This is a genomic window from Neisseria sp. LACPHL-SPEC-2024-00856 (assembly GCF_047915665.1).
GTDB classification, from domain to species: Bacteria; Pseudomonadota; Gammaproteobacteria; order Burkholderiales; family Neisseriaceae; genus Neisseria; species Neisseria polysaccharea.
In genome coordinates, this window is the sequence record NZ_JBLRPR010000003.1 from 1 (window position 1) to 182,487 (window position 182,487).

Annotated in this window: 167 protein-coding genes, 10 tRNA genes and 9 pseudogenes; 73 read left to right on the forward strand and 113 right to left on the reverse strand. The window is 51.6% G+C overall.

Annotation, left to right across the window (positions count from 1 at the left end):
• Positions 1–320 precede the first annotated feature (320 nt).
• The gene (dinB, locus tag ACNAU7_RS03780) at positions 321–1,379 is read right to left on the reverse strand and encodes a DNA polymerase IV (protein WP_416300824.1); all 1,059 of its coding nucleotides are present in this window, start codon (positions 1,377–1,379) and stop codon (positions 321–323) included.
• Positions 1,380–1,691: 312 nt separating this feature from the next.
• Here dinB and ACNAU7_RS03785 point away from each other — a divergent pair, with 312 nt between their 5' ends.
• Positions 1,692–2,108 (forward strand): hypothetical protein, encoded by a 417-nt coding sequence (locus ACNAU7_RS03785; protein ID WP_196428783.1) that lies wholly within the window; start codon positions 1,692–1,694, stop codon positions 2,106–2,108.
• A gap of 172 nt (positions 2,109–2,280) precedes the next feature.
• Complete coding sequence (locus tag ACNAU7_RS03790) at positions 2,281–3,060, forward strand: ferredoxin--NADP reductase (RefSeq protein WP_196428784.1); 780 nt, start codon at positions 2,281–2,283, stop codon at positions 3,058–3,060.
• A 210-nt stretch (positions 3,061–3,270) separates the two neighbouring features.
• Here ACNAU7_RS03790 and ACNAU7_RS03795 read toward each other — a convergent pair whose 3' ends face one another.
• Positions 3,271–4,656, reverse strand: a complete 1,386-nt coding sequence (locus ACNAU7_RS03795) for a PolC-type DNA polymerase III (RefSeq protein WP_416300827.1) — start codon at positions 4,654–4,656, stop codon at positions 3,271–3,273.
• Between the two features lie 117 nt (positions 4,657–4,773).
• On the opposite strand from ACNAU7_RS03795, the gene ACNAU7_RS03800 reads away from it, so the two are divergent.
• Together ACNAU7_RS03800 and ACNAU7_RS03805 are read left to right on the forward strand one after the other, a co-directional pair.
• Positions 4,774–4,850: transfer RNA gene (locus ACNAU7_RS03800), tRNA-Arg, on the forward strand.
• Between the two features lie 17 nt (positions 4,851–4,867).
• A tRNA-Glu gene (locus tag ACNAU7_RS03805) sits at positions 4,868–4,942 on the forward strand.
• Positions 4,943–5,116: 174 nt separating this feature from the next.
• Here the strand turns inward: ACNAU7_RS03805 and ACNAU7_RS03810 are convergent.
• Positions 5,117–5,458, reverse strand: a complete 342-nt coding sequence (locus tag ACNAU7_RS03810) for a hypothetical protein (protein WP_025456992.1) — start codon at positions 5,456–5,458, stop codon at positions 5,117–5,119.
• Between the two features lie 219 nt (positions 5,459–5,677).
• Positions 5,678–5,824: pseudogene (locus ACNAU7_RS03815) on the reverse strand (IS5/IS1182 family transposase); the annotation flags it as partial.
• A 129-nt stretch (positions 5,825–5,953) separates the two neighbouring features.
• Here ACNAU7_RS03815 and ACNAU7_RS03820 point away from each other — a divergent pair.
• Entirely contained in the window at positions 5,954–7,129 is a 1,176-nt protein-coding gene (locus ACNAU7_RS03820; protein ID WP_416300829.1) for an NAD(P)H-dependent flavin oxidoreductase, read from the forward strand.
• A 341-nt stretch (positions 7,130–7,470) separates the two neighbouring features.
• On the opposite strand, the gene ACNAU7_RS03825 is transcribed toward ACNAU7_RS03820, so the two are convergent.
• Positions 7,471–8,019, reverse strand: a complete 549-nt coding sequence (locus tag ACNAU7_RS03825; protein ID WP_107863110.1) for a FixH family protein — start codon at positions 8,017–8,019, stop codon at positions 7,471–7,473.
• A gap of 2 nt (positions 8,020–8,021) precedes the next feature.
• The gene (ccoG, locus tag ACNAU7_RS03830; protein WP_416300832.1) at positions 8,022–9,518 is read right to left on the reverse strand and encodes a cytochrome c oxidase accessory protein CcoG; all 1,497 of its coding nucleotides are present in this window, start codon (positions 9,516–9,518) and stop codon (positions 8,022–8,024) included.
• A 555-nt stretch (positions 9,519–10,073) separates the two neighbouring features.
• On the opposite strand from ccoG, the gene tkt reads away from it, so the two are divergent.
• The gene (gene tkt / locus ACNAU7_RS03835) at positions 10,074–12,053 is read left to right on the forward strand and encodes a transketolase (RefSeq protein WP_416300834.1); all 1,980 of its coding nucleotides are present in this window, start codon (positions 10,074–10,076) and stop codon (positions 12,051–12,053) included.
• 146 nt (positions 12,054–12,199) lie between these two features.
• Positions 12,200–13,588 carry a class II fumarate hydratase gene (gene fumC / locus ACNAU7_RS03840; protein ID WP_416300836.1) on the forward strand — a complete coding sequence of 463 codons (1,389 nt, stop codon included), beginning with the start codon at positions 12,200–12,202 and terminating at the stop codon, positions 13,586–13,588.
• A 65-nt stretch (positions 13,589–13,653) separates the two neighbouring features.
• Here fumC and ACNAU7_RS03845 read toward each other — a convergent pair whose 3' ends face one another.
• The 5 genes from ACNAU7_RS03845 to ACNAU7_RS03865 form a co-directional block, all read right to left on the reverse strand.
• Positions 13,654–14,577 carry a DMT family transporter gene (locus ACNAU7_RS03845; protein ID WP_416300838.1) on the reverse strand — a complete coding sequence of 308 codons (924 nt, stop codon included), beginning with the start codon at positions 14,575–14,577 and terminating at the stop codon, positions 13,654–13,656.
• A 371-nt stretch (positions 14,578–14,948) separates the two neighbouring features.
• Positions 14,949–15,473: a single-stranded DNA-binding protein gene (gene ssb / locus ACNAU7_RS03850; protein WP_118997241.1), complete on the reverse strand. Its 525-nt coding sequence runs from the start codon at positions 15,471–15,473 to the stop codon at positions 14,949–14,951.
• A gap of 3 nt (positions 15,474–15,476) precedes the next feature.
• Positions 15,477–16,859, reverse strand: coding sequence for an MFS transporter (locus ACNAU7_RS03855; RefSeq protein ID WP_416301064.1), 1,383 nt, complete (start codon positions 16,857–16,859; stop codon positions 15,477–15,479).
• A gap of 108 nt (positions 16,860–16,967) precedes the next feature.
• Positions 16,968–17,588 carry a lytic transglycosylase domain-containing protein gene (locus tag ACNAU7_RS03860; protein ID WP_416300841.1) on the reverse strand — a complete coding sequence of 207 codons (621 nt, stop codon included), beginning with the start codon at positions 17,586–17,588 and terminating at the stop codon, positions 16,968–16,970.
• Between the two features lie 205 nt (positions 17,589–17,793).
• Positions 17,794–18,162 carry a transcriptional regulator gene (locus ACNAU7_RS03865; RefSeq protein ID WP_301911876.1) on the reverse strand — a complete coding sequence of 123 codons (369 nt, stop codon included), beginning with the start codon at positions 18,160–18,162 and terminating at the stop codon, positions 17,794–17,796.
• 159 nt (positions 18,163–18,321) lie between these two features.
• Here ACNAU7_RS03865 and ACNAU7_RS03870 point away from each other — a divergent pair, with 159 nt between their 5' ends.
• From ACNAU7_RS03870 to ppx, 3 genes are all read left to right on the forward strand, one after another.
• Positions 18,322–19,371, forward strand: a complete 1,050-nt coding sequence (locus ACNAU7_RS03870; RefSeq protein ID WP_416300843.1) for a factor H binding protein domain-containing protein — start codon at positions 18,322–18,324, stop codon at positions 19,369–19,371.
• 113 nt (positions 19,372–19,484) lie between these two features.
• The gene (locus ACNAU7_RS03875) at positions 19,485–21,152 is read left to right on the forward strand and encodes a surface lipoprotein assembly modifier (RefSeq protein ID WP_416300845.1); all 1,668 of its coding nucleotides are present in this window, start codon (positions 19,485–19,487) and stop codon (positions 21,150–21,152) included.
• Positions 21,153–21,314: 162 nt separating this feature from the next.
• Positions 21,315–22,823 (forward strand): exopolyphosphatase, encoded by a 1,509-nt coding sequence (gene ppx, locus ACNAU7_RS03880; protein WP_003714484.1) that lies wholly within the window; start codon positions 21,315–21,317, stop codon positions 22,821–22,823.
• Between the two features lie 208 nt (positions 22,824–23,031).
• Here ppx and ACNAU7_RS03885 read toward each other — a convergent pair whose 3' ends face one another.
• The 3 genes from ACNAU7_RS03885 to trpS all read right to left on the reverse strand — a co-directional run bounded on the left by ACNAU7_RS03885 (position 23,032) and on the right by trpS (position 25,330).
• Entirely contained in the window at positions 23,032–23,376 is a 345-nt protein-coding gene (locus tag ACNAU7_RS03885; protein ID WP_003714486.1) for an Ag473 family lipoprotein, read from the reverse strand.
• 317 nt (positions 23,377–23,693) lie between these two features.
• A complete protein-coding gene (locus ACNAU7_RS03890; RefSeq protein ID WP_003714489.1) occupies positions 23,694–24,239 on the reverse strand; it encodes a hypothetical protein in 546 nt (181 codons plus the stop codon).
• A gap of 80 nt (positions 24,240–24,319) precedes the next feature.
• Positions 24,320–25,330 carry a tryptophan--tRNA ligase gene (gene trpS / locus ACNAU7_RS03895; RefSeq protein WP_416300848.1) on the reverse strand — a complete coding sequence of 337 codons (1,011 nt, stop codon included), beginning with the start codon at positions 25,328–25,330 and terminating at the stop codon, positions 24,320–24,322.
• 259 nt (positions 25,331–25,589) lie between these two features.
• Here trpS and clpB point away from each other — a divergent pair, with 259 nt between their 5' ends.
• Entirely contained in the window at positions 25,590–28,163 is a 2,574-nt protein-coding gene (clpB, locus tag ACNAU7_RS03900; protein ID WP_416300850.1) for an ATP-dependent chaperone ClpB, read from the forward strand.
• Positions 28,164–28,249: 86 nt separating this feature from the next.
• Here the strand turns inward: clpB and ACNAU7_RS03905 are convergent, their stop codons facing one another.
• Both ACNAU7_RS03905 and ACNAU7_RS03910 read right to left on the reverse strand, forming a co-directional pair.
• Entirely contained in the window at positions 28,250–29,464 is a 1,215-nt protein-coding gene (locus ACNAU7_RS03905; RefSeq protein WP_416300852.1) for a pyridoxal phosphate-dependent aminotransferase, read from the reverse strand.
• Positions 29,465–29,553: 89 nt separating this feature from the next.
• Entirely contained in the window at positions 29,554–29,763 is a 210-nt protein-coding gene (locus ACNAU7_RS03910) for a tautomerase family protein (protein ID WP_416300854.1), read from the reverse strand.
• Between the two features lie 107 nt (positions 29,764–29,870).
• Here ACNAU7_RS03910 and ACNAU7_RS03915 point away from each other — a divergent pair.
• A pseudogene (locus ACNAU7_RS03915) lies at positions 29,871–30,083 on the forward strand (hypothetical protein); the annotation flags it as partial.
• 30 nt (positions 30,084–30,113) lie between these two features.
• Here ACNAU7_RS03915 and ACNAU7_RS03920 read toward each other — a convergent pair.
• On the reverse strand, positions 30,114–31,379 hold the full coding sequence (locus ACNAU7_RS03920; protein WP_416300856.1) for a Glu/Leu/Phe/Val family dehydrogenase: 1,266 nt from the start codon (positions 31,377–31,379) through the stop codon (positions 30,114–30,116).
• Positions 31,380–31,785: 406 nt separating this feature from the next.
• On the opposite strand from ACNAU7_RS03920, the gene ACNAU7_RS03925 reads away from it, so the two are divergent.
• The 4 genes from ACNAU7_RS03925 (at position 31,786) to ACNAU7_RS03940 (ending at position 33,882) form a co-directional block, all read left to right on the forward strand.
• A complete protein-coding gene (locus ACNAU7_RS03925) occupies positions 31,786–32,493 on the forward strand; it encodes a phosphoglycolate phosphatase (protein ID WP_416300858.1) in 708 nt (235 codons plus the stop codon).
• Between the two features lie 56 nt (positions 32,494–32,549).
• Positions 32,550–33,011 (forward strand): recombination regulator RecX, encoded by a 462-nt coding sequence (gene recX / locus ACNAU7_RS03930; RefSeq protein WP_416300860.1) that lies wholly within the window; start codon positions 32,550–32,552, stop codon positions 33,009–33,011.
• Between the two features lie 73 nt (positions 33,012–33,084).
• Positions 33,085–33,246, forward strand: a complete 162-nt coding sequence (locus ACNAU7_RS03935; protein ID WP_416300862.1) for a hypothetical protein — start codon at positions 33,085–33,087, stop codon at positions 33,244–33,246.
• 153 nt (positions 33,247–33,399) lie between these two features.
• Complete coding sequence (locus ACNAU7_RS03940) at positions 33,400–33,882, forward strand: acyl-CoA thioesterase (RefSeq protein WP_416300864.1); 483 nt, start codon at positions 33,400–33,402, stop codon at positions 33,880–33,882.
• A gap of 65 nt (positions 33,883–33,947) precedes the next feature.
• Here ACNAU7_RS03940 and ACNAU7_RS03945 read toward each other — a convergent pair.
• From ACNAU7_RS03945 to ACNAU7_RS03970, 6 genes and pseudogenes are all read right to left on the reverse strand, one after another.
• A pseudogene (locus ACNAU7_RS03945) lies at positions 33,948–34,055 on the reverse strand (IS5/IS1182 family transposase); the annotation flags it as partial.
• A gap of 137 nt (positions 34,056–34,192) precedes the next feature.
• On the reverse strand, positions 34,193–35,230 hold the full coding sequence (locus tag ACNAU7_RS03950) for a peptidoglycan DD-metalloendopeptidase family protein (RefSeq protein WP_416300866.1): 1,038 nt from the start codon (positions 35,228–35,230) through the stop codon (positions 34,193–34,195).
• A gap of 102 nt (positions 35,231–35,332) precedes the next feature.
• Positions 35,333–36,079: a 5'/3'-nucleotidase SurE gene (surE, locus tag ACNAU7_RS03955; protein WP_196428800.1), complete on the reverse strand. Its 747-nt coding sequence runs from the start codon at positions 36,077–36,079 to the stop codon at positions 35,333–35,335.
• 16 nt (positions 36,080–36,095) lie between these two features.
• A complete protein-coding gene (locus ACNAU7_RS03960; protein WP_416300868.1) occupies positions 36,096–37,652 on the reverse strand; it encodes a TerC family protein in 1,557 nt (518 codons plus the stop codon).
• A gap of 108 nt (positions 37,653–37,760) precedes the next feature.
• Positions 37,761–38,546, reverse strand: coding sequence for a fimb protein (locus ACNAU7_RS03965; RefSeq protein WP_416300870.1), 786 nt, complete (start codon positions 38,544–38,546; stop codon positions 37,761–37,763).
• 109 nt (positions 38,547–38,655) lie between these two features.
• The gene (locus ACNAU7_RS03970) at positions 38,656–40,089 is read right to left on the reverse strand and encodes an NAD-dependent succinate-semialdehyde dehydrogenase (RefSeq protein ID WP_416300872.1); all 1,434 of its coding nucleotides are present in this window, start codon (positions 40,087–40,089) and stop codon (positions 38,656–38,658) included.
• A gap of 332 nt (positions 40,090–40,421) precedes the next feature.
• Here ACNAU7_RS03970 and ACNAU7_RS03975 point away from each other — a divergent pair, with 332 nt between their 5' ends.
• The 3 genes and pseudogenes from ACNAU7_RS03975 to ACNAU7_RS03985 form a co-directional block, all read left to right on the forward strand.
• Positions 40,422–40,916, forward strand: coding sequence for a contact-dependent growth inhibition system immunity protein (locus ACNAU7_RS03975; RefSeq protein ID WP_416300874.1), 495 nt, complete (start codon positions 40,422–40,424; stop codon positions 40,914–40,916).
• A gap of 152 nt (positions 40,917–41,068) precedes the next feature.
• Positions 41,069–41,701, forward strand: coding sequence for a hypothetical protein (locus ACNAU7_RS03980; RefSeq protein WP_416300876.1), 633 nt, complete (start codon positions 41,069–41,071; stop codon positions 41,699–41,701).
• Between the two features lie 87 nt (positions 41,702–41,788).
• Positions 41,789–41,986: pseudogene (locus ACNAU7_RS03985) on the forward strand (hemagglutinin); the annotation flags it as partial.
• A 60-nt stretch (positions 41,987–42,046) separates the two neighbouring features.
• Here the strand turns inward: ACNAU7_RS03985 and ACNAU7_RS03990 are convergent.
• A complete protein-coding gene (locus ACNAU7_RS03990) occupies positions 42,047–42,427 on the reverse strand; it encodes an MliC family protein (protein ID WP_416300878.1) in 381 nt (126 codons plus the stop codon).
• Positions 42,428–42,942: 515 nt separating this feature from the next.
• On the opposite strand from ACNAU7_RS03990, the gene ACNAU7_RS03995 reads away from it, so the two are divergent.
• The 3 genes from ACNAU7_RS03995 to ACNAU7_RS04005 all read left to right on the forward strand — a co-directional run bounded on the left by ACNAU7_RS03995 (position 42,943) and on the right by ACNAU7_RS04005 (position 45,884).
• Complete coding sequence (locus tag ACNAU7_RS03995) at positions 42,943–45,024, forward strand: carbon starvation CstA family protein (protein ID WP_107863128.1); 2,082 nt, start codon at positions 42,943–42,945, stop codon at positions 45,022–45,024.
• The gene (locus ACNAU7_RS04000; RefSeq protein ID WP_002212918.1) at positions 45,014–45,208 is read left to right on the forward strand and encodes a YbdD/YjiX family protein; all 195 of its coding nucleotides are present in this window, start codon (positions 45,014–45,016) and stop codon (positions 45,206–45,208) included. The genes ACNAU7_RS03995 and ACNAU7_RS04000 overlap by 11 nt, the downstream gene beginning before the upstream one ends.
• Before the next feature lie 115 nt (positions 45,209–45,323).
• Positions 45,324–45,884, forward strand: coding sequence for an rRNA large subunit pseudouridine synthase E (locus tag ACNAU7_RS04005; RefSeq protein WP_416300884.1), 561 nt, complete (start codon positions 45,324–45,326; stop codon positions 45,882–45,884).
• A 269-nt stretch (positions 45,885–46,153) separates the two neighbouring features.
• Here the strand turns inward: ACNAU7_RS04005 and ACNAU7_RS04010 are convergent, their stop codons facing one another.
• From ACNAU7_RS04010 to ACNAU7_RS04020, 3 genes are all read right to left on the reverse strand, one after another.
• On the reverse strand, positions 46,154–47,371 hold the full coding sequence (locus ACNAU7_RS04010; protein ID WP_416300886.1) for an aspartate kinase: 1,218 nt from the start codon (positions 47,369–47,371) through the stop codon (positions 46,154–46,156).
• Between the two features lie 201 nt (positions 47,372–47,572).
• Positions 47,573–48,301: a ribonuclease PH gene (gene rph / locus ACNAU7_RS04015; protein ID WP_416300888.1), complete on the reverse strand. Its 729-nt coding sequence runs from the start codon at positions 48,299–48,301 to the stop codon at positions 47,573–47,575.
• Between the two features lie 81 nt (positions 48,302–48,382).
• Entirely contained in the window at positions 48,383–48,847 is a 465-nt protein-coding gene (locus tag ACNAU7_RS04020; protein WP_025457029.1) for a universal stress protein, read from the reverse strand.
• 216 nt (positions 48,848–49,063) lie between these two features.
• On the opposite strand from ACNAU7_RS04020, the gene ACNAU7_RS04025 reads away from it, so the two are divergent.
• From ACNAU7_RS04025 to ACNAU7_RS04065, 9 genes are all read left to right on the forward strand, one after another.
• Positions 49,064–49,840, forward strand: coding sequence for a ThiF family adenylyltransferase (locus ACNAU7_RS04025; protein ID WP_416300890.1), 777 nt, complete (start codon positions 49,064–49,066; stop codon positions 49,838–49,840).
• A 137-nt stretch (positions 49,841–49,977) separates the two neighbouring features.
• Entirely contained in the window at positions 49,978–50,505 is a 528-nt protein-coding gene (locus ACNAU7_RS04030) for a hypothetical protein (protein WP_025457031.1), read from the forward strand.
• 170 nt (positions 50,506–50,675) lie between these two features.
• Positions 50,676–51,521 carry a segregation and condensation protein A gene (locus tag ACNAU7_RS04035; protein WP_003751296.1) on the forward strand — a complete coding sequence of 282 codons (846 nt, stop codon included), beginning with the start codon at positions 50,676–50,678 and terminating at the stop codon, positions 51,519–51,521.
• Between the two features lie 17 nt (positions 51,522–51,538).
• Complete coding sequence (gene brnQ, locus ACNAU7_RS04040; protein ID WP_416300893.1) at positions 51,539–52,864, forward strand: branched-chain amino acid transport system II carrier protein; 1,326 nt, start codon at positions 51,539–51,541, stop codon at positions 52,862–52,864.
• Between the two features lie 107 nt (positions 52,865–52,971).
• Entirely contained in the window at positions 52,972–54,180 is a 1,209-nt protein-coding gene (gene pncB, locus ACNAU7_RS04045; protein WP_107996607.1) for a nicotinate phosphoribosyltransferase, read from the forward strand.
• Between the two features lie 91 nt (positions 54,181–54,271).
• On the forward strand, positions 54,272–55,990 hold the full coding sequence (argS, locus tag ACNAU7_RS04050) for an arginine--tRNA ligase (protein WP_416300895.1): 1,719 nt from the start codon (positions 54,272–54,274) through the stop codon (positions 55,988–55,990).
• A gap of 52 nt (positions 55,991–56,042) precedes the next feature.
• Entirely contained in the window at positions 56,043–56,231 is a 189-nt protein-coding gene (locus ACNAU7_RS04055; RefSeq protein ID WP_416300897.1) for a hypothetical protein, read from the forward strand.
• 378 nt (positions 56,232–56,609) lie between these two features.
• Complete coding sequence (locus ACNAU7_RS04060; RefSeq protein ID WP_416300899.1) at positions 56,610–58,028, forward strand: sulfatase-like hydrolase/transferase; 1,419 nt, start codon at positions 56,610–56,612, stop codon at positions 58,026–58,028.
• Positions 58,029–58,376: 348 nt separating this feature from the next.
• Positions 58,377–58,523, forward strand: a complete 147-nt coding sequence (locus ACNAU7_RS04065; protein WP_240002727.1) for a hypothetical protein — start codon at positions 58,377–58,379, stop codon at positions 58,521–58,523.
• 993 nt (positions 58,524–59,516) lie between these two features.
• On the opposite strand, the gene ACNAU7_RS04070 is transcribed toward ACNAU7_RS04065, so the two are convergent.
• The 10 genes from ACNAU7_RS04070 to ACNAU7_RS04115 all read right to left on the reverse strand — a co-directional run bounded on the left by ACNAU7_RS04070 (position 59,517) and on the right by ACNAU7_RS04115 (position 65,803).
• On the reverse strand, positions 59,517–60,263 hold the full coding sequence (locus tag ACNAU7_RS04070) for an amino acid ABC transporter permease (RefSeq protein WP_118778305.1): 747 nt from the start codon (positions 60,261–60,263) through the stop codon (positions 59,517–59,519).
• On the reverse strand, positions 60,247–60,426 hold the full coding sequence (locus tag ACNAU7_RS04075) for a hypothetical protein (RefSeq protein WP_118815410.1): 180 nt from the start codon (positions 60,424–60,426) through the stop codon (positions 60,247–60,249). The genes ACNAU7_RS04070 and ACNAU7_RS04075 overlap by 17 nt, the downstream gene beginning before the upstream one ends.
• Positions 60,427–60,441: 15 nt before the next feature.
• Positions 60,442–61,113: a thermonuclease family protein gene (locus ACNAU7_RS04080; protein ID WP_416300902.1), complete on the reverse strand. Its 672-nt coding sequence runs from the start codon at positions 61,111–61,113 to the stop codon at positions 60,442–60,444.
• 68 nt (positions 61,114–61,181) lie between these two features.
• Positions 61,182–61,853, reverse strand: a complete 672-nt coding sequence (gene rpiA / locus ACNAU7_RS04085) for a ribose-5-phosphate isomerase RpiA (protein WP_416300904.1) — start codon at positions 61,851–61,853, stop codon at positions 61,182–61,184.
• Positions 61,854–61,929: 76 nt separating this feature from the next.
• Complete coding sequence (ispF, locus tag ACNAU7_RS04090; protein ID WP_416301067.1) at positions 61,930–62,412, reverse strand: 2-C-methyl-D-erythritol 2,4-cyclodiphosphate synthase; 483 nt, start codon at positions 62,410–62,412, stop codon at positions 61,930–61,932.
• Positions 62,413–62,443: 31 nt separating this feature from the next.
• Entirely contained in the window at positions 62,444–63,133 is a 690-nt protein-coding gene (ispD, locus tag ACNAU7_RS04095; protein WP_211709473.1) for a 2-C-methyl-D-erythritol 4-phosphate cytidylyltransferase, read from the reverse strand.
• Complete coding sequence (dnaQ, locus tag ACNAU7_RS04100) at positions 63,130–63,864, reverse strand: DNA polymerase III subunit epsilon (protein ID WP_416300907.1); 735 nt, start codon at positions 63,862–63,864, stop codon at positions 63,130–63,132. The genes ispD and dnaQ overlap by 4 nt, the downstream gene beginning before the upstream one ends.
• 154 nt (positions 63,865–64,018) lie before the next feature.
• Positions 64,019–65,329 (reverse strand): MFS transporter, encoded by a 1,311-nt coding sequence (locus tag ACNAU7_RS04105; protein WP_416300909.1) that lies wholly within the window; start codon positions 65,327–65,329, stop codon positions 64,019–64,021.
• Positions 65,319–65,504, reverse strand: a complete 186-nt coding sequence (gene ccoS / locus ACNAU7_RS04110) for a cbb3-type cytochrome oxidase assembly protein CcoS (protein WP_003674787.1) — start codon at positions 65,502–65,504, stop codon at positions 65,319–65,321. Before ccoS ends, ACNAU7_RS04105 begins: the two co-directional genes overlap by 11 nt.
• Positions 65,504–65,803 (reverse strand): HLGFF motif protein, encoded by a 300-nt coding sequence (locus tag ACNAU7_RS04115; RefSeq protein ID WP_003674790.1) that lies wholly within the window; start codon positions 65,801–65,803, stop codon positions 65,504–65,506. The genes ccoS and ACNAU7_RS04115 overlap by 1 nt, the downstream gene beginning before the upstream one ends.
• A gap of 350 nt (positions 65,804–66,153) precedes the next feature.
• Here ACNAU7_RS04115 and ACNAU7_RS04120 point away from each other — a divergent pair, with 350 nt between their 5' ends.
• On the forward strand, positions 66,154–67,350 hold the full coding sequence (locus ACNAU7_RS04120; protein ID WP_416300912.1) for an acetate kinase: 1,197 nt from the start codon (positions 66,154–66,156) through the stop codon (positions 67,348–67,350).
• 410 nt (positions 67,351–67,760) lie between these two features.
• Here the strand turns inward: ACNAU7_RS04120 and ACNAU7_RS04125 are convergent, their stop codons facing one another.
• A complete protein-coding gene (locus ACNAU7_RS04125) occupies positions 67,761–69,566 on the reverse strand; it encodes a protein-disulfide reductase DsbD (RefSeq protein ID WP_416300914.1) in 1,806 nt (601 codons plus the stop codon).
• A 121-nt stretch (positions 69,567–69,687) separates the two neighbouring features.
• On the opposite strand from ACNAU7_RS04125, the gene ACNAU7_RS04130 reads away from it, so the two are divergent.
• Positions 69,688–70,158, forward strand: coding sequence for a DUF1841 family protein (locus ACNAU7_RS04130; protein WP_416300916.1), 471 nt, complete (start codon positions 69,688–69,690; stop codon positions 70,156–70,158).
• Between the two features lie 73 nt (positions 70,159–70,231).
• Here the strand turns inward: ACNAU7_RS04130 and hpnC are convergent, their stop codons facing one another.
• Together hpnC and ACNAU7_RS04140 are read right to left on the reverse strand one after the other, a co-directional pair.
• Positions 70,232–71,044 (reverse strand): squalene synthase HpnC, encoded by an 813-nt coding sequence (gene hpnC / locus ACNAU7_RS04135; RefSeq protein ID WP_416301069.1) that lies wholly within the window; start codon positions 71,042–71,044, stop codon positions 70,232–70,234.
• 86 nt (positions 71,045–71,130) lie between these two features.
• Positions 71,131–71,613, reverse strand: a complete 483-nt coding sequence (locus ACNAU7_RS04140) for an FKBP-type peptidyl-prolyl cis-trans isomerase (protein ID WP_002243293.1) — start codon at positions 71,611–71,613, stop codon at positions 71,131–71,133.
• 474 nt (positions 71,614–72,087) lie between these two features.
• Here ACNAU7_RS04140 and ACNAU7_RS04145 point away from each other — a divergent pair, with 474 nt between their 5' ends.
• The 4 genes from ACNAU7_RS04145 (at position 72,088) to ACNAU7_RS04160 (ending at position 74,866) form a co-directional block, all read left to right on the forward strand.
• Positions 72,088–72,375, forward strand: a complete 288-nt coding sequence (locus ACNAU7_RS04145) for a hypothetical protein (protein WP_416300918.1) — start codon at positions 72,088–72,090, stop codon at positions 72,373–72,375.
• A 261-nt stretch (positions 72,376–72,636) separates the two neighbouring features.
• Positions 72,637–74,004 carry an FAD-binding oxidoreductase gene (locus ACNAU7_RS04150; RefSeq protein ID WP_416300920.1) on the forward strand — a complete coding sequence of 456 codons (1,368 nt, stop codon included), beginning with the start codon at positions 72,637–72,639 and terminating at the stop codon, positions 74,002–74,004.
• A 40-nt stretch (positions 74,005–74,044) separates the two neighbouring features.
• On the forward strand, positions 74,045–74,545 hold the full coding sequence (locus ACNAU7_RS04155) for a YfbM family protein (RefSeq protein ID WP_416300922.1): 501 nt from the start codon (positions 74,045–74,047) through the stop codon (positions 74,543–74,545).
• A 90-nt stretch (positions 74,546–74,635) separates the two neighbouring features.
• Positions 74,636–74,866, forward strand: coding sequence for a hypothetical protein (locus tag ACNAU7_RS04160; protein ID WP_416300924.1), 231 nt, complete (start codon positions 74,636–74,638; stop codon positions 74,864–74,866).
• Between the two features lie 104 nt (positions 74,867–74,970).
• Here the strand turns inward: ACNAU7_RS04160 and smpB are convergent, their stop codons facing one another.
• The 3 genes from smpB to ACNAU7_RS04175 all read right to left on the reverse strand — a co-directional run bounded on the left by smpB (position 74,971) and on the right by ACNAU7_RS04175 (position 76,688).
• Positions 74,971–75,417, reverse strand: a complete 447-nt coding sequence (smpB, locus tag ACNAU7_RS04165) for an SsrA-binding protein SmpB (RefSeq protein ID WP_019273200.1) — start codon at positions 75,415–75,417, stop codon at positions 74,971–74,973.
• Between the two features lie 54 nt (positions 75,418–75,471).
• Positions 75,472–76,482, reverse strand: coding sequence for a lipopolysaccharide heptosyltransferase II (waaF, locus tag ACNAU7_RS04170; protein ID WP_416300927.1), 1,011 nt, complete (start codon positions 76,480–76,482; stop codon positions 75,472–75,474).
• Positions 76,483–76,612: 130 nt separating this feature from the next.
• Positions 76,613–76,688: transfer RNA gene (locus ACNAU7_RS04175), tRNA-Asn, on the reverse strand.
• Between the two features lie 260 nt (positions 76,689–76,948).
• On the opposite strand from ACNAU7_RS04175, the gene glgB reads away from it, so the two are divergent.
• Positions 76,949–81,241 (forward strand): 1,4-alpha-glucan branching protein GlgB, encoded by a 4,293-nt coding sequence (gene glgB / locus ACNAU7_RS04180; RefSeq protein WP_416301071.1) that lies wholly within the window; start codon positions 76,949–76,951, stop codon positions 81,239–81,241.
• Positions 81,242–81,290: 49 nt separating this feature from the next.
• Here glgB and ACNAU7_RS04185 read toward each other — a convergent pair whose 3' ends face one another.
• Positions 81,291–82,043, reverse strand: a complete 753-nt coding sequence (locus ACNAU7_RS04185; protein ID WP_416300929.1) for a methylated-DNA--[protein]-cysteine S-methyltransferase — start codon at positions 82,041–82,043, stop codon at positions 81,291–81,293.
• Positions 82,044–82,392: 349 nt separating this feature from the next.
• On the opposite strand from ACNAU7_RS04185, the gene ACNAU7_RS04190 reads away from it, so the two are divergent.
• A complete protein-coding gene (locus ACNAU7_RS04190) occupies positions 82,393–82,950 on the forward strand; it encodes a YbhB/YbcL family Raf kinase inhibitor-like protein (protein ID WP_416300931.1) in 558 nt (185 codons plus the stop codon).
• On the opposite strand, the gene ACNAU7_RS04195 is transcribed toward ACNAU7_RS04190, so the two are convergent.
• From ACNAU7_RS04195 to ACNAU7_RS04220, 6 genes are all read right to left on the reverse strand, one after another.
• Positions 82,928–83,743, reverse strand: coding sequence for a helix-turn-helix transcriptional regulator (locus ACNAU7_RS04195; RefSeq protein ID WP_416301073.1), 816 nt, complete (start codon positions 83,741–83,743; stop codon positions 82,928–82,930). The two genes, ACNAU7_RS04190 and ACNAU7_RS04195, sit on opposite strands and share 23 nt — an antisense overlap.
• A 569-nt stretch (positions 83,744–84,312) precedes the next feature.
• Positions 84,313–85,446: a succinyl-diaminopimelate desuccinylase gene (dapE, locus tag ACNAU7_RS04200; protein ID WP_416301075.1), complete on the reverse strand. Its 1,134-nt coding sequence runs from the start codon at positions 85,444–85,446 to the stop codon at positions 84,313–84,315.
• A 99-nt stretch (positions 85,447–85,545) separates the two neighbouring features.
• Positions 85,546–86,166: an HI_0552 family protein gene (locus ACNAU7_RS04205; RefSeq protein WP_416300933.1), complete on the reverse strand. Its 621-nt coding sequence runs from the start codon at positions 86,164–86,166 to the stop codon at positions 85,546–85,548.
• 33 nt (positions 86,167–86,199) lie between these two features.
• Complete coding sequence (locus ACNAU7_RS04210; RefSeq protein WP_127202715.1) at positions 86,200–86,709, reverse strand: hemerythrin domain-containing protein; 510 nt, start codon at positions 86,707–86,709, stop codon at positions 86,200–86,202.
• A 94-nt stretch (positions 86,710–86,803) separates the two neighbouring features.
• Positions 86,804–87,355 (reverse strand): azurin, encoded by a 552-nt coding sequence (azu, locus tag ACNAU7_RS04215; RefSeq protein WP_002220564.1) that lies wholly within the window; start codon positions 87,353–87,355, stop codon positions 86,804–86,806.
• 280 nt (positions 87,356–87,635) lie between these two features.
• Positions 87,636–88,058 carry a DciA family protein gene (locus ACNAU7_RS04220; RefSeq protein WP_196428520.1) on the reverse strand — a complete coding sequence of 141 codons (423 nt, stop codon included), beginning with the start codon at positions 88,056–88,058 and terminating at the stop codon, positions 87,636–87,638.
• Positions 88,059–88,189: 131 nt separating this feature from the next.
• On the opposite strand from ACNAU7_RS04220, the gene secA reads away from it, so the two are divergent.
• The 4 genes from secA to rpoD all read left to right on the forward strand — a co-directional run bounded on the left by secA (position 88,190) and on the right by rpoD (position 94,970).
• Positions 88,190–90,940: a preprotein translocase subunit SecA gene (gene secA / locus ACNAU7_RS04225; RefSeq protein ID WP_416300938.1), complete on the forward strand. Its 2,751-nt coding sequence runs from the start codon at positions 88,190–88,192 to the stop codon at positions 90,938–90,940.
• A 14-nt stretch (positions 90,941–90,954) separates the two neighbouring features.
• Positions 90,955–91,086: a hypothetical protein gene (locus ACNAU7_RS04230; RefSeq protein WP_257392172.1), complete on the forward strand. Its 132-nt coding sequence runs from the start codon at positions 90,955–90,957 to the stop codon at positions 91,084–91,086.
• Entirely contained in the window at positions 91,083–92,855 is a 1,773-nt protein-coding gene (gene dnaG / locus ACNAU7_RS04235) for a DNA primase (RefSeq protein WP_118804193.1), read from the forward strand. The genes ACNAU7_RS04230 and dnaG overlap by 4 nt, the downstream gene beginning before the upstream one ends.
• A 186-nt stretch (positions 92,856–93,041) precedes the next feature.
• The gene (gene rpoD, locus ACNAU7_RS04240; RefSeq protein ID WP_118784149.1) at positions 93,042–94,970 is read left to right on the forward strand and encodes an RNA polymerase sigma factor RpoD; all 1,929 of its coding nucleotides are present in this window, start codon (positions 93,042–93,044) and stop codon (positions 94,968–94,970) included.
• Positions 94,971–95,009: 39 nt separating this feature from the next.
• Here rpoD and cas4 (ACNAU7_RS04245) read toward each other — a convergent pair.
• From cas4 (ACNAU7_RS04245) to ACNAU7_RS04370, 26 genes and pseudogenes are all read right to left on the reverse strand, one after another.
• Positions 95,010–95,486, reverse strand: a pseudogene (gene cas4, locus ACNAU7_RS04245) (CRISPR-associated protein Cas4); the annotation flags it as partial.
• Positions 95,468–95,806, reverse strand: a pseudogene (gene cas1 / locus ACNAU7_RS04250) (CRISPR-associated endonuclease Cas1); the annotation flags it as partial. The pseudogenes cas1 and cas4 (ACNAU7_RS04245), both read right to left, overlap by 19 nt.
• Positions 95,807–96,004: 198 nt before the next feature.
• Complete coding sequence (locus tag ACNAU7_RS04255; RefSeq protein WP_416300941.1) at positions 96,005–97,000, reverse strand: hypothetical protein; 996 nt, start codon at positions 96,998–97,000, stop codon at positions 96,005–96,007.
• 33 nt (positions 97,001–97,033) lie between these two features.
• Positions 97,034–97,684, reverse strand: a complete 651-nt coding sequence (cas4, locus tag ACNAU7_RS04260) for a CRISPR-associated protein Cas4 (RefSeq protein ID WP_416300943.1) — start codon at positions 97,682–97,684, stop codon at positions 97,034–97,036.
• 14 nt (positions 97,685–97,698) lie between these two features.
• On the reverse strand, positions 97,699–98,565 hold the full coding sequence (gene cas7c, locus ACNAU7_RS04265) for a type I-C CRISPR-associated protein Cas7/Csd2 (RefSeq protein WP_416300945.1): 867 nt from the start codon (positions 98,563–98,565) through the stop codon (positions 97,699–97,701).
• 11 nt (positions 98,566–98,576) lie between these two features.
• A complete protein-coding gene (gene cas8c / locus ACNAU7_RS04270; RefSeq protein ID WP_416300947.1) occupies positions 98,577–100,361 on the reverse strand; it encodes a type I-C CRISPR-associated protein Cas8c/Csd1 in 1,785 nt (594 codons plus the stop codon).
• Positions 100,358–101,032, reverse strand: coding sequence for a type I-C CRISPR-associated protein Cas5c (gene cas5c, locus ACNAU7_RS04275; RefSeq protein ID WP_416300949.1), 675 nt, complete (start codon positions 101,030–101,032; stop codon positions 100,358–100,360). The genes cas8c and cas5c overlap by 4 nt, the downstream gene beginning before the upstream one ends.
• An 86-nt stretch (positions 101,033–101,118) precedes the next feature.
• Positions 101,119–104,247 (reverse strand): DEAD/DEAH box helicase, encoded by a 3,129-nt coding sequence (locus ACNAU7_RS04280; RefSeq protein ID WP_416300951.1) that lies wholly within the window; start codon positions 104,245–104,247, stop codon positions 101,119–101,121.
• Positions 104,222–105,013, reverse strand: a complete 792-nt coding sequence (locus tag ACNAU7_RS04285; RefSeq protein WP_416300953.1) for a Hachiman antiphage defense system protein HamA — start codon at positions 105,011–105,013, stop codon at positions 104,222–104,224. The genes ACNAU7_RS04280 and ACNAU7_RS04285 overlap by 26 nt, the downstream gene beginning before the upstream one ends.
• A 95-nt stretch (positions 105,014–105,108) precedes the next feature.
• Positions 105,109–107,394, reverse strand: coding sequence for a CRISPR-associated helicase Cas3' (gene cas3, locus ACNAU7_RS04290; RefSeq protein WP_416300955.1), 2,286 nt, complete (start codon positions 107,392–107,394; stop codon positions 105,109–105,111).
• A 409-nt stretch (positions 107,395–107,803) separates the two neighbouring features.
• Entirely contained in the window at positions 107,804–109,438 is a 1,635-nt protein-coding gene (locus ACNAU7_RS04295; RefSeq protein ID WP_003714213.1) for a CTP synthase, read from the reverse strand.
• A gap of 111 nt (positions 109,439–109,549) precedes the next feature.
• Positions 109,550–111,220, reverse strand: a complete 1,671-nt coding sequence (locus tag ACNAU7_RS04300) for an AMP-binding protein (RefSeq protein WP_416300958.1) — start codon at positions 111,218–111,220, stop codon at positions 109,550–109,552.
• 70 nt (positions 111,221–111,290) lie between these two features.
• On the reverse strand, positions 111,291–112,394 hold the full coding sequence (mnmA, locus tag ACNAU7_RS04305) for a tRNA 2-thiouridine(34) synthase MnmA (RefSeq protein WP_042508325.1): 1,104 nt from the start codon (positions 112,392–112,394) through the stop codon (positions 111,291–111,293).
• A gap of 124 nt (positions 112,395–112,518) precedes the next feature.
• Entirely contained in the window at positions 112,519–112,992 is a 474-nt protein-coding gene (locus ACNAU7_RS04310) for a copper chaperone PCu(A)C (protein ID WP_013448693.1), read from the reverse strand.
• A 136-nt stretch (positions 112,993–113,128) separates the two neighbouring features.
• Positions 113,129–113,512, reverse strand: coding sequence for a diacylglycerol kinase (locus ACNAU7_RS04315; RefSeq protein ID WP_010981233.1), 384 nt, complete (start codon positions 113,510–113,512; stop codon positions 113,129–113,131).
• Between the two features lie 161 nt (positions 113,513–113,673).
• Entirely contained in the window at positions 113,674–114,630 is a 957-nt protein-coding gene (gshB, locus tag ACNAU7_RS04320; RefSeq protein ID WP_013448692.1) for a glutathione synthase, read from the reverse strand.
• Positions 114,631–114,722: 92 nt separating this feature from the next.
• Entirely contained in the window at positions 114,723–116,411 is a 1,689-nt protein-coding gene (locus tag ACNAU7_RS04325; protein ID WP_416301077.1) for a glutamine--tRNA ligase/YqeY domain fusion protein, read from the reverse strand.
• Between the two features lie 111 nt (positions 116,412–116,522).
• Positions 116,523–117,296 (reverse strand): DeoR/GlpR family DNA-binding transcription regulator, encoded by a 774-nt coding sequence (locus tag ACNAU7_RS04330; protein ID WP_304667866.1) that lies wholly within the window; start codon positions 117,294–117,296, stop codon positions 116,523–116,525.
• A 42-nt stretch (positions 117,297–117,338) separates the two neighbouring features.
• A complete protein-coding gene (locus tag ACNAU7_RS04335) occupies positions 117,339–118,241 on the reverse strand; it encodes a lysine exporter LysO family protein (protein ID WP_416300962.1) in 903 nt (300 codons plus the stop codon).
• A 154-nt stretch (positions 118,242–118,395) separates the two neighbouring features.
• Complete coding sequence (locus tag ACNAU7_RS04340) at positions 118,396–119,112, reverse strand: GntR family transcriptional regulator (protein ID WP_002256785.1); 717 nt, start codon at positions 119,110–119,112, stop codon at positions 118,396–118,398.
• Between the two features lie 561 nt (positions 119,113–119,673).
• Positions 119,674–120,096, reverse strand: a complete 423-nt coding sequence (locus ACNAU7_RS04345) for an OsmC family protein (RefSeq protein WP_416300965.1) — start codon at positions 120,094–120,096, stop codon at positions 119,674–119,676.
• 117 nt (positions 120,097–120,213) lie between these two features.
• A complete protein-coding gene (locus ACNAU7_RS04350) occupies positions 120,214–120,885 on the reverse strand; it encodes a DUF3108 domain-containing protein (protein WP_003754463.1) in 672 nt (223 codons plus the stop codon).
• A 15-nt stretch (positions 120,886–120,900) separates the two neighbouring features.
• Positions 120,901–121,527: a phosphoribosylglycinamide formyltransferase gene (gene purN / locus ACNAU7_RS04355; RefSeq protein ID WP_416301079.1), complete on the reverse strand. Its 627-nt coding sequence runs from the start codon at positions 121,525–121,527 to the stop codon at positions 120,901–120,903.
• A gap of 106 nt (positions 121,528–121,633) precedes the next feature.
• Positions 121,634–122,452, reverse strand: coding sequence for an FKBP-type peptidyl-prolyl cis-trans isomerase (locus ACNAU7_RS04360; protein WP_416300967.1), 819 nt, complete (start codon positions 122,450–122,452; stop codon positions 121,634–121,636).
• 259 nt (positions 122,453–122,711) lie between these two features.
• A complete protein-coding gene (locus ACNAU7_RS04365; protein ID WP_416300969.1) occupies positions 122,712–123,152 on the reverse strand; it encodes a DNA polymerase III subunit chi in 441 nt (146 codons plus the stop codon).
• A gap of 62 nt (positions 123,153–123,214) precedes the next feature.
• Positions 123,215–124,621: a leucyl aminopeptidase gene (locus tag ACNAU7_RS04370; protein ID WP_416300971.1), complete on the reverse strand. Its 1,407-nt coding sequence runs from the start codon at positions 124,619–124,621 to the stop codon at positions 123,215–123,217.
• 158 nt (positions 124,622–124,779) lie between these two features.
• Here ACNAU7_RS04370 and lptF point away from each other — a divergent pair, with 158 nt between their 5' ends.
• The 4 genes from lptF (at position 124,780) to ACNAU7_RS04390 (ending at position 130,894) form a co-directional block, all read left to right on the forward strand.
• A complete protein-coding gene (gene lptF / locus ACNAU7_RS04375) occupies positions 124,780–125,895 on the forward strand; it encodes an LPS export ABC transporter permease LptF (RefSeq protein WP_416300973.1) in 1,116 nt (371 codons plus the stop codon).
• On the forward strand, positions 125,892–126,962 hold the full coding sequence (lptG, locus tag ACNAU7_RS04380) for an LPS export ABC transporter permease LptG (RefSeq protein WP_416300975.1): 1,071 nt from the start codon (positions 125,892–125,894) through the stop codon (positions 126,960–126,962). Before lptF ends, lptG begins: the two co-directional genes overlap by 4 nt.
• A 209-nt stretch (positions 126,963–127,171) precedes the next feature.
• Positions 127,172–129,757, forward strand: coding sequence for a bifunctional aconitate hydratase 2/2-methylisocitrate dehydratase (gene acnB, locus ACNAU7_RS04385; RefSeq protein WP_349272308.1), 2,586 nt, complete (start codon positions 127,172–127,174; stop codon positions 129,755–129,757).
• Between the two features lie 141 nt (positions 129,758–129,898).
• Positions 129,899–130,894, forward strand: coding sequence for an ornithine carbamoyltransferase (locus tag ACNAU7_RS04390; protein ID WP_416300978.1), 996 nt, complete (start codon positions 129,899–129,901; stop codon positions 130,892–130,894).
• A gap of 117 nt (positions 130,895–131,011) precedes the next feature.
• Here ACNAU7_RS04390 and ilvC read toward each other — a convergent pair whose 3' ends face one another.
• From ilvC to ACNAU7_RS04495, 21 genes are all read right to left on the reverse strand, one after another.
• On the reverse strand, positions 131,012–132,025 hold the full coding sequence (gene ilvC / locus ACNAU7_RS04395) for a ketol-acid reductoisomerase (RefSeq protein WP_002226185.1): 1,014 nt from the start codon (positions 132,023–132,025) through the stop codon (positions 131,012–131,014).
• 79 nt (positions 132,026–132,104) lie between these two features.
• On the reverse strand, positions 132,105–132,398 hold the full coding sequence (locus tag ACNAU7_RS04400) for a putative quinol monooxygenase (RefSeq protein ID WP_002230746.1): 294 nt from the start codon (positions 132,396–132,398) through the stop codon (positions 132,105–132,107).
• 66 nt (positions 132,399–132,464) lie between these two features.
• Positions 132,465–132,956, reverse strand: a complete 492-nt coding sequence (gene ilvN, locus ACNAU7_RS04405) for an acetolactate synthase small subunit (RefSeq protein WP_002212817.1) — start codon at positions 132,954–132,956, stop codon at positions 132,465–132,467.
• 10 nt (positions 132,957–132,966) lie between these two features.
• Positions 132,967–134,694 (reverse strand): biosynthetic-type acetolactate synthase large subunit, encoded by a 1,728-nt coding sequence (gene ilvB, locus ACNAU7_RS04410; protein WP_308027629.1) that lies wholly within the window; start codon positions 134,692–134,694, stop codon positions 132,967–132,969.
• Positions 134,695–135,548: 854 nt separating this feature from the next.
• Complete coding sequence (locus tag ACNAU7_RS04415; protein WP_416301089.1) at positions 135,549–135,806, reverse strand: hypothetical protein; 258 nt, start codon at positions 135,804–135,806, stop codon at positions 135,549–135,551.
• Entirely contained in the window at positions 135,749–136,042 is a 294-nt protein-coding gene (locus tag ACNAU7_RS04420) for a HigA family addiction module antitoxin (protein WP_416300993.1), read from the reverse strand. Before ACNAU7_RS04420 ends, ACNAU7_RS04415 begins: the two co-directional genes overlap by 58 nt.
• A gap of 9 nt (positions 136,043–136,051) precedes the next feature.
• Positions 136,052–136,330, reverse strand: coding sequence for a type II toxin-antitoxin system RelE/ParE family toxin (locus ACNAU7_RS04425; RefSeq protein WP_003754423.1), 279 nt, complete (start codon positions 136,328–136,330; stop codon positions 136,052–136,054).
• A gap of 85 nt (positions 136,331–136,415) precedes the next feature.
• Positions 136,416–138,173 (reverse strand): DUF927 domain-containing protein, encoded by a 1,758-nt coding sequence (locus ACNAU7_RS04430; RefSeq protein WP_416300995.1) that lies wholly within the window; start codon positions 138,171–138,173, stop codon positions 136,416–136,418.
• Positions 138,174–138,291: 118 nt separating this feature from the next.
• Positions 138,292–139,344, reverse strand: coding sequence for a primase-helicase zinc-binding domain-containing protein (locus ACNAU7_RS04435; RefSeq protein ID WP_416300997.1), 1,053 nt, complete (start codon positions 139,342–139,344; stop codon positions 138,292–138,294).
• Positions 139,341–139,523, reverse strand: coding sequence for a polyribonucleotide nucleotidyltransferase (locus tag ACNAU7_RS04440; RefSeq protein WP_416300999.1), 183 nt, complete (start codon positions 139,521–139,523; stop codon positions 139,341–139,343). The genes ACNAU7_RS04435 and ACNAU7_RS04440 overlap by 4 nt, the downstream gene beginning before the upstream one ends.
• On the reverse strand, positions 139,520–139,738 hold the full coding sequence (locus tag ACNAU7_RS04445; RefSeq protein ID WP_416301001.1) for a hypothetical protein: 219 nt from the start codon (positions 139,736–139,738) through the stop codon (positions 139,520–139,522). The genes ACNAU7_RS04440 and ACNAU7_RS04445 overlap by 4 nt, the downstream gene beginning before the upstream one ends.
• 154 nt (positions 139,739–139,892) lie before the next feature.
• Positions 139,893–140,159 (reverse strand): hypothetical protein, encoded by a 267-nt coding sequence (locus ACNAU7_RS04450; protein ID WP_416301003.1) that lies wholly within the window; start codon positions 140,157–140,159, stop codon positions 139,893–139,895.
• 347 nt (positions 140,160–140,506) lie between these two features.
• A complete protein-coding gene (locus ACNAU7_RS04455) occupies positions 140,507–141,067 on the reverse strand; it encodes a terminase small subunit (protein ID WP_416301005.1) in 561 nt (186 codons plus the stop codon).
• Positions 141,064–141,318, reverse strand: a complete 255-nt coding sequence (locus ACNAU7_RS04460; RefSeq protein WP_416301007.1) for a helix-turn-helix domain-containing protein — start codon at positions 141,316–141,318, stop codon at positions 141,064–141,066. The genes ACNAU7_RS04455 and ACNAU7_RS04460 overlap by 4 nt, the downstream gene beginning before the upstream one ends.
• Before the next feature lie 62 nt (positions 141,319–141,380).
• Positions 141,381–141,596, reverse strand: coding sequence for a helix-turn-helix transcriptional regulator (locus ACNAU7_RS04465; RefSeq protein ID WP_416301009.1), 216 nt, complete (start codon positions 141,594–141,596; stop codon positions 141,381–141,383).
• 104 nt (positions 141,597–141,700) lie between these two features.
• On the reverse strand, positions 141,701–142,567 hold the full coding sequence (locus ACNAU7_RS04470; RefSeq protein ID WP_416301011.1) for a hypothetical protein: 867 nt from the start codon (positions 142,565–142,567) through the stop codon (positions 141,701–141,703).
• Between the two features lie 13 nt (positions 142,568–142,580).
• Positions 142,581–143,678 (reverse strand): ATP-binding protein, encoded by a 1,098-nt coding sequence (locus ACNAU7_RS04475; protein ID WP_416301013.1) that lies wholly within the window; start codon positions 143,676–143,678, stop codon positions 142,581–142,583.
• A gap of 550 nt (positions 143,679–144,228) precedes the next feature.
• Positions 144,229–144,645, reverse strand: coding sequence for a type II toxin-antitoxin system VapC family toxin (locus ACNAU7_RS04480; RefSeq protein ID WP_002234120.1), 417 nt, complete (start codon positions 144,643–144,645; stop codon positions 144,229–144,231).
• Between the two features lie 2 nt (positions 144,646–144,647).
• The gene (locus ACNAU7_RS04485; RefSeq protein ID WP_002234121.1) at positions 144,648–144,923 is read right to left on the reverse strand and encodes a type II toxin-antitoxin system prevent-host-death family antitoxin; all 276 of its coding nucleotides are present in this window, start codon (positions 144,921–144,923) and stop codon (positions 144,648–144,650) included.
• Positions 144,924–145,486: 563 nt separating this feature from the next.
• Positions 145,487–146,632 (reverse strand): tyrosine-type recombinase/integrase, encoded by a 1,146-nt coding sequence (locus ACNAU7_RS04490; RefSeq protein ID WP_416301081.1) that lies wholly within the window; start codon positions 146,630–146,632, stop codon positions 145,487–145,489.
• Positions 146,633–146,848: 216 nt separating this feature from the next.
• A tRNA-Leu gene (locus ACNAU7_RS04495) sits at positions 146,849–146,933 on the reverse strand.
• A 276-nt stretch (positions 146,934–147,209) separates the two neighbouring features.
• Between ACNAU7_RS04495 and ACNAU7_RS04500 the strand changes: the two genes are divergently transcribed.
• The 10 genes and pseudogenes from ACNAU7_RS04500 to ACNAU7_RS04545 all read left to right on the forward strand — a co-directional run bounded on the left by ACNAU7_RS04500 (position 147,210) and on the right by ACNAU7_RS04545 (position 155,584).
• Positions 147,210–147,863, forward strand: coding sequence for an SCO family protein (locus tag ACNAU7_RS04500; protein WP_107863740.1), 654 nt, complete (start codon positions 147,210–147,212; stop codon positions 147,861–147,863).
• 78 nt (positions 147,864–147,941) lie between these two features.
• Positions 147,942–148,598 (forward strand): ATP phosphoribosyltransferase, encoded by a 657-nt coding sequence (gene hisG / locus ACNAU7_RS04505; RefSeq protein ID WP_416301083.1) that lies wholly within the window; start codon positions 147,942–147,944, stop codon positions 148,596–148,598.
• 49 nt (positions 148,599–148,647) lie between these two features.
• A complete protein-coding gene (locus ACNAU7_RS04510; RefSeq protein ID WP_304674825.1) occupies positions 148,648–149,400 on the forward strand; it encodes an endonuclease in 753 nt (250 codons plus the stop codon).
• 56 nt (positions 149,401–149,456) lie between these two features.
• On the forward strand, positions 149,457–150,746 hold the full coding sequence (gene hisD, locus ACNAU7_RS04515) for a histidinol dehydrogenase (protein ID WP_416301016.1): 1,290 nt from the start codon (positions 149,457–149,459) through the stop codon (positions 150,744–150,746).
• A 45-nt stretch (positions 150,747–150,791) separates the two neighbouring features.
• Positions 150,792–151,889, forward strand: coding sequence for a histidinol-phosphate transaminase (hisC, locus tag ACNAU7_RS04520; RefSeq protein ID WP_416301018.1), 1,098 nt, complete (start codon positions 150,792–150,794; stop codon positions 151,887–151,889).
• Positions 151,886–152,803, forward strand: coding sequence for an imidazoleglycerol-phosphate dehydratase HisB (gene hisB / locus ACNAU7_RS04525; RefSeq protein WP_416301020.1), 918 nt, complete (start codon positions 151,886–151,888; stop codon positions 152,801–152,803). The genes hisC and hisB overlap by 4 nt, the downstream gene beginning before the upstream one ends.
• A gap of 90 nt (positions 152,804–152,893) precedes the next feature.
• A complete protein-coding gene (locus tag ACNAU7_RS04530) occupies positions 152,894–153,763 on the forward strand; it encodes an NAD(P)-dependent oxidoreductase (RefSeq protein ID WP_416301022.1) in 870 nt (289 codons plus the stop codon).
• A gap of 124 nt (positions 153,764–153,887) precedes the next feature.
• Positions 153,888–154,319: a MarR family winged helix-turn-helix transcriptional regulator gene (locus ACNAU7_RS04535; protein WP_416301024.1), complete on the forward strand. Its 432-nt coding sequence runs from the start codon at positions 153,888–153,890 to the stop codon at positions 154,317–154,319.
• 11 nt (positions 154,320–154,330) lie between these two features.
• Positions 154,331–155,189: pseudogene (locus ACNAU7_RS04540) on the forward strand (ABC transporter six-transmembrane domain-containing protein); the annotation flags it as partial.
• Positions 155,190–155,227: 38 nt separating this feature from the next.
• Entirely contained in the window at positions 155,228–155,584 is a 357-nt protein-coding gene (locus ACNAU7_RS04545) for a DMP12 family DNA mimic protein (RefSeq protein ID WP_416301085.1), read from the forward strand.
• Positions 155,585–155,900: 316 nt separating this feature from the next.
• Here ACNAU7_RS04545 and sohB read toward each other — a convergent pair whose 3' ends face one another.
• The 9 genes from sohB to ACNAU7_RS04590 form a co-directional block, all read right to left on the reverse strand.
• On the reverse strand, positions 155,901–156,953 hold the full coding sequence (gene sohB, locus ACNAU7_RS04550; protein WP_416301026.1) for a protease SohB: 1,053 nt from the start codon (positions 156,951–156,953) through the stop codon (positions 155,901–155,903).
• A 103-nt stretch (positions 156,954–157,056) separates the two neighbouring features.
• Positions 157,057–157,146, reverse strand: a tRNA-Leu gene (locus ACNAU7_RS04555).
• Positions 157,147–157,248: 102 nt separating this feature from the next.
• Positions 157,249–157,322, reverse strand: a tRNA-Cys gene (locus ACNAU7_RS04560).
• Between the two features lie 26 nt (positions 157,323–157,348).
• Positions 157,349–157,424 (reverse strand) — tRNA-Gly (locus ACNAU7_RS04565).
• Between the two features lie 21 nt (positions 157,425–157,445).
• A tRNA-Gly gene (locus ACNAU7_RS04570) sits at positions 157,446–157,521 on the reverse strand.
• 23 nt (positions 157,522–157,544) lie between these two features.
• Positions 157,545–157,620 (reverse strand) — tRNA-Gly (locus ACNAU7_RS04575).
• A 25-nt stretch (positions 157,621–157,645) separates the two neighbouring features.
• A tRNA-Gly gene (locus tag ACNAU7_RS04580) sits at positions 157,646–157,721 on the reverse strand.
• A gap of 80 nt (positions 157,722–157,801) precedes the next feature.
• Positions 157,802–158,365, reverse strand: a complete 564-nt coding sequence (pgsA, locus tag ACNAU7_RS04585) for a CDP-diacylglycerol--glycerol-3-phosphate 3-phosphatidyltransferase (RefSeq protein ID WP_036475128.1) — start codon at positions 158,363–158,365, stop codon at positions 157,802–157,804.
• A 105-nt stretch (positions 158,366–158,470) separates the two neighbouring features.
• On the reverse strand, positions 158,471–158,893 hold the full coding sequence (locus tag ACNAU7_RS04590) for a hypothetical protein (protein ID WP_416301087.1): 423 nt from the start codon (positions 158,891–158,893) through the stop codon (positions 158,471–158,473).
• 95 nt (positions 158,894–158,988) lie between these two features.
• On the opposite strand from ACNAU7_RS04590, the pseudogene ACNAU7_RS04595 reads away from it, so the two are divergent.
• A pseudogene (locus ACNAU7_RS04595) lies at positions 158,989–159,336 on the forward strand (EndoU domain-containing protein); the annotation flags it as partial.
• Between the two features lie 9 nt (positions 159,337–159,345).
• Positions 159,346–159,765, forward strand: a complete 420-nt coding sequence (locus tag ACNAU7_RS04600) for a hypothetical protein (protein ID WP_416301029.1) — start codon at positions 159,346–159,348, stop codon at positions 159,763–159,765.
• Positions 159,766–159,859: 94 nt separating this feature from the next.
• Here the strand turns inward: ACNAU7_RS04600 and ACNAU7_RS04605 are convergent, their stop codons facing one another.
• Positions 159,860–160,195: a carboxymuconolactone decarboxylase family protein gene (locus ACNAU7_RS04605; RefSeq protein ID WP_002234131.1), complete on the reverse strand. Its 336-nt coding sequence runs from the start codon at positions 160,193–160,195 to the stop codon at positions 159,860–159,862.
• A 128-nt stretch (positions 160,196–160,323) separates the two neighbouring features.
• Between ACNAU7_RS04605 and ACNAU7_RS04610 the strand changes: the two genes are divergently transcribed.
• Entirely contained in the window at positions 160,324–161,229 is a 906-nt protein-coding gene (locus tag ACNAU7_RS04610) for an AraC family transcriptional regulator (RefSeq protein WP_416301031.1), read from the forward strand.
• A 65-nt stretch (positions 161,230–161,294) separates the two neighbouring features.
• On the opposite strand, the gene ACNAU7_RS04615 is transcribed toward ACNAU7_RS04610, so the two are convergent.
• Positions 161,295–161,783 carry a prokaryotic membrane lipolipid attachment site family protein gene (locus ACNAU7_RS04615; RefSeq protein WP_416301033.1) on the reverse strand — a complete coding sequence of 163 codons (489 nt, stop codon included), beginning with the start codon at positions 161,781–161,783 and terminating at the stop codon, positions 161,295–161,297.
• 146 nt (positions 161,784–161,929) lie between these two features.
• Between ACNAU7_RS04615 and ACNAU7_RS04620 the strand changes: the two genes are divergently transcribed.
• Complete coding sequence (locus ACNAU7_RS04620) at positions 161,930–162,832, forward strand: DMT family transporter (RefSeq protein ID WP_416301035.1); 903 nt, start codon at positions 161,930–161,932, stop codon at positions 162,830–162,832.
• Positions 162,833–162,872: 40 nt separating this feature from the next.
• Here ACNAU7_RS04620 and ACNAU7_RS04625 read toward each other — a convergent pair whose 3' ends face one another.
• Positions 162,873–164,003 (reverse strand): polyamine ABC transporter substrate-binding protein, encoded by a 1,131-nt coding sequence (locus tag ACNAU7_RS04625; RefSeq protein ID WP_416301037.1) that lies wholly within the window; start codon positions 164,001–164,003, stop codon positions 162,873–162,875.
• A gap of 203 nt (positions 164,004–164,206) precedes the next feature.
• Between ACNAU7_RS04625 and alaS the strand changes: the two genes are divergently transcribed.
• The 5 genes and pseudogenes from alaS to tehA all read left to right on the forward strand — a co-directional run bounded on the left by alaS (position 164,207) and on the right by tehA (position 170,417).
• Positions 164,207–166,828 carry an alanine--tRNA ligase gene (gene alaS / locus ACNAU7_RS04630; protein WP_416301039.1) on the forward strand — a complete coding sequence of 874 codons (2,622 nt, stop codon included), beginning with the start codon at positions 164,207–164,209 and terminating at the stop codon, positions 166,826–166,828.
• Positions 166,829–166,904: 76 nt separating this feature from the next.
• Positions 166,905–167,036 carry a hypothetical protein gene (locus tag ACNAU7_RS04635; RefSeq protein ID WP_416301041.1) on the forward strand — a complete coding sequence of 44 codons (132 nt, stop codon included), beginning with the start codon at positions 166,905–166,907 and terminating at the stop codon, positions 167,034–167,036.
• A gap of 1 nt (position 167,037) precedes the next feature.
• Positions 167,038–168,057 carry an adenine-specific methyltransferase EcoRI family protein gene (locus ACNAU7_RS04640; protein WP_416301043.1) on the forward strand — a complete coding sequence of 340 codons (1,020 nt, stop codon included), beginning with the start codon at positions 167,038–167,040 and terminating at the stop codon, positions 168,055–168,057.
• Complete coding sequence (locus ACNAU7_RS04645) at positions 168,054–169,184, forward strand: HNH endonuclease family protein (protein ID WP_416301045.1); 1,131 nt, start codon at positions 168,054–168,056, stop codon at positions 169,182–169,184. The genes ACNAU7_RS04640 and ACNAU7_RS04645 overlap by 4 nt, the downstream gene beginning before the upstream one ends.
• Positions 169,185–169,472: 288 nt before the next feature.
• Positions 169,473–170,417: pseudogene (gene tehA / locus ACNAU7_RS04650) on the forward strand (dicarboxylate transporter/tellurite-resistance protein TehA).
• A gap of 72 nt (positions 170,418–170,489) precedes the next feature.
• On the opposite strand, the gene ACNAU7_RS04655 reads toward tehA, so the two are convergent.
• A complete protein-coding gene (locus tag ACNAU7_RS04655) occupies positions 170,490–171,173 on the reverse strand; it encodes a 2,3-diphosphoglycerate-dependent phosphoglycerate mutase (RefSeq protein ID WP_416301048.1) in 684 nt (227 codons plus the stop codon).
• Between the two features lie 148 nt (positions 171,174–171,321).
• Between ACNAU7_RS04655 and parC the strand changes: the two genes are divergently transcribed.
• From parC to ACNAU7_RS04675, 4 genes are all read left to right on the forward strand, one after another.
• Positions 171,322–173,625, forward strand: coding sequence for a DNA topoisomerase IV subunit A (gene parC, locus ACNAU7_RS04660; protein WP_416301050.1), 2,304 nt, complete (start codon positions 171,322–171,324; stop codon positions 173,623–173,625).
• Positions 173,626–173,644: 19 nt separating this feature from the next.
• Positions 173,645–175,237 carry an ATP-binding protein gene (locus tag ACNAU7_RS04665; protein ID WP_416301052.1) on the forward strand — a complete coding sequence of 531 codons (1,593 nt, stop codon included), beginning with the start codon at positions 173,645–173,647 and terminating at the stop codon, positions 175,235–175,237.
• Positions 175,230–176,747 (forward strand): sigma-54-dependent transcriptional regulator, encoded by a 1,518-nt coding sequence (locus tag ACNAU7_RS04670; RefSeq protein ID WP_416301054.1) that lies wholly within the window; start codon positions 175,230–175,232, stop codon positions 176,745–176,747. Before ACNAU7_RS04665 ends, ACNAU7_RS04670 begins: the two co-directional genes overlap by 8 nt.
• Before the next feature lie 102 nt (positions 176,748–176,849).
• Positions 176,850–177,602 carry a class I SAM-dependent methyltransferase gene (locus tag ACNAU7_RS04675; RefSeq protein ID WP_416301056.1) on the forward strand — a complete coding sequence of 251 codons (753 nt, stop codon included), beginning with the start codon at positions 176,850–176,852 and terminating at the stop codon, positions 177,600–177,602.
• 744 nt (positions 177,603–178,346) lie between these two features.
• Here ACNAU7_RS04675 and ACNAU7_RS04680 read toward each other — a convergent pair.
• From ACNAU7_RS04680 to ACNAU7_RS04690, 3 genes are all read right to left on the reverse strand, one after another.
• Entirely contained in the window at positions 178,347–178,553 is a 207-nt protein-coding gene (locus ACNAU7_RS04680; protein WP_002212781.1) for a DUF2788 domain-containing protein, read from the reverse strand.
• A gap of 85 nt (positions 178,554–178,638) precedes the next feature.
• Entirely contained in the window at positions 178,639–179,808 is a 1,170-nt protein-coding gene (gene metZ, locus ACNAU7_RS04685; RefSeq protein WP_003714456.1) for an O-succinylhomoserine sulfhydrylase, read from the reverse strand.
• A gap of 144 nt (positions 179,809–179,952) precedes the next feature.
• A complete protein-coding gene (locus ACNAU7_RS04690; protein WP_003714457.1) occupies positions 179,953–180,723 on the reverse strand; it encodes a hypothetical protein in 771 nt (256 codons plus the stop codon).
• 99 nt (positions 180,724–180,822) lie between these two features.
• On the opposite strand from ACNAU7_RS04690, the gene ACNAU7_RS04695 reads away from it, so the two are divergent.
• The 3 genes from ACNAU7_RS04695 to ACNAU7_RS04705 all read left to right on the forward strand — a co-directional run.
• On the forward strand, positions 180,823–181,074 hold the full coding sequence (locus ACNAU7_RS04695) for an NGO1151 family protein (protein WP_003697566.1): 252 nt from the start codon (positions 180,823–180,825) through the stop codon (positions 181,072–181,074).
• Between the two features lie 51 nt (positions 181,075–181,125).
• Positions 181,126–181,932: a basic amino acid ABC transporter substrate-binding protein gene (locus ACNAU7_RS04700; protein ID WP_196428874.1), complete on the forward strand. Its 807-nt coding sequence runs from the start codon at positions 181,126–181,128 to the stop codon at positions 181,930–181,932.
• A gap of 19 nt (positions 181,933–181,951) precedes the next feature.
• Positions 181,952–182,487 (forward strand): hypothetical protein (locus ACNAU7_RS04705; protein ID WP_416301062.1); only part of this gene is annotated, 536 nt, incomplete at its 3' end.

Genomic DNA, 182,487 nt, shown 5'->3' on the forward strand with positions numbered 1-182,487 from the left:
TACCTATGATGTATAAGTCAGAATTGATTCAATACTTCAGTTTGAAATATAGTGAAACAAAAAGTGAATATCTAAAAGATAGATATAAAAAAATACTAAGTATAGTGGATTAACAAAAACCAGTACGGCGTTGCCTCGCCTTAGCTCAAAGAGAACGATTCTCTAAGGTGCTGAAGCACCAAGTGAATCGGTTCCATACTATTTGTACTGTCTGCGGCTTCGTCGCCTTGTCCTGATTTTTGTTAATCCACTATAAAGCAGCCATGCCGTCTGAAAACCGTTCAGACGGCATGTTTTTTCGACGGCGTGCGTAAATCGGTTTACGCCCACAAATCCTGCTGTTGGTTTTTCGGCACAAGGCGGCCGACACCGATACCGATGAGGCGGAACGCGTCTTCCGTCTGCGGCGGGACGCGCGCCATCAACATTTGCGCAGCCTGCAGCAGAGCTGCGCAGTCGGGCAATACGGAGGAATAAGTCAGCGTACGCATGATGATGCGGAAATCGTAGGTCTTCAGCTTGAGCGTTACGCTTTGGGCTTCGACGTTTTTGCGCGTGATTTGCCGCCACAAGTCTTCGGCAAGATGGGGCAGGTGTCCGGCAGCCTGCTCGAGAGGCAGGTCTTCGGGCAGGGTGATTTCTGTAGAGATTTGGAGGCGTTCGCGTTCGGCTTTGACGGGGCGTTCGTCCGTACCGCGCACCAAATCATAGAGGCGGTAGCCGTAGCGTCCGAAATGGTTTAAGAGCTCGCCGCGCTCGAAACGGCGCAAGTCGCCCGCCGTCTGCATACCCAGCGACTGCATTTTTTTCAGCGTTACCTTGCCCACTCCGGGGATTTTGCCCAAAGGCAGGGTTTCCAAAAATGCCATGACTTTGTGCGGCGGCAACACAAACTGCCCGTTCGGCTTGCGCCAGTCCGACGCGATTTTCGCCAAAAATTTGTTCGGCGCGATGCCTGCGGATGCAGTCAAACCCGTTTCCGCAAAAATGGCGGCGCGGATTTCTTTGGCAACTTCGCTGGCGTAAGGGATGTTTTTGAAATTATGGGTAACGTCAAGATAGGCTTCGTCCAGCGACAAGGGTTCGATTAAATCGGTATAACGCCTGAATACGGCGTGAATCTGCGCGGAAACCTGACGGTACAAATCGAAATGCGGCGGCACATACACCGCTTGCGGACACAGCCTTTTCGCCGTTGCCACCGACATCGCGGAATGCAGCCCAAACTGCCGTGCCTCATACGATGCGGCGCAAATCACCGAACGCTCGCCCTCCCACGCGACGACCACCGGCCGCCCTTTCAAATGCGGCTGTTCGCGCAGTTCTACCGATGCGTAGAATGCGTCCATGTCGATGTGGATGATTTTGCGTGAAGACATCGGCTCTGCTGAGGATAAAAGGGATATTTTACCGCCGGCATCGGGCAAATTCCAAATATACTAACAGGTTAAATACAAAAGAGTTGGCTGGATTAATTTTGGAAACTTATAAAAATAATGGTTTTTATCAAGCAGAAAGAAACAGTAATGGAAATTATGATATCGTAAGAAAAAAATTATCTGAAAAAATATTACCAAAATACAAGCAATACATTGATTCACTTAGATAATACCAGTACCGGATTTAAAATTCAGCAGAGGAGAAAACAAATCAGAGCACAAATTTCAGCCAGACAATGGAGAAGATAAAATATGAATAAAAATATACTTTATATATTTTCTTTATTAATCGCCATTGTTATTTCTTTTATATTTGAAAAGAATGTAATAAGCAAAATAAGTTTTAATTATAATAAAAAAGAATTCTTAATTAGTGATATAACGAATTTTAATTGGGATTATGTAAAACTGTATATAATCAATTCAGATTTCCAAAAAATTGTTTTTTATTATAAAGATAAGATAGTTTTTGAGGAATTAATAGAACTAGACAGAGAAGGGAATGTTTTACCTCAATATCTATTTGATTCAGATTTGGAAAATATTGAATATTACGAATGTGATTACAAGAATGGCAAGGTGCGGCTTTTAAAAAAAGAAAAATCACATTTTTTTGATGGATATTTTTATTATTATAAACCTATAAATTGTAGACCGAAACTTTTGTAAAACTGTCCATACTCATTACCGCCTAGTCAGTAATGCATTTTTTAGTAGTATTTGAAAAAGTATGATGATAAAAACGGTCAAGCCTAATTTTTTCATAAAATCCAGAAGAGTAAGGCAGAAAAAAACACCCAAATTGGCTATAATCCCGACAAACACACTCAAGGACAACAAAATGGCAGCATCGCCCGAAGCAAAATTTACCGAAGAAAAGATTTTGTGGGTCAAACACCACACGCCAAAACTCATCACTTTCGCCATCAGCCGTCCCGAATCCTACCGTTTTAAAGCCGGACAGTTCTCCCGACTCGGTTTCTACGAAGGGGAAGGCTTTATTTGGCGTGCCTATTCCATCGTTTCCGCAGAATATGCCGACACGCTCGAATATTTTGCCGTACTCATCCAAGATGGCCCCATGTCGGTCCGTTTCGCCAAAATGCAACAGGGCGACACCATCCTGCTCGATAAAAATGCCACCGGCTTCCTCCTGCCCGAACGCTTCCCCGACGGCAAGGATTTGGTAATGCTCTGCACCGGCTCCGGCATCGCCCCCTTCCTTTCCATTCTCGAACAACCCGAAATCCGGCAGCGTTTCGATACCGTCAACCTGATACATTCCGTATCTTTTCCCGAAGAATTGATTTTCAACGACCGGCTCGCCGCATTGTCCGAACATCCCCTGGTAGGCGAATACGGACACTCGTTCCGTTTCGTCCCTGTTACCACCCGTGCCGCCAATTCCGACGGATTGGGCGGCAAACGCATTCCCGAACTCTTAAAAAACGGCAGCATCGAACAGGCACTGCATACCAAGTTCACCCCGGAATCCACACGGTTTATGATTTGCGGCAACCCGGAAATGGTCAAAGACACTTTCCAAACGCTGCTCGACATGGGTTACGCCATGCACCGTAACCGCATTCCCGGTCAAATCATGATGGAAAACGGCTTCTAAAAACCACCCTGCTTGTCCGATGCCTTCGGATGGACGGGCAAACCGACACGGCACGAAAACCGCGTCGGCAAAAATGCCGTCTGAAAAAATTCAGACGGCATCTTCGGACACATTACCTGCAAACGGCAACACATTCCAACCCAAACCGATTAGGCAATCAATACGAACGGCTGTTTACATACTTACCGGCTTTCACCAACCGGTATCGATTTAACCGATTTCCTTAATATTTTTCCTGTCCGTTTTAAATTTCGCCTTAAACACATCCGGCAAATCTTTATCGAAATACCAAAGCCCATCATCCATTTCCAATGCGCCGCCCATTCCGTGCAGAACGACCGTTTTCCCCGTCAGCGGATCGGTTTCGGTAATTTCTACCTCATGCATTTTTCCCCAATCCAAGACAGACAACTTGTGTGCAAACGCCAAAACCTGTTCGTCTGAACGGCCGCACGCCTTATCACATCGGTCTGAAACATATACGGGACAAGGCTCATCCTCTGTATAACCGTCCGACAGGATACCGGCTGCGGCAGGACACAATCCGTATGTTTCCGCCCACGACGACAAAGCCCGTCTCGCCGCCTTTTTATTGGCAAATAATCCGGTAGGCGGATTATCCGCCACACCGTTTTTCAAAGCCGCTGTTTTCGCATTCAACATGCCGTCTGAACCTTTTTCAAACCTGACTGTCGTAAATGTTTTAAGCAGATTTTTGGCAGACACATAACAACCCGAATGATAACGCCCGACCAATTCCGCTTTAATCTTATATGCATGCAGGCTGCCCAAAGCGGGAAAAAAACGGACTTCCTCCGTATTGCACCAATCAAACGGAACTTTTCCTGCATCCAATAAAGCCGAAACCTCGCTATATACCCGTTCAAACGTACCGATATAATTTACTTTCCCTCCGCCGTCGAAACAGGCAAGCACCCCCATACCGTCAGGCAAACCGTACAACTGTTCCCTCAACCGTTCGGGCAGCGCGGCAGGCAGCGGTTTCGGATTCATCAAACGGAAACACTGCCTGATCCATGCCTCAACCCCATGTTCCGACAGGCTGTATTCCAAATAATCACACAATGCCGATACATCCGCCATCGCACGATGCCTGTCTTCTACAACAATCCCCAACCTTTCGATGATACTGTCCAGGCTGTGCTTGTAAAATTGCGGATACAGACACCGGGACAGCTGCACACTGCACAAAGCAGGCGATGAAAATCCGATACCCGCACGATGAAACTCATGCTTTAAAAACGTATAGTCGAAACGGCTGTTATGTGCAATCAACACACAACCCTTCAATACCGAAAACAACTCGCCGGCAATCTCTGCAAAAACAGGTGCGTCGGCAACCATGCCGTCTGAAATCCCCGTCAGCCCCGCCACAAACTGCGGAATAGGTTTTTGAGGATTAACCAGCCACTCATGCCTCACCACCCTTCCCTGCTCAAATTTGACCAAAGCCACTTCGGTTACCCTGTCTTCATACAGATTGCCGCCCGTCGATTCCAAATCAACCACGGCAACAGGCATTCCAAACCGTAAAAATACCTTTTCTAGCAAGGACCAGCGAGAAGTAACAATCATTTTATTCTCTTTAGATTCAAACAACAAACTAATATTTTACAATTTTAAGGCATTTCATCCAACAAAACAATTGACAGAATCCGATGATTACCCTAAAATTCAAATCTTTCTTGCAGTGCACCCGTAGCTCAGTTGGATAGAGTATCTGGCTACGAACCAGAGGGTCGGGCGTTCGAATCGCTCCGGGTGCGCCAGTAAGAAAATACAATATGCGCCCATCGTCTAGCGGTTAGGACATCGCCCTTTCACGGCGGTAACCGGGGTTCGATTCCCCGTGGGCGTGCCAAATTCCAAATCCCCGAGATTATCCCTCGGGGATTTTTTATTGCCTCGGCAACTCGTTACCATAGTTAAAATTTAACAAGCACTATTTTCACTTTTTATCCTTTCCTACAACTTCGAATTTACGTATCCACATAAATTTATATTTTCTACAATTTCAATACTATCCAATTATTGCTTATTCATTTTTCTTATAGTAACTGGGATATAGAGGGTGTTCAAATAAACCATCATCAATCATTTTCTCAATCTTCGCCGGCAAATCAACTTTATATACTTTGTTATAAATAGCTGTGCTTAAACATTCAAATCCGCCTCCCGAAGAAGCATCACCTAAAAAATTTTGAATTGCTTCTATATCGGGATAATGATCAGGATTATGTAGATAACGCATATATTCCTCTAAAACTCGTCTAATGTATAGAAAGTCTTTCAGGTTCATTGTTATTTTTTCCTTATCAGAAATAGCATCTAATCCATATTCAACGATATCTTTTATACTTGTATATTTTATCATCATCTTTACCTACCCCCTTCATCAGAATCTCAGACGTAATCGAATCATATTCAAACCTTTGCCGTGCAAACCGATATCCCATAACCGGATGCGGTGTCCGTCCAACATTTTACCCGATTGAAACGTCTGATATATTGCACCCCTTCAACGTGGCATTACTTTTCTTAACAATCCCCTTTGACAGCAACTGACTAGGGCTTTTTTATGCCATCATCAAATTTATAGTGGATTAACTTTAAACCAGTACAGCGTTGCCTCGCCTTGCCGTACTATTTGTACTGTCTGCGGCTTCGTCGCCTTGTCCTGATTTAAATTTAATCCACTATAATATTTTCTCTCCCGATTGAAACAGGCGTAACAGAATATGCCCGAAGCCCCGGCTGCTTTCTTGTTTACCGCTACGATATTTAGAGTATAATACCAAATTTGAGCAATGGTTCTAAAACAGTTAGAACCATTTTTCATGAGTCTGACTGATTCGTATACTCGGAGAAACTGATGCAGAATATTTTTGACCCCTTGATTATTCGTGGAAAATCCCTTATCCCCATCGTGCAAGGCGGTATGGGGGTCGGTGTTTCCGCATCGGGTTTGTCCAGCGCGGTGGCGCGTGAAAACGGTATCGGAACGATTGCCAGTGTGGATTTGCGCCACCTTCACGAAGACCTGCTCGCCGAATCCCAAATCAATCCGAGTGAAGAGAAATATACGTCTTTGAACTGTACCGCATTAGACAGGGAAATCCAAAAAGCCAAAAGTGCTTCAGAGGGAAAAGGACTGATTGCGGTCAACGTGATGAAGGCGGTCAAAGACCACGCCGCGTATGTCCGCCAGGCTTGCGAATCAGGGGCGGATGCAGTCGTGATGGGCGCAGGTCTGCCTTTGGACCTGCCGGAAATGACCGAGGGCTATCATAAAGATGTTGCCCTGCTGCCGATTCTATCCGAATCGCGCGGTATTAATATCGTCTTGAAACGTTGGATGAAAAAAGGCATATTGCCCGATGCGATTGTAGTCGAACATCCTGCCCACGCGGCCGGACATTTGGGCGCGTCAACCGTTGAAGGCGTAAACGATGCCAAATTCGATTTCAAACGCGTCATCGAAGAAACGTTTGAAGTGTTTAAAAATTTAGGGCTGGAAAGCGAAAAAATCCCGCTTATTTTGGCAGGCGGTATGGCAAATTTTGAAAAAGTCAAAACCGCCCTAAAGAACTGGGGAGCCTCCGCCGTTCAAATCGGTACGGCTTTTGCCGTTACCGAAGAAGGAGATGCACACCTTAACTTCAAAAAAACGCTTGCTGGTGCGGAAACTGAAAAAGTAGTCGAATTTATGTCTGTTGCCGGTTTGCCGGCACGCGGCGTACGTACCAAATTCCTAGACAGCTACATCAAGCGTGAAAGCAAACTTCAGGCAAACGCCAAAGCCGACCCGCGCCGCTGTACCCAAGGTTTAAACTGCCTGACCAGCTGCGGCCTGCGCGACGGGCTTTCCAAAGCAGGACAGTTCTGTATCGACATCCAGCTTGCCGCCGCATTCCGTGGAGAAGTGGATAAAGGCCTGTTCTTCAGAGGTAAAGACCCTCTCCCCTTCGGCAATGCCATCCGCACCGTCCGTGAGACAATACAATATCTGCTGACGGGGAGCGAACCTGTTGCAACAGTAGGACGCTGATGTCAAAACAGCCGATACCGTAGAAAAATGCCGTCTGAAGGGCTTTCAGACGGCGTTTTTCAGGTTGTGTTTCGGAATAGTGTCGAAAAAACGGAGAAAAATAAAAAACGTTTTTACGTGAACAAAACGCCTTCTGCATTGTGTCAGACATACAACATAAATGCTGTCTGAAGCCCTTCAGACGGCATTTTTCAGGCTGCGTTTCGGAATGGGTGTTAAAAAATAAACGGGATGAGATACATTTATTTTCGTCCGATAAATCAGACCATCACACCGAATAATCAAACAATGCCTGCCCGACATTGCATATAACAAACCAATGCAATGAAAACACGGCTTTTTTATTTGCTTCCGGCATTATTGAAAAGTTTGTCCATCGGGGTCAGATCGACCGCATTGCCCTGGCTGGTAATCCATTTGTTCTCGACGCGCCACACGCCTGCCGCATCTTCAACGCGCACATACCAGTGGTTGGTCGGCGGAAGGGTTTTGAACACCGCCTCATATTCCGCCCTGCCGTTCTGCGCGCTGCCGACAGGCTTAAGGTTTACGGTTTGATCGTCCGCCTTGCGAGTCGGATGCATCAACAGCAGCTTCAACGGTTGATTCCCGTCAAATTCACCGCTGACGAACACCTTTGCCGCATTCATATCGGGGGAAATGAGAACCTGCACCCCGATATGCCGTCTGACGGCTTCTTCATCCCGATGAAGCTGGATGTCGATATGCTTGCCGTCCTTATAATAATCGTCCGTAACCAAATCTGTCGCGTGCTGCTGTGCGACAAAAAACATGGCGACGCTGGCGATGACGACAAAAATCGGACCCGCCATCAAGACCCACGGCCAGACGTGTTTGTACCAAGGCTTGATTGGATTGTTTTGAGACACGGTTATTCTCCGATAAAGGTTGCGTCTTCTTCCAAAACAACCGGCTTGCCGTCTGATGCACCGCTTTCCCGGTATTGGAAGATAAACTCGATAGGATGACTGCCTTTGTCCGCGTATTCCGGAATGGTGGACACTTGGACGGGAAGAGTTACTGTTTCGCGCGGGGCAACCTTGATACCGCCTTCAGGCAGCCCAGTCAGGGCGATTTCGTCAAATCCTTTGACACTTGCGGTAATCAGCTGTTCTTTTTCGCTGTTGTTGATGATGCGCAGGCTATATGCGTTTTCCAGCCAGCCTTTGGCGTTTTCGCGCACCATTACGCCACGGTCTTTTAAAATATCGACTTCGACCATTTTGCGCGTGGACAAACCGACTAGGAAGGCGGCGATAACCACTGCCAACACCGCGCCGTAACCTGCCACGCGCGGTCTGAGCAGCCGTTTTTTAATGTCTTTTTCGGCATATTCGTGTTCCAGCGCGCTTTCGGTCGTATAACGGATTAATCCGCGCGGATAGCCCATTTTGTCCATAATCTCATCGCACGCGTCGATACAGGCGGCGCAGCCGATACATTGGTATTGCAGTCCGTTGCGGATATCGATGCCGACGGGGCAGACTTGGACGCACATCGCACAGTTGATGCAGTCGCCCAAACCCGCCTCTTCCTTGTTGACCGTTTTCTTGCGCGCGCCGCGCGGTTCGCCGCGTTCCGCGTCATAAGAAACAATCAGCGTGTCCTTGTCGAACATCGCGCTTTGGAAACGTGCGTACGGGCACATATGCAGGCATACTTTTTCGCGCATAATATGGGCGAAGAAGAAGGTCATAAAGCCGTAAAACGCTGCGGCAAACATCGCGCCGCCGCCTGCTACTCCGGTGAATAAATCGGGAACAAACCGGCGGATGGGGACAAACCAGCCGGCAAACGTGATGCCCGTCCACGCGCAAACAAGGAAAATCAACAGGTATTTGGTGGCTTTGATGCGGATTTTGGTGAAATTCCACGGCGATTTTTCCAGTTTCAGCCGTTTGTTTCTATCGCCTTCGACCAGGTTGTCGATCCACAGCATGATTTCCGTGTAAACCGTTTGCGGGCAAGAATAGCCGCACCACAGTCGCCCTGCAATCGTCGTCCACCAAAACAGCCCGAAGGCGCAAATCATCAGCAGCAGAGCAAGGTAAATCAAATCGCCCATCCCCAACGACAATCCGAAAATGAAGAAATGCCGTTCGGGGATATTGAAAACGACAGCCTGCCTGCCGCTCCAGTTGAACCACGGAATCACATAAAACACAAACTGGGTCGCCAACACTGCGGCGATACGCAATTTGGCAAACCGCCCTTCCGCTTTTTTCGGATGGATGCGTTCGCCTTCGGGATGGATTTGAATCACGCTGGCACGCGGATCAAACGTTTTTTTCACTTTCGGTGCGGCTTTTGTTTGTTCGGACGGGCTGTGCTCGGGTTCCGGATTACCGGCTTGATTTTCCGTGGTCATGCTACGTTCCTTGATTTTTGATTAATGGTTTGTCCGTCGTGGCTACTGTTTTCTTTTCAGACGGCATTTTGCTTTTTTTGATGTCTTTACGTTTTGATATTTCCAGAAAATATATTTTTCTCAAAATACACTCTTGCTATTGTACAACTTTATGCACTTATTGATACGCAAAAAGATAAATATCCGAACAATACCGCCCCAAATGCACCTCCCCTTCACGGACAAAGCCATATATGCTGAAAACTTCCTTATTTGAATATAATTAAAAAACAACGGGTAAGAAATAAATAGGCAAATGACTGCAAAAAACGTCGATACCCCATCATAAACAAACACTATTTATTTAATAAATAATTTGTAACACTTTGTTTTCAAAAGTATAGAAACACCTTTCACATCCAAGCTGAAACCGATATCCCGATACTCGGAGCATATATCCTTCCGGCACAGCCGTACCGCCCGCTCCTCCTTTTCTTGAAAGCATATACGAATCGGGCGATAATCAACGCCTTCTGACCATCCACTTATCCAAAACACCAGCAAGGAAGATATAAAATGTCTCAACTGGCAAACGCAATCCGTTTCCTCTCCGCAGATGCCGTTCAAAAAGCAAATTCCGGCCACCCCGGCGCGCCCATGGGCATGGCGGAAATGGCAGAAGTATTGTGGACGAAATTCCTGCATCACAATCCCGCCAACCCCAAATTCTACAACCGCGACCGCTTCATCCTCTCCAACGGCCACGCGTCCATGCTGTTGTACAGCCTGCTGCACCTGACCGGCTACAACCTGAGCATTGAAGACCTGAAAAACTTCCGCCAACTGCACAGCAAAACCCCCGGCCACCCCGAATACGGCTACACCGACGGCGTGGAAACCACGACCGGCCCGTTGGGACAAGGTATTGCCAACGCAGTGGGCATGGCATTGGCAGAAAAAATCCTTGCCACCGAGTTCAATAAAGACGGTTTGAACATTGTCGATCATTACACCTACGTCTTCATGGGCGACGGCTGCCTGATGGAAGGCGTATCGCACGAAGCCTGTTCGCTCGCCGGCACTTTGGGCTTGGGCAAACTGATTGTTTTATATGATGACAACAATATTTCCATCGACGGCAAAGTGGACGGCTGGTTTACCGAAAACATCCCGCAACGCTTTGAAAGCTACGGCTGGCACGTCGTTCCCAATGTAAACGGCCACGACACCGCCGCCATTCAAGCCGCTATCGAAGCCGCACGCGCCGAAACCGGCAAACCGTCCCTCATCTGCTGCAAAACCTTAATCGGCAAAGGCAGCGCCAACAAAGAAGGCAGCCACAAAACCCACGGCGCGCCTTTGGGTGCGAACGAAATCGAAGCCACGCGCAAACATCTGGGTTGGGCATATCCTGCGTTTGAAATCCCGAAAGAAATTTACGATGCGTGGAATGCCAAAGAAAAGGGAGCGAAACTGGAAGCCGAATGGAACGAACTCTTCGCGCAATATCAAGCCAAATATCCTGCCGAAGCCGCAGAATTCGTGCGCCGTATGGATAAAAAACTGCCGGAAAACTTTGACGAGTACGTTCAGACGGCATTGAAAGAAGTGTGCGTCAAAGCCGAAACCGTCGCCACCCGCAAAGCCAGCCAAAACAGCATCGAAATCTTGGCAAAAGAGCTGCCCGAACTGGTGGGCGGCTCTGCCGACCTGACCCCGTCCAACCTTACCGACTGGTCAAACAGCATCTCCGTTACCCGCGACAAAGGCGGCAACTACATCCACTACGGCGTGCGCGAGTTCGGTATGGGTGCGATTATGAACGGTTTGGCATTGCACGGCGGCATAAAACCCTTCGGCGCTACTTTCCTGATGTTCAGCGAATACGAGCGCAACGCCCTGCGTATGGCGGCACTGATGAAAATCAACCCCGTGTTCGTATTCACCCACGATTCCATCGGTTTGGGCGAAGACGGCCCGACCCACCAACCTATCGAGCAAACCGCCACCCTGCGCCTGATTCCGAATATGGACGTATGGCGGCCGTGCGACACCGCCGAATCTCTGGTCGCTTGGGCGGAAGCGGCAAAAGCCGAAGACCATCCGTCCTGCCTGATTTTCAGCCGCCAAAACCTGAAATTCCAAGCGCGCAACGAACAACAACTGAACGACATCAAACGCGGCGGCTACGTCATCAGCGAAGCCCAAGGCAACACCCAAGCCGTCATCATTGCCACCGGTTCCGAAGTCGAGCTGGCTTTGGAAGCGCAAAAAGCCCTCGCCGCGCAAAACATCGCCGTACGCGTCGTTTCCATGCCGTCCACCAACGTATTCGACCGCCAAGATGCCGTCTATCAAGCCGCCGTCCTGCCCGAAGGCCTGCCGCGCATCGCCGTAGAAGCCGGACACGCCGACGGCTGGTACAAATATGTCGGACTGAACGGCGCAGTCGTCGGCATCAACCGCTTCGGCGAATCCGCCCCTGCCGACTTACTCTTCAAAGAATTCGGCTTTACCGTGGACAATGTGGTTGATACTGTGAAATCCGTGCTGTAACCCCACACCTAAACAAATGCCGTCTGAAACCAATTAAGGCTTCAGACGGCATTTGTTTGCCCTCCGCCTTGATGCTTCCTCATTCCGCCAATCTCCATTATAATATTTGCGAATCACTCTTATTCACATTTCAAAAGGAGAAACGTATGAACACCCGCACCGAACACGACACCATGGGCAATGTCGAAGTCCCGTCCGAAGCCTATTGGGGCGCGCAGACCCAGCGCAGCCGCAACAATTTCAAAATCGGCGGCGAAACCCTGCCGCAGCCGCTGATTTATGCTTTGGCGTTGGTGAAAAAAGCCGCCGCCGCCACCAATGTTTCCCTCAGCAGGATTAAGCCCGAACAGGCGGATTTGATTACGCAGGCGGCGGACGACGTGTTGAACGGCAGGCTTGACGGGCAGTTTCCATTGGTGGTGTGGCAGACCGGTTCCGGCACGCAGTCCAATATGAATATGAACGAAGTGCTGGCGAACCGCGCCAACGAAATTGCAGGTACAGGTTTGGCGGCGTACCGGCCCGTCCATCCCAACGACCATGTGAACCACGCGCAATCGACCAACGACGCGTTCCCGACCGCCATCCACGTCGCCGCCGCGATTGAAATCAACCGCCACCTTATTCCGGCGGTAAAAGCCTTGCGCGATACATTGGACAAAAAAGCCCAAGCCTTCGCCCCCATCGTCAAAATCGGCCGCACCCACTTGCAAGACGCGACGCCGCTGACTTTGGGACAAGAATTTTCCGGCTACGTTTCCCAGCTTGATCACGGCTTAGGCCGTCTGAACGACGCGCTCAAAGGTCTGTACGAACTCGCTTTGGGCGGCACGGCGGTCGGCACGGGTTTGAACAGCCATCCCGAATACGCCGAAAAAGCCGCCGCCAAACTCGCCGAATTGTCCGGCCTGCCGTTTGTCAGCGCGCCGAACAAATTTGAAGCCTTGGGCGGACGCGATGCCGCCGTTGCCGCTTCGGGCGCATTGAAAACACTGGCGGCAAGTCTGAACAAAATCGCCAACGATATCCGCTGGCTGGCAAGCGGCCCGCGTTGCGGTTTGGGCGAAATCAAAATCCCCGAAAACGAGCCGGGTTCGTCCATTATGCCGGGCAAAGTCAACCCAACCCAATGCGAAGCGATGACCATGGTGTGCTGCCAAGTGTTCGGCAACGACGTAACCATCGGCATGGCGGGCGCGTCAGGCAATTTCGAGCTGAACGTCTATATGCCCGTCATCGCCTACAACCTATTGCAATCCATCCGCCTGTTGGGCGACGCGTGCAACAGCTTCAACGAACACTGCGCCGTCGGCATTGAACCGGTACCGGAAAAAATCGACTATTTCCTGCACCATTCCCTGATGCTGGTTACTGCGTTAAACCGTAAAATCGGCTACGAAAACGCCGCCAAAGTCGCCAAAACCGCCTACAAAAACGACAAATCGTTGCGCGAAACCGCCATCGAATTGGGCTTGTTGACGGGCGAAGAGTTTGACGAATTGGTCGTCCCTGCCGATATGGTTCATCCGCGCTAATCCTTCCCTCAAATAAAAATGCCGTCTGAAACCTCTTTCAGACGGCATTTTCCGTTGCCTGCAAACTAGCGGCGTTTGAACAGCCTGTCCCCCACCGCCGCCGTAACCGCACCCCCGACCACGACCAGTGCGCCTGCATAACCCAAACCGTTCATATCCGGCGCGGCAAAAGTATCAGGCATCACATAATGCCCGAGCAAAGAAAATATTACGGTAAACACGGGGAGCAAGGTTGTTACCACGCTGACTTTGGAAGCCTCCCAATGTTTCAACGCCTCGCCGAACGAGCCGTAACCGATTAACGTATTCAAGCAGCAATACACAAAACAAACCCACGCCAACGTACCGTCCAAACTTCCGATGTGTGCCGGTTCGGCAAACGGCAGGAACACGGCGGCACTTGCCGCATAAATCAACAGCAGAATCTGTTGCGGGCCGAATTGCGCCGACAGCAGCTTTTGCGCCACGGCATAACACACCCAGGCCATACTGCCTGCCGCACACAGCAACACGCCTTGCGCATACGCGCCCAAACCCGACAACTCGCCGAATTTATCGTTAAAAAACATAAACAAACCGGCAAGCAGCAAAACCAAGCCGATTTTCTGCGCGGCAATCATCCGGTCTTTAAACACCAACACGCCGACAACAATCATCGTAAACGGCGAAATCTGCCACAAAACCTGCGTCGTGGTCGGCGAAATATAATGCAGCCCTTGGGCAATCAGTACAAAGTTTGCCGAAATGCCCGCCACACCGAGCAACAGCAGCCTGAATGAATGCCAAGAAAAATCCCTCCACTTCGGCAGCCGCCCGCCCAATGCCAGCAAAACAAACAATACCGCCGCCGCCACGGTAAAACGCACCCACACCAGCGTCGGCGCATCGACAAACTTCAATACCTGCCGCACGGCAATCGGCAGCGTTCCACACGTCATCGCCGCCAAAAGTGCCAACGCGAAGCCTAGGAGCGGCCTTTGGTTTTCCATCCTGATTTTCCTATTTTTAAACAACCGTATTGCCGGACGATGCCGGTTTGCCGCATCGGGCAATAATGGTTCAAGCGTTTGACGTTTGATTCCAAACCTTTGGTTTCAAACACACCGGCTGAAGCTCGACTATTGCTTCGCGCTATTTGAAAACACCGCCTGAATTTTAAAATGCCGTCTGAAAACAGAGGGGACGTTCGGCAGGCATCACTGCCTCAAAACGCCCGAACGGTGCAATCGCAATGTTCCGCCCAACGCAAGGGGCGGCAACAAGCCGGCCCAAATGCAAAAAAGAGAAACCCTGACCCGTAAGGTTTAAGGTTTCTCCGTCCTTTATGATTTCCCTCCGCGAGGATGTCCGACCGTAAAATTCAGAACGGGATGTCGTCGTCAATATCCTCGACCGGGGCGGCGGCAGGCACGGGTTGGCGGCGAGGCGCGGCCGGTGCTTCTTGGGGATGGGACGGCGCGTCGGGAGCGGGCTGCCGGCTTTGCTGCGCGGGGCGTTGGTAAGCCTCCTGACTCTGACCGTAACCTTCCTCGTAAGGCGCGCCGCCGCTGTTTTCATTGCGCCCGCCCAACATTTTCATTTCGTTGGCGATAATATCGTAAGCGGTGCGTTCGATGCCGTCTTTACCTTGGTATTTGCGGCTTTGGATTCTGCCTTCCAAATAAACCAGCCCGCCTTTTTTGAGGTATTGGCCGGCAATTTCCGCCAGTTTGCGGTACATCGTGATGTTGTGCCACTCGGTGCGCTCCACGCGCTGACCGTTGCGGTCGTTCCAAGTTTCGCTGGTGGCGACGCTGAAATTGCAGACGGCTTCGCCGTTGGGCATATAGCGTACTTCGGGATCGCGTCCGAGACGGCCGATAAGGATGACTTTGTTCAATGACATTTTTTAAACTCCTGTGATGATTTTTTCAGCGGCAGCCTGATCGAAACCCTTCTGCAACACTTTAAGATAGACGGTCTGCCCGTCAAAACTGAAACCGATGTCTTCCACGCCTTCCAACTGCAACAGGGCGCATTGCAAACCGTCCTGATTGCCCTGCCACACGCCGCCGACAGGGTAACTGAGGTTTTTGACGGGCTTGGGCGCGGGCGATAAAACGGCAATTACCAGCCACAGCAGCATCAATATGCTGCAAAAGGCAAACACGCCGGCAAAGCCGTATTTTTGGAACAGCAAACCGCCTGCCGCGCCGCCGGCAAACAGTCCGAGCGACTGCATCGTGTTATACACGCCCATCGCCGTACCCTTCAGGTCGGACGGCGCGATTTTGGAAACCATAGACGGCAGGCTCGCTTCCAACACATTAAAACCGATAAAGTAAACAACCAAATAAGCGGTAATCAAGCCTACCGAGCGCATACCGGACAGCAAACCGAGCTGCGCCGCCGCAATACAGGCGATACCCAAAACAAAAACCTGTTTGAGCTTGTTGCGCGTCTCGCCGACGATAATCAGCGGAACCATCACCACCAAGCCCGTAATGGTCGAGGGCAGATAGACTTTCCAATGCTGGATTTTTTCCAAACCGAGCTGGGTCATCGCGAAAGGCAGCGCGGTAAACAATGCCATTTGTGCGGCGTGCAGGGCGAAAATGCCGAAATCGAGCGTCAGCAGCCTGCGGTTTTTCAAAACCTCGCCTATGCGCGAAGGCTGCGCCTGCGTGTCCTCATGCAGCTTGGAAACTTCGGGATCGGGAGTCATCCACGCCACCACGCCGATGCTGATGACGGTCAGAATGCCGGTCAGCATAAACAGTCCGCGCACGCCGACCGCGTCGGCAATCACAGGGGCAACGACGAGGCTGACCGAAAACGTCAGACCGATACTCAAACCGATCATCGCCATTGCGCGGGTACGTACGCCGTCGCGCGTCAAATCCGCCAGTAGCGCGGTAACTGCCGCGCTGACCGCTCCCGCACCCTGTATGGCGCGTGCGGCAACCAGCATGGGCAATGTATCGGCGGCGGCGGCAAGGAAGCTGCCCGCCGCAAACACAATCAGCCCGACATAAATGGTTTTCTTGCGCCCGAACTTGTCGGAAGCGATGCCCAAAGGCAGTTGCAGCAGAGCCTGCGTCAGCCCGTAAATGCCCATTGCCAGCCCGACCAGCGTTTTGTTGCCTTCCGCGCCGGGCAGCGAGGCGGCATACACCGCCAATACGGGCAGCACGAGGAACATACCCAGCATACGCAACGCGTACACGCCGGAAAGCGTCGTACTGGCGCGCCATTCATGCGGAAACATTTGGATGCGGTTGTCTCTTGCCATAAATAATTTTTCAGACGGCATCAACAGTTGCAATGCCGTCTGAACTTCCAGTGAACAGATTTTCGGATTATACAGGATTCGCCGTATTTCGGTTACGGCACAATGCGCCTACCACTGCCAGCGGTTGCGCCACGCGCCCAAAACGGCGTTCGGATACTTGTTGCTGCCGAGGCTGCCGTTAAAGCGGGCAAGCGCGCGGACGATGTCGCCCTTTTCAAGGTTGCGGTAATGGCGCAGGATGGTGCAGCCGTAACGCAGGTTGGTGCGGATGTCGAACAGGTTGTGCGCCGGTTTGCCGATGTAGTTTTTCCAAAACGGCATAACCTGCATCAGGCCGCGCGCGCCGACGCCGCTGATTGCATACTGGCGGAACGCGCTTTCCACCTCAATCAGCCCCAACACAATCTGCGTATCCAAACCGGCCCGGCTGCTTTCATACTGGATATTGACCAGCAGCCTGCGCCGCTCCTCCTCATCGGGGACAAACCTTGCCAATCGCGCAGACATCGCGGACAACCAACGTTCGCCCTCTTTCGGATTGTCAAACACCAGCCTCGGCGGATTTATGCTGCCGACAGAGCTCCTCATCACGGAAGCCACATCGTCGGCAAGCGTTTCCTCACGTTGCGCGCCGGCGTGCGCCAGCGGGCTGAGCAACAGCGCGCCGGCGGCACACAACAGGCGGCGGCGTTGCAGATTGACGGGTAGGGTATCGGTCGGTTTTTTCATAGGGAACGGGGGCGCGTCCGGACGTTTCAGACGGCATTAAATATTCAAACAGACATAATTGCTTTCAACGCGAAAACCGCGCGCAAAATCCAAGCGCGGCATATCGCCCTGCCCTTTTCAGGCAAATCCCGATTTTACCGCTCTCAAGAACGCTTGTCCAAACAGGCACAGGCAACACCACCCGGGCATTTCCCGTTTTCAACGGCTATCCGTCGTCCGGATGGTGCAGCAGCACCATCAGCGCCTCACGCTTTTTTGGCGGCAGCAGGCGGAAATATTTCAACAGCAGGGCTTCTTGCGGCGAAGCCGCACCTTCCGTGCCGGAGAGCCTGCCGTGGCGCAGCCATTCCGCGCTGGTATCCAGCCATTTTGCCAGCGTCTCGATTTTATCCGGAGTCGGAATCGACCTGCCGACCAGCCAATGGTGGAACGCCTGCGTACTGACAGGCTGATTGGGATGGCGCAGGTTGAAGCGGTTGGCGAGGCTGGCATTGGACAGCTCATCCAAACCCGCGAGGCGTATTGCTGTTTTCAAGCGTTCGCTGAAATCGGTTTTATCTTGTTCGGTATGCATAATGGCGGATTATGAATAGCCGACTGTTGCCTCATTTAAACAGAATAATTGATAGTATTAACAATTTGATTGTCAGGAAAAAAGTGGATACGGATATGATGGGAAGCGGTTTACAAAACCATAAATTTATTTACTTATTTTCTGAAATTTTGGGGATTTATGATGACTTTGAACAAAGTTTTCGCATTGAGCATGATTGCCTTGAGCTTAGCGGCTTGCAAAACCACTAGAACTTACAACAATTATTACTACAACGACGCAAGCACCCAGGCGGCAGCAGGCGGCAACTCTGCAACGCAACCATCCAACAACGGCGGCAACACCGTAGCGCAGCCGTCCAACAACGGCGGCAACTCTGCAACGCAACCATCCAACAACGGCGGCAACACCGTAGCGCAGCCGTCCAACAACGGCGGCAACTCTGCAACGCAACCGTCCGCTGCCAACGACAATCCTCCTCCGTTTACACTGACAAACGGCACACCTAATTTTTCAGTCAGCGTCAGTGGATTGAAACGTGAGGCTGAAGGAGATGTGCGTAAGTTGGCTGCAGAATACGGTGTGGATGATGCAACTGTTTTGACTTACCAAGTCAGCACTCTGGGTCAAAATGCCAATAGCGGCTCTCTTGATTTGTCTAAAGCACCTTTGAAAACGCTGACCCGCGCTGCACATACAGAATCTGCACAGGTACGTGCAGAGGGTAATACTTATACACTGACCCGCAAGGGCGAGTCCCATATCTACCGCCAAAACTATTCTCTGATTGCCGGCGTTAAACCGACTTCCTACTCGATTCAAGGGCCTGGAGTGAATAAAACTGAGGCTATCCGTGATGAAGATTATCTGACCATCAAAGGTACACCGACTGAAGTTTTGCCCACAGCCGGTAAAGCGACTTATTCCGGTGCTGCATTTGATGGAAGAAATCAAGGCGTATTGAGCTACTCCGTCGATTTCAAGGAAAGAACGGGTGAGGGCAACATTACCGGTTTGGGTGAAACAGTCGTCTTGAACAAGGGCAACATAACCCATATCAATCATAATAACGAAATTGATGGAAGCCGCCTTCAAGGCTACGGTATTCAAGGCTCTTCTAATAAAGGTAATTACGAACTCGGCTTCTTCGGTCCTAACGCAGAAGAAATCGTCGGTGCGGTTACTGAGGGTACAAATAGCATCGGCTTTGCCGGCTCCCGTCCGCATTAATCCCGCCTGATACAAATGCCGTCTGAAACCGGAAACGGTCTTTCAGACGGCATTTCGACCATTTGACTGCGCGGTTTGCCCGTCCGGTCCCTTGCCCTGAAACTGTTTGACTTATGAAAAAATTTGCTTTGCTTCTTTTGTCCGTGCCGGCGGCAGCCGTTGCCGAAACGCCCGTTTTACCTATACCCGTGTCGAAACAGGTGTTCGTGGACGGCAAGTTCGACGACAGGATAGTGACTGCCGAAAGGCTTGAAAGGGCTGGCGAAACGGAAATTCCGGTTCTGCCGCTTGCTTCCTATGCCCCATCTTTTGACGAACAGATCGACAATGCCTTCCGCCTGTTGCAGCGTGCCGCGCCAAAGCGGGCTGCCGCGCCTGTTGTTGCGCCTGTCAGCAAGGCGGAAGAGAGCGAAATCAAGCCTGTGGCGACGCATAAGAAATTTTCCAACGAGGCGGCTTTCGGTACGGATGCGCCCGTGCCGTCTGAAACCGTTGCAGCCGGAGAAGCCGCCGAAGCCGTTTCAGACGGCAATGCCTCTCTTGCGGGTTTGGAAGAGCAGATCAACCGCGCCGTCGTCGCCCGCGATTGGGACACGCTGCAAACGCTGTTGGCAAGCTATCGCGCCCTGCCGGATTTCAATCCGGTTCTGCACGATTACGCGCTGGGTGGTTTGCGCCGCAGCCAGTTGCGCCATGACGAGGCGGTGGCTTTGTATCGCGGCATTTTGGCGCAACAGCCCGATTTGGCGTATCCACGTTTCGATTTGGGCGTGATGCTGTTTGAAAACAGGCAGTACCGCGAGGCGAAGGCGGAATTGGAGCGGGCGAAACCTGATTTGCAGCCGCCGATGCAGCAGCTTGCCGACCGCTATCTTGCCGCCATAGACAAGGCTCAAGGCTGGAAGCCCGATGTGTCGCTGCAATACGAGCAAACGGACAATGTGAACAACGCTTCGTCCGAAAAAACGATTGAATTTGCAGGAAAAAGCTGGACAAAAACCGTCGACAGCCTACCGCAAAAGGCACACGGTTTGCGCTACGGCTTGGGCGTGTCGCGCGAAATCAATGCGGGCGGGCATCATTTCCTCTACGGCGGCATCAGCGGCGGCGGCGTGCATTATTGGGATAACAAAGATTTCAGCGAACAGAGCCTGCGCCTATCGTTCGGCTATAAAAACCGTTCGGTAACGCGCTCGTTCGGCATCGTGCCGTTTGTCGAGCAAAACCTCTTAGGCGGCAGCCGATACAATTTCGTCGGCGGCTTCAATGCCGATTTCTCCCAACGCTTGAGCGAACACTGGCGGCTGACGCTGAACGCGGGCAATATGTGGAAGCGTTATCAGGAAGACCGCACCGCCGCCCGATACGACAGCCATATGCCGCTGGCGGGCGCGACGCTGATGTATTCCGCGCCGAAAGACTGGCTGCTTTACGGCGGTGCGGACTGGTCGCACGACATGACGAAAGAGGCAGAACAGGCTTCCATCCGCAAGGGTTTGCGTGTCGGCGCGGTCAAAACGTTCGACGGCGGCTTGGGTCTGCGGGCAAATCTGCGCTATACCCGCAGGACTTTTGATGCACCCGGGACCATTGTGTACCGCTTCCCGCGCAAAGACCACGAATATCAGGCAAACCTGTCGTTGTGGCACGACAAAATCTCTTGGAAGGGATTTACGCCGCAACTCAATTTCCGCTATCTGAAAATCGACAGCAATATGAAAAGTTTTTACACACGCAAAAACATGCAGATTTTCATGAGCGTGGAAAAGGATTTCAAATAAGCGCAAAAAATGCCGTCTGAACGTTTTTCAGACGGCATTTTTTGCTGTCGGAAACATACCGTCGGCAACATCTGCGGGCAGAATCAAAAACAGCCGCATCATTTATTGTCAACGCCCGCGCCGTCAGAGTAACATTGCGTTTTTCCCCCACCGGTATCCGCCATGACCACCAATCCCGCAAACGTCCTTGCCTCCGTCGATTTGGGTTCCAACAGTTTCCGCCTCCAGATTTGCGAAAACAACAACGGACAGTTGAAAGTCATCGATTCGTTCAAACAGATGGTGCGCTTCGCCGCCGGACTGGACGAACAGAAAAACCTGAGTGCCGCCTCCCAAGAACAGGCTTTAGACTGCCTGGCAAAATTCGGCGAACGACTGCGCGGCTTCCGCCCTGAACAGGTACGCGCCGTAGCAACCAATACATTCCGCGTTGCCAAAAACATCGCAGATTTCCTTCCCAAAGCCGAAGCGGCACTGGGTTTCCCCATCGAAATCATCGCCGGGCGCGAAGAGGCGCGGCTGATTTATACCGGTGTAATCCACACCCTCCCCCCCGGCGGCGGCAAAATGCTGGTTATCGACATCGGGGGCGGTTCGACAGAATTTGTCATCGGTTCGACGCTGAATCCCGACATTACCGAAAGCCTGCCCTTGGGCTGCGTTACCTACAGCCTGCGCTTCTTCCAAAACAAAATCACCGCCAAAGACTTCCAAGCCGCCATTTCCGCCGCCCGCAACGAAATCCAGCGCATCAGCAAAAATATGAGGCGCGAAGGTTGGGATTTCGCCGTCGGCACATCGGGTTCGGCAAAATCCATCCGTGATGTGCTTGCCGCCGAAATGCCCCAAGAAGCGGACATTACCTACAAAGGTATGCGCGCCCTCGCCGAACGCATCATCGAAGCCGGTTCGGTCAAAAAGGCCAAATTTGAAAACCTGAAACCGGAACGCATCGAAGTTTTTGCCGGCGGACTTGCCGTGATGATGGCGGCGTTTGAGGAAATGAAACTCGACAGGATGACCGTAACCGAAGCCGCCCTGCGCGACGGCGTGTTTTACGATTTGATCGGGCGCGGTTTAAACGAAGATATGCGCGGACAAACGGTTGCCGAGTTCCAACACCGCTACCACGTCAGCCTCAATCAGGCGAAACGCACCGCCGAGACCGCGCAAACCTTTATGGACAGCCTCTGCCACGCCAAAAACGTTACGGTTCAAGAACTCGCCTTGTGGCAACAGTATCTCGGACGCGCCGCCGCGCTGCACGAAATCGGTTTGGACATCGCCCACACCGGCTATCACAAGCATTCCGCCTACATCCTCGAAAACGCCGATATGCCGGGTTTTTCACGCAAAGAACAGACCATACTTGCCCAACTGGTCATCGGTCATCGCGGCGATATGAAAAAAATGGGCGGCATTATCGGCACCAACGAAATGTTGTGGTATGCCGTTTTGTCCCTGCGCCTTGCCGCACTGTTCTGCCGTTCGCGCCAAGATCTGGATTTCCCGAAAAATATGCAGTTGCGCACGGATACGGAAAACCACGGCTTCATCCTGCGTATTGACAGGGAATGGCTGGAACGCCATCCCCTGATTGCCGACGCATTGGAATATGAAAGCGTCCAATGGCAAAAAATCAATATGCCGTTCAAAGTCGAGGCCGTCTGAACCTTGCGGAACAAATGCCGTCTGAATGATGTTCAGACGGCATTTCCCTGTCCGCAACATCCCGATATGCGCGGCACATCCTCCCTGCACGGTCATGCAGGCGTAAAAAACAAGGGGCATATAACTCAAAAACCGCCTGAAAATCTTCAGGCGGTTTCATTTGGGTTGCCGGCAGGCGGCATCTCGTCATTTTTGCCAAAGCAACAAATTATTTGGCGGCGTCTTTCATTTTGTCTGCCGCTTCCTGAGTCGCATCGGCAGCTTTGTTCAAAGTGTCTTTAGCCGCTTCGCTTACCGCTTCTTTGGTTTCGGCTGCCGCGTCTTTGGCTTCAGTTACAGCTTCCCCGGCACTTGCCTTTGCATCAGCCGCAGCATCTTTGACTTGGTCTTTCGCTTCTTCGACGGCAGAAGCGGCAGATTCGGAGGCAGAAGCCGCAGCATCTTTAACATCGGATTCAACGGCTTGGGCCGCTTCTTTAGTCTCCTGTTTGGCTTCTTGCGAACAAGCTGCCAAGGCAGCCGCCATCATTGCGGCAATCAATAATTTTTTCATGTCTTATCCTTCTTGAGTTGTTGATTAAGGTTTTGCTTAAAAACCGGACCGTGCCTCATCAATCGGCTGATTTTGCCCATCGGCCGGAGAGAAAACGGTTTCCCGTTTAGTTAAAACCCATTATATTAAATATAAAGGTTTTTTCTCGAACAATAAGGCGGCATCAATGCCATATTGAAACACGTCCGAAAACTATTTTATGAAAACAGTTCGGAAAATTGTAACACATATCCCCCTCCTTTTGAGTTTCCCGACGGTGCGGACTTTTTCCTGCAGGGTTTGAAAAACCCAAATATATTCCGGGATGTCCGAATACCTCAATAATGGCGGCGGCGGAAATAAAACGCCCCCTCGCTGTCGATTTCCAGCACATAGCGTCCGTTCTGCACGGCGGCATAGCCGCTTTTGCCTGCCTGATAGGGTTGCAGGGCGGAATGCGAAACCAGGTAATCCGTCAGTTTGCCGCCGTCTTCGGCGATATTGCCCACCAGTTTGGCAAACAAGGTATGACACACGCCGTTTGCCGCCCAGCCCGAAGGTGCGCCCTTTCCGTCGGTTTCCATACATTTGCCGCTGACGGCTTCCAAGTCGCCGGGATGCTTGCCGATCAGTCGGATAACGTTTTGTTCCGGCAAGCCTTTAATCGGATAGCTGATTTGTTTTTTGCCGTCGTTGGTTTTGCCTTCGCTGCTTTGTCCCAAATCCAAACCGGCAATCACCGTATTGTCGATGTATTTGACTTTGAAAACCGGTTTCGGCGCGCTTTGTACCGCGTTTTGCGGCTGTTCCGCCGTATTTTCGGATTTGCCGCAGGCGGCAAGCAGCAGGCAGCCGCCCAACACGGCAAAAGATGTTTTAAGCATTCCACACTCCTGATGGTTTCAAAATGCCGTCTGAAATGCCGTCTGAAACACGGACAATGGATGTTCAGACGGCATTGGGTTTATTTCAACGGGCGGATACCGACCGCATCGCGTACTTTGCCCAATAATTCGCGCGCTTCTTTACGTGCTTTTTGTGCGCCGGTCTGCAAAATGTCTTCGATTTGCGAAGGGTCGGCGGTCAGCTCGTTGTAGCGTTCGCGCGGTTCTGCCAGCTCGGCGTTGATTTTGGCAGCCAAAAGTTTTTTGGCTTCGCCCCAAGCCAGGCCTTCGGAAAGCATTTGTGTGAACGCTGCTGTTTCAGACGGCGTGGAGAAGGCTTTGTAGATTTCAAACAAGGGGCTTTCGTCCGGCTGTTTCGGCTCGCCCGGCTCTTTCATATTGGTGATGATTTTGTTGACCGATTTTTGGGTTTTTTTGTCGTTTTCCCAAAGCGGAATGGTGTTGCCGTAGGATTTGGACATTTTGCGTCCGTCCAAACCAACCAAGAGTTCGACGTTTTCATCGATTTTCACTTCGGGCAGTGTGAAGAGTTCCCGGAAGCGGTGGTTGAAGCGGCTGGCAATATCGCGTGCCATTTCAACGTGTTGGATTTGGTCGCGACCGACTGGAACTTCATGGGCATTGAACATAAGGATGTCGGCAGTCATGAGGATAGGGTAGCTGTACAAGCCCATTTCCACACCGTGATCCGGATCTTCCTGACCGTTTTCGGTATTTGCCTGTACTGCGGCTTTGTAAGCGTGGGCGCGGTTCATCAGGCCTTTTGCGGTGATGCAGGTCAGAATCCAGTTCAATTCCATTACTTCGGGAATGTCGCTTTGACGGTAGAAAGTGGTCTGTTCCGGATTGAGTCCGCAGGCGAGCCATGTGGCGGCAACGGCTTGGGTGGATTGGTGAATCATCTCCGGCTCGTGGCATTTGATGATGCCGTGGTAATCGGCGAGGAAGAGGAAAGATTCGGTATCGGGGTTTTGCGCCGCGCGGACGGCGGGGCGGATGGCGCCGACGTAGTTGCCCAGATGCGGGATGCCGGTAGTGGTTACGCCGGTCAGAACTCGTTTTTTGCTCATAAAATGTCCTTGCGGCATCAATGCCGTCTGAAAGGGAAAAAGATGTGCCGATTATACCCGATTCACAATATTTGTTCAGACGGCATCGGACGCTTCCCTATTGGACAGATTAAGTTATACACACAAATTAAAAAATTTATTTATAATATATTCAACAAGATAAGTAATCGAATCCGAAAAACTAAAATCCAATGCTTGAGTTATCCACAATGATGCACATATAGGCTTCGACAGCGGACATTTTTGAAAGGAAAAGAAAATGCGATACGACAAATTAACCGCCAAATTCCAACAAGCCCTTGCGGAAGCCCAGAGTTTGGCGTTGGCTGCGGACAGCAGCTATCTGGAAGCGGGCTTTGTGCTGAAAGCCCTGCTTGACGACCAAAACAGCGGTGCTGCCGCGTTGCTGGCGCATTCGGGCGTGAACGTGCCGCAGGTGAAACAGCGTTTGCAGCAGCATTTGAACAGCCTGCCGAAAGTGTCCGGCCAGGGCGGCGATATTCTGCCCAGCCGCGAATTGCAGGCGGTGTTGAACCTGATGGACAAAGCGGCAACCAAACGTGGTGATGCCTATATCGCCAGCGAACTTTTCCTGCTCGCCTTGGTACAGCAGAACGATGCGACCGGCAAAATCCTGAAAGAAGCCGGCGCGACCGAACAAAACATTAATGCCGCGATTGACGCAGTACGAGGAGGACAAAACGTGAACGATGCCAATGCCGAAGACCAACGCGACGCGTTGAAAAAATACACGCTCGATCTGACCCAGCGCGCCCGCGACGGCAAACTTGACCCCGTTATCGGCCGTGACGACGAAATCCGCCGCGCGATTCAGGTATTGCAACGCCGTACCAAAAACAACCCCGTGCTGATTGGCGAACCGGGCGTGGGTAAAACCGCCATTGTCGAAGGCTTGGCGCAACGCATCGTCAACGGCGAAGTACCTGAATCCCTGCGTAACAAACGCCTTTTGGTTCTGGACTTGGCGGCTTTGATTGCCGGCGCGAAATACCGCGGCGAATTTGAAGAACGCTTGAAAGGCGTGTTGAACGACTTGGCTAAAGACGATGGCAATACACTGATTTTCATCGACGAAATCCATACTTTAGTCGGCGCGGGCAAAACCGACGGTGCAATGGACGCGGGCAATATGCTGAAACCGGCCTTGGCGCGGGGCAAACTGCACTGCATCGGTGCAACTACTTTGGACGAATACCGCCAATACATCGAAAAAGACGCGGCACTCGAACGCCGCTTCCAAAAAGTATTGGTCGGCGAACCCAGCGTGGAAGACACCATCGCCATCCTGCGCGGTTTACAAGAGCGTTACGAAATCCACCACGGCATCGACATCACCGACCCCGCCATTGTTGCCGCCGCAGAATTGAGCGACCGCTACATCACCGACCGCTTCCTACCCGACAAAGCGATTGATTTGATTGATGAAGCCGCCAGCCGTATCAAAATGGAGCTGGACAGCAAACCCGAGCAAATGGATAAACTCGACCGTCGCATTATCCAGCTCAAAATGGAAAAAATGCACGTTGCCAAAGAAAGCGACGATGCCAGCAAAAAACGTTTGGAACTGATAGACGAAGAAATCGACGGTCTGCAAAAAGAATACGCCGATTTGGACGAAATTTGGAAAGCCGAAAAAGCCGCGTCTTCCAGTACCGCCGACATCAAGAAACAAATGGACGACATCAAAGTCAAAATCGAGCAGGCCAAACGTCAAGGCGATTTCGCCCGCGCGTCCGAACTCGAATACGGCGAGTTGCCGAAATTGGGCGCACAGTTGCAGGCAGCGGAAAGCAATCCTGAGGGCAAAAAACAAAACAAACTCTTCCGCACCGAAGTCGGCGCGGATGAAGTGGCGGAAATCGTTTCCCGTATGACCGGCATCCCCGTTGCCAAAATGATGGAAGGCGAACGCGATAAATTGTTGAAAATGGAAGAAGTATTGCACCGCCGTGTGGTCGGCCAAGATGAAGCCGTGCGTGCCGTGTCCGACGCTATCCGCCGCAGCCGTTCCGGTTTGGCCGATCCGAATAAACCTTATGGCAGCTTCCTGTTCTTAGGCCCGACCGGCGTGGGTAAAACCGAATTGTGTAAGGCATTGGCAGGCTTCCTGTTTGACAGTGAAGATCATCTGATTCGTATCGATATGTCCGAATATATGGAAAAACACGCCGTTGCCCGCTTAATTGGCGCGCCTCCGGGCTATGTCGGCTACGAAGAAGGCGGCTACCTGACCGAACAAGTCCGCCGTAAACCGTACAGCGTGATTCTTTTGGACGAAGTGGAAAAGGCCCATCCCGACGTGTTCAATATCCTGTTGCAAGTATTGGATGACGGCCGCCTGACCGATGGGCAAGGCAGGACGGTAGATTTTAAAAATACCGTGATTGTGATGACTTCCAACATCGGCAGCCAGCACATCCAACAAATGGGCACGCAGGACTACGAAGCCGTGAAAGAAGTTGTGATGGAGGATGTGAAAGAGCATTTCCGTCCTGAAATGATCAACCGTATCGACGAAGTGGTCGTGTTCCACGGACTGGATCAGGCAAACATCCGCAGCATTGCGAAAATTCAGCTTAAAGGTTTGGAAAAACGTTTGGAAAAACAAAACCTGCGCCTGACTGTTTCCGATGCCGCTCTGGACATCATCGCCAAAGCCGGTTTCGACCCGATTTACGGCGCACGTCCGCTCAAACGCGCCATCCAGTCGGAAATTGAAAACCCGCTGGCAAAAGCCCTGCTTGCCGGAAACTATGCGCCCGAAAGCGAAATCAGGGTGGAAGCCGACGGCGACAGACTGAAATTCGCCTGATTCGTTCCTGCTGTTGAAAATGCCGTCTGAAACGGGAATCTCCGTTTCAGACGGCATTTTTTATCCTCGGCAGACAAACCGTCCCCTTATTGGCGGTAGGTTTGCAGGAATCTTGCCAGCCTGCCCATCGCCTCTTCAATCTGATGGACGTAAGGCAGCGTAACAATGCGGAAATGGTCGGGCTTGATCCAATTAAACCCCGTTCCCTGTACCAGCAAGACTTTTTCGCGCACCAGCAAATCGTAAACGAATTTCATGTCATCGCGGATGCGGTACATTTCGGTATCGATTTTCGGGAACATATACATCGCACCCATCGGTTTGACGCAGGACACGCCGGGGATTTGGCTGACCAGTTCCCACGCCCTGTTGCGCTGTTCCAAAAGCCGCCCGCCGGGCAAAATGAATTCGTTGATGCTCTGATAACCGCCCAATGCCGTCTGAATCGCGTGCTGCATCGGCGTATTGGCACACAAGCGCATGGACGAGAGCATATCCAAACCCTCGATGTAACCTTTTGCATGATGTTTCGGCCCGTTGAGCACCATCCAGCCTTGGCGGAAGCCGGCAACGCGGTAGGCTTTGGACAAACCGTTGAACGTTACCGTCAAAAGGTCGGGGGCAAGCGCGGCGATGTGGTGGTGAACCGCGCCGTCGTAGAGGATTTTGTCGTAAATCTCGTCGGCGAAAATAATCAAACCGTGTTTGCGCGCCAGTTCGGCGATTTCCAGCAGGATTTCCCTGCTGTACACCGCGCCTGTCGGGTTATTGGGATTGATGACGACGAGGGCTTTGGTTTTGGGCGTGATTTTGGCTTCCATATCGGCAAGGTTGGGAAACCAGCCGTTTTCTTCGTCGCACAGATAATGGCGTACCATACCGCCCGCAAGCGTTGCCGCCGCCGTCCACAAAGGGTAGTCGGGCGCGGGAATCAGGATTTCGTCGCCGTCATTCAACAACGCCTGCATAGACATCGTAATCAGCTCGGACACGCCGTTGCCGATGTAAACGTCGTTTACCGTGATGTCGCGCAAACCTTTGGTCTGATAGTAGTGAACAATGGCTTTACGGGCGGAATACAACCCTTTGGAATCGCAATAGCCTTGCGAAGTCGGCAGGTTGCGGATGACATCGACCAAGATTTCATCAGGGGCTTCAAAGCCGAACGGCGCAGGGTTACCGATATTGAGCTTGAGGATTTTGTTGCCCTCCTCTTCCAACTGAAGGGCTTTTTTGTGAACCGGCCCGCGTATGTCGTAGCAGACGTGGTCGAGCTTTGCAGACTTGGGAAACTTATCCATAATGTGTTCCGTAAATTTTGGGCAATGGGTGGGAATGTACTCTTTTTCACGCGGAATTTAAAGCATCAGGGCAGGGTTTTTTAGGCTTTTCACCTGCCCTCTTTGCGCCGTTCGCTGACGCTTTTGCCGCCTATGCCCCAGTTATCAGTATCCACTTCGTCAATCACGACAACCGTTGTTTCGGGATTTTTGCCCAACACGCGGCGCAACAATTCCGTTACACCTTGTATCAGCTCCGCTTTTTGCGCGGCATCCGGTGCTTCCTTGCCGCCGGTTACTTTAATATTGACATAAGGCATCTTTTCTCTCCATTCAAAAATTTTGCCATCTTATCAGACAAGCCCGTTACACCCAACCGGCTTTTTAATTTCTCAAAAACCATATATCAGACAATAATTTATTTATCAGCACCGAAGCACAGGCTTTCTCCGACAGCACAGACGGCAAAGGAGAAGTAGACATCATCCCTTTGCGCCAAGGCTTCTGGAAAGCCAGTGTCGAACACAAAGCCGACTTCCCCGATCAAACCGTGTGTCAAAAACAGGCGAACTACTCGACTTTAACCTTCCAAATCGGTCATCCGCACCATTCATTCCGTCCACACAAAAATGCCGTCTGAAGGCTTCAGACGGCATTTTTTGTTCAAACATCAATACCAACCGCGCAGCTTCATCGCTTTTTCAACACGACGGATACTCATCATGTAAGAAGCGGTACGCAGGTCGACATCGTATTCTTGAGCCAAGTTCCAAATATCGCGGAACGCGCGGCGCAGGACGACGGTTTCTTTTTCCTGAACTTCGTCAAACTCCCAATAATAGCCTTGCAGGTTTTGCACCCATTCAAAATAGGAAACGACCACGCCGCCGCAGTTCGCCAGAATATCGGGCACGACCAATACGCCGTTTTGACGCAAAATAACGTCGGCTTCGGGCGTAGTCGGGCCGTTTGCGCCTTCAACCACGATTTTCGCGCGGACTTTACCGGCGTTTTCGGAAGTCAGTTGGTTTTCCAACGCGCAAGGGGCAAGTACGTCCACATCCAAAGCCAAAAGTTCGGCGTTGGTAATTTCCTTGCCGTAACCGGCTTCGTTGGTGATGAAGCCTTTTTCTTGGAATTCTTTAAACAAAGCTTCCATATCCAAGCCGTTTTCGTTGTAGATGGCGACATCGACAGTAGAAACCGCAACGACTTTCGCACCAGATTGATGCGCATAGTAACCGGTGTGGTAGCCCACATTACCGAAACCTTGAATGGCGTAAGTCGCGCCTTTCACATCTTTGCCCAGTTTTTCCAAGGCTTGGACGGCGGCGAAGTTCACGCCGTAACCGGTAGCCTCGGTACGCGCCAAAGAGCCGCCGAACTCAACCGGTTTGCCGGTAAATACGCCCGGTGCAGAATGTTTCACCACGTTTTCATAGGCATCAACCATCCAAGACATAATTTTGCCGTTGGTGTTCACATCAGGTGCGGGAATATCGATTTTCTCGCCAATTAGCGGAGAAATGGCTTCGGAATAAGCGCGTGCGATGCGTTCCAGTTCCGCTTCGGAATAATCGCGCGGATCCAAGGTAATACCGCCTTTGCCGCCGCCGTAAGGAATGCCGGCCACGCAGCATTTGATGGTCATCCAAATCGACAGGGCTTTGACTTCGTCCAAATTCACACCGGGATGGAAGCGCACGCCGCCTTTATAGGGGCCGACGGCGTTGTTGTGTTGCGAACGGTAGCCCGTGAAGGTTTTGACCGTGCCGTCGTCGAGTTTGACGGGGAAATTGACTTCCAACACGCGGGTCGGACTCTTCAGGATTTCATAAACGGCCGGATCGGTTTTCAGCCGGTCGCAGGCGGTTTTGACCTGTTTTCGCGCGATTTCAAACGGATTGAGGGTTTCTTTTGCAACGGCATCAGACATTTTGCTTCCTTTTCACAAAAAGATTTTCAGGGGCGTGCATTCCGCTCATTACTATAACCAATTTCCCGACAAAATGTAATAGCGTGTAGTCGGCATAAGCCCGATTTGATTAATCTATATATGATTTTATTTTTCAAGCCGCACGGAATCAGCCCGGACTCCGCCTGAAAAAGCAGCCTCCGCGTCCGAAAAGCAAATGTCCAATTAAATAAAGATATAGGCATCCTTTTATTTTTTAAAAATTTAATTGGAACATCGCCGGGATTTCAAACCCTTGCCCGATTCCTCCCCGAAATCCGAAAATACCGCCTGCAAAACCTGTTGCGATTGTTAACAATCTATACATTAGAAGCCCTGTGCAAACGATGTTAAAATAAACCCTTTCAACCCGACAGGAAACCGGATTATGAATGCAGCCATCGAACACGTCCAAGCCGTCGCCTTCGATTTGGACGGCACACTGTGCGATTCCGTCCCCGACCTTGCCGCCGCCGCAGAAGCGATGTTGGAACAGCTCGGTATGAAACCGCTGCCCGCCAAGGTGGTCGAAAGCTACGTCGGCGACGGCATCGGCAAACTGGTTCACCGCGTCCTCACCAACGACCGCGACCGCGAAGCCGATTCCGAACTGTGGGAAAAAGGTTTCGTATCCTATATGAAATACTACCGCGACCATTTGAGCGTCTTCACCCGCCCCTATCCCGAAACCGCAGCCGGGCTGGCATTGCTCAAATCTTTGGGCATCCCGCTGGCAGTCATTACCAACAAAAACGAAATCCTTGCCGTCGAACTGTTGAAACAGCTCGGACTTGCCGACTACTTCAGCCTGATACTCGGCGGCGACAGCCTGCCCGAGAAAAAACCAAGCCCGCTGCCGCTGCGGCACGCCGCCGAAGTGTTAGGCATCGATGCCGCCAATATGATTATGGTCGGCGACTCGCGCAACGACATTATCGCCGCCAAAGCCGCCGGCTGCCTGAGCGTCGGCGTTACCTTCGGTTACGGCGATATGACGCTGCTCTCGCAAGACGATGCGACCCGTCCCGACTGGATTATCGGCTCGTTGCCCGAAATTTACGAAAACCTGCAACCGCAGAAAAATAAAGAAGAGTAGGCATTCGGACGGCACGCTATGCCGTCTGAAACCTGCCGCACGCCGAAACCACCGCTATGAAACCCCAAAAATCCCTACGCGCCCGCGCGATGGACATCCTCTCGCGCCAAGAAGTCAGCCGACTCGGTCTAAAGCGCAAACTTGCACCGCACGCCGAAAGCGAAGAGGAGTTGGAAAACGTGTTAAACGAATTTGCCGAACGCAACTGGCAATCGGATTTACGCTACGCCGAAGCCTATATCCGCAGCAAAAGCCGAAAACACGGTTCATTGAGGCTGAAACAGGCTTTGGCGCAACAGGGCATAGATGAAGAAACCAGCCGCAAGCTGCTTCCCGACCGCTCAAGCGAAAAACAAGCCGCCATAGCCGTGTTGCGTAAAAAATTCAAACAGCCCGCCGCCGACCTTAAAGAAAAACAAAAACAAGCGCGTTTCCTCGCCTATCGCGGATTCGATGCCGATACCGTTCAGACGGCATTGAAACACGCTTGGGACGAAAATTGGGAAGACGGCTGCTGATCTTCCTTCTTGAATCTTTTTGCACGGCAACGTAACCTTACGCCCGTTTCCAACTTTTCCGATTGAGAACAAAATGTCCGAACAACCCGAAAAAACCCACAACCCTCTCCTTGAAGACGAACGCAAAAACCCGGTTTACCGTATGGGCCGGGCGGTTGCCGGATTCATGCTCGCCGTCTGGGCGGGCGTATTGGCACTCGTGTTTTTCTTGGTTTTCCGTTTTTGGCTTTCCTGAACAAAATGCCGTCTGAAGGCTTCAGACGGCATCGGCGGCCCATTTCTGCAAACTATCCCATCATAGCTTTTTTTAGCTTGAATTCCACTTCCCCATTCCCTAAAATTTTCGCGCACCCATTTCAAAACACCCTTTCTTAAAAACAGGTACACTATGACACAACAACGCCAACTGCCTTCCCACGAACTCATTATGTCCGAATTGATGATGCCGGACACCGCCAATTTCAGCGGCAACGTACACGGCGGCGAACTCCTGCTCCTGCTCGACCAAGTCGCCTATTCCTGCGCCAGCCGTTACAGCGGCAATTATTGCGTTACCCTGTCGGTTGACAAAGTCCTGTTTAAAGAACCCATCCACATCGGCGATTTGGTTACCTTTTACGCCGCCGTCAACTACACGGGACGCACCTCGATGGAAATCGGCATCCGCGTCGAAGCACAAAACATCCGCACCGGCGAAATCCGCCATACCAACAGCTGCTACTTCACGATGGTTGCGGTCAAAGACGGCAAACCCGTCCCCGTCCCCCCGCTGGAAATCCTGACCGACCGCCAACGCTGCCGCTACGAAAAAGCGAAAAAACGCAGAAACATCAGCCTGCAAGCCTCCGAAGACGTGTCCTGCGGCTGCTGACGGCGGACTATGCCGTCTAAAAGACAGGCACATCGCGCCATCCGTTTCCATTGCAAACAGATGAAATCAAGCAAATATAGTGGATTAAATTCAAACCAGTACGGCGTTGCCTCGCCTTGCCGTACTATTTGTACTGTCTGCGGCTTCGTCGCCTTGTCCTGATTTTTGTTAATCCACTATACCCAAACACAGTCAAACAAATTTATACGCCTTATCCCTTCTGAATGATTTGAAAACACAGCCGCCAAAAACAAAAATGCCGTCTGAAGACCTTTCAGACGGCATTTCCAACTTGATTTCAGGCAGAAAGTCAGAACGCGATATAGCTGTTCGGGTTAACCGGTTTGCCGTTTTGCCGCACCTCGAAATGAAGCTGCGTTCTGGAAGCATCGGTATTGCCCATCAAAGCGACCTGCTGCCCGCGTTTGACCTGCTGGCCCTCGCCGACCAGTAATTTTTGGTTGTGCCCGTATGCGGTCAGGAAGGAAGAATTATGCTGGATGATGACCAAGTTTCCGTATCCCCTCAAACCGGAACCGGCATAAACCACTTTGCCGTCAGCCGCCGCCAAAACGGGTTGTCCCGCATTTCCTGCAATATCGACACCCTTGTTGCCGCCGCCGAAATCGGCAATCACTTTGCCCGTCGTCGGACGCTGCCAAACAATGCCGGCAACCGTACGCGTGCCGGATGACGAAGAGGCAGAAGCCTGTGAAACAGCTGGCGCAGGAGCAGAAACTGCTTTATTTTCTACAACAGGAGCGGCAGGTTGCGGCGCGGCCTGTACGGATGCCGGCGCAGACTGCACGGGCGGTTGCGCGGCGGGTTTCACAGGGATTGGTACGGATACTGGCACGGCGGGCCTGCTTTCTACGGCTGCGGTTTTCGGTGCGGTATATCCTGCCGGCTTGACCTTCACGACCTGACCGATGCTGAGCGTATTATCCGCCATCCCGTTCCACGCACGGAAATCATCTTGAGAGATATGGTAGCGTTTGGAAATGTTGTACACCGTGTCGCCGCGCACAATAGTATGCGTCGCCGCGTTGATGTCGACGGGTGCGTAAGAAGGAACATATGTACCCGAAACGGCAGGTGCAGGCGGCGGAACATAAGCAGGAGGCGTGTAAACCGGAGCAGTTTGCACGGGCGGCACATACGGCGCATCGTTGGCGGCAGGAGCGGCATTGTACGGCGTTGCGCCATAGGGGTTGTAAACCGGCGCAGACGGTACGGTCTGCATACCTGAATTGCCTGCAATGACAGGAGCAGGCTGTTGGGTGGCGCAACCGCCCAACAGAGCGGCAACGGCGGTACAAGCTGCCAAAAGTGTCGTTTGTTTCAACATAAGATAACCTTCATGTTCCGATATATAGCCTGAATGCGGTATATCATAATAAAAATGCGCGTTCTTCTCAAGCGCAAAGCCCGACGGTATTTGATAAAACGGTCAGTCCGTATGCCAGAACGCCGCCGTTTCCGCCATGTCCGGATAGGCGGTCAGGTCGATTTGCAGCGGCGTTACGGTAATGAAACCTGCGCCGCATTCACCGAAATCCGTCCCCTCTTCCCGATCGGAAACTTCGCCGACCGGCCCTATCCAATAAATCTGTTCGCCGCGCGGATTGCGCGCGGGGATGACGTTCTGACCGTGATGCCTCCTGCCCAAACGGGCGATTTTAATGCCCCGCACATCTTCCTGCGCGACGGCGGGGATATTGATGTTCCACAAAATGGGGGACTGCGGGGGGTTTTTGAAAAAATGCGCCAACAATGTCCACAGTGCCTTTTCTGCGGTTGCCCAATAGCGTCCGGAAGCGTCGTTTAAGGAAAACGCCACGGCGGGTATGCCCATAAGGTAGGCTTCGGTTGCCGCCGCAACCGTCCCCGAATAAAGCGTGTCGTCCCCCATATTCGCGCCCCGGTTGATGCCCGAAAAGACAAAATCGGCCTGAAAATCCGAAAATACAGACTGCCCGATGTGGATGCAGTCGGTCGGCGTGCCGTTGACGTAGTAGAACCCGTTTTGCGCCTGTTTCAACTGCAAAGGGCGTTCCAGCGTCAGCGAATTGCTGACCCCGCTCCTGTCGCGTTCGGGCGCAACCACCCTGACGTTGGCAAATTCCGCCGTAACGCGCGCCAAAACGGCGATACCTTCGGAGAGGTAGCCGTCGTCGTTGGAAATCAAAACGTTCATTTTCTATCCTGAATACTTATTCTTCGGGCAATTTGGTGATTTTGACCCGCTCGATGCGCTGCCCTTCTTTTTCGACCACTTCAAACCGCCAGCCGTGAAAATCGGCAAAATCACCGACATCGGGGATGGTTTGCAATTCTTCCATAATCAGCCCGGCAACCGTATGGAAATCGGCATCTTCCTCCTGCTGCTGCAGATGGAGTTGGGATGCCAGCTCCACATATTCCAACGCGCCTTCCACCGTCAGGCTTTCATCGGGATTCCCCTGAACGGCTGGTTCTTCTTCGCGCTCAAATTCTTCGGGGAACTCGCCTGCGATGGTTTCGAGCAGGTCTTTCATGGTTACCATGCCCAATACCGCGCCGAACTCGTCCACGACGAGGGCGTAATCCGCGCTGCTTTGGCGGAAGAGTTCGAGCGCGCCCAAGGCGGTCGTGCCGTCGGGCAGGACGAGCGGCTGGCGCAATGCCGTCTGAATGTTGAGTTCCCCTGTTTCGAGCAGTTGGGACAGCAGGTCTTTTTTGTTGATGTAGCCCAAAGGTTCGTCCACGCCCGCCTTACCGACAACGAGCAAGCGGCTGTAAGGCGTGTTTTGCAGTTGGGCATACTGTTCTTCGCGGCTTTGGGAAATGTCCAGCCGTTCGATGTCGCGGCGTGGGATCATCACCCCCATAATCGGGCGTTCGGCAAGCGTCAGCACGCTGCGTATCATCGATTTTTCGTTTTCTTCAAAATGCGCGTCGTCCCCGGATTCGCCGCCCACGTCGGCAAGCACGCTTTCGCGTATGCCCATCATACCCAAGACGTTTTCGGCGGTGCGCTTGCGCCAAGAGCTGCCGATGTAGTCGTTTTTGCGGCTGTTGCGCTGGGAAATCTGGTTAAACAGTTCGATTAAAATCGAGAAGCCGATGGCGGCGTAGAGGTAGCCTTTGGGAATGTGGAAATGGAAGGCTTCGGCAATCAGGCTGAAACCGATCATCAACAAAAAACCAAGGCAGAGCATCACGACGGTGGGATGCATGTCCACAAATTCGGTCAAGAGTTTGCTGGCGGAAATCATCACCGCCATCGCGACGACGACCGCGCCCATCGCCACGACGATATGATCGACCATCGCCACGGCGGTGATGACCGAATCGATGGAAAACACGGCATCCAGTATCAGGATTTGCGCGACCACGCCCCAAAACGGCGCGTGTTTTTTTTGGTTGTCGGAAACGGTAAACCGGTTATGTCCTTCGAGGCGTTCGTGCAGTTCGGTGGTGGCTTTGTAAAGCAGGAAAATACCGCCCGCGAGCATAATCATGTCCTTACCGGAAACGTCGAGGCCGCCGATTTGGAACAGCGGCTCAGTCAGCGTGATGATGTGCGCCATAAAAGCAAGCATAATGATGCGGATGACGACTGCCAGCCCCAGCCCGGTAATCCGTGCGCGGTCGCGCCGTGCGGGCTGGACCTTGTTTGCCAAAATCGCCACAAAGACAAGGTTGTCTATCCCCAATACAACTTCCAACACCAAAAGCGTGGCAAAACCTATCCAGGTATGCGGTTCTGCCAACCAACTGAAATCCATGATTTTCGTGTTCCTCGACAGTACGGCGGCGGCAAGGCTGCCGTTGTGTTTGCAATGTCCGGCATATTAGGGATGCCGTCTGAACGCTGGTTTCAGACGGCATCGGGTTCAGTCGGCGATAAAGCCGTCTATCGGCGCGTAGCCCCGGGCATTTCCCTGCGCGTCCAGCACCACAATCCAATCTTTCTGCCTGCTGCCGGTAAAGGGCAGGAAATACCAGTCTTTATCTTCGGAAATATCTGCCTGCTTCAAAATATCGGCAACGGCGATTTTTCTCGCATCTGCCAATTTTTTCAGCGGCTTCATCGCCTTACGGATTTTCTCCGCCTCTTGGCGGGAATACGGCAGCCACCGGTCCGGGCGCATACTCGGCTCTATGCCCTGCATAGACAAATCCAAGGTTTTGTTTTGTTCGTCCTCCGTATCTGGCTCTTTCAGCCCGACGCGGCGGATGCCGAACCACGACAGGCTTTGCAGCCCTTCCGGCGCTTTGTGCAAATCTTCAACCGCCACTTCGGCGGCGGTTACAATATTAATCCTGTCTTTTTCAAACGCCTCTATCACGGGGCGCGCCAAAGAAACGCTGTGCAAACCGTACGCCAATGCGGCAAGCTGAATCGCGCCGGTCAGGGAAAAATCCACAATCCGCGCCCTGCTTGTCTTTTCCGGACTGGACAATATCAGCGTCAACAGCGGGCCGCATACGATATCGACAGCCACCACCAGCTGATAAAGCGACAGCCCTCCCGTCAGCTCGGCATAAGGATAAGGATACCAAACCTTAAAAACCAGCAATGCCGCCAGTCCTGCAACCGATAGGCTGATTAAGAGATGCCAGCCCGCACTTTTCAAGGCAAAACGCCATCTCGAGACTGTTTTTCCGTTTTCCATCATATCTTAATTCAAATCAAAAATAACCGTAAAAACAGGGCGCATTGTACAACAGATACAGACTGCTTAAAATGCGGCACCGTCTGAAAACCTGCCGTTCAGACGGCATCCTTCACCCGACATCAATGCACATATACTTTAATTCTAAATATTCGTCCGCACCGTATTTGCTGCCTTCACGTCCCAAACCGCTGCGTTTCACGCCGCCGAACGGTGCCGCTTCATTACTGATTAAGCCCGTATTGATGCCGACCATACCGTATTCCAATGCTTCGCCGACGCACCATTGGCGGGCGGTATCAGCCGTATAAAGGTAAGCCGCCAAACCGTATTCCGTATTGTTCGCAGCCTCGATGACTTCGGCTTCGGTTTCAAAACGGAACACCGGACACAACGGCCCGAAGGTTTCCTCGCGCGCCACCGCCATTTGCGTCGTAACGCCGCTTAAAACAGTCGGCTCAAAAAACGTTCCACCCAACGTGCTGCGTTTGCCGCCGGTCAGACAACTTGCACCTTTGGAGAGCGCGTCGGCGATGTGCTGTTCGACTTTTTCTACCGCTTTTTCCTCAATCAGCGGTCCTTGGTTCACGCCTTCGTCCAAGCCGTTGCCCAATTTGAGCGCAGCTGCTTTTTCACTCAATTTTCGGCAAAATACGTCGTAAATGCCCGATTGGGCGTAAACGCGGTTGGTGCAGACGCAGGTCTGACCGCTGTTACGGAACTTGCTGGCAAGCGCACCTTCGACAGCTTTGTCCAAATCGGCATCGTCAAACACGATAAACGGCGCATTGCCGCCCAGTTCCAAGCTGAGCTTTTTAATGTCCGCCGCACTGTCGGCAAAAATTTTCGCACCGACTTCGGTTGAGCCGGTAAAGCTGATTTTGCGTACAGTCGGGTTCGTAGCAAATTCATGGCTGATTTCCGAAGCACTACCACTGACGACAGGCAACAAATCCTGCGGTACGCCAGCCTCGTAAGCCAGTACAGCCAATGCATACGCACTCAAAGGAGTGAGCGACGCAGGTTTGACTATCATCGCGCAGCCCACCGCCAAAGCAGGCGCGGCCTTGCGTGCAATCATCGCAGACGGGAAGTTCCACGGCGTAATCGTGGCGGTAACGCCGACAGGCTGTTTCAACACGACCAGTTTTTGCGATGCTTTCACGCTTGTCAGCACATCGCCGTCAATCCGCCGCGCCTCTTCGGCAAACCAGCGCACAAACGAAGCCGCATAATCAATTTCGCCGCGCGCCTCGGTCAGGCTTTTGCCCTGCTCCATCGTCATCAGGCGCGCCAGTGCTTCCTTGTTTTCTTTAACTAAAAAATACCAACGCCACAATATGTCGGCGCGTTCCAAAGCGGTTTTCGCCGCCCATAATTTTTGTGCCGCAGCTGCTTTTTGAATCAGTTTTTTCAGCTTGTCCGAATCCGTTTTGCGGACATACGCCAAAATTTCGCCCGTCGCCGGATTGCCGATCCCGATGCCGTCTGAAATCGGGGAAAGGGAAATATCGGGATGCTTGATTAATTGGGAATATTCGTTCATTTCGTGTCCTCCGATATGCGGGATAACCGCTTTCAAATGCCGTCAATCTCACGGACATTATCATCTTCATATTCCAAAACCGCAAACCCTTCCGATGCCGTCTGAAACATCCGATCGGGAAGCGCAACATCCGGGCGGTGTCTGAATATGGCGCGGGCGCAATCCCTATCACTTAAGAAAAATACTTTTTATACGATAGTAATCTTTAGAAAGAAAAGTAATGCAGCCCTTTGATGGGGTGCAATATATAAGGAGCAAAGATTGCAGTTGCAACGCGTGGTAGAGTATGGCAAAAATCTAAACATTACAGTCAAAATTACGGAGATCAAATAATGATTTTTAAACAGAATCAAAATTATTGGGCAGTTTTTGATGCGAATGAAGAAGCTCTGATTGTTCAAACATGTTCAGGTTTGGGGTTAACGGCAATAGACCACCTATATCCCCCCCATATCCTGCCATTGGATACCGACAATGAAACTTTAGGCACGACGGTCTTGCAAGCGTTGGCAAACAGCAGGACTTTCGTTTATGACAGTCCAGAAGACCAAGATTTTTTTGATACCGAAAAAATTCGGCAACGCTATGAGGATTGGGTTGCCAACCTATGCGGGAACTTGGGCTATAAAACCAGACACGCCCTATTTAAAAACATGATGAGCGTGGATATTTGGCTGCACAACGGCTGCCTGAAAATCAGCCCGAGCCGCCATGTCAAGCCGGAAGCGTGGGATGCTATTGATGCAGACGATGTAATTTTATCATTGGATAACAGTCCTGAAGAAATCGGAGCAGGTTTAAAGTTGGCATTGAGCCGCTGCCGATAATATTTGGCAAAAGGCCGTCTGAAAGCCGGAAAAATGTTTCAGACGACCTTTTATTAGACTCAAGTTCACTGGCGTGCGTACCACACCTTACCTGCAGATTTAATATGGGCTACGGCTTGCTGAAGATAAAGTTATTAAGGAATTTGGCAAATATGAAAAAGATTGAGAAATTTAAATCTGAATTATTGGATAACATTTTTGAGTACATTCAATGCATATCTATTTTTGTCCACAAGAAAAATATATATTATTTGATTGATTATAAGGAAAATTTCATATTAAACATGAAATTATATCTAGATTTTGATTTTAAAAACGGGAATATTACGTTAGAACAATATCAGGATGAAATGAATAGTTGTTATTACCGAAACGGCATCTGGCAATTAACTAAGGACAATTTTGAAAGCTATCTTCAATCAGATTCAGTCATTGAATTAAAAAAGGATGAATTGAAGGAACTGATGTTTCAGGGATTTACTTCTGCTGAAGCGGTAAGGTTATATTCCGTTGTCGAGAACAAGCTGTCGTACAATGATCCTATCTCAGACTCTGGACAGCAAAGTGATTTCTTAAAAATCAATCAGATTTCCTCGAGGCTGCCTTTATTCTATGTCAATTTTGACACTGAAGTGTACTTACATATGGATTGGGACAGATGTCATGAAGATTATGTCTATGATGGCTGGTTTTCAAAAGCGATGGATTTTGGGTATTTAATACCGGACGAATTCTGTTACTGGAAAATTGAAGGACGAGATTATTGGAAATTTATACAATTATAAATATAAGCAAGCCATAGCTTGTATGAATTCAAAAGGCCGTCTGAAAGCTGGTAAACCCTTTCAGATGGCCTTTACTTTCCTGTAAAACAACACTCAGGCCGTCCGAAAAACAGCTTTGACAAAGACGCGGTTGCCAAAGAGATTGACCTACAAAGGGAAGTAACACAAGAGTTTGGTAAAAACGCCACCCAAGCCACAGCGGCCGTTACCGACAAACTCGGCAATACCCGAAGTTACGAACGGTATCAGGAAGCCCGAACCCTGCTGGAGACCGAACTGCAAAACAAATCCGACACAAAAAACCGTCCGAAAAATCCGGACGGCGGTTCAAACAGGCTGCCCCGTTTAACGGGCGCGGCAGGAAGTTTCGACCGAATTGCCGTAGGCATCGGTAAAGCCGAAAAAGGCTTCGCCGCCTTTCTGATGCCACTCGGTTCCGTTTCCGAACAAACCGTGTTCGGCGGTATAGCGTTCGCCGGATGCGGCAACGTCGGAAGAGAGGACGGCACGCCTGCCGTCCAACCGCAACGCGATTCTGCCGCCGTCCAAACGGCGGACGCGCACAGACAAACCGTTCTCGCAGGAAAATGCCCGAAAATCTGCCGGGCGGGCTTGGTTTTGAACGGACGGCATATGCCCGCGTCCGCCGCCATCATACGCCTCCGGCACGGCACAGGCCGCCAAAGACAAAACCGGCACGGTCAGTGCGAAAAACCTGATATTCATAAAAGCTCCCAAATAAAAAGAAAATATGTTTCAACACACAGGACGACACATAAAGCACCGCCCTATGTGCCGTCCTGATTCGGAAGGGGTTGCGCCCCCAAAATAAAGTCTGATTCTACCGCCCCAAAGGGCTGAGGTTCAACCGAAAAGGAAACACGATGAATCAATAATCCGGATTGCGCGCCCCTTCTTTACCCGTCTTCCGGCTCCGCCTTTTGCCTGACGATGCCGTCTGAACCTGCCCGCTAGCCGGAAAAATGTAAATTTTTTCCAAATTCCAAGTAAAAACCGCTATCAGTGTGCTAATTTGCGTTAAAATCCTATTCGGCGTTTAACGTTTTGTGCGCCCGCATCCCTGCACTGTTTGATGCGGGCATAAGGCACAAATCCCGACAAGCGCACTGTTTCATACTTCGTCAATCATTCAGACTCCGGTTTGTGCCCGTGCCGGCAGGCGGTCGGCCGTTTCCCGCCGTTCAGGCATATTCCGACAGTGTGAGATAAGGATTTATTCGATGAAATCACTCAAAACCTTCCTCATTTGGGGCATAGTGGTACTGGTCGGCTTAGCATCCTTTACCACTCTGGCTCTCAGCCGAGGCGAACAGGTCAGCGCAGTATGGATGGTCACCGCCGCCATATCCGTTTACTGCATCGCCTACCGTTTTTACAGCCTCTACATCGCCAACCGCGTAATGCGGCTCGATCCTAACCGCCTGACTCCGGCAGAACGCCACAACGACGGCTTGGACTACGTTCCGACGCACAAAGGCGTATTGTTCGGACACCACTTTGCCGCGATTGCGGGCGCGGGCCCTTTGGTCGGTCCGGTTTTAGCAGCGCAAATGGGTTATCTGCCCGGTACTTTGTGGATTATCTTCGGCGTGGTATTTGCCGGTGCCGTACAGGATATGATGGTACTGTTTGTTTCTATGCGCCGTGACGGTAAGTCTTTGGGCGATATTGTGAAACAGGAACTCGGCACTGTCCCCGGCGTGATTGCCTCCATCGGTATTTTGATGATTATGGTCATCATTATGGCGGTGTTGGCGTTGATTGTCGTAAAAGCATTGGTTCACAGCCCTTGGGGTACGTTCACCATTGCAGCAACGATGCCGATTGCGCTGTTTATGGGTATTTACACGCGCTATATCCGTCCGGGCAAAATCGGCGAGATTTCCATCGTCGGCTTTATTTTGCTGATGCTGGCGGTAATTTACGGCGAAGATGTGGCGAAAAGTTCCATCGGGCATTGGTTCGACCTTGACGGCATCCAGCTCACTTGGGCGATTATGATTTACGGCTTTGTCGCCTCCGTATTGCCCGTATGGTTGCTGCTCACTCCGCGCGACTATCTCTCCACCTTCCTGAAAATCGGTACGATTGCGGCCTTGGCTTTGGGTATCGTCATCGTCAATCCCGCTTTGCAAATGCCTGCCGTAACCCACTTTATCGACGGTTCCGGCCCAGTATTCTCAGGCGCATTGTTCCCGTTCTTGTTCATTACCATCGCCTGCGGTGCGGTTTCGGGCTTCCACGCGCTGATTTCTTCCGGCACCACGCCGAAAATGCTGGAAAACGAAACCCACGTCCGTATGATCGGTTACGGCGGTATGTTGATGGAAAGTTTCGTAGCCATTATGGCCCTTGCCGCCGCCGCTTCGCTCGATCCCGGCGTGTACTTCGCCATGAACAGCCCAGCCGCCCTGATCGGTACGGATGCCAATACCGCCGCCGAAGTGATTACCACCAAGCTGCAATTCCCTGTCGATGCCGCAACCCTGTTGCACACCGCTAAAGAAGTGGGCGAAAACACCATCCTTTCCCGTGCAGGCGGTGCACCTACCCTCGCAGTCGGTATGGCACACATTATGAGCCGTCTGATTCCGGGCGAAGCCATGATGGCATTCTGGTATCACTTCGCCCTGTTGTTTGAAGCCTTGTTCATCCTGACCGCCGTCGATGCCGGTACGCGCGTCGCACGTTTTATGATTCAAGACTTGGGCAGTATCTTCTACAAACCTTTCGGCAACACCGACTCCATCCCCGCCAACCTGATTGCGACCTTCTTCGCCGTGGCATTGTGGGGCTACTTCCTCTACACCGGCGTAACCGACCCTCTGGGCGGCATCAACTCGCTCTGGCCTTTGTTCGGCATCGCCAACCAAATGCTGGCGGGCGTAGCCTTGATTATGTGTGCCGTTGTGCTGATTAAGATGAAACGCGACCGTTATGTCTGGGTTGCGCTCGTTCCCGCCGTCGGCGTACTGTTTGTAACCTGCTACGCCGGTCTGCAAAAACTGTTCCACAGCGACCCGCGCGTCAGCTTCCTTGCCCACGCCGGCAAATACAGCGACGCATTGGCTAAAAACGAAGTCCTTGCGCCCGCTAAAGACATCGGCGAAATGGCGCAAATCATCTTCAACGACAAGATTAATGCCGGTCTGACCATCCTCTTCTTGTCGGTTGTCGTGATTGTCGCCGCGTACGGTTTGCGTACCGCCCTCAAAGCACGCAAAGTCGGCTGGCCGACCGCCAAAGAAATCCCCGCGGTGTACCGCGACGGCAAACAGCCGGAGGTACAAAGTGAAGCATAAGCTCGCGTCTTGGTGGAAAACCATCAAGCTGACGGCAAACTTGATGGCGGGCGTACCCGATTATGAAAACTACGTTGCACAACAACGCAAACATAATCCCAACGCCCCCGTGATGACCAAGCTGCAGTTTCAAGACTATTGCCGCAAACGCCGCTGCGGCGCAAACGGCGGACGCTGCTGTTAAGCCTGCTTGAAACAAATGCCGTCTGAAACCAATTTCAGACGGCATTTTATCTTGAAGTTCCACACCAAAAGGCAAACAGCTACAATATCCGACATCAAGCCCCTATAGACCAACCATGAAAAACCTCATCATCTTCAATAAACCCTATGGCGTTATCTGCCAATTTTCACCGCACGAAAAACACAAAAGCCTCAAAGACTTCATCGATCTGCCCAGCTTCTACCCCGCCGGACGGCTCGACACCGACAGCGAAGGGCTGCTTCTGCTGACCGACGACGGCAGACTTCAGGCACAAATTACCGACCCCAAATTCAAACACCCCAAAACCTACTGGGCGCAACTAGAGGGCGTACCCGACGAAACCCGGTTGGAAAGTTTAAGAAAAGGGATAGACTTAGGCGGTTTCGTTACCCGTCCGGCAAGCGTCCGCATCTTGAAACACAGAGAAGCAGATTCGTTATGGGAGCGCATCCCGCCGATACGCGTCCGCAAAACCGTTCCCGATTTTTGGATTGAAATTACCATTTCTGAGGGCAAAAACCGCCAAGTCAGGCGAATGACCGCCAAGGCGGGCTATCCCTGCCTGCGTCTGATCAGAGTGGCAAGCGGCAGGCTGAAACTGTTTGATTTGGATTTAAAACCCGGGGAATGGGCATACGCCCCGTTCAGACCATAAAGCCGCACTGCCCTGCCATTATCCTTTTGCCCCTGCCGCTTAACGCTTAAAACAATTAGTAAGCAAGGGCTTATTCTAATTATCTAAGATGGCCTCAAATTTTTTACCGATTGAAACTTTAATCACGATGAGCTACAAATTTTAAAAGCAGAAATGGTTTTCTCCATCGAGAGGATTAAAAATATGCTGTCCGAACGTTCAGACAGCAGACAAAACGGCACTGCCCGATAAAGGCAGTGCCGTTTCTCATTAGACACCGATTCAGGCAATCAGCCCAAATCAAAGGCTTTATGCAATACCCTGGTTGCCAGTTCCATATATTTTTCATCAATCAATACGGAAACTTTGATTTCGGAGGTTGAAATCATTTGGATGTTGATGCCCTCTTCGGCGAGCGTGCGGAAGATTTTGGCGGCTACGCCGACGTGCGAACGCATACCCAAACCGACTGCGGAGACTTTGCACACGGTGTCGTCGCCGTCGATAGAGGCCGCGCCGATACTGTCTTGACGTTCCGACAGGATTTCCAAAGTCTGTTTGTAATCGCCGCGCGGTACGGTGAAAGAAAAATCGGTTGTGCCTTCGCTGCCGACATTTTGGATAATCATATCGACTTCGATGTTGGCATCGGCGACCGCGCCCAAAATCTGATAGGCAACGCCGGGCTTATCGGGCACACCGCGCACGTTGATGCGGGCTTGGTTTTTGTCGAATGCGATACCGGTTACGGCAGCTCTTTCCATGTTGTCGTCCTCTTCAAAGGTAATTAAGGTGCCGTTGCCGCCGTCTTGCAGGCTGCTCAGTACGCGCAGGCGCACTTTGTATTTTCCGGCAAATTCTACTGAACGGATTTGCAAAACTTTCGAACCGAGGCTGGCCAGTTCGATCATTTCTTCAAACGTTACCGTATCCATGCGGCGCGCTTCGGGTACAACGCGGGGGTCGGTGGTGTAAACGCCGTCTACATCGGTATAGATTTGGCATTCGTCTGCTTTGAGGGCTGCGGCGAGCGCAACGGCGGAAGTGTCGGAACCGCCGCGTCCGAGCGTGGAAATATCGCCTTCGCTGCTGATGCCTTGGAAGCCGGCGACGATGACGACTTTACCATCGGCGAGGTCGGCGCGCATTTTTTCGTCATCAATGCTTTCGATGCGGGCTTTAGTGTGGGCGGTATCGGTTTTGAGGGCAACCTGCCAGCCCGTGTAGCTTTTGGCATCCACGCCGATGTCTTTCAACGCCATTGCCAAAAGGCCGATGGTTACTTGTTCGCCGGTAGCTAAGACGACGTCCAGCTCGCGCGGATCGGGATGCTCCTGCATTTCGTGCGCCAACGCAACTAGGCGGTTGGTTTCGCCGCTCATGGCGGATACGACGACGACGACGTCGTGTCCTTCGGCGCGGGCTTTAGCGACACGTTTAGCCACGTTTTTAATGCGTTCGGGCGAGCCTACGGATGTGCCGCCGTATTTGTGTACGATTAACGCCATATTTCGTGCTTTCTTGTGTGGGATTGGTCGGGCAGCATAGTTTGCTGGAAAAGCGGCTATTATTACTATTTTTTACATGAAGTTCAAGAACGGACTGCGCTTTCCCGCCTGCCGTTTGACAGCGGTCAGCAAAAAACCTGTTCTTTCAGATTTTTGACAAAATGCCGTCTGAACGGTTTTCAGACGGCATACGGACAATAATTAAGCAACGGACAATGCATTTTGCTGATATCGCACCAGCTCTCTTATGCCTTGTTCGGCCAGTCCGATCAGTTTGCCCAATTCTTCCAAACTGAATGGCGCGCCTTCCGCCGTTCCCTGTATTTCGATGATTTTTCCCGATGCGGTCATCACGATATTCACATCACTGTCGCAACCGGAGTCTTCGGGATAATCCAAATCCAAAAGCGGCACGCCGTTCACTACGCCTGCGGATACGGCGGCAACGGCTTCGCGGATGGGATTTTCGGTCAATATGCCGTCTGAAAGCAATTTTCCGACGGCGATTTGCAACGCGACGAACGCACCGGTAATCGAAGTCGTGCGCGTGCCTCCGTCCGCCTGAATCACATCGCAATCAATCAAAATTTGTCGTTCGCCGAGTTTTTCCATATCCACGACCGCGCGCAACGAACGCCCGATCAAACGTTGGATTTCCTGCGTGCGCCCGGACTGTTTGCCCGCCGAAGCTTCTCGGCGCATCCGGGAAGCGGTGGACGCAGGCAGCATCCCGTATTCTGCCGTTACCCAGCCTTGGTTTTTACCGCGCAAAAACGGCGGGACGTTTTCATCTATGGAAGCGGTACAAATCACTTTGGTATTACCGCATTCAATAAGACACGAACCGTCCGTATGCGGCAGGAAATGAGGGGTGATTTTGATATCGCGCAGGCTGTCGGCAGCGCGTGAGGTGCGGATGTAATCAGGCATACTGCCCTCCCGTTAAAAACAGATAAATTAAAAAGCCTTAAATATGAAAAATCACATTTAAGGCCTTCAAACTGAAAATTTCTACGCCTCTTCGGCTTTGCTGCGGATAATCAAAAGCGGCAGGTGGCTTTGGCGCATTACCGTTTCGGCGAAACTGCCCATCAAAAGGTGCATCAGCCCAGTACGTCCGTGCGTGCCCAACACCAGCAGGTCGGCACCGTTTTCATCGGCATAATCGACCAAGTCCTGCGCCATTTCGCGCGCACCCTTATTGGCAACCAGCAGGTGTTTAACGGTATTTTCCACACCCAGTTCCCGGGCGGTGCGCTCGGCGGCATCCAAAACCTCGTTGCCTTGTGCAATGGCGGCTGCCTCGTAACTCTCGTGTTGCAAAAATTCAGGGGCAAGTGCCATATATTCGGCAGGATTGGCAACGTGCACCAAAGTCAAGCGCGCGCTGTTGACTCCTGCAAGTTCGGCGGCATGTTTCAGGGCATTGATGGAAGTTTCACTGCCGTCAACGGCAACGACCAGATGTTTGTACATATCGTATTCTCCTTTTGCACCGCCTCGCGGTGCCGTCTTGTCGGATGGGCGCAGGGACAGCTTGCGCCGTTTCATTATAGACCCGCCGTCGGGCTTTATACAACAGCCGAACAGCCTGACCGCTTTCCAGTATAATATGCCGCTTCCGTGCAGTCAGGCATTTTTTGCCGGCTTTCGTTCACTTTTTGATTTGACGCAATCTTGCAGGATTCGACCATGTCCGACAACGCTTTGACCTCTTCGCGACGCTTCGGCGGCATCGCCAGACTCTACGGAGACTCTGCCTTGGCGCACTTTTCACAGGCACACGTCTGCGTAGTCGGCGTGGGCGGTGTCGGCTCGTGGGCGGTCGAGGCTTTGGCGCGGACGGGCATCGGACGTTTGACTTTGATTGATTTGGACAACGTTGCCGAATCGAATGTCAACCGCCAGCTGCACGCCCTGACCGGCGACTTCGGCAAAGCAAAAGTTACCGCCTTGCGCGAACGTATTACACAAATCAATCCGCAATGCGAAGTATTTGAAATTGAAGATTTCGTTACCGAAGACAATTTGCCGGAATACTTCGGAAAAGGTTTTGATTTCGTCATCGACGCGATCGACCAAATGCGCGTCAAAGCGGCAATGGCGGCTTATTTTGTGAAAAACCGTCAACCTTTTATCATCAGCGGCGGCGCAGGCGGACAAAAAAATCCGGCGTTGATCCAAACCGCCGATTTGAGCCGCGTAACCCACGACCCGCTGCTTGCCAACCTGCGCTACACCTTGCGGAAACGCTACGGCTTCAGCCGCGATACTAAGGAAAAAATGCGTGTGCCGTGCGTGTTCTCAACCGAAAACATCACACCGCCGCAATCGGGCGCGGCGTGTTCTGCCGATGCCGCACCGCAGGGCTTGTCATGCGCCGGCTATGGTGCAAGTATGCTCGTTACCGCTTCGTTCGGACTGTATTGCGCACAGGCGGCGGTGGAACACATCGCGGGCAAAAAATAAGCAATGCCGTCTGAAACAGGATTCAGACGGCATTTGAACAAACTATGGTTATGATTTAGGACAAAAAAGGATACGGATAAAAAATAACATAAAATATATGATTCCTAATAAGATACCAAGTATCGGAGAGCTATTTAATGGAATTCGTTAATAATTTAGTTATTTTTTCATTTTTATTACTAATGCTTATTCCGATATTTTTTGTAGTATATGGTATATACCATAAGATACGTTATCGCAAAATATGTATCCTAAGAACAAGTTTTACATTATTAGTGGTAATACTTTGCAGTATGTATTACATATATTGCCGTTATCTTGACCAACAAAAAGTAGCTTATTATTGCATAGATGAACAATGTATTTCTATTGTTCATCTATACAAAGATTATGGTATAAACTCTCCCACATATGCGAGAATTTACGCAGGAAAAATATTGTTTAGATTTCAAGTAAGAGCTAAAAATTACGCTGAATTACTTATGGAAGATGATATATCAATTAGTAAAAAAATTTTGGGGAATAAATTTATCATTTATGGGTCGCTACCTGTAATATACGGTAATGTAGATAATATTGAAGTAAAAGAAGCTACTGGTTATATAGATAGAGCCAGTACTGATTATATTGTCTCAAGAAACTTAAAATTCAGACATTTATATTAATTAAGAGGTTTTAGCAAGACCGTATTCACAACCTGCTCCTTTTCAAAACATTTGCATTTAAAAGCCGTTATAATGCCGTCTGAACATCTGCCCGACCACATTATGCGTGAATGCCGGCAGATTGTTTTCTTTTGTAAACTTATATTAAAATCCACTTACCGATTCACGCCATGCCGCCCATCCCTGCCCCATCTGCACCATCCGAGCACACCGTCGCATGGGTATTCGGCCAACCCGTTACCGATTTGCCGCAGGATTTGTTTATCCCGCCCGACGCGCTGAAAGTCGTATTGGGCAGTTTTCAAGGCCCTTTGGATCTGCTGCTCTACCTTATCCGCAAACAGAATATCGATGTTCTCGATATTCCGATGGTGGAAATTACCGGGCAGTATCTGCACTACATCGCCCAAATGGAAGCCTACCAGTTTGATTTGGCGGCAGAATATCTTTTGATGGCGGCAATGCTGATTGAAATCAAATCGCGCCTGCTGCTGCCGCGTACCGAAGCCGTCGAAGACGAAGAAGCCGACCCGCGTGCCGAACTGGTGCGCCGTCTGCTTGCCTACGAGCAAATGAAGCTGGCGGCGCAGGGTTTGGACGCGCTGCCCCGAGCTGGACGGGATTTCGCGTGGGCTTACCTACCGCTGGAAATTGCCGTCGAGACGAAGCTGCCCGAGGTTTACATCGCCGATTTGACGCGGGCATGGTTGGGCATTCTTTCTCGGGCAAAACACACGCGCAGCCACGAAGTAATCCAAGAAACCCTTTCCGTGCGCGCGCAAATGGCGGCAATCCTGCGCCGTTTGAACGGACACGGAATATGCAGGTTTCACGACCTGTTCAATCCCGAACAGGGTGCGGCTTACGTGGTCGTCAACTTCATCGCGCTGCTAGAGCTTGCAAAGGAAGGCTTGGTCAGAATCGTGCAGGAAGTCGGTTTCGGAGAAATCCGAATCAGCCTCAATCATCAAGAAACGCCTTCAGACGGCATGACCGGGACAGAAACACCGGATTGACCTATTTAAAAAGGAACATGATGACAAGCAAACAAAACCAAGCCTCATTATGGGCGGTCGGACTGATGCTGTTTGCCCTGTTTTTCGGCGCAGGCAACCTCATCTATCCCGCCTATCTCGGCCAACAGGCAGGAGAAAACTGGCTGATTTCCATGCTCGGCTTCCTATTGACCGGAGCAGGCCTACCGCTATTGGGCGTAATCGCCATCGGCTACTCGGGTTCCCGTGATGTCGAAGCACTCGCCTCGCGTGTCGCCCCCTGGTACGGCATAGCGTTTGCCGCCTCCCTCTACCTTGCCATCGGCCCGCTGTTCGCCCTGCCCCGGACGGCGACGGTTTCCTTTGAAATCGGCGTTTTACCGCTGATCGGCAATCTTTCCCCGAATATGGCTCAGGCAGTATTCAGCCTGCTTTTTTTCGGCCTGGCCTACTGGCTTTCGATGTCTCCGAGCAAATTGGTTGACCGCATCGGAAAAATCCTGACGCCCGCACTCCTGCTGACCATCGCCGTACTGGTCGGTTATGCCGCACTCAACCCCATCGGAGCACCGCTCGCCGCACAAGGCGATTTTGCCCTCCGCCCGATGATTAAAGGCATTTTGGAAGGCTACGGCACGATGGACGCCCTCGCCTCACTCGTCTTTGCCATTATCGTTATCGACGCCGTCCGTGCCATGGGTGTCGACAACCGTTCGGACCTGCTAAAAACCACCGCCACATCAGGCCTGATGGCTGCAGGCTGCCTTGCTGCGGTTTACCTGCTGATAGGCTATATGGGGGCGACCAGTGTGGCGGGAATCGGTTTGCAGAAAAACGGTGCGCTGGTATTGTCGAAATCGGCACAATACTATTTCGGACTGGGCGGCAACCTGCTGCTGGGCATCATCGTACTGCTAGCCTGCCTGACCACGGCGGTCGGTCTGGTTACTTCGTGTGCCGAATACTTCAACCGCCTCTGTCCAGGCATTTCCTATAAAACCTTCGTCATCATCAATACGCTGGTTTCCATCGTCTTGGCAAACAAGGGGCTGTCAGCCATCCTGCAGATTTCCGTCCCCATGCTCATGCTGCTTTATCCGCTGACCATCGTACTCATCCTGCTGACCCTGACCGACAGGCTGTTCGGCGGTAGCCGCATCGTCTATTTCTGCACCATGATGCCCGCACTGGCGGTCGGCCTGCTCGATGCCTACAAAACCGCCTTCGGTTTCAGCGAAACGGCAGCAAAAGCCATCGACAAAGCCCTTCCCCTATACAGCATAGGACTGGGTTGGATTATTCCCTCTTTAACCTGTTTTGCCTTAGGCTGCCTGCTCAATGCGGCCGTAAGGAAAAAATCCTGAAACCATGCCGTCTGAAAGACCTTCAGACGGCATTTTCGGTACACAGGGCAAATGTGATGTGTTCTAATACGTCCTAAGCCGCCACCAGAAACTGGGAGAACCGCCGCATGACAGGCATCATACATTCACTTCTTGACACCGACCTCTACAAATTCACTATGCTGCAAGTGGTTCTGCACCAGTTTCCGCAGACACACAGCCTTTACGAATTCCGATGCCGCAATGCCTCAACTCCCTATCCGCTTGCCGATATCAAGGAAGACTTGGAAAAGGAACTTGACTCACTCTGCCAACTGCGCTTTACCCATGACGAACTCGGCTACCTCCGCAGCCTGCGTTTCATTAAAAGCGATTTCGTCGACTATCTCGAACTCTTCCAGCTCCAACGCCGCTTTGTCGAAGTCGGCACCGATGCAGAAGGCCGTCTGAACATCCGTATCGAAGGCCCCATGATTCAAGCGATGTTCTTTGAAATCTTCATCCTTGCCATTGTCAACGAACTTTACTTCCGCCGCCTGGAAACCCCTGCGGTCATAGAAGAAGGTGAACGCCGGCTTCAAGCCAAAGCCGCGCGTCTGAAAGAAATCGCCGCCACACAGAATCCGGACGATCCGCCCTTCCTGATTTCCGACTTCGGCACACGCCGCCGCTACAATCTCCCATGGCAGGAACACGTCATCCGCACCCTGCTCGAAGCCGCCCCCGGCATCGTACGTGGGACCAGCAACGTTTATCTCGCCAAAAAACTCGGCATTACCCCCATCGGCACCATGGCGCACGAGTTCCTGCAGGCATTCCAGGCCCTCGACGTACAATTGCGGAATTTCCAAAAAGCCGCGCTCGAAAGCTGGGTACACGAATACCGCGGCGACCTCGGTATCGCATTGACCGACGTGGTCGGCATGGATGCCTTCCTGCGCGATTTCGACCTTTATTTCGCCAAGCTCTTCGACGGTTTGCGGCATGATAGCGGAGACCCCTACGAATGGGGGGACAAAGCCTACACGCACTATAAAAAACTCAAAATCGACAGCCGAACCAAAATGCTGACCTTCTCCGACGGACTGGATATCGACCGATCTTGGGCTTTGCACCAATATTTCAAAGACCGCTTCAAAACCAGTTTCGGCATAGGCACCAACCTGACCAACGATATGGGACATACGCCTTTGAATATCGTGTTGAAACTGGTCGAATGCAACGGTCAGTCCGTCGCCAAGCTCTCCGATTCTCCTGGAAAAACCATGACCAACAACAATACCTTCCTTGCCTACCTGAGGCAGGTATTCGGCGTTCCCGCCGTACAAACATCCTAGTCCCCGGCAACAATCCCACAATTTCTATTGCTGCCGTACAAATTCTTTTAAAATACCGCCTGATTTGAATTTAACCGAAAGACCGAACTTCATGAACCTACACCAAACCGTCGAACACGAAGCCGCCGCCGCCTTTGCCGCCGCAGGCATCGCCGGCAGCCCTGTTGTTTTGCAGCCGACCAAAAACGCCGAACACGGCGATTTCCAAATCAACGGCGTGATGGGTGCGGCGAAAAAAGCCAAACAAAATCCGCGCGAATTGGCGCAAAAAGTGGCCGAAGCATTGGCGGACAACGCCGTCGTCGAAAGCGCGGAAGTCGCCGGTCCGGGCTTTATCAACCTGCGCCTGCGCCCCGAATTCCTCGCCCAAAACATTCAGACGGCCTTGAACGACGCGCGTTTCGGCATGGCAAAAACCGACAAGCCGCAAACCGTCGTCATCGACTATTCCTCGCCCAATCTGGCAAAAGAAATGCACGTCGGCCACCTGCGTTCCAGCATTATCGGCGACAGTATTTCGCGCGTATTGGAATTTATGGGCAACACCGTTATCCGCCAAAACCACGTCGGCGACTGGGGGACGCAGTTCGGCATGTTGGTCGCTTATTTGGTCGAACAGCAAAAAGACAACGCCGCATTCGAGCTGGCGGATTTGGAGCAGTTTTACCGCGCCGCCAAAGTGCGCTTTGACGAAGACCCCGCCTTTGCCGACACCGCGCGCGAATACGTTGTGAAGCTGCAAGGCGGCGATGAAACCGTTTTGGCATTGTGGAAACAGTTTGTCGATATTTCGCTCTCGCACGCCCAAGCCGTTTACGACACGCTGGGTCTGAAGCTGCGTCCTGAAGACGTGGCAGGCGAATCGAAGTACAACGACGATTTGCAGCCCGTGGTCGATGATTTGGTTCAAAAAGGTCTGGCGGTCGAAGACGACGGCGCGAAAGTCGTGTTCTTGGACGAGTTCAAAAACAAAGAAGGCGAACCCGCCGCATTTATCGTACAAAAACAAGGCGGCGGCTTCCTTTATGCTTCCACCGACTTGGCTTGCCTGCGCTACCGCATAGGCCGTCTGAAAGCCGACCGCCTGCTGTATGTCGTCGACCACCGCCAAGCCCTGCACTTTGAGCAACTCTTTACCACTTCCCGCAAAGCCGGCTACCTGCCGGAAAACGTCGGCGCGGCATTTGTCGGCTTCGGCACGATGATGGGCAAAGACGGCAAACCGTTCAAAACACGCAGCGGCGACACCGTAAAACTGGTCGACCTGCTGACCGAAGCCGTCGAACGCGCCACTGCTTTGGTAAAAGAGAAAAACCCCGAATTGGGTGCGGATGAAGCGGCGAAAATCGGCAAAACCGTCGGCATCGGCGCGGTCAAATACGCCGATTTGAGCAAAAACCGCACCAGCGATTATGTGTTCGACTGGGACGCTATGCTTTCGTTTGAAGGCAACACCGCCCCCTATCTGCAATACGCCTACACCCGCGTGCAAAGCGTGTTCCGCAAAGCCGGCGAATGGGACGCGACCGCGCCAACCGTTTTGACCGAACCTTTGGAAAAACAGCTTGCCGCCGAGCTGTTGAAATTTGAAGACGTGCTGCAAAGCGTGGCGGACACGGCGTATCCGCACTACCTCGCCGCCTACCTCTACCAAACCGCCACCCTGTTCAGCCGCTTCTACGAAGCCTGCCCGATTCTGAAAGCCGAAGGCGCAACCCGCAACAGCCGCCTGCAACTGGCGAAACTCACCGGCGACACGCTCAAACAAGGCTTGGATTTGCTGGGCATTGATGTGTTGGACGTAATGTAAACACCGTACCGCCCGATTGCGGACAACAACCCCGCAACCAGCCGGCGGACAGGTGCGAAAGCCCGCCCGCCATCCTCATCCTAATCTGAAAAAAGCGGCGCGATACACCGTATCCGCCGCCTTTCCCAAAATGCGAAACAAACAAACGCCAATCAAGCAAGCAAGCAAGCAAGCAAGCAAGCAAGCAAGCAAGCAAGCAAGCAAGCAAGCAAGCAAGCAAGCAAGCAAGCAAAAATTATAACCCCCTTCCTGCCGGCGCACACACTTTCCGCGCGGCACATCCCCCTTTTTCCGCCCCTCAAACCCGCCTTTTCTTCAGGCAGGGTTTCAGCCCGCCTCCTTTCCCTGTTTTCCTTTCCCCGACACGCGCGCGCGCCCCTGCCGCACCGTGCCGCGCTTTTGCGCCCGGACGGCATCGGCCCGCCATCCGGTTTTCTGTTTTAAATACCGCTGTTTCAGAAAGAAATGCAGATGTTTCAACACACAGGGCGGCACATAAAGCACCGCCCTATGTGTTGCCCTGATTCGGAAGGGGTTACGCCCTCCCAAATAAAGTCTGATCCTACCGCCCCGAAGGACGGATGTCCAAGTGGCGGGGTTTCAACCGAAAGGAAATACGATGAATATTCACGCCCTGCTCTCCAAACAATGGACGCTGCCGCCATTCCTGCCGAAACGGCTGCTGCTGTCCCTGCTGATACTGCTGGCCCCCAATGCGGTGTTTTGGGTTTTGGCACTGCTGACCGCCACCGCCCGCCCGATTGTCAATTTGGACTACCTGCCCGCCGCGCTGCTGATCGCCCTGCCTTGGCGTTTCGTCAAAATTGCCGGCGTATTGGCATTTTGGCTGGCGGTTTTGTTTGACGGGCTGATGATGGTCATCCAGCTCTTCCCTTTTATGGACCTCATCGGCGCCATCAACCTCGTTCCCTTCATCCTGACCGCCCCCGCCCTTTATCAGATAATGACCGGGCTGTTGCTGCTGTATATGCTGGCGATGCCGTTTGTGTTGCAGAAGGCCGCCGCCAAAACCGACTTCCGGCACATTGCCGCCTGCGCCGCCGTTGTGGCGGCAGCCGGCTATTTCACCGGCCATTTGAGCTACTACGACAGGGGGAGGATGGCCAATATCTTCGGCGCAAACAACTTCTATTACGCCAAAAGTCAGGCGATGCTCTACACCGTCAGCCAAAATGCCGACTTTATTACCGCCGGTCTGATCGACCCCGTCTTCCTCCCCCTGGGCAGGCAGCAGCGTGCCGCCACTCGGCTGAGTGAGCCGAAATCTCAAAAAATCCTCTTTATCGTCGCCGAATCTTGGGGATCTCCGGCCAATCCCGAGCTTCAAAACGCCGCCTTTGCCAAACTGCTGGCGCAAAAAGACCATTTTTCGGTTTGGGAAAGCGGCAGTTTTCCCTTTATCGGTGCGACAGTCGAAGGCGAAATGCGCGAACTGTGCGCCTACGGCGGTTTGCGCGGGTTCGCACTGCGCCGCGCGCCCGACGAAAAATTTGCCCGCTGCCTCCCCAACCGTTTGAAACAAGAAGGTTACGCCACCTTTGCGATGCACGGCGCGGGCAGTTCGCTTTACGACCGCTTCAGCTGGTATCCGAGGGCGGGCTTTCAAGAAATCAAAACCGCCGAAAACCTGATCGGTAAAAAAACCTGCGCCATTTTCGGCGGCGTGTGCGACAGCGAGCTGTTTGGAGAAGTGTCGGCATTTTTCAAAAAACACGGCAAAGGACTGTTTTACTGGATGACGCTGACCAGCCACGCCGACTATCCCGAGTCCGACATTTTCAACCACAGGCTCAAATGCACCGAATACGGCCTGCCCGCCGAAACCGACCTCTGCCGCAATTTCAGCCTGCACACCCAATTTTTCGACCAACTGGCGGATTTGATCCGACGCCCCGAAATGAAAGGCGTGGAAGTCATCATCGTCGGCGACCATCCGCCGCCCGTCGGCAACCTCAATGAAACCTTCCGTTATCTCAAACAGGGGCACGTCGCCTGGCTGCACTTCAAAATCAAATAACAACAATGCCGTCTGAAAGCACCAACAGCCTTCAGACGGCATTTTGCAGACAGACCGACCCCCTCAAGCCCACTTTTTCATCATTTCCGATAAATTGCTTTGTATAGTGGATTAACAAAAACCAGTACGGCGTTGCCTCGCCTTAGCTCAAAGAGAACGATTCTCTAAGGTGCTGAAGTACCAAGTGAATCGGTTCCGTACTATCTGTACTGTCTGCGGCTTTGTCGCCTTGTCCTGATTTTTGTTAATCCACTATATGCCATGCTCCCCGATCTGATTTATGAGCCCGAATATATTTTTTATGACAACAGCAGAGGAAAAGAAAGTTTTGTTTTACTCGGGAAGCCGTTGGAATGGAACGAAAAATACAGATTGATAGCGGTGTTGAAATATCTGCCGCAGTATGATGAGATTTTTTTGGATTCGTTCCGCTTGGCGGATGAAAAAGAAATTGTGAAAAGTAAGAAACGCTATGAAATGAAAAAAGGCTACTAAGTCGGACTGCAATCCCGACACACTCTCGCTTATGTAACGGATACCAATCCCAGTCTGAAGACTGCATAAGTGCTGCGGAGGGCAGACAAATTCACCGCTTTTTTAGTAGCCTTTTCGGGATAATATCATGATTGATGCCGAATAGGCAATATTTCTGCCGTCTTGAAACAAGGTGTTGAAATATCTGCCGCAGTATGATGGGATTTTTTTGGATTCGTTCCGCCTGGCGGATGAAAAAGAAATTGCGAAGGGGAAAGAAGTATTGAAATAGACGTTGGGCAAGGCTCGAATTCACTTGCACACGCTCTCGGACACCCTAAAGGGCAGGCTGCGGTATCGAGATTATCACCGCTTTTCCAACGTCTGTACGGAATAATACCATGATTGAAGTCAGAATAGACAATATTTAAGAATCCAAAAATCCAAAATCACAGGAAGTTATCAAAAAAACAGAAACCATCCGCCATCATTCCCGCGAAAGTGGGAATCCAAAGCCACGGGAATTTATCGGAAATAACTGAAACGCCGCCGCCGTCATTCCCGCGCAGGCGGGAATCTAGGTCTGTCGGTGCGGAAACTTATCGGATAAAACGGTTTCTTCAGATTTTACGTTCTGGATTCCCACTTTCGTGGGAATGACGGGATGTAGGTTCGTAGGAATGACGTGGTGCAGGTTTCCGTATGGATGGATTCGTCATTCCCGCGAAAGCGGGAATCCGGAACCGGAAACCGCAGAAATTTATCGGAAAAACCGAAACTCAAAAACAACGGAAACCGAACGGACAGGATTCCCGCCTGCGCGGGAATGACGGCTCATACATCACCCCAAAAAATTGAAACCAAACAGATGGGATTCCCTCTTGCGTGAGGCTGACAGATGCCGTCTGAAAGACTTTCAGACGGCATAGGGCGTTTTCTCTTTGAATGTAAATTTGCCACAAAAAAGCTGCCTCAAATGAATACCGGGGCAGCTTTTTGTTGATATGACTCCAATCAGCGGTGTTGCGGATTGTAACGTTTTTCCAAACGCAGGAATATCCAGCCTAAGAAAGTCGTCATCAGAAGATAAATCAGGGCGACGGTGTAAAGCGGTTCTTCATAAACCGAGTACCGGCCCGTAATCGTTTTCTGAACATAGGCCAACTCCGGCACGGCAATGACCGACAGCAGTGAGCTGTCTTTCAAGAGCGTGATGAACTCGCTTGCCAAAGGCGGCAGCATACGGCGCAATGCCTGCGGCAGAATCACATAGCGCATCGCCTGCGGATAAGTCATACCCAAAGAACGCGCCGCCTCCATCTGCCCTTTGTCTATAGACTGGATGCCCGCACGGAAAATCTCACAGATATACGCCCCCGAGTTGGCGATCAGTGCCAAAGAACCGGCAATCAGCGGGCCGTATCCGCGACGCAGCTCGACTGCCGCCTCGCCGCTGACCAAAATGCCGTCTGAAGAATTGACGAAAAACAGAAACCACACATACGCCCAAATCACAATCTGCACAAACAGCGGCGTACCCCGGAACAGGGTAACGTACAACAGGGAAAACTTACGCAGCACCCACGCCAGCACGCGCATCGGCGCACCGGCTTTTTCCAAGTGAATCAGGCGCGCCAACGCCAACAACAGCCCCAATACCGAACCGCCCGCCGTCGCTACGACCGTCAGCCCCAAGGTCGCCAGTGCGCCGTAAAGGAACATCCAGCGGTATTCGTAAATAATGTCAAAACGAAAATCCATATACCGTCCGTATCAAAAACCGGCGGAACTGCCGCCGTTGCAAAATAATCCGCCATTTTACCGTAAAAACCACTGCCTGAACTTTTTTATCGCGGCAGACGGCGGTTGCGCGTTTCCGCAAAAATGCCGGACGCGCGGTTTTCAGACGGCATTTGCCGTTCAAAGCCGTGCGGTGTCTTTACCAAATGCCCAACCATTCGCCCACGGCATCCGTCCAATCCTTATTGCCCCCGCCGCTCCTGCCTGCCCGGCGGTACGCCCACGGCGCTTGCGGATTTTTAGCTTTCCACAAGCCTTTTCGGTCTTTTTTCGCCTGCATCTGGGCATCGGCATAATCGGCAAAGTCCGCCTTATCCTGCTGTTCTTTAGCATAACTTTTATAATGCCACGCCGCCCCGTCCTGCACCTGCATCAGGTTCAAATCGGTTTTGCCGACAGAAACCTGCGCCACTTCGCGCTGGTAGCGGTCGGTGTCGAACACGCGGACGCTGACTTTCCTGCCTTCCGCCGCCGCACGCAGGTTGTCGCGCGAACGCGTGCCGTAAGCCTGTTTCATCTCCGGCGCATCGATATACGCCATCCGGATTTTGTGTTTCGCGCCGTCGCCGTCGATAACGTGAAGGGTGTCTCCGTCATAGACTTTGGACACCGTGCCTGTATAGCGGTGGCCGGATTTCGCCGATGCCCGTCGGCGGGCGGGCGCGTCGGAACCCGCGTCCCCTGCCGCGCCGAGTACGTCGAGTACGGCAACCGCCGTCCGCACCGCCTCGCTGCCGTACCCCGTATAACCCAACGCACCCAAAAGCGACAGGGCGACGGGAAGCCATTTCATGATTTTTTTAATCTGCATATTTTTCAAATGCCGATGCCGTCTGAACATATCGGAACCGGATTTCAGACGGCATCTTAACGTCAGGATTACCCTTGGCAGGGATAGATGACTTTTGCGCCCTCTTCCGTACCTAAAACCAACACATCGGCGGCATCGCGGGCGAATATTCCGTTTTCGAGTACGCCGGTGATTTTGTTGATTTCGTCTTCCATCGTCAGCGGTTTGTCGATATTCAAGCCGTGGACATCGACGATTTGGTTGCCGTAAAACGTGGTGTAGCCGATACGCAGTTCGGGCTGTCCGCCCATAGCGAGCAGTTTGCGCGAAACAAGGGAACGCGCGCTTTCGACGACTTCCACGGGCAGAGGGAATTTGCCCAAACGTGAAACATATTTGCTTTCATCCGCAATGCAGATGAATTTTTCGGATGCGCTGGCGACGATTTTTTCGTTGAGGTGCGCGCCGCCGCCGCCTTTAATCATTTGCAGGGCGTGGTTGACTTCGTCCGCACCGTCGATATAGACCGCCAACCCCGATACTTCGTTCAAAGAAACGACGGGAATATCGTACTGGGCAAGCAGTTCGCCGGATTTTTTGGAGGTCGAAACCGCGCCTTTGATTTTTTTACCGCTTTTGCCCAAGGCTTCGATGAAGAAATTGATGGTCGAACCGGTACCGATGCCGATATATTCGTTTTCAGGTACGAATTCGACTGCCTTTTCCGCTGCAATGCGCTTGAGTTCGTCTTGTGTCGTCATATTTTTGTCCTTTGGGAAACCGTATCAACAAACAGCCGCCATCTTAACATTTTTTTGCACGTCCTGCCCGCCGCGTTCAAATGCGTACCAGCAATACCGCCGCCTGCGCCTCTATGCCCTCCATCCGCCCGAGATAGCCGAGTTTTTCGTTGGTTTTACCTTTGATGTTGACGCACGAAATGTCTATGCCCAAATCGGCGGCGATGTTGGCACGCATTTGCGGAATGTGCGGCGCGAGTTTGGGTTTCTGTGCAATCACGGTCGTATCGACATTGGCCGCCTGCCAACCCTGCGCCTGAACGCTTTGATACGCCGCACGCAAAAGGGCGCGGCTGTCCGCATCTTTGAACTCTGCGGCGGTGTCGGGGAAATGGCTGCCGATATCGCCCAAACCTGCCGCGCCGAGCAGCGCGTCGGTAATGGCGTGCAACAGCGCGTCGGCATCGGAATGTCCGATCAGCCCTTTTTCAAATGAGATTTCAACTCCGCCGAGTATCAGCTTTCTGCCTTCGGTCAGTTGGTGGACATCGTAGCCCTGTCCGATACGGATGTTCATCATCGTTTGTGTTCCTGATGTTTTGAATTGAAGTTCAGACGGCATTGAGCAGCAGCCTGACGATGTATGCGTCCTGCGGCTGCGTCAATTTCAAATTGCGCACGTCGCCCTGTATCAGTAGCGGACGCACACCCAGTTTTTCTACGGCGGACGCTTCATCGGTAATGCCTTCCAAGTTTGCCGCAGCCAATGCGCGGTGCAGCAAACTCGCTTGAAAAAGCTGCGGCGTTTGTGCCTGCCAAAGCCCCGAACGGTCGACAGTAGCACTGATTTGTCCGCCTTCTGCGCGCTTGAGCGTATCGGCAACGGGAATTGCCAAAATTCCGCCTTCGGCAGCGTTGCCCGCCTGTTCTATCAAACGCGTCAGGGCTTCAGACGGCAGGCAGCATCGGGCGGCATCGTGTACCAGAATATTGTCATCCGCCGATGCCAAGCCGGTTTCCAACAGTTTTTCCACACCGTTGCGGACAGTTTCGGCACGTGTCCGCCCGCCGATTTTCCAGACTTCCACACCGGCAAATGCCGTCTGAAAACCATCGGCAAGGACATCTTCCGGCGATACGATGACAACCGTCATATCGATAGACGGATGATTTTGAAAAATGCAAACCGTATGCTCCAGAACCGTTTTTCCGCCGATTTCGACATATTGCTTGGGTTTGTCCGCACCGAAACGCGCCCCGATGCCGGCGGCGGGAATCAGCGCGATATTTTTGCGCTTCATGCGTTTTCCCCGCCGTTTTCAGACGGCACGGCCTCCTTGCGCCAAATACAGGACTCGCCCAAGCCGTCGAGGTATTTTTCGTGCGCCGCCAGTTCGGCCTCATCCGCCTTAACCACTTTCAGCTTGGCACTGCGTTTCATTTCGGCAGATGCAACAGGTTGGGCTGCCGGTTCTTCCTTTTCGTCCTCCCCCATCAGGTCGAACTGCCGCCGCGTCATCGCTAAATAAACTTCGCCCAAAAGCTCGCAGTCAATCAGCGCGCCGTGCAGGACGCGCTTGCTGCGGTCGACGGAAAAACGGTTGCACAGGGCATCCAGGCTGGCTTTCTGCCCGGGGAACATTTCGCGCGCCATCGCCAAGGTATCGGTAACGGTACAGCCGAGCTCCTCGACAGTCGGCAACCCCATCCGGCGGAACTCCATATTGAGGAAACCCACGTCGAATTTGGCATTGTGGATAATCAGTTCCGCACCGCGCAGAAAATCGGCAATCTGCCTGCCGACCTCTGCAAACGGCGGCGCATTTTTCTCTTCCAAAACCTGTATCGTCAAGCCGTGGACGCGTGCCGCCTCTTCAGGCATATCGCGCTCGGGGTGGACATAAAGGTGCAGGTTTTTGTCGGTCATTTGGCGGTTGACCATTTCCAGACCGGCAAACTCGACCAAGCGGTCGCCACCGTCGGCATACAGGCCGGTGGTTTCGGTATCGAGGATGATTTGGCGTGTCGTCATATCGGTGTCTTTCTTCTATCTTTGTGAATTGCTTATCTTTTAATCAAAGTATTTTTTCGTTTTCATTTCAATGGGCAAACCCACTTATTCACAGCGTGTTCACAACATTGGGCAGGCGTATTGTGTATTTCGGTGCAGGCTGTTCAGACGGCATTTACCGTTTTTCCCCGATTGCCGCCACGCCTAAAAACCGCCTTTCGCGCTTAATCAAAAATACCGCCAACGGAATATTGCCCAAGGCGACAATCAGATACAGCAGTGAAATGCTGTCAAACAAAAACAGCAGCACCGCGCTCAAAACGGCGGCGGCAACCATAAAGATACCGTTAATGATATTGTTGGCGGCAACGGCGCGGGCGCGGAAAGTCTCGCTGCTGGCGGTTTGCAGCCAGGTATAGAGCGGAACGGAGAAGAAGCCGCCGAAAAAGCCGATCAGCGTCATCACCGCCATCACGGGATATGCCCATCCTTGCGATAAAAACCAAAAAATGCCGTTCAGCCCTTCAAAACGGTGTCCGTGCGTCAGCCACACCAAAACCAGGCCGCAAACCGTCAAACCCAACGCACCAACCGTTACCCAAGCCAACATCAGCCGTTCCCTGCCGAACTTGGCACACAGTACCGAACCGGCGGCAATACCGATGGAAAACAGGGCAAGCATCATGTTAAAAACATTGTCGTTGCCGCCCAAATGGATTTGGGTAAAGGTCGGCAGTTGCGTGGTATAAACCGCTCCGACAAACCAAAACCACGAAATACCGATAATGGCGGTAAAAACGGGCTTGTGCCGCACCGTTTCACGAAGCAGGGATTTTGTGCCACGGACAATATTCCACTCGATTTGTGTATCGGCTGCCTTGGCGGGTACGGACGGCATAAACAGGCTGCCGGCCGTGCCTCCGACGGCGACCAGCAAAACCAGCATCCCGACAATATAAGGCGGCGCACCTGCCACTGCAGTCCCCAGTATCTGACCGAACAGGATGGCGATAAACGTACCGGATTCAATCAGGCTGTTTCCCATAATCAGCTCTTTGTCGTTGAGGTAATCCGGCAGGATGGCGTATTTCAGCGGGCCGAACAGCGTCGATTGCGCACCCATGCAAAACAGACAGGCCAAAAGCAGCGGGGCAGACCGGATATAAAACCCGTATGCCGCCACTGCCATAATGATAATTTCCAGCACCTTAATCCAACGCGCCAAAACAGCCTTGTCGAATTTATTGCTCAACTGTCCCGACAGTGCAGAAAACAGGAAATACGGCAGGATAAACAGCAATGCACCCAAATTCAACATCTGTCCTGCAGGCAGGAAGCCGTTTTTTCCCAAACCGTAAAAGCTGATCATCACAAACAGCGCGGTTTTGAACACATTGTCGTTGAACGCGCCGAGAAACTGCGTGCCAAAAAGCGGGGCAAAACGGCGGCTGCGGAACAAAGGCTGCCCCCCTCCCTTAGCACTCATCTTTTTCCTCTTTTCTTTCAGCCAGTTTACTTGTCGAATCATCATCCATCAGAATGCGGTGCGCCGGCCCTTCCAAGTCGTCAAACTGCCCGTTTTTACCCGACCACCAAAAAAACCAGCCGATAACAAATGCCAAAATAATGCTGATAGGCACCAGTATAAACATACTTTCCATCACACCGCTCCGGTCAGGTCGGTCAGAATAAAAGTCTGCCCCGACACGTTCAAATACTCATTGCGCAAAGTCCCTACGGCCGCTTCGTCAAAAAACAGCTCGATACGGTCTTTGACGACACGCCAATACTGGGGGACTTCCGTCTGACCGAACGGCGAAAGGACATGGTTGCCCGCCCCATCTTCCAATTTAACGGCAAAACGTCCGCTCTGCGGCCGCGCCTCCGACTCATCGTCGGCAAGCAAGACAAAGAAACCTATATGCTGTCCCGATTGGTCATGAATACTGAAATAATGCATAAATTTCCCACCCGCCTTTTTTCAGACGGCATCAACTAAAAACAGGGCAAATGTACCAGCTTGAACGGGAAAAACGCAAAGAATCCTCTCCGCAACCTTGAAAAATACCGACATACCGCATATTTTCCCTTCCCCGTCAAAATACCCGACTTCCGCCATTTTCACGCAAACTCCCGATTAAGCCAAGCAGCCGCAACTGTTTTTTGATAAAATAGCGCGTTTTTATTCATCAACCGTTTCAGCCGGCCCCACTACTTTCCCGTCAAGGAAAGCAAAACGGATTCGGCACGGGACTTGGTTAGTATCCGGGTCCGACTCCCATGCCGTCTGAAACTTTCCGGAGCTAGAAAATGTCCCAAAAATTAATCTTGGTTTTGAACTGCGGCAGCTCGTCCCTCAAAGGTGCAGTCTTAGATAACAATAGCGGCGAAGTCCTGCTCAGCTGCCTTGCCGAAAAACTCAACCTGCCCGACGCGTACATCACATTCAAAGTAAACGGCGAAAAACACAAAGTCGACCTGTCTGCCAAGCCCGACCACACCGGCGCAGTCGAAGCTCTGATGGAAGAACTCAAAGCCCACGGCCTCGACAGCCGCATCGGCGCCATCGGCCACCGCGTCGTCAGCGGCGGCGAGCTGTACAGCGAATCCATCCTCGTTGACGACGAAGTCATTGCCGGCATCGAAAAATGCATCCCGCTCGCCCCTCTGCACAACCCCGCCCACCTCTTGGGTCTGCGTGCCGCACAAAGCATTTTCAAAGGCCTGCCCAACGTCGTCGTTTTCGACACCGCCTTCCACCAAACCATGCCGGAACACGCCTACAAATACGCCATTCCGCAAGAATACTATGAAAAATACGGCCTGCGCCGCTACGGCGCGCACGGTACCAGCTACCGCTTCGTTGCCGACGAAACCGCACGCTTCCTCGGCAAAGACAAAAAAGACCTGCACATGGTCATCGCCCACCTGGGTAACGGCGCATCCATTACCGCCGTCGCCAACGGCGAATCACGCGACACCAGCATGGGCCTGACACCGCTGGAAGGCCTCGTAATGGGTACGCGCAGCGGCGACATCGATCCTTCCGTATTCGGCTTCCTCGCCGAAAACGCCAATATGACCATCTCCCAAATCACCGAAATGCTGAACAAAAAATCCGGCCTGCTCGGCATTTCCGGCCTGTCCAACGACTGCCGCACCATTGAAGAAGAAGCCGCCAAGGGGCATAAAGGCGCGAAATTGGCCTTGGATATGTTTATCTACCGCCTTGCCAAATACATCGGCAGTATGGCGGTTGCCGCAGGCGGCTTGGACGCACTGGTCTTTACCGGCGGCATCGGCGAAAACTCCGACATCATCCGCGAACGCGTGATCGGCTACTTGGGCTTCCTCGGTCTGAACATCGACCAAGAAGCCAACCTGAAAGCCCGCTTCGGCAACGCCGGCGTGATTACCACTGCCGACAGCAAAGCCGTTGCCGTGGTCATTCCGACCAACGAAGAGCTGATGATTGCCCACGATACCGCCCGTTTGAGCGGCTTGTAAGGTTTTATCCTCACGCGAACTGCCTCCGGAAACGGAGGCAGTTTTTTTTCTGCCCCCTGCGTCCGAACGATACGGCACTTTACGCCGCCGAGGCATTACGTTTGCCAGCACACATTCCTGCCGGATTACTGACTATTTTTTAATCAGTCTATTATTCTCTATAAAATACATATTCTTAAAACATTTACCCACAAAAGATACACACACCGGCAAACACCGGCTGTGTTTATCTTTTCTTATGCCTATTTTTTAATCATTGTATTTTTATCTTTTAATTTCAATAATCAAACCGACTTATACACATAGTTTTCACATCTTTGGACTGCTTCCGTGTGTATAGCGGATATTGCCGTTTTCCTTTCTGACAAAAATGCCGTCTGAACATTCAGACGGCATTTGAAACATCGGAATCAGCGGTTTTGTTCATACCATTCGACAAACTTGTCTGCTTTGACAAAACCCAGCAGCGGTTCGCTGCGGCTGCCGTCCGCACGGACGACAAACACGCCCGGCGGCCCGAACAGACCGTATTCTTTCAACAACGCCTGATGTTCGGGCGTGTTGGCGGTTACATCGATTTGGAAAAAGCGTTCCATATCGACCGCCTGATGCACTTCCGGCTGATTGAGCGTGTATGCCGCCATTTCTTTGCAGGAAATGCACCAGTCGGCATAAAAATCCAAAACGACGGGTTTGTCGGGATGTTCTTTCAACGCCGTATCCATCGCTGCCTTCAGCGCGGCAGTATCGGCAAACATTTTGCCGTGTTCCGAAGATTTTCCTGCTTCGGCCGGCGGATTGAGGGTCAGGAAATGGTGCAGCGCGGTCGTTTTGCCGTTTGCGCCCTGCCAGCTGAACCACGCGCCGCCTATCAGCAATATGCCGCCCAATGCGAATGCCGCAGCTTTCGGACGGCGTTTCTGCCTGCGTCCGTTGACCAGCAGCATAAAGGCAGGAACCAGCATCAGCAGCGTGTACAGCGCGACGACGAGATAATAGGGCAAGTGCGGTGTGGCAAGGTAAACGGCGACGGCTAGCAGGATGAAGCCGAATGCGTATTTGACGGCATTCATCCAATCGCCCGCCTTAGGCAGGATATGCCCGCCGAACGTGCCGATGGCAATCAGCGGAACGCCGGTGCCCAACGCCAAAGTGTAAAGTGCCAAACCGCCCAAAACCGCATCGCCCGTCTGACCGATGTAGCCCAAAGCAAATGCCAGCGGTGGGGCGACGCACGGCCCGACAATCAGCGCGGACAATATGCCCATAATAAAGACGGAAACGATTTTACCGCCTGAAAGCCTGCTGCTTTGATTCTGAAAATACGACTGCACGGCGTTGGGAAGCTGGATGTTGAACAGCCCGAACATAGACAGTGCCAAGACGACCATTAAAGCCGATGCCGCCAACACCACCCAAGCCTGCTGCAACCATACGGTCAGCAGTGCGCCCGTCAGTCCGGCAACAATGCCGACCAGCGTATAAGTCAGAGCCAAACCCTGAACATAAACGACGGACAGCACAAACGCCCGCGCCTTGCCCGCCTTTTTGTCGCCGACCACAATACTGGAAACAATCGGCAACAGGGGATACATACAGGCGGTAAAACTCAGACCCAAACCGGCGAGAAAAAACGCCAAAAGATTGGCGTTGAGCGTATCCCAAGACAGCTTGAAACGGCTGTCGCCGCCCTCATCCCCCTTCGGGGGCGGCAACGCCCCGCTGCCGTTTTGAGAGGAAGGCTGCAAAAAGCGGTCTTTGGCGGATGCCGGTTCGTCGGTTTGCGGATGGTAAGTGCCGTTGCCGGAAATATCAAACTCGGTATCTACGGGCGGATAGCACACGCCGGCTTCGGCACAGCCCTGATAGGTCAAAACCAATTTATACGGTTCGCCGACAGCCTTTGCATAAGGAAAGGCAACCTGCGCTTCGTGATGGTAAACCGTCTGCCTGCCGAAAAACTCGTCTTCCTTCTCTTCACCCTTGCTGAAAGAAGGCTGTCCCAACAAATCCGCCGGATCGGTCTTGCCGACGATTTTCGCCTGATACATATAGTACCCGTCGGCAATCTTGAAACGGACGTTCACACCGTCGTCGGCAACGGCAAGCTCCGGCACGAATGCCTTTTCCGGCGGTAGCAGATCGTTCGCATCCAGCGCGAAAGCCCGTCCGCACAACATCAAAAATACGGCGAACAGGCAAATCAGTTTTTTCATAATCGAATCCGTTTCAGACAAATAATTTGTCCATATTATAAAAGGTAAGGTTGACGGTAAGATTTAATTTATGTAAAACCCCCATTGTCCCAGCCTATACGCATTTTTTGCCGAACACATTATGTACGATGTAAACACCCACGATGTCCGCCGCTTTTTCGCCCGCGTGTGGGAGCAGCGGCTCAATCCGCTGCAACTGAGCGCACTGGAACAGAAAGCCCTCCGCATTGTCGAAGCCCATCCCGAATACCACCGCTATCTCGAACGCATCGAAGACCATCTGGACACCGACTGGCTGCCCGAAAACGGTGAAAGCAATCCCTTCCTGCATATGTCGCTGCATCTGTCCGTCCAAGAACAGGCGGGCATAGACCAGCCGCACGGCATACGCGCCATCCATCAGGCACTGTGCGCCAAACGCGGCTGGCTGGAAGCCGAACACGAAATGATGGAGGCACTGGCGGAAACACTGTGGACGGCGCAACGCTACGGCACCGGTTTGGATGTCAATTTCTACATGACCCGACTGCGCAAACTCATCGGCTTGGGTGCAGAAGATCAAGCCAGGTTGAACCCGCATGAAATCGCCTGACCATACCAACCGCCTGCAAAATGCCGTCTGAAGAGGAACAACCCCTTTCAGACGGCATTCATTTTCCCCCCAATCATTTCCACAACGCGCGTTTCAACATAATCAACCAATCCTTCTTATCCAAAACCGGACGTTGTGCAAACACATCGTAGCCGCACGCGTCCAGTTTCTGCAAAATCAACTGCGCCCCCAACACAATCATACGGAGTTCCAAACCGATTCGCCCCTTTAATTCCTTTGCCAAGGGGGAACCCGCCTTCAGCATACGGAATGCGCGCCGGCACTCATACGCCATCAGCCGCTGAAACGCCGCATCCGCCCTACCCTCCGCAATCTGTCCTTCGGAAACACCGAATTTCAACAAATCGTCCTGCGGGATATAAACCCTGCCCTTTTGCCAATCCACAGCCACATCCTGCCAAAAATTGACCAGTTGCAAAGCCGTACAGATGCCGTCGCTTTGCGCCACGCACACCGCATCCGTTTTCCCGTACAAAGCCAGCATAATGCGTCCGACAGGATTGGCAGAACGTCGGCAATAATCGACCAGCTCGCCGAAATTTACATACCTTGTTTTAACCACATCCTGAGAAAACGCCGAAAGCAGATCATAAAACGGCTGCAAATCCAAACCGAACGGCACAACCGCCTCGGCATCCAATCGTGCAATCAAAGGATGCGCCGACCGGCCGCCCGATGCCAACACGTCCAACTCGCGCCGCAAAGCATCCAACCCCGCCAACCTGGCTTCAGACGGCATACTGCCCTCGTCCGCCATATCGTCCGCCGTCCGTGCAAACGCATACACCGCATGAACCGGCTTCCTCAACCTGCGCGGCAAAATCAGCGAACCGACGGGAAAATTCTCATAATGCCCAACCGACATACCTTCTCCATCCATCAAACAAAATGCCGTCTGAAACGGAACAAACCCTTTTCAGACGGCATCAGATACCTCCAAGCTGCCGGCAATCAATGGTGGTGATGACCGTGCGGACCGTGGACATGACCGTGTGCGATTTCCTCATCGGATGCATCGCGCACGCTTTCAACCGTAGCCTTAAAGCGGATTTTCATGCCTGCCAAAGGATGGTTGCCGTCCACCACCGCCTTGCCGTCGGCAACATCGGTTACACGATAGACGACAACATCGCCGGTTTCAGGATCGTCAGCTTCAAACATCATGCCGACTTCGACTTCAACAGGGAACACGCCCACATCTTCAATACGGACCAACTCCGGATCCTGCTCGCCGAACGCATCGTCGGGCGAAAGCGCCACATCGACCGTATCGCCGGCATCCTTACCGTGCAACGCCTCTTCCACCAAAGGGAAAATGCCGTCGTAACCGCCGTGCAGATACGCAATCGGTTCTTCGGTTTTGTCCAAAAGCTGATTGTTGGCATCATACATCTCATAATGCAGCGAAACCACGGAATTCTTCACGATAGCCATATTTGTCCTTTCAGGAACAGCAGATTGATTACAGGCGCATTCTAACACAACCGCCGCGCCGGCCGATTACCGTTAACCTGTTCATAAACTGTACAGCACATATTTCAATGTAAATTTTTGTTATTTTATTGCAGTGTAACTTTTTTACAACATTCTTAAAAACCATTCAGACCTGTCTGCCGACTTCCCCAATCTGCCTTAATAAATCATACAAGATACTGAATTATATTAATCTCTATAATATTCATCCCTATCGAATTTTTAACAGCAAAACCGTTTTACAGGATTTATCAATCCGCCCGCGAGAAAACTTTTCATTCAAACCTTTTTTCCCATCTGTACGACATTGCAATCCCTTATTTCATGGTGCATAATTACGCGAAATTCAGCAATGAATTTCCAACCCAGTTTGTAGTACGGTCAATGAAGACCGGTTTGTTTCAATAATTTAAATTGATTTTAAAGGTTACTAAAATGAAAACATCCCTGTTTGCCGCTGCTTTGTTGTCTTTGGCCCTGGCCGCCTGCGGCGGAGAAAAAGCCGCTGAAGCTCCCGCTGCCGAAGCTCCTGCCGCTGAAGCTCCTGCCGCTGAGGCTTCTGCTGCTGCTGAAACTCCTGCCGCTGAAGCTACCGCTGCCGAAGCTCCTGCCGCTGAAGCTCCTGCTTCCGAGGCTTCCGCTACCGAAGCTCCTGCCGCTGAAGCTCCCGCTACCGAAGCTCCCGCTGCCGAAGCTCCTGCCGCATCTGAAGCTGCAAAATAAGCATTTACCGCTTGCAAAAAAGCAGGATACGTTCTGTATCCTGCTTTTTTGATTTTAGCTGTGTTTCACAATCGTGTTGAAAAAACAGACGGGCTTAAATAAAGTTATTTTGGTTCAATCAATTAAACCATCATGCCAAATAATAAACAATGCCTGCCCGGTATCTTAATATAAGCAGGCCGGCAGCATCTTAAAACACCCCCTTGATTTTTTTCAGACGGCATCCGCCCGCGTTTACATCCTCTCATTGCGTTCCCGAATATGCTTGACCTGCATCACGAATTTTCCCGACTCCTGCCGGCAGACGAGATTGCCGAACCCTCTCCGGCACTTTTAAAAGACCAGCGCAACCGCTTTACGTCTGCACCAGACATCATTTTGCAGCCGCGCAGCGTCGAAAGCGTGCAAACCATTATGCGCTTTTGTTACAAACACCGTATTCCGGTTACGCCGCAAGGCGGCAATACCGGTTTGTGCGGCGCGGCAGTATCGGAAAACGGCGTATTGCTGAACCTTTCCAAACTCAACCGCATCCGCAGCATCAATTTGTCAGACAACTGCATAACCGTCGAAGCAGGTTCCGTACTCCAAACCGTCCAACAGGCAGCCGAAGCCTCAAACAGGCTGTTTCCACTCAGTCTCGCCAGCGAAGGCTCGTGCCAAATCGGCGGCAACATCGCCTGCAATGCCGGAGGTTTGAACGTATTGCGTTACGGCACGATGCGCGACCTGGTTATCGGTTTGGAAGTCGTCCTCCCCAACGGCGAACTGGTTTCCCATCTCCATCCCCTGCATAAAAACACCACCGGCTACGACCTGCACCATCTGTTTATCGGCAGCGAAGGCACACTGGGCATCATCACTGCCGCCACGCTCAAGCTTTTTGCCCGTCCCTCGGACAAGGCAACGGCATGGGTCGGCATACCCGACATCGAATCCGCCATCCGCCTGCTGACCGAAACCCAAGCGCACTTTGCCGAACGCCTATGCAGTTTTGAACTGATCGGCCGTTTTGCCGCCGAGTTGTCTTCCGAATTCAGCAAACTCCCCCTGCCGACACATTCAGAATGGCATATTTTACTTGAGTTGACCGACTCTCTGCCAAACGGCAACCTTGACGGACAACTTGCCGAGTTCCTGTACGAAAAAGGCTTTACCGACAGCGTATTGGCACAATCCGAACAGGAACGTGCAAATATGTGGACACTGCGCGAAAACATTTCCGCCTCCCAACGCAAACTGGGCACCAGCATCAAACACGATATTGCCGTTCCTATCGGGCGCGTCGCCGACTTTGTCCGCCGGTGCGCCAAAGATTTGGAACAGAATTTCAAAGGCATACAAATCGTCTGCTTCGGACATCTGGGCGACGGCAGCCTGCACTACAATACTTTCCTGCCCGAAATCCTCAGCAATGAAGTCTATCGTTACGAAAACGACATCAACAGCACAGTCTATTGCAACGTTCTTGCCTGCAATGGTACAGTTGCCGCAGAACACGGCATAGGTATCATCAAAAAACAGTGGCTGGACAAAGTACGCACCCCTGCCGAAATCGCCCTGATGAAAAACATCAAACAACACCTTGATCCATATAACATCATGAACCCGGGCAAACTTCTTCCATAAATAACTGATTCAAAATGAAATTATAGGAAATATCATGGGAATGACAGCAACCTATCAACTGGTCGATAATGAAAAACTGGCTTTGCTTAAAAACACCGATACCGAATGGCAAGAATTGTTTGAAGAACTGGAAGATTTAGAGGATGAGGCTGCCGTCTGCCTCGACATCGATAAAATGTGGGATGTTTTGCATTTTGTACTGACCGGAACAAGTGCAGAAAATCCCTTAAAGGGCAATCTGTTATCCGAATCAATCGTCGGAACGGCACCCATTTCGGACGACGACGGATACGCCGCTTATATCGAATCCGCCCAAATCCATGAAATCATCTCGGCTTTGGAAGGCTTCGACATAAAAAGCGCAATGGAGCATTTCAGTATGCAGGTGTGCAAAGAGCATCATATCTACCCCGACATTTGGGATTATAAAGATGAAATTGATGATATAAAAGAAGAAATTACCGACTACTTTTACAAAATCGGCAATTTTTACAAAACCGCCCGGCATTCAAATAGCAATGTACTGGTCAGCATTTACTAAATATATTTCAAACATCACGGAAACTTTAATGAAGACAAAGTACGGAATCGCACTCAAGGAAACCTAGGTATTTCAACCTGGGAGACCATCATGAGTAAAAGTTACAGAAAACACCCCTTTTCCCCTATAACCACGGCAGTCAGCGAAAAACTGGACAAACGCCTTGCCAACCGGAAACTACGGAGAATAGCGCGCGAACGTCTGAAACAAGGAAAAGAACCACCCCACCATATCAGGGCAGTCAGCAACGTTTACGATTTCGCCAAGGACGGGCATTTCCGTTTTTCCGCTTCCCGTCATCCGCATCTTTTACGCAAATAGAAAACAGGGCAACCGCCCTGTTTTTCCGTTTCGTATTTCAACACCATTGTCTAAACAACCGTCAGACGGCATTGTTCAAATGCCGTCTGAAACCGCATCCCCCATCAGCGCGTATGCTTAATCAACCGCTGTTTCTCGCGTTTCCAATCCGCCTCTTTCATACTCTGGCGTTTGTCGTGCTGTTTCTTACCTTTTGCCAAACCGATTTCCATCTTGATTTTTCCGCGTGAAAAATGCAAATCCAGTGGCACGATAGTGTAACCGGCACGTTCCGTTTTTCCGATTAATTTGTTGATTTCCGACTGTTTTAACAAGAGCTTGCGCGGGCGTGTGGCATCAGGTTTGATGTGTGTCGAGGCTGTGGGCAACGCGGTAATATGGCAGCCGACCAGATAAAACGCATCTTTTTTCCAATAGATATAACTCTCTTTAAGCTGTACGCGCGCGGCGCGGATTGCTTTGACTTCCCAGCCTTCCAAGACCAAACCGGCTTCAATCCGGTCTTCAATGAAAAAATCGTGAAATGCTTTTTTATTGTTCGCAATAGCCATAAACATCCTATCAATATCCGCCGTCAGACGGCATAAACCCGAAAACAGAACCCATCATACCGCCTCTTCAACCGCCTGCACAATCTTCTCTGGATACAGCCTGTTGAGGCAGTCGGTATGCCCCAACGGACATTCACGTTTGAAACAGGGCGAACATTCCAAGTGTAGGCTGACGATTTTTGCCTTATCGCTCAAAGGTGGCGTATGCGTCGGGCTGGAAGAACCGTAAACCGCCACTACCTTCCTGCCCAAAGCTGCCGCCAAGTGCATCAGCCCGCTGTCGTTACACACAACCGTATCTGCCAACGACAACAAGTCCATTGCCTGAGACAAATCGGTCTTACCGCATAAATTCACACACATGCCGTCTGAAAGGCGGTTGATTTCCTCGGCGATTTCATCATCTTTTTGCGAACCGAACAGCCAAACCTGCCAACCCGCCGCCGAATAATGTTTGCCCAACTCGGCAAAATGCCTTGTCGGCCAACGCTTTGCCGGCCCGAATTCCGCACCCGGACAAAAAGCCAGAACAGGCTTTCCAAGATTCAAACCGAAAGTTTCGACAGAAATTTCCCGCCGCCGTTCATCAATGGAAAACTCGGGGAATCCCGAATGCCCGTCAAAATCTTCCTGACTCTGATGCGCGAGAGCCGTATATCTGTCCACCATCAAAGGCAGACGTTCCTTATCCAGCCTGCGTACATCGTTCAACAGAAAATAACGGCTTTCGCCGACATAACCCGTTCTTTTTCCGATACCCGTTGCCAGCGCGATGATTGCCGATTTCAAAGAACCCGGTAACACGATAACCTGATCGTATCCGCGCCGCCCCAAATCCCTGCCGACCCGCCAGCGGCGTTTCAACTCCAACGCACCGTGTCCGAACGGATTTTCAAGAATCTCATTCACTTCAGGCATACGCTCAAACACCGCCATCGACCACTTCGGTGCGAACACATCAATCGTGCAACCGGGGTGAAGTTCCTTCAAACGGCGGAACAAGGGCTGGGTCATCACGCAGTCGCCTATCCAACTGGGAGAAATAATCAGGATTTTGATGGACATAACAAGAAACCGAAATCAGACAGGCGGAATTTTACCGCGAAACCGTTGGAAAACCTATCTCGCCGCATTCCGAACGCCGGACGTGCAAATATGAAAAAGCCCGAACATTCAAGTTCGGGCTTCAAAATTCTGGCTCCCCGACCTGGGCTCGAACCAGGGACCTGCGGATTAACAGTCCGTCGCTCTACCGACTGAGCTATCGGGGAATGGGGCGTATTATAGCGTCCGGAAAAAATGTGTCAATCCTTAATTTTGTCCAAACGGGTAACAAAACTACAAATATATGAATGGAAAAGACATTTAACCAAATATGCCGTCTGAACGGGAAAACCGGCTTCAGACGGCATATTGGTTCAAATCAAACAATATGGAAGAAACTGCCGTTGCACGCAATTACAGCCGTCATCATTCCGTATTTATATTAAGATTACGCCTTGAGATTACGGACAACAGACAGGACGACAAGATGGATACCGTATCGGAACAGCAGGCCTCTGCTTTAGGCATCAGCTTGGGGTTTCACGACATTAACGGCGTATATCGCGCCACACCGCCCGAGGTATGGGAAACGATAGCCGACACCTTGCAGAAAGATGGTGTTTCAGACGGCATTTATCTCGACACGCTGGCAGCCCGCGAACACGGATGCGAAAATCTGACCCTGCCGTCTGCATGGTCGGACGAAACGGAAACCGTTTTGGAAGATGAAAACGGCACACATCGGGTTTTACCCCTCAACCGCGACGACCACGGCACATACCGGCTTGCCCTGCCCGACCTCCCTTGCGGCTACTACACCCTTTCGTGCGCTGCCGGAAAAATCCGTCTGATTGTCGCACCGCAATCGGTTTACCGGCCGCCCGAACCAAACGGCGGCGCAAGAATGAACGGGTTGACGGTGCATCTGTACAGCCTGCGTTCGCACCGCAACTGGGGCATAGGCGACTTTACCGATTTGCAGAACCTGATGGCTTATGCGGCAGAGAAAAAGCTGGATTTCGTCGGCATCAATCCGCTGCACGCGCTTTTCAGTGCCAAGCCCGCCTTTGCCAGCCCGTACAGCCCGTCTTCCCGCGAATGGCTCAATCCGATTTATCTCGATGTGGAAAAAGTCGGGGCGTTTTCCTACAGCGAAACCCTGAAAAACCGTTTTGCCCAAGAAAAAATGCAGCGGCGCATTGCCGCACTGCGGATTACTGATACCGTAACCTACACGGCGGTTTGGGCGTTCAAACGCGAAGCTCTTCAGGCGGCATTCCAAGCATTTGAAACCGAACCGTGCGAAGCCGCCCAAAAGGAACGTGCGGCTTTTGCCGCATTTGCGGAAGAAAAAGGAGCGGCACTGTCGGGATTCGGGCTGTTTGAAGCCCTCGACCAATATTACGGCGGCTGCAACGGCATAGGCTGGCAATCCTGGTCTGCCGAGTTTCACGACCCCGACGGCGAAGCCGTCAAAAACTTTGCCGCCAACTACGGACACGACATCCGTTTTCATATGTGGCTGCAATGGCTTTGCGCGGAACAATGGTACAAAGTGCAGGAAACGGCGGTCAGACTCGGCATCAAGTTGGGGATTTACGGCGATTTGGCGGTCGGCGTGGCGCGCGGCGGCGCGGACACTTGGTTAAACCGCCAAGATTATTGTATGGATATGTCTGTCGGCGCACCGCCCGATCCTTTGTGCCCGACGGGGCAAAACTGGGATTTGCCGCCGCTCAATCCGATAATGCTGAAGCACACGGGTTATGAGAAGTTTGTCCGGCTGCTGCGTGAAAATATGCGGCTTTACGGCATCTTGCGTATCGATCATGTGATGGCTTTGTACCGCCTGTGGTGGGTTGCGGGCGGGGCGGCAGATTTCGGCGCGTATGTGCATTACGACGCGGACGTGATGTTTGCCATTTTGGCTTTGGAAAGCCGGCGCAACCGCTGCATCGTCATCGGCGAGGATTTGGGGACGGTACCCGACCGGGTGCGTGATTTATTGAACCGTTATCAGGTGTTTTCTTATAAGGTCGTGTATTTCAGCAAAGGCAGGCACGGCTTTGAATTGCCCGATGAATATCCCGAACAGGCGATTACGGTCGTCAGCACGCACGATGTTGCGCCTTTGGCGGGTTATTGGACGGGCAAGGATTTGGATTGGATGTTCCGCCTAGGCACGATTCCCGATGCGGAAACTTTTCAGACGGCATTGGAAGCGCGCGAACACGACAAGGCAGACCTGTTCGACAAGCTTAAACAATGCGGCTGTTTGGACAAAGACAGCCCAATGCCGTCTGAAATGACGGAAGGGCTGATGTCCGCCATCCACAAATACGCCGCCATGAGCCGCGGCAGGCTGTATGCGGTGCAACTGGAAAACCTGCTGGGCGTGGGCGACAACCTGAATGTGCCGGGCGTTGCCGAGGGTTATCCCAACTGGGCGTGCAAAATGCCCGTCGCGCTGGAAGACTTTGCAGATTGCCGAACCATGACCGCCCAACTTGCCATGATTGACGGAGTCCGTATGAAAAAGAACTGCCCAACCCTTTCCTACCGCCAACCCGATCAAGCCGAACGCGACACGGTTGACAGCCTGTTTTTTGCGGCCCACGGCGACGTATTCGCCTATTTGGGACGGCACCGCCTTGCCGAAGGCGGCGAAGTCGTGCGCACGCTGATTCCCGACGCTTCGGCAGTAGATATTGTCGACCGTGAAAGCGGCGGACTGATTGTGCCGTCTGAAAAAATCGATGGGCGCGGATTCTTTGTCGCCGTACTGCCCGATAATGCACCCGATTACGCGCTGAACGTCTATTACGGCGGAAACGGCAACCCCGTGCGCGAAGAAGACCCCTACCGCTTCCCGTCGGCATTGAAAGAAATGGATTCTTGGCTGTTGGCGGAAGGCAGACACCTGCGCCCTTATGAAACTTTGGGCGCGCATTTTGCCGAGTTGGACGGTGTGAAGGGGGTACGCTTTGCCGTATGGGCACCCAACGCCCAACGCGTTTCCGTCATCGGAGAATTCAATAACTGGGACGGCCGCCGCCATGTGATGCGTTTCCACCGCGACAACGGCATTTGGGAAATTTTTATTCCGACAGTCAAACCCAATGCCCTCTACAAATTTGAAATCCGCGATGCCGGCGGCAATGTGCGGCAAAAAGCCGACCCGTATGCCTTCGGTGCGGAGTTGCGTCCCAATACCGCATCTGTCTTGCGTGGTTTGCCGGAAAAAGTCGAAGCCCCCGACTTCCGCGCCCGCGCCAACGCCGTTGACAGCCCCATCAGCATTTATGAAGTGCATTTGGGTTCGTGGAAACGCAATCCCGAAAACAACTTCTGGCTGACTTACGAAGAGCTTGCCAAAGAATTGGTCGCCTACGTCAAAGACATGGGCTTTACCCATATCGAACTCTTGCCCGTCTCCGAATACCCGTTTGACGGCTCGTGGGGCTATCAGGCGACCGGATTGTATGCACCGACTAGCCGTTTCGGTTCGCCCGACGAATTGCGCGCCCTGATTAAAGCCGCCCACGACGAAGGCATCGGTGTCATCCTCGACTGGGTGGTCGGACACTTCCCCACCGATGACCACGGGCTTGCCAAATTCGACGGCACGGCATTGTACGAACACGCCGACCCCCGCGAAGGTTTCCACCAAGACTGGAACACCCTGATTTACAACTTCGGCAGGAACGAAGTCAAAAATTTCCTGCAAGGCAACGCCCTGTATTGGATAGAACGCTTCGGCTTCGACGGCATCCGCGTTGACGCGGTGGCTTCGATGATTTACCGCAACTACTCACGCAAAGACGGCGAGTGGATACCCAACCAATACGGCGGCCATGAAAACCTCGAAGCCATTGCCTTCCTGCGCGATACCAACACCATGTTGAAAGAGGAAGTTCCGGCTGCGACTGAAATTGCTGAAGAGTCTACTTCATTCGCTAATGTAACCCGTCAAGAAGGTTTGAACTTCAGCTTCAAATGGAATATGGGCTGGATGAACGACACCCTGCGTTACATGATGGAAGACCCCATCAATCGCAAATATCACCACAACAAAATGACCTTCGGCATGATGTACCAGTACAGCGAAAACTTTGTGCTGCCGCTTTCACACGATGAAGTCGTACACGGCAAACGCTCGCTGCTCGGACGGATGCCCGGCGACTGTTGGCAGCAATTCGCCAACCTGCGCGCCTACTACGGCTTTATGTACGGCTTCCCCGGCAAAAAACTCTTGTTTATGGGCAACGAGTTCGCGCAAGGCAGAGAGTGGAACTACAACGAAGGACTGGATTGGTTTTTACTCGAACAAGAAGGCGGCCGGCACAAAGGCGTACAAGACTTCGTGCGCGATTTGAACCGCATCTATAAAGACACCGCGCCGCTTTACCAATTAGACCAATGGCCGGAAGGCTTCGAGTGGCTGGTTGCCGACGACGGCGACAACTCCGTATTCGTCTTCGAGCGACGCGACCGCGAAGGCAACCGCGTTATCGTGATCAGCAACTTCACGCCTGTGGTGCGCGAAGGCTACCGCTTCGGCGTAAATTCTGCCGGCGGATACCGCGAAATCCTCAATTCAGACGGTCTGCATTACAAAGGCAGCGGCGTTTCTGCCGGCGCGACGTTGGAAACGGAAGAAGTTTGGTCGCACGGCAAACCAAATTCCCTGTCCGTAACCGTACCGCCGTTGGCAACCGTGTATCTGTATCAGGCGGCACAAAGCCAAACCGGGGCGGAAAAAACCTCCGATGCCGTCTGAAAGGCGGACGGGGCTTGAACCCCTCAAGCCCCGTTGTCCGCCGCACCCGTCAAAACAATGCCGTCTGAACTTCGCCGCGTTCCAAAGCCAGTAAAAACTGTTTGCGGTTCAAACCGCCCGCGTAGCCGGTCAGTTTGCCGTCGCTGCCGATGACGCGGTGGCAGGGAATCAGGATAGATACTTTGTTCTGCCCGTTGGCGGCGGCAACGGCGCGGACGGCTTTGGGGTTGCCCAAACGCTGCGCCTGCTCCTTATAGCTGCGCGTTTCACCGTAAGGAATCGCCAAAAGCGCGTCCCACGCCTGTTTTTGAAACGCCGTACCAATCATTTCCAAGGGCGTGGCAAAGGTTTTCAGACGGCATTGGAAATACAAATCCAATTCCTGCCGCAGAAGTTGCGTCCGCTCATCCTCCCGAAACACAAACCGTCCGCGCAAGGCTTTTTGGACGGCGGCAATTTCCTGTTCCAAATGCTTCTGTCCGACAAACTCCAGCAGACACAAGCCTTTACTGCCGAACACCGCCAGCATCTCGCCCAAAGGCGTGGCAATGGCGGCACACACCAGCTCGTTCAAACTGTCGGGATAACTCGCTTCCAACAGACGGATAGCTCGGCGGATACGGACATATTCTTCAGGCGCGCAGCCGATATTGTCCCAAAAATCCCGCTCGAACTGCCCGGCTTCGCGTTCCGTCAGATTGGGATGCGGCATAACTCCGCACTCAAAAACCCGGGTTTCGAGGCAATGGCGGATTTCATCCCATTTTGACGGCAGATTGTTTAAGGAAGGCAGGGTAATCATTCGTTTGCTCCGTATCCCTATCATAAATTTGACGGCGAAATCCCCGATTTCCGCCATTCCCGCACGCCGGTGCAGGAACAGGCTGCGGCGAAAACCTTGAGGGGCGGGTTGCGGCAATGCCTAAATATGCGATATTTCCAAAGCATCAGGAAAAGGAATGTTTCAACACACAGGACGACACATAAAGCGTCGCCCTATGAAAAATTTCAGACGGCCTTCAAAGGCTCGTCTGAAACCACGATTTTTGCATTTGCGCATTTCGGCACATCATCCAACCGTTTCGGCACATTCCTGCCGCCGTTGACAGCCTATAATGAATCCACTTATTCATCAAGCAAAGGAATCATCTATGCAAACCCGCATCCTCTCCGCTGTACTGCTGGCTTTTTCAACCACTGCCTTTGCCGGGGGCGCATTCACGCTGCAATTCGACAACCCGTCCAAAGACGGTGGCTTCACGCAAAACCAGCTTTTGAGCGCGCCTTACGGCTTCGGCTGTTCGGGCGGCAATGCTTCGCCCGCGCTGTCGTGGAAAAATCCGCCCGCAGGGACAAAAAGTTTCGTCCTGACCGTTTACGATAAAGACGCGCCGACCGGACTGGGCTGGATGCACTGGGTGGTCGCCGACATTCCCGCCGATGTCCGCCGCCTGCCCGCAGGCATTACCGCGCAAGGCGGCAGGCTGCCCAAAGGCGCGCTGCAAACCCGCACAGACTTCGGCACGCCGGGCTACGGCGGCGCGTGTCCGCCCGAAGGCAGGGAACACCGCTACGAATTCACGCTCACCGCGCTAAAAGTCGCCAAGCTGCCGAACATCACCGCCGAATCCACACCCGCGCTGGTCGGCTTCTTCACTAAGGCAAACAGCTTGGGCGAAGCAAAATTCACGGTCGAACACCGACGCTGACCTGCCCCGTGCGCCGATATGCCGCCTGCCCCGCTTCCGAGCGAACCGCCGACGGTACGCAACCGAACCGCTCTTTGAAGCGCGCGCTGAAACGGGACGGGCAGTCATAGCCGACCGCGCCGGCAATCTGCGCCACAGGCCATTGCGTAACCTGCAACAGCGTCAGCGCGCGCATCATGCGTACATCCGTCAGCAGCGTACGGAAATTCGTGTCCTGCCGCGCCAACCGCCGCCGCAACGCGGCCTCGCTGCAATTAAGCCGCTGTGCCAGCATCGCCGACGACCAGTCCGCAGCCATATCGGCGGTAATCAGTTTGCGGATTTGCCGCATCAGGTTGACGCCTTCGTACACAGCAAAACCGATGCCGTCATGCTGCAACCACGCCAACACGCCGCAAAGCGCGGCCTCCGCCGCATTGTGCGGCACTTCTTCATCCGCCAGTACCGCAGCCGCATAATCAAACGCCGCGCCCATACGCCCGGGATGCGGCAGCTTCACCGCATCGCACACTGCCTGCGCCGTCCCGTATTGTGCGGCAAACCTTTCTACGGTTTCCTGTTCGAAAGCAATCCATTGCGCCTGATAGAGGCCGTCTGAATCGGGAATATTGATGACGTCAAACGTCTGTCCGCCTGCCAACGCGACCGCCTCGCCTGCCGCAATCCTCAATTCGCGCCCCGCCCACCGCAGCTTCTTGCTTCCGCTCCGCACGATAAGCACAGCCGGTTCATATACCGCCACGCTGCGGTACAAGGCGGTATGATGTTGCACGATGCCGCCTAAAGCACCCAATCGTTCGCGTGTATGAAAGTAATTTGACGGCACTATTATCTCCAACACGCAGGGCCGCACATAAGGCGCAGCCCTGTTTACCCTGATTTGGAAGGGGTTACTTCCCAAAAATAAACCAAAATCCTACTGCCCTGAAGGGCCGGGTTTCAACCATATTCCGTCGGCGTGCCTGCAACTTGACTTCCTCCCCTGTGGGGGCGGGGCGGGGAGAGGGTAAAACGGGGTAGATACAGACAATATTTCCGTTGCCGCCCCGATGCCCTCTCCCCAACCCTCTCCCACGGGAGAGGGAATGGGTTGCCGTTCAAATAAATCGCTCTACATAAAAATCAATGCGTTATCTCAAACTCACGTTATAGTGGATTAACAAAAATCAGGACAAGGCGACGAAGCCGCAGACAGTACAAATAGTACGGAACCGATTCACTTGGTGCTTCAGCACCTTAGAGAATCGTTCTCTTTGAGCTAAGGCGAAGCAACGCCGTACCGGTTTAAAGTGAATCCACTATAGATCTAATCAAATTATCGGACATCCATATCCGACAGCCCATTTTTTTCAGACGGCCTTTTCAAACCAACAACCGCGCCAATATCCCCTCATACACCGCAGACAGCTTCGGAATATCGTCCAGCCGCACGTTTTCGTTGATTTGGTGGATGGTGGCGTTGGACGGGCCCAGTTCGATGAGTTCTTTGGCAATGGCTTTGATGAAGCGTCCGTCCGAAGTGCCGCCGGTGGTGGACAATTCGGTCTCTACGCCGCAGGTTTCGGCAATGGCTGCGCGTGCCACGTCGGTCAGTTTGCCCGCGTGGGTCAGGAAGGGCTGTCCCGAACACGACCACTGCAAATCGTATTGCACGCCGTGCTTGTCCAAAATGGCGTGAACGCGTTGTTTCAGCCCTACTTCGGTGGACTCGGTAGAAAAGCGGAAATTGAATTTGACGTTCAGCTCGCCCGGAATGACGTTGGTCGCGCCTGTGCCGCCGTTGATATTGGAAATTTGGAAACTGGTCGACGGGAAGTATTCGTTGCCTTCGTCCCAGACTTCCTGCGTCAGCTCTAACAAGGCCGGGGCAAAAGTGTGGACGGGGTTCACCGCCAAATGCGGATAAGCAATATGCCCTTGCCTGCCTTTGACGGTCAGGTTGCCCGACAGCGAGCCGCGCCGGCCGTTTTTAATCATATCGCCCAATTTGTCCACGGCGGTCGGTTCGCCGACGATGCAGTAGTCAATCAACTCGTCGCGCGCTTTCAACACATCAACGACTTTGGTCGTGCCATCCAGCGCGTCGCCCTCTTCGTCCGAAGTAATCAGGAGCGCGATGCTGCCTTGATGGTCGGGATGTTCGGCAACGAAACGCTCGCAGGCGGTAACGAAACAGGCAATGCCGGTTTTCATATCCGCCGCGCCGCGCCCGTATAGTCTTCCGTCGCGCTCGGTCGGCTCGAACGGGGGCGAATCCCATTTTTCAACAGGGCCTGTCGGCACAACGTCGGTATGCCCTGCAAAACAGACGACGGGGGCTTTCGTGCCGCGTCGCAACCAGATGTTTTTGGTATCGCCGAAATGAAGCTCTTCTACGGCAAAACCGATTTTTTGCAGGCGTTCGGCAAGCAGTTTTTGGCAGTTTTGGTCATCCGGCGTAACGGACGGGCGGGAAATCAACGCTTTGGCGAGTTCTAGGGATTGGGTTTCGGTCATTTTTCGGCTTTTCTGTTTGAGATGCCGTCTGAACGGAGTTTCAGACGGCATTTGATGTTGAATGGAACGGACTAACGATAGCGAAGCGGGTTCTTCAGGTCAAGCACCATGACAGGCTTCATAAAGCGGCAGCAAATCTTCCACCGTTTCGGCTATCCATTTCGCGACATCTTGTTTGCCCAAATCATCACGTTCGATGTGTTTCCCGATACAGAAGAAATCTTTGTCGTCTCGAAGCTTTCTATCGCCGTCGCTTTGTTGGGCGACGGTAAGATAATCGTCATATTCGCTTTCCGCACCGTGCCACATATCGAAGGAAGCGTATTTTTCAGTGTCAAAATTATCCAGCCAGCGGTTGTAATCAGGTAGCGCAATCGGCGACACGTCGGCTTTGTAGCAATGCCAGTCCAAGCTGACACTCAAACGGCGGCGGTTGAGCAGTATCGACAAAATCGCGGCGGAATTTTTATATTGTTCGTATTTGAAGTAGGCAAAGAAATGGGCGCGAACCTGCCAGCCGTTGCACCAGCGTTCGATGTGCGGCGGCGCAAACGGCGCACCCAATTCGGCGGCAACCTGCTGAATCAGCTGCTGCCATATCTGCCAGTTTTCCTTGTAGTCGGCTTTGATTTGCGGAATGCTTTCAGGCTGGTATTTTTTAAGCTGGGAAAATTGGAAAAACGGGATATTGAACAAATCGCAACTTTTCGGGGTCAGCATAATATATCCTTGAGACGATTGTTTCAGACGGCATTATCTGCGCCGGCGCGCCGCCATGATTTCGCCGATTTCGGTCAGTTTCTCTTTTGGGATAAAGGTTTTGCCCATGTCAAATAAGGGTTCTTCAATCGCCAGATGCACATCGTAACCTGCCACAAAACGTTTGAACGCTTCCTCATCGGGGACATAAGCGTTGTCTGCTTCGAGTTTGGCAAATTCGGCAGCCACGGCATCCCAGTTGCCATACAAGCTCACATGCTGACGCAAAAGCTCGTCCACGCTTTCTTGGGCTTGCGGCGCATATTGCAGCAGCAGCGGGAAAAAGTTTTCTTCTTCGTCTTCATGGTGCAGCGGCGCGGCAACGTTGAAATACTGGGCGATTTGGCGGATGGTTTGCAAAACAATCTGATTGCAGCCGTTTTCGGCGATATAGTCCGACAGCATCGCGACTTGGCCGCAAAAACGGCGTACTTTGCCGTGGCAGGCATACAGCATTTCAATCGGTTCGGCAAAGGTAACGCTTTGGGTTTCAAACGGATTCATGTTTTCGTTCTCAACGGGCACTTTTCAAGCAGTCATTTTATAATAAAACAGCCTGCACAAAGCAGGCTGTTTGTCTTTTGAGACTTTAAGCGGATTAATCGACCAAAGTCACTTTACCGTTCATCAAAGCACCGTGACCCGGGAAGGTACAAGCGAATTTGTATTCGCCGTCAGCCAATTTGGCAGGATCTAGAGTCAGGGAAGACTCTTCGCCGCCGCCGATCAGTTTGGTGTGGGCAACAACGCGCGCATCGTCAGGTTTGACATAGTCGGTATCGGCAGCACCTACGCCGTCTTTAAATACGCCGTCCATGTCTTCAGCTTTGGCAATCACAAGGTTGTGACCCATGCTGGCTTTGGGTTGCGTACCGGTATGTTTCAGAGTGATGGTGAACTCTTTGCATGCTTTGCTGACTTGGATGTCTTTGGTGTTGAACTGCATATTGTCGTTGGATTCGACAGTTGCCGCACAGTTGCCGGCAGCAGGGGCTTCGGCAGCATCTGCAGGAGCAGCTTCGGCGGCAGGTGCTTCGGAAGCGGGTGCTTCAGCAGCAGGAGTTGCCTCGGCAGCAGGCGCGGCAGGTTCTTGAGAGCAGGCAGCCAAACCGATAACGGCAGCAGAAATCAGAGCCAGATAAGCTTTCATGGTAAATCTCCAATCGATAAAATAATATTCGGTTTTACGGAAATCAAAGTGCAACCGCCATTAACAAAACCTTGAAAAAGATTCCGCCGCGTTGCACAAACAGATGTTTCGGGGCGGCATTTTGCTACAAATTTCATTTAAAATCAAAGCCTGTTTGCAAGTTTACAATCGTTTACCCAAAAAAGGGCAATTTTACCCCGAACCTATTTCTTTAGTATTAGACTCATTATCCTTTACTTCTTAATATTAACGGATGTTTACACAAATTCCCGTATGTTTTTTATGCGCCATGCCTTCTGACCAAGTTTGCCAATGCCTCCGCCAATTCGGGATGCCGTTTTTCCAACTTTGCCGCCGCCGAATCGAAACTCTCCAGCGCAGCCTTACTCAAATGCAGGGTATTGGTTTTCGGCGGTTTTTCCGGTTTCGGGACCAGCCTGACCGAAACAGAGCGTATCGAAGCATCAAGCCCTGCCAGCTGCGGCAATACCGACGGTGCAATCATTTTCAAACGCGATGCCGCCATATTGTTTGCCGCCAAAAGAATCAGCCTGCCGTCTTCGATACATGCCGTCTGAAAATGCGGGTGCAGGTTGGCAGGCAGCAGTTTTTTCACGGCGGCATCCAACCGCCGCCACTGTCCTGCCTGTTTCAAAAGTCCGGAAAGCAGCGCGTCCCGCCTGCCCAACTGTTCCAAATTCATAAAACACACACCCAAAAAGATTGAAATACCGCAAACACGCCTTTATTTCAGACGGCATTAGCACTTTGCACAAACGCTTGTGCTAAAATCGCGTTTTCGCCCCACTATTATATCAGGCGCAGGAATTATTCATGCTGACAAACATTGCCAAGAAAATCTTCGGCAGCCGCAACGACCGCTTGCTGAAACAATACCGTAAATCCGTTGCCAGAATCAACGCGCTCGAAGAACAGATGCAAGCCCTAAGCGATGCTGATCTGCAAGCCAAAACTGCCGAATTCAAACAACGCCTCGCCGACGGTCAGACTTTGGACGGCATTTTGCCCGAAGCCTTCGCCGTCTGCCGCGAAGCGTCCCGCCGCGTACTCGGTATGCGCCACTTCGACGTACAGCTTATCGGCGGTATGGTGCTGCACGACGGCAAAATCGCCGAAATGCGTACCGGCGAAGGCAAAACCCTGGTCGCCACCCTCGCCGTCTATCTCAACGCGCTGGCCGGCAAAGGCGTGCACGTCGTTACCGTCAACGACTACCTCGCCTCGCGCGACGCAGGCATTATGGAGCCGCTCTACAATTTCCTCGGCCTGACCGTCGGCGTGATTATTTCAGATATGCAGCCGTTCGACCGTCAAAACGCCTACGCTGCCGACATTACCTACGGTACGAACAACGAATTCGGCTTCGACTACCTGCGCGACAATATGGTAACCGACCAATACGACAAAGTGCAGCGCGAATTGAATTTTGCCGTTGTCGATGAAGTGGATTCCATCTTGATTGACGAAGCGCGCACTCCGCTGATTATCTCCGGTCAGGCAGACGACAACATCCAGTTGTACCAAATCATAAACACCGTCCCGCCCCACCTCGTCCGCCAAGAAACCGAAGAAGGCGAAGGCGACTACTGGGTAGATGAAAAGGCGCACCAGGTCATCCTGAGCGAGGCAGGTCACGAACACGCCGAGCAAATCCTGACCAAAATGGGGTTGCTGGCAGAAAACGACTCGCTCTATTCCGCCGCCAACATCGCCCTGATGCACCACCTTATGGCCGCATTGCGCGCGCACTCGCTGTTCCACAAAGACCAACATTACGTTATCCAAGACGGCGAAATCGTCATCGTGGACGAATTTACAGGTCGTCTGATGTCCGGCCGCCGCTGGTCGGAGGGTCTGCACCAAGCCGTCGAAGCCAAAGAAAGTGTGGAAATCAAACGCGAAAACCAAACCCTCGCCTCCATCACCTTCCAAAACTATTTCCGCCTGTACACCAAGCTCTCCGGTATGACCGGTACGGCAGATACCGAAGCTTTCGAGTTCCAAAGCATTTATAACCTCGAAACCGTCATTATCCCGACCAACCGCCCCGTACAGCGCAAAGACTTCAACGACCAGATTTTCCGTTCCGCCGAAGAAAAATTCGAAGCCGTCGTCAAAGACATCGAGGAATGCCACAAACGCGGGCAGCCCGTCCTCGTCGGCACCACCAGCATCGAAAACTCCGAACTGGTCTCCCACCTTCTGCAAAAAGCCGGACTGCCGCACAACGTCCTCAACGCCAAAGAACACGAACGCGAAGCCCTGATTGTCGCCCAAGCCGGCAAAGTCGGTGCGATTACCGTTGCCACCAATATGGCGGGACGCGGTACGGACATCGTTTTAGGCGGCAACCTGAAGCACCAAACCGATGCCATCCGCGCCGACGAAGCCTTGAGCGACGAAGAGAAACAGGCACAAATCGCCGCACTCGAAGACGGCTGGCAGGCAGAACACGACAAAGTGATGGAAGCAGGCGGTTTGCACATCATCGGTACGGAACGCCACGAAAGCCGCCGTATCGACAACCAGTTGCGCGGACGTTCCGGCCGTCAGGGCGACCCCGGATCCAGCCGTTTCTACCTCTCGTTTGAAGACCCGCTGTTGCGCCTATTCGCACTCGACCGCGCCGCCGCCATCCTCAACCGCCTCGCCCCCGAACGCGGCGTCGCCATCGAGCACAACCTGCTGACGCGCCAAATCGAAGGGGCGCAACGCAAAGTCGAAGGCAGAAACTTCGATATGCGCAAACAGGTTTTGGAATACGACGACGTTGCCAACGAACAGCGCAAAGTCATTTACAGCCAGCGCAACGAAATTCTGACCAGCAAAGACATCAGCGACCTGATGAAGGAAATCCGTTCTGATGTCGTCAGCGACCTCGTGGATACCTATATGCCGCCCGACAGCATGGAAGAACAATGGGACATCCCGACTTTAGAGAACCGTCTGGCTGCCGAATTCAGACTGCACGAAGACATCCAATCCTGGCTGAAGGCGGACAATGCGATTGACGGTCAAGACATCAAAGAGCGCCTGATCGAACGCATCGAAAACGAATATGCCGCCAAAACCGAACTGGTCGGCAAGCAGGCAATGGCTGATTTCGAGCGCAACGTGATGTTGCAGGTCATCGACAACCAATGGCGCGAACATCTTGCCGCCATGGACTACCTGCGACAAGGCATCCACCTTCGCAGCTATGCCCAGAAAAATCCGAAGCAGGAATACAAACGCGAAGCCTTTACAATGTTCCAAGACCTGTGGAACGGCATCAAATTCCATATCGCCTCCCTGCTTACTTCGGTTCAAATCGAACAAAACCCTGTCGCGGCGGTTGAAGAGCAACCCGTCGGCAACATCCAGTCCATCCATTCCGAATCGCCCGATATGGAAGAACTTTTGGGTCAGTCGCAAACCGATCTGGTTACCGAAGCCTTTAATCCCGATGGGACGGATTTCAGCCCCGAAGCCTTGGAAGCGCGGGGGCAAATCGTCCACCGCAACGACCCCTGCCCCTGCGGCAGCGGTTTGAAATACAAACAATGCCACGGCAAATTGGCTTAAGTATTTGAACGCAAATGCCGTCTGAACATCCCGCTCCCGTTTCAGACGGCATTTTGCCTGAATCGCCGTATCCGACCGACAATCCGAAAACTCCTGATTTGATACCATCCAAACTAAAAACAGGCATCCGCCCCGCCGAACTATGATTCCATCCGATTTCATTGACGAGCTTCTGGCCAAAGTCGATATTGTCGATATTATCGACGAGCAGGTTCCGCTGAAGAAAGGCGGGGCGAACTATATGGCGTGTTGCCCGTTCCACAAGGAAAAAACGCCGTCGTTTTCGGTCAGTCCGACCAAACAGTTTTACCATTGTTTCAGTTGCGGGGCACACGGCTCAGCGATTGGTTTTGTGATGGAACATCAGGGACTGTCGTTTCCGGAGGCGGTGCAGTTCCTTGCCGACCGCGTGGGTATGATTGTGCCTAAAGTGCGCGGGCAAAACGATAATCCCGAAGTCCGTGCCGAACGCAAGAAAAAACAGCAGACACTGGAAGAAACGACGGCGGCGGCGGCTGATTTTTACGCGCAACAGTTGCGCTTCAATCCGGCGGCGAAGGCTTATTTGGACAAACGCGGCTTGAGCGCGGAAGTCATTGCGCATTATGGTTTGGGCTACGCGCCCGACGGCTGGCAGCCTTTGGCGCAAGTGTTCCAGCCGTACCCGAATACTGCGTTGGTGGATACGGGTATGGTGATTGACAATGAGGGGCGGCATTACGACCGCTTCCGTCATCGGATTATGTTTCCTATCCGCAATCCGCGCGGGCAGGTAATCGGTTTTGGCGGTAGGGTGTTGGACGACTCGAAACCGAAATATTTGAACTCGCCTGATACGCCTTTGTTTGATAAAGGGAAAAACCTTTACGGACTGTATGAAGGGCGTGCCGCTGTCAAGGAAGCGGGGCGGATTCTGGTGGTCGAAGGTTATATGGATGTGGTCGCGCTGGCACAGTTCGGCGTGGGCTACGGCGTGGCGGCTTTGGGTACGGCGACGACGGCGGAACACGTCAAAATCCTGATGCGTCAGGCGGACAGTATTTATTTCTGTTTCGACGGCGACAGCGCGGGACGGAAAGCGGCTTGGCGCGCGCTGGAAAACGCGCTGCCGCAGTTGAAAGACGACAAATCACTGCATTTTTTGTTCCTGCCGGAAGAACACGACCCCGACAGTTACATCCGCGCCTACGGCAAGACGCAATTTGAAGACGCGCTGTTGAATCAAAGCAAGCCGCTGTCGGAATATTTCTGGGAACACCTTTCAGACGACCTCAATCTCAATACGCAGGAAGGCAAGGCGGAATTGGTGAAAACCAGTTCGCCGCTTTTGGTGCAAATCACCGCGCCGGCATTGGGTTATTTGTTGAAACAACGGCTTAGCGAACTGGTCGGCATCGATCCCGACAATCTCGCGCAACTGCTCGGACAGGAAGCGCCGAAGCAGCACGTCAAACAAAAAAGCTACAAACTGCCCCCGATTTCCGTCAAGCAGCCCGTTATGCCAACATTGGTGCAACGGCAAATCCGCAGCCTCTTGATAAATCCGGATTGGGCTGCATATATAGACCTGCCCGATTATTTGGCTTTGGATGGCGATTTCGCCTGCCTTGCCAACCTTGCCGAAACCATTAAAAGCCATCCTTCCGTGCCGGCAACCGCGCAGATTTTGGAACATATGCGCGGTTCGCCCTACGAAGAAACAATCAACCGCATCTTCCGGTCGGTCCTTCAATCGGAAGAAATGGAAGGTGGCGGCGAAGAAGATTGCGAAAACTTCCAAATCGGCATCAAAAAACTGCTCAATGAGTTAAAATACAGCCAAATCGAAGCATTGAAACAAAAAAGCCTGCAATCCGGCTTAAATGAAAGCGAGAAAAAACTTTTGCTGTCGCTGCTGACCGCAAAACAAAATTGACCGGCGAATTCCGCCATCCGTAAACCGTTATGCCGTCTGAAAAGCATTTACCCCGGCTGCAACAACGACACCTGCAGAACACCCATCCCAAAAAGCCTTCAGACGGCATCAGAGTACCCTACTCTGCCACGCCTTCAGGTGCGTCCAAACGCAAACCGTCGGCATCTTGCCAACAGAAAGCAGACAATGTCCAAAAACCAAAATCACGAAGAATACCAAGACGATACCCGCCCCCTGACGATTGAGGAACAACGCGCGCGCCTGCGCCAACTCATCATTATGGGCAAAGAACGCGGCTACATCACCTACTCCGAAATCAACGACGCCCTGCCAGACGATATGTCTGATGCCGACCAAATAGACAATATCGTCAGCATGATTTCCGGTTTGGGCATCCAAGTTACCGAACACGCCCCCGATGCGGAAGACATATTGTTAAGCGACAATGCCGCCGTTACCGACGATGATGCCGTCGAAGAAGCCGAGGCCGCCCTTTCCAGTGCAGATTCCGAGTTCGGCAGGACGACCGACCCCGTCCGTATGTATATGCGCGAAATGGGGCAGGTCGACCTGCTGACCCGCGAAGACGAAATCATCATCGCCAAAAAAATCGAAAACGCCCTGAAAAATATGGTTCAGGCCATCTCCGCCTGCCCGGGATCCATTGCGGAAATCTTAGAACTCATCGAAAAAATCCGCAAAGACGAAATCCGCGTCGACGAAGTCGTAGAAGCCATTATCGACCCGAATGAAGTATTGCTCAACGAATTGGGCTTGGGGCACTTGGAAACCACAGTGCCCGAGAAACCTTCCAACGACAATTCGGATGAAAACGAAGACGACGAAGAGTCGGAAGAAGATGCGGATGAAATCTCTGCAGCCAATCTCGCCGAATTGAAACAAAAAGTCATCGGCCACTTTGCCCAAATCGAAAAAGACTACAAAAAAATGATCGGCCGTTTGGAAAAACACCACAGCCGGCACAAAGACTATCTCGCCTACCGCGACGCGATTGCCAACAAACTGCTGGAAGTCCGTTTCGCCACCCGGCAAATCGACAGCCTCAGCAGCAGCCTGCGCGGAAAAGTAGAAAACATCCGCAAACTCGAACGCGAAATCCGCGACATCTGCCTCGACCGCGTCCATATGGAACGCGACTACTTCATCCAAAACTTCCTGCCCGAAATCACCAATCTGCAATGGATTGAAGAAGAAATCGCCAAAGGCAGGGTCTGGAGCGACGCACTCGACCGCTTCCGCCACGCCATCCTCGAAAAACAAACCGAGTTGGCAGATATGGAAAAAGAAACCCGCATTTCCATCGAAGAGTTGAAAGAAATCAACAAAAATATGGTGTCGAGCGAAAAAGAAACCGCAGCCGCCAAACAGGAAATGATTCAGGCAAACTTGCGCCTCGTCATTTCCATCGCCAAAAAATACACCAACCGGGGCTTGCAGTTCCTTGATTTGATTCAGGAAGGCAACATCGGCCTGATGAAGGCGGTCGACAAGTTCGAATACCGCCGGGGCTACAAATTCTCCACCTACGCAACCTGGTGGATCCGTCAGGCAATCACCCGCTCGATTGCCGATCAGGCGCGTACCATCCGCATTCCGGTTCATATGATTGAAACCATCAACAAGATGAACCGCATCTCGCGCCAGCACCTTCAAGAAACCGGCGAAGAACCCGATTCTGCCAAACTTGCCGAACTGATGCAGATGCCCGAAGACAAAATCCGCAAAATCATGAAAATCGCCAAAGAGCCGATTTCGATGGAAACCCCCATTGGCGACGACGACGATTCGCACTTGGGCGATTTCATCGAAGATGCCAACAATGTTGCGCCGGCCGATGCGGCAATGTACACCAGCCTGCACGAAGTAACCAAAGAAATCCTCGAAAGCCTGACACCTCGTGAGGCAAAAGTCCTGCGTATGCGTTTCGGCATCGATATGAACACCGACCACACGCTGGAAGAAGTCGGCAGACAGTTTGACGTAACGCGCGAACGCATCCGACAAATCGAGGCAAAAGCACTCCGCAAGCTGCGGCATCCGACAAGAAGCGACCGTTTGAGAAGTTTCTTGGACAGCGAAGACAGCAAGCTATAAACCAAAAAACCGCAGATTTCAAATACCTGCGGTTTTTTCTTACACAATAAACAACGCTTCCACATATCCCACACTCCCATCCCGTTTCGCCAACAACTCCAGCTGACAGATTTCCACCAGAGAGCAGGCTTTGCAGCGTTTGCCGTAGTCGGGCGACGGGGTTTGTCCGCTGTTTAAAAGTTCACGGACGGCGGCTATAGTTGCGAGGGTTTGGGCGCGCAGGTCGTCTGAAAACATGATGGGGACACGGTGGCGGGTTTGCATATACCACAGTGCGCCCTCAGAGACGGTTTGCCCCGTCATTTCTTCCAAACACAAGCCTTGGGCGCAAAGCTGGATTTCGTCCATCGGCTCGGGTTTTGGCTTGCCACGTTTGTATTCCACGGGTTTCAGACGGCCTGTTTTCGTATCCACTTCCACCAAATCCAACACGCCGCTGATGCCCGGTTTTTCTGCCGAAACGTGTACCGTCCGCTCAAAGCGCACGCCCTTGCGCGCTTCCGGCTCGCCCGAATCTTTGCCGCAATGATATTGCGCGCAATCGGCATGGGACTTTGCTCCGACACCCGATACTGCGCCCGACGCAGCAGCACATTACCACTCTGCCGCCCCTGAAGCCGCCCCAAGAAACGTCCGTTTTCGGTAAAAAACGCCAAATTCACATTATTTTCGCTGCAAAACCCCAATAAAAACGGCGACACCAGCACATTCCCAAAACAGAAAATATGCCCGATGGAATGCACCGGCAATTGCGCCACCTTTTTACGCTCCTGCGCCACCACCAACGTCTCCCGCTCCTTATGCAAATAACTGCCTTGGGTGGTGATGTAGAGCATGTTTTACAGTTTGCGCATGGGGAAACTCCTTGGGGTTTGACCGTACTTTGGGAGAATTTAACAGAGCTGGGCTACCTGAAAAATGGTAGGTCGGATTCTCGAATCCGACATCTCCAATCCGCTGTAATAATCTCAAAGTCGCATAAAGATCAACGAATTGTCGGATACAAGTATCTGAACTACGCTGACTTATCAGTCTTACTTATGAGTCATTTTGATTAACTCACTTGGTTTATAAATATTTATCGAACGATTAAAGAAGCTAGTCCTATTTTCATTAGTAGTTAAATCATATCTAGCAAAATGTGCATAAGCAGGGCGAATAGTATCAGTATATATTCTAAATCCCAATTCTGATTCAAAAAATTCTACGACCAAACCTGATATGTCTAGATCAGATAACTTGGATAGCATTTGTTGTTTTACAGATGGAAACTTATGTTTCAAATTAGTGTTAAAAGTTGGTTGAAAATATCTAATTAACCCAGCTTCAATTAAATTAATTTGCTCTTTCTTAGAAAGAGGATTATCCATAATACTTCTTAATCTTCTAAATTCAATTTTTTTGTCATAAGCATCTACTCCTCGTCCATCCATAATGGTAATTAATCTTGGTTCTTGGAAACTTACCATAGAAACAAAAACCTCTAGATTTGGATTGTAATATGAAATTTCTGATAATATTTTCTGAAATGTGGAATGGCTTTTTAATCTATCTAATGAGTTTCTACTACCATTACCAAATGCTTGACCTATGTATTCAACTTTCAGATTTAATAAAGCATCAACCAAATGTTGACCTTTAATTTTTCTTAATAATAAATAAGCAGGTAAAACTCTAATAATGTTATCTTGTATATCATGAGTAGTAATTTCTTTATATGGATACTGACATTTTACAGATATAGCGCCATCCGCTAATTCAAAATCTAATGAAAATTCAGATTCAACATATGAACCATCTAAAAGATTAGCTTTAACTTTCCCTTTCAAATGTTTTGTATCCGTATTATACAAAATAGAATCTTCTACAAATGAAATTAATGGTCTCGTATGTATCATATAAATATGGCAATTATTTATGATCTTCTGATCACTCTCACTAATAATGTTTCCTGAATTAATATCTTTTGAATGTAAAATTAACCAATTCTGAGTAGTAAAGCACAAGGCATATTCGCTTAAATTTTTCATAAGTAAATTCCAATATAATTCTTGATTCAAATACTAACCACGAAACAACCCCGCCACATATCCCACACTCCTATCCCGTTTCCCCAACAACTCCGGCTGACAAATCTCCGCCAGCGAGCAGGCTTTGCAGCGTTTGCCGTAGTCGGGTGGCGGGGTTTGGCCGCTGTTTAAAAGTTCGCGCACGGCAGCGATGGTGGCGAGGGTTTGGGCGCGCAGGTCGTCTGAAAACACGACGGGGACGCGGTGGCGGGTTTGCATATACCACAGCGCGCCCTCAGAGACGGTTTGCCCCGTCATTTCTTCCAAGCACAAGCCTTGAGCACAAAGCTGGATTTCGTCCATCGGGTCAGGTTTGGGCTTGCCGCGTTTGTATTCCACGGGTTTCAGACGGCCTGTTTTCGTTTCCACTTCCACCAAATCCAATATGCCGCTGATGCCCAACTTTTCCGCCGACACATACACCGTCCGCTCAAAGCGCACGCCTTTGCGTGTTTCCGGCTCACCCGAATCCACCCGCTCATGCAGTGCCTTGCCCTGCGCGGTCAAATAGTTCTCCGCCCACGCCTGCTCGTTGTGAATCAAGGCACATTGGCGCGGACAGAAGGCGTAGTGTTGCAGGGCGGAAAGGGGAATCAGGCGCGTGTCCTGATTTTCCCCTTGGGTTTCGGTTAAAAGTGCGGTCATCTTTTTAAGTGTTTTTAAAGCAGTTCTTCCACACTCACGCCATTGAGGCCGTCTGAAACCACGCTGATTTTGTAATCGCCAAAACCGCTTGCCGGCGTACCTGATTCGCCGTTTATGCGTTCGACTTTCACGGCGTCAAATAATTTATGTGCAGGCTGGCTGCCGAGTGCGCTGTCGTGTTTGAAAACAATCAATTTGCGCGCCGCCATTTCGCCACGGGCGGCGGAGCGGTCGTGTTCAAACATCAGCGTCAGGGCTTGCCAGAGTTTGGCCAAGTCGTCGTCTGAAAAACCAGTTTTGGCGGCAAGGTTGGCGGAGATAAAACCGTGCACGCGGTAGAGCGCATAAGGGACAATGTATTTACGCCCCATGGTGCGTTCTTTTTCCAAGTCTTTTTCGTTGGTGACTGCCATGCGGGTGATAGAAACTTCCAGCGGCACAATCGGGTCGATGGATTGGGCGAACGCCAGTTGCACCGGGCCGCGCACTTGTCCGCTGTTGACTTCGGTGGTCATCACAGCGCCGAAGGTGCGGATATCGAAGAAGTTTTTACACATCCAAGCGGTAATGTCGCGGGCTTTGGCTTCATCTTTTGGCAATTTTTTGGCTTCAGATTCAATGCCAAGTGCTTCATAAGCGCGTTTGTTTTGCAGGTTTAACACGCTTTTTTCTTTGACGTAAATTTCGTAACCGGCTTCGTTTTCACTGCTGATTTCTACAAAATTACGGATTTTGCGCTTCAGGCAGACATCGGTTACCAAGCCTTTGCTGGATTCGGGGTCAAGACGCGGCATATTGCCCGCATCGGGATCGCCGTTGGGGTTGCCGTTGGTGACGTCAAAAAAGTAAACAAATTCATAGCGGTTTTGAATGGCAGACATTTTCTGGCTCCTTAGTTTTCAATGGTTTCAGCGGTTTCTTTTTTAGCAAAATAGCTTTGTTTTTGATGGTAATAGCCGATGGCGAAGCGGCCTTGCTCGTCAATGCTCAAATGGCGCGGAAAGGTTTCGGGCAGTTTGGCAATGATTTCGCCCAAATCTTTATCCAAATTCACCGCCATGCCGGCTTTGTCTTTACGCAAGCGCGACAAATGGTGTTTTGCACCCGACAAAAGGCGCGGAAAAACCGAAAACGGCACGGCGGAGGCAGAGCCGTAATAGCGGTCGGCGATACCGGCGTTTAATTCGCCCAACGCCTGATATTGAATGCGCTCCAACACGGCAAACAGCCGCCCTAAAAGATAGGCGCGATTCGGATTTTCATTGTTCAAACTCATAGGAACTCCTTCTTCGATAAAACCTTTTCTAAAACGCCGCTCTAATACGGCTTTCATCATTGCCACGCGCAGACTGTTCACGTCGCCGTCGGCGCGGATTCGGGTAATCAGTTGCGACAGCAAACTTAAGGGATACGGCGTGCCGCAAATCACGGCGTGGGTCATTTCGCCTGCCAATACAGGGGGGATATTTTCGCTTTTGCCCAATACGGCAGTTTGCAATAAAAGCCGCCAAATAGACGGCGGCGTTTTCCACGCGCAAGGCTCAAGGGCTAAATCTTGCCAATGCTGCGCCAAATTTTCCGCCAGCTGCCCAAACGTGGTGTCCAGCCAAAAGCGAACAGAAATCCGCGCGGCATTAGGAGCAAGCCCTAAGATATAAAAACGGGTATTGGCAGAGAGTTCGGGCGCAATTTCTTGCAGCGGACGACCTTTGCCCATTTGTTCCAATACGTTGAAAATTTTAGCGCTTTCTTGTTCATCATCCGGCGGCGTGAATACTTGCGCGAAGAAACCTTCGGCAGCCTGCGCAGTTGCTTCATCATCCGCTTCAGCCCAAAAGACCGTGCTCGCGTCGCCTATGGTCAAGCAGTGATTGTTTTCGCGGCGCAACAGATAGTTCAGCGCGGTGGTGTAGGCAAACGCGGATTGTTCGGAAACAGGCGCATTTGCGCCTTGCTCTTTACCGAACGAGGCAAAGGCTGGATTGCTTTTGTTAAATGACACAATAGAGCCGCCGGAGCTTTGCCCGCCAAACACGCCTTTAATCGCCGGATGCAGTCGTGCAATCGGGGCGGTGTCGCCGCTAATCAGGCACAAGCCCTCAAGAGCCTCGTCGCTTTTCAGGCAGCCTGCCCACAAGGTTTGCGCGGCTTCGCGCTTATGGATAAGTACGGTCGGTTTTTCAAGAGAAAAAGCGATGTTGGTATCGAGCATTTCGGCAGGCAGATTTTCGGCAGCAAAATGTGCAGGCTGCCAGTTTTGCAGGAAACGGCACAAGGCTTGGAGGCTTTCGTCTTCGCTGTTCTGCAGTAAATCGAGATGATATTGCTTAAAGGCGTCAAAGGTTTTTTCAGACGGCGTAAACGTTTTTTCTTTGGCTTCGGCTTTGTTTTTATTGGCTTCCACGCCAAGCGCGTAGGCGGTTTTATCCCACAAAAAATTCGGCTTGATGCCCGATGTGCGTTTTTCAGGGCGCGGTACGCTCATCAGCTTCGGCTGCGGCTTTTTATCGGCAGTCAGATTCGGCACAACGGTTTTCAGACGACCTTCTTTATCCAACACCAAAATCCAGCCGATTTTCTCCTCGCTAAAACCATAAGGCGGCACTTTCGGGTTGCCCATTTCATCGGTTTCCGCTGCCAAACGGCGGTAATAGCGGGCAAGGGACGCAAGAATCATGCTTTCACCTCCTCGGCGTAAAACGACGGCACATCAATCACGCCGTCTTTCATTTGTGCGCGGAAAAAATGCGGCATGTTGCCGTGTTCAAAATCAATATCGTGCAGCATCCAGCCCAAATCGCGGTTTGCCTCGTTTTCCGATAACGCCGACAGCGGCAGCGACTCGCCTTCATCAATCAACGCAAAATCGGCAGGAAATTCACGTACGCCCAAACAAGGCTGCTGAAAGCATTGCCCTTTTTTCGCACGGCGTTTGAACATCTCGATGTGCTTGGTAACGGTCTCATCCGCACCTGCTTTTGGCGTCAGCACCGCATGGGCTTCAATCACATAAACCACATCCTTAAGCACTGTCGCCGCGCGCTGCTGGCGGTCGTCTTCAATCAGCGTATATAAATCGGAAACGCTTTTACGCTTCATCGCACCGCTAATCTTACCCACCGAAATCTTACCGCCCAACTCATTGCGCCGCACCGACTCAAACCGAATCGGCTTTAACACATAAATCTTATCAATCACCCAGCGAATCGCCGGCTTCCAATGCACAGCCGCCAAAATCCCGCGCGCCGCCGACGGCGTGATGACATCATAAGACACCCGCTCCACCTTCATCTCCGGACGGGTAAAACAGGCATAATCGCCCCAAACGTGTAGGCGGATTTGGTTCATTTGGTTCTCCTTTTGATTGGGAAGTGCGGTTTCAGACGACGTTTTGAAAATGTTAGCGAAAATGACCGCACTTTTAAACTAAGTTTCTAATTGTCTAATATTCTTAGCATTTCATTTTGGAAGTAACTTGGATATTTAGCCATTACTTCTTGGGATTTTTCTTTATTTTTCTTTAACTCTTCTATTATCTTTTGTTTTTCAATTGAAATTAATCCTAAAGATAATGCTAAGTCTTGTGCAATAACACGATCTGCAAACCCCATTTCATAAAGTGCAATAGCAGTCTTTGTAGGTAAACCATATTTTAGATGCTTTTGAAAAAACTGAAGTATATTAAATAATTTAATTTTGTCATTTCGTTCAAGTAAATTAGTAAATTCAGCTAATGTACTAACAAATAGAGATGCATCATAGGCAATCCCTCCCTCAAAAATATCAACAATATTTTCAATTTTAATTTTCCTAGGTCTAGTACCATAACCAAGTTTACAATCATTATCTTTGGAAAATTGATAAATTTCACTAAAAGAACATCCAGAAACCCATTTTTTTACCATTTCAAGTAAGATATCTGGCTTATTAAATTTATTAAATGATTTATTACGAATATAATTTTTCATTATTTCCCATAAAGCTTCTATGATTTCATTGTTATTTTCCGCTACTATAAGTTTATCCGAATACTCACTCAACCATTTTAAAATAACTTGAGAATCATGAATTCCATAAAATGTTTTCCCATAAACTATTCGACTTTCCGAGTCTTTCATATTCGTAATAATGTTATCTGCTAAAATTTTAAATAATAAACGTAGCTGTTCTTTCTTTTCTTCATCCGCTAAGTAAAATGCCAATGTGCCTTCAGCTAGAACGATTGCATTGGATTCTGTAAGTTTTTCTTCATTACTTTCAAAAGATAGTAAAAAATTCTCAAGTGAACATATTAAATTAATTTTCCAAGATATTTGTTGCGTAACACCATTATGCGAAAAATTTTTATCATGATATTTTTGTACTATTTCATCTGCCCAATTATGAATATCATTAGAGCCATAAATATAAGCTTTGGCAAAATCTAAAGCCTTAATATCAATATAAAATTTGCTATCATCACTTGTGATAGGCTCAAATATTGATAATAGGTTGCTGATACAAGGCTCTGAATTATTCGGATTAAGAAGGTCCTTTATCTGTTCCCAGCGCCATTTCTCTCTAGAATTCTTTCTATTTTCATAAACTTCTGGATCTACAAATAAAATACTTCCCTCTGTATGCATGCCGGAACGACCTGCACGTCCAATAAGATTATGGAAGTCACGAACTTTTATACGATCACCAGCTTGATAAATACTAGTTACAATTAAATAGCGAATAGGTAGATTTACCCCTTGAGCCAACGTAGATGTACAAACTACAAAGCGAATAAGGTTTTCACGCATTGCATATTCTACGGCGAGGCGGATTCCATGTGGAACATTCCCATGATGAGAAAAAATACCATACTGTGAACTTATTGAAGCGGATGAATCTTTACCAAGATTTAAAATATGTAAATTTCTTAGGCGTATAACTTCTTGGCAATTTGAGTATTCTTTTGGTTGCTTTAAATGGGTATTTCGCTCAATGATATCTATAGCTTTTTCACAAATACTGACAGCTGTGGGCTTACTACCACAAAAAATAGCAATACTGCCATTTGAAACCAGTTTAAAACCAAGATAAATAGCAATAGACTGACCATCTCCTTTCTCAGGGAAATAACGTTTTTTTCGTTCTCTTCCTTTCTTATTTAGTTCAATTTTTTCAATTACTCTTGGTACAAAAAATTCATTTCGATCTATATCAGTGGCATTAACATATTCAATACGCCCTTGTTGATCTAACCAACTAGCAAAAGCAATGGATTTAAATGCGGGGATTAATGCTTCACCATCAACAACGTTAGATTCCCCATTTAGCCATTCTCCAATATCTTTAGCATTGCTTATTACCGCAGAAATAAGGATTTTTTGAGCTTTTTGAGGAATCTTTAAATTCAGTGAAGTTAAAAGAAGTTCATAGGTAACGCCTCGAGTCCCACTGTCAAATTGATGCCCTTCATCAAGGATCAATAAATCTATTTTTGAAGCTAAATCAACATAATGTTTTAGAATATAGAATAATTTTTCTGGCGTTAAGACTAAGATTTGCTGATGACCAAGTAGGTCAGAAAATTTAAAATCAATCTGTAATGTATCTGACAGTTCATCTATTTTTATTGGTTCATTATAGAAGGCATCGGCTAGAGTATTTTTTATCTCATTACATAAAGCTCTAAATGGTGCAACAATAACAGCTAAAGTTGCACGTCCAGATAAAAATGCACTTCTAACAATTAGCTCTGTTGATTTTGTTTTACCTGCACTAGTTGGCATCTGAATAACTGCAGATTTTCCTTTAAGAATGCCAGCCTTACCTAACAAATGCTGTGCTGGCCAAAACTCTTTAATGAATGAATCTTTTTGTAAAATAGGTTGCCATTTTTCTTTGGATACTCCTGAATAAAGTGGTAAGTTTTTCCAAGCTGAATTTTCCAATTTCTTTTTTACTATAGCGGCAATTAGGTCACCTAAAAGAAGTTGTCTAGGTGTGCCATTTATATAAACTTCATTTCTTAATTTAACCACTGAATTAATAAGTTCATGCTCATGAGAGGCTTCTTTGTAAAAATAGATAATATTTTTAATAATATTATTATTTAAATCAGAAAATAGATGTTTATCTGTATAATCATATTCTGAATGTAACAAACAAAATAGAAGGGTCTCTAAACCTTCTCCATTTAAATCTAAAGACTCACGATTTATATCTTTTATCAGAACAGATGCACTTCCTTGTAAATCGCATAAATAATAAGATGCAGCTCCAAGTAACATTAGATATGAGTCAAGATTAATAGCTAAATTTGACTGGAGGTAGAAATCAAAAAAGTGTGCAGAAAAAAGTAAATTCTTTTTTAGTTCTGAAAGTTGCTCATTTCCGGATTCCCCTCTATTTATCGCTGCTGCAAAATCTCCAAGTAAACCAATTGAGATAGTAAGTAGCTTGGTTGGATCTTCAGGAATTTTGATATGGTCATTTTCAGGTACGTGGTATTCAAACATTTTGGCTTTTGCTCGAGTCACATTGAGCAAATTATAGGATTTATTTTCAGGCTTCATTTGCAGCTCTTTCATATAATTCATGAACTAATTTCATCATTTCATCACCTTTTATTACAATTAAAAAAAGTTGATCTGCATGAGAATGTGATGATGAATTGGCAGAGGTAATTACATCTTCTGTAAAATTACTATTATCTAAATGAGCTATTGCTACAAAATTTTGAATATATGGATTATCAGCTTCATTTTGAAAACGTTCGATGCGTTGTGAATCATGAATATCTTCTTTGTCAAGAAATCTTTGTTTTATAGCATTAAGAGTTTCTGCCTTGCGTATAATATCTTTACTTGAATGATCTATTGCTGTCTGTAGTCGATTTTCATGGTTACCAGTATATTTAGCTTTTGATTCGATAATAGTTAAAGTATCTTTAGAATTATTTCCATCAGAAGAAAACATAAAACCAATAGTATCAGAGCCTTTTGTGGATTCATTGCTAACAGTTTTATGCGAATATCTCACTCTAGGAACCCAATGTTTTAAGATATATTCAAGATAATCTGCCGCTAAAATCTCAGCAAAATCACCTGCTCTTATACTTGGACCTGGGGCAATCGATTTATCTGGAAACTTTATCTTATTAAGATACTCTTCTCGAGAATATTCTGTCCCACAACGCAGGGAATCAATTTGTGAATCCAAACAATAATGGTTTCTAAAGTGTTTTGCCCATGCAGAAAGTGTTTGCTCATCCTTCACATGACGAAATTCAAAAATATCAACAGATTTTCCATCTGATGTTTTTAATTGTTGGTTACTCTTGACTAACCACTTCATATGTTCAAATGAAAAACACATTATTTCCTCACAAAATAATTATGAATAACTTATAGGTAAATTTTAAAACTATCGCATAATCAAAGAAAGCAACATCAAAAAACCAAACTCTCTCCCTTCAAAAACTCCGTATCCTCCCAAGAAAGCCCAGCCACTTCATCATACAAATCCAGTCCAATCAGCGTATAAAACTGTTTGCCGAAGTTTTGCTCGTTAATCGGTTCGATACGCCCTGCTTTATATAAAGCGGCGAGGGCTTTTTCGGGGATTTGGACGGTGTAGGGTTGCAGTTTGCGTAGCAGACTGCCGATATGGTCGGCGTGGTGCAGGCCGCTAATGAGGTTTTCGGCATCAACATCGAACGGAATAATCAGCGGCTGCATATGGCTTTCAATCATGCGAAATTGGTCGGCGATGGTTTGGAATGGGAAATCGAGGCTTTGCCCTGTATCGTTGTGCATTTTCAGAATTTTTTTATTGTCCAGTTCACTGCCTTTTAATTGATAAAGCTCGGCGAAGTAGGCGGCGACGGCTTGGGTGGATAAGAGGTCGTCTGAAAAACTGTCGGCGGTCAGGCGCATAACGGCGGCTTGGGCGGCAAGTTCGGGTGGGGCTTTCCATTGTTCTTCTGGCGCGAATATCCATACAAAGCTGTTTTCAGACGGCCTTTTGCCTTCGCGGTTGCAGCGTCCGGCGGCCTGGGCAACGCTGTCTAAACCTGCTTCGGCGCGCATCACCAGCGGAAAATCCACATCAACGCCGGCTTCGATTAAGGAGGTGGCAATAACACGGCAGGATTCGCCGTTTTTCAGACGACCTCGAATTTCGTCCAGTTTTTGGCTGCGATGTTTGGCGCACATTAAGGTGGTTAGGTGGAACGTGCCGTCAAGGTGTTTGGCTTGGTCGTACAGGCTGCGGGCGTGGCGGCGGTTATTGACGATGACGAGCATTTGCGGGTGTTCGGCAAGTTTGGCGAGCAAGTCGGTGTCGGTTTGTGTGCCGATATGGTGCACGGTGGTGCGGCGCAGTTTGTCGAAAAGTGCGGTCGGTTTTGGGGCTATTTCGCGCACGTTTTCAAAGCCTCGATAGAAGCCGTTTTCGGCTTGCACGGCCGGCTGGGTGGCGGTGCACATAACAACAGAACAATGATAGTTCTGCGCCAATTCTTTAATGGCTTGCATGATGGGCAGCAAAAGATTGAGCGGCAACATTTGCGCTTCGTCGAGTATGATGACGGAGCCTGCGATGTTGTGCAGCTTGCGGCAGCGCGAGGAGCGGTCGGCGAAGAGGGATTCGAAGAATTGTACGGCGGTGGTCACGACAATCGGCGCGTCCCAGTTTTCCGAGGCAAGGCGCAATTTGTCTTTGGTGACCTCATTTTGCAGTTTGCCGTCGTCGAAGGTGCTGTGATGTTCCAACACGGCTTGCTCGCCCAATTCGCCAAAGGCTTTGCGGAATTCAGCGGCATTTTGTTCGATGATGCTGGTGAATGGGATGACGTAAATCACGCGCCGCATACCGTGCTGTTTGGCGTGTTCCAACGCAAACGCCATGGAAGTGAAAGTTTTTCCGCCACCGGTAGGCACCGTGAGCGTGAACAACCCTTGCGCTTGTGTCGCTTGTTCTACGGCATGATCGAGAATCTCGCTGCGCAGGCGGTTTAAAGCGGCATTGCGTTTTTCGGCTTCAGTTTGCTCTGGGGCTTGGGTAATACGTCGTCTGAAATCGTTGATGAATTGATTGAAATTGTGTTGTAAGGTGTTTAGATCGGGATAACCGCCTCGCTCGACGGCTTTGTTTTCTAGGTTTGAATAAAAGGCTTCGGTGTCGAGATAATCAGCATCCACCAAGCAGGAATAGAGCATTCGGGTGAAGAAGGCGTAGGAGAAAAAAGGATGATGCGCGTCGGCTTTGAGTGGCGGTGCGGATAGGGTTTCCGGGAGCTTGATTTCTTGTTGCCACAGGTTATCGAGAACGGGAATATCTGCGCCAAATTGCAAAGCCAAACGCTGCTTTAACGTGCGGCGGTTATCCCCTTCACCATTGCCATTTGCCAACCCGGCATGATGCCCCGCAATGCAAAACGCCATCAGTTTGCCGATAACATTTCCCCAACGCTCGACAGCAATCTTAGCCCCGGCGGTAGAATGGTCGACAGGCCTGCTCCCGCCATTTAATCTAGCCTGAAATTCAAGCGAGTATTTTCCTAAATCGTGTAGTTGCCCGGTGTAATAAGCAATGTCTTGCGCGCCGAAAACTTGGGCAAAATTTGCAGCCGAATTGCCGACATTTTGGGCGTGGGATTGAAGGGTTTGCCAGCGTTCGTAAGGCAAAAGGTTGCATAATTGGCCTTGGGCGGAATGAGCATAATAAACCTTCATCTAAACTCCTTATTTTTACAATTAAATTTTGATATTCCAAATATATCGACTCCAAACCATCATCCCCATCAAACTAAGCAAAACTGATGTTTTAAAGCTATTTCCTGTCAAAACCGGACTTGCACGACTATAAAAACAATAATCTTGAGTTTCACGCCCTGCTTAACAATATTCAGTTGGTAAATATAGTGGATTAACAAAAATCAGGACAAGGCGACGAAGCCGCAGACAGTACAAATAGTACGGCAAGGCGAGGCAACGCCGTACTGGTTTAAATTTAATCCACTATATTAGATAAAACCATAAAAATTAAATTGATGGCTTTTATGATCCCCGATTTGCGAAAATGCCGTCTGAAAGTCTTCATTCAGGCTTTCAGACGGCATTTTGATCATCAAGTAACGCTTTATCAGGCTTTTTTATTGTTCAACGCGGCTTTGACAAACGCGGTGAACAAGGGATGCCCTTTGCGCGGGTTGGAAGTGAATTCGGGATGGAACTGGCAGGCGAAGAACCAAGGGTGGTTCGGCAGCTCGATGGTTTCGACCAAGCGTTCGCGTCCGGCGGATACGCCGCCGATGACCAAGCCTGCTTTTTCCAACTGAGGAACATAGTTGTTGTTGACTTCGTAGCGGTGGCGGTGGCGTTCGCGGATATGTCCGCTGCCGTAGATTTTGGCGGCGAGGCTGCCTGCTTTCAATTCGACTTCTTGCGCGCCCAAACGCATGGTGCCGCCCAAATCGGCGGATTCGTCGCGGGTTTCGACGCTGCCGTCGGCAGTTTGCCATTCGTCAATCAGGGCAACGACTGGCGCGGCGCATTTGAGGTCGAACTCGGTGGAATTCGCGCCTTTCAAGCCTGCCACGTCGCGGGCGTATTCAATCAGCGCAATCTGCATACCGAGGCAGATGCCCAAATATGGCACGTTGTTTTCACGGGCATAGCGCACGGCGGCGATTTTGCCTTCCACGCCGCGCGAACCGAAACCGCCGGGAACGAGGATGGCATCCATATCTTTGAGCATAGAAACGTCGCCCTTGTTTTTCTCGATGTTTTCGCTGTCGACAAAGGTAATCTGCACGTCGGTTTCGGTGTGAATGCCTGCGTGTTTCAAGGCTTCAATCAATGATTTGTAGGATTCGGTCAAATCAACGTATTTGCCGACCATGGCGATTTTGACGGTGTGTTTCGGATTTTTGACGGCGTGGACGATTTTTTTCCACGCGGTCAAATCTGCCTGTTGCACGTTAAGCTGCAACTGCTCGGTAATGATGTTGTCGATGCCTTGGTCGTGCAGCATTTCGGGGCATTCGTAGATGCTGTCCACGTCGTAGCTGCCGACAATCGCGCGTTCTTCCACGTTGCAGAACAAGGCGATTTTGCGGCGTTCGTCCGCAGGCATTTTCCTGTCCATACGGCAAATCAGGATGTCGGGTTGCAAACCGATGCTCAACATTTCTTTAACGGTGTGCTGGGTCGGCTTGGTTTTGATTTCGCCTGCGGCGGCGATGTAGGGAACATAGCTCAAGTGGGCAAACAAGGTGTTGTTGCGTCCCAACTGGCTGCGCATCTGGCGGATGGCTTCCAAAAACGGCAGCGATTCGATGTCGCCGACCGTGCCGCCGATTTCGACAATCGCCACATCGTAACCTGCCGCGCCTTCATGGATGCGTCGTTTGATTTCGTCGGTAATGTGCGGAATGACTTGAACCGTACCACCGAGGTAGTCACCCCGTCGTTCTTTGGCGATGACGTTTTCGTACACCTGCCCCGTGCTGAAGCTGTTGCGGCGGGTCATCGTGGAATCGATGAAACGTTCGTAGTGTCCCAAGTCGAGGTCGGTTTCCGCGCCGTCGTCGGTTACGAACACTTCGCCGTGTTGGAACGGGCTCATCGTGCCGGGATCGACGTTGATATAAGGATCAAGCTTGAGCATGGTAACGTTCAAGCCGCGCGATTCGAGGATGGCGGCAATAGAAGCGGCGGCGATACCTTTACCCAGTGAGGAGACAACGCCGCCGGTTACAAAAATGAATTTGGTCATGATGGAACACCCATATTGGAATGTGCGATTTTAACTTGAAGCGCGCGGTTCTGGCAAACGGACGGATGCCGTCTGAACGGTGGACGGCTGTTTTCAGACGGCATCTTTTCTTTATTTCCCAGTACTTTGCCGCAACTCGCGGCGCAGGATTTTGCCGACGTTGGACTTGGGCAACTCGTCGCGGAATTCGATATTTTTCGGTACTTTATATGCGGTTAATTCGGTGCGGCAAAAGGCGATAAGTTCTTCTTTCGTCAAAGACGGATCTTTTTTGACGACGAATACTTTTAGGGCTTCTCCGGTTTTTTCGTCGGGAACGCCGATACAGGCGACTTCCATCACTTTGCCGTGATGCGCGATGACTTCCTCGATTTCGTTCGGATAAACATTAAAACCAGAAACAACAATGAGGTCTTTCTTACGGTCAACCAGCTTCAACCAGCCTTTTTCGTCCATGACGGCAATATCGCCGGTTTCCAAGAAACCGCGCGCGTCTATGGCTTTAGCGGTTTCTTCGGGACGGTTCCAGTAGCCTTGCATCACTTGAGGGCCTTTTACCCACAATTCGCCCGGCTGCCCGACGGGGACTTCTTTGCCGTTTGCGTCGCGCAGTTCGACTTCGGTGGACGAGACGGGCAAACCGATGCTGCCGCTGTATGATTCGATGTTTAAGGGGTTGCAGCACACGCCTGGGCTGGCTTCGGTCAGACCGTAGGCTTCGACAATAGGCGTACCGGTAATTTTTTTCCATTTTTCGGCAACGGCTTTTTGGGTCGCCATACCGCCGCCCAAAGTCAGCCGCAATCCTGAAAAATCGACTTCGGCAAAATCGGGCCGGTTGACCATCGCGTTAAACAGCGTGTTCACGCCGATAAATACATTAACCCGCTGTTTTTTCAGTTCTCCGATAAAGCCTTTCATATCGCGCGGGTTGGTAATCAGGATGATTTTTGAGCCGGCATTGGCAAAAATCATCAGATTCACGGTTAAGGCAAAAATATGGTACAGCGGCAAGGCGGCGATAACGGTTTCTTTGCCCTCGCGCAACTGGTTTTTAATCCATTCTTTTGCCTGAAGCATATTGGCGCAGATGTTGCCGTGGCTCAGCACCGCGCCTTTGGCAACGCCCGTCGTGCCGCCCGTGTATTGCAACAGCGCGGTATCTTCGCGGTTTAATGCGACAGGTTGGAAAACGTGCTTCGCCCCCTCTTGCAATGCCGTCTGAAAGGAAACGGTTTCCCGAATGCGGTATTCGGGCACCATTTTCTTGATTTTTCGGATGATGAAATTAATCAGCGAACCTTTAAGCAGCCCGAACATTTCGCCGACGGAGGCGACGATGACGTGTTTGATTTGCGTGCGCGGCAGCACCAGCTCCAACGTGTTGGCGAAATTTTCCAAAACGATGATGACGGTCGCACCGCTGTCTTTCAGCTGATGCTCCAACTCGCGCGGTGTATAGAGCGGATTGGTGTTCACCACCACCAAACCTGCCTGCAAAATACCGAAAAGGGCAATCGGGTATTGCAATACGTTCGGCATCATAATGGCAACACGTTCGCCGCGCGGCAGCTTGAGGACGTTTTGCAGATAAGAGGCGAAATCAGTCGCCAGTTTGCCGGTTTCGGCATAAGTCAGCGTTTTGCCCATATTTTGAAAAGCGGGCAGACGGGCAAATTTTTCCACACTTTGGCGGAATACGTCGCTGACGGAATTGTATTGCGTGATGTCGATTTCGGCACTGATGCCCTTCTCGTAGCTGTCTAACCAAATTTTTTTCATAGGTATCGGTCTTTAAAGTGGAATTGAGCGGAACAATGCCGTCTGAAAACCGTTTCAGACGGCATTACCTTTATCGTGTGATGATGACGGGTTTGTCGGTCGTTTGGATGATACCGCCGCCCAAGCAGATGTCGCCGTCGTACAGCACGGCAGACTGGCCCGGCGTAACCGCCCATTGCGGTTCGTCAAACACCAGCTCGGCGGTTTCATCATCCAAATAGCGCAATTCGCAAGGCGCGTCCGCCATACGGTAACGCGTTTTGCAGGTATAACGCCCTGCTTTCGGGCGTTCGGGCAGCGTGAAACTCAAATCGTTCATCACAAGGCTGCGGGTATAGAGCAGCGGATGGTCGTGTCCTTGCACGACAATCAGTTCGTTTTTCGTCAAATCTTTAGCCGCAACAAACCACGGTTCGCCCGCGCCGCCGATGCCCAAACCTTTGCGCTGGCCCAATGTGTAAAACATCAGCCCGACGTGTTCGCCAACGGTTTCCCCTTCGGGCGTAACCATTTTACCGTTGTCGGTCGGCAGGTATTTCTGCAGGAACTCGCGGAACGGGCGTTCGCCGATGAAGCAGATGCCTGTGCTGTCTTTTTTGGCGGCGGTCGGCAGTTTGAACTCGGCGGCAAGGCGGCGGACTTCGGGTTTTTCCAAACCGCCCAACGGAAAAATCGCGCGCTCGAGTTGGAAAGGCTTGAGGCGGTAGAGGAAATAGCTTTGGTCTTTGTTTTGATCCAAACCTTTGAGCAGGTAATGCACGCCGTTGCGGACTTCTTTGCGCGCATAGTGTCCGGTGGCGATGGTATCCGCGCCCTGCCCTACGGCGTAGTCCAAAAAGCATTTGAATTTGATTTCGGCGTTGCACAAAACATCGGGATTCGGCGTGCGCCCCGCACTGTATTCCTTTAGAAAATAAGCAAAGACTTTGTCTTTATATTGCGCGGCGAAATTAACGATGTCGATATCGATGCCGACAATATCGGCAACGGCGATGGCATCGAACGAATCCTGTTTGATGCTGCAATATTCGTCGTTGTCGTCGTCCTCCCAGTTCTGCATAAACACACCGCGCACTTGATAACCCTGCTGCTTGAGCAGGGCGGCGGTTACGGAAGAATCGACACCGCCAGAGAGCCCGACGATGATATTGGAAGGGTTTGCTGTCGTATTCATACGCAGGATGGCTTGGAAACGGCGGTTTTTAAAGGCAGATTTTAACACATTTTAAAGGCGGGCATAAAAATGCCGTCTGAAAGCCCGGGCTTTTTCAGACGGCATTTCAAATATTTTCAGCAGATTAGTGCTGATGCGCTTCGCCGTGGTAATGACCGTGGTCCATTGCCGGCATCGGCGCGGTTTTGACTTCCAGTTGGACGGTTTGCGCTTTGGCGTTTTTAAATTTCAGGGTAACGGGAATTTTATCGCCCTCTTTTAATTGTTTTTTCAAACCCATAAACATCACGTGATAGCTGCCGGGTTTGAGTTCGGTAACGGATTTCGCCTCCAAAGGCACGCCGCCTTCGACTTCGCGCATCCGCATCACGCCGTTATCATTGATATGGGTATGCACTTCGACGCGGTCGGCAACAGGGCTGCTTCCGCCGAGCAAAAAGTCTTGTTTGGCTTCGTCGTTGTGGATTTTCATGAACGCGCCGCCCATTTTCATACCTTCGACGGTAGTGCGCGCCCAGCCGTCCTCAACGTGGATTCCGGCGGCGGAAACCGCGCCTGCCAAACCTGCCATCATCACGGCTGCCAATAGTTTTTTCATCTTTCTACTCCTTAAATGTCAAACGAGGATGCGCTCATCTTACAAACAAATACCGTTCGGAAATTTGATATAGATTAAGCGAATAATAAATACTACATACTAATCCTAAAGGATTAAAAATCCTGCTGCAAGCATTTTACCCGAACAGGGCGGACAGCCAAACCGCCGCCAACATCAGCATCGCGAACAATTGTGCGGCAGAACCTGCGTCTTTGGCGCGTTTGGCCAGCTCGTGTTTTTCGGTCGAAGTATGATCGACGGCGGCTTCGACGGCGGTGTTGAACAGTTCGACAATGACCGACACAAAAGACGCGATAATCAACGGCAGGCGGAGGGACTTTTCGGAAACCCAAAAAAATGCCGCGCACACCAGCAGCGCGTTCAGCCACAAAACCTGACGGAATGCCGCTTCGTAACGGTAGGCGGCGGCGATGCCGTCTATCGAATAGCCGAATGCGTTAATAACGCGCCTGATGCCGCCTTTTCCTTTTTTTTCTGCCGCGTAGGAGGAAGGTTCCATCGGTATCCTTTCAAAATGTCCTCAATATATGCCGCCTGAAAACGGGGCGGCGGGGTGTCCGTACGGTATTAAGCGCATCCCTGCCGGCTGAGGGAAAACCCTGCCTGCCCGAACAAACCAGGCGGTTGTGAAGCAAAAGCCTTTCAGACGGCATCGCGTTTTTAATGTACCGACCACGCAGCAACGGCATCGGCAAACATTGCCGCCACATCGAAACCTTTTTGTTTCATAATTTCTTGGAATCCGGTCGGGCTGGTTACGTTGACTTCGGTCAGGTTGCTGCCGATAACGTCCAAACCGGCCAGCAGGATGCCGCGCCGTTTGAGTTCGGGGGCGAGCGTTTCGGCAATTTCGCGGTCGCGTCCGCCCAATTCCTGCGCCACGCCGCGCCCGCCTGCCGCCAGATTGCCGCGTGTTTCGCCGTTTTGCGGAATACGCGCCAAAGCATAAGGGACGACTTCGCCGCCGATAATCAGGATGCGTTTGTCACCGTGGACGATTTCGGGAATGTAGCGTTGCGCCATAATGGTGCGGGAATCAAGCCGCATCAGGGTTTCGAGGATGCTGCCGATGTTGGGGTCTTTTTCGGTCAGGCGGAAAATACCCATACCGCCCATACCGTCCAGCGGTTTGATGATGATGTCGCCGTGTTCTTTCAAAAATGCGCGGACATCGGCGGAACGGGTCGTTACCAGCGTGGGCGCGGTAAACCGGCTGAAATTCAAAATCGCCAGTTTTTCATTAAAGTCGCGCATCGCCTGTCCGCTGTTAAAAACCTTCGCGCCCTGCTGTTCCGCCAGCGTCAGTAATTGGGTGGCGTAGAGGTATTGCATATCGAACGGCGGATCGGTACGCATAATCACGGCATCAAATGCTTCCAATGCCGTCTGAACTTTGTCGGCGGCGGCAAACCAGTTTTTGTCGTGGTCGTCTTGTGCGCCGAGAAACTCAAAAGCAGACGCATCAGCAACCACCAGACCGTTTTTAACCGACAATCCGCTGCTCAAGGTATGAAACAGCCGCCAGCCGCGTTTTGCCATTTCGCGCATCATCGCGTAGGTGGTGTCTTTATAGGTTTTGAAACTTGCCATCGGGTCGGCGATAAAGAGGACTTTCATCATATTTCCTTTCCAGTGTGCCGAATGTGCCGCATTTCGCGGGTAAAGGAGAAATGCCGTCCGAACAATATTCAGACGGCAAGGATGGGGTTTTACTTAGGCTGCCAAGAATCTTTCAGCGTGACCGTGCGGTTAAACACCGGCGTGTCTTTGCCGTGGTCTTTGCGGTCGGTTACGAAGTAGCCGATGCGCTCGAACTGCCAACGGCTTTCTGCCGGCAAATCTTTTGCGGCAGGTTCGGCGTAGGCGGTGATTTCCTTGACGGATTCCGGATTAAGGAAATCGGTAAACGGCAGGTATTCGCCGTCTTCTCCGCGCACGGCATCCGGACGCTCGACGGTAAAGAGGCGGTCGTACAGGCGGACTTTGATTTCGGCAGCATGTTTGGCGGACACCCAATGAATCACGCCTTTGACTTTTCTGCCTTCGGGATTTTTGCCCAAGGTATCGTGGTCGATGCTGCATTTGAGTTCGACCACATTGCCTGCCTCGTCTTTGACGACTTCATCGCACTTGATGACATAGCCGTGGCGCAAACGCACTTCGCCGCCGGGAATCAGGCGTTTGAAGCCTTTGGGCGGATTTTCGGCAAAGTCGTCGGCTTCGATGTAGATGGTTTGGGACACGGGGATTTCGCGCTCGCCCATTTCCTCGTGGTTCGGATGGAACGCGGCACGGCGGCTTTGGGTTTTACCGGCTTCAAAGTTGGTCAGCGTCACCTTGAGCGGATTCAAAACCGCCATCAGGCGCGGCGCGGAGTTTTCCAGCTCTTCGCGAATCGCACCTTCCAACACGCTCATGTCGACGATGTTTTCAGATTTGGAAATACCGGCGCGTTTGGCAAACAGGCGCAGGCCTTCGGGCGTGTAGCCGCGACGGCGCATACCGGAAATGGTCGGCATACGCGGGTCGTCCCAGCCGGAAACGTGGCCGTCTGAAACCAGTTGGTTCAGCTTGCGTTTGGACGTGATGGAATACAGAAGCTCCAAACGGGAAAACTCGTATTGGCGCGGACGCGTGGCGTGCGGCGCGGGGATGTTGTCCAACACCCAGTCGTACAACGGACGGTGGGCTTCAAATTCGAGCGTACACAAGGAATGCGTGATGCCTTCGATGGCATCGGAAATGCAATGCGTGTAGTCGTACATCGGGTAGATGCACCATTTGTCGCCGGTGTTGTGGTGATGGGCGCGGCGGATGCGGTAGATGACGGGGTCGCGCATATTGATGTTGCCTGCCGCCATGTCGATTTTCAGGCGCAGGGTTTTGCTGCCGTCGGGAAACTCGCCGTTTTTCATGCGTGTGAACAGGTCGAGGTTTTCTTCGACGCTGCGGTCGCGGTAAGGGCTGTTTTTGCCCGCTTCGGTCAGCGTACCGCGGTATTCGCGCATTTCTTCGGGCGTCAAATCATCGACATACGCTTTGCCGTCTTTGATTAAACCGACGGCGTAGTCATAAAGCTGGTCGAAATAGTTGGAAGCGAAACGCGGCTCGCCCGCCCAATGAAAACCGAGCCACTCGACATCTTCTTTAATGGCGTTGACGTATTCGTCGTTTTCTTTTTCGGGGTTGGTATCGTCAAAACGCAGGTTGCACAAGCCGTCGTAAATATACGCCAAACCGAAGTTCAGGCAGATGGACTTGGCGTGGCCGATGTGCAGGTAGCCGTTGGGCTCCGGCGGAAAACGGGTTTGGACGGCTTCGTGTTTGCCGCTTTTGAGGTCGTCTTCGATGATGGTGCGGATAAAATGGTTGTCCGCAAATTGGTCTTTATTGAGCATAGTTTTCTTTGAACAGATGGCTTCAGACGGCATTGGGGCGGTTCCTTATGCCGTCTGAAGCGGTTTGATGATGTGTTTATTGTACCCGACTTGCGCGCTTTGACATAGCGTTCAGACGGCATCGGAAACCAAACATTCCACACCTGCCTCTTTCAGCATCTTCTGCATGGCGGTATCGGGCAACCTGTCGGTAAATACTTTGTCAAACGCCGTAATGTCGCCAAGCCGGACCAACGCATTGCTGCGGAATTTGCTATGATCGACACCCAGGAAGCGGACGCGCGCGTTGGCAATCATCGCCTGCATGACGCTGACTTCCTTGTAATCGTAATCCAAAAGCGAACCGTCGCTCTCCACGCCGTGCGTACTCATCACTGCATAATCGACTTTGAACTGGTTGATAAAATCGACGGTTGCCACGCCGGTAATGCCGCCGTCCAAAGGGCGGACGACTCCGGAAGTGATGATGACCGTGTAATCCGTACGTGCCGAAACGATGGAAGCGACGTGGATATTGTTGGTAATCACCCTCAGGCTGCCGCGCCGCCTCACCAGCTCCGATGCCACGGCTTCCATCGTCGTGCCGATACTGACAAACAGCGACGAACCGTCGGGGATGTGTTCCGCAATCAGCCGGGCAATGGCGTTTTTTTCGTTTTGACATTGAATTTGGCGGTTTGAAGGCAGGCTGTCCGGCAGGTTTCCGCCCGAGGACGCGCCGCCGTGATGGCGTTTCAGGCTGCCGCCCTCCTCCAACTCGCGGATGTCGCGGCGTATCGTCTGCGGGGTAACGTCCAATGCGGCGGCAAGCTCGTCCACCGACATAAACTGATGCCGGCGGACAAGGCTTAAAATCTCTCCGTGCCTTTGGATTTTCGGTTTCATCGTTTTCTGCCTCCTTGCATCGGGATGCCGATTTTACCGCGTTCAGCCCAGCGTGGAAAACACCACCATCAGAAATGGGGCGGCGATATTGACCACCACGCCGAAGCTGACCGCTACCGGCACGACTTCCAAACCGCCCGCACCCTGAATCACGGGCAATGTAAAATCCATACTGGTCGCACCGCCAACCCCCACCGCCGCATCGGGAAAACGCTTCATCAGCAGCGGAATAAATGCCAGCGCGAACAGTTCTCGTGCCAAATCGTTCAAAAGCGCGATACTGCCCCATACCGCGCCGTACGCCTCGGTCATCACCAAACCCGAAAGGGAATACCAACCGAAGCCGGAAGCCATCGCCAAACCTTTCGTCCACGACACGCCGTCTGCCGAAACGGCAAACAGCAACCCGCCCGAAAGGGATGAGAGCATAAACCAAACCGACAGCCGGATGCCCCTGCGGTTGACCAAAACCTGCCGCAACGATACGCCGCTACTTTTGAGCTGTACGCCGATGAGGAACACCAGCAGCATCAGGCAGTACATACCCGCGTTTTCAGACGGCAGCCAAATATCGCGCATCAATTTACCGAACACAAAACCGAGTACCACACATCCGAGCTGTCTCACACTGCCCGACACACCGACTGAAACACCCTTGCCTTTTCCCTTTATCCGCCACGGGGATAAGCTCCCCAAAGCCGCCAAGGCAAGCAGGTTCGCCCCTACCGTATAAACAAACAGCCACAGAGCCGTCAACGCCATATCGTCCAACCGCGAACCCAAGTTTTCCACGCGCGACAACGATACGCCGATCAGCAGCAGCACGGCATACACCAAAACCGACAACATCCTGTCCAACACGCCCAGATAAGGTTTGGGAACACGGATAAAAAATCCGGCGAACATCGGTACCAATACCGAAAGCAATGTGATTAGGCTGTTCATCCCCTGTCCTCCTTTATTGCCGCATAATATGTGCGGCTTGAAAATGCCGTCTGAAAATTGCAGATACCCGCATCCATATTTCAGACGGCATCAGGTTCGCCATTAAAAAACCGCCTGAACATCTGATTCAGACAGTTTTCTCTCCATCAGGCATTCAATCTTCCAAAGTCTTTTCCAAGCGTTCCATACAGTTGCCCAAATGGCGGCGCAGGATTTTGACCACGCGGTTGCGCCTGCCTGCCAGCAGCAGGTCGAGGATTTCGCGGTGTTCGGAATGCGTGTGCGTATTGATGGCGTGTTTTTCCTCGCGATGCACGCCCGCCACGGCGACAATCAAGGAAGACCGCGCGCACAGCGTGTTCATAATATCGAACAGCACATCGTTGCCCACCAGGCGCGCCAGTTCGACGTGGAAGGCATTGGACAGGCGGTTCCAGCCGACGCGGTCGCCCCTGCCGGAAGCCTCTTCTTCGCGCCTTATCATCGCATAAAGCGGCTTGAGGCGCGTTTCCAAATCCGGCAGGCCGGCGAGGATGTTCAAAATCATCGTCTCCATTTCGATGCGCGCATTGAACACATCCTGCATTTCTTTCAAATCGGGAACGTGGACGAACGCGCCCCTGTTGGGTTGCAAATCGACAATCTTGTCGTGCGCCAAAAGCGACAGCGCGCCGCGGACGGTGTTGCGCGAACACACCATCTGGCGGCAAAGTTCGGACTCGGTCAGCTTTTTGCCGGGCAGCAGCACCTGATCGGTAATGCCGTCCAAAATCAGGGCGTAAACACGGAACAGCTCCGAATCGTGCCGCTCTTCGAGAATCAGGGAAGACGTGGTCGGCGCATGGATAATGTCGTCGTTTTCAAAGTTCATGATGTTTTCCGTATTTTTACGCTTTCAAATTTCTTAAGATGTTTTAAGGCGGCTGTGTTTCAAATCGTGTCGGGGAAATTAAAGCATTGCACAAATTTATTTTATAGTGGATTAACAAAAATCAGGACAAGGCGACGAAGCCGCAGACAGTACAAATCGTACGGAACCGATTCACTTGGTGCTTCAGCACCTTAGAGAATCGTTCTCTTTGAGCCAAGGCGAGGCAACGCCGTACTGGTTTTTGTTAATCCACTATAATTCAATAAATTAATATATGGCTTAAAATAACGGGATGCCCGCCTTCCGCCCGCCTGCAGAAGCAGTCGGGTATCATTTTAAAACGCGGCATTTAAAATTTGACCGAAAATTGTTGACAATCCGGAATCAAGTCTGCACAATACCCCGACAAGTCCAAGTATTATAAAGGCTGAATAAAGAGGAAACAGCAGGCAGATATATTCGGGAGGTGCAGTCCGAATATATCTGCTTTTTTATGCGCCTCCGGCCGGTCGGCCGCCTTTCCCCTTCAGACGGCATCGGATATTTTCCTCATAATGATGCCTATTTCTCCGCTCCGGCAATTTCAAAACTGTGGGTAATCTTTGCCGCCTTGCCCAACATAATCGAAGCCGAACAGTATTTTTCGGCAGACATCTGCACGGCGCGCCCAATGGCCGATTCTTTCAAATCGTGCCCGAATACTTTGAAATGGATGTGGATTTCGGTAAACACGCGCGGCGCATCGTCTGCCCGTTTCGCCGTAACCGTCGCCCGGCAGTCAGTCACTTTCTGACGCTGTTTTTCGGCAATCATCACCACATCGATGCTCGAACAGCCCGCCACGCCCAACAGCAGCATCTCCATCGGGCTGGGCCCGCGCTTGGCCGCACCTTCTGCCGCCGATCCCTCCATAACGACGCTGTGCCCGCCTTCCGTCGTGCCGACAAAGCACATTCCGTCTATCCATTTTGATGTAACCTGCATGGTGTCATTCCCGAAAATAGCGTTAAAACCGCTTTGCATATGGCGTTATTGTAAACAATTTCAAGCGGCTTATACAGAAATATGGACAAAACGGCAAAAAAACGCCTGAAAACCGATTTACGGTTTGGCGGCCTGGCCGTTGATCTGCACCGATTTGAGTTTCAGCGTATAGGTTTTGCCGTCGTCGGTATAGCCGATTTGTGCCGGAATATTGTTCAGGGACGGTGCGAAGAAATACATTACCGTATCGTCGCCGCGCCGCACCCGATATTTGACGACTTCGGTTTCCACGCCGCCTATGCTGTATTTTCCCGTACCCGCCTTATTCAAACCGCCGACGGAATAAAGTTTTTTGCCGTTGGTGATTTTCAGACCCGGGGGGAGTTTCGCGTCATTTGCCGCCAACTGCCAGGCAAGCGTGAACAAATCCATAGCCTTAAGGCTTTGCTCGGTTTTGCTCTCGCCCGCTTTGCCGTAGGTTACGCTGCCGTCGGCGAATTTGGCTTCCGCATACAGTTTGCCCCTGCGTATGTCTTTATAGTAGGTAGGGTGCAGGGTATTGCCGACAACCGTACCGCCGGACTCGAAACGGATATTGTATAGCGGCACTTTAATCGTCGAAACGATTTTGTAAGCATTGCCGCTGCGTTCAAATGTCATCGTGGCGGGAATGCCGTAGCTGCCGGAATAGTGCAGCACGGCGGATTGGGGCAGCCCTGCCGCATACGCGCACGGCAGGGCGGCGGACAAAATGGCGGCGGAAAATATATTTTTAAAAGTCTTCATCATTTGCTCCCGCCCGGTTTACGCCGTCAGGAAACGGGCGGCATCGGCGTTTTCCGAATTTCTGACGCGGTTTCCCTCGATAATCAGGCGGCCGGCGGCAAAATCGGCAACGGCTTTCGGATAAAGTTTATGCTCGACAGCTAAAACCCGTGCGGCAATATCGTCTGCCGTATCACCATCAAGTATCGGCACAATCCCTTGCGATACAATCGGGCCGCAATCCAGTTCGGCAGTAACGAAATGGATGGTACAGCCTGCAACGCGGCAACCTGCCTCCAAAGCGCGTTCGTGCGTATGAAGTCCGGTAAACGAGGGAAGGATGGACGGGTGAATGTTCATCAGCCTGCCTTCGTAATGGGCGCAAAACTCGGGGGTTAGAATCCGCATAAAACCCGCCAAAACCACCAAGTCGGGTTGATATGCGTCGATTTTTTCCATCATGGCGGTATCGAAGGCAAGTCGGGATGTAAAGTTTTTATGATTCAGGCTGTCGGTCGGGATGCCGCGTTCGGCCGCCCATTGCAACCCCGCCGCCGTTTCGCTGTTGCTCAACACGGCGGCAATACGGACGTTGGGAATGGCGGCATTGACGATTGCCTGCATATTGCTGCCGCGTCCGGAAATCAGGATGACGATGTTTTTCATAATGGTGCGCTTTTGAAAGGGATGCCGTCTGAACCGCTGTTTGGTGGCTTCAGACGGCATTTGCCGTAAAAATGCCCGAAAACCTGTTTCGGGCAAGGGTTCGGACTTAATTTACTTTTTTGATGTCGACTTGAGCCGGCTGTTGGGCAGACGCATTTTCGGGTGCACCAACCTTAACCAGTTTCACATCAAATACCAAAGTGGCGTTCGGACCGATTTTTTCGCCCGCACCCTGTTCGCGGTAGGCAAGGTTGGACGGGATGTAGAACGTGGCTTCTCCGCCTTCTTTCAGGAGTTGGACGCCTTCGGTCCAACCCGGAATCACTTGGCTTAACGGGAAGGTTGCCGGACCGCCGTTGGCTTTGCTGCTGTCGAATACGGTACCGTCAATCAGGCGGCCTTCGTATTCCACGGTAACGATGTCGTCTTTGGTCGGCTGTTTGCCTTCGCCCTGTTTGGTGATTTTGTATTGCAGACCGGAAGCAGTGGTCTTCACGCCGTCTTTGGCGGCATTTTCCTTCAGGAAGGCTTCGCCTTTTTCTTTGTTGGCCTTCGCGTCCGCCTTGTGTTTTTCTACGGCTTTAGCCTGCTGCTCCTGCAGGAATTTCATCATCACTTCCTGAGCCTGCTCTTCGGTCATTTTGATTTCTTTGCCGTCATACACTGCCTGCATGGCTTCGGTAAAGACTTTCAAATCGATTTCCGCGCCCTGTTCCTTCATTTGTTTCAGGGAGCGTCCGATGTCCACGCCCATCGCATAGCTTGCCTGCTGCATCGTGCTGCCGATTGAAGAGGTGTCGCCCTGCGCGGCAGAAGCGGCGGCAGGTTCGGATGCAGATGCGGGAGCAGCTTCTTTTTTGCCGCAGGCGGAAAGTGCCAAAGTGGCGGCAAGGGTCAGTGCGCTGATTTTGAAAATTTTGTTCATAATAGCTCTTCGCTGTTAATAAGGTCGGAAAAACGGGATTATAGCCGAGTTTGAATGTTTCAACACACAGGATGACACATAAAGCGTCAATCTGTGTGTTGCCCTGTTTTGGAAGGAATTGAACCTTCCCAAATAAGGTCTGATTCTACCGCCCCGAAGGACAGATGTCCAAGTGGCGAGGTTCAACCGATAAGGAAATTTTAATCAAATAGAATCAAGCCTGTTTAAATTTTGTAAATGCGACATTTCAGACGGCATTTCATGCCTTGCCCTCCATGCCGTGATGTTCGATGGCAAAACCGCTTCGGCGGTAGGCGGCAAAGCGTTCGCGCGCGTCGGCGAGCTCTTCCAGGCTGTTGCCGACAATTTCCAAAACGCGCGCGGGCAAGACCGGAGCGGTGTTCCAAAAACTGTCGGACAGGTTCAAAACGGTCATGCCTTCGGGAATTCGGGGCAGATTGCCGCCGCAGGCAAGCAGGACGGATGTTTCAGACGGCATGGCTTCTTCCGTTTCCCAAATTTCGTGCGGAATGAAACTCTCGGCTTCGTATTGCCAAAGCATTTTGTCCAATTCCTGAAGCCGCCCGAACGAATCGGACCACACCAGTATCCTGCCGCCGTCCCGAATCGCACGGGCAATCAGGCGACAGGTGAAAATCGGAACTTGGGCAACGTGCGTGTAAAAGGTGGCTTTCGGCATATTGTTTGAACATTTGGTAGGATAATGCCGTCTGAAAGGCTTCAGACGGCATTGTGGCAAAATTAAAGATTCCGCAGATAGTTCAGCAGCAAGGGAACGGGACGGCCAGTCGCACCTTTTTCCGCTCCGGATTTCCACGCCGTACCCGCGATGTCAAGGTGCGCCCACGGGTAGCCTTCGGTGAAGTAAGACAGGAATGTTGCGGCGGTAATCGTGCCCGCGCCGGGCGTGCTGATGTTTGGAATGTCGGCAAAGTTGGATTTGAGTTGGTCTTTGTAGGTCTCAAAGAGCGGCAGTTGCCATGCTTTGTCGTCCACGTTGCGGGAGGCGACCAGCAGGCTGTCGACCAAATCTTGATTGTTGCCCATCACGCCGCTGACATCGTGCCCCAAGGCAACAATACACGCGCCGGTCAGGGTGGCGACGTCGATGACGGCTTTGGGTTTGAACTGTTCGGCGTAAGTGAGCGCGTCGCACAAAATCAGACGGCCTTCGGCATCGGTGTTCAACACTTCGATGGTCAGCCCTTTCATGCTTTTTACGACGTCGCCCGGTTTGTTGGCAGTGCCGGAAGGCATGTTTTCACAAGTGGCGACGATGGCAATCAGGTTGATCGGCAGTTGCAGTTTGACGGCGGCGCAGAAGGTACTGATGACGGTTGCCGCGCCGCACATGTCAAACTTCATTTCGTCCATGTTCAGGCCGGGTTTGAGGGAGATGCCGCCGGTGTCGAAGGTAATGCCTTTGCCGACCAATACCACAGGCGCGGCTTCTTTGTCGGCTGCACCAAAATAGCTCAATTCGACCAAATATGGGGCTTCGACGCTACCTTTGGCGACAGACCAAAATGAACCCATGTTTTCTCTGATGTAGTCTTTTTCAATGATTTTGGCGTGTGCGCCCAGTTTTTCGGCTTCGGCTTTGGCGGTGCGCGCTAAGAATTCGGGCGTGCATTCGTTGGGGGCAGCGTTGCCCAAATCGCGGCAAAGGCTTTGTCCGTAAACCTGTGCTTCGGCGACGCGCAGGACTTCTTTGACAGCGGCTTCGTATGCGGTATGGAACACGGCGGTTTCAAATTTTGCGGGCTTGGCTTCTTTTTTGTAGCGGTCGAAACGGTAGGCGGCATTGCCGAACGCAATCGCAAACGCTTCGGCAACGGAGGCGGCTTGCGCTTCATCGAAGGCGTGAACGTCCACATTGACCGTTTCCTGATTTTGCGCCCATTTGGCGGCTTCGGCTGCGGCTTTGTTCAGCGCGGCACGGTCGGTTTTTTCGAGGCGGACGACGGCAACTGCCTGCAAACCGTTGTCCGTCGGGATTTTGGTGTCGGCGAAATTTTGACCTTCTTCAAGCGAAGACAAAAGGGCAAGGGCGGTTGGGTGGTTTAATTGCGCCTCTTCGGCGCAGACAAATAATTGCGCACCTGCCTGTTGAGCCTGCAAAGTTTCGGCTTTTGTGCTAAATTTCACGTTTATTCTCCTGATTGAGATGGTTGTCGGTTGTTCAGACGGCCTGTTGACCAACCGTCCGAACAGATGAAAATCATTGTACTCCATTTGTGTCATACCGTCTGAAGCCTTATTAATAAATATAGGTTTCCCATAAACCGTATACCACGCTCAATCTTATGATTTACCAAAGAAACTTTATTAAAGAACTCTCTTTTACCGCCGTCGGCATCTTTGTCGTCCTTTTAGCGGTATTGGTCTCCACGCAGGCCATCAACCTGCTCGGCCGCGCAGCCGACGGGCGCGTCGCCATCGATGCCGTGTTGGCATTGGTCGGCTTCTGGGTCATCGGTATGACGCCGCTGTTGCTGGTTTTGACCGCGTTCATCAGCACGCTGACCGTATTGACCCGCTACTGGCGCGACAGCGAGATGTCGGTTTGGCTTTCCTGCGGATTGGCGTTGAAACAGTGGATACGCCCCGTCATGCAGTTTGCCGTGCCGTTTGCCATCCTGATTGCCGTCATGCAGCTTTGGGTGATGCCGTGGGCGGAACTACGCAGCCGCGAATACGCCGAAATCCTGAAGCAGAAGCAGGAATTGTCTTTGGTGGAAGCAGGCGAGTTCAACAGCCTAGGCAAGCGCAACGGCAGGGTTTATTTCGTCGAAACCTTCGACACCGAATCCGGCATCATGAAAAACCTATTCCTGCGCGAACAGGACAAAAACGGCAACGACAACATTATCTTCGCCAAAGAAGGCAATTTCTCGCTGAACGACAACAAGCGCACACTCGACCTGCGCAACGGCTACCGATACAGCGGCACGCCCGGACGCGCCGACTACAACCGCGTTTCTTTCCAACACCTCAGCCTGATTATCAGCACCACGCCCAAACTCATCGACCCCGTTTCCCACCGCCGCACCATCCCGACATCCCAACTTATCGGCAGCAGCAACCCGCAACACCAAGCGGAATTGATGTGGCGCATCTCGCTGACCGTCAGCGTCCTCCTGCTCTGCCTACTCGCCGTGCCGCTTTCCTATTTCAATCCGCGCAGCGGCCATACCTACAATATCCTGATTGCCATTGGTTTGTTTTTGGTCTACCAAAACGGGCTGACCTTCCTGCGCAATGCCGTGGAAGACGGCAAAATCCATTTCTGGCTCGGACTGCTGCCTATGCACATCATCATGTTTGTGATTGCCGTCGTTCTGCTGCGCGTACGCAGTATGCCCAGCCAGCCCTTCTGGCAGGCGGTTGGCAAAAGTCTGACATTGAAAGGCGGAAAATGAACCTGATTTCACGTTACATCATCCGCCAAATGGCGGTTATGGCGGTTTACGCGCTCCTTGCCTTCCTTGCCCTGTACAGCTTTTTCGAGATCATCAACGAAGTCGGCGACTTGGGCAAAGGCAGCTATAACGGCGCAACCATGGCGCAATACGTCCTCATGCAGATGCCCGCGCGTGCCTACGAACTCATGCCCCTCGCCGTCCTCATCGGCGGACTGGTCTCTCTCAGCCAGCTTGCCGCCGGCAGCGAACTGACCGTCATCAAAGCCAGCGGCATGAGCACCAAAAAGCTGCTGTTGATTCTGTCGCAGTTCGGTTTGATTTTCGCCATTGCCACCGTCGCGCTCGGCGAATGGGTTGCCCCCACGCTGAGCCAAAAAGCCGAAAACATCAAAGCCGCCGCCATTAACGGCAAAATCAGCACCGGCAATACCGGCCTTTGGCTCAAAGAAAAAAACAGCATTATCAACGTGCGCGAAATGCTGCCCGACCATACGCTTTTGGGCATCAAAATTTGGGCGCGCAACGATAAAAATGAACTGGCAGAGGCAGTGGAAGCCGATTCCGCCGTTTTGAAAAGCGACGGCAGTTGGCAGTTGAAAAACATCCGCCGCAGCACGCTTGGCGAAGACAAAGTCGAGGTCTCTATTGCGGCTGAAGAAAACTGGCCGATTTCCGTCAAACGCAACCTGATGGACGTATTGCTCGTCAAACCCGACCAAATGTCTGTCGGCGAATTGACCACCTACATCGACCATCTGGAAAAAAATAACCAAAATACCCAAGTCTATGCCATCGCATGGTGGCGCAAGCTGGTGTATCCCGTTGCCGCATGGGTGATGGCGCTTGTTGCCTTCGCCTTTACGCCGCAAACGACGCGCCACGGCAATATGGGCTTGAAACTTTTCGGCGGTATCTGCCTTGGTTTGCTGTTCCACTTTGCTGGCAGGCTCTTCGGGTTTACCAGCCAACTCTACGGCGTCCCGCCCTTCTTCGCCGGCGCACTGCCTACCATAGCCTTCGCCTTGCTCGCTGTTTGGCTGATACGCAAACAGGAAAAACGTTGAACAAATGCCGTCTGAACCTCTCTTCAGACGGCATTTGTTTTCATTGACACATTCCCACAGACAGATAGCCATTCCCTATTACATTACCTGTCATAACAGTTCCATTTTTGTTAAAACTAGTCTATGATAGCGGTGCAAATATTGTTTACAATATTTAACGCAAATCATTTGCAACCCGACAAAAGAAAAACAGAAAAAGGAACAAAGAGATGTTAGAAGCCTATCGTAAAGCCGCCGCCGAGCGCGCTGCCCTTGGTATTCCCGCCCTTCCTCTGACTGCTCAGCAAACCGCCGATTTGGTTGAGCTGCTGAAAAGCCCGCCCGCAGGCGAAGGCGAGTTCTTGGTCGAACTGCTTGCCCACCGCGTACCGCCCGGCGTGGACGATGCCGCCAAAGTTAAAGCCTCATTCCTGGCTGCCGTTGCCGAAGGCAGCGCATCCAGCCCGTTGGTTTCCCCCGAATATGCGACCGAACTCTTAGGTACGATGCTCGGCGGTTACAATATTCACGCCTTAATCGAACTCTTGGACGACGACAAACTCGCGTCCATTGCTGCCAAAGGCTTGAAACATACGCTTCTGATGTTCGATTCCTTCCACGACGTTCAAGAAAAAGCCGAAAAAGGCAACAAATACGCGCAAGAAGTTTTGCAATCTTGGGCAGATGCCGAATGGTTCACCTCCCGTGCCAAAGTTCCCGAAAAAATCACCGTTACCGTCTTCAAAGTTGACGGCGAAACCAATACAGACGACCTCTCTCCCGCGCCCGACGCATGGAGTCGTCCCGATATTCCGTTGCACGCGCTGGCCATGCTGAAAAACCCGCGCGACGGCATCAATCCCGACAAACCGGGCGAAGTCGGCCCGATTAAATTGTTGGAAGAACTCAAAGCCAAAGGCTATCCGGTTGCTTACGTTGGCGACGTGGTCGGTACCGGTTCTTCACGCAAATCCGCGACCAACTCTGTCATTTGGCATACCGGCGAAGACATTCCGTTCGTGCCGAACAAACGCTTCGGCGGCGTGTGCTTGGGCGGCAAAATCGCGCCGATTTTCTTCAACACTCAAGAAGACTCCGGCGCGCTGCCGATTGAAGTCGATGTTTCCGCGCTGAAAATGGGCGATGTCGTCGATATCCTGCCTTATGAAGGCAAAATCGTGAAAAACGGCGAAACCGTTGCCGAATTCAACCTGAAATCACAAGTATTACTGGACGAAGTGCAAGCTGGTGGCCGTATCAACCTAATTATCGGTCGAGGTCTGACCGCCAAAGCGCGTGAAGCCCTGAAACTGCCTGCCTCTACTGCATTCCGCCTGCCACAAGCACCTGCCGAAAGCAAAGCCGGTTTCACCTTGGCACAAAAAATGGTCGGCCGCTCCTGCGGTCTGCCCGAAGGGCAAGGCGTACGCCCCGGAACTTATTGCGAACCGCGCATGACGACTGTCGGCTCGCAAGACACGACCGGTCCGATGACTCGCGACGAGTTGAAAGACTTGGCTTGTTTGGGCTTCTCCGCCGATATGGTGATGCAGTCTTTCTGCCACACCGCCGCCTATCCGAAACCTGTCGATGTAAAAACCCATAAAGAACTGCCCGCCTTTATTTCCACCCGTGGCGGCGTGTCCCTGCGTCCGGGCGATGGTGTAATTCACTCATGGCTCAACCGTCTGCTGTTGCCTGATACAGTCGGTACCGGCGGCGATAGCCACACCCGTTTCCCTATCGGTATTTCTTTCCCTGCCGGCTCCGGCTTGGTTGCTTTCGCAGCAGCTACCGGCGTAATGCCGCTCGATATGCCCGAGTCTGTATTGGTACGCTTCAGCGGCAAGCTGCAACCGGGCGTAACCCTGCGCGATTTGGTGAACGCCATTCCGCTGTACGCGATTAAACAAGGTCTGCTGACCGTTGCCAAAGCCGGTAAGAAAAACATCTTCTCCGGCCGCATTCTCGAAATCGAAGGCCTGCCTGATTTGAAAGTGGAACAAGCCTTTGAATTGACCGACGCATCCGCCGAACGCTCCGCCGCCGGCTGTACCGTGAAGCTCAACAAAGAGCCGATTATCGAGTACATGAAATCCAACATTGTGTTGATGAAAAACATGATTGCCAACGGCTATCAAGATCCGCGCACTTTGGAACGTCGTATCAAAGCCATGGAAGCATGGTTGGCAAATCCTGAATTGCTCGAAGCGGATAAAGATGCCGAATACGCCGCCGTGATTGAAATCAACATGGACGACATTAAAGAGCCGATTATTGCCTGCCCGAACGACCCTGACGACGTGTGCTTCATGTCTGAACGTTCCGGCACCAAAATCGACGAAGTGTTCATCGGTTCGTGCATGACCAACATCGGCCACTTCCGCGCTGCTTCCAAACTCTTGGAAGGCAAGAGCGACATCCCCGTCCGCTTGTGGGTAGCACCGCCGACCAAAATGGACGCGAAAGAGTTGTCCGACGAAGGCCACTACGGTGTGCTCGGCCGTGCAGGCGCGCGTATGGAAATGCCGGGTTGCTCATTGTGTATGGGTAACCAAGCCCAAGTACACGAAGGCGCAACCGTCATGTCCACTTCGACCCGCAACTTCCCGAACCGCTTGGGTAAAAACACCTTCGTTTACCTCGGCTCGGCTGAGTTGGCGGCGATTTGCTCCAAACTGGGTAAAATCCCGACCGTTGAAGAATACCAAGCCAACATCGGCATCATCAACGAGCAAGGCGACCAAATCTACCGTTACATGAACTTCAACGAAATCGACAGCTACAACGAAGTAGCCGAAACCGTGAATGTTTGATTCCCGTCATCCGTATGGAGTAAGGGATTGACCGCAATGCCGTCTGAACAACCTTCAGACGGCATTGCAACATTCCGCTAACCCTTCTTTCCGCAAACGCTGCAAATACGGCGTTCACGCCCCCACATAAAGGAAACGACAGTGAACCTGAAAAACCGCCATTTTCTGAAACTTTTAGACTTCACGCCGGAAGAAATCACCGCCTACCTCGACCTTGCCGCCGAATTGAAAGCCGCCAAAAAGGCAGGGTGCGAAGTGCAGCGGATGAAAGGGAAAAACATCGCCCTGATTTTTGAAAAAACATCCACACGCACACGCTGCGCATTTGAAGTCGCCGCACGCGATCAAGGCGCGTGTGCAACCTATCTGGAACCGTCTGCCAGCCAAATCGGGCACAAAGAAAGCATCAAAGACACGGCGCGCGTCTTGGGCAGGATGTACGATGCCATCGAATATCGCGGCTTCGGTCAGGAAATTGTTGAAGAATTGGCAAAATATGCGGGCGTACCCGTGTTCAACGGGCTGACCAACGAGTTCCATCCCACACAAATGCTTGCCGACGCACTGACTATGCGCGAACATAGCAGCAAACCTTTGAACCAAACCGCGTTTGCCTACGTCGGCGACGCGCGTTACAACATGGGCAATTCCCTGCTGATTTTAGGGGCAAAATTGGGGATGGACGTGCGTATCGGAGCACCTCAAAGCCTGTGGCCGTCTGAAGGCATTATCGCCGCCGCACACGCCGCCGCCAAAGAAACTGGAGCAAAAATTACCCTGACCGAAAACGCGCATGAAGCCGTCAACGGTGTCGGTTTCATTCATACCGACGTATGGGTCAGCATGGGCGAGCCGAAAGAAGTCTGGCAGGAACGCATCGATTTGCTGAAAGATTACCGCGTTACGCCCGAACTGATGGCGGCATCGGGCAATCCACAGGTCAAATTCATGCACTGCCTGCCCGCCTTCCACAACCGAGAAACCAAAGTCGGCGAATGGATTTACGAAACCTTCGGACTGAACGGTGTGGAAGTTACAGAAGAAGTATTCGAAAGCCCCGCCAGCATCGTGTTCGATCAGGCGGAAAACCGTATGCACACAATTAAAGCGGTAATGGTCGCGGCTCTGGGCGACTGACAAAACTGTACCTGTTTAAATTCATCCGCAACACAGATGCCGTCTGAACACGATGTTCAGACGGCATCCATATAACAAACTGCCTACACGATGTGTAGGCAGTCCCGTTTGAAACAATCAGTTTTTGTCTTGGTCAACCAATTTGTTGGCAGTAATCCAAGGCATCATGGCACGCAGTTGTGCGCCGACTTTTTCAACTTGGTGGTCGGCATTCAGACGGCGGCGGGCAGTCATGGACGCGTAGTTGACATTACCCTCTTGGATAAACATTTTTGCGTATTCGCCGGTTTGAATGCGTTTCAGGGCATTGCGCATGGCTTCTTTGCTGGAAGCATTGACCACTTCAGGGCCGGTAACGTATTCGCCGTACTCCGCATTGTTGGAAATGGAGTAGTTCATGTTGGCGATACCGCCTTCGAAAATCAGGTCAACGATTAGTTTCATTTCGTGCAGACATTCGAAGTAAGCCATTTCAGGCGCGTAACCGGCTTCGGTCAGGGTTTCAAAACCCGCCTTGATCAACTCGACCACGCCGCCGCACAATACGGCTTGTTCGCCGAACAGATCGGTTTCGGTTTCTTCACGGAAAGTGGTTTCAATCACACCGCCTTTGGTGCCGCCATTGGCAGCCGCATAAGACAGGGCGATGTCTTTGGCTTTGCCGGAATTGTCTTGGTAAACAGCAATCAGAGAAGGCACGCCGCCGCCGCGTTTGTATTCACTGCGTACGGTATGACCCGGGCCTTTGGGGGCAACCATAATCACGTCCAAGTCGGCACGCGGAACGATTTGGTTGTAGTGAACGTTGAAGCCGTGTGCAAATGCCAGCGTTGCGCCTTCTTTCAGATTGGCTGCAACTTCGGCGTGATAGACGGCAGGCATGGTTTCGTCAGGCAGCAGCAGCATAACGACATCGGCTTCTTTGGTCGCTTCAGCAACAGTTTTGACGACATGGCCGGCTGCTTCGGCTTTTTTCCAAGAAGAACCTTGGCGCAGACCAATCACCACGTTTACACCCGAATCTTTCAGGTTGGCAGCATGGGCATGGCCTTGCGAACCGTAACCGATGATGGCAACGGTTTTGCCTTTGATCAGGGACAGATCGGCATCTTTATCGTAATAGACTTGCATTTGATTTCCTTTAAGGTAAATGGTTGTCGAAGCCTTAAAATGTTGAGCGGCTTCGGACGGGTTAAACAGAGTGTGCCGCTTAAGCGGCAACTTCATTCATCAATACGATTTCCAACGCTTCGGTTTTGCCGTCGACGGACTGGACGAAAGCTTGGAAATGCGCGCTGGCGTTATGTTCGTCAATAGCTGCTTGGGATTTCCAATTTTCCACGAAAACAAAACGGTTCGGTTTGCCGATTTCCTGATGGAGATCGTAGCTGATGTTGCCCTCTTCTGCACGGCTGGCTTTGACCAGTTCTTTAAACTGTGCTGCCAGTGTTTCCGTGTATTCCGGTTTGACGGTAACCAGTGCGACAATTTTAATGTTCGACATAAATCTCTCCTGCCGTTCGTTTTTCAGACGGCATTCAAATACCGTGCCGTCTGAAAGGTTACGGCGTTAAATTTTCAAAATACGCTCACCGCGACCGATGCCGGCCGCGCCTGTGCGTACGGTTTCCAAAATTTGGGCGCGTCCGACCGTTTCCAAAAAGGAATCCAGCTTGTCTGTCGAACCGGTAATTTCAATCGTATAGCTGCGGTCGGTTACGTCGATGATGCTGCCCCGGTAGATTTCGGTCAAGCGTAAAAATTCGTCGCGGTCTTTGCCGGCGGCACGGACTTTTACCAACATCAGTTCGCGTTCGACAAAACGGCTTTCGTTCAAATCGACCACTTTAATCACTTCAATCAATTTATTGAGTTGCTTGGTGATTTGTTCGATAACCTGCTCGTCGCCGTGTGTAACGATGGTCATACGGGACAGGGTTTTGTCTTCGGTCGGCGCAACCGCCAAAGAATCGATATTATAATCGCGTGCAGAGAACAAACCGACCACGCGGCTCATCGCACCTGATTCGTTTTCGATCAGAACAGATAAGATATGTCGCATTTGCCTCTCCTTACGCCTTTCCGTCCGCACGCATATGCGGCGGAAGTACCATTTCGTCCAAACCTTTGCCGTTGCCGACCATGGGCATCACATTCTGTTTCTGGTCGGTCAGGAAGTCGATAAACACCAGCCTGTCTTTTTGGTTCAATGCTTCCAACAAGGCACCTTCCACATCAGATTTCTTGTCCACGCGGATGCCGATATGGCCGTATGCCTCGGCAAGTTTGACGAAATCGGGCAAAGAATCGAAATAGGTTTCCGACTCTCGACCGCCGTAATATATTTCCTGCCACTGGCGTACCATACCGAGATAACCGTTGTTCAGTGTAATGACGTTAACCGGAATCCGATATTGGAAACAGGTGGACAGCTCTTGGATGTTCATCTGGATCGAGCCGTCGCCGGTGATACAGAATACGTCTTGATCCGGGGCGGCAAGTTTTGCACCAATCGCATAAGGCAGACCCACGCCCATCGTACCCAAACCGCCGGAGTTGAGCCATTGGCGCGGACGTTCGAAGGGATAATATTGAGCCGCAAACATTTGATGCTGCCCTACATCCGATGTGATGATTGCCGAATTGCCGGTAATCTCGGCAAGCCTCTGAATCACATATTGGGGCTTGATAATTTCGCTGCCGTTGTCAAACCACAAGCAATCGCGGGAACGCCATTCCTCTATGGTTTTCCACCATTTGCCCAAAGCATCTTCAGACGGCACGGACTCTTGTTTTTGCCACAGCGCAACCATCTCGGACAAAACGTTTTTCACGTCGCCGACAATCGGAATGTCCACCTTCACGCGTTTGGCGATGCTGGAAGGATCGACATCGATATGGATAACCTTCTTCGCCTTCTCGAAAAATTTAGACGGTACAGAAACCACACGGTCGTCAAAACGCGCACCTACGGCAAGAACGACATCCGCATTCTGCATGGCAAGGTTTGCCTCGTAAGTACCGTGCATACCGAGCATACCGAGGAATTGGCGGTCGCTGGAAGGATAAGCGCCCAAGCCCATCAGCGTACCCGTGCACGGAGCACCCGTCATTCGGACAAATCGGGTCAGCTCTTCAGAAGCATTACCCAACACCACGCCGCCGCCAAAATAGACGACTGGACGTTTGGCAGATGCCAACATCTGCACGGCCTTTTTAATCTGACCGATATGCCCTTGAACAACCGGTTGATACGAACGGATAAAAATATCTTCCTGAGGATAGCTGAATTTCGCCATCGCCTGCGTAACGTCTTTCGGGACATCAACCACCACAGGCCCCGGTCGGCCGCTTGCGGCAATTTGGAACGCCTTTTTAATGGTTTCCGCCAACTCATTGATATCCGTAACCAGGAAATTATGTTTGACGCACGGACGGGTAATACCCACCGTATCAACTTCTTGGAACGCATCCGTACCAATCAGGGAATTGCCTACCTGTCCGCTGATGACCACCATCGGAATCGAATCCGTATAGGCAGTAGCAATACCGGTCAGCGCATTGGTAACGCCCGGGCCGGATGTAACCAATGCCACGCCCACCTTACCGCTGACGCGCGCATACGCATCTGCCGCGTGTACTGCCGCCTGCTCATGGCGGGTAAGAATGTGTTTGAATTTATTGAGTTGGAACAGGGCATCGTAGATTTCGATAACCGCACCGCCGGGATAACCGAAAACGTACTCGACACCTTCGGCTTTGAGACTCTGCACTATGATTTGTGCGCCTGATAACTGCATAACGACCTCTTTTATACGGTTTCAAACCAATAGGGACAAACCGCTTTGCCACAGCACCTGTAATGCAATTCCACCAAGCAGCGATTTAGGGTACGCGCATGGGAAGAACACGGCAACAGACGGATTATCCAATCAATTGGAAAGAAACACAGAGTTTGTGAAAAAGAGTAGAAACGATAACGCAAACCGACAGTTCAATCAAGAAAAATCTTTCATCTTTTAATATTTTTTGAAGATGGAGAGATTATTGATTGATTTTAAAAAATAAAATCAGGAGTACCTTTTTTGAAAGATGGAAATTGTTGACAGTTTGTGTAGGAAGGGCAGATGTGAAAAACCCTTCTTCGATATCAAGAATTTTAAAATTTACAGGGTTTCATCCCAATAAAGACTCGGGATATTGATTGAACTTGATTTTATTTTTGATATATCAAAAATATTCCCAACCATACTTCCTGAAAATGGCTCATTGCACCGGACTGTATTGGGCGGCATTGACAGAACCAAGAGGGCTAACAACGACTTAAGATATTGATTGTATTTAATCTTATCTATTTCATTAAACAGCAATAGACAAAAAAATAACCGCTCTAAAAGCGGCAGGATCTCTCTCGAAATGAAAGCATATCACACTGATTTAAATATATTTTATTTTTAGGAAAATCAATAATACCGTAAAAAATACCGTAAATTTGTCAAAGTCAAAATTTTTCAGGGGCGGTTTGTGGCATTTCTGCCAAGCTGTGAAATATGGGCACATTGTAACATCGGCAATCATGCGCCGCCGCCCCGTATAAAAAAACAGTATATATATATAAAAATCACTTGTTACCGTTGTTACTCTTGTTACCGCCTCACAACATTATGATTTTAATATTTCTTTTTGCGTTTTGCGGTAACAAGTCGGTAACAACTGTAACAACTCTTTCCCCGTTTTCCGCCTGTTTTTCGGCTTTTCCTGTGCCGTGATAGCCTTTTTCTTTCGTTTTCCTGTTTTCCGATAGCGTAAAAAGCCGCCTTTCGGCGGCGGTGTTGTCGGTATCGGTAAATCCGACTATGCCATATACGGGGCTGGTGTTACGTTTGGCGCGGTTTTCTGCCTTGCCTTCCATAAATCATAATCCGCCTGCTGGTGTAACCATGATTCGGGGCTGGGGCTGTCTACCCCTAACCATGCGTGAAGCCTGATTGCCATTTCGGGGCTGATTCCCGCCTTGCCGTTCAACAGGCGGCTAAGGGTTATTCTTGAAACGCCTAATTGCACGGCTGCTTCGCTTATACTAATTCCAAGCGCGGGCAATATGTCCTCTTTGATGGTTTCCGCCGGGTGTGGTGGGTTGTACATCATGGCTTACTCCTAGTGATAGTCTTGATAATCTACAATTTCGGCGTGTCCTGATTCGATTCTGAATGTAATTCGCCAATTGCCGCTCACTTTCACGCTCCAATGCCCTGACAGATTGCCGCTTAAGGGGTGTAAATTCCAGCCTGCAATGTTCATGTCGTTAGGGGTCGAGGAACTGTCTAAACGTGCAAGTATGCGGCGGATTTTGGCTGAATGTGCCGCCTGTATGCCTGCCTTGCTCCCTGTCTTGTAAAACTGCTCCAAGCCTTTATGTCTGAATGTCAGAATCATGATACAAGCCTATATCTGTTTCCTTTATTGTATCTCTACACGTTACAATGTCAAGATAAAAACCGCCTTTCGGCGGCCCTCTGTATCAATCAAGTTCTAGCGGCTCAATGATTAAATAATGGCGTATCGGTTTCTTGTTTACTTTGATTTGGTGCTGATAGCCGTTTTTGGACGGCTTCAAGCGTCCTTTTTCGGATAGGATTCTGCACACGGCTTGAGTCGGAAACGATTGGGCGATTTCTTCCTTAAACACTATCGGCAAGATGTAAAACTCGTCTATGCCGCCGTTTTGCCTTTTGTATCCTGCGTGTCCTTTGCCTTTGCCGCCTGTCGGAATAATGGCGGTGTCTTTGATGCTCCATTCGGTAAAGCGTACGGAATCGGCGTATTGTCCGATAAAGTCGTCCAACCGGCCGCATATCGCTTCTGCTTCGCGGTCTCCTGTGCCGTTTTCTTCCAGCCATTCGTGAAAGCACTGCATAACCGCCGCCCCGCCTGTCTTTAATCCTGTGATGGGCGCGGCATATTCTAAAACGGCGGCTAACAGGGTAAAACGGCGGGCTATCCTCCGTGCCTGCCCTTCCATAGGCGGCAAGGCTTCAAGGTATCGGGCGCGTGTTGCTTCTATGGTTTCGGCGGCGGCTTCTTTGCCGTCTGAAAGGATTTGGCGGATGAGGGCGCGCCCTGCCGTGCCGTATTTCTTGGCGGCCGCCCTGTTGATATGCTCCGACAGTTTCGCGCCGTCTGTGAAGCCGTGCAGCGTGTCGTATATGCCGTGTTTGGCTTCTGCCTGTATATCGGGCAATCGGGCGCGGTTGCCTGCCTTCCATTGGGCGCGGTCTCCGATCAGGCTCTCGGGGTTGGTTTCGCCGGTTGAGAGTATCAGATTGCGCCATGTCTTTTGTTTGCGGTTGCCGCCGTCTTTCGCGCCCTGTGTTTTCGATATGCCGTTAATCACGCTGTAAACCATTTGGGGGATTCTTCGCGGGTCTGCGGTCTGTCCGATTTCGTCCAGTGCTAAAAAGCCGTCGTTACGCGCTAATGCGGCATTTTGCAAACCTAATGCGGTAGTGTCCCAGTTGCTTTTTGTGGCTTCATAGCTGCCCCATACGCTTAATGCAAGGTTGGCGGCTGTGGTTTTTCCTTTGGACGAACTACCCGCCAAGTGCACGCCGCCGCCCTCTTCGTGCAGCAGTGCCAAGAACGGCGCGGCAAGGCTCAAACCCAATGCAAGGCATAGGCGGCTGTTGCCCTCTGCGTATCGGGCGGCTTCCTGCCGCCATTCTTCAAGGCTGCCCGATTCCGTATAACCGTCTTTTTGGCTGGTGTCTCCGTTGTATAGGATGTTTGCGCCCTCTGCGTTGATGGTTTCGCCATTGGGCAGGATATAGGCGTTGCCGTGCCAGCCTGCGCGGTCGGTAATGGTGTAAATATCGCCGCCGCCCTGTGTCTGCAAATAGTCGGAAAGCCGCTCACGCTTAACCTTGCCTGATAGGATGTCCATACCGTACTGCCCCAATCTTGCCCAGCACTGCCCTGTTACGATTTCGCCTTTGGGGATGGCGGCGGTTTTGGTTCGCCGTGTGTTAGCGTCCTGCCAGCGTATCACGCGGTAATATGCGCCGTCGTTGTCCGTGCCCCTGCCTATGATGTCAATGGGGGATGACAGTTTTACCGGCGTGGCTTCCTGCATGTTGCCCTCCCTGTCGGTCTTAACGCCGATATACCACACGCCCGCGCCGTCCACGTCGTAACGCGGTTGTGCAAACGGCGCGGCAAATTCCGACATATCGCCCAACGGGGCGGTTTCTTCTGTGAAATTCGGCTTTACTTCTTTACACATAGTGTTAAAATCTCCTGTATGGGTTTGGTTGCCTTTCGCGGTTTTCCGCGTTTGGTTTCCGCTTGATAAATAATCCATTGCCGCCTACAAATGCCGCCTGTTTTTCAGACGGCATTTTTTACGCCTTGCCGCTGCGTTTGCGGTCGTTCAATTCGTCCAGCGCGTCATAGCCTGCCGTGCCGCTTATCCAGTATCGGACGGCTATCCCGCCGCTTTGGGCGCGTTTTGCCAGGCTTAATGCCGCCGTTTCCCCTACTGGGCGCGGTGCGTCGTGGTCTGCGATAACGGCAAGCTCTTTAATGCCGTCTGAAAGCTCCAGCCGCTTCATGCCGTTTGCGCTTAGGGCGGCGCATAGGCCCCAATCATAGGCGTTGAACAGCTCACGCGCGGCTAAGGCGGTCTCTATGCCCTCCGCTACCATCAGCCGCCCGTTTTCAGGGACGGGAAACAGGTAAACCGCCCCGCCCGTCATCGCGCCCTGTTTGCGGCTTCGCATTTTCTTGGCGGGCAAATCTTCGCCCGTTTGGGGGTGTGTGATACGCGCTTTGGCAAAGCCGCCGCCCCGTTGTGCTTCCAGATAGGTAATGTGCAAACCGCAAACAGTGCTGCCGCGTGTGGAAGCCGCTATTGCCGCGTGGAAACGCCCGATGAACAGCGGTTTGCCGTCCTCTCCCTGCGTCCAATATTCCATTGCCGCATGATGGCGGATGTTTTCAGGAAGGTATGCCGCGTTTAAGCCGCGTGATGTCCAATACTGGACAACGGGGCAATCGGGCGTTAATGGCTCTGCCCCGTCCCACAATGCGGCAAGTTTGCCGATATGGTCTTTTTCGGGGCGTGGTTGAGGCTGTGGGCGCGTTGTCGGTATCGGCAAGGGGTTTGCATTGTCCATGCCTAAAATGCCCGAAACCTGCTTTAATGCCGTCTGAAAATCGCAGCCTAGAAAGTGCATAACCAAGCCGAAACCGTCGCCCGCGCCGTTCTCCCAATGGGTGCAAATGAATGTGCCTTTGCCGTCCTTGTCGTCGTATCTGAAGCGGTCTTCGCCTCCACACGCGGGGCAAGGCTGGTGTTTGTTGCGTAAAAACTTAGGGCCTATGCCGATGGCGGCGTGTATCTCCTGCCAGCGGTAACGCGCGGCGGCTTTGATGTCTTGGTAAGTCGGTTTCATTTTTCCGCCTCCCCGTATCTGTCCATTGCTTCGCGCGTAATGGCGGCAACGGCGTTAATTGCGGCTTTTCGGCTTACGCCGTCGTTTACCAACAGCAGCGCGGTTAATGTATCTGCCGCCGCGTTTGCCTTTTCCCTGCTGTTTAACTGGTTTGCCAGCTTCTCCGTGATGGTTTTCATTTTTCCTCCTCCGATACAGGCTCTAACACAACACCAGCCATCGGGTCGGTCTCCCATATCGCGGGCGTTTGCGGCTGCGTCTCAACGGCGGGCGGAATATCCGCCGTGTGGTTTTCGGGGGCGTGGTGCGTCATGCCTGCAAAGGCGAAACCGAAAATCAGGAAAACCGCCACCCCTGCGTATGGCGTTTTGCGCGGTCTGTTGTCTTGTCTCATGGCTTTTCTCCTGTGCCGATGTTTGGAATAAGCCTAAACCTGAAACATCAAACATAGATAAATCAATGTGTTATCTAAAACATAGGTTTGAGTTTGCCCCTGCTGCCTAAAAATAGACGGCATGGCGGTTTAGGTTTTGATGGGTTTTAAAGGGTCAGACAGCGGGGACTACTTGATAGCTTGCCCATGCTTTGAAGTCGTCGCCCACAATGGCGGCGATAAAGGACAGACAGGCGGAAACGGCGGCGGCGCGTGAGGGGTAAATCCCCAGACGGCGGGCGGTGCATGAATATGCGTCAGCGTCGTAATGGTAGGCGGTAGGCTCGTGAACGATGGCGCAATAGCTTTGCGCTTGTGTGTGAACGGCTTGAATGTTTTGAGTTTGGTTTGATGGTGCTGCTTGAGAAAAATTGCTTTGCATTTGGAATGCTCCTATACGTTTGAGATTTGAGAAATGCCCGAAAAGGGGGCGGTGCTCTCTCCTGCGTATAGTCAGGCGTGGGCGTTGCCGCTACCACACACCGCCATAACTTGGATATGCCGTCTGAAGCCTCGAACGGCTGCAAACAACATAGGGGGAAATGGCGATAAAAAATCAGCGTTTACCCTGCTGATTTTGGGCTATACGATTTTAGAGAGAAACCGCAATCTAATTTCTCAATCCCGATTTGTAAATACTTTTCAGACGGCATTTCTACAAGCCGCTGATTCCATTGCCTATTAAATCGCGTTATACCGCGTTGCCGTGCCGTGTCGGACGGTTTGGGTTTAGATTTTGTCCAGTGCCGTAATAAGGCAAACGGCAAGATGGATTTTGTCAGGGTCTTTGCCCGTAACGGCGGCAATGTCTGCAAGTGTTACCGCGTCCCATTTGCCGCCGTCCGTTTTAAGGGCTAAATCTAAAATTGCCTGCTTCTCTTCCTCTGTGAGTGAATCGTCAACAGCTTCAATACGGCTTGGCGGCTTTTCCTGTATTTCCGCCTCTGCCTTGATTTCCGCCCTGTCCACCAGCAAGCCCAGCATTTTTGCCTTGCCCATCGTTGCCGATACCGCCGCGCTGCTTTGCGGTGTGGGGGCTGCCAGTGCCGCCGCCCGTGCCTGCTCCAGTTCGTGCAACAGGTCGTCCACCGTTACCCTGTGCCGTTGCCGCGCCTCTGCCTTGAGGTCGTCCACCATCGCGGAAATATCAGGGGATTGAAGCAGCTTATAAGCCTCGTTCGTTACCGTTTCGGGCTTCATGTTTCCGGCGTTGTAGGCTTGGCGGTATGCTTCGCTTGCATTGCCCGTTTCCACATACAGGCGGGCGAAATGCTCTTGTTTCGGGGTCATGCGTCATGCCTTTCAGACACCAGCGAAAACCGCCCGCGCTTCACGGTTTCGCCAAATTGGTTTTGGATTTCTTCCATCACGGTAACGATGTTATGCCCCTGTTGGCGAAGCTCCATAATGCGCGTGTTGTAGCCAAGTATCCCCATTTGGGTAAGCTCCCATGAGGTAACGCTGCCCTGCCTCAATCGGGCTAAAATGCGCTGTCTTTGGTTTGGTGTTTTGGGCTTGTCGTTGGTACAATCATGCTTCATCGTTGGTTTCCCCTTTCCGCCGCCTGAATGTCCGTTTTGGCGGCTTTGTTTTGCCCGATAAATTAACCCGCCTGCTCTTCACGTTTGGCTGCCAGTTTGCCGATATAGTCGTCAATCTCACTGGAAAGCCAGCCCACGACGTTTGCGGATACTTTGAACGGGCGCGGAAAATCGGGGCGGTGATGGCGGCTTTTGGGGTCGCACCAACCGCGTATGCTCGAACGGCTCACGCCTAAATGCTCGGCTACCTGATTAATGCGCAATACTGACTGATTCATGTTGTTCGTCTCCTGTCGGTTTGCGTTGATATGGCGGTATTTTTCCAAAAATCCTAAATAAAAATAATACCCTATGCGTGCATAGGGTATGTTTTTTACGGCAATTAAAACGGCAAATCTAAATCATCATTCTGCTTGTCGGGTAAGCCTTGCAGCCAGTTATTTCTAACCGTCTTGTATTTCAAGCGCATTGTTCTACATATGTAGTGTGCAAATTCGGTCTTGTTCCTTGGATTTTCTTTTTTTAATTCCTCGTCCCAAAGTTCCATAACTTTTCTTTTAACCGCCTTTGTTGGCGCGTGTCTTGCTTCGGCGGCTTTCCTTCCCGCTTCTGATTTTATTTCCTGCTCTGTTTTAGCGGGCTGCTCAAGCTCTTTACATAGCATTTCGGCAATACAGACAAGCCCCATAGATTCAGACGCATGAATAACGGACAACTCATAATGGCTTGCTTCCACTAGCCCTGCCTCACTATTGTAGATTTCCCCAATCAGCATTAAGGCAAACAAGGCAAAGAAACACGGTTTAATTTCTGCCGACGGTCTGTCGGTGTCAAAAACGCCTTCAGTATCAAAACGCCATGAATGAAAAAACTTCTTTAAAATTTCCTGCCTGACATATTCATCGGGGACAATTTCCCAATAATCCGACTTTTGGCGGAAAAGTTCCAATGCGTCTGTGAAAGCTGCGGAAAGGTTTTCCGCCGCTTTGTTCAACGCGTCGAAACCTTGGCACAAACCATAATGCCGCAAAATATCTAACGCCCGCCTCCGTGTATCCATGGTTGCAAAACCTAAAGCATCATCTTTCGGCTTATACGGGTTATAACGGTAAAAGCAAAAGGCAAGGTTATTTTTTATGCAATAGGTTTGCGCCTCTGCAATTCTATCTAACCAATCAAGATAAGGGTCTCCCTTAGATTCTAAATCGTTGCTGTCGTCATATTCGTCCCACGGTAACGGCTCGTCCATTTATTCCGCCTCCCTACCGCTCCACATTCTCTAAAATCCAAGTCTTTAAAATCGGGCTGTTTATCTGCAAACGGTTTGCACCGTCTCTGGTTATCAGGTCTTTACGCTCTAATTTGCGGATATTGTTTTGCACCGTGCTTGTGCCTATATCGTCCACACCGATTACACGGGCTAGGGCTTGGCGCGTTTGCGCGGAATATATCGCGGTCTGCCCGTTTGCCAACTCCGATAAAATCAACTGTTCTATCAGGCTCAAATGCCGCCATTGCGCGGCTGTGTCTGCGTGTTTGTGCATTTCCTCCAGCCTTATGCTTTCAGCCTGCCCTATGCTTAAATCGGGGTTAATTATCATGTCCTGCAGCATGGCGCGCATATAAAGGGGCGTTTTGTTCAACCGTTCAAATGCGCGGTACAGTTCGCCGCCGTCTAACCCCCTGCCCGTCCTCTCCTGATACACACCAGCAAGAAAATCGGTAAATTCCCGTCCAAGCGTTGGAAAGTCTAAGGCGTGGGCGAAATGGAAAAACGGGGCTTTGATGTCATTGAACATGGCGCGTAAACCGTTTGTGCTGCTGCCCGTGAATATGGTTTTTACCTGCTGCTGGTGTATGTCCAAGCCTGTACGCAAGCTGCGTATCAAGCCGCCCGTATCAGGTTGCCGTGCCAGTTCCTGTATTTCGTCCAACAGCAACAGGCTGGGACGGTTGCCCCCTGCAATATCGGCGATAATGTCGGACAGCCGCAATGCCGTCGGTTGCCGCTCCGTCTGTCTCTCTATGCTGCTGCCCATGATTTCTATTTTGCTGATTTGCCCAATCAGATTTTGCACCTTTCCGCCCGTCTTGATACTTTCGGCAAAGCGCAATAATGCCGCCTGAAAGTCAACAGTGGGCGCGGTGCTGTCCATAAATGAGAAATAAAAGACATTGAAGCCCGCCGCCTCTGCCGTGGGCTTGATGTCTTTCAAAAGAAACTGTGTTTTGCCCATTCTTCGCGGCGCAAACAGCGTAAAGGCGTGTGTTATGCCTCCATACAGGCTTTTGGCGATGATTTCCGCCAACCCTGAACGGGGGAAATATAAGGGGTCATACATCATTGCATTCTTTCGCATTGTTACTCATTAGCCCGTATTATACACCGTAAAGCTAATTATTAATGCGGTCAATAATTTTGTATAACGCGCGTTTTGCCCTCCCTTTTTATAGACTTGCAAAAACTGCCGTATGGCTTTCACGCGCGCGCGTATTGGTCTCGAAATTACCCGCCCCGCTTGTCTTTATCGATCATGGCGGAAACAGGGGGTGATTGCGCTGTAAGCGCGTTTTGCTTTTGGGTAGGGTTAGGGTATAGGGTAGGGTGTGAATAGCTCTAATTTTTGAGATTTAGTGGCTTCCTGTCGATTTTATGCTTTCTTGGTTGGTCTGCTTGATGTTTGGACGTAAAAAAAGCCCGCCTGTGTCGGTCATGGAAAAAATAGGGCATGATTGCGCCGTAAGTACGTTTTAGCTGGTGTAGGTGTGAAAAATCCCCGTGCCTATCGGTTATATGGGGATGTTTTCGGCGGCTTTCGCGCCTGTTTGCGCCGCGCCTTTCATATTGGTTATGCCGTCTACACGGCTTGGTCTGCCGTCCTTGTTATCCATTCGTTGAGGCTGATATTTTTAGACGGTCTCAAACGGGTTTATCAATTTCACGCCGCTATGATCAAAGTCTTTGATATTTCGCGTTGCCAAAGTTAAACCGTGCTGCTTGGCTGTTGCCGCTATCCAGGCGTCATTTTCGGGGCTTTTGTCGGGTATGTGCAAACGGGCGCATATTTCGGCGGTGGTTTCGTCTATGGGCAATATGCGGTCTTTGAATGTGGGCTTTACAACTTCTTCCAGCCAGCGGCGCAATATTCCGCCCTGCTGTCCGTCTTTGCGCTCCATACCCAAAACGCCCCGTTCAAGTTCCATCATGACAATTGCGCTGGTGTACATTTCAGCCGGGTCAATGGTGTTTAGCCATGCTCTAACGTTGCCGTCTGCCCGATTTGCCCGGCGTGTTTCGCTGATAACGTTGGTATCCAACAGATACATTTTCAATCCTCCCCAAAATCAACGGGCGGTCTTTGCGCGGTGCTTCGCGGCGGTATTTCAAAATCGATGCTTTCCAGTTTGGCGGCAAGCTCGGCGTTTGCCGTCAGTGCCTCCAGTGCGCTTTGCGGCTTGCCTGTCAGTTTGCGGTATTCCGCATAGCTGATTAATACATGGCTCGGCTTGCCGCGTGTGGTAATAAATACGGGGGACTTTGCGGCTTTCTTTTGTGTTTGGCTGGGGTATTGGTTAAATTCCCTGCTGCTGACAGTGTTTAACATTGCGCCCTCCTTGTGTCTTGTTTGTAGTTATGTAGCCCCTTTTTTACGCGATTGTGCCTGTCGTGTCAATGTGCATTGCCCTTGTGCCTGTGTTGCCGTCTGAAACACCAGCGGCCAACCTGATTATTTTTTAATCAATCGCTTCCAATGGCTCAAATTTGCGTTTTTAGCGTATTTTGCCGTCTGCCTATGTCTTGGATATATCCAAGCGGTTTAACCGCCATTCCTGCTCAAATTTGGCGCATTTCCGTGCATTTTGGCTTTTCATTCCGCTACGCCCCCACTGCCAAGACAGGAAAAAAGCCGAAAATGCGGGGCAGTTGTTACCACTTGTTACGATTTGCTACCGCACTTGTTACCGATTTTTTGTATTTTTATTATTTTATTTCATATACTTATTCATCTAACTTTTTCTCGGTAACAACGTAACAACTAAGGGTATGGTATTCCTATATAGGGATTTTCAGAAAGCCAAAAAAAACCGTCCTGTATCTTGGACGGTCTCCCCTCATTCCCTACAGCTTGGCGGTATCTCCTGCAAGCTCTTTTTCCGCTTGGCGGTATCACTCCCGCAAAAAATCACTATACCATTGCATAAGCTCTTTACGCTGTGGGATATATTCCGTTCTGTGGTATGCCGCCCTGACTTTGTTTTGTTCCACATGGGCAAGCTGTCGCTCTATCACATCGCTGTCAAAGCCGTTCTCATTCAAAACATCTGTGGCTAGGCTTCTAAAGCCGTGCGGTGTTGCTATGCCCTTGTAGCCCATTCTGCCCATTAAGTAAGACAGGATGTTTTCACTCATGTGCTTGTCAGGGTCTTTTACCGATGGGAATAAATAGCGGCTATGCCCTGTTATTTCCTTTAGTTCTGCTAAAAGCTCAAGCGTCCAATCAGCAAGGGGGACGATATGCGGGGCTTTCATCTTCATCTTGGCGGCAGGTATGCTCCATTCTGCCCCGTTTAAATCAAATTCCACCCATTCCGCCGCCCTAAGCTCTCCATTCCTGACAAAAGTCAGCATGATTAACTGCATGGCTATTTTTGTTTGCCGTTCGGCTTGTTCCAACATCAAACGGCGGTAAAACTCGGTCAGCTCGGATTGCGGTAATGCGGGCTGGTGTTTCTGCTTTGGTGCTTTAATTAAACCTACCAAAGGGACGGCGGGATTATTCTCTGCCCGCTCCGTCCGTATGGCATAAGTGAAAACAGCCTTGATACGCTGCAATATCCGCCCTGCCGTTTCAAGTGCTCCTCTTGCCGCTACCGCTTCAATCACTTCTTTTACTTGGCTGACTTTGATTTCACTGACAGGCAAACCGCCAAGCATGGGGAAACCGTCCTTTTCTAAACTATCCCATACACGGGCGGCATGATTGCCCGTCAATCCTGTTTCACGGTGTTTGTGCCATTCGGCGGCAATGCTCCGAAATGTGTTACTGACAGCGGCTTGCCGTTCACGCTTTTCCTGCTGCTTGGCTTCGCCGGGGTCTTGCCCCACTGCAAGCAAGCGGCGGGCATTTTCAGCGGTTTGGCGGGCTTCCACCAGTGATACGGTCGGATATTTGCCGATTGAAAGCGTTTTACGTTTGCCGTTATGCGAAAAGTCAAACCGCCATAACTTCCCGCCGCCCGTATTGACATACAGATACAAACCTTTGCCGTCATTCAGCTTATACGGTTTTCCGGCGGGCTTGGCGTTTTTGATTTATCGGTCGTTCAGCTTCATTTCTACGGTATTTTTTTGAGGTATTTTTCAGATACCGTAAAAAATACCGTAAATTTTAGGTTAACTCAATTAGAACGATTAGACGGGATTAGATGATACGCAGGCACTGAACCAGCGGAAAGCCTTGTCTTTCCTGGCTTTGGTTTACGGCGTTGGACTGCAATAGACAAAAAATAACCGCTCTAAAAGCGGTTGTGGTGCCCAGGGTCGGACTCGAACCGACACACCTTGCGGCGGGGGATTTTGAGTCCCCTGCGTCTACCAATTTCGCCACCTGGGCTGGTGAAGAAGCCGTCATTATAATGGCTTTTGAGATTCTGTAAACCTTTTTTTGAAATTATTTTATCTGTTTTTATTTTGTTTTTGATTTTAAATAGAATTTTTATTATTTTAATCTTACTGTTCTTTCCGCTCAAAAGCATTCTGTATGATTCGGCAATTCCTGCCGTACAGACAACGTAAAAAATACTACATTAAATCTGCCAAACGCGTTAAGATGGAAATATTCAAATTCCGTACGAATCAGGTTTTTCTATATTATTCTTGGGAGATTGTCATGTTTTCTGTACCGCGTTCCTTTTTGCTGGGCGTTTTCGCACTTGCCGCGCTTGCCGCCTGCAAACCTCAAGACAACAGTGCGGCGCAAGCCGCTTCTTCAAGTGCATCCGCGCCGGCTGCGGAAAATGCGGCAAAGCCGCAAACGCGTGGGACGGATATGCGTAAGGAAGACATCGGCGGCGATTTCACGCTGACCGACGGCGAAGGCAAGCCTTTCAGCCTGAGCGATTTGAAAGGCAAGGTCGTGATTCTGTCTTTCGGCTATACGCACTGTCCCGATGTCTGCCCGACAGAGCTTTTGACGTACAGCGACACGTTGAAGCAGTTGGGCGGGCAGGCTAAGGACGTGAAGGTTGTGTTTGTGAGTATCGACCCGGAACGCGACACGCCTGAAATCATCGGCAAGTATGCTAAACAGTTCAATCCGGACTTCATCGGTCTGACGGCAACGGGCGGTCAAAGCCTGCCGGTCATCAAGCAGCAATACCGCGTGGTTTCTGCCAAAGTCAATCAAAAAGAAGACGGCGAAAACTATTTGGTCGACCACTCTTCCGGTGCGTATCTCATCGACAAAAACGGTGAGGTTGCCATTTTCTCGCCTTACGGAAGCGAGCCGGAAACGATTGCCGCCGATGTAAGGACCCTGCTCTGATAAAACCGTATGCCGTCTGAACCGCCGATGCCTGTTCAGACGGCATTATTGTTTCAACCGACAAAGGACATCCACACCATGCAGGATAATGCTTTGACCATCGCCTTATCCAAGGGGCGCATTTTTGAGGAGACGCTGCCGCTGCTTGCCGCTGCCGGCATTGTTCCGACTGAAGAGTCCGAAAAATCGCGCAAGCTGATTATCGGGACGAACCATGAAAATATCCGCCTTATCATTGTCCGCGCAACCGATGTGCCGACTTATGTCCGCTACGGTGCGGCGGACTTCGGCATTGCGGGCAAAGACGTGCTGATCGAACACGGCGGCACCGGGCTTTACCGGCCTTTGGATTTGGAGATTGCCAAGTGCCGCATGATGGTTGCTGTGCGTAAAGGGTTTGATTACGAAGCAGCTTCGCAACCCGGATGCCGTCTGAAGATTGCCACAAAGTATCCTAAAATCGCGGCATCTCATTTTGCCGGCAAGGGTGTCCATGTGGACATTATCAAACTGTACGGCTCGATGGAACTTGCGCCGCTGGTCGGCTTGAGCGATGCGATTGTGGACTTGGTTTCGACGGGCAACACCTTGAAGGCAAACGGCTTGGAGGCAGTCGAACACATCGTCGACATTTCCAGCTACCTGGTGGTCAACAAGGCTGCTTTGAAAACGAAATACGCGCTGCTGGAGCCGATTATCCGTGCTTTTGAAAGCGCGGTCGGCGCGCAGGCGTAAACGTTTCAGACGACATTTCAGTTTTCGGAACATTATTTTGGAGAACAGAATGGATACGGCAAGCAAAGGATTTTCCGAAGCCGCGCTGTCTGCATTGGGCAGCGGCGAAAACAATTTTTATGTGTACTGCCTGACCGATTTGAAAAAAGGCAAAGTGCTGTATATCGGTACGGGTTGCGGCAACCGCATTTTCGAGTTCGACCATTTCGACGCACCGACGGCAAAAGCGGTATCCAAGTGCCGTAAAAGCGGACGCTTTATCCTGAACAGCCATCTGACCGAAAACGAAGCGCGTGCGGCAGAACAGGCAGTGGTGGCGTTTGTCCGCAGCGTCGGCGGCAAAAAACTGAAAAACCACGCCGATGGTTCGGTTTGGGGCATCAGCGCGGAAGAGTGGGAACGCCGTTTCGGCTTTGAAGCCGTGCAGACGGACGCACTGAATCCCGACGGTTTGGTTTTGGCGGTCAAACTGCCCGATGCAGTCTCGCGCAACGAATCCGCCGAAACGCTCGCCGAACGCGCACGCGGTACTTGGACGGCAGCCAAAGACTTGATTAAAAAAGTGAAATATCTGGTCGGCATCGATACGGCTGCAAGCAATGCCGTCGTCTGCGCCTATGAAGTGGCAGGTTTTGAAACGGTGGAAACGGTCAAAAACGGCAAAACGCTGACGACGTACCGTTTTGCCTTCCTGCCAGAAACCGATGCGGCGGAAACTTTGGGATTGCGGCAAAAATCGCTGCCCGATTTGAAATTTGCCAACGGTTCGGACAAAACCTATATCCGCCCCAAAACCGTATAAATCAAACCGAAATGCTTTCAGACGGCATTCGGAACAAATCACAAGGAGAACAAATTATGAAAAAACTCAACACCCAATCGCCCGATTTCCAAGCCGGACTCAAAGCCCTGCTGGCTTTTGAAACCGCGCAAAACCCCGAAACCGAACGCATCGTCGCCGACATTTGCGCCGACGTGCAAAAGCGCGGCGATGCGGCTTTGATTGAATACACCAACAAATTCGATCAGACAAACGCTAAAAGCATCGATGATTTAATACTCACGCAAGCCGATTTGAACGCGGCGTTCGAGCGCATTCCGAACGACGTTCAGACGGCATTGCAGACCGCCGCCCGCCGTGTCGAAAGCTACCACCAACGCCAAAAAATGGAATCATGGAGCTACACCGATGAAGACGGCACGCTGTTGGGACAACAAATCACACCGCTTGACCGCGTCGGCATTTACGTCCCCGGCGGCAAGGCGGCGTATCCGAGTTCCGTCATCATGAACGCCATGCCCGCCCACGTCGCAGGTGTGAAAGAAATTATCATGGTCGTGCCGACACCGAAAGGCGAACGCAACGACATCGTACTTGCCGCCGCATACGTCGCCGGCGTAACCAAAGTCTTCACCGTCGGCGGCGCGCAGGCGGTTGCCGCCCTCGCCTACGGCACGGAAACCATCCCCCAAGTCGATAAAATCACCGGTCCGGGCAACGCCTTCGTCGCCGCCGCCAAACGCCGCGTGTTCGGCGTGGTCGGCATCGACATGGTGGCGGGGCCGTCTGAAATCCTGGTCATCGCCGACGGCACGACACCTGCCGATTGGGTGGCGATGGATTTGTTCAGCCAGGCCGAACACGACGAAATTGCCCAAGCCATCTTAATCGGCACGTCGCAAGCGTATCTCGACGAAGTAGAAGCCGCCATGAACCGCCTGATCGAAACTATGCCGCGCCGCGACATCATCGAAGCCTCGCTCAGCAACAGGGGCGCGATGATACTCGCCAAAGACTTGGACGAAGCCTGCGAAATCGCCAACTACATTTCCCCCGAACACTTGGAACTGTCAGTCGAAAACCCGCAGGAATGGGCGAAAAAAATCCGCCACGCCGGTGCGATTTTCATGGGACGCTACACCGGCGAAAGCCTCGGCGACTACTGCGCCGGCCCAAACCATGTGTTGCCCACCAGCCGAACCGCCCGCTTTTCCTCGCCTTTGGGGACATATGATTTCCAAAAACGCTCCAGCCTGATTCAGGTTTCGGAACAGGGCGCGCAAAAATTAGGCGAAACCGCCAGCGTGCTGGCACACGGCGAAAGCCTGACCGCCCACGCCCGCGCGGCAGAGTTCCGTATGAAATAATGCCGGAACGGCGTACAGGCATATTCCAACCATTAAGGAAACACGATGAAATCCGTCCGCTCCTTCATCCGCGACGACATCCTCGCCATGTCCGCATACAAAATCACCGATGTCCCGTCGGATTTTGCCAAACTCGATTCGATGGAAAGTCCCGTCCACCCTTTTGCCGGACATGAAACGCTGTTGCAGGAATGGCAGGCACGGCTTGCCGCCGCGCCCATCCATCTTTACCCCAATCCCTCCGGCAGCGGTTTACAGGAAGCATTGCGTTCGGCGTTCGACATTCCCGAGTCCGCCGACATCGTGCTGGGCAACGGCTCGGACGAGCTGATACAGTTCATCACCATGCTGACCGCCAAACCGGGCGCGGCAATGTTGGCAGCCGAACCCAGTTTCGTCATGTATCGCCACAACGCCGCGCTGTACGGCATGGATTATGTCGGCGTTCCACTGAACGGAGATTTCACCCTCAACCTGCCCGCCGTCCTCGAAGCCGTCAGGAAGCACCGCCCTGCCCTGACCTTTATCGCCTACCCCAACAACCCCACCGGCGTATGTTTCACGCGTGCCGAAATCGAAGCCGTCATCGAAGCTTCAGACGGCATCGTCGTCATCGACGAAGCCTACGGCGCATTCAACGGCGACAGCTTCCTGCCGCAGGCAGGCAGCATTCCCAACCTCATCGTCATGCGTACCGTCAGCAAAATCGGTTTTGCCGGACTGCGTATCGGCTATGCGGCAGGCTGTCCCGAAGTCATCGGCGAACTGCAAAAAATCCTGCCGCCCTACAATATGAACCAACTGAGCCTGACCACCGCCAAACTCGCCCTGCAACACTACGGCATCATCTCTGCCAACATCGACAGCCTGAAAAACGAACGCAAACGGATGTTCGCCGAATTGGGCAAAATATGCCGTCTGAACGCCTTTCCAAGTCAGGCAAACTTCATTACCATACGCGTACCCGATGCCGATTTGTTGTTTGACACATTCAAACAAAACCGCATCCTCGTCAAAAAACTGCACGGCTCGCACCCGCTTTTGGAACACTGCCTGCGTATTACCGTAGGCAGCCCCGCACAAAACGATGCCGTTCTCAACGTCATCCGCCAACTTTACTGCCAACCAACGGATTTCCTATGAATTTGACTAAAACACAACGCCAACTGCACAACTTCCTGACCCTCGCCCAAGAAGCAGGTTCACTGCCCAAGCTCGCCAAACTCTGCGGCTACCGTACCCCCGTCGCACTCTACAAACTCAAACAACGCCTTGAAAAGCAGGCAGAAGACCCCGACGCGCGCGGCATCCGTCCCAGCCTGATGGCAAAACTCGAAAAACACACCGGCAAACCCAAAGGCTGGCTCGACAGAGAACACAGCGAACGCACTGTTCCCGAAACCGCCGCAGAAAGCACCGGAACTGCCGAAATCCAAATTGCCGAAACCGCATCTGCTGCCGGCTGCCGCGCCGTTACCGTCAGCCGCAATACCTGCGAAACCCAAATTACCATCTCCATCAACCTCGACGGCAGCGGCAAAAGCAGGCTGGATACCGGCGTACCCTTCCTCGAACACATGATCGACCAAATTGCCCGCCACGGCATGATCGACATCGACATCAGCTGCAAAGGCGACCTGCACATCGACGACCACCACACCGTCGAAGACATCGGCATCACACTCGGACAGGCACTCCGGCAGGCACTCGGCGACAAAAAAGGCATCCGCCGTTACGGACATTCCTACGTCCCGCTCGACGAAGCCCTCAGCCGCGTCGTCATCGACCTTTCCGGCCGCCCCGGACTCGTGTACAACATCGAATTTACCCGCGCACTAATCGGACGTTTCGATGTCGATTTGTTTGAAGAATTTTTCCACGGCATCGTCAACCACAGTATGATGACCCTGCACATCGACAACCTCAGCGGCAAAAACGCCCACCATCAGGCGGAAACCGTATTCAAAGCCTTCGGGCGCGCCCTGCGTATGGCAGTCGAACACGACCCACGCATGGCTGGGCAAACCCCCTCGACCAAAGGCACTCTGACCGCATAATCCCCAAACAGGCCGTCTGAAGCGCAGGAAGCCTTCAGACGGCATCGGAACAGATAAGATTACACTACAAACAGAAAAGGAGTAAACATCATGTCCGCAAACGAATACACACAAATCGGCTGGATAGGCTTAGGGCAAATGGGTCTGCCTATGGTAACGCGGCTCTTGAACGGCGGCATCGAAGTCGGCGTATACAACCGCTCGCCCGACAAAACTGCCCCCATCTCCGCCAAAGGCGCAAAAGTTTACGGCAGCACCGCCGAACTCGTCCGCGACTATCCCGTCATTTTCCTGATGGTTTCCGACTATGCCGCCGTGTGCGACATCCTGAACGGAGTCCGCGACGGATTGGCCGGCAAAATCATCGTCAACATGAGCACCATCTCACCAACCGAAAACCTTGCCGTCAAAGAACTTGTCGAATCTGCCGGCGGACAATTTGCCGAAGCCCCAGTTTCCGGTTCGGTCGGTCCGGCCACCAATGGCACGCTGCTCATTCTGTTCGGCGGAGACGAAACTGTTTTAAACCCGTTGCAGAAAGTGTTTTCCCTTGTCGGCAAAAAAACCTTCCACTTCGGAGAAGTGGGCAAAGGTTCGGGCGCGAAACTCGTCTTGAACTCGCTCTTAGGCATTTTCGGCGAAGCGTACAGCGAAGCGATGCTGATGGCGCGGCAGTTCGGCATCGATACCGACACCATCGTCGAAGCCATCGGCGGCTCGGCAATGGACTCGCCCATGTTCCAAACCAAAAAATCCCTGTGGGCAAACCGCGAATTCCCGCCCGCCTTCGCCCTCAAACACGCCTCCAAAGACCTTAACCTCGCCGTCAAAGAGCTTGAACAGGCAGGCAACTCCCTGCCCGCCGTCGAAACCGTTGCTGCCAGCTACCGCAAAGCAGTCGAAGCCGGCTACGGCGAACAGGACGTTTCCGGCGTTTACCTGAAATTGGCAGAACACTGATTGCCTTTTCCAAACACAATGCCGTCTGAACATATTTCAGACGGCATTTTTATCACCCCACGCTTTAAATTAGTCCTGATTATGACTATAACCTGCACAAATTTAGTCAATATCGAGACCAATTATGAACCAACTCGACCAACTTGGAACCCGTATCAACCTGATTTGCAATGTCTTCGACAAATGGATCGGGCAGCAGGATCTGAATTACAACCTCTTTGCCGTACTTTATACCCTGGCAACCGAAGGCAGCCACACGCAAAAGCATATCGGCGAAGAGTGGAGTCTGCCCAAACAAACCGTTTCAGGCGTATGCAAAACCCTTGCCGGACAAGGGTTGATCGAATGGCAAGAAGGCGAACAGGACCGGCGCGAACGGTTGCTGTCGCTGACCGAAAAAGGCAAAGCCCATGCCGCACCTTTAACAGAAAGCGCGCAGGAATTCAGCGACAAAGTATTTGCCACATTCGGCGACAAGCGCACAACCCGGCTGTTTGCCGATTTGGATGCACTGGCGGAAGTGATGGAAAAAACAATCTCGGAAAATAAAAAATAGGGGGAACAAATATGTGGAAAATGTTGAAACACATAGCCCAAACCCACCGCAAGCGTCTGCTCGGCACGTTTTCTCTGGTCGGACTGGAAAACCTTTTGATGCTGGTGTATCCGGTATTTGGCGGCTGGGCGATTAATGCCGTGATTGCGGGGAGGGTGTAGCAGGCGTTGCTATACGCTTTGGTTGTATTTTTGATGTGGCTGGTCGGTGCGGCACGGCGGATTACCGATACGCGCACGTTTACGCGGATTTATACCGAAATCGCCGTGCCGGTTGTGTTGGAACAGCGGCAGCGGCAAGTCCCGCATTCAGCAATATAGTGGATTAAATTTAAACCAGTACGGCGTTGCCTCGCCTTGCCGTACTATTTGTACTGTCTGCGGCTTCGTCGCCTTGTCCTGATTTAAATTTAATCCACTATAACTGCGCGGGTTGCCCTGTCGCGTGAGTTTGTCAGCTTTTTTGAAGAACACCTGCCGATTGCCGCGACATCCGTCGTATCCATATTCGGCGCGTGCATCATGCTGCTGGTGCTGGAATTTTGGGTCGGCGTGTCAGCGGTGGGCATACTTGCGTTGTTTTTATGGCTTTTGCCACGTTTTGCCGCCATCAACGAAAACCTGTATTTCCGCCTGAACAACAGCTTGGAACGCGACAACCACTTTATCCGAAAAGGAGACCGGCGGCAGCTGTACCGCCATTACGGACTGGTTGCGCGCCTGCGTGTGCTGATTTCCAACCGCGAAGCCTTCGGCTATCTCTGCGTCGGCGCGGCGATGGGTATTTTATTCGGCTTTGCTTTTGTGATGATGACGCTCAAAGGCTACGGCAGCGCGGGGCATGTCTATTCGGTCAGCACTTACAAAAGATTATTTACAACAACAAACTCATATCAGGAACTTAGACAAATGAATGAACACAACCTGTTAATTTTCTGTTTAAAAGACAATGTTTCAATTAGTGAATATACTGAAATGATTGATTGGGCTTATAAAAACATTCAATCTGAAACAGTTGTAGAAATTACGGAAAATCAAATTATTGAATATCAAAATCGTGGATTATGGAGGCTTGTTTCTGAAATTACCAATAATTGGTTATTTGGACCAAGTGAGGGGGATTGGCTAATAGATAAGGAAAGTATTTTGGCTGTAAAAGAAAAATTACAAAATTCAGTTTTTTCTACAGAGTCCTTAGTGAAAAATATTATTCATGTACTTGAATATGCTATAAAAAATGAAAAAACAGTAATTTTTCATTTTTGAAACTAATCTAATTTTTAGCAGCCGTAGGTCGGATTCTCGAATCCGACATTTTCTAACAGCGGCATTTCGGAAACGATAGACGCGTCAAATATTTTTGTCGGATACAAATATCCGACCTACATCTCTGCGCAGCAAACTTTACAAGTCTGTGGATGTTTGCCATGAGTTTGGACGACGTGCCGCGATTGGTCGAACAATATTCCAATTTGAAAGACATCGGACAACGGATAGAGTGGTCGGAACGGAACATCAAAGCCGGAACTTGAAAAATGCCGTCTGAACACGCTTCAGACGGCATTTCCATCCGTTCGGCAAACTACATCACATCCGCCCGCCGGTTGACAAGTTTGGCAAACAGATTTTCGGCAGACGCTTCCGCCTGCAAACCGATGCGCTGAATCAGGTTTTTCTTCTCTTGGTACTTCACTTCGATAATCTGCTTGTTATCAACCTCTTTCAACAGCAAATCATCACTGGTTGAAATACTGTCAACCAGATTCAGCTCCAACGCCTGCCGACCGAACCAATGCTCGCCCGTTGCCACTTTCTCAATATCCACTTGAGGGCGGTTCTCGCTGACAAACTGCTTGAACAACTGATGCGTCTCCTCCAGTTCCTGCCGGAATTTCTGTTTGCCCCTTTCCGTATTTTCACCCATAAAGGTAACCGTACGCTTAAATTCGCCCGCCGTCATCACATCCACATCGATATCATGTTTTTTCAACAGGCGGTGGATATTCGGCACTTCCGCCACCACACCCACCGAACCGACAATCGCAAACGGAGCGGAAACAATTTTATCCGCCACACACGCCATCATATAGCCGCCGCTCGCCGCTACCTTATCGACGGCGACGGTCAGCGGAATATTGCGTTCGCGCAAACGCCTAAGCTGCGAAGCCGCCAAACCGTAACCGTGAACCACGCCGCCCGGACTTTCCAATCTGAGCAGAACCTCATCTTCAGGCTTGGCAATCAAAAGCACCGCCGTAATCTCATGACGCAAGGATTCTACGGCGTGTGCATACAAATCACCGTCAAAATCCAACACAAAAAGACGGGATTTTTGCGTTTCGGCAGATTTCTCCCCACCCTCCTTCAAACGCTTTTTCTCTGCTTTGGCTTCCGCCTTTTCCTTTTTCTTTTCTTCTTTTTCCTGATGTTTTGCCTCTTCCCCGCTTAAAAAGAATGCTTCAAACGATTGCCGCTGTTTTTTATAATTTTCCGAAAAATCCGTCAGTACGACACTGCCGCTTTCCGACTGTTTCTTACTCTGTACGATAGCCAACACAATCAGCGCAATTGCGCCGAACACGGTAAGCAGTTCGAGCAGGAAAATACCGTAATTCAGTAAAATTTCTTTCCACATTGATTGGATTTCCTCTTGTTCAGGCATGAACATGTCAATATTGTCCATCCCCGTCCGACAGATAAAAAAATAACCGCTTGGAGCGGTATTGTTATTTTCAGCTTGGTGCCCGGAGCCGGAATCGAACCGGCATGGGATGTTTAGTCCCGACGGATTTTAAGTCCGTTGTGTCTACCTATTTCACCACCCGGGCATTTGTGAAAGGTGGAGGCGGGGGCGCGGATTTTAACCGGCCTATATGAAGATTGCACTCCTCATAGCATAAACACTCTGCCACCCCGCCGTAGTACGATAATGGAGGCGAGAGTCGGAATCGAACCGGCGTAGACGGATTTGCAATCCGCTGCATAACCACTTTGCTATCTCGCCCTAAAACTGGCTTATCTAAAAAAACTTGGAGCGGGAAACGAGTCTCGAACTCGCGACCTCAACCTTGGCAAGGTTGCGCTCTACCAACTGAGCTATTCCCGCGCGTTCAAACATATCGGCTTTTGGAGCGGGAAACGAGTCTCGAACTCGCGACCTCAACCTTGGCAAGGTTGCGCTCTACCAACTGAGCTATTCCCGCGTTGATACGTTTGAAATAAAACTTGGAGCGGGAAACGAGTCTCGAACTCGCGACCTCAACCTTGGCAAGGTTGCGCTCTACCAACTGAGCTATTCCCGCAATGATTGCGGGAGAATGAAATTTTTGGAGCGGGAAACGAGTCTCGAACTCGCGACCTCAACCTTGGCAAGGTTGCGCTCTACCAACTGAGCTATTCCCGCCCGATTTCACTCTCCGACATCGAAGAAGATGCAATTATTATGGATTATGTTTTTACCGTCAAGCTATTTTTATGTTTTTTTCAGGCGATTTCTTTCCACGCCATTTTCAGGTAATACAGCATCGACCAAACCGTCAGCAAAGATGCGATAAACATCAATATGTTGCCGATAAGTGCGAGATTAAATCCGTGAAAATCGGGAATGTTCAGTAGCAAAAAGAAAATCGCCAGCATTTGCGCGGCGGTTTTAAACTTGCCGACGGTGGCGACGGCAACGCTGTTCCTTTTGCCCATTTGCGCCATCCATTCGCGCAATGCGGAAATGGTAATTTCCCTGCCGATGATAATCATCGCGAACAAAACATAGGTCCGGTCGAGTTTGACCAGCAGCAGCAAAGAGACGGCGACCATCAGTTTGTCGGCAACGGGGTCGAGGAATGCGCCGAAATCCGAGGTCTGTTTCCACAACCTTGCCAAAAATCCGTCAAACCAGTCGGTCAAGGCGGCAACGGCAAAAACGACGGCGGCGGCGAGATTAATCGTTTCCTCAGCGAACCACGGGAAAGGCAGGTAAAAAAGGGCTGTCAGGACAGGGATGAGCAAGACCCTCAACCAAGTGAGGAAAATGGGGATGTTCCAAGGCATCTGTTTTCTCTGTGCAGACTGTAAAGTTGTGATTATAACGGTTATCCTCATAACCTAAAACGTAAAATTACCGCATAGGCATTCCCCCTTCCCGCCAATCTGTTTTCACTTTCTTTTCAAACGCAGGAAAATGGCGGCCAATAAAAGCAAAATACCCGGTTTCAGGCTGAAAATGGCAGGTTGTGCCAACACTTCGATAAGGCGGTCTTCCGGAAAGGAAAAATCCTTATTGGTGTGGATGCCGCCACTGTTGCGGTATTCCAACAGAACGCCGTTTAAGAAACCTTTTCCGACGTTTTCGCTTAAAACGGTTCTAAGCTGCTCCGCCCTGATGGTTCTGCCGATATTGCCTTGCACGCACAAATCATCGAACCCGTAGCAGGAAAGCCGGTACTGCCGCCCGCCTGCATCCAGTTTGATTGCCCGTCCGCTGCGGTTGGGTGCGGTAACGGTCAATTCCGCATATTCGAATGTTTTTTCTTGTTCGTGAAATGCCGTCAGGTAAGGTGCAATAAAAACGGCGGACAACAGCAGACAGCTTATGGCGGCAAACCATACCCAGCGATAATATTTCACGCTTACCCCTTGTTTCTCAAATGCCGTCTGAAATAAGCGGCTTCATAAAGAAAGGCACAGTAACAGGAGGGCATAGTCTAACCCGTGGTGATGTACGGGTGATACAACAAACCTCGGTACCTAATAAACATGGGGTTTATCAAGCGACAGTGGAAATTAAAAAGCCTGATGGAAGTTGGGAAATGAAAAAAGGAAGAAGTGGAAAACCTATGACAAATCATTCTATGTTCCCAAAATATTGGGACGAGGCTAGAATTAGGGCTGAAGTTACTTCAGCTTGGGAGAAAAGAAAAATGGTTAATCAAAATAAGTGGGAGGGGAAATCCTCATCAGGAGTTTGGATTGAAGGGTTTATTACACCAAGAGGAACAGCATATCCAATTTATGGAAGATAAGGAAATGATATGATATCTATTTTTAAAGCTTATTACGATATTTATGAATTTAATGGAGAACTATTAAAAAGATGTATATTTTTAGATGAAGAAAATAATGAAATAATTAAAGATAGAATATATGAATACTTAATTTATGTTTTAACAGGAGACCTTTATCTACAAAAAGAAATTGATGAAAATTTAGAATTTATCCATCAAGCAGAAAATAATCCCAATGAAGTTTATTCAGGAGGTGGACAAGGTTTTTGCTGGGATATTTCTGCTGAAAAAGTAGTTTTCTATAACAACGAATTTGATGAAGAAGACGGCTGGCCTGATTTAAGCTGTTCGCTGCATACTTTTAAAACTGCTTTAATTGCTTGGAATGCTTTTTTGCAATTGCCTAAAAGTATTCATTCGGTGGTGGAAACCGTGATTGAGGAATAAGCATAATGGCTTATATTGTTTACAGTATCGGGAAGCATAACAGGCAAAATGCCGTCTGAAATATTTTCAGACGGCATTTCTTATCCGAAACGGATTATTTTTGCGTTTCAACCGCTTCCAATGCACGCAGGGCATAAGTGTAAGCAGCACCCGCATTCAGGGCGATGGCGGTTGCCAATGCACCGGCGATTTCGCTGTCGGTCGCACCTGCCTTGGCGGCTGCGGCGGCGTGAACGCTGATGCAGCTCTCGCAACGTGTGGTAATGGCAACGGCGATGGCAATCAGTTCGCGCGTTTTGGCATCCAATGCTTCGGCGGCGGCGGCCTGTTCCAATGCGCCGTAGGCCTGCAGCATTTTAGGATGGGATTTACCCAGCTCACCGAACGATTTTTTAACCAATGCGGTATGTTCTTTCCAATCTTTAAACATTTTCTTTTCCTTTCTCTTGCGTTTAACCCTGATACGCGCTTGCGTATCTGTTTTCGATGTGCGTATTATTGCAATTATTCAGTTGTGTTTCTCGTTTAATCATCTCATTTTATGGTTCAAAAAGATTTATGGACATTCTGGACAAACTGGTCGATTTCGCCCAACTGACGGGTAGTGTGGATGTACAGTGCCTTTTGGGCGGGCAATGGTCGGTACGGCATAAAACCTTGCAACGCGAAGGACTGGTGCACATTGTTACATCGGGCAGCGGCTACATCTGCATCGACGGCGAAACTTCCCCGCGCCGGGTCAATGCGGGGGATATTGTATTTTTCCCGCGCGGCTTGGGACACCTGTTGAGCCACGATGGAAAATACGGAGAAAGTTTACAACCGGATATACGACAAAACGGCGCATTCACGGTCAAACAATGCGGCAACGGACTGGATATGAGCCTGTTTTGCGCCCGTTTCCGCTACGACACCCACGCCGATTTGATGAACGGGCTGCCGGAAACCGTTTTTCTGAACATTGCCCATCCGAGTTTGCAGTATGTGGTTTCAATGCTGCAACTGGAAAGCGAAAAACCTTTGACGGGGACGGTTTCCGTGGTCAACGCATTGTCATCCGTCCTGCTGGTGCTTATCCTGCGCGCCTATCTTGAACAGGAAAAAGATGCCCAACTCTCGGGCGTGTTGAAAGGTTGGCAGGACAAACGTTTGGGACATTTGATCCAAAAGGTGATAGACAAACCGGAAGACGAATGGAATATTGACAAAATGGTTGCCGCCGCCAATATGTCGCGCGCGCAGCTGATGCGCCGTTTCAAAAGCCGGGTCGGACTCAGCCCGCACGCCTTTGTGAACCATATCCGCCTGCAAAAAGGCGCGTTGCTGCTGAAAAAAACCCCGGATTCGGTTTTGTCGGTCGCGCTGTCGGTAGGCTTTCAGTCGGAAACGCATTTCGGCAAGGCGTTCAAACGGCAATATCACGTTTCGCCGGGTCAATACCGGAAAGAAGGCGGGCAACAATAAAATATCTGAACCTTAAAACGCAAATGCCGTCTGAAAATACTTTCAGACGGCATTTGCGTACCGCGTCATTTCAAGGGCTGCATCTTCATCACTTCCATCAAAAAGTTGGTAAATGCGGGATTATCGGGTTTGGCATCCATATTTTTCCAACGCTGCTGCCAGCCGCGCAAGGCATTCTGGATATACAGCTTGGACTGTTCCGTATTGATTTCGCCGCGCTGGCTGTCTACCGCCGAACGCAGGTAGATTTCATACATACTGTCATCGACGGCATTGCGTCCGACCAGGCGTTTTCTGAAGTTGTTCAGATATTGCGCCGCCTGAACCTTAGTCATTTTACCGATGTCCACCTGATAGCTCAGGCGCGTCGCCTCGTCGCGGATTTTGGAAACGTCCGTCCAATGCGAAGGGGCGAGACGGAAACCTTTTACAGACGCTTCCGCCGGAACGGTATTAATCGGCCTGACGGGGATTTCGGTCAGGGTGGGCACATAAACAGTTCCGCAGCCGGACAGAGCGGCCGCGATGGGGATAAGGGCAAGATATTTTTTCATACCCGCCATTATAAGCAGGTTTGCCCTGAAAAAACAAATTGTTCCGAAAAAACGCGGGTTCGACGGGATTGCGCGCACCCGAATCCGCCGCCGCAAACCCTGCCGCAAGGTTTACAATTTGACCTTTTTATCGCGACAAATATTATATGGATACCGCAAAAAAAGACGTTTTGGGTTCCGGCTGGATGCTGGTGGCGGCGGTCTGCTTCACCATTATGAACGTATTGATTAAAGAGGCATCGGCAAAATTTGCCCTCGGCAGCGGCGAATTAGTCTTTTGGCGTATGCTGTTTTCAACCGTTGCGCTCGGGGCTGCCGCCGTATTGCGTCGGGACACCTTCCGCACGCCCCATTGGAAAAACCACTTAAACCGCAGTATGGTCGGGACGGGGGCGATGCTGCTGCTGTTTTACGCAGTAACGCACCTACCTTTGGCAACCGGCGTTACCCTGAGTTACACCTCGTCGATTTTTTTGGCAGTATTCTCCTTCCTGATTTTGAAAGAGCGGATTTCCGTTTACACGCAGGCGGTGCTGCTCCTTGGTTTTGCCGGCGTGGTATTGCTGCTCAACCCCTCGTTCCGCAGCGGTCAGGAAACGGCGGCACTCGCCGGTCTTGCCGGCGGCGCGATGTCCGGCTGGGCGTATTTGAAAGTGCGCGAACTGTCTTTGGCTGGCGAACCCGGCTGGCGCGTCGTGTTTTACCTTTCCGCAACCGGCGTGGCGATGTCGTCGGTTTGGGCGACGCTGACCGGCTGGCATATGCTGTCTCGGCAGTCGGCGGTTTATCTGTCGGGCATCGGCGTGTCCGCGCTGATTGCCCAACTGTCAATGACGCGCGCCTACAAAGTCGGCGACAAATTCACGGTTGCCTCGCTTTCCTATATGACCGTCGTCTTTTCCGCGCTTTCGGCGGCGTTCTTTTTGGGCGAAAAGCTTTTCTGGCAGGAAATACTCGGTATGTGCATCATTATCCTCAGCGGCATTTTGAGCAGCATCCGCCCCATTACCTTCAAACAGCGGCTGCAATCCCTGTTCCGCCAAAGATAAAAAATGCCGTCCGAACATCCTTCAGACGGCACATTGGGCTTTATTTCCCTGCCTTCACATCCTGCCACTGGCGCACCATAAACTTCAATGCCGCCGGCCGGATGGGGACCATAATAAAGCTGTTTTTCAAATCTTCCCCACTCGGGAAAATCGTATTGTCGTTTTTAAATTCGTCCTCCATCAAATCGCGCGCCGGCTTGCTCGAAGGCGCGTAGGTAACGAAATTACCGTTTTTCGCCGACACTTCCGGATCGAGGAAGTCGTTGATGTATTTGTGCGCGTTGGCGACGTTTTTCGCATCTTTCGGAATCACGAAAGAATCCACCCAAATCCCCACGCCCTCTTTGGGCATCATCACGCGGATTTTTTCCTTGCCGCCTGCTTCTTCGGCACGCCGTCTAGCGATGTTCAAATCGCCGCCGAAACCGATTGTTACGCAGGTATCGCCGCGCGCCAAATCATCGATAAAGCCGGACGAAGTGAAGCGTTTGATATTGGGGCGGTTTTTCTTGAGCAGGGCGGTTGCCTCCCTGATGTCTTCCGTATTGCTGCTGTTCGGGTTTTTACCCAAATAGTTCAACACCATAGGATAAATTTCCGCCGCGCTGTCCAAATAGCTGATACCGCATTGTTTGAGTTTGGAAGTGTATTCGGGGTTAAACACCAAATCCCACTGGTTGTCCGGCAGCTTGTCCGTACCCAAAGCCTTTTTCACGCGTTCGGTATTGATGGCGAAGGTATTTGTCCCCCAATAAAACGGCACGGCGTATTCGTGGCCGGGATCGACCCCGTCCATCAGCCTCATCATTTCGGGGTTGAGATGTTTATAATTGGGAATCAGCGACTTATCGATTTTCTGATAAGCACCTGCCTTAATCTGCCTGCCCACAAACGCATTGGACGGCGCGACAATGTCGTAACCGGATTTTCCGGTCAGCACCTTGCTTTCCAGCGTTTCATCGCTGTCGTACACATCATAAGTAACCTTGATGCCGTTTTTCTTTTCAAAATCGGCAACGGTTTCCGGATCGACGTATTCCGACCAGTTGTAAATTTTCAATACGTTTTGGTTTTCCGCCGGTGCCGGTTTTTCGGCAGGCAGTTTGTCCGAACCGCCGCACGCTGCAAGCAGCAAAGCAGTCAGGACGGCCAGGGGCAGATGTTTGGTCATTATCATTCCTTGCATATCGGGTTGGAGAAAGCGGCCATTATAGCCGATATTGGGAACAGGGCTTCAGACGGCATTCAAAATCCCGCAATGCCGTCTGAAAGCCGCCGCTTCCATAGCTAGAAACAGGGATTTGCGGTAAGATACCGCCGTTCGTTTTCCCTGCTTTTACCATGACAAGACATTTGAGAGACATTGAAAAAATTATGAAAACTTCCGAACTGCGCCAAAAATTCCTAAAATTTTTTGAAACCAAAGGCCACACCGTCGTCCGCTCTTCCAGCCTCGTGCCGCACGACGACCCGACCCTGCTGTTTACCAACGCGGGCATGAACCAGTTTAAAGACGTATTCTTAGGTTTCGACAAACGCCCGTACAGCCGTGCCACCACCGCGCAAAAATGCGTACGTGCAGGCGGCAAACACAACGACTTGGAAAACGTAGGCTACACCGCCCGCCACCACACCTTCTTTGAAATGATGGGCAACTTCTCTTTCGGCGACTACTTCAAGCGCGACGCCATCCACTTCGCTTGGGAGTTTCTCACTTCCCCCGAATGGTTGAACATCCCTAAAGACAAACTGTTGGCTACCGTTTACGCAGAAGACGACGAAGCCTACAACATTTGGCTGAACGAAATCGGCATGCCTGCCGAGCGTATCGTCCGCATCGGCGACAACAAAGGCGCAAAATACGCATCCGACAACTTCTGGCAAATGGGCGACACCGGCCCTTGCGGCCCTTGCTCCGAAATTTTCTACGACCACGGCGAAGAAATCTGGGGCGGCATTCCCGGCAGCCCCGAAGAAGACGGCGACCGCTGGATCGAAATTTGGAACTGCGTATTCATGCAGTTCAACCGCGACGAGCAAGGCAATATGAATCCGCTGCCCAAGCCGTCCGTCGATACCGGTATGGGCTTGGAACGTATGGCGGCGGTAATGCAGCACGTCCACAGCAACTATGAAATCGACTTGTTCCAAGACCTGCTCAAAGCCGTCGCCCGCGAAACCGGCGCGCCGTTCAGTATGGAAGAACCCAGCCTGAAAGTTATCGCCGACCACATCCGCTCCTGCTCTTTCCTGATTGCAGACGGCGTATTGCCTGCCAACGAAGGACGCGGTTATGTTTTGCGCCGCATTATCCGCCGCGCCGTGCGCCACGGTTACAAACTGGGTCAAAGCAAACCGTTCTTCCACAAACTCGTTGCCGATTTGGTCAAAGAGATGGGCGATGCCTACCCCGAGTTGAAAGAAAAACAGGCGCAAATCGAAGAAGCATTGAAAAACGAAGAAAGCCGTTTTGCCCAAACTCTGGAAACCGGTATGGCCTTGTTGGAAAACGCGCTGGCCAAAGGCGGCAAAACACTCGACGGCGAAATCATCTTCAAACTCTACGATACTTACGGTTTCCCATACGACTTGACCGCCGACATCTGCCGTGAACGCAATATTGAACTGGATGAAGCAGGCTTCGAGCGCGAAATGGAAGCCCAACGTGCACGCGCACGCGCCGCACAAAGCTTCAAAGCCAACGCCCAACTGCCTTACGACGGTCAAGACACCGAGTTTAAAGGTTATAGCGAACGCCAAACCGAAGCCACCGTGTTGGCACTCTACAAAGACGGCGAGCAAGTCAACGAATTGAACGAAGGCGACAGCGGCGCAGTCGTCATCGACTTTACCCCGTTCTATGCAGAATCCGGCGGCCAAGTCGGCGACGTAGGCTATATCTTCTCAGGCGAAAACCGCTTTGAAGTACGCGATACCCAAAAAATCAAAGCGGCCGTATTCGGTCAATTCGGCGTACAAACTTCAGGCCGTCTGAAAGTCGGCGACAGCGTTACCGCCAAAGTAGATGATGAAATCCGCAATGCCAATATGCGCAACCACAGCGCGACCCACCTGATGCACAAAGCCCTGCGCGATGTATTGGGCGGACACGTCGAACAAAAAGGCTCTTTGGTTACCGCCGAATCCACCCGTTTCGACATTTCTCATCCCCAAGCGGTAACTGCCGAAGAAATCGCCGAAGTCGAACGCCGCGTCAACGAAGCCGTTTTGGCGAACGTTGCCGTCAACGCCGCCATTATGAGTATGGAGGACGCGCAAAAAACCGGCGCGATGATGCTTTTCGGCGAAAAATACGGCGACGAAGTACGCGTGCTGCAAATGGGCGGTTTCTCAACCGAATTGTGCGGCGGCACGCACGTTTCACGCACCGGCGACATCGGCCTCTTCAAAATCATCAGCGAAGGCGGTATTGCCGCAGGCGTGCGCCGTATCGAAGCCATCACCGGCCTGAACGCACTCAAATGGGCGCAAGAGCAAGAACGCTTGGTGAAAGACATCATTGCCGAAACCAAAGCCCAAACCGAAAAAGACGTACTGGCGAAAATCCAAGCAGGCACGGCACACGCCAAAACATTGGAAAAAGAATTGGCTCGCGCCAAAGCCGAACTCGCCGTCCACGCGGGCGCAAAACTCTTGGACGATGCAAAAGACCTGGGCTCAGCCAAACTCGTTGCCGCCCAAATCGAAGCCGACTCAGCCGCCCTGCGCGAAATCGTAACCGACCTGACCGGAAAATCCGACAACGCCGTGATTCTTTTAGCGGCAGTCAACGACGGCAAAGTCTCCCTGTGCGCAGGCGTATCCAAAGCCCTGACCGGAAAAGTGAAAGCAGGCGATCTGGTTAAATTTGCAGCCGAACAAGTCGGCGGCAAAGGCGGCGGCCGTCCCGACTTGGCGCAAGCCGGCGGTACGGATGCCGGCAAATTGCCCGAAATGCTGGCAAGCGCGGAAGGTTGGGTTAAAGAGAAGCTGTAATGTAGAAAAATACAGGCTGCCTGAAAGTGGGTTTTCAGGCAGCCTGTTTGAATAAATTAAGACAAGGAAACATCATATGAACAGCAGACACAGATATAGCGGCTTGGCTTGGCTTGGCTTGGCTTGGCTTGGCTTGGCTTGGCTTGGCAATTATAACTTAAAAATCAGTAAAATATCAAACCTTTCTTGTATTTTTAAAGGGGTTTGATATGGCAGGCAACAAATCCCTTCACGCGGCAAACAAAGCCAAAAACGATGAGTTCTACACCCAGCTTTCCGACATCGAAAAAGAGCTGCGGCACTACAAACACCATTTCAAAAACAAAACTGTTTATTGCAACTGCGACGACCCGCGCGTCAGCAATTTCTTCCATTATTTTTCTTACAATTTCGAGCATCTCGGCCTGAAAAAGCTGATTGCCACCTGCTACAAAAACCAAAACAGCGACCTGTTCAGCCAAAACGACAGCGAACAGGCGGTTTGGCTGGAATATACAGGGGACAAAGACGGCAACGGCATTCCCTCCCCCGAAGAAATAGCAGTCAAACCGCTGAAAGGCGACGGCGACTTCCGCAGTGAGGAATGTATCGGACTGTTGAAACAGGCTGATATCGTCGTAACCAATCCGCCGTTTTCACTGTTTCGGGAATATGTGGCGCAGTTAGTGGAATACGGAAAATACTTCATCATCATCGGCAATAAAAACGCTATTACCTACAAAGAAATTTTTCCGCTAATTAAAGACAATAAAATGTGGCTGGGTTCTACGCCGATGGGAACGGATATGCTATTCGGCGTACCTGATAACTATGCCGAAATCCTTGTTGAAACCAAGAAAACAGGCAGCAGTTACCGCATTGTGGACGGGGAAGTCAAGGCACGCGCCCAAGCCTGCTGGTTTACCAACCTGGATATCGCCAAACGCCACGAAGAACTGATTTTATACCGAACCTACAACCCCGAAGATTATCCAAAATACGATAACTACGATGCCATCGAAGTATCCAAGGTTGCCGATATTCCCTGCGATTACGATGGTGTGATGGGTGTGCCGATTACGTTTTTGGATAAATACAATCCCGAGCAGTTTGATATTTTAGGTGCAACCGAGAGTGAAGGAAAAGGGTTTTCAAACGGCTTGTGGCATGCAGAAAGCAAGGTGGCGCAACCTTTAATTAACGGCAACAGGATATATAAACGTATATTTATCAGGCAAAAAGGGGAATGACCATGAAAATCCAAATGACTACCCTCACCATCCGCGAACTGACGGGCTACGACAGTGAAAGCAAAACGGCAGCGGGCTATACCGACAACAACGAAGACGGCGTACGCGCTTTCGGCGGCAAACTGGACGTTCGCCCGCCCTATCAGCGCGAGTTTGTCTACAAAGACAAGCAGCGTGATGCCGTGATTGATACCGTATTGAAAGGATTTCCACTTAATGTGATGTATTGGGCGGTGCGCGATGACGGCACGTTTGAAATCGTGGACGGGCAACAGCGCACTGTTTCCATCTGCCAATATGTGAACGGCGATTTTGCCTATATGATGCGCTACTTCCATAATTTGCAGGCAGACGAACAGGAGAAGATTTTAAATTACGAACTGACCGTTTACCGGTGCGAAGGGACGGACAGCGAAAAGCTGGACTGGTTCAAAACCATCAATATTGCGGGTGAGAAACTGACCGACCAAGAATTACGCAACGCCGTGTATTCGGGCAACTGGGTAACGGATGCCAAACGTCATTTCAGCAAAACCAACTGTGCCGCCTACCAAATCGGAAAAGACTATTTGAACGGTACAGCCATCCGCCAGGACTATTTGGAAACCGCTATCGGGTGGATTGCCAACCAAGACGGAGACGAAGCAGTCTGCAAATATATGGCGGTTCACCAACATGATAAGAATGCCGATGATTTATGGCTGTATTTCAAAAATGTGATTGAATGGGTAAAACTAAAATTTCCCAATAAACGCATCAAACTGATGAAAGGGCAGCCTTGGGGATTTCTATACAACCGTTTCAAAGATACCGATTTGGATAAAGATATATTGGAAGCGGAAATTGCCAAACTGATTGCCGACGACGATGTGGAAAACAAAAAAGGGATTTACCAATACGTTTTAACCCGCGATGAAAAGTATTTAAACATCCGTGCCTTTTCAGACAGCATCAAACAGAAGGTTTACGAAAAACAAGACGGCATTTGCCCACACTGCAAACAGAAATTTGAATTGTCGGAAATGGAAGGCGATCACATTACACCGTGGTGCGAAGGTGGGAAAACGATTGAAGAGAATTGCCAGATGTTGTGCCGGGACTGTAACCGCAGGAAGTCTGACAAATAGTTGCGTAGGATGGGCTTCAGCCCACCGTTTTCTTCATTTTCAGTCGTTGATTGGTGGGCTAAAGCCCACCCTACGGTTAATACGGTTACTGATTCGTTTTCCCCTGCATCCAAATCACGCTGCACCGCAAAAAACGCGCGCCCGATGCGCAACCACTTCCGACATCGGGCGCAATGAGACGAAACGGCAATATGCCGATACGGATACGTCATCCTCCGCCTGCCTGTTTTTTATATCATACGCAAATTAATCTGTGCGTTACGGCGGCATGCCGTCTGAAGGGTGTTTATGTCTGCATCTAAGAAATTTCCGATTCCTTTGAGCTATTTCAGCATCGCGCTGGGCTTGTTTGCCTTGGGGCTGTCGTGGCGTTACGGCGCGTCTGTCGGGCTGCTGCCCGCCTTGGCTGCCGAATCGCTGCTTGCGGTGGCTTCGGTTTTCTGGCTCTTGCTGGTGGCGGCATACCTGATCAAAATATTTGCGTACCGAAACGATTTTTTGTCTGATTTGCGGGACTTGGTGCAATGCTGCTTCATCAGCGCGATTCCGATTACCGCTATGCTGGAGGGACTCGCGCTGAAGCCCTATCAGGCAGGCGCGGCGGCAGTCCTGATTTATGTCGGCGTTGCCGGACAGTTGGCGTTTTCGATGTATCGGGCGGCCGGTCTGTAGCGCGGCCTGCATTCCTTGGAGGCGACGACGCCGATTATTTATCTGCCTACGGTTGCGACAAACTTTGTCAGCGCGTCATCTCTGGCGGCGTTGGGGCATCATGATTATGCAGCTTTGTTTTTCGGCGCGGGTATGTTTTCCTGGCTGAGCTTGGAAGCCTCCATCTTGGGCAGGCTGCGCACGGCGGCACCGGTCGGCACGGCGGCGCGCGGCGTGGTCGGCATCCAGCTTGCGCCCGCCTTTGTCGGCTGCGGCGCGTATTTTGCCGTCGGCGGTAAAGTCGACGGTTTTGCGTTGGCATTAATCGGCTACGGCTGCCTGCAGCTTTTGTTCTTGCTGCGCCTGACCCGCTGGTTTTGGGAAGGCGGTTTTACGATGAGCTTTTGGGGATTTTCATTCGGTTTCGCGGCAATGGCGGGATGCGGCCTGCATCTGGCGGCTTCCGGCGTACTGTCGGGCTTGGGGCTGACGCTTGCCGCCGCCGGATCGGCAGGCGTGGCGCTGCTGCTTGCCGGTACGCTGCACCGGATAGCGACGGGGCGCTTCTTGGTACGCGGCTGATGCGTTTTGCCGCCTTGTCAAAAATGCCGTCTGAAACGCTGGGCTTCAGACGGCATTTTTTATTTCACACCCTTACAGGTAGAATTTTTCGATGACTTTCAAATTGTCGTCCAATTTGTACACCAGCAGCTGACCGGTCGGGATTTCCAAGCCCATGATGTCTTCGTCGGAAATGCCCTCGATGTGTTTTGCCAGCGCGCGCAGGGAGTTGCCGTGCGCCGCCACCAAGACGCGTTTTCCGCTCAAAATCGCGGGGGCGATTTGGTCTTCCCAAAACGGCAATACGCGCTCCAAAGTAACTTTCAAATTTTCGCCGTCGGGGATAACATCGGCAGGCAGATGGGCATAGCGGCGGTCTTTGTGTGCGGAAAACGCGTCATCTTTGTCCAAAAGCGGCGGCAGGGTGTCGTAGCTGCGCCGCCAGATGCGGACTTGCTCGTCGCCGTATTGTTCGGCGGTTTGTTTTTTGTCCAAACCTTGCAGTCGGCCGTAGTGGCGTTCGTTCAGCCGCCATGTTTTGATTTGCGGTACGAACAGTTGGTCGGATTCTTCCAAAACGATGTTGCAGGTCTTAATCGCGCGGGTCAGGACGGATGTGAAGGCGATGTCGAACTCATAGCCGTTTTCTTTCAGTTTTTTGCCGGCGGCGGCAGCCTCGGCAAGCCCCTGCTCGCTCAGCTTCACGTCGCGCCAGCCTGTAAACAGGTTTTTCGCGTTCCATTCGCTTTGTCCGTGGCGGATAAATACCAATTCCATATCGTCTCCAATGTGTGAAAGTGGGAAAGCCTTATTTATAACATATTTTCACATTTCCCGTATTTGATTCAGATTTAGACACGGCGCCCACTATGGTTTGCCGTTTTGATTTACAATAATGTCCTTTGCTTTACATTCCGCATACACAATGAATACGCAAGCGCACGCCCCACATACCGATTCCAACACGCTGATGCTCGGTCAATATGCCGAACGCGCCTATCTCGAATACGCCATGAGCGTGGTCAAAGGCCGCGCGCTGCCTGAAGTTTCAGACGGCCAAAAGCCCGTGCAGCGGCGTATTTTGTTTGCGATGCGCGATATGGGTTTGACGGCGGGGGCGAAGCCGGTGAAATCGGCGCGCGTGGTCGGCGAGATTTTGGGCAAATACCACCCTCACGGCGACAGTTCCGCCTATGAGGCGATGGTGCGGATGGCGCAGGATTTTACCTTGCGCTATCCCTTAATCGACGGCATCGGCAACTTTGGTTCGCGCGACGGCGACGGGGCGGCGGCGATGCGTTACACCGAAGCGCGGCTGACGCCGATTGCGGAATTGCTGTTGTCCGAAATCAATCAGGGGACGGTGGATTTCGTGCCGAACTACGACGGCGCGTTTGACGAACCGCTGCACCTGCCCGCACGCCTGCCTATGGTGCTGCTCAACGGTGCATCGGGCATCGCGGTGGGGATGGCGACTGAAATTCCGTCGCACAATTTGAACGAAGTCACGCAGGCGGCGATTGCGTTGTTGAAAAAACCGACGCTGGAAACCGCCGACCTGATGCAGTACATTCCCGCCCCCGATTTTGCCGGCGGCGGTCAAATCATCACGCCGGCGGACGAATTGCGCCGGATTTACGAAACCGGCAAAGGCAGCGTGCGCGTGCGTGCGCGTTATGAAATCGAGAAGCTGGCGCGCGGACAGTGGCGCGTCATCGTAACCGAGCTGCCGCCGAACGCCAATTCCGCCAAAATCCTTGCCGAAATCGAAGAACAAACCAACCCGAAACCGAAAGCGGGTAAGAAACAGCTCAACCAAGACCAGCTCAACACCAAAAAGCTGATGCTGGATTTAATCGACCGCGTGCGCGACGAGTCCGACGGCGAACATCCCGTGCGTCTGGTGTTCGAGCCGAAATCCAGCCGCATCGATACCGACACCTTCATCAACACGCTAATGGCGCAGACTTCGCTGGAAGGCAATGTGTCCATGAACTTGGTGATGATGGGACTGGACAACCGCCCCGCGCAGAAAAACCTGAAAACGATTTTGCAAGAATGGCTGGATTTCCGCGTCGTAACCGTAACACGCCGTCTGAAATTCCGTTTGAACCAAGTGGAAAAACGGCTGCACATCCTCGAAGGCCGTCTGAAAGTCTTTCTGCACATCGACGAAGTGATTAAAGTCATCCGCGAATCAGACGATCCGAAAACCGACCTGATGGCGGCGTTCGGACTGACCGAAATCCAAGCCGAAGACATTTTGGAAATCCGCCTGCGCCAGTTGGCGCGTTTGGAAGGGTTCAAACTCGAAAAAGAATTGAACGAATTGCGTGAGGAACAAGGCCGTCTGAATATCCTTTTGGGCGACGAAAACGAAAAACGCAAGCTGCTGATTAAAGAGATGCAGGCGGATATGAAACAATACGGCGACGCGCGCCGCACGCTGGTGGAAGAGGCCGGACGCGCCGTGCTGACGCAAACCACCGCCGACGAACCCATCACACTGATTTTGTCGGAAAAAGGCTGGATACGCAGCCGCGCCGGACATAACCTCGATTTGAGCCAAACCGCGTTCAAAGAAGGCGACCGCCTCAAGCAGACCCTCGAAGGCAGAACGGTTTTACCCGTCGTCATTCTCGATTCATCGGGCAGAACCTACACCCTTGATGCCGCCGAAATCCCCGGCAGACGCGGCGACGGCGTACCGGTTTCATCCTTGATCGAGTTGCAAAACGGCGCGAAACCCGTTGCGATGCTGACAGGATTGCCGGAACAACATTATTTATTATCGGGCAGCGGCGGCTACGGCTTCATCGCCAAGTTGGCTGATATGGTCGGGCGCGTGAAAGCGGGCAAAGTGGTGATGACCGCAGACAGCGGCGAAACCGTTTTGCCGCCGGTTGCCGTCTATGCCTCCTCGTTCATCAACCCAGACTGCAAAATCATTGCCGCCACCAGTCAAAACCGCGCCATCGCCTTCCCCATCGGCGAATTGAAAATTATGGCGAAAGGCAAAGGGCTGCAAATCATCGGATTAAACACCGGCGAATCGATGACGCATACCGCCGTTTCTTCCGAGCCGGAAATCCTGATTGAAAGCGAAGGCAGGCGCGGCGCGGCGCACAAAGACCGCATCCCCGTCTCCCTGCTTGAGGCAAAACGCGGCAAAAAAGGCAGACTATTACCCATATCGGGCAGCCTGAAACAGCTTTCTTCCCCCAAATAAACCCGGTTCCGCACATATTATGGTGATTTCCAACCCCCGCGAACTTGAAAAACTCAAAGACCGGATTCCCAATCTGATCAACATCATCCGCGTCGCCATCGTTTTCCCGCTGATGATTATGCACATCCTCGGGCTGGAAACCGGCAGCCGTGCGAACCTGCACGCTTCGTGGACGGCGTGGGCGTTTTATGTTTGGCTCGCCATTGCCTGCTGGCTGATTTTCTTTTCCATCATCCATCCGCATTGGCAATGGCAGTCGCTGAAAATGCCGCGTTTCAGCGCGGTGGCGGACATCACGATGATCGGCGTGCTGACCTACCTGTTCGGCGGCATCGATTCCGGCTTCGGCATCCTGATCCTGCCCTTCGTCGTCTGCTCCTGCCTGCTCAGCTACGGGCGTTACCCCCTGCTCTATTCCAGCTACGCCGCCATCCTGCTGATATTCAACGCCATTGCCGACGGCAATATCGGCAAATACCCGCTCATATCGGATACCCGTACCGCCTCGGCAACTTTCATCCTCGTCGCCGCCTCCTATCTTTCCGCCATCTTCACTTCCCTGTCGGTCAAATACATCGACAGCGCCGGCCAACTGGCCCGCGACAACCACCTCGCCTACCGGCGCATCAAAGGCTTGAGCCAAACCGTACTCGAACGCGTTCAGGAAGCCGTCGTCGTCATCAATACCGAAGGGCTGGCGGTGCTGTTCAACCGGAAGGCGAAAGACCTTTTCCCCGCGCTCGAAATCGGACGGCGCGCCGGCCTGTCCGATTCTGCCGCCGAACTGTGGGACCGAGCCTCTCCGCACAATTTCGAATACGTCCTCGGCACACCCGGCCTGAACGCCGGCATCCGCGCCGTTCCGGTCAACAAAGGGCCGGACAAGCTGCTCATCCTCTACATCCGCCCGCAGAGCGAAATTCAGGCGGAAGCCCTGTCCGTCAAACTTGCCGCGCTCGGACAACTGACCGCCAACCTTGCCCACGAAATCCGCAACCCGATGTCCGCCATCCGCCACGCCAACGACCTGCTGCGCGAAAATATGGAGGCAGGGGCGGCAGATCCGTTCAACGCCAAATTGTGCAAAATCATCGACGGCAACGTCTGCCGCATCGACAAAATGCTCGAAGACATTTCCTCGCTCAACAAGCGCAACAAAACCGAACGCGAAACTATCGGCCTGATACCGTTTTGGGAAGAATTCAAACAAGAGTTCCTGCTCGGCCATCCCGATGCCGTCGGCTGCATCCGTCCGGATATTCAAGGCGGCAGCCCGACCGCCTATTTCGATCCCGCCCACCTGCGGCAAATTATGTGGAACCTCGCCAACAACGCGTGGCGGCACAGCCGCAAACAGCCCGGCTCGATTTCCGTCACCATCCGCCCCGCACAAAAAAACACCGTCTGCATCCTTTTTGCCGACGACGGCGGCGGCGTACCGCCCGAAGTGCAGGAACACCTGTTCGAACCCTTTTACACCACGGCGGAAAACGGCACCGGCCTCGGGCTGTATGTCGCCCGCGAACTGGCACACGCCAACTTCGGCGATTTGACCTACCTGCCCGAAGCCAAATGCTTCAAACTCACATTACCGGAAAAAAACAATGACTGAACTGCAACATCCCGTCCTCGTCGTCGATGACGAAACCGACATTCTCGACCTTATGGAAATGACCCTGATGAAAATGGGGCTGCGCGTCCATACCGCGTCAGGCGTTGCCGAAGCCAAAAACAAGCTCGACAGCCAACGCTATTCGCTCGTCCTGACCGATATGCGTATGCCCGACGGCTCGGGGCTGGAAGTCGTCCAACACATCAACAGCCGTGCACTCGACATCCCGATTGCCGTCATTACCGCCTTCGGCAATGCCGATCAGGCACAGGAAGCCCTGCGTTGCGGCGCGTTCGACTACATCCAAAAACCCATTACCCTCGCCCGGCTGCGTTCCCTCGTCAAATCGGCAATTTCCGTTTCCGAAAACCAAAACAAAATCCCCGAACCGCCCGTTCGGACGGCATCCCCCGTTTCTTCCCCAATGCCGTCTGAAGCCCCGGAACCTGCAAACGCGATACCGGCGGCACCGCCCGTTTCCGCCGCCCTTCCCTATGCGGAACCCGATATGCCCCGCCTGCTCGGCAGCTCTCCGCAGATGGTCGAAATCCGCCACCTCATCCGCCGCCTCGCGCCCGGCAAAGTACCCGTCTATATTTCCGGCGAATCCGGCACGGGCAAGGAACAGGCGGCGCGCACCATACACGAACTGTCCGACCGCGCGGGCAAACCTTTCGTCGCCGTCAACTGCGGTGCGATTCCCGAAAACCTGATGGAAAGCGAATTTTTCGGCTACCGCAAAGGCAGCTTTACCGGCGCCGACAAAGACCACGACGGCTTCTTCCGCCACGCCGACGGCGGTACTTTATTTTTGGACGAAGTCGCCGACCTGCCCCTTTCCATGCAGGTCAAACTCCTGCGCGCGATTCAAGAAAAAGCCGTGCGCCGCATCGGCGATACCGCCGAGCAGCCCGTCGATGTCCGCATCGTCTGCGCCACCCACAAAAACCTCGAAGCCCTTGTCGGAAGCGGCGCATTCCGCCAAGACCTGTATTACCGCCTCAATGTCATCAGCCTCAATATGCCGTCCCTGCGTGAAATGCGCGAAGATTTGAAGCTGCTCATCCCCTACCTCCTGTACAAACACAGCCGCAACAACCGGCCTTACACACTCTCCCCCGCCGCGCAACAGATGCTCCTGAATTACAGCTATCCGGGCAATTTCCGCGAACTGGAAAACATCCTCGAACGCGCCGTCGCCCTGTGCGTCGGGCATACCGTGCAAATCGACGACCTGCAAATCCAAGATGTGCGCCACAAGCCCGTCCGGACGGAAACCGCCGAGCGCGCCGCCGATACCTTGCCGTCTGAAACAGCCGCCGCACCGTCCCGCGTCCTGCCGTTCGACCCCGATACCATGCAGATACAGGACTATCTCGACCAAATCGAACGCGACATCATCGAACAAACCCTCAAACAAACCGAAGGCAACCGCACGCAGGCTGCCAAACGCTTGGGCATCAGCTTCCGTTCGATGCGCTACCGTATGGAACGCCTCAACATCTGCTGACGGCAAAACGGCATCCGCGCCATCCCCGCCCACCCGAAAAATGCCGTCTGAAACGGCACGGGAAAGCGGGTTCGCCCCACGCCCGAACGGACACAAAACACTATGACCGACATCCTCATTGACGACACCGCCACCGAAGCCGTCCGCGCCCTGATACGGGCATTCCCCCTCGTGCCCGTTTCCCAACCGCCCGAACAAGGCAGCTACCTCCTTGCCGAACACGATACCGTCAGCCTCAGGCTTGTCGGGGAAAAGGGCGGCGTTACCGTCGATTTTGCCTCCGGTGCGGCACAATACCGGCGCACAAAAGGCGGGGGCGAACTCATCGCCAAAGCCGTCAACCATACCGCCAAACCCACCGTGTGGGATGCGACCGCCGGATTGGGGCGCGACAGCTTCGTCCTCGCCTCGCTCGGGCTGGCCGTTACCGCCTTCGAGCAGCATCCCGCCGTCGCCTGCCTGCTTTCAGACGGCATCCGCCGCGCCCTTCTCAATCCCGAAACGCAAGACACCGCTGCGCGCATCAAGCTCCATTTCGGCAATGCCGCCGAACAAATGCCCGTACTTGTTCAAACACAAGGCAAACCCGACATCGTCTATCTCGACCCGATGTATCCCGAACGCCGCAAAAGTGCCGCCGTCAAAAAAGAAATGGCCTACTTCCACCGGCTCGTCGGTGAAGCGCAAGATGAGGCCGTCCTCCTCCATACCGCCCGACAGACTGCAAAAAAACGCGTCGTCGTCAAACGCCCGCGCCTGGGAGAACACCTTGCCGGACAAGCTCCTGCCTACCAATACACCGGCAAAAGCACACGCTTCGACGTTTACCTGCCCTACGGAGCGGACAAGGGATAACGCCCATAAAACAAGACACCGAAAAATTTGCCGTTCTTATGCAAACGAGAAACCGGTTTTTGCGTTTCGACTGTTTTGGATAAGTCATCACACCTTAAAGTTTGTCATTCCCACGGAAGTGGGAATCCGATTCGTTCAGTTTTATAGTGGTTTTCGAGTTTCAGGCAACTTCCAAACCGTCATTCCCACGGAAGTGGGAATCCGGAAATGAAAAGCAACAGGAATTTATCGTAAATGACTGAAACCGAACGGACTAGATTCCCGCCTGCGCGGGAATGACGGGGCGGGAGGATGCCGTCTGAAATTCCGTCATTCCCGTGAAAACTGGAATCTAGAACTTCTGATTTTTCAGACGACTTTTGAACATTGCCGCTACCCAATGATCTGGATTCCCGCCTGCGCGGGAATGACGATGTAAAATTATCCGGGATTCAAAAAGACAGGCTTTCGCGTCCGTGGGAATGACTGCGGAAAGATGATTTTTATAGTGGATTAACAAAAATCAGGACAAGGCGACGAAGCCGCAGACAGTACAAATAGTACGGAACCGATTCACTTGGTGCTTGAGCACCTTAGAGAATCGTTCTCTTTGAGCTAAGGCGAGGCAACGCTGTACTGGTTTAAATTTAATCCACTATATTTTGTCATAAAAATCCGCACCTTAATCAGTTGGCGGTTAAATCAAACTTTTAGGGTGCAGATTACTTTTTATGATTTCAGACGGCATTTTGACAGGCCGCAAACCTATTTCGGCAATACCAAAAACTTAATCAATAACTCTTTGAACACAAAACCGAACACGCCCAAGCCCAAAACCAAAAACAAAATGGCGATGCCGAATTTGCCCGCTTTAGACTCCTTGCCCAAATTCCAAACGATAAAACCCAAAAAAATAATCAAACCGGTCAGGCAGATTTTCAACGCCCAATCGGCAAAAACCGCTTCATCCATATTTTTTCCTATTGTTGATGTGTATGCCATACGCGATAAGGGTTTCAGACGGCATCTACTGTCCAATGCCGTCTGAAACACGCAATCAGCGCGCGAGTGCCTGTTTCAAATCGTCAATCAAATCGCCAACATATTCCAAACCGACCGACAGGCGCACCAATCCGGGGCGGATGTTGGCGGCGAGTTTTTCTTCGGGCTGCATCCTGCCGTGCGTGGTTGTCCACGGATGGGTGATGGTCGAGCGTACGTCGCCGAGGTTGGCGGTTCGGGAAAAGAGTTCCACGCCGTCCACGACTTTCCACGCCGCTTCTTGGTCGGCGACTTCAAAGCCGATGACGATGCCGCCGCCGTTTTGCTGTTTGCGGATAAGCTCTGCCTGCGGATGGTCGGGCAATCCGGTGTAGTACACGGCTTGAACCTGCGGCTGCGCTTGCAGCCATTGCGCGATTTTCAGGGCGTTGTCGAACTGTTTTTCCATACGCAGCGACAGGGTTTCCACGCCGCCCAACAACTGCCATGCGTTAAACGGCGACATTGCCAGCCCGCAAGAGTTGCAGTAAACGGCGACCTGCGCCAACAACTCTTCCGAACCCGCCAACACGCCGCCCATCACGCGCCCGTGTCCGTCTATGGCTTTGGTTGCGGAGGAAACGGAAATATCCGCGCCGTGTTTCAAAGGCTGCGAGCCGACGGGCGACAGCAGGCTGTTGTCCACCACCAAGAGCGCGCCGATGCCGTGCGCCAATTCCGCCAAGGCTTCCAGGTCGGCTACTTCGCCCAAGGGGTTGGACGGCGTTTCCAAAAACAGTAGTTTGGTGTTGGCTTTGACGGCGGCTTTCCATTCGTTTATATCGGTCGGCGACACGTGGCTCACTTCGATGCCGAATTTGGTAACGATGTTATTGATAAAGCCGACGGTCGTGCCGAACAGGCTGCGGCTGGAAACCACATGATCGCCCGCCTGCAAAAAGGTGAAAAACGCCGCCTGAATCGCAGACATACCCGTCGAAGTGGCGACCGCGCGTTCCGCACCTTCCAAAGCGGCGATGCGTTTTTCAAAGGCGGCGGTGGTCGGGTTGGCGGTACGGGTATAAGTGAAGCCTTTGATTTTTTTTGAAAACAAATCGGCGGCGTGTTGGGCGTTGTCCCACATGAAGCTGCTGGTCAGGAACAAGGCCTGATTGTGTTCGCGATATCCGGTTTGTTCTTTGCCGCCGCGTATGGCGAGCGTTTGCGGATGAAGTTTTTTGCTCATCGGTAATTCCTCGGTTTTGTCCGTTCGGCAACGGGGCGCGCGCCCGTTGTTTAATTTGTTAATATTTTGCGCCCGTTCCGTGCGCCTTTCAAGTCGGACGGGCAGGAAAATGCCGTCTGAAACGGCTTTCAGACGGCATTGCAATCAGCGTTTGTATTTTAACTCGTACTTGATGTCGTTAAGGATTTTGCGGACATCGTGTTCCAACACGTCTTCGACTACCGCCCCCGCCTGCTCGTGCAGCATCTGCTGGAGCTGGTAGGTAAAAACCGCCATCTGCTTCTGCACCGCCGTACGGATAATGCCGTTGACGGTATCGGTCAGATGCGGGCGCAGGCGTTTGATCAGCCGTTCGGTCAGCTCCTGTTCGGACAGGCAGAACACTTCGCGCCGGTTGACGGCTTTCGGGTTCAGGATATTGATTTGGACGGGCATCAACGTTTCTTCCGCATCGTTTTCCCCGTTTTCCGAAACCGCCGGCTCATTCGTGCCGGATTCTGCCGCATCGGCGTTTTCCCCGCCTTCAATCTGTGCAGTTTCAAATTCGACGCAGTCTTTTTTGGCATCGAACCGGATTTTACGCCGCGATTCGATGTGTTTTTCCGAAACCGACATTTGCAGGGAAGCCTGCGCGTTGAGCCAGTTTTCCTGAAGAATAACCATCGGGTCGGTTTCGACTTCCTCGCCGCATTCGGCAACGGCGGCATTGTGCTCCTCCTGCCATTTTTGCAGATACGCCTTTAACACACGGTTTCGGCTTGCATCGTCCAATTTCGGCGCGGACACGCTCTTTGCCGCTTCGGAAGTTTGAACCGGCGGCACACGGTCGGGCGCGGTATTCATACGGCGCGTCCGGCGCAGGTTTTCCAGGCGTTTTTCCCAATTCGGCTCTTTATCCTGATTGTTCGTATCCATTTTTTCGGCTTCCGGTCCTTAATCTTTGCAGGCGGACAAACCCCGCCTGAAGCGCGTTTGATATAATCGCGCATTTTAACAGATTCGCGAGGATACATCATGAGCAGCATCGAACAGCGTTTGGAATATCTGGAAGAGGCGAACGACGTGCTGCGTATGCAGAACCACGTCCTGTCCACCGCATTCAAAGCCTTAATCCGCGCTCTTCCCGCAGACACCGCCGAAATCGCGGTCGAGTCGATTCAGCTTGCATTTGAAGACGCTTTGGCGGAATTGAGCTATGAGGACAGCCCGCATACGGATTTGTTCCACGACGTTACTTATGCGTTTTTCCGTGAAAAAGAACGTTAATTTTATGTTAAACTGATTTTTTAGGCTTTTTGATTACCGAAAGGAATTTTGATGAATATGAAAAAATGGATTGCCGCCGCCCTTGCCTGTTCCGCACTCGCGCTGTCTGCCTGCGGCGGTCAGGGTAAAGATGCCGCCGCGCCTGCCGCCAACCCTGACAAAGTGTACCGCGTGGCTTCCAACGCCGAGTTTGCCCCCTTTGAATCTTTAGACTCAAAAGGCAATGTCGAAGGCTTCGACGTGGATTTGATGAATGCGATGGCGAAGGCGGGCAATTTTAAAATCGAATTCAAACACCAGCCGTGGGACAGCCTTTTCCCCGCCTTGAACAACGGCGATGCGGACGTTGTGATGTCGGGCGTAACCATTACCGACGACCGCAAACAGTCTATGGACTTCAGCGACCCGTATTTTGAAATCACCCAAGTCGTCCTCGTTCCGAAAGGCAAAAAAGTATCTTCTTCCGACGATTTGAAAAACATGAACAAAGTCGGCGTAGTAACCGGCTACACAGGCGATTTCTCCGTATCCAAACTCTTGGGCAACGACAATCCGAAAATCGCGCGCTTTGAAAACGTTCCCCTGATTATCAAAGAACTGGAAAACGGCGGCTTAGATTCCGTAGTCAGCGACAGCGCGGTCATCGCCAATTATGTGAAAAACAATCCGACCAAAGGGATGGACTTCGTTACCCTGCCCGACTTCACCACCGAACACTACGGCATCGCGGTACGCAAAGGCGACGGGGAAACCTTAAAAGTAATGAACGATGCGTTGAAAAAAGTACGCGAAAGCGGCGAATACGACAAAATCTACGCCAAATATTTTGCAAAAGAAGGCGAACAGGCCGCGAAATAAGCCCGCCCGTCCGAACACAATGCCGTCTGAAGCCCTTTCAGACGGCATTTTTTATTGTCTGTGCCGTTTTGTGTCGGGATGGCAATGTCGGCGGCGCGGCATTGTTGTGCCGCCATTTGGGTTTTCAGACGGCATCGGGGGCTTCGGACGGCATCGGGGTTTCGGTGGGCTGAAGCCCACCCTACAATATAAAAAAATACCGCCAAGCGGTACGGACACAGAAACAATGGCAGGGCGTAATGGTAGGGTGGGCTTCAGCCCACCGCTTCAGACGGCATCAAATGCCTTGTCGGGCTTCCGACGGCATTCGGGGTTTGGTGGGCTGAAGCCCACCCTACCATTACTAACAAACCACCCTGACAAACCGCCCCGACAAACCAAACCGCCGCGCCTTAAACAAATCCCCCCGACAAAAAAAACAATCCGGAACGCGTCTGACCGTTCCGGATTGTTTTCAGGTGGCATCCGCGCATCAGAACATACTGCGCACGCCCATATTGACCTGCCAATTCTGGCGCATCGTGTGCATCGAAGACCTTTGCGCCTCAAAATAAA

What these genes read in the sequence shown, in the direction of transcription:
- dinB (WP_416300824.1), bottom strand. Translation starts at nt 1,379, where the DNA reads ATGTCTTCACGCAAAATCATCCACATCGACATGGACGCATTCTACGCA.
- ACNAU7_RS03785 (WP_196428783.1), top strand. Translation starts at nt 1,692, where the DNA reads ATGAATAAAAATATACTTTATATATTTTCTTTATTAATCGCCATTGTT.
- ACNAU7_RS03790 (WP_196428784.1), top strand. Translation starts at nt 2,281, where the DNA reads ATGGCAGCATCGCCCGAAGCAAAATTTACCGAAGAAAAGATTTTGTGG.
- ACNAU7_RS03795 (WP_416300827.1), bottom strand. Translation starts at nt 4,656, where the DNA reads ATGATTGTTACTTCTCGCTGGTCCTTGCTAGAAAAGGTATTTTTACGG.
- ACNAU7_RS03810 (WP_025456992.1), bottom strand. Translation starts at nt 5,458, where the DNA reads ATGATGATAAAATATACAAGTATAAAAGATATCGTTGAATATGGATTA.
- ACNAU7_RS03820 (WP_416300829.1), top strand. Translation starts at nt 5,954, where the DNA reads ATGCAGAATATTTTTGACCCCTTGATTATTCGTGGAAAATCCCTTATC.
- ccoG (WP_416300832.1), bottom strand. Translation starts at nt 9,518, where the DNA reads ATGACCACGGAAAATCAAGCCGGTAATCCGGAACCCGAGCACAGCCCG.
- tkt (WP_416300834.1), top strand. Translation starts at nt 10,074, where the DNA reads ATGTCTCAACTGGCAAACGCAATCCGTTTCCTCTCCGCAGATGCCGTT.
- fumC (WP_416300836.1), top strand. Translation starts at nt 12,200, where the DNA reads ATGAACACCCGCACCGAACACGACACCATGGGCAATGTCGAAGTCCCG.
- ACNAU7_RS03845 (WP_416300838.1), bottom strand. Translation starts at nt 14,577, where the DNA reads ATGGAAAACCAAAGGCCGCTCCTAGGCTTCGCGTTGGCACTTTTGGCG.
- ssb (WP_118997241.1), bottom strand. Translation starts at nt 15,473, where the DNA reads ATGTCATTGAACAAAGTCATCCTTATCGGCCGTCTCGGACGCGATCCC.
- ACNAU7_RS03855 (WP_416301064.1), bottom strand. Translation starts at nt 16,859, where the DNA reads ATGGCAAGAGACAACCGCATCCAAATGTTTCCGCATGAATGGCGCGCC.
- ACNAU7_RS03860 (WP_416300841.1), bottom strand. Translation starts at nt 17,588, where the DNA reads ATGAAAAAACCGACCGATACCCTACCCGTCAATCTGCAACGCCGCCGC.
- ACNAU7_RS03865 (WP_301911876.1), bottom strand. Translation starts at nt 18,162, where the DNA reads ATGCATACCGAACAAGATAAAACCGATTTCAGCGAACGCTTGAAAACA.
- ACNAU7_RS03870 (WP_416300843.1), top strand. Translation starts at nt 18,322, where the DNA reads ATGATGACTTTGAACAAAGTTTTCGCATTGAGCATGATTGCCTTGAGC.
- ACNAU7_RS03875 (WP_416300845.1), top strand. Translation starts at nt 19,485, where the DNA reads ATGAAAAAATTTGCTTTGCTTCTTTTGTCCGTGCCGGCGGCAGCCGTT.
- ppx (WP_003714484.1), top strand. Translation starts at nt 21,315, where the DNA reads ATGACCACCAATCCCGCAAACGTCCTTGCCTCCGTCGATTTGGGTTCC.
- ACNAU7_RS03885 (WP_003714486.1), bottom strand. Translation starts at nt 23,376, where the DNA reads ATGAAAAAATTATTGATTGCCGCAATGATGGCGGCTGCCTTGGCAGCT.
- ACNAU7_RS03890 (WP_003714489.1), bottom strand. Translation starts at nt 24,239, where the DNA reads ATGCTTAAAACATCTTTTGCCGTGTTGGGCGGCTGCCTGCTGCTTGCC.
- trpS (WP_416300848.1), bottom strand. Translation starts at nt 25,330, where the DNA reads ATGAGCAAAAAACGAGTTCTGACCGGCGTAACCACTACCGGCATCCCG.
- clpB (WP_416300850.1), top strand. Translation starts at nt 25,590, where the DNA reads ATGCGATACGACAAATTAACCGCCAAATTCCAACAAGCCCTTGCGGAA.
- ACNAU7_RS03905 (WP_416300852.1), bottom strand. Translation starts at nt 29,464, where the DNA reads ATGGATAAGTTTCCCAAGTCTGCAAAGCTCGACCACGTCTGCTACGAC.
- ACNAU7_RS03910 (WP_416300854.1), bottom strand. Translation starts at nt 29,763, where the DNA reads ATGCCTTATGTCAATATTAAAGTAACCGGCGGCAAGGAAGCACCGGAT.
- ACNAU7_RS03920 (WP_416300856.1), bottom strand. Translation starts at nt 31,379, where the DNA reads ATGTCTGATGCCGTTGCAAAAGAAACCCTCAATCCGTTTGAAATCGCG.
- ACNAU7_RS03925 (WP_416300858.1), top strand. Translation starts at nt 31,786, where the DNA reads ATGAATGCAGCCATCGAACACGTCCAAGCCGTCGCCTTCGATTTGGAC.
- recX (WP_416300860.1), top strand. Translation starts at nt 32,550, where the DNA reads ATGAAACCCCAAAAATCCCTACGCGCCCGCGCGATGGACATCCTCTCG.
- ACNAU7_RS03935 (WP_416300862.1), top strand. Translation starts at nt 33,085, where the DNA reads ATGTCCGAACAACCCGAAAAAACCCACAACCCTCTCCTTGAAGACGAA.
- ACNAU7_RS03940 (WP_416300864.1), top strand. Translation starts at nt 33,400, where the DNA reads ATGACACAACAACGCCAACTGCCTTCCCACGAACTCATTATGTCCGAA.
- ACNAU7_RS03950 (WP_416300866.1), bottom strand. Translation starts at nt 35,230, where the DNA reads ATGTTGAAACAAACGACACTTTTGGCAGCTTGTACCGCCGTTGCCGCT.
- surE (WP_196428800.1), bottom strand. Translation starts at nt 36,079, where the DNA reads ATGAACGTTTTGATTTCCAACGACGACGGCTACCTCTCCGAAGGTATC.
- ACNAU7_RS03960 (WP_416300868.1), bottom strand. Translation starts at nt 37,652, where the DNA reads ATGGATTTCAGTTGGTTGGCAGAACCGCATACCTGGATAGGTTTTGCC.
- ACNAU7_RS03965 (WP_416300870.1), bottom strand. Translation starts at nt 38,546, where the DNA reads ATGATGGAAAACGGAAAAACAGTCTCGAGATGGCGTTTTGCCTTGAAA.
- ACNAU7_RS03970 (WP_416300872.1), bottom strand. Translation starts at nt 40,089, where the DNA reads ATGAACGAATATTCCCAATTAATCAAGCATCCCGATATTTCCCTTTCC.
- ACNAU7_RS03975 (WP_416300874.1), top strand. Translation starts at nt 40,422, where the DNA reads ATGATTTTTAAACAGAATCAAAATTATTGGGCAGTTTTTGATGCGAAT.
- ACNAU7_RS03980 (WP_416300876.1), top strand. Translation starts at nt 41,069, where the DNA reads ATGAAAAAGATTGAGAAATTTAAATCTGAATTATTGGATAACATTTTT.
- ACNAU7_RS03990 (WP_416300878.1), bottom strand. Translation starts at nt 42,427, where the DNA reads ATGAATATCAGGTTTTTCGCACTGACCGTGCCGGTTTTGTCTTTGGCG.
- ACNAU7_RS03995 (WP_107863128.1), top strand. Translation starts at nt 42,943, where the DNA reads ATGAAATCACTCAAAACCTTCCTCATTTGGGGCATAGTGGTACTGGTC.
- ACNAU7_RS04005 (WP_416300884.1), top strand. Translation starts at nt 45,324, where the DNA reads ATGAAAAACCTCATCATCTTCAATAAACCCTATGGCGTTATCTGCCAA.
- ACNAU7_RS04010 (WP_416300886.1), bottom strand. Translation starts at nt 47,371, where the DNA reads ATGGCGTTAATCGTACACAAATACGGCGGCACATCCGTAGGCTCGCCC.
- rph (WP_416300888.1), bottom strand. Translation starts at nt 48,301, where the DNA reads ATGCCTGATTACATCCGCACCTCACGCGCTGCCGACAGCCTGCGCGAT.
- ACNAU7_RS04020 (WP_025457029.1), bottom strand. Translation starts at nt 48,847, where the DNA reads ATGTACAAACATCTGGTCGTTGCCGTTGACGGCAGTGAAACTTCCATC.
- ACNAU7_RS04025 (WP_416300890.1), top strand. Translation starts at nt 49,064, where the DNA reads ATGTCCGACAACGCTTTGACCTCTTCGCGACGCTTCGGCGGCATCGCC.
- ACNAU7_RS04030 (WP_025457031.1), top strand. Translation starts at nt 49,978, where the DNA reads ATGGAATTCGTTAATAATTTAGTTATTTTTTCATTTTTATTACTAATG.
- ACNAU7_RS04035 (WP_003751296.1), top strand. Translation starts at nt 50,676, where the DNA reads ATGCCGCCCATCCCTGCCCCATCTGCACCATCCGAGCACACCGTCGCA.
- brnQ (WP_416300893.1), top strand. Translation starts at nt 51,539, where the DNA reads ATGATGACAAGCAAACAAAACCAAGCCTCATTATGGGCGGTCGGACTG.
- pncB (WP_107996607.1), top strand. Translation starts at nt 52,972, where the DNA reads ATGACAGGCATCATACATTCACTTCTTGACACCGACCTCTACAAATTC.
- argS (WP_416300895.1), top strand. Translation starts at nt 54,272, where the DNA reads ATGAACCTACACCAAACCGTCGAACACGAAGCCGCCGCCGCCTTTGCC.
- ACNAU7_RS04060 (WP_416300899.1), top strand. Translation starts at nt 56,610, where the DNA reads ATGAATATTCACGCCCTGCTCTCCAAACAATGGACGCTGCCGCCATTC.
- ACNAU7_RS04070 (WP_118778305.1), bottom strand. Translation starts at nt 60,263, where the DNA reads ATGGATTTTCGTTTTGACATTATTTACGAATACCGCTGGATGTTCCTT.
- ACNAU7_RS04080 (WP_416300902.1), bottom strand. Translation starts at nt 61,113, where the DNA reads ATGCAGATTAAAAAAATCATGAAATGGCTTCCCGTCGCCCTGTCGCTT.
- rpiA (WP_416300904.1), bottom strand. Translation starts at nt 61,853, where the DNA reads ATGACGACACAAGACGAACTCAAGCGCATTGCAGCGGAAAAGGCAGTC.
- ispF (WP_416301067.1), bottom strand. Translation starts at nt 62,412, where the DNA reads ATGATGAACATCCGTATCGGACAGGGCTACGATGTCCACCAACTGACC.
- ispD (WP_211709473.1), bottom strand. Translation starts at nt 63,133, where the DNA reads ATGAAGCGCAAAAATATCGCGCTGATTCCCGCCGCCGGCATCGGGGCG.
- dnaQ (WP_416300907.1), bottom strand. Translation starts at nt 63,864, where the DNA reads ATGACGACACGCCAAATCATCCTCGATACCGAAACCACCGGCCTGTAT.
- ACNAU7_RS04105 (WP_416300909.1), bottom strand. Translation starts at nt 65,329, where the DNA reads ATGAGTGCTAAGGGAGGGGGGCAGCCTTTGTTCCGCAGCCGCCGTTTT.
- ccoS (WP_003674787.1), bottom strand. Translation starts at nt 65,504, where the DNA reads ATGGAAAGTATGTTTATACTGGTGCCTATCAGCATTATTTTGGCATTT.
- ACNAU7_RS04115 (WP_003674790.1), bottom strand. Translation starts at nt 65,803, where the DNA reads ATGCATTATTTCAGTATTCATGACCAATCGGGACAGCATATAGGTTTC.
- ACNAU7_RS04120 (WP_416300912.1), top strand. Translation starts at nt 66,154, where the DNA reads ATGTCCCAAAAATTAATCTTGGTTTTGAACTGCGGCAGCTCGTCCCTC.
- ACNAU7_RS04125 (WP_416300914.1), bottom strand. Translation starts at nt 69,566, where the DNA reads ATGAAAAAACTGATTTGCCTGTTCGCCGTATTTTTGATGTTGTGCGGA.
- ACNAU7_RS04130 (WP_416300916.1), top strand. Translation starts at nt 69,688, where the DNA reads ATGTACGATGTAAACACCCACGATGTCCGCCGCTTTTTCGCCCGCGTG.
- hpnC (WP_416301069.1), bottom strand. Translation starts at nt 71,044, where the DNA reads ATGTCGGTTGGGCATTATGAGAATTTTCCCGTCGGTTCGCTGATTTTG.
- ACNAU7_RS04140 (WP_002243293.1), bottom strand. Translation starts at nt 71,613, where the DNA reads ATGGCTATCGTGAAGAATTCCGTGGTTTCGCTGCATTATGAGATGTAT.
- ACNAU7_RS04145 (WP_416300918.1), top strand. Translation starts at nt 72,088, where the DNA reads ATGAAAACATCCCTGTTTGCCGCTGCTTTGTTGTCTTTGGCCCTGGCC.
- ACNAU7_RS04150 (WP_416300920.1), top strand. Translation starts at nt 72,637, where the DNA reads ATGCTTGACCTGCATCACGAATTTTCCCGACTCCTGCCGGCAGACGAG.
- ACNAU7_RS04155 (WP_416300922.1), top strand. Translation starts at nt 74,045, where the DNA reads ATGACAGCAACCTATCAACTGGTCGATAATGAAAAACTGGCTTTGCTT.
- ACNAU7_RS04160 (WP_416300924.1), top strand. Translation starts at nt 74,636, where the DNA reads ATGAGTAAAAGTTACAGAAAACACCCCTTTTCCCCTATAACCACGGCA.
- smpB (WP_019273200.1), bottom strand. Translation starts at nt 75,417, where the DNA reads ATGGCTATTGCGAACAATAAAAAAGCATTTCACGATTTTTTCATTGAA.
- waaF (WP_416300927.1), bottom strand. Translation starts at nt 76,482, where the DNA reads ATGTCCATCAAAATCCTGATTATTTCTCCCAGTTGGATAGGCGACTGC.
- glgB (WP_416301071.1), top strand. Translation starts at nt 76,949, where the DNA reads ATGGATACCGTATCGGAACAGCAGGCCTCTGCTTTAGGCATCAGCTTG.
- ACNAU7_RS04185 (WP_416300929.1), bottom strand. Translation starts at nt 82,043, where the DNA reads ATGATTACCCTGCCTTCCTTAAACAATCTGCCGTCAAAATGGGATGAA.
- ACNAU7_RS04190 (WP_416300931.1), top strand. Translation starts at nt 82,393, where the DNA reads ATGCAAACCCGCATCCTCTCCGCTGTACTGCTGGCTTTTTCAACCACT.
- dapE (WP_416301075.1), bottom strand. Translation starts at nt 85,446, where the DNA reads ATGACCGAAACCCAATCCCTAGAACTCGCCAAAGCGTTGATTTCCCGC.
- ACNAU7_RS04205 (WP_416300933.1), bottom strand. Translation starts at nt 86,166, where the DNA reads ATGCTGACCCCGAAAAGTTGCGATTTGTTCAATATCCCGTTTTTCCAA.
- ACNAU7_RS04210 (WP_127202715.1), bottom strand. Translation starts at nt 86,709, where the DNA reads ATGAATCCGTTTGAAACCCAAAGCGTTACCTTTGCCGAACCGATTGAA.
- azu (WP_002220564.1), bottom strand. Translation starts at nt 87,355, where the DNA reads ATGAAAGCTTATCTGGCTCTGATTTCTGCTGCCGTTATCGGTTTGGCT.
- ACNAU7_RS04220 (WP_196428520.1), bottom strand. Translation starts at nt 88,058, where the DNA reads ATGAATTTGGAACAGTTGGGCAGGCGGGACGCGCTGCTTTCCGGACTT.
- secA (WP_416300938.1), top strand. Translation starts at nt 88,190, where the DNA reads ATGCTGACAAACATTGCCAAGAAAATCTTCGGCAGCCGCAACGACCGC.
- ACNAU7_RS04230 (WP_257392172.1), top strand. Translation starts at nt 90,955, where the DNA reads ATGCCGTCTGAACATCCCGCTCCCGTTTCAGACGGCATTTTGCCTGAA.
- dnaG (WP_118804193.1), top strand. Translation starts at nt 91,083, where the DNA reads ATGATTCCATCCGATTTCATTGACGAGCTTCTGGCCAAAGTCGATATT.
- rpoD (WP_118784149.1), top strand. Translation starts at nt 93,042, where the DNA reads ATGTCCAAAAACCAAAATCACGAAGAATACCAAGACGATACCCGCCCC.
- ACNAU7_RS04255 (WP_416300941.1), bottom strand. Translation starts at nt 97,000, where the DNA reads ATGAAAAATTTAAGCGAATATGCCTTGTGCTTTACTACTCAGAATTGG.
- cas4 (WP_416300943.1), bottom strand. Translation starts at nt 97,684, where the DNA reads ATGACCGCACTTTTAACCGAAACCCAAGGGGAAAATCAGGACACGCGC.
- cas7c (WP_416300945.1), bottom strand. Translation starts at nt 98,565, where the DNA reads ATGTCTGCCATTCAAAACCGCTATGAATTTGTTTACTTTTTTGACGTC.
- cas8c (WP_416300947.1), bottom strand. Translation starts at nt 100,361, where the DNA reads ATGATTCTTGCGTCCCTTGCCCGCTATTACCGCCGTTTGGCAGCGGAA.
- cas5c (WP_416300949.1), bottom strand. Translation starts at nt 101,032, where the DNA reads ATGAACCAAATCCGCCTACACGTTTGGGGCGATTATGCCTGTTTTACC.
- ACNAU7_RS04280 (WP_416300951.1), bottom strand. Translation starts at nt 104,247, where the DNA reads ATGAAAGAGCTGCAAATGAAGCCTGAAAATAAATCCTATAATTTGCTC.
- ACNAU7_RS04285 (WP_416300953.1), bottom strand. Translation starts at nt 105,013, where the DNA reads ATGAAGTGGTTAGTCAAGAGTAACCAACAATTAAAAACATCAGATGGA.
- cas3 (WP_416300955.1), bottom strand. Translation starts at nt 107,394, where the DNA reads ATGAAGGTTTATTATGCTCATTCCGCCCAAGGCCAATTATGCAACCTT.
- ACNAU7_RS04295 (WP_003714213.1), bottom strand. Translation starts at nt 109,438, where the DNA reads ATGACCAAATTCATTTTTGTAACCGGCGGCGTTGTCTCCTCACTGGGT.
- ACNAU7_RS04300 (WP_416300958.1), bottom strand. Translation starts at nt 111,220, where the DNA reads ATGAAAAAAATTTGGTTAGACAGCTACGAGAAGGGCATCAGTGCCGAA.
- mnmA (WP_042508325.1), bottom strand. Translation starts at nt 112,394, where the DNA reads ATGAATACGACAGCAAACCCTTCCAATATCATCGTCGGGCTCTCTGGC.
- ACNAU7_RS04310 (WP_013448693.1), bottom strand. Translation starts at nt 112,992, where the DNA reads ATGAAAAAACTATTGGCAGCCGTGATGATGGCAGGTTTGGCAGGCGCG.
- ACNAU7_RS04315 (WP_010981233.1), bottom strand. Translation starts at nt 113,512, where the DNA reads ATGGAACCTTCCTCCTACGCGGCAGAAAAAAAAGGAAAAGGCGGCATC.
- gshB (WP_013448692.1), bottom strand. Translation starts at nt 114,630, where the DNA reads ATGAAAGTCCTCTTTATCGCCGACCCGATGGCAAGTTTCAAAACCTAT.
- ACNAU7_RS04325 (WP_416301077.1), bottom strand. Translation starts at nt 116,411, where the DNA reads ATGCTCAATAAAGACCAATTTGCGGACAACCATTTTATCCGCACCATC.
- ACNAU7_RS04330 (WP_304667866.1), bottom strand. Translation starts at nt 117,296, where the DNA reads ATGAAACCGAAAATCCAAAGGCACGGAGAGATTTTAAGCCTTGTCCGC.
- ACNAU7_RS04335 (WP_416300962.1), bottom strand. Translation starts at nt 118,241, where the DNA reads ATGAACAGCCTAATCACATTGCTTTCGGTATTGGTACCGATGTTCGCC.
- ACNAU7_RS04340 (WP_002256785.1), bottom strand. Translation starts at nt 119,112, where the DNA reads ATGAACTTTGAAAACGACGACATTATCCATGCGCCGACCACGTCTTCC.
- ACNAU7_RS04345 (WP_416300965.1), bottom strand. Translation starts at nt 120,096, where the DNA reads ATGCAGGTTACATCAAAATGGATAGACGGAATGTGCTTTGTCGGCACG.
- ACNAU7_RS04350 (WP_003754463.1), bottom strand. Translation starts at nt 120,885, where the DNA reads ATGATGAAGACTTTTAAAAATATATTTTCCGCCGCCATTTTGTCCGCC.
- purN (WP_416301079.1), bottom strand. Translation starts at nt 121,527, where the DNA reads ATGAAAAACATCGTCATCCTGATTTCCGGACGCGGCAGCAATATGCAG.
- ACNAU7_RS04360 (WP_416300967.1), bottom strand. Translation starts at nt 122,452, where the DNA reads ATGAACAAAATTTTCAAAATCAGCGCACTGACCCTTGCCGCCACTTTG.
- ACNAU7_RS04365 (WP_416300969.1), bottom strand. Translation starts at nt 123,152, where the DNA reads ATGCCGAAAGCCACCTTTTACACGCACGTTGCCCAAGTTCCGATTTTC.
- lptF (WP_416300973.1), top strand. Translation starts at nt 124,780, where the DNA reads ATGATTTACCAAAGAAACTTTATTAAAGAACTCTCTTTTACCGCCGTC.
- lptG (WP_416300975.1), top strand. Translation starts at nt 125,892, where the DNA reads ATGAACCTGATTTCACGTTACATCATCCGCCAAATGGCGGTTATGGCG.
- acnB (WP_349272308.1), top strand. Translation starts at nt 127,172, where the DNA reads ATGTTAGAAGCCTATCGTAAAGCCGCCGCCGAGCGCGCTGCCCTTGGT.
- ilvC (WP_002226185.1), bottom strand. Translation starts at nt 132,025, where the DNA reads ATGCAAGTCTATTACGATAAAGATGCCGATCTGTCCCTGATCAAAGGC.
- ACNAU7_RS04400 (WP_002230746.1), bottom strand. Translation starts at nt 132,398, where the DNA reads ATGTCGAACATTAAAATTGTCGCACTGGTTACCGTCAAACCGGAATAC.
- ilvN (WP_002212817.1), bottom strand. Translation starts at nt 132,956, where the DNA reads ATGCGACATATCTTATCTGTTCTGATCGAAAACGAATCAGGTGCGATG.
- ilvB (WP_308027629.1), bottom strand. Translation starts at nt 134,694, where the DNA reads ATGCAGTTATCAGGCGCACAAATCATAGTGCAGAGTCTCAAAGCCGAA.
- ACNAU7_RS04415 (WP_416301089.1), bottom strand. Translation starts at nt 135,806, where the DNA reads ATGGAAGGCAAGGCAGAAAACCGCGCCAAACGTAACACCAGCCCCGTA.
- ACNAU7_RS04420 (WP_416300993.1), bottom strand. Translation starts at nt 136,042, where the DNA reads ATGATGTACAACCCACCACACCCGGCGGAAACCATCAAAGAGGACATA.
- ACNAU7_RS04425 (WP_003754423.1), bottom strand. Translation starts at nt 136,330, where the DNA reads ATGATTCTGACATTCAGACATAAAGGCTTGGAGCAGTTTTACAAGACA.
- ACNAU7_RS04430 (WP_416300995.1), bottom strand. Translation starts at nt 138,173, where the DNA reads ATGTGTAAAGAAGTAAAGCCGAATTTCACAGAAGAAACCGCCCCGTTG.
- ACNAU7_RS04435 (WP_416300997.1), bottom strand. Translation starts at nt 139,344, where the DNA reads ATGAAACCGACTTACCAAGACATCAAAGCCGCCGCGCGTTACCGCTGG.
- ACNAU7_RS04440 (WP_416300999.1), bottom strand. Translation starts at nt 139,523, where the DNA reads ATGAAAACCATCACGGAGAAGCTGGCAAACCAGTTAAACAGCAGGGAA.
- ACNAU7_RS04445 (WP_416301001.1), bottom strand. Translation starts at nt 139,738, where the DNA reads ATGAGACAAGACAACAGACCGCGCAAAACGCCATACGCAGGGGTGGCG.
- ACNAU7_RS04450 (WP_416301003.1), bottom strand. Translation starts at nt 140,159, where the DNA reads ATGCAAAGCAATTTTTCTCAAGCAGCACCATCAAACCAAACTCAAAAC.
- ACNAU7_RS04455 (WP_416301005.1), bottom strand. Translation starts at nt 141,067, where the DNA reads ATGACCCCGAAACAAGAGCATTTCGCCCGCCTGTATGTGGAAACGGGC.
- ACNAU7_RS04460 (WP_416301007.1), bottom strand. Translation starts at nt 141,318, where the DNA reads ATGAAGCATGATTGTACCAACGACAAGCCCAAAACACCAAACCAAAGA.
- ACNAU7_RS04465 (WP_416301009.1), bottom strand. Translation starts at nt 141,596, where the DNA reads ATGAATCAGTCAGTATTGCGCATTAATCAGGTAGCCGAGCATTTAGGC.
- ACNAU7_RS04470 (WP_416301011.1), bottom strand. Translation starts at nt 142,567, where the DNA reads ATGGACGAGCCGTTACCGTGGGACGAATATGACGACAGCAACGATTTA.
- ACNAU7_RS04475 (WP_416301013.1), bottom strand. Translation starts at nt 143,678, where the DNA reads ATGCGAAAGAATGCAATGATGTATGACCCCTTATATTTCCCCCGTTCA.
- ACNAU7_RS04480 (WP_002234120.1), bottom strand. Translation starts at nt 144,645, where the DNA reads ATGTATCTGTTGGATACCAACGTTATCAGCGAAACACGCCGGGCAAAT.
- ACNAU7_RS04485 (WP_002234121.1), bottom strand. Translation starts at nt 144,923, where the DNA reads ATGTTAAACACTGTCAGCAGCAGGGAATTTAACCAATACCCCAGCCAA.
- ACNAU7_RS04500 (WP_107863740.1), top strand. Translation starts at nt 147,210, where the DNA reads ATGTTTTCTGTACCGCGTTCCTTTTTGCTGGGCGTTTTCGCACTTGCC.
- hisG (WP_416301083.1), top strand. Translation starts at nt 147,942, where the DNA reads ATGCAGGATAATGCTTTGACCATCGCCTTATCCAAGGGGCGCATTTTT.
- ACNAU7_RS04510 (WP_304674825.1), top strand. Translation starts at nt 148,648, where the DNA reads ATGGATACGGCAAGCAAAGGATTTTCCGAAGCCGCGCTGTCTGCATTG.
- hisD (WP_416301016.1), top strand. Translation starts at nt 149,457, where the DNA reads ATGAAAAAACTCAACACCCAATCGCCCGATTTCCAAGCCGGACTCAAA.
- hisC (WP_416301018.1), top strand. Translation starts at nt 150,792, where the DNA reads ATGAAATCCGTCCGCTCCTTCATCCGCGACGACATCCTCGCCATGTCC.
- hisB (WP_416301020.1), top strand. Translation starts at nt 151,886, where the DNA reads ATGAATTTGACTAAAACACAACGCCAACTGCACAACTTCCTGACCCTC.
- ACNAU7_RS04530 (WP_416301022.1), top strand. Translation starts at nt 152,894, where the DNA reads ATGTCCGCAAACGAATACACACAAATCGGCTGGATAGGCTTAGGGCAA.
- ACNAU7_RS04535 (WP_416301024.1), top strand. Translation starts at nt 153,888, where the DNA reads ATGAACCAACTCGACCAACTTGGAACCCGTATCAACCTGATTTGCAAT.
- ACNAU7_RS04545 (WP_416301085.1), top strand. Translation starts at nt 155,228, where the DNA reads ATGAATGAACACAACCTGTTAATTTTCTGTTTAAAAGACAATGTTTCA.
- sohB (WP_416301026.1), bottom strand. Translation starts at nt 156,953, where the DNA reads ATGTGGAAAGAAATTTTACTGAATTACGGTATTTTCCTGCTCGAACTG.
- pgsA (WP_036475128.1), bottom strand. Translation starts at nt 158,365, where the DNA reads ATGCCTTGGAACATCCCCATTTTCCTCACTTGGTTGAGGGTCTTGCTC.
- ACNAU7_RS04600 (WP_416301029.1), top strand. Translation starts at nt 159,346, where the DNA reads ATGATATCTATTTTTAAAGCTTATTACGATATTTATGAATTTAATGGA.
- ACNAU7_RS04605 (WP_002234131.1), bottom strand. Translation starts at nt 160,195, where the DNA reads ATGTTTAAAGATTGGAAAGAACATACCGCATTGGTTAAAAAATCGTTC.
- ACNAU7_RS04610 (WP_416301031.1), top strand. Translation starts at nt 160,324, where the DNA reads ATGGACATTCTGGACAAACTGGTCGATTTCGCCCAACTGACGGGTAGT.
- ACNAU7_RS04615 (WP_416301033.1), bottom strand. Translation starts at nt 161,783, where the DNA reads ATGAAAAAATATCTTGCCCTTATCCCCATCGCGGCCGCTCTGTCCGGC.
- ACNAU7_RS04620 (WP_416301035.1), top strand. Translation starts at nt 161,930, where the DNA reads ATGGATACCGCAAAAAAAGACGTTTTGGGTTCCGGCTGGATGCTGGTG.
- ACNAU7_RS04625 (WP_416301037.1), bottom strand. Translation starts at nt 164,003, where the DNA reads ATGACCAAACATCTGCCCCTGGCCGTCCTGACTGCTTTGCTGCTTGCA.
- alaS (WP_416301039.1), top strand. Translation starts at nt 164,207, where the DNA reads ATGAAAACTTCCGAACTGCGCCAAAAATTCCTAAAATTTTTTGAAACC.
- ACNAU7_RS04635 (WP_416301041.1), top strand. Translation starts at nt 166,905, where the DNA reads ATGAACAGCAGACACAGATATAGCGGCTTGGCTTGGCTTGGCTTGGCT.
- ACNAU7_RS04640 (WP_416301043.1), top strand. Translation starts at nt 167,038, where the DNA reads ATGGCAGGCAACAAATCCCTTCACGCGGCAAACAAAGCCAAAAACGAT.
- ACNAU7_RS04645 (WP_416301045.1), top strand. Translation starts at nt 168,054, where the DNA reads ATGACCATGAAAATCCAAATGACTACCCTCACCATCCGCGAACTGACG.
- ACNAU7_RS04655 (WP_416301048.1), bottom strand. Translation starts at nt 171,173, where the DNA reads ATGGAATTGGTATTTATCCGCCACGGACAAAGCGAATGGAACGCGAAA.
- parC (WP_416301050.1), top strand. Translation starts at nt 171,322, where the DNA reads ATGAATACGCAAGCGCACGCCCCACATACCGATTCCAACACGCTGATG.
- ACNAU7_RS04665 (WP_416301052.1), top strand. Translation starts at nt 173,645, where the DNA reads ATGGTGATTTCCAACCCCCGCGAACTTGAAAAACTCAAAGACCGGATT.
- ACNAU7_RS04670 (WP_416301054.1), top strand. Translation starts at nt 175,230, where the DNA reads ATGACTGAACTGCAACATCCCGTCCTCGTCGTCGATGACGAAACCGAC.
- ACNAU7_RS04675 (WP_416301056.1), top strand. Translation starts at nt 176,850, where the DNA reads ATGACCGACATCCTCATTGACGACACCGCCACCGAAGCCGTCCGCGCC.
- ACNAU7_RS04680 (WP_002212781.1), bottom strand. Translation starts at nt 178,553, where the DNA reads ATGGATGAAGCGGTTTTTGCCGATTGGGCGTTGAAAATCTGCCTGACC.
- metZ (WP_003714456.1), bottom strand. Translation starts at nt 179,808, where the DNA reads ATGAGCAAAAAACTTCATCCGCAAACGCTCGCCATACGCGGCGGCAAA.
- ACNAU7_RS04690 (WP_003714457.1), bottom strand. Translation starts at nt 180,723, where the DNA reads ATGGATACGAACAATCAGGATAAAGAGCCGAATTGGGAAAAACGCCTG.
- ACNAU7_RS04695 (WP_003697566.1), top strand. Translation starts at nt 180,823, where the DNA reads ATGAGCAGCATCGAACAGCGTTTGGAATATCTGGAAGAGGCGAACGAC.
- ACNAU7_RS04700 (WP_196428874.1), top strand. Translation starts at nt 181,126, where the DNA reads ATGAATATGAAAAAATGGATTGCCGCCGCCCTTGCCTGTTCCGCACTC.